The organism is Corynebacterium kalinowskii (assembly GCF_009734385.1).
Lineage (GTDB): Bacteria > Actinomycetota > Actinomycetes > Mycobacteriales > Mycobacteriaceae > Corynebacterium > Corynebacterium kalinowskii.
Genome location: NZ_CP046452.1, coordinates 1 through 230,686, shown reverse-complemented (window position 1 = coordinate 230,686; position 230,686 = coordinate 1). Strand labels below are relative to the sequence as shown.

Genomic DNA, 230,686 nt, shown 5'->3' with positions numbered 1-230,686 from the left:
CGTCGTGCATACGCTCCGCACGGAACAGCATGACAGGGACCGAAACCTCGGACCAATCCTCGAACTCGATCTTGTCCAGGATGCGGTTGTCTACGAAGGATGCACGCTGGTGCTCAAGCACGCCTGCGGACAATCCGTGCTCAGAGGCATCAGTGGTAGCCAGGAACTCGGCGAGCATGCCCAGCAAAGCGTCTTCGCCTGCGGTCTCCAAGAGATCGAATGGTACTGGGAAATCAAGGCCGTAAGTCTTCTTGGCAAAGGCTTGGTAGCGTTCCCAACGCGCGCGGGTCTCCTCCGGGGAATCCGGCACGGTTTCTGCAGGCTGCACCGTATCGAGCAAAGCAACCAGTGCCACGTCCACATCGGAGCCACGCAGCTGGTGAGCCACCTCGTATGCAAGCGCACCACCGAAGCTCCAGCCACCCAGAATTACTGGGAAGCCGTCGGAGTACTGCTTGATTTCATCCAAATAAGCGGCGGCGCGCTCGGACAGCGGGCCTTCCAGGCGTTCGACTCCGTAGACGGGGACGTCGGCAGGCAGACGGCGCATGAGCGGCTGGTACACCACCGAAGATCCACCGGCTGGGTGGAACATGAACACGGCTGGCTTTTCGGATCCCTCTGCGCGGGCGCGAAGCACGCGAATGTTGCCTTCGACTTCCGTTTCCAGCGCCTCGCGGACCAAGTTGGCCAGTGGCTCGAGGGTCTCTGCGGCAAGGACGTCATCTTCGGTGATCACGGTACCGGAGCGTTCGGTCAGTCGGGCAGCGATGTCGGCTGCCTGCGTTCCTTCCAGCTCAGGCAGTTCGGACGTCACGCCCGCGGCAGCAGCGCCGGTGATTGTGGCCCACGTTGCGAAGACCAGGCGTTCTGAGGCATCACGCGGCGCGACACCCACGCCGCCCTTAGGGGCAGCAGGCTTCTCGACGGCCGGAGCCGCTTCGACACTATCGCGCCCAGCAACCATGTTCTCAACCATCGCGACCACATCGGCAACAGAAGCGTCGCGCAGCGCTTGAACCTGCAGCTCCGGGATCTGGAAGTCGTGCTCAATGCGGTTCTTGATGCGCATGCCCATGAGAGAGTCGAGGCCGAGGTCGATCAGTGGCAGCTCGCGCGGCAGGTCTTCGACGTCGTATCCCATGGATTCGGAGACGATCGTGCGCATGCGCTGCTCGACAGTTTCGCCGGTGGCTGGATCCCAGTGCATCGATTCGACGTTCACTTCGTCCATCACGCGAGGGACCGATGCGCGTTGTGGCTCAGGCGTCACAGATCTGCTGTGTGCAACGAGTGAGGACGCAAAACCCTCGGCTACGAGGCTCATGGCGTCGCCAAGCTTGCGGTACACAGACAGGTTTACGCCGCCCACGTGCTTGGCTGCGATCGTGGTGACCTCGCCGGTTGGTGGGAGCGGGGAGATTTCCTCGCTGACGACCAACTGCGCGTCGACACCCATAGTGGCTACGGCAGCGTCCATGAGAGCCTCAGCGCTCGGGACCAATTCTGCGAGCGTGGAGAACGCGACGGAGCCATCCGGGAGGGTGACCTGGTGCCCTGGCACGCCAACGCTGCCGGAGGAGGATGGGCGGGCCGCGGTCCAATAACGCTGGTGCTTCCAGGTGATGGACGGGGCATCGAGACGCTCCCCGTCACCATAGAGAGCATCGAAGTTAATGTCCTGGCCAGCGACGTACAGTTTGGCAAGCAAATCTCGGAGGGAATCCGCTGCCGGAACCTTGCGCTTCAGTGCGTAAAGCAGCTGGGAATCTCCGGCTCCGACGGAGAAAGCCGTGTTCATCATGCCCATCAAGGCGACAGGGTTCGGGGAAATTTCCACGAGCATGGTGTGGCCAGCGGCGAAGGCCTGCTGCGTGGCCTCGAGGAACCACACGCTGCCACGGGTGCAGCGCAGCCAGTAATCGGTGTCGTGCACGACAGAACCTGCTGGGTACACCACGTTCTTGTCCACGGAGCTAAACAGCGGGATCGTGAGCGGTAGTGGCTGGATGTCGGCGGTTTCGGCGGCGAGTTCGCCAAGCAGTGGCTCGACGGCCGACGTGTGGCCAGCGCCCTTGACGTCGAGGGCGCGTGCGAACTTGCCCTCGCCTTCGAGGAAAGCAACGAGTTCCAAGACGGCCTCGCGTGGGCCACCGACGGTGGTCATGCCTGGGCCTGCGTAGACAGCTGGCTCGATGCCGGCGTACTCAGGGTGCTGGGCGATAAATCCTTCCAGGTCCTCTGCAGAAAACTCCACCACGGCCATCGCGCCAAGCTGGTCTTCTGGCAGGGACTTCTCCCCCTCACCCATGAGGCGAGAGCGGTGGGAAGCAATGCGCATCGCGTCCTTATCGCTCAGACCACCGGCCGCGTAAGCTGCGGCGATCTCGCCCATCGACATGCCAACTACGGCTGCTGGCTTTGCCCCGAATGCGGCCAAATAGTCGGTGAGGCCGATCTGAATCGCGGTGATGGCCACCTGCGCAGTTTCGGTATCGTAGGTCTGCTCGTCATCGGCAATGAGGTCCAAGAGGGACCATCCGGACTCGAACTCGATCATCTCGTTGAGTTCAGTCAGTCGAGCTTTGAACAGCGGCGACAGCTCCAGCATGTCCTTGGCCATCTTGCGGTGCTGAGAGCCGAATCCGGAGTAGACAAACACCGGGCCGGTGGCTGACGGAGCGTCCGCGACGTTGATACCCACGCTCTTCTTGCCCTCTGCGACCTGTCGCAGGCGCTTCACGGCATCTTCCACGGTGGTGGCATCGACAGTTGCGCGGGAGCGGCCGTGGTTGCGGCGTGCGAGGGAGCGGCCGACCTTCACCAGGTCAGCGTCACTGCGCCCCTCCAGGAAGTCTGCCAAGTCGGCAGCAGCTTGACGACGCCGTGATGGCAGCAGACCACTGACCGGCAGGATCACGCCATCCAATTCCTTCTCCGTAACCGGAGCGGCATCGTAATCGGCAGGATCAAATTCTTGAACTACCACGTGTGCGTTCGTACCGCCGAAGCCGAAGCCAGAGACTCCGGCGATCTTCTTGCCGGAGTATTCCGGCCATTCGCGTGGATCCTCGACTATCTCGATGTGTTCGGCGTCGAAGTCGATGTAGCGGTTCGGTCCGGCGAAGTTGATGCTCGGAGGAATGACGCCTTCTTGCATGCTCAGCAGGACCTTAATCAAGCCTGCAGAACCTGCTGCGGATTCGGAGTGGCCGATGTTGGATTTAGCGGAACCGAGCAGCATTGGTTCGTAGTTTTCGCGGCCGCGGCCCAGGACTGCGCCCAGCGCGGTGGCTTCAATCGGGTCGCCCAGGATGGTGCCCGTGCCGTGGGCTTCAACGTAGTCGACCTCGGTTGGCTCCACGCCTGCGTCGGCATAGGCGCGCTGGAGGACATCAACCTGTGCCTCTGGGTTTGGCGCGGTCAGGCCGTTTGAGTGGCCGTCGGAATTGACGGCGGAGCCCTTGATCACGGCGAGAATGTTGTCGCCATCAGCGATAGCTTCCTCGACACGCTTGAGCACGACGAGGCCGGCGCCGTCAGCGCGCACGAAACCATCGGCGTCGTCGGAAAAAGCGTGAATCTTGCCCGTCGGGCTGATCACGCCGAGCTCGCCAAAAGCGGTGGAGACGAATGGGGAGGCCAGGATGTTCACGCCACCGGCGATTGCCAAGTCAGCGTCCCCGGTGCGCAGAGCACGTACTGCTTGATGGACAGCGACGAGAGAAGAAGAGCAAGCGGTGTCCACAGACACCGATGGGCCACGGAAATCAAAGCAGTAGGAAACGCGGTTTGGGATGATCGAGCTGGCAGTGCCAGTCAGGGCATATGGGTGTGCCTCGGCAGGATCTGCGGTGATGATCATGCCGTAGTCCACGTTGGAAGAACCAATGAACACACCGACCGGCTCGCCCTTCAGTGAGCTGGCCGGAATGTGGGCGTGCTCCAAGGCCTCCCACGTGAGCTCCAGTGTGATCCGCTGCTGTGGATCCATGTTCGCGGCCTCAACCGGGGAGATTCCGAAGAACTCGGTATCAAAGGTGGCGATGTCCTTCAGATAACCGCCGCGCACGTTGTTTTCAGCGATCTTGCGGGTCATGACCTCGTCAGCGGAGTACTCCGACCATCGTCCCATCGGCAGATCGGACGTCGCATCGGTACCGCTGACCAACATTTCCCAGAATTCCGTGAGATTGCTGCCGCCTGGGAATCGGGCGGCCATGCCGACGATCGCGATATCGTGCGCGCCAGCGGTTTCCGCTACAAAACGGCGGACTTTGGGCTGGGGTGCTGCGGAAGAATCGCCGTCGATAAGGCGCTTGGCTAGCGCGCCGATCGTCGGGTACTCGTAGGCGACGGTGGCATCGAGCTGGACACCCAACAGGTTTTCCAGTTCGCCGGAAAGGAGCACGACATCGCGGGAGCTCAGGCCGAAGTTCTGAAGGGACTTGTCATCCGTGATCTCCTCCGCGGGCAGGCCAGTCGAATTAACAACCCAGTTTCGCAACCATTCCTTCAACTCAGAAACGGTCATTGGGGCGCCTGCCTGCGTGGACTCCATGCCGGTAGCTCACCTTCTTCGTAGTCGTGGACAAAATTCAAATGAGCCCTTTCCACTCCCCTCGTTCGAGAGGACTGAGAAGGGCTCTCTGCAAAGCAGTCGTAAAAAGAACTCGTTTCGTTACATGCTCTGTTCGAGGTATGCCTTGCGAACAACCCTGCGTGCAATCTTACCGCTGGACGAACGCTTGATGACATCAGGCGCGACCAGACGAACCTCGTGCGGATTCACGCCATGGCGCTCAGTGACCTTGGTGCGGATGGCCTCGATGGCGGCAGCGTCGCCGTCTTCGGTGGTGTCGAGGTCGCGCTCAGCGACGATAACAAGCTTCTCGACGTCCTCGCCTTCAATCGCAAACGCCGCGACGGCGCCCGGACGGACGTGAGAGCTGGCCACCTGGACGGTGTGCTCGATATCCTGCGGGTAGTGGTTACGACCTGCGATGACAATGAGATCCTTCAGGCGACTGGTCAAGTAAACCTGGCCGTCAATGATGGTGCCGAGGTCGCCGGTGGCCATCCAGATCGCATCCTCTGGAACACCCGTTGCGCGGGAGTTTTCCGTCAGGCGGCTGGCGAGCTTGTTGTGGAAGGTCTCCTTGGTTTCTTCCTCGCGCCCCAGGTAGCCAACAGCGTTGTTGTCGCCGTAGATCCACAGCTCACCGATCTGGCCTTCTTCAAGCTCAGCACGGGTTTCTGGATCAACCAGAATCATGTGCATCGGTTCCACTGGCTCACCGACGGAAGCGAAAACGGAGGAGCTTTCGGTGCCATTTTCCACTTCCACGGCGCGCCCCTGTGCCAGCTGCTCGCGGTCAAAGCTCTTGAACAGTGGGCGATTTTCGGTGCGTGGGATGGCCACAATCAAGGTTGCCTCGGCCAAGCCGTAGCCAGGTCGCATGGCCACACGCTTCAAACCGTGCTGCTCGAATTCTGCGAGGAAGGACTCGACGCTCTTCTGAGTGACCGGCTCAGAACCGTTGATGATGCCATCCACGGCGCTCAGATCCAGTTCCATGCCCTCGGTCTTGCCGTAGCGAACAGCCAGGTCCAGAGCGAAGTTTGGTACCACAGTGTAGACGAAGTGATCATTCTCGCGTCGGTTCAGCTGCTCGACCCAGCGCGCTGGCCGCTGCAGGAAGTCTTGCGGACGCATGAGGTCCAGTTCAACGCCAAGAATGGTGACGAACGCACCGAGGATCATGCCCATGTCATGGTGCAGCGGGATCCACAGCGACAGGCGCATCGGGTGCTGCAACTGCGCTGCACGGAAAATCTGCAGCACGTTCACCATGATGTTGCGGTTGCTCAGCACAACGCCAGCCGGGGTGCGGGTAGAGCCAGAGGTGTACTGCAGGAAGGCGATGGAGTCGGCTGGTGAAACCTTGGATTCCTTCAACTTGGCCAAGAATTCCGGATTGGTCAGCGGGTTGACAAAGGACTCTGCCAGGGAGTCTGGCAAGGAATCTACGGACAGAACACGAGGGCGCTCTGCGGCCGGCTTATCTGCAAACAGACGACGGACGGCGCCCGCGCTGACGGAGTTGGTGAGGACGAAGTTCGGCTTAGCATCCTCGAGCACCGCAGTGAGGTGGTCAGTGTGTCCAGGCTCGTTTGGATCGTAGAGGGGAACTGGGATCATGCCCGCATACATGGAGCCCAGGAAGGCAAAGATGTACTCGGCAGAGTTGCCAGCGAGAATCGCGACACGGGAACCCATTTGGCCGGTCTGCTGCAGGCGCGCAGCAACAGCCTTGATGCGAGTGTTGACCTGGGTGCGAGTGAACCGGACGACCTTGCCTTCGCGAGAATCAGAGTAGTCCCAGAAGCGAATGACCTCTCGGTCTCCGCCACCTGCGGCAGCATCTGCCTGATACATGAGTTCACACATCGCTGCAAGGGTGAATTCGTCCGGAAGGACAATGTCGCCCTTTTCATTGAAGAACCGGCCCATGGCCACATTGAGATCCATCTACGTTCCCTTTACTTTGTTGGCAGTACTTTTCCCACCAGACTAACAACCGATGAAAGTACTGTACCCAGTTTAGTTAGTTATACGAAACAACCCGCTGCGTGTTACAGCGGGTTGTTTGATTTCTGGCCGGTCAAACGGTGTGAAACTACTTGGCGTCGATAAGCCCGGTGGCCCAGTCGATGAGCCACTGCGTGGTGGTCGACCCCGGGAACACGTTGGGGTTGGTCGCATACTGCGCGTGCACGGCGTTGGCGGCAATGAGCGCCTGTGCCCGCGTGACAGCGTTACCCACGCCCAGCGGCGCGTCGCAGATGTGGTCGTCCGGCGCGCAGATATCCATGACCCGGTCATTAATCACACCGAAGCCTCCCTCGCGCGGACCGCGCATCGTGGCACCTGGCATGATCGCCTGTGTCAGCGGATTGAGCAGCTCCAGAGATACCTCTGCGCCCACGCCCGCGACCGGATTACCCTGAGCCTGGCCCACACCAGGCTCGCGGCGACCATCGGCCACCACGGCTACCCCACGCACACGCTCCGCAGGGATCACGCCGTGTCCGGCTCCGATCTGGTTAGCGAGGTCACCCACAATGACCGCGCCTTGGGAAAACCCGACGAGCACGAAATCCGTCTTCGGGCAATCTCGGTTCATGATCCGCAGCTCATTTTCCAGGGTGGACGTGCCTTCCTGGCGAGACTGGTCGTAGCTCATCTCGTGCATGGCGTTGACGTTCTTGAACTGAGCTGTGTACGGCAGCGTCCACACCTTCACCTCGTCCGCCGTGTAGCGCTGCTGGAGCGGCTGCGTAACCGTGAGCATGAAGGATGCGGGGTTGAACGTCGGGTTGATCGGGTCGTCGTTCGGCGCGGATTCCCAGGTGCCCGGCGCGGCCACAACCTCAACCTTCGGACACCAGTCGGGTTGCTCGGCTTCCGTAGTCGGCTGGTCTGGACCCGGCAGCGGCTTGTTGTCACCGGTACCGAGCCAGTTGACCACACCCGCGCCGATGACAACGAGCAGGACTAGCGTTGCGATGATCGTCAGAATTTTTCGCATGAACTAGCAATACGCTTCTTTAGCGGTTTTCACAAGAATGCCGGACACGTCCTCGAAGCTCTTGTCGGTGCGCTTCTGCTCGATGAGCTGCCCCGACACCGCCCCGACCGTGGTGTTGTCTTTGTCGGAAACGCAGACGCCGTCAGCGACGCTGACCATCTGATCCTCCACGCCTTCCACCTTGATGCCCTGCTTTTTCAGCTCATCAAGCAGACGTTGTTCCTTCTCCGGACGGGTTGGGGATGCCGGGAGTGTCGACACTTCCTGCACTGCTCCGTCCTTCGGGGCCGGCGCTGCTGCTCCACCGTCGGCCCGCGTTGTGGAGGTTGGCACGCTTGTCGACGTCCCTTCCGCGGCTTCCTGGGTCTTGGTGCTTTTCACCAGTGGCGGCACCGTTTGGGGCGCGTTCCCCTGATTATCTACCGTCGCGCCACCGCCACACGCTCCCAGCGTTAAAGCGGTAGCCACGATCGCGATAGCGGTTCCGGTCATTCTCATTTAGAAGCGCTCCTCCACGATTCGACCATTGACCTGCTTGATGATGCCGTGCTGGAACTTGATCTGCTCGCCACCAGCTGGGATGGCTTTCTGATCTTCTACTGGCCATCCGAATGGGCCGTTCTCCCAGCCGGACTTGCCCCATGCATCGCGGATGTCACCGTTGAGGATGAAGTGCGCTCCGGTCTCTGCCGACCAGTACATGGTGCCGTGCTCGAAGTTCTGCAGTGCCCCGCCTGGGATGGTGAACTCATCGGAAGTTGGTGCGCCCAACTTGGAGGATGCGGTCTTCAGCTCTCCATAGTGCTGGGCGATCTTCCCGCGAACGTAGAATGCCTCGTTCTTGGAGTTACGTACCACGTAGCCACCCTGGAACTGCTGGACCAGATTGCCATTTACTTGCTTTGGAACGTCAACCGGGTAGCCGAGGACACCGGCCTCGTAGCCCTGTCGACCCCAAGCCTCAACCATGTCCTTTGGCACCTCAACGGCGTTGGTTTCCGGGGTCCAGTAGATGGATCCGTGCTGGAAGTGAACGTAACGACCGATTCCGTCCGGAGTCTTTTCCTCGTTGGTGATTGGGAAGCCCAGCCAGGAATCGGTGGCGCCCATCTCGGTGTAACGGGCACCAATGCGGCCGACCAGGATGTGTGCACCAGTTTCAGCGGACCAGTAGGCGCGACCTGCACGGAAGTCCTGGGCACGACCACTCTTGACGTCATATTCATTGTTCAGGCAGGAGCCCCATTGGCCACCCTTGGTCAGCTCGCCGATAGCGCCAGTAGCAGTACAGTCAGCGCCGCGATCCTCTGGCTTCAGCGCCAGGGAATCCGCGATGTATGGCCATGCCTGGGACATCTCGAACTGCCAGTACGGCCAGTTGTGAACACCCGATGGGCGGAACTGCGAGATCACTGGCAGGTTGGCCTGCTTTGCGCGGTCAACGAACGTCTGGGTGGTCATGCGGGAAACGACCTCAAGGCCCTTTCCGGCCTCGTTGGATGGACCCGTAGCAACTGAGCCAGGCTCACCAAAATCATCACGTCCGCTACCTGCGGAAACGTAAACAGTCTTTCCCTTCAGGGCTTCCAAACCCAGCTTTGGATCGTTGTCGATCCAGCGCTGGTTAACTGGCTTACCCCACATGTTGTCGATGTTGTAGCCGCCACCTTCGACAAGTGCGCCACGCAGCATTTCCGGCATGCCATTGGACGTGGTGTCCAGGTAGCCGGAGAAGGAACCAGCGAAGTTGAACATGTCCGGACGGTGGGTGGCCAGGTTGATGGCGGCGGTGCCGCCCATGGACAGACCCACGATTGCGCGCTGTTCGTTGGAACGGTAACCGTTCTTGAGCACAGCTGGCAGTTCGTTCAACAGGAAGGACTCCCACTTGTAGTTCTTGTCCTTAGCTGGGCCTTGCCAGTCGGTATAGAAGGAGGCCTCGCCACCGATCGGCATGATCACGTTGACGTTCTTGTCAGCGTAGAACTGCTCGATATTGGTGTGAATGGTCCAACCGCTCTCCGTATCCACGGCACGCAGACCATCAAGAGCCCACACCTCGGGGAACTTCTTGTCTGGGCTGGAGTGCCAATCGCGAGCCAGCAGGATCTGGACCTGCATTAGCTGCTCCGGCATGACAGCGGACTTAATGAAGACGGCGACGCGACGATCCGTGATCCACTCAACGCGGTCCACGGACACGCCAGCAGGCAGCCCTTCAATTTTCGGGTAGTCAGTCTTGATCGGGGTACGCTGTGGCACCTCACCTGGGTCAAGGTAGTCAGCACCCAGCAAGCCGGAGGAATTGGAAGAACCAGAAGACAAGCCCTGAGATAGGGCCGGAGTAGCCAATCCGCCAGCGAGTGCCAGGGCGACTGGTACCGCGGCGAGAGCCTTGAACAGGGAACGTCGCCGAGCAGAGCGAGTTTCGCGCATGAAAAGTCCTTATATCAGTAGTGTTTTCAGCTGGAACTAGTCCCGGCACATGCGGGACTGATCTGCGGGCCACAGTTTCCGAAAGTTCCCCGCTTCCGGAAGGCGTGACGCCTTTTCGTATTGCTTTTGCCGCCATTCGGGTGTCACCAAGAGCGTGTGTGGGCACGCACATGACTCACCCTTCAGGTTGGACTCAAGTTTAAGTACAACTTTAGACTTTTTGATGGCTGACACACCAGAGACTGATGGTTATTTCTGTAATTACTGTGACCCAAGGGTATTGCAGTTGCTTAGAAAGACTTCTTTACAAGCATTCCAGCTACATAGAACCAGCTATTGGGAGCAGCATCTCTTCTACATCGGCGATAATGAAGCTGATTTTTCCGCCGACTCTCCGGATAGCTGGTTCTATGTAGCTGGAATGCCAAAAGCCAGCAAATGAGAAAAGCCCCGCCATCAGGCGGGGCGACAACTCATTACGAACTACCAGGCGTTCATATGACCCAGAACGCGGTCACGAGTCTTCCACATTTGCTCATTCCAGATGCCCCAGTTGTGGACACCAGCTGGCATGTAGTCGGCGGTGACGTTCAGGCCAATGCCGCGAGCCTTGCGCTCCCACGCGTGGGTGGAAAGACTGGAGAGTGCTTCCAGACCCCAGCCCATGACGCGGTCATTGAGTGGCAAGGTCATGTCAGCCTCGGTCCAGTTACCGGTGGAAGCCGAGATGTAAACATCCTTGCCGCGCAGACCCTCCATGTTGAGGTATGGGTCATTTTCAAAACGACGCGGGCTAATAGTAGAGCCGTACATAGCGTTGAGGTTGAATCCACCGGAGTCAATCAGGGCAAGACGAAGCAGGGTCTGCATGCCCGGCTGGGTGGTGTGCAGGTAGCCGGACCAGGACATAGCCTGCTGGAACTGACCCGGGTGGCGAGCAGCCAAGTTCAGTGCGGCGGTACCGCCCATGGAAAGACCAGCAATGGAGTTGCGGGTTGGGTTCACACCGAAGTGCTGCTGCAAGTAGCCCGGCAGCTCACTGGAGAGGAAGGTTTCCCACTTGTAGGTCACCTGATGCGCGGAAGATCCGGAGGAGATCAGTGCTGGGTTGTCCCAGTCAGAGTAGAAGGAGCCTGCGCCACCTACTGGCATGATCAGAGTGATGTTGGAGTTTTCGTACGCCTGTGGAGCATTGGCGTACATGGTCCAGCCGGTGCGGTTGTCGTCGGCACGCATGCCGTCGAGCAGGTAGAAACCTGCGTCGCCACCGCGCTGTGCGGGCTGGATCAGGACTGGAATGGCGCGATCCATGGATGGGGACCACACATCGCAGCGCTGCACCCAGTACATTGCTGGGTCCCAGTCGCAGGCACCGGTAGCGTCGGGACGCAGCCAATCACGGTTTTCTGCGTGTGCCACTCCGGAGCCTACGACGGCAAGACTTACAGCCGTGACGGCGGCAAGCGCTACCGAAGTAATTTTCCGTCCTGCATTACTCAGACGCTGTGTAATTGACATAGCTCTCCTCATGCTTTTTCGTACGATCGTTACTTAACCTACACCAAACAATGGGTTTGGCAATCAGTTATAACATCGGAGAAACATACACAGCCATTACAATGCAGAGAATCCACAGGATAGCGAGGGCTTGTAATGTGCGGTCGGTGAGAGCCAATTCGTCAGGCGCACCGCCGTCGCCACGGTCAACATCGGCCGCAAAACGGAGGATCGCGATGGTGAACGGAACCATGGAAACTTGGTACCAGATCGCCGCGAGTGGCTCAGAGGCGTGGCCCATGTCAAAGCCCCACAGTGCGTAGGACATCACAACGGCCGTTGCGGACAAAGTCCAAACGAAACGCAGGTACGTCGGGGTGTAGCCCTCGAGGGACTTGCGAATCTTTGCGCCGGTGCGTTCGGCGAGGAGGATTTCGGCGTACCGCTTGCCGGAGGCCATGAAGAGCGAACCGAATGCAGCGACCAGCAGGAACCACTGAGAGAGCACGATGCCTGCTGCGACACCACCGGCCATGGCGCGGAGCATAAAACCAGAAGACACCAGCGCGATGTCGATCACAGGCTGATGCTTCCAGCCGAAACAGTAACCCAGCTGCAGAGCTAGGTAGACGGCGACGACGATCGCCAAGGCCACACCAGAAGTTGCCAGCAGCGATACTCCCAGCGCGGCAATCATGAGGACCACGGCCATCACGTAAGCAAGGCTGACAGGAAGCACACCAGCGGCGATCGGGCGGAAGCGCTTAGTTGGGTGCGCGCGGTCTGCCTCGACGTCCCGGGCGTCGTTGACCAAGTAAATGGCGGATGCCGCCATGCAGAAGGCGATGAACGCGAAGAGGACGTCGAGAAGCGTTTGCTTGCTGAGCAATGCCTCGGTGCCTGCAGCCGCAGGGGCGGCAACCACCAGGACGTTCTTGACCCACTGCTTCGGGCGCAGCGCCTTAATCATGCCGTCGAAGAGGTTCTTTGGCGGCTGGCGCTTCTTCATCGTGTCAATACCCTCGGTATGCGGCTCCGAGTCGCCGAATCGCTGCTCCCTGCTCATGCGTTCCTCTTTTCAAGCTTGTCCGCAATAATGGCGGTCGATGCACCAAGCATCGCACCGGCCATGACGTCCGTTGGATAGTGAACCCCCAAAACCATACGCGAGAGCATCATGGCTGGCACGCCCACGAGCGGCAGTGGTGACCGGGTCAACAAAGCCAACGAGGTCAGCGCCGCGGTCGTGGAAGTTGCATGCGAAGAAGGGAAGCTCAGTTTGCTCGGCGTGCCCACCCCAATCTCGATCCGCGGGTCGGTCGGGCGAGGACGGCGCACGACGCGCTTGAGTACCACCGATGCCGCATGGCTGGTGAAGGCCGATGCGGTCAGCGCGGCCCAGTTCCGGCGCCGTGGCTTATCGACGGCCATCCCCAACACACCCATGCCAAGCCAGCCCGCCGCATGCTCGCCAAACAGGCTCATGCCTCGCGCAACCTGGATGTACGGCTCCTGGTAGAGCCGATCCTGGATGGCTACCAGGATGTCGGATTCTTTAGTCATTAAAGATTTCTCCCCATGCCTCACGGCTGGTCAGCTGCTTGTGGGCTGCGCGGTACTGATCTTGAAGCTGGGCGAATTTTTCCGCAACCTCTTGCTGCAGGCGACGGGACTCTTGCAGGAGTTCCTTTGCCATGTCGCGGTCGCGCTTGCGGAAGACCACGCCACGACCATCGGCAGTGGTGACGGTCGCGCCGTCGAGTCGGGACAGGCTGAACCACCGGGCATTGATCGGGGCAAGATTGGCCTGGGGCACCTCGTGGTGCTTCGGATCTTCTTTGCCCAGGGAGTGCTTCAGGCCCTTGAGTGCCCAGACAGCCTTCTTCACCGGGGCAAGGCGGCCACCGATGTCGTTGATCGGAACCCCTGGTGCGCCAGAAGGCTTCGGCAGGTTCGCAGCCGTTGGCATGACAATGGCATCCGAGTAGGTCTTACGGATCGCGTTGATACGTGGCAGCGAGGTTTCGAGGATGTCGAAAAGCTGATCTGGGCCAGCCAGGAAGTCCTTCATCGCCTCGTTCTGGATGGCAACGGTGGAGTATTCCATGCAGACCAGGTGCTTGATGGTGGCCTTTTGCATCGACTTGATGATGCCGTCCACAGGACCGGTGTGCTGCAGCGCCGCCACGATGAGGCGGTTGCGCAGGTGGAAGTAGGCTTGCCAGTCAATGGCGTCGTCCTTGTCAGACCAGGCCATGTGCCAGATCGCGATACCTGGCCACGTGGCCGTTGGGTAGCCGTGGTCGCCAGCGCGCAAGCCAAATTCGGCGTCGTCCCACTTGATGAACAGTGGCAACGGCTGACCGATCTCTTCCGCGACAACGCGCGGAATCATGGTCATCCACCAGCCGTTGTAGTCGACGTCGATACGGCGGTGCAGATCGCGGGAGTTCGGTGCGTCTGGCTTATCGCCTGGCTTGCCACGATCGGACAGGGGATGCTTGGCAAAGTCATGGTCATAGTGCACATATGGCGCGGAGGTCCACATGAAGTCATGGCGGCCCACTACCTCACCCATGGAGTGCAGGTGGCTGCGTTCCTGCAGGTTCAGCATCTGGCCACCAATAAGCATTGGGGACTTGGCGTAGCGAGCGGCCTGGAGGGCGCGCAAGATGGAGTCTGGCTCAATGGCGATGTCATCGTCCATGTACAGGATGTATGGGGACTCCTTGGCACCGGCTGGCTTGGTGCCGTCCACGCCGCCGAGGGCTTCGAACATGATGCGGGAGTAGCCACCGGAACCGCCGAGGTTGCCCTGACGGAACTCGAAGAAGCGGTCACCGAAGTGCTCGGAGGCAGCTTGGTAGCCAGGCTCGTCCGCGGGGTGCTTGTTGCCCTGATCAGGCATCAGCACTGTATCGATGACTGCGTCAACCTCTGGGTCTTCCGCCAGCGCTTCGAGAGCCTTCACGGCGTCGACAGGGCGATTGAAGGTCGGGATACCGACGGTGACGCGTTTGTCGAAGGGGCCGACCTGGGTACCGTTCGGCAAGGTCTGTGGACCCGGCGCAACGGGAGCCCACCAACCGGCTTCCTTAATCACGGTGTCAGTCTCGGCCGTGATGTCGAACCAGATCCAGCCGCCATCTTCAAACGGAGCCAGGGAGATTTCGAATTCGCCGGTGCCAGTGACCAGGTCCCCCTCGACTGCGATGCGGGAACCATCAATCTTGGAACGGTAGATGTCTACGCGGGCTTCGCCTTCGAGCACAACCTTGAGCACCACGGACTCTAGCTGGGACCAACGACGCCAATAGCTGGCGGCAAACGCGTTGAAGTAGGTCTGGAATGAGATCTCAGCACCAGCGGGGATACTCAACGAGAAACGATCAGACCACGTCGCCCGCTCCTTGTTCTGCTCAGCTTCCAGCAGGTACAGAGTGCGCACATCATGTGGTTCGCCTCGCCGTGGCAGCAGAACTCGCTGCAACCGCTCAACTGCTTTGCTCTCGCTCATCTCCAGCCTTTCTAAGTTTTGGATGCTTCCCAGAGTAGTGGCTTAGGTTTGAATGAGGCGCGAGGGCACGCAAAAAGGGACGTCCTGATTAGGACGTCCCTTGGTGTGGATTAGCGCTTACGCAGGTACTGCGACGTTGAGCTTTGGCAGTAGGCCGCGGATCTCTGCTTCGATCTTGTCGGCAATGTCGCGCACCTCTTCAATAGAGGCGCCTTCCGGATCGGCGATGTCCCAGCGAACATAACGGTCACCAGGCACGCCCGGAATCTCATTGATTCCCAGCAGCACAACGAGATCGGCGCGGTGAGACACGCGAGGAGAGATTTCCTTCTGATACAGACCTTCGGTGGAAATGCCCCGCTCTTCAAGCACCCGCAGCACAGTTGGGTTGATACCACCCCGAGCATTGATACCCACGGAGCGTACGAAGACATCGTCACCAGCAATGTGGCGCATGATGGCAGCTGCCAGCTGAGAGCGTCCAGCGTTGCGCTCGCAAGCGAAGAGTACTTCCTGGCGAGGGTGCGCTTCCTGTCCGTCAAGGAGGGTTTCCAACTTCTCAGAAGCGAAACGCTCCACAAAGACAGGTAGGAAAGCGGTAAGTTTAGCGGTAGCGTTCTGCTCCACGATCGTTTCATCGACGATCGCGTTGATCTGAGTGGCATCGATCAGATGACCGTAACGACGGTGCAGATCTTCACGGACGATTTCAAAGTCGCGGGCGGACATGTTTTCCTCTCCTTGATTCCCCCGCTCACCTTTTAGTTCACTTTGGGGAACCCTTTTGTTAACCTGAAGTTAACCTTACTGCTATGGTGTGTGGTTTTCAAGTTGTTGACGTGGGTTCTATTCACGTTTGCGCTTCGAGGTGATAGAAGTTTCTGCCACCGGACGAACTTGTCCGCCGGAGAAATTTCGTCCGGTTTTTTGAGAGATAATCCCAGGACAACCTTGCACAAGGCCCGACAATTTTCTCCCGAGCAATACATTCGTCCGGGCACCGACAACGCAAAACCCGGCCAAGCGGAAACTCGACCGGGCACCGAAACAAGGCTAGCTACTAGCCACCAATATTGAACTGCCAGGTAATGCCGAATTTGTCTACAACCTGACCGTAGACGGCGCCCCACATTTGCTTTTCCAGTGGCATTACAACAGTGCCACCCTCTGCCAACTGGTTGAATTGCTCAGTTTGAGCCTCAAGCTGCTCCTCGGAACCAGAAATGGCGACGGTGATACGTGGCGCACCGGAAACTGAACCGGCCACCTCCTCAGAATCTGCGGCCATGAGGAACCAGGATTCATTGACGATGAGTTGGGAGTGCATCACCAGGTCAGGGTTTGGAGCAAACTCGCCCGCACCGCCCTGCTCGAAGGTCATGATCTGAAGCTCGCCACCAAAGACGGACTGGTAAAAGGTCATGGCTTCGGCGGCGTTGCCCGCGAAGCCGAAGTATGGATGCAACGAGTTAGTCATACTCCGGACAGTACGTCAGACACGAGATTTTCAGCCCAGCAAAGGGCTATTTCACCTGTATAAAACTCGAAGATCTACTTCAGCAGATCAGTCAGCTTGTTATCAAACATGTTCAGCGCGGAAGCAATCGCCATATGCATGTCGAGGTACTGGTAAGTGCCGAGGCGACCACCGAAGAAGACGCCTTCTTCTGCGTCGGCAAGCTCGCGGTACTTGAGCAGCATCTCGCGGTCGGCTGGGGTGTTGATTGGGTAGTACGGCTCGTCATTCTCGTCGGCGAAGCGGGAGAATTCCTTCATGATGACCGTCTTGTCGGAAGGGTAACGGTCCTCACGCTCCGGGTGGAAGTGGCGGAACTCGTGGATGCGGGTGAATGGGAATTCCGCATCGTTGTAGTTCATCACTGGGGTGCCCTGGAAGTCGCCAACTGGCTCGACGGAGGTTTCGAAGTCGAGCGTGCGCCAGCCGAGCTTGCCTTCGGAGTAGTCGAAGTAGCGGTCTAGTGGGCCGGTGTAGACAACCGGTGCGGATGGGGATTCTGCCCGGATCTCGTCGCGCACTTCAAACCAGTCGGTGTTCAAGCGGACTTCGATGAGATCTGATTCAGCCATCTTCTCGAGCCACGCAGCGTAACCGTCGGTTGGCAAGCCTTCGTAAGTGTCATTGAAGTAGCGGTTATTAAAGGTGTAGCGCACTGGCAAGCGGGTGATGTTGCCGGCAGGCAGTTCCTTCGGGTCGGTCTGCCACTGCTTGGCGGTGTAGTCGCGGATGAACGCTTCGTACAGCGGGCGACCGATGAGGGAAATGGCCTTCTCTTCCAAGTTGGTGGCATCGTCGGTGTTGATCTCCGCTGCCTGCTCAGCGATCAGCGCGCGAGCTTCCTCTGGCGAGTAGTACTTGCCAAAGAACTGATTGATCAGACCCAGGCCCATCGGGAACTGGTAAGCAGTGCCCTTGTGCATAGCGAAAACACGGTGCTGGTAGTCCGTGAAGGTCGTGAACTGATTCACGTAGTCCCACACGCGCTTATTGGAGGTGTGGAACAGGTGCGCGCCGTACTTATGGATCTCAATGCCGGTCTCCGGTTCGGCCTCCGAGTAAGCGTTGCCGCCCAGGTGCGCCCGCTTTTCGACGACGAGAACTTTCTTACCCAGTTTGCTTGCAGCTTGCTCAGCGACGGTCAATCCAAAGAGGCCGGAGCCTACAACAATGAGGTCATAAGTCATGTCTGTAGAGCGTAGCGCCCTTTATTCCTCTCGGCGGGGTCCGGCCCGGCGTTTCCCGGTAATTTTCTCACCTGAAACCCAACTGCACCAATAGAAAACCCAGGAAACTGTTATTAACTCGGCTATCATTTGCCACTCGCATGCACTAGCATATGCAACTGATATCTATTGTCACAGCTGCACCATTGTGCACTAACAGGGAGAACATAGTGCTGCAACGACGAACAATTCGCACCACAACCTCGCGCCCCTTGTGGGCATTTCTTCTGTCGACCGCGCTCATCGCATCCGCTGCGGTTGGCGTTCAGAACGGGATCACCAAGACCCAATCGGCCGGCATCGAGCCAGTGTCCGCATCCATGGAGACCGCTTCCTTTGGCGACGGCGCCACCGTCGTTGTCAATGACCCTGCTGTAGCCGGCCAAGGCGGCGAAAGCGGACCTCGCGCGGTGAAGGAATTCACTCGCGACAAGGAATTCTCCATGTTCGCCCTCACCTGGAACGGCGAGAAGGACGTCACCGCCCACTTCCGTGGCCAGCGTGCCGACGGCACCTGGACGCAATGGTTCCAGGCCGAACCAGCTTCCAAAGTTCAGTCCGCCGGCAAGAACGGCACGGAGCTCATCTACATCGAGCCAACTACCCGTGTCCAGGTATCCCTGCTCGGTGTTGACCTGACTGCTGCACCTGAAGCCCCAGCACCAGCTCCAGCGCCAGCACCGGCTGCAGCAGCCCCTGCGGCCGAGGCGCCCGCTCCAGCAGCGCCGGTGGCTGATGCAGCCCCTGCAGCTGCGCCAGCAGCTGTTGCTCCGGTCGTCGATAAGCCTGCACTTGCTCCCCTGCCGACCAACTACGGCGAGATCAAGCCCGTCGCCGACGTCGCCGAGACCGGCCTGGAGGCCGTGTTCATTGACGGCGGCACCAGCAACGTCAGCGCCGGCATCGACTTGGCTGCTGACTCCGACGGCATGCCACCAATCATCTCCCGCTCGGGATGGGGCGCCGACGAGTCCATCCGACAGAACTGCCAGCCGACGCCGGACTATTCCGATCAGGTCAGCGCAATCACCATCCACCACACCGCCGGTTCGAACAACTACTCGGAGGCACAGTCCGCTGGCATCGTCCGCGGCATCTACCAGTACCACGGTGTCAACCTCGGCTGGTGCGATGTCGGATACCAGTCCCTGGTGGACAAGTACGGCAACATTTTCGAAGGCCGCTACGGCGGAATCAACAAGCCGGTCATGGGCGCACACGCCGGTGGCTTCAACGAGAACACCTGGGCAATCTCCATGCTCGGCGACTACTCCGTGGCGCAAACCACCCCAGCGATGATCCAGTCCGTCGGCGAACTCGCTGGCTGGCGCCTCCGGATCGCAGGCGTAAACCCTAAGGGCACCGATGTGCACTACTCCGAGGGCACCAGCTACTCCAAGTACGCCTACGGCGCAGCAGTGACCCTGCCGAACATCTTCGCCCACCGTGACGTCGGCACCACCACCTGCCCAGGCGACTACGGCTACGCCCAGATGGGTCGTATCCGCGACATCGCCATGAACAAGTACAACGGCATTTCTGCGGGCAGCCCGACCACGAAGACGACCACGTCCAAGACCACCACCACAACCAAGGCTCCGGTCGACAACAACCCTGCGCCAGCACCCGCTCCAGCACCTGAACCTGCACCAGCTCCTGCCCCGGCACCTACTCAGGGCGGAAACACTGTTGGTGATCTGCTGCAGACCCTGAGCTCAGCTGGCAACGGTGACCAGAACTCCCTGATGAGCATTGTCGGTGGCCTGGCAGCCCTGGTGTTTACCTACCTAGCCAGCCAGGGCAAACTGCCAACCGGCATCACCGTCGAAGGCGGCGCCCCGAAGATCGGCGGCCTGAAGATCTCTGACATCCCGGGCAAGATCGACCAGGCACAAGCCCTGTCCTCCGACCCAGATGTCGCCGCTGTGGCACAGCTGGTGAAGGAAAACTACGGCGCAGTCCTCGGCGAGTCCAAGGGCCCAGTCCAGTACGCGGCTAACGCACAGAACCCAGTGACCTTTGAGGCTTACGACAAGGGCGCCATCGTCAAGTCCCCAGCCACCGGCGCACACGCCGTGTGGGGACCAATCGGTGACACCTGGGCCCAGCAAGGCCTCGACGGCGGCCCACTCGGCCTGCCGCTGAACGAAGAGTACAACTGGCAGGGCCTGAAGCGCGTCGACTTCCAGCATGGCTTCATCACCCTGGATCCAGCCACTGGCCTGACGCAGATTCACATGTAATACTCCGCAAAAAAAATCTAGCCCGGTTCTGGAACTTTCAAGCAGTAGAAAGTTTCGGAGCCGGGCTATTTTTCGCGGTAGGTGACGGTAGGTACTAGAACCAGCGCTCGAGGACTGCTGCAATGCCGCCCTCATTGTTGGACAGTGTCACTTCGTCTGCAGCAGCCTTCACTTCCGGCCGGGCGTTGGCCATGGCCACACCAAGGCCAGCCCACTGAAGCATTTCAATGTCGTTTGGCATGTCACCGAAAGCAACCACATCCCCTGGACCTGCACCGATGCGAGAGGCAAGGAACTGCACTCCCCTCGCCTTGGTCACTCCGGGGGCAGCGACTTCGATCAGCCCATCGGGCACGGAAAACGTCACATGAGCCAGATCTGCCGGGATGCGCGGGGCCACCAGGTCAAAGATCTGCGCGGACGTAAGGTGCTCATTTCGGACCAAAAGTTTGATGGCGGGCTGGGCGATCAGTTCATCAAGCGGAACCATGCCATTGTCCTCGGAAAACCAAGCCGGAACGTAATTCGGCGACACCAGAAACAGCTCGTTTTCCGGCGCCCAGGCAGACTCCCCCGCCCGCTCTACCGCGAAGCCAGCCCCGCCGTGCGGAGCCAAAACTTCTTCCGCAATGTCAGCCACTGCGCGCAGCGCCTCTGGAGCTAAATTCTGCACGTCAAGCATCGTGTCAGTGGCAGCATCGTAAACAATCGCCCCGTTGGCGCACACGCACACCGGCTTCAGCGCCAACTGGCTCAAGACGGGGTGGATCCAACGTGGCGGCCGGCCGGTAGACAGTGCGAACACTGTCCCCGCAGTAATGGCACGACGAACTGCGGCCCGCACGACGGTCGGGATGCGCTCCCGGTCGTCGATAAGCGTGCCATCAACGTCGCTGGCGATCAGCAGCGGCGGCTCACCGATCACGTCGCGCTTCAATCGCCGTGGTCACGCGCGCCTTCATCCGGCCGAACCAGCCGCGGGAGCGCAGGACATCCATGGCCTTACGATCAGCGCGCATGTCCAGGCGACGCAGCTTTTCGGCGCGCTTGTGCTCGCGGGCGGCTTGTCGACGCTCCTTCTCCTCCAACGCCAGCAGCGCAGCGCGCTCAGGATTTGGCGCGCTTCCGCCCATGGACTCAGGACGCCATGGCAATCCCGGACCGAAGGGGCCGAAGGCGGCGTCGTACTTGGTGCGGACATCGCGAAGCATCGCGATCATCGTGGTGTGCAGCAGGTCGGTATCAACGTCAGGATCACCGATGAGCTCTAGAGGCTTACCAACCTGGACCAAAATCGGAACGTTTGGATGGACGACATCCTTCGGAATGTCCTTCGTCCAAATACGCTGGGAACCCCACAAGATCAGCGGGATCAGCGGGGCATCGGCAGCAGCGGCGATACGGGCGGCACCTGTCTTAAGCTCCTTGATCTCGAAGCTGCGGGACACCGTCGCCTCGGGGAAGATACCGACCAAATTGCCAGCGCGAAGCTTCTCCACCGCCAGATCGAAGGATTCTGCCCCTGCGGAACGGTCAACGCTGATGTGGCGCATCTTGCGCATCATCCAGCCGACTACCGGGGTATCGAATATCTCCTTCTTGGCCATGAAACGGACCAACCGGCCGCCCCGCATCTTCGCAGGCACACCGCTCAAGATGAAGTCGAAATAGCCCGTGTGGTTGACAGCGATCAACGCCGCACCCTCGGCCGGGATGTTCTCGGCACCCTCGATGTAGACCTTGATGCCCTGAGCACGCAGCATTTGGGCGACCAACTTAATGATCGCGCCGTAAAACGGCTCCGATGCCTCCGCGTGCTTGGCAGGCTCAGAATAACCTTTGGGCAGGTAGATGGCACCGTGGCGACGAAAATCCTTGAGATTCATGGCTCTACTTAATCGGCTCGAGTACTTCCTTGCCCACGTATGGGCGCAATGCTTCCGGGACCACGACGGAACCGTCAGCCTGCTGATTGTTTTCCAGGATCGCTACCAGCCAACGGGTGGTAGCCAGGGTGCCGTTCAGGGTTGCGGCGATCTGCGCCTTGCCCTCGTCATCGCGGTAGCGAACCTGCAGGCGACGGGCCTGGAAAGTGGTGCAGTTCGAGGTAGAGGTCAGCTCGCGGTAGGTTCCCTGCGTCGGGACCCACGCTTCGGTATCAAACTTGCGTGCCGCGGAGGAACCGAGGTCACCGCCAGCGATATCGATGATGCGGTACGGCACCTGAACGGCAGCGAGCATATCGCGCTCCATGTTCAGCAGCTTCTGGTGCTCCGCCACCGCTTCTTCCGGCTTGCAGTAGGAGAACATCTCCAGCTTGTCGAACTGGTGCACGCGCAGAATTCCGCGGGTGTCCTTGCCGTGGGAGCCAGCTTCGCGACGGAAGCAGCTAGACCAACCTGCATAGCGCTTCGGCCCCTGGGATAGATCAATAATCTCGCCCTGGTGGTAGCCAGCCAACGCGACTTCAGAGGTGCCGACGAGGTACAACTCATCCTTTTCCAGGTAGTAAATCTCATCGGCATGCTGGCCGAGGAAGCCGGTTCCCTGCATCACCTCTGGGCGCACGAGTACTGGCGGGATCATCAGCTGGAAGCCATTGGCAATCGCCTTCTGCGCAGCCAGGTTCAGCATGCCGAGCTGCAGCATCGCGCCGTAGCCGGTGAGGAAGTAGAAACGAGCGCCAGAGATCTTTGCGCCGCGTTCCATGTCAATCAAGCCGAGGGACTCGCCGAGCTCCAGGTGATCCTTTGGCTCGAAATCGAACTTGGTTGGCTCACCGATCGTCTCGAGCACCACAAAGTCATCCTCGCCACCTGCAGGGGCGCCGACGACCACGTTCGACAGCTGCATTTGCAGGTCGTAGACCTTCTGCTCTGCCGCGTTCTGCGCAGCCTCAGCTTCCTTAACCTTGGCCTTCAGCTCGTTGGAACCCTCCAGCAGCGCTGGACGCTCCTCCGGAGACGCCTGGCCGATTTTCTTGCCAAACGCCTTCTGCTCAGCGCGGAGCTGGTCAGCCTGCAAGATCGCCTGACGACGCTCCTCATCAGCAGCGATGAGCTTATCGACAAGCTCAGGATCCTCCCCACGGGTGACCTGGGAAGCACGCACGACATCAGGGTTTTCACGAAGGAATTTGAGATCAATCACGAAGTCAACACTAGCGCATGGGCATTGCTTTTGGAGGGGCTACCTGGGTAGTTGACACTTCGGTTCTGTTGGATGCGCAATGGGTTCGTCCTCGGGCGAAGGTTTGGAACAGCTGGGTAAACCTGGACTACTGGGCGAGGTTTACCCACCAATCCAACACTAAATCGGCCCAATCGCTGGGTAAACCTGGGTGACGGGATGAGGTTTACCCACCACCCCCTTAGAAGCAGTGCTCCAATAATGAAAATTCACCCGCTCCACCAAATTTCATTCACAGTAGTTAAAACAAGCCCCAGAGTGTGACGGGTGGGAATGAAATCCTGCCCGACTAGCCAAATTTCATCCGGCACCAACTGGCCGCCAATACACTGTGACGATCACCTCACCACCCCGTTCGGTGGTCATAACCAGTAGCGCGTATGGTTAGAAGTATGACTGGCCTCAGCAGTGCCTCCGGCTTACCCGTCACCACACTTGACGACCCTTCCAAGCCCAAGCATGCCCAACTCCGGGAGATCCTCGAGGAGCTATGCACGACGAAGCTCTCACCTGGGGACATGCTTCCAGGCGAGCGAGTTTTAGAGGAGACCTATGGCGTCTCACGCATTACTGTGCGACGCGCTATCGGTGACCTAGTCGCCAGCGGGGTCCTAAAACGCGCCCGTGGCAAAGGTACCTTTGTAGCGCCGAGTCCACTGGTATCACGTCTGCACCTAGCCTCGTTTTCCCAGGAAATGGAAGCGCAGCAGCTGCAGTCGAGTAGCAAGATTCTGTTGTCTGCGCGGGCGACAGCGCCGGCCACCATCGCAGAGTTTTTCCATTCCGCCGCAACACATACCCATCTCAGGAGGCTGCGTCTGGGCAACGGCGTCCCCTACGCCATCGACGATGCCTGGTATAACTCCGCGTTCGTCCCTGACCTGCTAGAAAACGATGTCTACAATTCGGTGTACGCGATCCTTGGCACCGAGTACAACGTGCCGATCACCGATGCGATCCAGACCGCTACTGCTGTCAACGCCACTTCCGAAACGGCAGAGCTGCTCGACGTTGAGCCTGGTACTGCACTACTGAAGATCGTGCGCCAGTCCCAGTCGAACGGCTTGCCCGTGGAATGGTGCAGTTCGCTCTACCGAACCGATCGCTACACACTTAAAACGCATGTAACTCGTGCCGCTCTGTGACTTTGAGCCTGGTTTTAGGCACAATGAGAACAAATGACTAGACACAATTCTTGGCGAAGCTCCACGGCCGTGCGCTCTGCGCTGGTCGCGGCACTCGTCGCTGGCAGTGGCATCGGTGGTTATTCCTACCAGACCGAGCAAGCAACAAGTGGGGGCGGCAATGGGACGTCGACAAGCGGAGGCGAAACCACACTGCAGGCCGCACCCTTTACCACTGCGGACACCGGCAACTGTCTGACCTGGGATATTGCCGAAGACGGGACGTTTACCAACTTCGGTCAAACCGACTGCGCCGGCGAGCACCGCTACGAGGTCGCCTCCCGTGAAAACCTGGCCGCGTACCCGTCATCTGAGTTCGGGCCAAAGGCACCAGCACCGGACATCACGCGTCAGGCGCAGCTTCGCGAAGAATTGTGCAAAGGCCCCACCATGGAATACCTAAAGGGCCAGTTCGATCCACTCGGACGCTACTCCATCGCCCCGATCCTGCCTCCTGCCGAAGCGTGGAACGCGGGCGACCGCACCATGCTCTGCGGTGTCCAGGTCGCCGGCGACAACGGCATCCCAATGAAGACCTCCGGCCGCGCCACCGAGCAAGACCAGTCACGCGCACACGCCGCCGGCACCTGCGTGCTTGTCGACGCCTCCGGTTCCACCCGCACGGTTGACTGCGCGCAAGATCACTCGTTTGAAGTCACTAAGGAAGTGAACCTCAAGGAGCACTTCCCTGAGGGTGTCCCGACTGTCGAAGATCAGGACAAGTTCCTGCAGCAAGAATGCACTGTGGCGGCCCAGAGCTTCCTCGGTGGCGACGAGGCTCTCTATAACTCCACCCTGCAGCCGTTCTGGACCACCATCAATACCAACTCGTGGATCGGCGGCTCACACACCGTGAACTGCGCGCTCTTCAAGCCCAACCGGGCAGGCAGCTTCTCTGTCCTCGCAGGCTCCGCCAAGGGACCATTCACTATCGACGGTGCTGCACCGCCACCTCAGCCAACCCGAAATCCGCTCCGCCAGCCATGATTTCGGTCAGCGAAGAACGCTTTGAGGAGCTCGTGGACCTCGGACTTGCCAAAGTCCCACCCGAGCTCCTCAGCAGGCTTCAAAACGCGGTGATCCTGATTGAGGACTACCACCCCGACGGCCCCCACATCCTTGGCCTCTACGAAGGCGTTGCACTCCCCGACCGCACCGCGGATTACTCAGCGCACCTGCCCGATGCCATCTGGATCTACCGAGGTGCACTACAGGACTACTGTCGCACCGAAGAACAACTCGTCGAGCAAGTCAAAATTACCGTCATCCACGAAATCGGCCACTATTTCGGGCTCGATGACGAGGAACTCCACCGCTTAGGCTGGGGCTAAGTACTTACAGCTGAACTGCGGAGTCTGCCCAGCGCTCGACCTTCCACTGCCCGAATGGTTTGTCCTGTGGGTTCAGGATGACGAATCGGCAGTTGGGAAGGTACGCACCAAAGGCGAAGTCGGGGTCCACGCCACAGGCGTGGGTGGAGACGACGCGGATGGCAGCGCCGTGGGAAACGACAATGGCATCCTCGTCTTCGCCCAGATCAGCCACTACCGATTCGAGAACGGGCTGGTATCGCTCGAGGACTTCGAGGTAGTTTTCGCCACTGTCCAGGCGGGCGTCGGCATCACCATCGAGCCAGCCGCGGAAGGCATCGGTGTACAGGGCGGCGGCTTCTTCACCTTGCGCGCCCTGAAGTTCACCGGCCGAGATTTCGTGTATGCCCGTGCGGACGTCGATATGCATGCTGTCCTTGGGCAGGCTGGCGGCGCGTTCCAGCGAGGCTGCGACATGAACAGCGGTCTGTTGAGCGCGGATCGCGATGGAAGAAATCAGCGTGCTGATGCGGCCGAAGTTACCGTGACCAATGCCGCACAGCTCGGCGAGTTCGAGGCCGACAGTGGTGGCTTGTTCTCGACCAAGGTCGGTTAGTTCAGCGCCGGGTGGTCGGGTGTCGAGGATGCGCTGCAGGTTGGAATAGGTTTGGCCGTGGCGCAGAAGGATGATGCGTCCCATTAATAGTCTCCGGTTCGAAGTTGTTTTACATAGGTATCAGCGGCGGCGATTCGCGCGAGGACATCCGTGCCAGTATCGCCCGCCGGTTCGGTGGCTGCAGGCCAAGAGCCGAGGAAGTGCATGTGTTCGGCGTGCAGATACAGGGCGCGGAGTGCTTCGGCGACGGGGATGTCATCGATATGCCCCTTGAGGTCGGCGTAGAAGCGGTAGGTGCCAAAGTTGGTGCGCGTCGGGCGGGATTCGATGCGGGTGAGGTCCACGCCGCGCAGTGCGAACTCGTTGAGTGCGCGCGCGAGCGATCCCGGCTCGTTGGGCAGGGTAAAGGCGACAGAGGTGCGGTCATTGCCGGTGCGCGCGGTGGGCTTGCCACGCTTGCCGACGACCACGAATCGCGTACGCGCTCCCTTCACATCAGCGATATCCTGTGCCACCGTTTCGAGCCCGTACAGTTCCGCCGCCCGGGCCGGGGCCGCAGCGTAGTCCGCTTCCCCCTCAGCCACCATGCGAGCCGCGTCAGCGTTAGAGCTGGCCGGCACGAACTTGATCCCAGGAAGGTTTTCGCCGACCCAGCCCTTGACCTGCTGCCAGGCGACCGGGTGCGTGGCAAACGTCTTGGTTCCCGAATCACCTCGGCGCAGCACAGAAAACGCCACCTCGATATCGGTTTCCCGATAGATCTGGGTGGTGTCGTCGCTGGCCAGCGCGTCAAAAGTCGGGGTGACGGGCCCGTCGACCGAGTTCTCGATAGCCACGACCGCGAAGTCAGTACCTGCCGCGATAGCTTCAGCGGGGCTGCCTACTGGCACCAGCTCCGCATCCGGCATCAGGCGCAACGCAGCCATTTCAGTGAAGGTACCCTTGGGACCGAGGTAGGCAACGGTAATGCTCATATTTACCTACCCTAGTCTGGATATATGTTTGAGGAGTTCCTTTCCCGCGTTAGTGCGCTCACCCCAGCTGAGTCCGGGTTCGTGCACGTCACCGACACGCTGCCGCCGCTTATCGACGGCCCTTTAAACGGCCTCCTCCTCCCCATCAAAGACTTGATGCCCGTCTCCGGCATGCCCACTGCCTATGGCTCTATAACCCGGCAAGTGGTGGAACCCTCGGATCCGTTTGTATTGTCGCTGGTCGCGCGCGGGGCGCGGATCGTGGGCAAGACCGCCACGAGTGAGCTCGGTATGACCGCATACACCGAACCGGTTGGAATGCCTGCCGTGGATAATCCGGTATGGCCTGGGCATACGCCCGGCGGATCTTCCGGTGGCGCCGCCGTCGCCGTCGCCCGGGACCTGGTGCGCATCGCCCACGCCTCCGACGGCGGCGGTTCCATCCGAGTTCCAGCAGCGGCCTGTGGGGTGGTCGGATTCAAACCACCCCACAACAATGCCGGTGGCAAACTCACCGCGCAGGGATTTATCACAAAGACGGTGGCCGATCAGGCCATGATGCACGCTGTTCCATTGCAAGCACGCCCACTGCGGGTCGGCGTGCTCTTCGAGCCGTTGCACGGTGACGGCACTGTCGCCCCGGAATGGCTCAACGCCTGTGTGGAAGCCGCGAACGCACTTTCTGACCTGGGCCACGACGTGGTCGACGTCAGTCCGGCCTACGACCAGACCTACTTCCAGGCCTTCGAAACCATGCTGTCAGGCATGTGCCGGAAGATTGAGGGCGAGGCCAGCCCGATTGTCGAGTGGTTGCGGAGCGAAGGGCAGGCGTTGACCGCTGGTGAGCAGGGGATGGCCGTCGAAAAGTGCATGTCCTTGGGCGACGTAGTGCGGCGGGCCTGGGACATCGACATCCTGCTCACGCCGACCTTAGCGTTTGATCCGCCGAAGATTGGACATTTCTCGGCGCTGCCGCCGCGGGAGGACTTTGACGAGCAAACCCGCTGGACACCGTGGTGCACCCTGTTTAACATCACGGGATGGGCGGGCATTTCGATCCCGTTCGGCGGACGGTCCATTCACTTGGGCGCGATTCGGGCGTCCGTGCCGGAGCTGCTCGCGCTCGCGGAGGAACTTCATGGCTCCTAGGATTCGCCGGGAGATCGGGATCGTCCTTTTGATCACCTTCGGGATGAGCGGCATTCGTTCCATTCTCCGGCTGGTGGATTCGCTATTAGCAGGGCCGCTGAACGAGCAGTCAGTGACCCTAAACAAGCCAATGGCACAGTCTCTTTGGCTCGATTATTCCTTGCAGCTGTGTTCCGCGTTAGTGCTGGTCGGCTGGGGTCTGCTAGCGCTGTTCTTGCTGGCTGGTGACGGGATTCGATTGCCGAAGTTGCAGTGGCGGGATTGGCTCTCCGGGGCTGGTTTGGCGGCTGTCATCGGACTTCCCGGCCTGGCGTTTTACTTCGGCGCCGTGCACTTTGGCCTAACCAAGGAGGTCATCCCTTCCGCTTTTGAATCTTGGTGGGGCGTGCCGGTTCTACTCGTCTGGTCCTTTGCCAACGCTTTCGGCGAGGAGGTCGTGGTGGTCGGCTGGCTGATGACCCGGCTGAAGCAACTAAAGCTTCCCCTTTGGGTGATCCTGGCCTGCACTGCAGTGCTCCGCGGTTCTTATCACCTCTACCAGGGCGTTTCCGCCGGCTTCGGCAATATCGTGATGGGCCTGGTGTACGGGTGGTTCTTCCACCGCTATGGCCGGATCTGGCCCCTCATCCTCGGACATTTCCTGATTGATGCCGTGGCGTTTGTGGGCTATCAACTGCTATAACCGGCACACCCCTTGACTCCATATCGAATTTCGATACAATGAAAGTCGATACATCGAAACTCGATATACAAGGAGCAGGACAATGGATAAGAAAACCCGCTGGGACATCAGCGCCAGCACCTTCGGCTTCGCATTCATCCTTTTGATCACCGTAATTGCCGTCTTCCGGCTGATCGCATGGCAGGAGCTCACCTCCCCGATCGGCCTACTCATGGAGGGCGTCAACAGCATCCACGTTCCGCTGGACCAGCTCAACCAAGGCCAGCTCACAATCTTCCTCATTGCCTTTGCCACCAAGACAATCGCGGCAATCACAATCTGCGTGACCTTGATGCTCGCCACCCGCGGCTTCCTAGCGAGCGACTTCTTTATCGCCAAAAACGTGCGCTACTTCAAGATTGCTTCGTGGGCAGCGCTGGCATACATCGGCGGCCAATTCTTTGAGGGCATGGGCAATAACTGGGTCTCTGCAACGCAAGGCGTCGACAATAACACCCTCCCTAACGGCATCGATGACCCCGGTTTCATCCCGATGTACATCCTCATGATGGTTTTGTCGATGATGGCGGTCGCTCTGACCCGGGCCGTCAAGCTGCAGGAAGATCAGGAGGGTTTGATCTAAATGGAGGTCACCTGCCATCTTGATCGAATCCTCGAAGAAAAAGGCATGACGTTGGCGGAGCTCGCCAAGCTTGTCGACGTCACTGCAGTCAATCTCTCGGTACTAAAGAACAACCGCGCCAAAGCCGTCCGTTTTTCCACCCTCGTCGGGCTCTGCGAAGCCCTCGACTGTCAACCAGGAGATTTGTTCAGTGTTACGTAAAATCATCCTCCCGATCTTCGCCGTCATCCTCGTCGCGATATCCACCGTCGGCTACATCTACGGCCCAGCCCTCACCGGCGTGTTCACCGCCAAGACCCGCTATCTCATCAAGCCTTCGCCACAGAAGTACGGCGCCGACGCCCTCCGAGTTATGGAATCGATGGGAATCTACGCCAACAGCGATGAGTTCAAAGCTGCTAAAAAGCAGGCGAAAGAGGACCTCAAGCAGGCCAAAAGCTACGAAGACACCTACGAGATCCTGCGCACCGCCATCAAAGTGGCTGGCGGGAAGCACTCCAACGTGATCACCCCTGAAAACAACGAGCCGAGCACGGAGGAGAATTCGGAGGCACCGGTCGTCGAAAAGCGTGGCGGAGTGGTCTACGCAAAGGTCCCCGAGCTAGGGCGTGGCGGATACGGACAAACATACGCCGACACTTTGAGCACGGGGATCCTCGACGGGCCGACCTGCGGCGCGATCGTTGACTTGCGGGGCAACGGCGGCGGAGACATGGGACCAATGCTCGCCGGCCTCTCCCCGCTCATCCCGGACGGCACCGTCCTCGAATTCGTGAGCCCATTCGGCGCCAACCCGGTCAAAGTCGAGGGCAACTCCGTCAAGGGCGGCGGCACTCCCACCACCACCTCTGGCGGCAAGCTGGATGTCCCGGTTGCCGTGCTTGTCGACGACAAAACCGCGTCCTCTGGGGAAGCAACGATGCTCGCATTCCGCGGCCTGCCCAACTCCCAGAGCTTCGGTGCCCCAACTGCCGGATTTGCCTCCGCCAACGTAGTCATCGATCTCTACGACGGCGCTGCCCTCATGCTCACCACCGCCAAGGACCGAGCACGCACCGGCGAAGAGTTCAACGAAGATCCGATCCAGCCGGATGTCCTCAGTGACGACGCCGAGAAGGAAGCTATGCAGTGGCTCGCTGAGCGCCAATGTTCCTAGTTTCTGGGCCGCAAGTGCACCAAAACACCACCTGAACAACACTTCGCAGCCGGAAGTTCGGCATGATAGATGCATGACTTACGGCGACGACATCGCACGCGACCGCAACGGCAAACCAATCTTGGACCGCTACGGTCGCCCAGTGCGCAAACGTCCCAACACAAAAAGGCAGCAGCCGCCCCAGCGTCGCCCCCGGCGCGAGGAGCGGCAACAACCGTTGGATGACCGCACCCGCACCGATATGCCTCGCGTGGAACGACCCCAGCAGGTACGACCACCACAGTCGCGGCCACAGCAAGAGCGAGCCCGCCAGTATATTCCGCCGAGCAGGCCAACCCCACAACAGCGGCCACAGCCACAACGGCCGCAACCGGCAGCGCCCAAGCAGCAGGGGTACCGGCCGACGCGGCGTCGACAAGCGCCCGGCTGCCTGCGTGGCGTAGGCGCCCTTCTGCTCGTCGCGGTATTGCTGCTTGCGGGCGTATTCCTCTGGGCAGACACCAAGCTCACCCGGGTGGAGGCGCTTCCGGACGACCGCATCGCGAACACCGCGGGCACCAACTGGCTGCTGGTCGGCTCCGATTCCCGTCAGGGGCTGAGTGAAGATCAGATCGCTGAGCTGAACACCGGTGGCGACATTGGAGTTGGTCGCACGGACACCATCATGCTGCTGCACATTCCGCGTAGCGGGCAGCCGACGCTCATTTCAATCCCGCGCGATTCCTACGTGAATATCCCCGGCCATGGCGAGGACAAGATCAACTCGGCGTTCACTATCGGCGGCCCGCAGTTACTCACCCAGACGGTGGAGCAGAGCACTGGTCTGCGCATTGATCACTACGCCGAGATCGGCTTCGGCGGATTCGCTGGGATGGTCGACGCGGTGGGTGGCGTGGAGATCTGTGTCGATGAGCCGATTGCCGACGATGTCATCAGCCTGTACCTCGATGCCGGCTGCCAAAAGATGGATGGGCCGACGGCGCTGAGTTATGTCCGCACCCGCGCCACGCCAATGGGCGACCTGGATCGTGTGGAGCGACAGCGCAAGTTCTTCTCCGCCCTGATGGATAAGGCGACCTCTCCTGCGACGATCGTGAATCCGTTCCGCACCATCCCGCTGATTTCCAAGACGGGCTCCGCGTTCATCGTGGGCGAAAAAGATCACGCATGGCACTTGGCCCGCGTGGCGCTGTCGCTCAAGAGTGGCGTGCGTACGGAAACGATCCCGCTGGGTGGTTTTGCCGACACCGCAGTCGGTTCCGTCGTGTTGTGGGATGAAGCGGGCACTGAGGCACTCCTCGCTCCTCTGCGCTAACCCAGTGGCGGTGGCGTGGCGCAGTTCTTAGGTTGAGCCACACCGGTCAAACCTTCCAGGACCAGTGCGAACACAACGGGATCGTAGGTGGCATTGAAGTGCGTGGTGCGCCGCCCCGGACAGTAGTCCTGGACCAGGCGATTGTCCGCGCCTTCCAAGAAGGAGTTCGAGTACGGCAGCACGATTTGGTCGTACTGGGTGGCGATGTTCATATACTCGGCACGCACTGGTTCGCTGTAGAGGTCCTCGATGAACGCCGAACCTGCCAACTGCTGAGCCAGCGCCAGCCCGTTCACCGCGGTGCCTAGGTTGTCAAAGTCCGCACGAACGGCCGGATTGCGCTGCGCATAGTCGTGCACCAGCCAGAAGTTCGTGCCATGGTGCGAAGGCATGATCCCGACGACCTTGCGCACCTTCTCCGCCCCACCCAGCTTGTTGATGTAATACACCGGCAGCGGCCCGCCACCCTGCGACCATCCCACTAGGTCCACCTGCTCGGCGCCGGTCTCCGCACGCACCTTATCGACGACCTCCCCCAGCATCCTCGCCGAATCAGCGATGTCACCAGCGAAGCTAATCTGCGAACTGAACCCCAGCGGATTGTGGTTGAAGGTGTATACACACAGCCCTTCCGCCTTCAGCGCGGGTGCGAGGGCAGAGAAGGAATTGAAGGCGCTGCCCGTGGTGCCAGGGATCAGCACCACTGGGCGCTGTCCTTCGGCGGGCTGACAGGAGAAATCATTGGCACCAACTGGGACCAGCCCGGGTTGGAAAACCTCCTGCAGCGCGGCGGCTGCGGGCAGTGGGTGGATGCCACCGGTGCCGCCCGTCGGAAAGCCTTGGTCCGTAAAGGGGGTCGGCACGGCGTGCGCCGGGGTGGCCCCAAACAGCAGCATAAGAGCAAGAAGGAGCGCTTTTTTCACACGCTCAGCATAACCTATTCGGCCCTTAGCCTCGCACGGTGCGAGATTCCACGAGGAAGTAGGCCACGAGATAGGAATAGCACAATCCGCCGGAGAGGTTTCGGAAGAAGGTCAGCTCCGCGTGGGTGCCGATATCGACAGAATCGACCACCATGGCGCGCACCAGTGTCACCGCGATGTACACAATAAAAAGCAGTAACACCGGGCGGGGCACCTCATGAGTGCGCCACAGCGCGTAGGTGAGCAGACCGAACGCCACTGCTACCAGCATTTCGGCCAATGGCCAGGTGCCGTCGTGCGCATAATATGAACGCGCATCGAGCCAGTACACGCCGCACTGTTCAATTCGCACGAGGCGGCTCGCCGCGTATGCCAGGAACGCCAAGACAGCTACGACGGGCGCTGTTCGAGCGAACCACAGCAGAAAACACAACCACACCAGAGTTCCTGCGAAAGCCATGGCTACCAGCATGAACACTTCTCGGCCCGCCCACAGGAAATTCACAGCACGGGAAGCGAGGTAAATCACCAGCGCCAGCGCGGTGATGCCCGCAAGGCCATTTTCACCGAACGCGCCGTGGCGTTTCCTCCACACCGAGACACCCCGCTTCGCTACCGACAGTGATTATCGAAAGTAATTGTAGGCTGCACCACACACTCGATGCAGGGAAAAAGCAGATTTGCTAAATAAGAGCACTAAAGCCCCATGGATCATGGGGCTTTACTTGCGGAAGTAGAGGGATTTGAACCCCCGGATAGTTTCCCATCGCTGGTTTTCAAGACCAGTGCATTCGGCCGCTCTGCCATACTTCCTCATGCTGCCAAACGGCAGTGCAAGAAATAATATCGTATCCCCTTGCCGAATAGCTATTTTGCGTAGTCTTGGGGTCATGCGAGCTATCGAAATCAATGACGGACTCATCCTGACCGACCTTCCCGCCCCTGAGCTCAAGGAAGGAGAAGTGCTGGTCAAGGTACATGCCACCGGGGTAAACCGTGGCGACTTGCTGCAGGCCGCCGGTCACTACCCACCGCCTCCCGGCGCGAGCGAAATTATGGGCCTCGAGTGCGCCGGCGAGATCGCCGACCCCGGCGACACCGGACGAGCCAAGGGCGAGCAGGTGGCGTGCCTCCTCGCCGGCGGTGGTTATGCGGAATATGTCGCAGTCCCGGAAGGGCAGCTCATGAGCATTCCGCAGGGCTTGTCGACGACCGAGGCCGCCGCCATCGTGGAGGTGGCCTGCACCGTGCACTCGAACATGCAGCTTGCGGGTCTAAAGGCCGGCGACACACTACTGATCCACGGCGGCGCCGGAGGCATCGGCACTTTTGCTATCCAATACGCTAAGGCGCTGGGGGTAACGGTTGCTGTGACGGCCGGCAGCCAGGAGAAGCTCCAGTTGTGCGAGGAACTTGGCGCGGACATCCTCATCAACTACAAGGAAGAAGACTTCGCCGAGGTGATGAAAAACAAGTGCGACGTGATCTTGGACATCATGGGCGCGAAGTACTTGGAGCAAAACATCAAGGCTCTAGCCATGGATGGACACCTGGTCATCATCGGTATGCAGGGCGGCGTGAAGGGTGAGCTGAATATCGGAAGGCTGCTGACCAAGCGCGGAAGCATTTCCGCTACGGCGCTGCGCGCCCGAGATCTAGCAGACAAGGCACGCATCGTCGCCGATACTGAAAAGACGGTGTGGCCGATGATTGCTGACGGGCGTGTCAAGCACCAGCTCAGCACCACTGTTCCCCTCGATCAGGCCGCCGAGGCGCATCGGCTACTCAAAGAAGGCGAAGTCACCGGGAAGATTGTACTCACCGTGGCCTAGTATCTAAGGGTGCCTTTTCTTCTACTCCTTTTAGGTTGGACTGCTAGCCGATGGCTACTGGTCAAGCAGACCTACGGCCCGCAGCGCTGGATCTTTGGTGACGTGCACTACTACTTCAGTGAACTCGCCAACGAAAAGCAGGGCGGTGAGGCCCTGAAGGAGTACCCCGAGGCAAACCTCTGGCTGCTTCGTGTGATTGACCTGTTCGCCCCGGACAATCAGGCCAGCATCGAGCAATATTATGTTGGCTTCATCCTCAGCCTGGACCTGTTGTTCTTTGCTCTCCTGATTCACCGCAAGCACTACCTGGCGGGCATCTTCTGGGTGCTGTTCGGCTTCGTCGTCGGTCCGATTTTCCTCACCCGACTAGACCTCGTTCCAGGTCTCCTCGTGGGAGTGTTCGCCTATCTGCTGGCTCGTCATCCCAAGGTATCCGCGGCTTTCCTCGCGGCAGCAACGATGATGAAGCTGTGGCCGGGCGTGTTAGCTGCGTCCTTGGTGGGCCACTGGAAGAGCAAACAGTCCTGGCTACGCATCGGCGTTTTTGTCGGGTCGATGGCGGCCATGGCACTGGTAACGATCACCACACAGGGCTTCGACAGGCTCCTTTCTCCCCTGGATTACCAGGCCGAGCGCGGATTGCAGATCGAGTCAATTGCTGCGACGCCATTCATCGTGCTCGCCGCCACAGGTGGCGGCGGGTACCAGATTCGCTACGCGGCGTCGAAAAGCTTTGAGATCACCGGACCCGGCGTAGACACCGCAACCAGCGTCGCCAGTGCTGCCCTGTACCTGACCGTGCTGCTCGCGGCGGCTGTAGTGCTACGCCGCCTGTTCCGACACACCTGGCGCTCCTCGGAAGCAATTGCTTTGGCGATGGTGCTGATCGTGGCCGTGCTGGTCACGAACAAGGTGTTTTCCCCGCAGTACATGGTGTGGCTCGCGCCAATAACCGCGGTCATCCTGTGTTTTACGCCGAATCGCTTGGCCAAGATCAACGCAGTAGTCGTGCTCGCGATTACGTGGCTCACGCAGTACGTTTACCCGGGCAATTACGACAGCCTCATGACTAACGACCCGGACTTCATGCCGACTCTGGCACTTGCTACCCGCAACATCCTCATGGTCGTGCTGCTGGTACTGACGGTGCTGTGGTGGCGACGTGAAGCAACCGCCCCGGTCCCAGCTCTTGATGATCAAGCGAGCGAAGCGAGCACCCGGGTCAACTGATCCACGTCGTTCATCGTGTTGTACGCCGCCAGGCCGATGGTGATGGCACCGCCTTCTTCAAAGGCGCCCATCGCTTCCAGCAACGGATCGTGTGGACACAAATCCGTGACCAGGCCATTGGTCAAAAGCCGCCGCTGCACGGTGACCGCGGGGACGCCAGGCACCATAAAAGTCACGCGCGGCACGCGATCGAGATAGATAGCATCCTTGCCTGCGGCTTCCCCGGACACCCCCAGCACATGCACGGTTGGAAGTCCCACTAGCGAATTGATCAGGTGTCGGGTGAGCTGGCGACAGTAGCGGTCCACTTCTGCCATCGATTGCTGGAGACGGCTGGCGCGGGTGCCACCAGTAGTGGCAAAGCCAGCGTAGTGCTCGACGAGGGAAGTCAGGCCTCCGGCCAGGCCGGTGGACAGTGCACCCAGCTCGAGTTTGCCCGCCTTACCGGAATCCGCCTCAACATTGACCGCCTTAAGCAGCGGGAACATCGAGGTGTCGCGGAACACGAGCGCGGCCATCTGCGGGCCACCCATCGGCGCAAATTCAACCGCGACGATGTCGGCACCCCACTCGTCAATGGAGATGGCTCGGTACGGTGCCAAGGCAGAAGCATCGACGAACATCCATGCTCGGGACTTTGCGCGCACGATTTCCGAGATAGCGGCGACATCGATCACCGTACCGATCAAGGAATGGGCAGCAGGCACTACCACAAGGCGAGTGGATCCATTAACCACCTCGTCATATTGCCAAGCTGGCAGCTCGCCGGTACCAAGATCCGGCTCCGCCCACACCGCCGAAGCCTCAGACTGCATAAATGGTGCGGTGGTGCTCTCCGGATCGATCCGGTTGAGCACGATCTGCGTGGTTCGGCGCAGTCGCGGCTGCAAAGCCGTCACAAGGGACTGAATCAGAATCTGCTTATTGGGGCCCAGCACAACCCGATCTGGCGAAGCTCCCACGAGGTCGGCAATGGCCGATCGGGCGGCAGCGAGATGACTCTCCCCTATGGTTTGGTGCAACTCCGAAGAATTGGCATGGGAACCCGTGGCCGGGCTGCGGACGTCGACAAGCGCTGACGTGCGGAATGCGGTGGACACAGCCGAACCGACCCGCTCCGGAATCTGAGCTTGGATATGAGCATTGAGGTACGTCCAACCGTCGCTAAGAGAGGTGTATTGGCCCCTCGCGTACGCGACATCGAACATAAAAACTCCTTGGATTGGCACCCGCTTACCCGAACAAGCATACAGCGACCGCTAGGCTCATAAGGGTGTCAGACAAAGCAGCAATACTCGAACGGATGACCCGAGTCGATCCTTCCAACGCACCTGCGTCCCAATCGACTACCTTCTCCGCGGCCTGGAAAGACCTGTCCCGCGGGTTTAAGCAGCACGAATTGTGGTTGCAACTGGGTTGGCAGGATATCAAGCAACGCTACCGCCGATCGGTACTCGGACCGCTGTGGATCACCATCGCGACCGGCGTCATGGCACTAGCTTTGGGCCTGCTTTATTCACTTCTGTTCAGGATATCATTATCTGAATTTTTGCCTCATGTAACTGTGGGCTTAATTATGTGGGGATTTATCTCAGGTGCCATTAAGGAAGGCTCGGATATCTTCATTGATAACGAGGGCCTGATCAAGCAGCTTCCCTCGGCGCTGTCCGTGCACGTCTACCGCCTGGTTTGGCGACAGACCCTCTTCCTCCTGCACAACATGGTCATCTGGGTCATCCTCATGCTGATCTTCCCGCGCCCCCTGGGTTGGGATATCCTGCTGGCCGTCCCTGCCTTGCTGCTCTTGATTGTCAACGGCGTGTGGGTCGCGATGTTCTTCGGCATCGTCGCCACCCGATACCGCGATGTTGCGCCATTGCTGGAGGCACTCGTCCAGCTGCTGTTCTACGTCACTCCGATCGTGTGGACCACGTCTACCCTGCGCTCCGCCGGACCAGAAATGCAGACACGCGCCCGGATCGTGGAGCTCAACCCGCTGTACCACTACATGGAGGTTGTACGCGCACCCCTCATCGGTGCCCCGCTTCCGATGTACCACTGGTACGTTGTCCTCGGCTGCACCGTCGCTGGGCTGATACTTGCCATGCTCGCTATGAAGCAGTGGCGCTACCGCGTGAGCTACTGGGTATAGGAGATTCGACATGGTTTCAATTGATACGTACAACGCCTGCGTCGACTTCCCCATCTTCGATGCCAAGTCCCGCTCCATGAAGAAAGCCTTCCTGGGCGCGGCGGGCGGTGCCATCGGACGCAATGCCAACAACACCGTCGTCGTCGAGGCTCTGAAGGACATTAACCTGCACCTGCAGGAAGGCGACCGCGTCGGACTCGTCGGCCACAATGGTGCCGGCAAATCCACTCTGCTGCGCCTGCTCTCCGGCATCTACGAGCCCACCCGCGGCTCTGCCCATATCCGTGGTCGCGTGGCCCCCGTCTTCGACCTCGGCGTGGGCATGGACCCGGAGATTTCGGGCTACGAGAACATCATCATCCGCGGCCTCTTCCTCGGCCAGACCCGCAAGCAAATGAAGGCGAAGATCGACGAAATCGCCGACTTCTCCGAGCTTGGCGAGTACCTCAACATGCCACTGCGCACTTACTCCACCGGCATGCGCATCCGTCTCGCGCTCGGCGTGGTCACCTCGATCGAGCCCGAAATTTTGCTTCTCGACGAAGGCATCGGCGCCGTCGACGCCGCATTCATGGCCAAGGCTAGGTCACGCCTGCAGGAGCTCGTGGAACGCTCCGGCATCCTCGTCTTCGCCTCCCACTCCAACGACTTCCTCGCCCAACTGTGCGACACCGCCCTCTGGGTCGACCACGGCACTATTCGCCAGGCTGGCACAGTGCCCGAGGTCGTGGAAGCATACGAAGGAAAGGGTGCCGCCGACCATGTGCGCCGCCTGTTGAAGCGAATGGAAGAAGAAGCCTAATGAATCTTTCGCGCTCTGACCGCGTCGCCGCGGTCATCGTCACGCACCAGCGCGTGGAAATGCTCCGCGAATCCCTCGAGGTCGTGGCGGCTCAGACCCGGCCCGTCGAATGGATCATCGTGGTGGACAACGGCTGCGAAGAAGCAGTCGCCTCCTTGGTTCAGCAGGTCTGTGGTTCCCGTGGCATCTACCTGCCGTCACGAACCAACCTCGGCGGGGCCGGCGGCTTCGCCTACGGCTTCTTGAGCGCGCTAGCGCTGGGCGCCGACGCGATTTGGTGCGCGGATGACGACGGTCGCCCCGAAGGACCTGAAGTCCTTGCGAAACTGTACGACTGCGCGTTGGCTCACGGCCTGGCGGAGGTCTCGCCGGTGGTCGTCGATAAGGCTGCCCCCGCTGACCTCGCGTTTCCACTGCGCCGCGGCGTGCAGTGGCGACGCAAGCGCTCCGAGCTGGGCACTGGCTTCCTGCCGGGCATCGCATCGCTGTTTAACGGTGCGCTGATCTCCGCCAAGGCGATGGAACGTATCGGTGTCCCCGACTATCGGCTGTTCATCCGCGGCGACGAAGTTGAATACCACCGCCGACTCGTCCGATCCGGACTGCCATTTGGCACCTGCTTGGAAACGGCGTACCTGCACCCCAACGGCTCAGACGAGTTCAAACCGATCCTCGGTGGCCGGATGCACACGCAGTACCCGTCATCGGAATCCAAGCGATTCTTCACCTACCGCAACCGCGGCTACCTCATGAACCAACCCGGCATGCGCAAACTCCTGCCACAGGAATATGCCCGCTTCGGCTGGTACTTCCTCGTGCAGGAAAAGGACCCGAAGGGCTTCCGGGAGTGGCTGAAGCTTCACAAGATGGGGCGCGAGGAGAAGTTCGAGCGGCCAGAGTAGGGCTGCTGGATTTGGTAATGCAGACTGACTTTTGAGGCTTATTTCTACAGTTTGCATAACCAAATCCGACACGGTTTATCTGAAAATGAACATCCGCTGCGCGAAGAAGTTCAGCACCGTGGCAATGCCCTGCGCGAACACGAAGGCACCGAGGGACGCGACCAGGCGTGGGCCGTGCGGCTCTAGAAGGTGGAATCCCCAGGCGTATAGCGTCATGTTCAGCCAACCAGTCACCGTGTACAAGATGGCAACGTAGAACAAGCGCTTCCAGGAGTGGTCCGCCTGGAAGGTCCAGCGTCGGTTAATGGCATAGGCAGTGATCGTGCCGAAGACAAAGCCGACGAGGCGGGCTTTGCCGGGCGAGAAGTTGAAGAGAAACTGGGTCAGCGCAGTGAAGCCCCAGTCGACTACAGCCGAGATGAGACCAGAAATGATGAAGCGGTAACCCTGCGTTTTCATGTCCACAGGGGGAGATACTACCCCGCGAGCAGGTTTCGGTAGATCTCTAACCTGTCGACCGGGGACTTGGCGTGTCGCCCATAAGCCCCCAGCGCAGCGAGCTGCGTCAGAGAAGCCGCACACAGGGCTCTAATGGCCGGAGCGGTCAATGGGGTCCCGTCATCCTCGACCCAGCCGAGCTCTGCCATGGTCCCTTCCAGGAGACTGTCGGAAGTTTCGGGTTCGCTGAAGCAGGACAGGACAAGGACTGTCACCCAGAAGGCGTCCCGGGCCGCAGGGTCGATTTCCAGGGGCAACCCTAGGGAAGTTCCGAAGGCTTGGCGCAGGTCAAGTGCCTGGAGCAAAGGAACGAAATCGTACAGCGACCCCCGTTCAATGAGGTCGCGGAGTTCCGGGTGGGCCAAGGACAAGACAGCGGAGAGGGTTTCGCGACCCGTCAGCTCCGTGTTCACGGTGGCTAGGTCGAAGTCGTCGTTAAGCGAGCCTGCCCCGCCGATGCACAGAGCGCGCGGCGTGCCCTCGTCGCGAGGGTAGGCGTCGATGACGTGGATGTCGACGATCCACAGGCCCCACTCGTACGTGAGGTTGTCGGGGATCAATGAGGACGGATGCAGCCCAGGGAATGTCGAAGGCTCGGCGGAATCGAAGCCGAAGCAAACATCCAGGACGCGACGAAACTCATCCAAACACATGGTGTCGTTGACCCCGATGTGCCGATAAACATTCGCGCCCCGAACCCCGGCCCACAGAATCAAGGAACGCATGGCCCCCAGGGTAGTGAAAGTCGTTAAGACGAGTGCAAAACCATTCGGAGGAATTCCCGGCGCGGCTTGGAGAGCACACCACCCAAGACCAGGTCATCGCCCACAATAATGCCCAAGCCCCGCAACACATCCATGGTCTGACGTGTGAGGGAATCCACTTCCGCAAGTGTTGTCCGCTGCCCTGTCCAAGCCATGCCCTCCAGGATGAAGGTTGTTGCGGCGCCAAAGGGCATCGAAGAAATCAGGGCGATCAATCGCAGCCAGGCCGCGTCATTGCCACGGGTATCGCGCTCGAGGGGCAGGCGATGCGCAATGTGGTTCCACACGTCGAGGGAAGTGGACAGCCCCAGGCGTTCGTCATCCAAATCCAGCATTTCTACCATGCGGGCATCAGCAAGCACCGGCGCAACCATCTTCGCGGCCTCAGCCTCGGTGATTTCCGGCGGGGTACCAATATTGAGGAATGCAACAAGCTGGGCGGTCTCCCACATCCCCGTGCGGAAGATCAAGTCCCGCAGGCTCGGCTTCACTTCAGACATCTTGGCAAAAACCCAGCGCTCCGCGTCCAACTCGCGGTTGATTGCCTTGATATCGAAGACCTGCGAGTTCAGCGAACCCTCACCATCAATGCACAGTGTCTCCAGGCGCGGCGAGCGCTGCAACTCGGAGACTAGGGACAAATCAATGCACAGCGGCGCCGTGAACTTGGAAATAAACCGGAGATCGGCAACCCGAAGCAACTCGCCCAAAGAGACGGTTTCGGACGGAGTACCGGCGGCGTCGAAACGCACGAGTGTCGGAGCCGGCATGACCACCGGGGCACCCTCATCTGTGCCATCGAGCTGCACGAAAGCATGCTCAGCGGGTTCCACAATGTCGAACGCCAACTGCAGAATGCGCGCAAAGCGCTCCATTCCAATGGTGCCGGGGACGCGGAGGCGTCGCCAAGCACCGCTCTCACTGTTGACAGCCTGAACCAGCAGCGCCTCCCCAGGCGCCGCTGATGCGCGACGCAGCGGGCGCTGCAGTCTCGGGTCAGTCATTGGAACGAAGCTCACGCTTCGAATGCTAGGCGCTACGTGATGCTTTGGCAGCACAAGTAAGTCGCGGTGCCTGTGACCAGCCCGGCAGCCACCCGGGACGTTGTCGATTTAAGAAAACGACGCTCCGCCTTAACGGCTCCAACAACTGCCAACGCCATGCCACCAACGATTGCCCATGTGCGCAGCGGAGAACCGAGGTCACCGGCTGGGAAATCGGAATCTGGTCCTGGAGTATCCCCGATGTCACCGATGCGTTGACGTACTCGATCGATGACGATCGCTGGATCATTATTTGGGTCATCGTCAGTCGAATTGATATAGGCCACCGTTCCCACGCCAGCGGCTAGCGTCGCGATGCGCGCCCATGGCTTGCGCAATGCTGTGGCTGCGCCGACCGAAATACTCAATAACAAGTCATCCATGAGTACTAGTATGGCCTCATGTTTGGATTTTTGAAGAAGAAAGCCGCAACCGAACATACGGCTGCGGCTATGACCAACACTCCGCTCAGTAATGAACTGACGATGATGCTGGCCCAGGAACTCCCACTCCTTGATTCTCAGGACCGCGTACGGGTGTACGAAATCCTGAAGAACTACGAGGGCCCTACGATCACTCGGCAGGAAGACCTGCCAAAGGAAATCCGGGACCTCCTAGATCTGTACTAGGGATTAGTTAGAACCCAGTGCGGAGGAGGTGTTGTCGAAGAGGTACTCGACGGTAGCGAAGATGCCCTCAGCGGAGCCGGTAGCTACGTTGAAGAGTGCCTTGACGGAGTTAACAATGCCATCAAACAGAAGTCCGAGATCCATGATGAATCCTTTCTCGTTGGTTGGTTGGGGTGCCCAGTGTTGCAGCACATTCCAGCCCGACACAACCTCCTCAGAAAAGTAGGATTTTATGACTTCTACTGAAATTCCTGTTCAGCTCGAGGACTGAAAAATGTGAGCGACCCCCCATTTGTGGGGACAAGCGACCACTGTTAAACGCGGGTAGCCTTGAGGTCGTGATTAAACAACAAGTACTGACAGGTTGGGGCCGCACTGCCCCGACAACTGCGCAGGTATTGTCCACGCCAGACGTGGAGCAGATTGTTCGCGCAGTCAAGGAAGCTGCAGAAAAGAACGACCGTGGCATCATCGCCCGAGGCATGGGACGCTCCTATGGCGACCCAGCCCAGAACGCCGGTGGACTGGTTGTCGATATGCAGCCGCTCAACCAGATCCACTCGATCGATACGGAAACCGCGATTGTCGACGTCGACGGTGGCGTCACGCTCGACCAACTGATGAAGGCAGCCCTGCCTTATGGCCTGTGGGTCCCAGTCCTTCCAGGCACCCGCCAGGTCACTATCGGTGGCGCCATCGGCCCGGACATTCACGGCAAGAACCACCACTCCGCCGGCTCCTTCGGCGATCACGTGGTCTCCATGGAACTGCTCGTTGCCGACGGTCGCATCCTGCACCTCGAGCCTGAAGGCACCCCAGAGGATCCTCAGGGCGAACTGTTCTGGGCAACCATCGGTGGCATGGGCCTGACCGGCATCATCCTGCGTGCCCGCATCAAGATGACGCGCACGGAGACCGCCTACTTCATCGCAGACGGCGATCTCACCGCTAACCTGCAGGAAACCATCGATTTCCACTCCGATGGCTCCGAGCACAACTACACCTACTCTTCCGCGTGGTTCGACGCGATCTCCCCAGAGCCAAAGCTCGGTCGCGCCGCTATCTCCCGCGGATCGCTGGCCACGCTCGCCCAGCTTGAGGAGCTCAATCCGAAGCTGGCGAAGGATCCGCTCAAGTTCAACGCACCACAGTTGGTGACCGTTCCGGACATCTTCCCGAGCTTCACCATGAATAAGTACTCCATGATCGCGATCGGCGAGCTGTGGTGGATCAAGTCCGGCAAGTACAAGAACCAGGTGCAAAACCTCACGCAGTTCTACCAGCCACTGGATCTCATTGGCGAGTGGAACCGTGGCTACGGTAAGAACGGCTTCCTGCAGTACCAGTTCGTGGTGCCACGCGAAGCTGTGGAGCCGTTCAAGGAGATCGTCAAGGACATTCAAAAGTCCGGCCACTACTCCGCACTGAACGTGTTCAAGCTGTTCGGTGAAGGAAACAAGGCACCACTGTCCTACCCAATGCCAGGCTGGAACGTCTGCGTCGACTTCCCTATCAAGAAGGGCCTCGGCCAGTTCCTGGACGAGCTGGATAAGCGCGTCATGGAGTTCGGCGGCCGCCTCTACCTGGCCAAGGAGTCCCGCACCTCCGCGGAGAACTTCCACCAGATGTACCCAGGCATGGCGGGCTGGCTCAAGGTCCGCAACGAGATCGACCCAACGGGTGTCTTCGCATCCGACATGTCCCGACGCCTCGAATTGGGAGGAAAGTAAATGCTGAATGCAGTAGGCAAGCCACAACACATCCTGCTCCTGGGCGGTAACTCCGACATTGGCCTGGCCATCGTTGAAGAGTTCCTGTCTAAGGGGCCAGCCAAGGTCACGTTGGCTAACCGCACCCGGCCGGAAACCGCGATCGCGGCCGTCGAAAAGCTCGGCGGCACCGCTGAGTTCGTCGAGTTCGACGCCACCGACTTCGATGCGCACCCTGCCATGTTTGAGCAGATCAAGGGCGATATCGACATCGCGATCGTTGCGTTCGGCGTGCTCGGTGACAATGAAGAGCAGTGGCAGAACCAGGCAAAGGCCGTTGAGGCCGCGCAGATCAACTTCACCGGCGCGGTTTCCGTGGGTGTCCTGCTCTCCGAGCGGATGAAGAAGCAGCACCACGGCACTATTGTGGCGCTGAGCTCCGTCGCTGGCGTGAAGGTTCGCCGTTCCAACTTCGTCTACGGCTCTACTAAGGCCGGCTTCGATGGCTTCTACACCCAGCTTGGTGAGGCGCTCCGCGAGTTCGGCGTGAACGTGTTGGTTGTTCGCCCGGGCCAGGTGCGCACTAAGATGAGCGCAGGTGTGAAGGAAGCTCCGCTGACTGTTGATCGCGAAGATGTTGCGAAGGCAGTTGTCGATGGCGTTTTGAACCGTAAGGAAGAGATCTGGGTTCACCCAGCGTTCCAGCCGGTCATGATGGTGCTGCAGCACATTCCGAAGCCAATTTTCCGGAAGTTGCCAATCTAGCAAGAGAGAAGCATGAACGTCGACGAGAAATACCACGCTGACACCCTCAGCATCCGCTCCACAATCCTCGCGATGTTCGCAGCCATATTCGGTGGCGCATTCCTAACGCTGGCAAGTTGGTTTGTCCTCAAGACGACCAACCTGCCAGCGTTTGGTGGTTCTTACGTCTCACGCGCCTTATCGACGGCCGGTTGTTGCATCACCATGGTCGCCGTGGGCACTCTCGTGTTTTTCTGGCTGCGGGACCGGCAGCTAGGCCGCAGCATCCCCCGCTGGCGCAAGTCTCTGACCTACCTAGTGACATACCTCTCCCCTGCTGCGCTGGTGGTGTCGACCATTGCGATCCCGCTGTCGGCAACCCGCCTGTACCTGGATGGCGTGACAGTTGACCAGGGCTTCCGCACCCAGTTCCTGACGCGCATGACTGCAGAAAACGGCCTGGGCGACATGAATTACCAGGACATGCCGACTTTCTACCCTGCCGGTTGGTTCTGGTTCGGCGGGCGTTTCGCAAATCTCTTGGGCCTGGCAGGCTGGGAAGCGTACCAACCGTGGGCGCTGGTCTCCATTTCAGCCATCGTGTGTGCGTTGGTTCCGGTATGGCAGCGCCTCAGCGGCAGCTTGCCGGTGGCAGTGGGCATTGCACTGACCAGCACAGCTGTCTTCTTGGTGATGAGCCCGGAGGAGCCGTACGCCGGCATCGTGGCCATGGGTATTCCCGCAGCTGCGATCCTCATGTCCCACACGCTGGGCAACAGCTGGTCGGCGGCCGCAGGCCTTGCCGTCTACCTGGGCCTTTCTGCCGCGACGTACACGATCTTCACTGGCGCGATCGCCCTCAGCGTTGTGGTCATCGCCATGCTGTACTCCGTTCTTATCCACCGTTCCGTTGGCCCGGTAATCAAGCTTGCTGTGGTGGGCTTTAGTTCTTCTGCGATTGCCTTGATCGCCTGGGGACCGTACCTGTTCGAGGTGCTTTCGGGTGCACCGACTAGTAAGTCGAGTGCCACACACTATTTGCCGCTGGACGGCACGCAGGTGCCGGTGCCAATTTTCTCGTTTTCGCTCATTGGCGCATTGTGCGTGATTGGCCTGATTTACCTGGTTTTCCGCATTAGGCAGGACGAAGTCCGCGCTTTGGCTACCACCTTGGTGATTATGTACGCCTGGGTAGTCGCCTCCATGGTGTTTACTCTCAGCGGTAACACGCTGTTGGGGTTCCGCTTGGATATCCTCGTCGTACTGCTGCTGGCGACGGCGGGTGTACTCGGGATTGCCGACTTCCGCTTAAATGGTCTGCCGAAGTTCCTCCCGATGAAGGAAGATCCAATGTTCGGGGTGAAGGTTACCGCGGTAATGATGATCATCCTGACTATGGCGGGCACATCTTATACCCAGCGCATTCCGGAGCGGGCGCGCTTGGCCATCGACCTCGCGTACACCGATACCGATGGATATGGTGAGCGCGCTGACCGCTTCCCGGCCGACTCCGCCAAATATCTTCCAGAGATTGACACCTTCATCAAAGACCAGGGCTATCAGCCGACCCAGACGGTGGTGCTCACTGATGTTAAGGACTTTCTCTCATTCCACCCTTATTACGGTTTCCAAGCCTTCACCAGCCACTACGCCAACCCATTGGGCGAATTTGAAGCACGCAATGAAACCATTGAGAGTTGGGCGGTACGGTCCAACGAGGATCTCAAGGATCCAGCTGCTTTCAAGAATGAGTTGGAAAAGTCCCCATGGGGCTCCCCAGACGTATTTATTTTGCATGGCCAAGTTGGTGATCCAGAGAGCCGATGGAAGTTTGACCTAGCTGAGGATATCTACCCAAATAACCCAAACGTGCGTTCGCGTGGCGTGTATTTCAACCCAGAAGTTTTCACAGGCTGGACCATTAAGCAGATAGGTCCATTTGTGGTGGTTGTTAACCCAGTGACGTAGAGTAAAGAGCTGTGTCAAAAGCAGCCAACCAAGCCCCGAACTGGTTAAAAACCACCGCGATTATTTCAGGTCTGGCGGGATTTTTCCTCTTCCTCCTCACGCCGTTCCTGCCGGTCAATCAAACGCAGTCGTCGTTCGATTGGCCGCAGCAGGGCCTTAACAGCGTCAACGCGCCTCTGCTTTCCTACGCGCCACAGGAGGTGAGCCTCAAGGTCCCAGTATCTGCGACCGAGAAGCTTCCCGACAAGGAGTGGATGGTCCTAGGTACGCTACCTGCCGATTCCAAGGACGCCACCGCCCGCGGCATGTTCGTTCGTTCCACTGATCAAGGCCTAGATGTGGTCGTGCGCGACCGCGTTCCAATGAGCATCCCGAAGGCGCAGTTACCTGCCGACGGCGTCCTCGAGGTGAGCTCCACGGCCACCGAAACCACTGTAAAGTTCGGCTCCAAGACTGAAGTTGTTGAGGGCGATTACCGTCCACAGCTCACCGGCATTTATACCGACTTGCCTCGCGGCGAGAACATCGAAGGTATCAGCGCCCATGTGGAGATCAACTCCCGCTTCACTTCGAGCCCGAGCGCACTGAAGTACATCGCCATGTGGCTGGGTTTGGCCATGACCGTGGTTGCCCTGTGGTGCTTGCACCGCATTGATATCCTCGATGGCCGCAAATCCCGAAACTTCTTCCCTCCAGAGTGGTGGAAACTCAAGCCTCTCGACGGCATCGTTGGCGCCATCCTCTTGCTGTGGCATTTCATCGGCGCGAACACCGCAGATGACGGCTACCTGCTGACCATGGCTCGACTGTCGCATGACTCGGGTTACATGGCCAACTACTATCGCTGGTTCGGCGTTCCAGAATCTCCATTCGGAGCCCCGTACTACGACCTCCTGGCGCTCATGGCCCACGTGTCTACTAGCTCCATTTGGATGCGTCTGCCGGCCCTGCTGGCAGGTTGGCTCGTGTGGCTGCTGATCACGCGTGAGGTGCTGCCTCGTTTGGGTACCCGCATCGGTGACCGTCGAGTAGCGCACTGGACGGCCGCGTTTTCCTTCCTGAGCTTCTGGATCGTCTACAACAACGGCACCCGCCCTGAGCCGGTTATCGCCCTCGGCGCGCTGCTGACCTGGGTTTGTATGGAGCGCGCGATCGCGACTTCGCGACTCCTTCCGGCCGCCATCGCCGTCATTTTGGCTACCTTGTCTTTGGGCGCGGGTCCTACCGGCCTGATGGCCGTGGCTGCGCTCCTCGCGGGCCTGTCCAGCCTGATTCGCATCATGTACCGTCGCCTGCCGCTGCTCGGCGCGCCACACGGTGGCAAGGGCACCTTCACCGCCTCATTGGCATTGGTCGCCCCGTTCCTAGCCGCCGGCACCGCGATTTTGCTGGCTGTCTTCGGCGACCAGACCCTGACGACCGTAATGGAAGCCATCAGCGTCCGCGCCGAAAAGGGCCCGGCCCTGGCGTGGTACATGGAGTGGGTCCGCTACGAGTCGCTCATGGGCCAGACTGTGGACGGTTCCTTTACCCGCCGCTTCGCAGTCATCATGGTGTTCGTGTCTGTGGCACTGGTACTGGCATCGATGCTGCGCCACGGCCGGGTACCGGGTTCCGCGCAGGGGCCGTCGCTACGCCTGCTGCTCACCTTCCTGGGCACCTTGTTCTTCATGATGTTCACCCCAACCAAGTGGACGCACCACTTCGGCGTGTGGGCGGGCATCGGCGCTGCCATGGCTGGCCTTGCGGCTGTCGCCCTGTCACATATGGCGCTGAAGTCCGCACGCTCCCGCACGCTGCTCTTCGGCGGCATCCTGTTCATCCTGGCGTTCTGCCTGTCTGGCCCGAACGGCTGGTGGTACATCTCCAGCTTCGGCATCCCTTGGTACGACAAGACTGTCCAGTTCAAGGGCATCGAGGCTTCCAGCGTCATGCTGGCCATTGCGCTCCTGGTGCTCCTGGTCGGTGTCATCCAGTCCTTCGTCTCTGACGTGCGCACCGCACAAGCTGAGGTCGCTGGCGAGCTGGACGAGCTCCGCGCTGACCGAAAGGAACGACTGCAGCGCTTCCAGGGCCTGGCAGCCTCCCCTATCGCCGTGGTCTCCGCAGTGGTGATGGTGTTCACCCTGCTGAGCTTGGGCAAGGGCTTCATCTCCCAGTACCCTGCCTACTCTGTCGGCCTGGGCAACTTCCGTGCCGCCGCAGGCGACCACTGCGCTCTGGCCAACGATGCCATGCTGGAGACCAACTCCAACGACTCGTTCCTGAAGACCGTCGACGGCACCCCGCTCGGCAAGTCTCTCGAGTCCGGCAAACCTCGCGGCTTCGGCGCCAACAACATTCCGACCTCGATTAATGCCGAAGCTGTCGGCGTAGAGAAGTCGGAAGGCACCATCGGTGGCGCCACCGCTTCCCAGGACACCACTGAAACCGGTGGCGGTCAGCAGACCGGTAACACCGGTGGTACGCGTGACGACCAAGGCGTTAACGGATCCAAGGCACAGCTGCCATTCGGTCTCGACCACACCGAGATCCCGGTGGTCGGCTCCTACACCGAAGGTCCGCAGTTCCCGGCTGAACTCACCAGCTCCTGGTACACGCTGCCAGCGCGCTCCGAGAAGACCCCACTGGTGGTCATCTCCGCCGCCGGCCGCATTTACCACCACGACATCAACGGTGTGGAGCAAAAGGGCCAGAAGCTCGTCCTTGAGTATGCAACCGTGAACGGCTCTGATGTGAGCAATGTCGGCAAGCTCGAGCCACTCGACATTGGCCCAACTCCGTCCTGGCGTAACCTGCGTATCCCGATGTCCTCGATTCCTGAGTCCGCAAACGCCGTGCGTATCGTAGCCGAGGACCAGAACCTCGACCCTGAGCAGTGGCTGGCATTCCTGCCACCGCGCGTGCCAGAGCTTTCCTCGCTCAACGACGTCATCGGCTCCGAAGACCCAGGCCTGCTCGACTGGGCTGTCTCCCTGCAGTTCCCTTGCCAGCGCACCTTCGGCCACTACGCCGGTGTCGCCGAGCTTCCGAAGTTCCGTGTAGCACCTGACCATCCGGGCAAGGTCACCCTTTCCCCAGTGATGGACTACGCCGGTGGTGGCGTCCTGGGCTTGACCGAGGCAGTGAACACCTCCGTGGAAATCCCTGGCTACCTGAAGGACGACTGGCATCGCGACTGGGGCTCCATCACCCGCTACTACCCGCGCACCAACACTCGCGGCGAAGCACCTGATGTGGCCGTCATCGACCACAAGGTAGTCCAACGCTCCGGGCTGTGGAACCCGGGTCCGATGCAGACCTCCGAATAGTTTCCATCTGTTAAAGCAGACTGTAGATTCTTACAGTCTGCTTTTTTGATTCCACCAAGACTGAAAGGCTCCCAGTTGGCGTACGCAGAATCCGCAATCCCCGTGTCCCTCGTAGGGTCCTTCCGCTACGCCTTCGCCACCAAGGGCCAGCTCCGCAAAGAGATCTTCGGCGGGTTAATTGTCGCACTGGCGCTCATCCCTGAGTCGATCGCGTTTTCGGTGATCGCGGGCGTGGACCCGGCCGTGGGTCTCTTCTCGAGCGTCATCATGGCCATCGTCATTTCCTTCACCGGTGGCCGCCCTGCGATGATCGCTGCCGCTACGGGCGCAGTCGCGGTAGTGATTGCGCCCGTAGCCAGGACATATGGGCTCGACTACTTCCTCGCGACCGTGATCCTGGCTGGCATTTTCCAGCTGGTGCTCGCGGCTGTGGGCGTCGCAAAGCTCATGCGCTTTCTGCCACGCAGCGTCATGGTTGGCTTCGTGAACGCGCTGGCGCTCGTGGTGCTGATGGCCCAGCTGCCGCACCTGATCGGCGTGCCGCTGCTGGTGTACCCGCTGGTCGTTGCAGGTGTGGCGGTGCTGCTGTTGTTGCCGCGCTTATCGACGGCCATCCCCGGCCCACTCGTCGTGGTGGTCATCTTGACCGCTCTGACAGCCGGATTGGGTTGGAATGTGCCGACGGTACGTGGCCAAGGCGAATTGCCAACATCGCTCCCTGAATTGCTGGTGCCAAACGTCCCGCTGACCTGGGAAACCTTCCGCATCATTGCCCCGTTTGCATTGGGGATGGCTTTGGTCGGCCTGATGGAGTCACTTCTGACTGCGAAGTTGATCGATGACATCACTGCCTCGCATAGTTCTAAGGCGCGAGAGAGTTTCGGGCAGGGCGTGGCCAACATCTGTTCTGGGTTGTTTGGTGGCATGGGCGGTTGCACGATGATCGGCCAGACCTTGATTAACGTCAAGGAACTCGGCGCGCGTACCCGCTTGTCCACGCTGCTCGCAGGCAGTTTTTTGCTCGCTTTGCTCATGCTGTTGCAGGACGTGGTGGGGCTCATTCCGATGGCGGCGCTCGTCGCAATCATGCTGATTGTGGTGCTGCGATCGTTTGATTGGCATTCGGTGGCCCCGCGGACGCTGCGGGCCATGCCGGTGTCGGAGACCCTGGTCATGCTGACAACCGTGGTGGTGACGCTCGCGACCTCGAACCTTGCCATTGGCGTGGTGACTGGTGTGCTCGTGGCCATGGTGAACTTCGCTCGCCACGTCGCCCAAATGGTCGAGGTGGCTGAGACTCCCGAAGGCTACCGCGTTACCGGCCAGCTATTTTTCGCCTCCAGCAACGACCTCATCTACTTCTTCGACTACAGTCGCGCGCTGCCGGAAGTCGTTATCGACTTCTCCGGGGCCACCGTGTGGGACACTTCGGCGGCCGCCACACTCGATGCCATCTCGCAGAAATACCAGGATCGTGGCATCCCTGTTCATTTCACCGGACTTGACGCAGCGAGCGCGGAGCGGGTGGAGCGGTTTGCGGAGTCATGAAGGCTGAATGAAATTTGATGGTGCCAACAAGATTTCATCCTGGTGTCCGGTAAGACCTAAGGCACTTGGTGCCCGGCCGCGTTGAGCAGCAGGAGCAAATCACCGATCGTGTAGTTGCCCTGCGCCATGGCCTGCAGGTCTCCCACGGGAAGATTGCCATCGAGTTGCTTCACTAAGCCACCGAGGGCGCCGGCCACATCCCCTTCCAGGCCTGCTGCTCCGCCGAGCTGCTGCGCCAACGCTCCGGCCTGATCGGCAGGCAGGATGCCCAGAGCTCCCACTGCTGCAAGCAGGGCCGCGATGAGCTCCTTGCTGGAGGCTCCCAGGTCAAACCCGGTTGCGACAGTCTCGCCTGGGGTGAGGACTCCGCCGTAGCCGGAGAATCCATTGAGCTGGGATGGGGTGCCGTTGAATAGGTTCATGTCCACGGGGGTATGGATTCCGCTGACGCGGCCGTCGTCGGCACGCTGCCAAAATGCCATCTGGTCCCAGCCACCGGGTAGCTGCCCCGGGACATCGTTTTGGTAAGCGGCGAGCCACAGTGGGTAGCGGTTGAACTCGGTAGTGTTGGCCATGTCTTGCTGCCAGAAGTAGCGGTAGGTGTAGACGATGGGCTTGCGCCCGGTCAGGCGCTCGGTTTCGCCGAGGAAGGTGCGAGTCCAGGCTTGCAGTTGGTCCGGATTCAGGCCATCAGTTTGCTCAAGATCCATGACGGGTGGCAGGTCTTGCGGGTGAGCATTGTAGGCAGCCGCAAACTCGGCAGCCTGGGCTACTGGATCGGTGCCTGGCCTGGCGTAGTGGTAGGCGCCGACGATGAGGCCGTTGGTCCGGGATTGCTGAATGTCAGTGGTGTATTGCGGATTCTGGTAGCCGAGTCCCTCGGTAGCCTTCACAAAGGCGAATTCCTGTGACTGGTTCACGGATGCCCAGTCGATGTTTCCCTGCCAGCTGGCAACGTCGATGCCAGAAGGGGCGTGGGTGCTGTCAGCGATGGCTGCAGGGGTGAGAAACGTGGCGGAAAGAATAAATGGCAGAAGAATCCGTCGAATACGCATGGACCCAACGGTACACAACTTTCACATCAGTCACATCAGTAACACGTAAGAGTTGTCTGACTTTCTTCTCCTAACAGCCTGGACGTAGATCCACATGAAGAGCGGATAGATGATGGCGGACATCACCACGTAGTGGGCCACCATGGCCACTTCCGTTGGCCACATGATGTTCCACAAGAAGTGCAGGGAGAAGGCTACAAAGACCCACCACAACCCCTTCAAAGAGTCGCGCTGGAAGAGCGCCAACCCGATTCCCCAGCCCGACAGCGCCGTAAGCACGATGTGCAATCCGGGACCGGCCAGCAGCCGCACTCCCCATGTTTGAACGGCACCATCAAAATCACTGTTGGCATCGAGAACTGCGCCCACGGCGCCATAAAGCAGATTTTCGTTGACCTCGAAACCAAGACCGACCAGTCCGCCCGTGACGAAGCCATGCCACGGCCGATTCAGCCTGCGGAACGCATACAGCATCACCAGGACCCCGAGGGCTTTCGCGATTTCCTCTGGATAGGCTCCCGCGAACGACGCTTGTACCGCATCCCAGCCCAACCGATCCGTGATCTCCACCCACCCCAGCGCCGGCAAGAACACCAGGCCAAGGGAGATCGCAGCACCCCACACCAGGCAGGCCACCACATAGAGTGGCCCCGCGGACGGCCAGAGCGGCCCGGCGCGAAACAGCAGGATTCCGGCGACGAGATAAATCGCAACAAACAGCAGACCGAGACCAAAGCCCACTGGCGAAATAAAACCATTGACAGCCGAAAAAATAAGGGAAGCGGGGAGCCCCACAATCGTAATCAGCCATACAGGCCAGAGCCGGTTCATGCTTGCACCCCCAGCTCGCTGAGGTCGGGGAGCTCGCCTTGGCCGTCGCGAAGCTCATGCAAAATGAGTGCCGCGTACGGTCGTCGCTTGTCCCCTTCCACCACAGCGATCATGGTGTGTCCCTCGGATTGTTTGGAGAGCCCAATGCCTTCCGCTGTTTCATAGAGCAAAACGTCGCCGTCACGGACAAATTCCCCCTCACTGATGGGGACAACTAACAATGCCCGCATCGCTCGTTGCAAAGTGATTTCTGCGTCCTCACTGTCTTCCATGATCAGGGTGTGTACCTTGGCACCTTCGCATTGCCACATGGGAAACATGACATCGCCTGCTTCCTCACAGACGAGTTCCCCGCCGTCCGGCCAATAGATAGGCACTTCCCAATCGATGCCGACCATGCCAAGCGTGACTTGGCTCCGGTCGTCATCGACCTGCGGTATCACCAGGCTCAGCAAGGACGGAGACACCATGAGCGCAACCGCAACACCAGCGATCTTCCAGAACGGCAGGCGGGGTTTGAGTCGGTATGAGGGCATAAGCCTTAGGATAGTTGGGTATGGACAACCTGTACGAAGAAGTCAACGGCCAGTGGCTGGCCACCCACGTCATCCCCGAGGACCGGGCCGTAGACGGCACCTTCCACAAGCTTCGCGACGACGCCGAGGCCGCCGTCCACGAATTGGTGCAACAGCACCCCCTCTACACCGGCTTCATGGACGTTGCCACCCTGAACTCTTTGGGCGTTGCCCCACTCGCTGAGGATCTTGATCTGCTTTCCCTGCCCGTGACTGAGGCAATCGGCAAGCTGTGGCGCACCGGCGTTTCCGCACCTATTGGCGCTTATGTAGCCAAGGACTCGGCATCGGAAGAGTCTCTGGTGTACCTCTACCAGGCCGGACTGGGCTTGCCTGACGAGGCCTACTACCGCGAGCACCCGGAAATCTTGGCGGCTTACGAACAGCACGTTGAGCGGATGTTGGAATTCCTGGACAAGTCCGAGCTGTCACCCCTCGTGGTTGCTCTGGAGAAGAAGCTCGCCGCCGCGCACTGGACCAACGTGGAGGCGCGCGACGCCCAGAAGACCTTCAACCCGAGTGAATTCTCCGAGTTGCCTCAGCCTATTCAGTCTTTGCTTACCGCCGCCGGCATTCCGCAGCACCGTGTGATCAACATGATGCCTTCCTTCACCACCGCGCTTGCCGAGCTCCTGGAGACCGAGGACTGGACGCCGTGGCTGACCTGGCACGTCCTTTCCGCCCGCGCACCGTATCTCACCGAAGAGATCTCCCATGCGAACTGGGAGTTCTATGGCCGCACCCTCACCGGCGCGACCTCGCAAAGGGATCGGTGGAAGCGCGCTGTCGGCCTGGTTGAGTCGCAGGTAGGCGAGGAAATCGGCAAGGCCTACGTGGCCCAGCACTTCCCACCCGCACACAAGGACTACATGTCCGATCTGGTGTCCAAGCTACTCAAGGCCTACGAATCCCGAATCTCTCAACTCGAGTGGATGACGCCGGACACCCGTGCCCGCGCGCTGGAGAAGCTGGCAAAGTTCCGCGCAAAAATCGGTTACCCGGATCAGTGGCGCTCCTTCGACGAGCTCACTTTTGGCCCGTCATTGGTAGCCAATGTCCGCGCCGCCTCCGCCTTCAACCACGACTATGAAGTAGCCAAAATCGGCAAACCAGCTGACCGCGACGAGTGGGTCACCACCCCACAGACCGTCAACGCTTTCTACAATCCGGTGGTCAATGACATCACCTTCCCCGCCGCCATCCTCCAACCGCCGTTCTTTGACCCCACCGCCTCCGAGGCCGCCAACTTCGGCGCCATCGGCGCGGTCATCGGCCACGAGATCGGGCACGGCTTCGACGACCAGGGCTCGCATTACGACGGCGACGGCAACCTGAACTCCTGGTGGACCACCGCTGACCGCGAAGCTTTCGCTGCACTCACCTCCAAGTTGGTGTCCCAGTTCGATGGACTGATCCCATCTGTTTTGGAGGGCAAGGAAGGAATCAAGGGCGTGAACGGTGAGTTCACCCTGGGCGAAAACATCGGTGACCTCGGCGGACTCGGCATTGCAGTGACCGCTTTCCTCATGTCCGGTGGCTCTCGCCCCGAATTGCCAGAGCTCTTTCTCTCGTGGGCGAGGATCTGGCGCACCGCGATCCGCCCAGAGATGGCTGAACAGTACTTGGCGATCGACCCGCACTCCCCTGCCGAGTTCCGCTGCAACGTGATCGCGGCCAACATCGACGAGTTCTACGAAGCCTTCGAGGTCGGCGAGATGGCTATTCCAGCCGAGGAGCGCGTGCGGATCTGGTAGACCACCCAGGTTGGATTTGGTTATGCAGACTGACGTTTAACCCCTAAAAAGTCGGTCTGCATTGCCAAATCCGGCAGCTAGATCGCTAACGCCGCTCCCGCCGCCATCACTACCAGGGGTAACCCTTTGAGGTAGTAGTAGACCAGCTCCGGTGGCGCGGACATTCCCATCCCGTTGTCTACGTAGGTAAGGGATACCACCCTGCGAGGTTGTCCCCGCTGATAAGAACCGAATCCGATGGCCACTGCCATCATTGCGAGGGCAGTCCACGGCATCGGCCACACGTAGGCCATGAACGCCATACCAACCAGAGCATGTCCGGCTGCCATGAAGTAGCCAGGCCAAGGGGTTGGGGTGAGCTTGCGCAAGTCACCGCATCGGTAGACACCCGCACCGAGGATCGTCCAGGTCAAGCTGAATACGATGAAGGCTCCAATACCAGCACTGTTGGCTGTCGCCAGGGCGTTAGCGCATTGAATGAGGGCGATGACCAGCAAATAGGAGCGGCGCTGGAGGCGTCGTAAAGCAAGCGGGCGAGCGAAGGCTCGCGGTGAGGACATCCACATGCCAGTCAGCGCGTCCGAGGCGAGCTCGTTGTCCTGGACGTGCAGCGAACTAAGGCCTATGAGACGGGTTCGACCTGCGGAAAGCAACTGAGAGAGCCGGGCGGGCTTGAGTGCTCCCAAAAATGCTCGCAAGGCTACCGCACCGACAGCGCCGACCATGGCATGCCCCAAAGCGGCACCAACAATCGATCCGAAGAGAGCATTTGCGATGAGTTGAGTAACGGAATCGGCATCGAGACTGCGCCTGCGCTGACGGGGACGCTCGCGATAAACCCAGCGCAGCTCGGACAGAGCACGTATTGGCATGAGTTTTTCCATCAACCAGGTAAAGGCGACCACGGCGATGATCCCTGCCGTCTGGGCGATGCCACTGGGGATGCGGGAAGCAGGCGTACCTGAATGCGCATCCAACCAGGACATTCCCTGCCAGAAAAGCCCGGCCACGATGCATACAACGACGATCGGATAAAAGAAGCCAGAGATCTTTTCGAGGAATTTCATGACAGGTCAATGATCTCGGCGCATGCTTGCAAGACGATGTCGGCATGCGAGGCTACGATCACGATGTCATCTTTCGCCCGATCCTGAAGCTGTGTGCAGAGGAATTCGATCCAATTCTGATCCAGGTGACGTTCCGGTTCGTCGATGAGCACCACATCAGCAGGAACTGCGAGTTGAGAAGCTAGAAATACGCGTTGACGTTGGCCGCTAGACAGCCACATCGGCGGATGCGGAAGTAGATCCTCGAGTCGCCAGGTGTCCACCAGCTCATCGGACTCATCGGTCAGCAGCTTGAGGTGCTCCGATACCGTGAGGTCTGGGTAAAAGATCGGGTCACCAACCCGCATGATGACGCCGTCACCATCGAAATCGATGGCACCTTCGATGGGGTCCAGCTCGCCCGCGATAGTGCTGAGCAGGGTGGATTTTCCCGCACCATTTGGGCCCCGAAGTCCATACATTCCGCCCGGCACGAAAGTCATGTCCAGGTGGCCGATGGGAAGCTTGTGGCCGTAAGTGCAATCCACTTTCAACATACCCATTAGAGTAGCAAGGTTCGATTTAGATTGACTCGAGCGTAACCGCCCCGATCAGGCATTAGAGCCACACCATTGCTCTTGCCAAAACTCAACTTACCCGGTAACTTACTGGGTAAGGAGGTGTCCAGACTAGTGTCCATCAAATTCGCTCTACTCAGCCTCCTTGGGGAACAACCACAAGGATCGGCGCAGCTGCAAGCTACGTTCCACGAACGTACTGATAACACTTGGCCGCTCAACATCGGCCAGGTGTATCAAACCGTCAAGCGGTTACAAAGAGATGCGTTGATCGAGGTCACGGGACGTGAAGGCAAGGCCGACATTTTCAGCCTCACCGCCGACGGGAAGCGCGAGCTCCAGGAATGGTTGGCAACGGCCGTCGAAAAGCCTGCGGATGACCGCGATGAGTTGGTGATTCGGATGGCCGTCGTGCAGGATCGCGGGCCTCTGATCAAGGTGCAACGCGAGGCGAACATGGCGCGCCTGCGCAAATTGACCCGTATGCAGGCCGAAGGTGCGGCCGAATTGCTCAAGCAACGGCAGATCTTCGATCTCGAAGCCGAGGCGCGCTGGCTCGACTACCTGGAGGAACAATCATGAAGCTTGAAAACATCACCCATTCCTACCCCGACGGCTCACAAGTACGCACCGTCCTGCGGGATGTGACTCTGGAGGTCGCACCGGGCGAACTCGTCGCCGTCATGGGACCTTCCGGTGCCGGCAAAACCACGTTGCTGCGGATTGCTGGGCTGCTCGAAGAGCCCACCCGAGGCCGCGTGCTTATCGACGGCAAAGACTGCGCAACCCTTGACAGCAACCAGCGCGCTGACCTGCGACGTGATCATCTCGGATTCGTTTTCCAGGACTACAACCTTATTGACACCCTGACCATCGCGGAGAACGTAGCTCTGCCGCTCGAATTAGCAAAGATCCCGGATGCCCGCACGGCTGCACTCCAGGAACTGGAGAACCTCGGTCTCAGCGCGGTAGCCGACTCATTCCCTGCTGACGTGTCCGGTGGCGAAAAGCAGCGCGCAGCAATTGCCCGTGCATTCATCGGCCCCCGATCCGTCATCTTGGCAGACGAACCTACCGGCGCCCTCGACACCGCCAACTCCGATGCCGTTATGCGCTTGATCCGCTCCCGGGTCGATGAAGGTGCCTCTGGGCTACTCGTCACCCATGAGCCACGTTTGGCAGCGTATGCAGATCGCAGCGTACGACTTAAGGATGGTGAGCTGCAATGATGCGGCTAGCTTGGCGGGACATAATCAGGAACTGGAAAAGCTCCCTGACCGCGGTCCTATTGTTTGCCATCCCGATTACCCTACTCACGGCCGTTTTTTCACTCGCATTTACCGCGATGCGATATGAAGAACACCCCGAGAACACGCTCACCTATGTCCGTACCCATGAGGATCTCGGCGCGGGATTCTTGCCTGCAGTTCGCGGGCAGGTGTTGCTCTCCCACAATGGCGTGGAAGCACGAAACTGGATTACCGCGCTCGACCCTGCTGCCGGCACTGCGGACCTCCAAGTGCCTCCTGCCGGAACAATCGATTTACCGCTTCGGACAGCTCGCGCTTTGGGAGTCGAAGAGGGCGACACCGTGGTGGTTGCCGATCGCCTGCTCACAGTCAACCGTCTCCATCTGTTTTCCAATTCGATTGCGCACCACGCGGACTTTGCTACCGGCCTTGAAACTGCCCAACCTGGAAAGTGGTGGGTCGCACAAGGGGAAGTACCCGCCACCTACATCGAGCTGGACTCTCGGCAACACTTGCCCGGCAAAGCCAGCCGGATTGTAGTGGCCTTCTTTCAAGATCCTGCTGGAATCGCAATAATGCTGTCCCTGTTGTCATTGATCATCATCTTCACTGCTGGGCTCACCGCGCCATTGTTTGCTGTAGCACATAAGCGCATGTCACACACCGTGGAGCTGTTGGAACAAGTTGGCGCCAGGCGCTCACAAATCCGCAGTATGTTCGGATACCACGGCTTGTTCCTTGGTATTGGTGGCTGCCTCATCGGGCTACCGTTGTCCTGGCTGCTAGCTGAGGCAAGCATGCGTTTTCTCATGGACGTATCCGTTATCTGGGACTATGCACTGGGATTGATGTTCGCCGCTGTGACCATAACCTCTGCTCTCATCGCCTCGATGATCCCCCTAATCGTGCGGCCACAGGCCCGGCCACGGCTCTGGCATGCGATCCCGGGTCCGGTGCTACTCGTCATCGGCGGGCTGCTGTTTCGTGAACCACAGATCGGCTTCTACGTAGCTTTACCCCTGTTCATTCTGGGTGGCGCCCTGAGCGGTTTCACAGTGGTTGCTCTAGCCCCCGCCCTCGCAAAACGCAGCCCCGCTGTTCTGCGCATGGCGCTTCGCGACGCTCACCGAAACTACCTGCGCAGCGCTAGCGCTATCGGCGCAATCATTCTAGCCGCTGTTGCCCTCACTGCTTTCAGCCAACTTGCACACCGCATGATGCCTGACAGCTCCCCATTCAACTCCGGAACTTTGGCACGCGCCCAACAAGTAGTGAACTCGCCAGTCGGGTATGAACCACAGCTGCGCGACCTCGAGAAAGACTTCGGTCCCCGAACCGACCTCTACACCTTTGCTGACACTTCAGGCGACAGCTACGACGGACACCTCGCTTGGTACAAACTCGGCATCTACAACTACGAGATCATCGCAGAGCCCGAGTTTTTGGACTACCTCAGCATCGATGATGAGGTACGCGAACGCGCCAAAGCAAAGCTTGACTCGGGCACGCCGATCACGGAAGCTGACCTTCACCTGTCTACGCCCGGCAAATTAACCACCCCGACAATGGCAGCAGATAAACCTCTTGAATACCAAGCTTCCCTCTTTGCTGCTGAACCAGCCCCACTCAAGCAACTCGCACTTCATCGACAAAGTCAGCTCTCCGGCTTAGAGATCGGGCCCACATCCGAATCCGCTTCAATAGGACTCGTAATGGGAATCCTGCTCGCACTCGGAATCATCTTCGTGGCGTGTATTACTGGCCTTGTCCTGACACTGACCCAGCAAGAATCACACACCGACCGAGCCCGGCTGCAGCATATCGGAGCCAGCCCGCGCACCCTGCGCAGTTACCGATGGGCCCAAGCCTGCTGTATCGCAGTCCCCGGCCTGGCCCTCGGGATCCTCTTCGGACTCTTTTTCTAGAGGTCGCGCCAGATCAATTCTGCGACGACGAGCTGTTCTTCCGAATCCGGACGCACACCAATGATATTTCGGGCGGACGGCATGCGTGATACCCGCAGGTGCTTCACCGGCAGCAACCGGCGCGGCAGCCGCAGCTCAAATGATCGACCCACGCCATTGACTTTGGCGTTCGCTCGGACGCTCTCCTCAGTGACATCTTCGATCACAACATCCGTGATCTCGGTCGTGGGAGTCTGGCCCGACCCCTGGATATGGAGCGCTTGAGCTTTGCCATCGCTGCGTTCAGCTTCAGTATCGCCAGCCAAAATCACACGCACGATCTCCCCGATGGCAACCGGATCGGCCGTTGCCTTCGCAACGTACCGGGTACCCAGCACACTGTGTTCCATGGTGCCGACTACACCGCTCGGGAGTTCATCACTTCGGTAAGTCACGGGAAGCTGAATCGGACGGTCTTCACCATCGGTGCCCAGCACGAAATCGATTCCCACCTCTCCCGCGGGATCTACCAGGCGAAAAGCTCCGATTTCCTTGAAACCGGGCACCCACTGCTGCAATACTTCTTGTTTGGTTGGGGTTAGTGTTGCCGAAATAATCTCTGCTACGCCGCTCATGGCTGCCAGTGTATTCCCTCCAGGGCAAGCAAGTACTGTTTTGCGGGCAATCCGCCTAGATATCCGCCCAGCCCCTTGCTAGCCAAAACCCGGTGACATGGCACTAGGATGGGCAGGGGGTTACGCGCGCACGCTGTTCCCACTGCCCGCGCGGCGCCTGGCCTGCCAAGTTCAGCCGCGATCTCACCGTAAGTCCTCGTCTCGCCATAGCTTATCGACGCCAAGTGGTGCCGCACCTCATCATGAAAGGAGCGCTTCACCTGCAACGCTTTCCGGTCCAGCGGGACGCTGAATTCACGGCGCTGCCCTGCTAAATAGCTCTCGATTTCTTCCCTGGCCCACTGTTCTAACTGTGTCCCGTCGCCTGCGTCGCTGGCTTTGAACTGGACCTGGGTGATCCCCATATCGGAGCTAACAATTGTCAAAGGTCCCAGGGCGGAGTCGAAGGAAAGCATATACTCAATTCTTATGAACGATTTCGTTGTAGGCGGGCAAGACCGCAAGCTCAGTGACAAAGAGCAGTTCGAGCTACTCGAATGGTACATCCACGAGCATTACCCGCTGACCGACCTGGAAGATTGGTTGGCGCGGCTACCGGATCGTTTGACGCACGCTGCAATGATGCAGCTCGGAACCGCAGCGGATCATGAAATGCCGGGCGTACTGTACGGGCCGGGCGTATCGATGTCCGAGCACGGCCTGGGCACGTTGTTTACCCCGTCGAAGCCGACCGGCCGTACTGCGGTAGCTTCTTTTGGTCGCGCGCATGGACCGGCGACGGAGAATTACTGGTTCCCGTTGGTGGCTGCTGCCGCGCAACTTTCGGGATCGACAATTCTGGCCACTAATAAGGTGGCCGAAGCTAAGGGATTTTCGTCCTACGCTTGGGGTTTGGGCGAGGGGTGTCCGCTGGTTGAAGATGCGGGCTTCGACAATTACCTTTTGACCCGCCCGGAAGGCAACTGGATTCAGACTCCGAAGTCGGCCCGTGAGGAAATTCAGGCCGTGGCGGAGTTCTTAAAGAGTTAGCTTCTTTAGGTCCACCCCGTTTTCTTTGAGGGGCAGCCCGTCCGCACGCCAGTGTGGGCGGGCTTTGTCGGCGACAGCGCTGGTCCCATCGGCGCGGACGACTCGCCACCAGGGTGTTTCGGAGCCGTATTCGCGCATGATGCGGCCGACTTGGCGTGGGCCGCATCCGACGGCTGCGCCTATTTCGCCGTAGGTGGCCACCTCGCCGGCTTTCAGCTGGCTGACGTGGTCCAGGACGGCGTCGATAAGCGCTTCGCGGTCTTTATTGGAACTGGCTGAGGTCAATGCCTTGGAGCGGGTCTTCCTCGCGGCCTTCTTCTGCTGGTTCTGGCACTTGCGCCAGGGTCAGGGTCGCGCCGGTGGAATCGGCAATCAGGCACATGCGCCCAAAGTCGGAGTCCCATGGTTCCCGGATGACGGTGCCACCGAGTTCGGCGACCTGTGCTGCGGCGGCATCGACGTCGAGGACACCGAGGTAGGTCTGCCAGAAGCTCGGTACCTGCGGTGGGAACTGGCCTTCGGCATCCCACAGGCCAGCAAAAGGTGCGCCGTCTTCCAGAGCGCTGGTGTAATTGAAGCTTCCGTCTGGGGAGGTCATTGCGGACGTCATCCAGCCGAAAAGTTCTTCGTAAAACTCGACGGCTTTAGCGTACTTTGCAGTGGCAGTGAGTTCGTACCAGGCAGCCGTGCCTGGTTCCCCGCCAGCGACGAAGATTTCCTCGGTCGCCAAGAGACCGAAGATGGCGCCGCTTGGGTCGACGCACAGCGAGATGGTTCCGCGGGTGATCTCGGTTGGTTCGAGGAGGATGCGGCCGCCGAGTTCAGCGACGCGTTCAACGGTGTTCTCGATGTTTTCAGTGAAGAAGTAGGTGACCCAAGAGTCTGGCATGGTGCCAGCTTCCTGGGCGACGAAGCCAGCTACCGGCATGCCTTGGCTGCGGGCAAGGCGGTACTGATCATTGTCATCGCATTCCCAGCCCATGATTGTTTGGTAAAAGTGGCTGCTCTTGCGCAGGTCAGACGTAGAAAGCTCGCTCCAGATGGGCATTCCGTGGCGTGATTCAAATGCTGGCATGGGTCACATGTTCTTCCATTTTTCGTAGTCGAAATCGTCGTTCGCGGTGGCTTCGTCAAAGTAATCGTCTTCCTCATCGTCTTGAGCGACTACTTTGGCGCATACGTCCCCGATACAGACAACATCGCCTGGGCGTAGGGTTTTCCCTCGGCGGGTGTCAACTTCACCGTTGACGGTGATTTGACCTGCGGCAATGGCTTCTTTTGCCGCCCCTCCGGTGTCAACCAAGTTGGCTAGTTTAATGAACTGGCCAAGTTTGATGGATTCGTCTTTGATACCGACGTCATACATGAGGATAGAGCTTACGCGAGTTTGACCGCAGTACCGGTCGCGCTCACCATCAGCATGTTGTTTGCCTGCCCCATGGTGGAGTAATCCAGCGCTACACCGACGACGGCATCGGCACCGAGTTCCATAGCGCGCTGCACAAGTTCTGCGAGTGCGGTTTCTCGAGCTGCTTGCGCTTCGCCTTCATAAGCCTCGCTGCGTCCGCCGACAATATTTCGTAGGCCCGCGGTGAAGTCTTTGAATGCATTGATACCGACGATGGTTTCCCCGGCCACTATGCGAATATAGTGGGCAATTTCGCGGCCTTCGACGGAGTTTGTGGTGGTGACAATCATACTTGGTCCCTTGGCTTGATGGTCATGTTTTCAATACACATGTGGGCTGGTAATGCTGCGACCCACCGAATGGCTTCGGCAATATCTTGTGCGGTCAGATTTAGTTTATCTGCGTAGACAGCATCTGCCTTCGCTTCATCACCTTTGAACCGGACGAGCGAGAAATCGGTTTTCACGCGGCCTGGGTCGATTTCAGTGACGCGAATCGGCACGCCTTCCATTTCTTGGCGCAAGACCTTGGTCATGGCGCGCACGCCAAACTTGGCGGCGTTGTAACCTGCTCCACCCTTGTACGGCGTGATAGCCGCGATGGAACCGATGTTGATGATGCTGCCCTCGGACGCGATGAGCTTGTCAAGCAGGGCCTGCGTGACGTTCAAGGTGCCAAGAACGTTGGTTTCGTACATCCAGCGCCAATCATCGACGTTGGCCTCAGCGATTGAGTCAAGTCCCTTTGCGCCGCCGGCATTGTTAACCAGCAAGTCGAGGCTGTCGATACTATCTGCCATGCGTTGTACCGCATCCACATCGGTCACGTCCACTACCACGGCTGTACCACCGATGCGCTCAGCGATAGCAGCTACGCGATCAGCACGACGTGCCGCGACAATGACATGCCAGCCGTCCTGCGCCAATGCTTCTGCCGTGGCTTCACCAATCCCGCTTGACCCGCCGGTCACCAATGCTGTCTTAGTCATACCTCCTACAATAGGTCGGACGCGCCGACGACGCGGTTATTTATCAGACCTGTTGCCTCCATGAGCGCGAAACAGGTAGTCGGGCCAACGAACTTGAAACCCTTTTTCTTCAGCGTTGCTGCCATCTGATGCGATTCTGCGGAGACAGTATGAGCAGTTGCACTGCTGACAGGCTGCTCCCAGTGCTCGGGAGCGAAAGACGCTAATAGGGCGAGCAGGCCGCCATCTTCCCGGAGTTCTTGAACGCACCGCGCATTGTGTACTGCCGCTCGAATCTTTGCACGATTGCGGATGATGTCGGGATTTTCAGCGCACCGTTCGATATCTGATTCACTAAATGCGGCGACCGCATCGACGTCAAAGTCCTTGAAGGCCAGCCGAAATGCATCTCGCTTTCGCAGCACGATAGCCCAGGACAATCCAGCTTGGAAGCCTTCGAGGACGAGGCGTTCAAACGCCTCGGATTCCGTGAGTATTGGCCGGCCCCATTCATGGTCGTAGTAATTCCGCATGAGCTCCGACTCTGCCGCCCATGCAGGGCGAATACGTCCATCTTCACAGGCGACAAGCCCTTTTTCTTCTAGATTTCCATTCATGCCCCACATTTTAAACAGGCCAAGAGACATCCCCACCGATCAGTTAGCACATATGTTCTACGCACGCTCGAGCGAGAATTGACTTACAATGAGTTACAACGTTTTCAACGAAAGGACGACGGCTATGAGCATCTTCGACAAGGCTAAGGATTTCGCCGAGAAGAACCCTGATCAGGTAGACGGGCTTATCGAAAAGGCTGGCGACCTCATCGACGCCAAGACCGAAGGCAAGTTCGCCGACAAGGTCAATCAGGCTCAGGAGCTGGCGAAGGACAAGCTCCGCGGCGAGAAGGCTGGCGCACCGGCAGAAGCACCTACCGAAGCTCCAGCCCCTGGCGAGGCTCCTGTCATGGATGAGACCCCAGTGGAAAATCCAGTAGACGAGCCTAACGTCACCCCAGCACCAGAGATGTAATCTCCAACTTCCACGAGAGCCGCAGCCGACAATGGCTGCGGCTTTTTCGTGCCCGAATCATCTCACCGTCATCACAAAGCCGTTGCATTCTAGTGCCCACAATTCCCGTTTCTCCAGGTCACAGAGATTTAGTCAAAGCGTCCCCTCAGCAAAGTCCCACGGCCACCCCTAGGCTGGGCCATGCATAGCCGCACAACGAAAGGATTTGAATAATGGGCATCATGGACAAGGCAAAAGACTTCGCGGAGCAGAACCCGGAGAAGGTAGACCAGGCCGTCGATAAGGCAGGCGACGCAGTGGACAACAAGACTGGCGACAAGCACGCTGAGCACGTTGACCGCGCACAGGATACGGTCAAGGACCGCCTGAACTAGAGATTTACTTGGCGAATCGTGAGATTGATTCGCCCTTCCCGCAAACCGCAATCAGCCGGCAGCGTGCCCGGATAGAGCTTGGGCACGCCGTGAAATGCCCGCCGGTTCTCCCCACCGAAGACGAGGAGATCACCGGATTGGAGCTGCACGTCATGCCAGGGCCGATTGCGGTTTTCGCAGTTTCCGAGTCGAAACAGCGCCGAGTCCCCGACCGAGAGGGAGACGATCGGCGCTTCGGACTCTTCACCAGCATCTTGATGCAACCCCATCGTGGCGGTGGGCGGATAGTAGTTAATCAGCAGCATTTCAGGCTTGAAGCTGGCGACCCAGGGCTGCAATTCAGGCGCCACCTCCGCGGCAGCAGCCAGCCCGGCGCGCCCCACATGCAGCGCCCATTGGGGCATATCCAGCGGGGATCGCTCGTAATGGTTAAGGTTTGCCAAGGTGCGGTAGCCCAACATATGCATGTAGACACTCATCGTGCCTGATTTCAATTCCGGCCGTTTCATATGCCCACGTGAAAGATCGCGGGCCTTCTCCACCACATCATGTTGCTGCTCAAGGGATAAAAACCCAGGTACATGAGCCACGCCAGATGCGATTCGACGAGGCGGGGTGGGCACGGAGTTGAAAAGCGAAGGCATACTGTTAGGATATCCCCTGAAATTGTAGACTTATCAACAAAATTGGAGAAGGCATGAAAATTGCAGTAGTCCTCGGTTCCATCCGCGACAGCCGCTTCGGCATTCAGGTAGCCCAGTGGGCAGTCGACAACATCGAGGGCGCTGAGCTCGTCGACCTCAAAGAATTCAACCTGCCATTGCTGACCAGCGCCGTCCCGCCAATGATGTTGAAGGGCAAGTACGACGTCCCCGAGCAGCAAGCCTGGGGCGAGAAGATGGCTGAGTTCGACGCCTTCATCTTCGTCACCGGTGAGTACAACCACAGCATTCCAGGTGCTCTCAAGAACGCCATTGACTCCCTTGGCGTTGAACTCCTCGGCAAGAAGGCCAGCTTCGTTTCCTACGGTTTCGACGGCGCCATCCGCGCGGTTGACCACCTGCGCATCGTGCTGCACAACTTCTCCATGTCGCTGCCACGCGCCCAGGTTTCCATCAACCTCAACCACGAGATGGTCGACGGCAAGTTCGTCCCAGCCGCCCACCAGGCTGGCGCGCTCCAGCAGGTTGTCGAGCAGCTGACCAAGTAGCCGCACTGCGCTGGGGGTCAGCGTCCAAGATAGGATCATTAGCCGTGCATCCCTGGATCCCCTTGAGCGGGGCAATTGCCTGCGAAGTGGTCGCCACCCTCAGCCTTGAACCCGCGCTCAGCAACCGATACCTCCTGGTCATCGTGGCTGCTGGCTATGTCGGCGCTTTCTTTTTCCTCAGCCGAACGCTGAAAGCAGGGATGGGCCTCGGCGTAGCCTATGGCCTGTGGTCAGCCATCGGGGTTGCGCTCACGGCAATTTTGGCCACCGTTCTTTTCCACGATCCGCTGTCTTTGCTCAGCGCGATTGGGCTCACCCTCATCGTGGGCGGCGTCTATTTGGTCCAGGCCGGCGCCAAATGATCTACCTTTTGGGCGCGATCATCACCGAAGTCTGTGGCACCCTACTTTTGCGAGTGGCAACTTTTGGCCAGCGCTGGGTCTTCATACCCGTCACCGCGCTCTACGTTATCTCCTATTATTTCCTGGCTTTGACGCTCCGCACCGGCATGCCGCTAGCCATCGCTTATGGACTCTGGGCAGCCCTCGGACTACTCGCCACCACCGCACTCTCCGCACTGCTGTTTAAAGAGAAAATCACCCGAACCATGCTGCTCGGTCTCGGCCTGATCATGGTTGGGGTGCTCTGCGTGGAGCTCGGCTAGCCGCACTTAATTCCGGTGGAATGGATCGGGCAATAGCCGTTGGGCACCTTGTGCAGGTACTGCTGATGCTCCTCCTCAGCCAAGTAATACGGCTGCATGCCGGTCACCTCAGTGGTGATCGGCGGGAAGCCATTCTCCTCGAGTTTGCGGCCATAGGCGTCGACAAGCGCCTGCACCCGCGCCGGCTCGTGCGTGCAGAAAATCGACCGATACTGCGTCCCGACGTCGTTGCCCTGACGGTAACCCTGGGTGGGGTCGTGCGCCTCAAGCGCCTTAACGACGACATCCTCCACCGAAATCTCATCGCCGAAAACAACGCGAACAACCTCGGCGTGCCCGGTTCGACCGGAGCAGACCTCCCGATACGTCGGATTCGGGGTGAAACCACCGGCATAACCGACGCTGGTGGTGAGCACACCCGGCATCTCCCAATACATTCTTTCGGCGCCCCAAAAGCAACCAATTCCGACCAGGATCTCGTTGCCCGCGAGATCCAGTGGCATGTCCAGGACTGCGTGTGGGGCAGGAGTCGGATTGACAGGCACCGAGCCACCCCTAAGTGCGGTTTCGGCGGTGACCATTTCCGGTTTCGGAGCGAAGAGGAATCCCATATACGCCATCATATCGTTGCGGAAATCCAAAACACGCCTATCATGGGGAGCACACCGTCAAACGAAAGGTTTTACCACATGGCTAAGTACGAACTTCCACAGCTCGATTACGCATACGACGCTCTCGAGCCACACATTTCCGCTGAAATCATGGAGCTGCACCACACCAAGCACCACCAGAACTACGTCAACGGTGCAAACGCTGCTCTTGAGAAGATGGAAGCTGCTCGCAAGGACGGCACCATCGGCGCAGTTGTCACCGGCCTGTCCAAGGACCTGGCTTTCAACCTCGGTGGACACACCAACCACTCCCTGTTCTGGAAGAACCTGGCTCCTAACGCTGGTGGCCAGCCAACCGGTGAGCTTCTCGACGCCATCGTCCGCGACTTCGGCTCCTTCGAGGATTTCCAGGCACACTTCGACGCTGCCGCTCTTGGCCTGCAGGGCTCCGGCTGGGCAGTTCTGGCTTGGGACACCATCGGCGAGCGCCTCGTTATCGAGCAGATGACCGACCAGCAGGGCAACCTCTCCATCGACCTGCGCCCACTGCTCATGCTCGACATGTGGGAGCACGCTTTCTACCTCCAGTACAAGAACGTCAAGGCAGACTACGTCAAGGCTGTCTGGAACGTCTACAACTGGGACGAAGTAGCAAAGCGCTTCGAAGCTGCTAAGTAAATAGCTTTAAATACCGCAAACTGCCCCGGCCTTCCATGTGGAGGGACCGGGGCAGTTTTTGCTATCGAGTTGGGGATTCTGCTAGATCCGCCCGAGCACGAAATTCTTGAACAACTCCACGGGTGGCGCCTCGAAAAGCCCTGACTGCCAAATCAAGCCGATGTCGCGCTCGAAACGCGGTTCTAACGGAATCAGTTCGACACCATCGAATGCCAACGCCGGATCCCCTAAGGGAAGCAAGGCGACGCCCAGACCAGAGGAAACGAGGCCACCGACTGTGGTCATTTCCTGGGTTCGAAACGCGATCTTGGGAGTAAACCCGGCATCAGCAGCAAGGTGCTCGAGAATGATTTGAATGCCGTACGCCTCGTACATTCCGATGAAATGCTCGCCCTTGAGCTCGGCAAGTGGCACCGAAGAACGTCCGGCTAGTGGATGCCCGCTGGGTACCGCCAACGCCAGTTCCTGGGTGCGCAGGACCGCCCACGACACCTCAGGACATGCTGGCGCCGGGCTAACGAAGGCGAGGTCGAGGTCGTCGATAAGCACGGCGTTTTCCAGGTCGCGCGCCGGACCTTGGCACAGTTCAAATTGGACTTGGGGGAAGCGGGCGCGGTATTCGCGCAGGAGGGAGGGGATGAGCCAGGTGCCCAGGGAGTGCATGAAGCCTATGCGAACGGTGCCGCGCTCGGGGTCCATGAGGCGGTGAACCTCGCGGGAGCCGGCATCGGTGGCAGTCATGATGTCACGGGCATAGGACTGGAATGCCCGACCACGGGCGTTAAGCTGCAGCGATCGGCCGACGCGATCAAAGAGGGTGGCGCCGAGCTCTTCTTCGAGTCGGGCGATGCGCCTGGAGAGAGTCGGTTGCGGAACGTCCAGCGCGGCGGCAGTTTCCGTGAGGTGGCCCGATTCGGCGACTGCGAGGAAGCTCGCGATGTCGACAGTAGAAAGATTCAATTCATTCTCCGAATCACTTTTCGGGATACACTTCTAGTTTAGGTATATAATAGCAGTATGGCGGGCATGCGAAGAGGCGAATCGACATATCAACGAGCAACGTTGGCCATGCTCGCTGTCGGCCTGGCCACGTTCAACGGCCTGTATTGCACCCAAGCACTCCTCCCCACTCTGAGCAGTGAGTTTGATATCACCCCCACGACGGCAGCGCTGACTATTTCCGCCGCCACGGGAATGCTCGCGATCTGCGTAGTACCTGCATCAATCCTGTCCGAGAAATTCGGTCGCGGTCGCGTGCTCGTCATTTCTCTCCTGGCCGCCAGCCTCCTCGGACTGGCGATCCCGTTCGTATCCAGCCCCGCGCTCCTCATTGGCATCCGCGCACTCCAAGGAATGTTCTTTGCCGGCACGCCGGCGGTCGCAATGACCTGGCTATCCGAGGAAATTCACCGCGAAGACCTCTCCCGCGCGATGGGACTGTACATCGCCGGAAACTCAGTCGGCGGACTCATCGGCCGCCTCATCCCCTCCGGAATCGTGGAGTTTGCCAGCTGGCGCTGGGCCATGGGCATCAACGCCACATTCGCCCTGTCCATGGCAGTGCTTGTGCTGGTTCTTTTGCCCAAACAGCAGAATTTCCGACCCAAGGATTTACATTTCGGCACCGAGCTACAGGCGATGCTTAATCACTGGAAGAATCCCCGCCTAGCCATGCTGTTCATCATGCCATTCCTGGCGATGGGCGTTTTCGTCTCCGTGTACAACTACCTCGGATTTCGATTGATCTCACTCTTTGGCTTGTCCGAGGGCATCGTCGGATTGCTGTTCATCATGTACTTGGCTGGCACCTGGAGTTCCGCACGGGCAGGAACACTGGTGAAAAGATACGGACCGGGACCGGTCGCCTGTTGGTCCACAGTTTTACTCTTAATCCCCATCCCCCTGATGAACACACATGTTTTGCCTGTGATGTTGGTAGCACTGTTCGTCTTCACCGCCGCATTCTTTGCCCTGCACTCCACCTCCTCAAGCTGGGTGGGACTACTTGCAAAATCCCACCGCGCAGAAGCTTCCAGCATGTACATTTTCAACTACTACGCAGGCAGTTCCGTGGTTGGCTGGCTCTCCGGGCACATGTTCCAGCTGGGCTGGTTCGAATTTACGATGTGGCTTTCCACCTTGGCTTTACTGATAGTTGGACTGGGGTTAGTGCTGTGGCGCCAGACCAGAACAGCTTCCTAGATCACCAAGTGTGGAACCGTAGGATTTAAACATGTAAATTAAAGTCATGATTAAGTCTGCTCGCCCGCGCTCCTGGCACAGCAAAGCAAGCAAGTTTGTCACGTGGTGGCTGATTGCGTTGGTAATTGCCGGACTCATTCACCCCGTATTGCCACAGTTTCGATGGATTCTGATCCATCTATTCACCCTGGGTGCACTGACCAACTCAGTCATGCTCTGGAGCGGACACTTCACCGAAAAATGGCTCCACTCCGCTGTGTCAGATTCCCAGCGAGAGCACACCGTTTGGCGCTTTTATCTGCTCAACTCAGCAATCATGGCGATTATCCTCGGCCAGCTCAGTGGGCTGCCAGTTGTCACCGCCATCGGCGCAGGTGGCGTGATCCTTGCCCTCATCTGGCATTTCGGCTTCCTCCTGAGCCTCTACCAGAGCGACAAGCGCTTTTCTCATTCCGTGCAGGCATATCTACTCTCCGCACTGTCGCTCATGGTGGGCGCAGTCTTCGGTGGCGCTATGGCGTTTTCACTTCCTGACCCCTGGCCAAGTCGACTACTGGAGTCACATTTACTACTGAACTTCGGTGGCTTTGTTGGCTTCGCGGCACTGGGCAGCCTAGCGGTACTCTTTCCAGCGATGTGGCGCACCCAGATCGTGCGGGACTACACCAAACCCGCGCTGCACCTTCTATCCATTGGGCTGGTCATTGGGATTATCGGCAGCCTCACCGGACGTGGCGCACAGGCAGGTTTACTCATCTATACCGCGGGATGGGCGCTGGCCTTGACGGGCTTCCTTTTCAGCGCATTTCGAGTCCTGCTCAATCCTCGAGACCGACTCTCTTTCGCTGCGCTTTCAGCACTGTTCAGCCAATTCTGGCTGATCGGATCCCTGCTCGTTTTTGCTTTTGGATCCACCTTGCCCACGCTGGGTCTCCTCGTTGGATTCGCTGCACAGTTGCTGATCGGCACGATGAGCTACGTTTTGCCATCTACCATTGGCGGCGGACCCGCAGCGGTACGCGCAGGAATGTACACAATGAACCAGGGCGCACTGTTTCGTTCCACCGTGATCAATGGCGGTCTGCTGATCTGGATCTACAGCACCAACTCGTGGCTCAAGGTAGTTGCTTCCTTGTTGGTATGTGGAGCTTTAGGTTGGTTCTTGGTGGCTATGCCATTTGCCGTGAAGACCCAAAAGGCAGTGCTATTGAAGGAATCCGAAGGACCCGAGCCACACAAGGCACCACGGTGGAATCAAATAACCGCCGGGGTGGCCACACTGACTGCGCTCGCAGTGCTGTTCAGTGGTGGCACAAGTGTGCCACCTTCACCGACATCCGATTCTGCCACCATGGCTACCGGTCAAACCACCACTGTGAACATCATGATTCACGGCATGGCGTTTAGCCCAAATGCTATTGACGTTCCCAAAGGCAACCGGCTCATCCTCAACGTTGCTAATCATGACGGCCAGATACATGACCTCGTTTTAGAATCTGGTGCTACTTCCGGCAGACTTCAGCCCGGCGCGACCACCACCGTTGATGCTGGCATTATCACAACATCCCAAGAAGCATGGTGTTCGATAGCAGGTCATCGCATGCAGGGAATGACTCTCCAGATCAACGTCGATGGCAATGCAGACCACAATAATCCGGGTGGCTCCAGCGCAGGCTTTGCTAAGCAGCAGCCCAAGGCGCCAGAGTCAGCCCTGGTAGACGCCTCCCTCGAGCCCGCTCCGGCAGCAAAGGTGCACGAAGTGACCATCGATGTGCAGGAAACGGAAATCAACGGCCGTGGCCGCTGGACTTTCAATGGCGGGATTCAAGGTCCGATTCTGCGTGGCAAAGTCGGCGACGAGTTTCGCGTCACCTTCATCAACTCCGGCACCATGGCGCATTCCATTGATTTTCATGCTGGGCAAGTGTCCCCAGATGAGACGATGAAGTCGATTAATCCTGGGGAACAGCTGGAATACAATTTTCGCGCCAACCATGCTGGCATTTGGCTGTACCACTGCGGCACAATGCCGATGTCTATGCACGTGGCCGCGGGCATGTTCGGTGCGGTAATTATTGATCCACCGGGTCTAGCTCCAGTGGATCAGGAATTTTTGCTGGTGCAATCTGAGGTTTACGGCCTGGACGGCACGTCAGACAACCCGGTTGACCCAGCCAAGCTGGCCGCAGGCGAGCCTGACGCTGTGGTGTTCAATGGCTGGGAAGACCAGTATGTGGCCACTCCCCTGCAATTGAAAGCTGGCGAAACGGCTCGTTTTTGGCTCCTCGACGCCGGGCCGAATCGCCCGTTGAGCTTTCACATCGTGGGCGGACAATTCCACACGATGTACAAGGAAGGCGCCTATACCTTGTTGGATGGCACTACCCCTGGTCTAGCTGGGCCGAAAACTGGTGGCGGTCAAGCACTGGACCTCAGCGCAGCCCAGGGCGGCTTCGTGGAAGCAACGTTCCCTGAAGCGGGAACATACACGATGGTCAATCACAGTTTCATCGATGCCGAACGCGGAGCTCGCGGCAAATTGGTGGTGACTCCCTAATCGACTAGGAGAGGTCGAGTACCTTTTGCAGCTCTTTGAACGGTTCCGGCTGCACTTCGTGGAGCACGCTTCGCCCGACTCGTACCTTTCGGAGCAACCCGGCGTCGGTAAGCAGCTTGAGGTGGTGCGAGACGGTCGGCTGAGACAGTGAGGTGCGCCCGACTAGGTCATTGACGGTGAGCGGGCCGCAGCCGGCGGCTTCGATTTCGGAGAGCAACTGCAATCGGACGGGGTCGGAGAGTACTTTGAACAGCGCCGCGAGCCTCTCGGCCTCCCCATCCGAGAGGGGGCCATCACACAGCGAACAACATTCCATGCACTCAGTATATATTGACAGTGCTCGATAGGACATTTAACATATTGATAAACTTCAATAAAAGGTGAAAGAATGTCATTCCTCGACCGCTTCCTGCCCGTCTGGATCCTCCTGGCCATGGGCCTCGGCCTTCTGCTCGGCAACACCGTACCCGGCATTGCCGACGCGCTGAACTCCTACCAAATCGACAGCGTCTCCATCCCCATCGCCATCGGCCTGCTGGTCATGATGTACCCCCCGCTGGCGAAGGTGCGCTACGACAAAACCCGCGAAATCACGTCCGACCGTCGCCTCATGACGGTGTCCCTCATCCTCAACTGGATCGTCGGGCCACTGTTCATGTTCACCCTGGCATGGATCTTCCTCCCCGACCAGCCTGAACTGCGCACCGGCCTGATCATCGTTGGCCTCGCACGCTGCATCGCCATGGTGCTCGTCTGGTCCGATCTCGCGTGTGCGGACAGCGAAGCCACCGCGGTGCTCGTGGCCGTCAACTCCGTCTTCCAGGTCTTGATGTTCGGCATCCTCGGCTGGTTCTACCTGCAGGTACTCCCAAGCTGGCTGGGCTTGCCGACGACCTCGGCCGAATTCTCCTTCTGGGCCATCGTTTCCTCGGTACTGGTCTTCTTGGGCATCCCACTGCTCCTCGGCGTGCTGTCCCGCGTTCTCGGCGAGAAGCTCAAGGGTCGTGCCTGGTACGAAAACACCTTTATTCCCGCCATTTCTCCCCTCGCTTTGCTGGGTTTGCTCTACACAATCGTGCTGCTCTTCGCCCTGCAGGGCGAGCACATTGCAGAGAACCCGTGGGCCGTGGCTCGCCTCGCGATCCCGCTCCTTGCCTACTTCATCGGCATGTTTTTCATTGCCACGCTGGCCTCCTGGAAGTCCGGGATGGGCTACGCGCAATCGGCTTCTGTTGCGTTCACCGCAGCAGGCAATAACTTTGAGCTTGCCATCGCCGTTGCCATCGGCACTTTCGGCGCGGCATCTGGTCAGGCGCTAGCTGGAACCATTGGGCCGTTGATCGAAGTCCCCGTGCTGGTCGCGCTTGTTTACGTCATGAAGTGGCTAAAGCCACGCCTATTCTCCCAGGAGGTCTAAATGAAGAAGGTTTTGTTCATTTGCGTCGGCAACGGCGGCAAGTCCCAAATGGCCGCTGCCCTGGCCGAGAAGTACGCCGGCGATCGCCTGGAGATCCATTCCGCAGGCACCAAGCCGGGCACCAAGCTCAATCAGGAGTCCGTCGCGGCGATTGCTGAGGTCGGCGCGGACATGTCTGCTGGTGTGCCAAAACCGATCGATCCAGCCCTTCTCGCTGAAGCCGACCGCGTCATCGTCCTTGGCGAAGACGCCCAGGTAGAAGGCAACACCGAGCGCTGGGTCACCGTGGAACCTTCCCACGATGGCATCACCGGCATGGAGCGCATGCGCCTGGTTCGCGATGACATCGACACCCGCGTCCAGCAGCTAATCCGCGAAATAGATTCCAGCGTGTAGCTTGCAGCCCGGATTGAACTGAGCACCACACTTCGGGCAACTATCCGCGTACTCCGCAGCCGTCATCTCGTGGCCACACACGCCACACATGACGGCTTTTTCGTCTCGAGGCATCGCCCCAAACGCATGCCCGGACTCCTGATGACACTGGTAGCACGCCCAATACTCCCCGCAGGTCGCGCACTTGTTAGCCACTACGTCAAGCTCGGAGTGGTAGTGCTCGCAGCGCCCGTGCTTATCGACGGTCCGTCCCCGAATCACTCGAACACCACCGCTTCTCGGGACAACTTTGCGGGGTCGAACTGTTCCAAAAGCCCGGCCGGCGATGCCGGTTGAAGCCCGATCGATAGCGCGAGTCTTTCCTTCGCTTCCACTAGATCCATCTCTCGCAGCGTCACTGCGCCATCGCGCTTGGCTAAGCGTTTGCCTTCTTTGTTGAGCACCAACGGAACGTGGACGTACTCAGGAACCGGCAGACCTAAAAGTGAAGCTAGATAAGCCTGCCTTGGGGCGGAGGAGAGCAAATCATCCCCGCGCACTACCTGGTTGACGCCCTGAAAGGCATCATCCACCACCACGGCCAGGTTGTAGGCCCAGTCACCATCGCCGCGGCGCAGAATCATGTCATCCACTTCGCCGGTATACGAGCCGGCGAAGTAGTCGTGCACGGTAAATTCACGCACCTCAGAACGCAGTCGCAACGCAGGCGGCCGGCCAGAGGGTACGCCACCATCACGGCACGTGCCAGGGTACGACCCCGGGATGGCGTGCGGGGCTCTCGATGCCTCCTGGATGTCCTTGCGAGAGCAATAGCATTCGAAGGTCGGCAGCTGATTTAATGCCGCCGCATATGCGGCTGACCTGGTGGATTGATACAACACATCACCATCCCAGTCCAGGCCAATGGCGGCCAGGTCCTCGAGCTGGCGCTGTGCGGATTCACGGGAAGACCTGCCGGTGTCAACATCTTCGACCCGTAGGAGAAACGAACCGCCGTCGTAACGCGCGAACAACCACGCGAGCAGGGCGGTGCGCAGATTTCCGAAGTGGAGGTCACCACTCGGGCTTGGGGCATAGCGTCCGATCATGGTAGTTAATGCTAGTGAACACTTCTAAGTCTGGGGAGGGCGTAGCCAACGCTGCGTCCGTTCATGCCCCCCGCCACATCACTGTCCAACGTTCCTTCTACCCGGTGCTGCTCGCCCTGTTTGTGGCGATCTTCATCATCTCCAATATCACCGCCCAAAAGGGTGTTGCCTTCGGCCCGATCATCACCGATGGTGCCTTCTTCCTCTTCCCCGTCGCCTATGTGATCGGCGACGTACTCTCTGAATGCTACGGATTCAAGGCCACTCGCAACGCGATCTGGACCGGTTTCGTCGGCATGATCCTCGCTGTCATTGCCTTCTATATCGCCATCGGGCTGCCGGGCGCTGACTTCTACGAAGGCCAAGAATCCTTCGCTGGCGTCCTCGGATTGGTCCCACAGATCGTCCTCGCTTCGCTCGCCGGCTACCTAGTCGGACAGCTGCTCAACGCATTTACCCTGGTCAAGATCAAAGAAAAGACCGGCGAGAAGTCCCTGTGGGCGCGTCTGATCTCATCCACCGTCGTCGGTGAATTCGGCGATACCTTGATCTTCTGCCTCATCGCCGCCCCGGTCATCGGTATCACGACATTCTCCGACACCGTGAATTACACCGTCGTCGGCTTTCTGTGGAAGACCGCCGTCGAGATCTGCATGATGCCGATCACCTATGCCGTGATCAATTGGGTGAAGAAGCGCGAGAATTACTAGCCCATGTCGAATTTGGTTATGCAGATTGACGAAATGACCGGTCAAAGGTCAGTTTGCATTGCCAAATCCAGCGCTGGTCTCTAGCCACGTCCGCACCGCTTCCGTCGCCCGACAGTCGTCCTCGTTGTAGCGCAGCAATTCTTCGCGCGCGACATCTGAGCCAGCGGCTGCTTCCAGGAACAAATTGACGGAGCTTTCCCCATCAATGTCTCCGCCGTAGCTGTATCCCGCGGCGGGGGCAACTACTTTCAGGCCCAAACCGAATGGCCCGATGAGCTGAGATTTCACCAGGCGGAAAACGTCGATCCAGTAGTCGGAGCCAATAAATTCTTCGACCTCCGCGGCCAACTCAGGAGTACCGAATCTGGCCACTGACCTGCGCAGCCAATGGTTTTCACCGTGGTTCGAGTAGCAGAAGGCACCGAAGGTTTTCCCGGATGCCAACGCTTCAGAGCGGGCCGAAGTCACGAATGACCAAAAATCAAAAAAGGCGTCCGATTCGGAGGACAGCGACCACGCCGTAAAGGCGTGATACGCCGAGCCGTCATAGACTCCCCACAGGTAAACTCCCTGGTCAAGGTAAGCCTCGAGGTCGATGAACAGCTCCACATCAAAGCGCGGAGCATGCAGCGCGCCACGCGGAACTACGATGTGACCGGATCGGAATGCGGAGGCCAACAGGGAGACTTCGCCGAGGTCGGCGTCGATAAGCCCCTGCACCGTCGTAATCCCCTTGTCGCGGTACGGGTTGGCGCGGTCGCCCGGAAGCAGCAGGGAGATGTCGTCGGCGGCCTCCAAAGCTGAGGAGCACAATGACCAGAACCGGCAGGAATCACATTCCTTGACGCGACGCGGCCCCGTCGGGGTCGGCACCACCAGCGCCCGGTCCAACGCCTCATCTAAAGGTGCCAGCGGCTCCAGGAACGCCCGCGTGCGATCCTGACCGATCGTCGCGCCATAGCCGCATGACAGGTCCATCTCAGAAAGAGCCCGTCCGGCGAGCGCGAGCCGATATGTATCCAAAGCGTGATGTCGAATCTTAAACTCGCCGGTCAGGACCCCTCCGAGCCCCAATCGCGGCACAGCCAGGTACGGCGTCGCCCGACCCGGCGCGACCCGTGCCGCGCGGTGGTTAGAGATCATGATCGGCAGGTAACCGCCATCGAAGGCGACCAGGATATCCACCTCGATTTCAAAGTCGCCCCACTCGAGCATCGCGTCCGTAATGAGGGTGTCCCCGGCGGCAATCGCCTCAAGGGTCTCAAAGTACGAGTGAGCAGCGGAAACCCGGTTGAAATAGGTGCGATCTCCGATGGACCGTGACTGCGGCAGGAGCGCATAGACAGCGGCGATCGCGGCGTCGATACGCTGCGCGCGGGCCTGACCAGCTTCACTCGGGCCGATCTCGGGGTGCGCGGCGTGTTGGACAGCGCGGAACCGGCAGCCGACGAGATCGCTTGGATGAGTCACGTTTATTACTCTGCCATGAACGCCACTTCTAAGACAGGTAGGGTTGGGGACAAGAAATATTGCGATTAAGGAGAAACCATGGGCGTTTTTGAGAAGATCCGCAAGGCACGTGCCAAGACCAAGGCCGAGGTCAAGGCAGCTAAGACTCGCGCTAAGGCTGAAGTTAAGGCAGCTCAAAAGGACCGCGCCCGCCAGCAGAAGTTGCTCGCGCAGCAGGAGCACAAGCTGCTGAAGGCGGAGCAGAAAGGTCTCAAGGCTCGTCGCAAGCAGGAGCTTAAGATCGCCAAGACCGAGCTGGAAAAGCGCAAGGCCGGCAAGATTAACAAGGCAAACGTGCAGCGCTACGTGGGTGTCGCCCGGATGCTCACCCCGGTTTTGTTGCCACTCATTTACAAGGCTTCCACCCAGATCCAGGAGTCTCTGACCAAGCAGCGCGCGCAGAAGCACGGCGTTTCTGCCGCCGAGATGTCCCAGTTCGCGGGCCACGGCGCTACCCTGAAGGCTCGCATCGCGGGTCTGCGTAAGAACGCCGAGCAGGCGAACCTGCCGCGTGGCTTCGTGCTCGATGTCAAGGAGCGTTTGGACGAGCTGGACAAGGCCGTAGACAACGCCGAGTTCATGACCCCTGAGCAGCGTCGACGCGCACACCGCTCCATCATTGGTGACATCGACTTGGTTGCAGGCGAGATTCAGAAGAAGCTTGTTTGATCTAGACCAAATTGGCGCTGGGCTGCCGGTCCGTTCCCGGATCGGCGAGCTGGCACCGCTGCTTCTCGACGCCCACAGGTTGGTCGTTCAGGCACCGCCCGGCACGGGTAAGACGACGCTCGTGCCTCCGGCGGTGTTTAATGCTGTCGGCGGTCGCGTTGTTGTCGTGGCGCCTCGACGTGTGGCCGTGCGGGCGGCGGCGTCCCGTTTGGGGCAGCTTTCTGGTCTGCCGATCGGTTATTCCATCAGGGGTTCATCAAAGCACTCTGAGCTGGTGGAATTTGTGACCCCGGGCGTGCTGCTGCGCCGTTTGCTGCGCGATCCTTTCCTCGACGGCATCTCTGCCGTCGTATTTGATGAGGTCCACGAGCGACAGTTAGACACGGACCTGGCCCTGGGAATGGTGCTTGAGCTCGCGGAGCTTCGCGAGGACCTGGCCGTGGTGGCTATGTCTGCCACCATCGACGCTTCACGCTTTTCTGAGCTCCTGATCGCCCCGATTTTAGAGACCCCGGCGGTGACACACCCGCTAACCATTGAGTATCAGCCCATCCCGGGGCGAGTGACCGGGGATCGTTCCTTCTACTCCGCGCTGGCCCGCGTTGCTGATGCCCAAGTGGGACCGCATTCCGTGCTGGTGTTCGTGCCTGGGGTGCGGGAAGTGAACTGGGTGTGCTCGGAGATCAACGCCCTGCCACTGCACGGCCGATTGACCGCTGCGGAGCAGGATCTGGCATTGGCCGATTCGGGCCCGCGGGTGATCGTGGCGACCAACGTGGCGGAATCCTCACTCACGGTCCCCGGGGTGCGCGTTGTGGTTGATGCTGGCTTGGCCCGCGTTCCCCGGCGCGATCGCGCTCGCGGGATGACGGGTTTGGTGACTTCGTCGATCGCGAAGTCCTCAGCGGACCAGCGCGCTGGCCGTGCGGGCCGTGAAGGCCCCGGCATGGTCATTCGCGCCTATTCTGCCGCCGATTACGAGGCGTTTAAGCCTTATCCGGTGCCGGAGATTCTCTCCTCGGATCTCACCCAGGCAGCGCTATTCCTGCACTGCTGGGGCTCGCTTGATGTGCCGATGCTGGATGAGCCGCCGGCTGCGGCGATGGCCGATGCTTCCGAAGTGTTGCGCGAGCTCGGCGCGCTCGACCCCGAGCTCACCGATCTGGGGCGCAAGCTGGCAGCGCTCCCCTTGGAGCCTCATCTTGGCCGAGCGTTGCTCTCCACCGGAGATGTCGCCACAGTGGCGGCGCTTGCGGATCAACCGTCCGGAGATATTGCACTTTTACATGCGCCCGCCCGCGAAGTGCGCCGACTGTCTGCATTGGTATCTCCCGGCCCCCGCAACCCGGGTCTGACCACGGCGCTGGCCTACCCGGAATGGATCGGCCGACGAGTCGCTCCCAATACCTACCTCTTGGCTTCCGGCACCCGGGCGGTATTTTCCGACCTACACGATGAGTGGATTGCTTGCGCTTCCGTCACACGGTCGGCCACTGGTGGCGTGATTCGGGCGGCGGCTGCGCTTTCCGAGGCGGATGCACTGTCGGTGTTGCCGATCGTTGAGGAGGACTCCGTCTCGGTCGAAAACGGAAAGATCAAGGGCGTGCGCGTGCGACGAGCAGGGGCGATCACGCTCTCGACGACGCCGGTTCGCTTGGAGTCCTCCCAAGTGCGGACAGCCCTGGCCAACGCGGTACGCAGCAACGGGCTGGACTTCCTCGAATTCTCCGAATCATTCACCTCCCTGAGAGATCGCCTCGCTTTCCTGCACACGCATCTCGGTGCGCCCTGGCCCGATATGTCTGACCAGGCCTTGGTGCAGCGAGTTGAAGAATGGCTCGGCTCTTCACTAAAAGTGGGCGCAGATGCCTTGCAACCACTCCTCCCCTGGCCCGAGGCTGCCCGGTTAGGTGAACTCGCGCCCGAACGCTTGCTCGTACCCAGCGGAAACACCCACCACCTGCACTACGACACTGGACGCCCCGTGTGTCAGGTAAAGCTGCAGGAGTGTTTTGGGCTCGCTGAATCACCGGAATTTTGTGGCGTAAAGGTGCAATTTCACCTGCTCAGCCCGGCTGGCCGACCACTAGCCGTGACCGATGACCTGAAGAGTTTCTGGTCCGGCCCCTACCAAGGGGTGCGTGCCGACATGCGCGGCCGCTATCCGAAGCATCCCTGGCCGGAGGATCCGTGGACTGCGCCCGCGACGGCGCGGACAAAGAGAAGTATTCGTTAACCAGCAATAACCTAGAGATATGACCAATACCGGAGGAGTAGCAATGGATTCGAAACTCGAACATCTAATCAACTATTTCACCGAATCCGCACGGATCAGCGGCCTCACAAAATCTAAAGAGGAGGATGCTCCATTCGAGCAGTCTCCATACTCAGTGTTATGGTACTACGAACACTTTCTTAAGCAAGACCTCGCCTGGAACAATGGGCCCAATTTATTAAGGGCATTCCTTACTGGTCAGGGGCTACCACCTCCTGCCGAGGACATCGTCAGCCAACGCAACCAACTGTTAGATGAGCTTCGCCAAGAACAGTCCGTCATTTTTGGCTCAGAGCGAATGCTTAACGACTCCCAGCTCACCGCTGTCGCGAATGCTACACATTTCCCAGTGTCTTTTGTGCAAGGGCCTCCTGGAACTGGAAAAACCCTAACAATTTCACGCATTGCAGCTTTCGTCGCAAATCAGAATAAGACAGTGGCAATTGTTTCAAGTAACAACACTGCTATTTCCAACGTCTTAGAGGTTCTTGAAAGGGCCGATGATCTAGCTACTAGCAGTCAAGTACTGTCGGGGATATCTGCTCGAGTAGCGAAACTCGGACACTCTGGCATCCGTAGAGAATTGGAACTACCCCGCAAAGATGGCGACGGAATGTGGAAGTTCTCGACTGATTCTTCTATCGAATATCGAGCTGGATCCCTAGGAACACTGGGTTCGGGACAATACCGAAAGGGCTGGGAGGCTTCTGTTTCCCATGATGATTTTCTAGCCGACTACCCAATAGTTTTAAGTACCCTACATTCAATCAAGAAGTGCTTCGCCGACGGCGCAGATCCTGATAAAAAGTTCGACCTAGTCATCATGGACGAAAGCTCCCAAACGAATTCGATGCTCGGAATCCTTGCGTTAAGCTGCGCAAAATCAATCGTTTTAGTTGGAGACGAAAATCAATTGCCTCCGATCGTGTCAGAAGCTATCCCAGATGTTTCGTACCCAGTTTTCGACATGAAACAGCCTAACCATAGCTTCCTTACTGCCTGCTACGAGATTTTTGGGGCTGCACAAATCACTCCAGACCGCACGTTTCTCAATGAGCATTATCGCTGTCACCCTGGCATCATTAATTTCTGCAATACTGAGATCTACCGGAATCAACTTGACATTCGTACGGATACCTCAGGATTTTGCTCGGAAGGCGCCGAAATCCCCATTCGAGTCACTTGTTATCAAGGAGACTACCGCGAGTCGGAATTCCACAAAGATTTTGAACAGCTAACCGCCGACGATCCGGTGTATTCCTCTGCTGTCAATAGAAAACAAATGGCAATCTTGCGACATGATCTCATGCCAGATATACGTAGGCATTTGGAGGCAGGAAGAACGATCTGCTTTCTTACTCCGTTCCGCAAACAGATGGACCACTTAGCGGCGATCATCAACGAAGAGACTCAATCCGTTACTAGGATTAGCGACCTACCAGCCGAGGGATCCTTTACCCAATTGACCGTAAGTCCAAAATCGTTGACCGTCCACCGATCACAAGGTCAGGAATTCGATGTTGTTTACCTCTTGCCAGTGGAAGACGGAAGCTGGCGATGGCCTTGGTCGCAGGGACGGAATTTGGTTAATGTCGCGGTGTCTCGCGCAAAGCAAGAATTACATGTTGTGGTCTCCACAAAGCTAATGGAGACAGCCACCCAACTTGCACTGTATGGCGAGTCGCATGAGCCAATGATTCCTGTGGCACTGGCGGACGACCCAGGTAAACAACATTTGTATATTCGCCGACTCGTGGAATATGTCCACTTCGGCATACAAGGACGACACCAAAAGTACGGTATTAAGCCAACAAACATTGAGTCCGTTTTCGATCAACGGTACCGTTTTCAACTTAAGAACGAATCACTGCAGTCAGCAGGCGAGCTAGCCGTTGTCGACTACCTTGAAAACCTACGCGACCAAGCAGTTTTACAGCATGTGCCATTGCATTCCCTGGAGATCGACGGTACGCCAATCCTCGAATTATTCGAGGATGATGCCGATTCCCAACTTCTAATCCGTTCTGGGCACATCGATATCGCAATTGTCGACATCTACTCGAGGCAGCTGCTCCTAGCGATCGAGATTGACGGTGCCTACCATCGCTTCAATTCCAACCTCGATGAATTGCGTATTCAGAAACGCAACGACAGAATGAAAGATCAGATCCTCACCGACATCGGCATGCAAGTGCTTCATGGCAACCGATTAAACGGTGAGCTGGCGAATAGAAAGCCAGTGCTATTACGACTACCCGACGACGGATCCACGTTCTGGGAAACCGACCGTCTACACAGAAGTGCACGCGCGAACTTTTGCGAAAAATACTCGGGCGATTCTCGTCGCCCATGCGATTGCGTTGGACTACGCTCATGTCTAGTCGATCAACATGTCACACTCGATTCCCTTATTGAGTCTTCGACTGTCGGGGCACTTGACATTCGTATAACTATTCCGACTCAGCTTCCAGACCCAGGCTCTCGACCACCACTACTGGCTACCATCGCTTCGATGTTTCCATTCCTTTTACGGCCCGCGGTCTTAACACTTGGATCATTCATGTCCCCCTCTGGAGAGGCACGTTCACTGACAAAGTTCCTCAAGAAGTGGGAGGAAGATGATCCGACTTCCTACCAGGAAATCATTGGAACTCGAAACGTTCGTGAAATTACAACCATCTTGGTGGAACAGGAAGTTCTCGAAAACTCGCCAAACGGCAAGCTCCCCACCAACTATGGGTACAGTATCGGTCTTGTCGTTCTAAAGGGCAAAAACACGAACGGCTCGTTTTCTTATGCCGGTTACCCCTCTGCCTTAGAAAAGACACTTCGACAGGAAATTTCCGAGCTTATCCGGTTGAATCAAAAGTAGAGTCTTTCACCATCTCAAAGGATCTTCAAAAATGGACATTAAAGATATTATTGATTTTCTTGGGGCAATCAGCGCAGTCCTCGGTGCAGGCTTTGCGTTCGCAGCACTACTTGTATCGAGACAAGCCAATGGCATTTCCCGCGAAGCCAAAAGAATTGCTAATGACCAGGTAGAGGAGGAAAAAGAGCAAAACCTTCGCGCCATGGCTGCAAGTATCCAAGCATGGTACGCTACAAGCGCAAAGCGTGATGAATCTAGAGAATGGGCCGTTATTATTCGGAACGAAGGTCCCATGTCCGGCGTATTATATGACCTGGATTTTCGCGTAATATCGGGAATGAAGAACAATTCACCAATCGTCAAGATCCTAAAAATTAAGCGCCTACCTCCAGGATCTTATTTCGCAAAGAGTGTTGATGGCGATCTGTCGCCCCACGGATTCGAGTGGCCCCTTTGGTTGTCAGACGAAGTTCGTTTCGCTCCCATCACCAGCTCAGACAAGTATTTCATCGAAAAATTCTCCTTTAAAGACCATCTCATGACTAAGTGGGAATGGGATCATGAGAACGGCTTGCGAAAAGTCTCGAGCTCGATGTAAAACACCCTTGACGTAAAGCACGCTTTACATCTACGCTGGAGGTATGAAAACCAAGTTCGGCACGATGCGTGGCGGTCACCCCACTCCCATTCTCCTGAGCCTTTCGACGATTCTCGGCCTAGCCGTCGCCGTAGCGCTCGGCTATATCGCATCCTGGCGCACCCCACAGGTCGATTCGTTGCTGATCATCCTGATCACTGCAGCGTGCACGGCTCCAGTGCTAGCCACAGCGGCGTGGGCATTGTTGGTAGACCTCAGCACGGTCGCGGGGCGGGCCGATCGCGTCGAAGAGAGCATAGAAAGCCATTGGGCCAATGAAGCCTTGAGCGGAATGGCCACAGACAACCTCCTAACCCTAGGCCTGCTCACCGCCGTCGTTTCCATCGGCAGAGTCGAGCTACCGACACAGCACCTCCTGCTCGGATTGCTACTGCTCAACATGGCCAGCTTCGGCGTTCGCTACCTCGTAGCACAAAGGAAGGGCAGCTAGCGTTGCGCAACTACCTCCCCGAAGCCCGCAAGCAGCGCGGACTCTCCCAGCAGGCGCTTGCCGACGCCCTAGGCGTCTCCCGCCAAACAATCATTTCCATCGAGAAGGGGCGCTTCGACCCGTCCCTGCCCTTGGCCTTTGATCTGGCTCGGTTCTTCGACTGCCACATCGAGGATCTGTTCACCCCGGAGCAGGTGTAAAACATACATCCACGCAGCCCCCACCGCATAACCTGCGGCAATATCCACCGGTCGATGCACGCCAAGATGGACCCGGGACCAGCCAACCAATAAAGCAAGCAGCACTCCCGTGGAAATCGCCCACCAGCGAGGCCACACCAGTATCAGCAAGCCAGCCAGAGCGGCCGCGGCAGTGGCGTGTCCACTTGGGAAGGAATAAGAACTTTCCGCGATCGCCCCACCAGAAGGCCGTGACACGGCGAATAGTGGCTTGAGCCAGTGCGTCGTCAATGCTGCCCCAGCCACTCCGAGCACGAGCCAGGGCTTGCGCGCCATCACCGCAATACACAAGGCGTACGCGAGCACGGCCCACGGTTGGAACAGGACATCCAGCGCGAGTGCTAGCCCCACTGCTGCCACGCCAGGTAAGAGCTCATCACCACGACCATCACCAGTAATAGGATTCGAATGAGCCGCGTGCCGCCGCCGAGCACCGTGCGCGCGCCGAGCTGCGCACCGATCACATTCGCCACGGCGAGGGTCAGGCCCAGTTCCCACCAGATGTGCCCGCCCAGGGCGAACACCACTAACGCGCCGAGGTTTGTCGCGGTGTTCACTACCTTGGTCAGGGCGGTGGAGGCGAGAAAGTCCTGGGACAGGATGCCGGTGAAGACCATGATGAGGAACATGCCGGTGCCGGGGCCGAAGATGCCGTCGTAAAACGCAATGGCGGCCACGCCGAACAGTGTCACCACCCGGCGCCACATGACGGGGTTCTCCTCGGACTTTGCTTGCCCGAAGGATGGTCGGAGCGCCACGATCGTGCCAACGACCAGCATCAACACGATCACCAGCGGCCGCATGACCTCCTTGGCGATCAGCGAGGCAACCAGTGCGCCACCACCGGAGCACAGCGCCGCCAGCGGAATGTACGTCAGCGCAAGCTTGCGCGGAATCGGCACTTTCCGCACGTACGTCCACGCCGCCGACGCTGTGCCCGTCACCGCAGCGACCTTGTTCGTGGCCACCACAGCGGCCGGCGCCATTGCCGGAAATACAGCCATGATGAGCGGGATGAGAATGAGGCCACCGCCTCCGATCATGGCGTCAACCCAGCCGGCTGCGATCGATCCAACGATGAGGATGGCCCACTCACTCACGTAAGCTCCTTAGGGTGTATGTTCGGTGGCTATTTGTAATCGTGGCGACGTTCGCTTGCGGTTTCCTCTTCGACTGGCTCCATGTGCCGGCCGGTTGGATTCTGGCTGCCATTGTAGGTTCGGCAAGCATCGCGTTGTACACGGGCCAGGACTTACCGATTCACCCACTCCTCAAACGCCTCGGCCGCAGCCTGATTGCCATCATGGCGGCCGCCCCGATTGTTGCCGCTGACCCGCGCGAACTCGCCCACTATGTCCTCCCGGGATTGGCGGTCTCTGCGATCACAATTGGCATCGGCATCGTCGGTGGCCTGCTGCTTGCCCGCTCGGAAAAGGCGATCTCCCGCGAAACGGGTGTGCTGTCCATGCTGGCCGGCGGCGCTTCGGTCATGCCAATGCTGGCTCATGACATGGGGGCGGACTATCGCTATGTCACGCTCACCCAGTACCTGCGGCTGCTCACGGTCACGATTTCCCTGCCGCTGCTGGTGCCCCTCATGGACGTGCCCCGCGGCGCAGTCGAACACCATAACGTCCCCTACCAGCTAGTTCCCCTCATAGCGATCGCCGTGATCGTGATCGCCGGAGAGCCGCTCGGCAAGCTCCTCAGGCTCCCCGCCCCAACGATCCTCGGCCCGATGCTCCTGACGATCCTCGCCGCTCAGCTCATCCCAGGAATCGCGCTACCGGCGGAGCTGAAGATCGCAACGTTCGTCTCCATCGGCTGGGTCGCAGGCGGCGCGCTCTCGATCCCCGCGCTCAAATTGTTCGCACGCCAGCTACCAGCAACGTTCGCCTTCATCTTCTTCCTGCTCGGCGCCTGCGCGATCACCGCGATCGGCCTGATGTGGTGGCTCGACCTCACCTATTTCGAGGCCTACCTCGCCTCCAGCCCCGGCGCGCTAGAGACCGTGCTGGCGCTTACCGACGAGTTCGGGGCCGGCCCGGCCATCGCCGCGATCCAGGTCATCCGCTTGATCGCGATCCTCTTGGTGGCGGGCTATTTGCCGAAGCTGCTCAAGCGGCGCTAACTCAGCTATGTAGAACCAGCTATTCGGAGCTGCAGATGCGATACCTCCCCTAAAACTAGCTCAGTAGCATAGGTTCTACTCCCAATAGCTGGTTTCACATAGCTGGAATCACCAGAGAATCACCCCAGAATCACGCAAGAACTAGCCCCGCATCATCTCGCGCAGCAACCCCAGCGGGATCGACCCGTAAGACAACGCCCGCGTATGAAACTCGGATAGTGGCAGCCCGGATTCGTCCCGCATCTGCTCCCAGAGTCGCTGCCCCAGCGCATAGGACGGCGCTTGCCCTGGCCAGCCGAGGTATCGGTTGATCTCAAATTCCAAAGCAGCAGAACTGAGCGAGCAGTTTTCGCGCAGGAAGTTGCGCGCATATGCAGCATCCCAGTTCTTTTTGCCGAGGTGCACCCCGATATCGAGTGCGACGCGTGCTGCTCGCAGCCGTTGGGCGTCGAGAAGCCCCATGCGCGTGGCTGGGGTGTGCTCCATGAGGTTTTCGGCGTAGAGCGCCCAGCCTTCGCCGTGGCCGGAGTTCCAGCAGACGACGCGTCGCCACAGGTTGAGCGGTGCCTGCAGCGCGGCGGTGATTTGGTAATGGTGGCCGGGGACGCCTTCGTGGTACACCGTGGTGAGTTCTTGCCAGGTATGGAAGGTGTCTTCACCTGGAGCGACGGACCACCACATGCGGCCTGGGCGGGTGCCGTCGAGCGCGGGCGGGGTGTAGAAAATGCCACCGGTGCCGGCGGGGTCGATGCAGCATTCGATCGGGGGCGTCCCATACTCGGCCACGCCGCGATCCGCCACGGCCTGCATCCAGTCGCGCAGCTTATCGACGCCCCGGATCGTGTATTCCTCTTCCGCATTCAGCCTGGCGATGGCTTCGGTCACGGTCGTTCCGTTGCCATACAGCTCCCGAGCGAGGGCTTCCTGCTCAGCGGTGATGCGGGCGAGTTCGTCGAGTCCCCATTCATAGGCTTCGTCGAGGTCGACTTTGGCGCCGAGGAACTCGTGAGAGAACAGTTCGTAGCGTTCGCGGCCGACGGCATCGCACGCGGGGGCAACGCCGGCGAGTTCGGCGGAGAGCCAGTCGGCGAGTTCACCGAAGGCGCGCGCGGCGGTGTCAGCTTCGGCTTCGGGCGCGCCGAGGCCATGCAGGAATCCGCCCATGTTGCCACATTCAGCGATGAGTAGTTCCACTTGACGCAGGGCCGCTACCCGGCCTTGACCTGCAGCGAGAGCCAGGGATTCCCGGTAGCCGTCAAGGGCTGCGGGGACACCGGCCAGGCGGGCGCGGATCGCTTCCTGGTCTTCCATGAGGGAGAAGGTGTCGCGAATGGTTTGCACAGGAGAGGCGATGTTGTTGAGCTGACCATAGAATTCGGCGCGGTGGTGCAAGTCGAGTTGGAGGCCGAGGCGGTCGCGGAGGATGGCGGCAGTGATGTGGTCGGCGCTGTCGAAGTCGTCTTCGTCGTCGCTGTCATCGGTGCAGTCGTCGAAGGCATCTACGTCGGCGAGCAGGTCGCGGGCCAGGCCGGCGAGGTCGTCCCAGTAGGCGGGTGAGAAGTCTTGGAGCTCGTGCTCGTGGCCGGGAATTCCCCAGGCGGTGGCGTCGGTGGGCGAGAGTTTCGCGACATCCAAGACGTATGCCTCACAGGTGACATCGAGAAGGGAGGGGTTTTGCCTGCTCATAAGCGACCAGTGTAACTAAATGCAGGCAATTGTGTAGCACGGCTGGAGCAAATGTTATAAAATCGTCCCAGCTGTTCTTGGCTCGCCAAGGTTCACTGTGAACCCTGCCATCTTTCCCTATAGCGTTACCCCAGCTCAGATAGACTTTCCATAACAATAGCAATCTCATCGATCAGAATTTAACTTTCACAACCATGCAACTCGCGTTCGGTCAGATTTTTGAGAAACCAGCCACTCCGGCTGCACAGGTGCTACACCATGTGCGGCGCAATCCGCATGTCGGTCGTGGCGATCTGGTGAAGGTCACAGGCCTGTCCCAGCCGACGATCACGCGCGCCGTCAGCGCACTGTCCTCGGTCGGTTTGGTGCGCGAGCGTCGTGATCTGGTCAACACCGCCCGCCCGGGCCGCCCGGTGGTTCCACTCGAACTTGCTACCTGGCCTGCTGTTTTGGTGGGCGTGGCGCTGGATGGCGATGACGCCGTGATTGGTTGCTACGATTCGCGCGGCCGAATGGTGCGCGAGGTGACGGTCAGCGAGTTCGCCAAGAATCACGTCTGCGCAGACACTCTCGAATACATCATCGCGGCGATTTACCGCCTGAAGGGTGACTTTACGGTGCCGATCAAGAGCATCGCTCTCAGCGCCGCCTCGCTCCACTGGAACGATTTCGCCGCGATCCGCGACCGCCTCGAGTTCGAGTTCCACGTCCCCACTATCGCCTGCAACGCCGCCGCCGCGATCGCACTCGCCGAGATTCAACAAGACATCTTGCAGGAGGACGTGTTCGTGCTGTTCTCGGAGAACGTCACCGCCGCCGCGTACATTTCGGCCACCGGCATCAAGGTGCCAGACCGCGACCTCACTGTGGACGAGTGGATCGAATTCCTCACCACAGAGCGTCGTCCCCGCCAAATCCTGTTCTCCGGCGCGTACTTCACCGACCCAGCCAACCGCGCCACACTGCGAGCACGGCTTACCGACGCTTTCCACGGCGACGTCGCCCTCCGCGTGCTGCGCCCCGAGCTGGAAACGCTGCGCACCATCACCCACGCACTCTCACTTGCTCAGCTGAGCGCGCACCCCCTGGACTTGGCTAAAGGTACTTCTTAGATAGTTCGACGTAGCGACCGGCATGGGTGATGAACTCCCGGTCGTTCTCGCGCTTAACCTTCGCCGGGATGCCCGCTGCCAGGGTTTTTTCCGGGATTTCTTGGCCTTCGAGCACTACCGCGCCCGCCGCGATGAGGCAGCCTTCGCCGACTACTGACCTACTGAGCAGCGCAGACTTCATGCCCACCAGGGTGCCGTTGCCAACAGTGGTGCCGTGGACGAGCGCCATGTGGCCGACGGTGACGTCGTCGCCAAGCGTGCACGGCGCGTCGCGATCCACGTGCAGCACCGCCCCGTCCTGGATGTTGGTGCGCGCGCCGATCGAGATCTTGTTGACGTCCGCGCGAATCACCACGTTGAACCAGATATTCGCATCCGGCCCGATTTCCACATCACCGATGATCGTCGCATTCGGCGCCACGAATGCGCTCGGATGGATCTTCGGTTCCTTGCCCTCAAACGCCATGATCATTTCAAGTCCTCGATTCCGGTAAACAGCACGGCCTGAATGCCCAACTCCCGCGCCGCGTTCACGTTTGCCTCGTTGTCATCGAAGAATAGCGTCTCTTCCGGTGTCGCACCCAGCATTTCCAGGGCGATCTCGTAGGCCTTGCTATTCGGCTTCTCGACCCCGATGTCACAGGACATCGCAATCGAGTCGAACTCCTGGAGCCACGTGTGCTTTTCCAGCACCCGGCGCGCGAGACCTGCAGGGATGTTGCTGAGCAGGCCCTTGGGCTTTATCGACTTGACCCGTTCGACCATCTCCGGGTCTTCCTCCAGCCAGCCAGCGTAGTCGACCTCGATGGCCTTGACCACGTCGAATGTCGGCAGATCCAGCTTCGCGCGCACGAGCTCCCAATACTCTTCTTCGCTCACGCGGCCGGCATCGAAATCGCCGCGGAACTGCCAGTACACCGGCCACAATTCGGGGCCACAGCCGAGCACTTCTTCCAAGTTGCGCAGCGCCTGGTCAGTTTGCGTTTTCAGCAGGACCCCGTAGAGGTCGAAGAGGTATTTCATGGCTTCCAGAGTACGCGCGCCGGATTTGGTAATGCAGACTATAGAAAACCGGGCGAAACATCAGTCTGCTTCACCAAATCCGACAGGTTGGTGTCTGATGGAACCCTCCGAGCCACTTCGCGAGTCTAACTAAGTGTGAACACTTTTACTTTGCCTCGTACTGCTTCTGAAATCCGTCTTTCTGCGATTCGTAATGGCCAGTGGGTCAAGCATTCTTATGGGATCTATTCCGCGTCGGAGGGGGCGAAGGATTCCGCCTTTCGCGTTCGCGCTGCCCACCTGCGTTTTCCTTCCGGCGCTATTGGTGGGTTTGCTGCTCTTGCGTTCCATGGGGTTCCCTTTTGGTGGGATGTCGATCTGGTGACGGTCCATACTCCGGCTCGCGGGATTCGTGAGGAGGATGGGATGCACTTGGTCAAGGGCGTGACTTTCACTCCCTACCATGGCCTTGACCAGCACTTTCCCGACTTAGTGTGTGTCGATCCGGCAACGGCGGCCATCGATTGCTTGATTTACGTCCTCCGCAAGCGGATAAACTTCTGGACGCCAAAAGTCACCGGAATCTGGCTCCACGAACTCCGCGCGATCCAGATCATCGACGCCACCCTCCGCTACACCTCGGCCACACGCGGTGAGCTGCGCGAGGCTGCTCGCAATCGCCTGTGCAAACGCAAGCTCAACAGGTTGCTGAAGCTTGCCGACGACCGTTGCGATTCACCACCCGAAACTTCCCTGCGCCTGATCCTTGGTCGCCTTCTCCCGGGGTGGGAAACCCAAGTGGCGATTTATGACGATAACCGTCTGATCACCGTCATCGACTTCGCCTGGAAAAGGCTCAAGGTGGCGGTATATTACGACGGCTCTGTCCACAACGAGCAGAGAAACGTGGATCGTGACAATGAAATTACCGCCTTCCTCGAAGAACGCGGTTGGACTGTGCTGCGAGTGTCCAAAGGTATGATTCGGCGCGAGGAGGATCTCATTCGTAGGGTGGTCCAGCGTATTCGCCAGCAAGGCGGGCCGGATTTGGCAATGCAGACTATAGAAAACCGGTCGAAACGTCAGTCTGCTTCACCAAATCCAGCGCGCGTTATCTAAACGGCACCTCTCCAATGGTCCGACGCAGCTTGCGTGTCTGCAGCCGGTCGGGTTCGGCTGCCAGTGCTTCCACGGCCCGGACGGCGCACATGACGTGGGCTTCCTTGGAGGACTTGTAGAAGGATTGCGCGCCTGCCGGCAGCTTCGGCACGGCATGTAATGGCAGGTCAGACACGCTCAAAAGAGTTCCGTAAGGAATCCGGTACCGATAACCATTCGCCGCGAGTGCGGAGGATTCCATGTCTACGGCGACGGCGGTGGAGCCGCGGAGGGACTTCCAGAGTCGCTTGGGAGTGTGCCATTCCCAGTTACGGTCGTCGGTGGACAAGACGGTGCCGGTGCGCATGAGTTCGGCGTCGTCACCGTAGATGTTGCGGACGGCGGCTTCCAGCGCGCGTTGTACTTCAGGAACGGCTGGGATCGGGACGCCGCCGGGCAGGTGCCCGTCGAGCACGTGGTCGTGGCGCTGGTAGGCGTTGCCGAGGATGAGGTCGCCGATGCGCATGCGGCCGTCGAGGCCGGCGCAGTGTCCGATCATGACCCAGCATTCGGGGCGCAGTACGGCCAGGCAGTCGGTAATTGTTTTGGCGTTGGACGGGCCGACGCCGATGTTGATCATCGTGATGCCGTCCCCCGCCTCCGTGCAGAGGTCATAGCGAGGCATTTGCACGCCTTCACGAGGCACTTCCAGCGACGTGTATCGCCCGCCCGCGCTCCGACCGAAGGACACGAACTCGGTCGTGTGCATTTGGTAGTTGGTGAACAGGATGAACTTTTGCACGGATTCGACTGGCAGGCCGGTGTAGTGCTCGATGCGTTTGCAGGCGAGGTCGAAGCGTTGGGCGCTGAAGTGGAAGAGCGGGAGCTCCTCGCCGTGGAATGCGGACCATTCGCCGTCGATAATGGCGTCGTCTACGGCGTCGAGCGAGGGGCGCGGCAGTTTGGAGTCGGGCGAGCGTTCGATGGTGGGGGCATCGTCGATGTACTCGGGCGGGATTTGCTCCTCGGACGGCCCGACGTGGATGGTGCACGGGTAGTTGCTGGTCAAGCGGTCGAGCATTTCGAGGAGGTAGCCGCGCATCATGGCCGGGCGCGAGAGGGTGGCTGCGTACCGCCCGGGCTTATCGACGTACCCGAAGGGTTCCGTACGGTCGATCGGGCGCCAGTGTTCCACGTCAACGATCAGCTTGGGGTACACGACCTGGTCGTAACCTTCGGCGCTGTCGCGCTCGAGGAGCTGAACGCCGAGGGTGGTGGCGTCTTGGTAGAGCTCGATTAACCGATCGACGGCTTCGACTGCGGTCCGCATCTTCTCCATGGGGCCAGCCTAACGCGGGTTCATAATAGGCGCACAGGGGTTTCCCATAACACCAGTACAAGACCGCCAATGTGACAGTAGTTGATCACTGTTGTGTAGCGTTATATGGAAAAGTATGCGATATTGATCACCATGACTTACTTTTCTCGCCGTGCCATTGCCACTTTTGCCCTGACCGTCGCCGCTACCACTGCCCCTACCGTCGCTCACGCTGACCAGATTGACCAGGCCCTCGCTGCCCTGCCAGCTGGCCCAATCTCTTGCGAGCAGGCCACCAAGTACTGGACCAATGAGGCTGACTACAACAACAAGGTTTCCCAGGCCAACCTGCTCGCCATGGTTGACCCACGTGGCCCACAGATCCGCGAAGCACTGGCTCGCGTAGACGAAGCTGCTAACCGTTGTGGTCTCAAGGGTGGCGGCGCTGCCCCAGCTCCAGCTCCAGCCCCTGCTCCAGCACCAGCCGACAATGCGCCAGCTCCTGCTCCAGCACCTGCAGATAACGCCCCAGCACCGGCTCCAGCGCCTGCACCTGCTCCTGCTCCTGCTGGCGCGATTAACTCCTCCGCTCCAGGCCTGCCTTCCTTTAATGTTCAGCTTCCTGGTGGCCAGTGGGTCACCGTGCCAAATTTGCAGCAGATTGTTGCCGACTTCCTAGCGAAGTACGGCATCCGTATCTAACAGTTCGGAACAAACAGTAATGCCCCGCCATGAGCGGGGCATTTGTGCATTTACGTGCCTGCGACGAAGTCTGGCATGCGTTCGCCGATGCCCAACAGTTCGGCGATAGCGGCGACGGTACGCTCGGCGCATTTGCCGTCACCGTACGGGTTCACGGCGTTGGCCATAGCTTCGTAGGCTGCTGGGGTATCCAGCAACGTCTTCGCCTCGGACACGATGCGGTCCTCATCCGTGCCGATCAGGCGGACGGTGCCAGCGGTGACAGCTTCAGGACGTTCGGTGTTTTCCCGCATCACCAGCACTGGCTTGCCCAGGGCTGGTGCTTCTTCCTGAACTCCGCCGGAGTCCGTGAGCACGATGTGGGCGCGTGCCATGAGCTTAGTGAACTCGTTGTATGGCAGCGGGTCGGTGACCAGGATATTGTCATGGCCCTCGATGTGCGGGAAGACAGCGTCGCGGACCTTTGGGTTCAGGTGGGCCGGCAACACGAACACGATATCCGGGTAAGCGTCTGCCAGGCGGGCCATAGCGCGGCCAATGTTGCTCATCGCGTCTAGGTTCTCGCGGCGGTGGGTGGTAAACAGCACCAGCTTCGCATCGGAGGCGGCTGCATCCTGCAAGCGCTGATCGGCGAAGGTGGTGTCCCACGTGGTGGCCTCGAGCAGGGCGTCGATCACGGAGTTACCGGCCACAACAATGTCAGCGCTACGGAAGTCTTCACGCTGCAGGTTGCGCTTGGATTCGTTCGTAGGCGCCAGGTGCAAGGCCGCGACCTGGCCGATGATGCGGCGGTTAGCCTCTTCCGGGAACGGGGAGAGGATGTTGCCGGTGCGCAGGCCTGCCTCGAGGTGCACGATTTTCACGCCGCGGTTGAAACCGGCGATGGCTGCTGCCATGGCGGTGGAGGTATCACCTTGGGAGATGATGACATCTGGCTGGACCTGTTCGATGATTTCATCCAGGCCCGCGATTGCGCGAGCGACGATTCCGTTAAGCGACTGTCCTGGACGCATGATATCCAGGTCGAAGCTTGGCGTGATACCAAACTGTGAGTTGACTTGGTCCAGCATTTCTCGGTGCTGGCCGGTGGAGACTGCAACAGACTCGAAACGAGGATCAGCCTCCAGCGCCTTAATCACAGGAGCGACCTTAATCGCCTCGGGACGGGTGCCATACACGGTCATGACCTTAGGAGCAGACATATGAATCCTTAATTTTTTGCTGATAACACTGTTCGCAACTCTACCCAGTTAGCGTCACTCTGTCCTGACCAATTAGGACAACTACCCCCAATAGCGTTCGCATATATAGGCTACAGCTCCTCGACCGAAAGGCTTATATCCGATTCGATTCCATTGCCTGTTCGAGCCCAAGAAATCCTCTCAGTTTTCTTTTAGCTTTTGTGCTACCCAACCTCGCGATCGATGCACTGCTTATCGACGCGCCAAAGGCGAGAATCTTCAATTAGTGCCCATTGCGGAGCCGACATAGCTTGCACACAGCTCTGACCAAACACGCCCAATCATCCCCGGAATTTCACTGCCCAAAACTAATCCGCTCCTCTATACTGTGAACGTCGTACCGCGCACACCCCGCAGAGCCGTGCCAGATTTAGCCCGTCATGCAGGAAAGAAGAAGCGAGAGTAGCCCTTTCGCGCGCTAAATCCAGCACACGCTATCTCCATAGGATAAATTAACATCATGCACACCAGTCACATCAGTAACAAGACTATCAAAGTCTTGCTCGCCACACTCACCGCTTTTGCGCTCGCATTCGTAGCCACCCCGGCAGCCCAGGCCGATAATCGTGGCTGGCTCCGCCCGGGCTGCTCTTGGGCCCCGCAGGGCAACTTCATTCAGGCCTGCGAGGTCTGGTCCCCTGCCAATAACCGCAACATGCTGGTCTATATCCAAGCCTCCACGAACGGCGGCGATGGTGGCCTCTACTTGCTGGATGGCGCACAGGTTGGCGCTCGCGATTCCAACTGGGCTTCCCACTCCACCACGCCAGCCACTTACGTTAATGACAACATCACCTTGGTGATGCCTGCTGGCGGCGCCGGCCAGTTCTACTCCGACTGGGCCGCTCCTGCGACGTCAAGCCTGTCCTCCGGCCCGCAGCGGCCAATGTGGGAGACCTTCCTTGCCTACGAACTGCCAGGCTATCTACAGCAGCACTTTGGCGTAAACCCGCACCGTAACGCAATTGCCGGCGTGTCTATGGGTGCCATCCCAGCACTCACCCTCGCCGCACACCACCCAGATCAGTTCCGCCAGGTACACGCGATCTCCGGATTCATTGATCCCGCAATGGCAACCCACGTGGGTATGATCGCAGGATTCAGCGTGGCAATGCTCCTCCACAGCGGCGCGTTCATTTGGGACTGGTGGAGCTGGAACCCACTCGAGGCCAGCGCCCGCGCTCTCCACGCAGATCCGGTTGCCAATGCAGGCAAGCTTCGCGACGGCGGAGTGGACGTCCACGTCTGGTCCGGAAATTCACACCCTGGCGCCGGCGAGTCTTACCCGGGCAATCTCGGCGCAGATGCTATCTCTATTCATGGCGAGACTCTGATCACCTTGTCCACAAACTCCTTTACAGACAAAGCGCGCCATCAGGGACTTCGCGTCAATCGCCACTTCGGCGCTGGCTTGCATACCTGGCAGCCATGGGGTCGCTATATGGGAGACCATAAGGGCGATATCCTTTGGGCAATTGGCTAATAGCTTTATTCTTTAAGTGAAATGCCCCCTAAAAGGGGGCATTTTGCATTTCTAAGGCATTTTTAAGCTCAATTTAAGAGCAAAAAGTACTGGTTATGGCATGTAACGCCCGCCATATCGATTAACAGGGGTTTCATTGTGACTAAAGGCATTTTATTCACGCTAACCAATTGAATAATACTTAGAATGACCCAAAAAGTGTGTACGATGGAGATTCACTCGTGTCCACTATGGATCCTTTCGCGCGAATTAACTCGGCGATTGTCCTAGGATTGCGTTTGTAGGTTGCAAGCCTTGCAGCCGAAGGTGCAAGCAAAGCACTCACATCCATACATATTTGTGAAGGATTACTTCATGCGTAAGTTCGTAAACGCCACTATCGCTGGCGCCACCGCCGTTGCTCTGACCTTCGGCGCTACCTCTGTTGCAAACGCTGGCCTCTCTTCTGAGGTTGGCGATAACTGGAACGCCGGCACCGACGTTGTAGGTACCGACATCTGGGGCTCCTCCACCAAGAGCGACACTGAGCTCAAGGACGAGGATGCTGACTGGGCCGCTAACATGCGCGCCATCACCTACGCTGGCATCGGTGCAGCTGTGTTCACCATGATCATCGCTCCTGCCTACAACTTCCTCGCGTACAACAACATCCTCCCACTGCCTAAGTGGTAATCAACCCCTTCTAACTATTTAACCCGAATGGGTTGAAAGGACACTCACAATGCGTAAGTTCAAGAACGTAGCTGTTGCATCTGCAACCGCGCTCGCACTGACCCTCTCCGGCACCGCTGTTGCTTCGGCACAGGACATCGTATCTCAGGAAGATGTTCAGCAGACCGGTCTCTCTTCCGGATCTTCTGAGTGGGGCGTATGGCTCAACGGTGACGAGAAGGCTGACGGTCAGCAGGGCTTCGGCGAGAAGCTCGATTCCGACGCTCCAGCTTGGATCAAGTTCTGGAACGTTGGCCTCTACACCCTCGCTGGTGGCATCATCGGTGGCGCTGTACTGGCTGGCTTCAACTGGCTCAAGCATGAGGGCATCATCATCTAATTGATGCTGTTGATAAACCAATATTAAGAGCGGACTTCCTATTGGAAGTCCGCTCTTTTTGTGTGCTAACTAGCCTTCTAGCCGAATCTAGCCGCTAATGAACTCAAGTTATTGTGTAGCTACTTGCGGAAGTAGTCCACGGTGCGGCGTACGCCTTCTTCAATGGTGACTTCGGGCTGCCACCCAAGCACGTCCTTCGCACGCTGGTAGGCCAGCGCCGAACGCGGCACATCACCCAGCCGTGCCGGAGCAAACTCAGGATCATCCTTGGCACCAGCAGCCTGCGCTACCAACGTATGCAACTGGCGATCCGAGGTCTCCACAGAGGTACCGATATTAAAGCGCATCCCGCCCCCAACAGATCCCGAAGCCAGGTAAAACGCGCGCACAACATCACCGACAAACACATAGTCTCGGGTGTTTCCACCATCGCCAAATACGCGCGTTGGCTCCCCTGCCAATAACCGCTGAGAGAAGATCGCAACCACCCCGGCCTCGCCGTGCGGATCCTGACGCGGACCATAGACGTTCGCCGGCGCGATGTGAGAACAATCCAGGCCATATAGGTGACGGAAAGTATTGAGATACAACTCGCCCGCACTCTTAGACGCAGCATAAGGCGAATGCGGATCAATCGGGAAAGACTCATCAACCGGGAAAGTCGCCGGCGTGCCGTAAATAGAACCACCGGAAGAAGTGAACACAATCTTGCGAACACTGTTCTTGCGGGCTGCCTCAGCAATCCGGATAGTAGAGATAATATTCGTGGTGGCATCGTGGATCGGATCCTCCACGGAATGACGCACATCGATCTGCGCCGCGAGGTGGAAAATCACCTCAGGGCGGTGTTCAGCGAGAAAAGCATCAAAGTCGAGCTCAAGGATATCCGCTTCAACAAAGGTGCACTTGCCTGTGGCCAGGGCTTGTTCCAGGTTCGCTACTCGCCCACGGGAGAGGTTGTCCACGACAACGACCTCGTGCCCTTTCTCAATGAGCAAGTCGGTCAAGTGTGAACCAATGAAGCCGGAACCGCCGGTAACTAATGCACGCACACTACTGATAATAGCTGTTTTAGAGCAGGATTAAGAAGTTTCCCGATTAGAACCCAATCCGAGTTCTGCAGATTTTCAAATGTGTTGATGTTTTACCGATGAGCATTAGATGGATATGCACTACTTAAAAACTCTTCCATTTTCGAAAAGCGGGAAGTTGGACTGAGCCGTTAATTAGTCTAGAAAATCCTCCAGCCGCATGTGAATCCACCTTGTTGATGCAACATCCGGGCTACAACGAATGTTTAGGTCTACTTTGAAAGGTCACAGTCATTGTCACCCCCGACCACTTAACATATTCTAAGCATTGAAAGTTTCGGCATTCCCTGGGCCTGATTATCGACTCCTTTTTACTATTCGAATGGGCTACAACACGCATCATCTCTGGAGTGAACAAGTATAATAGATTGAACCCACAAATCCGTGGGATAAATGGAATCAGGGTTAGCAGCCTCTTCTTTAGAAATTGCCGATAACCCACACGCAATCGGGAGTAACGTTGTACATCGAAGATTCCGATTCTCCCAAGCAGTTCATCGAAAAGTTATGAGGACTCCGAGGTATGGAAATACGTAAGTACGCGGCGATTTTGGCTAAGAATTGGATACTGGTTGTGGTCTCAGCCATGATCGGTCTTGTGGCGGGAATAGGATACTCCCTCCTAGTAACCCCCGAGTACCAGTCGCGCACCCAATTGTATGTTTCAGTCCGCTCGGAGGCCGGGACCACCGGTGAACTTGCCCAGGGCGCTACATTCTCCAGCAAAATCGTCAATAGCTACGTTGATGTCATTCGTACGAGTGTGGTACTTGAACCTGTTGTAAATCAACTCGGTTTAGACATGACACCAGCAGAGTTGGCATCACGTATTGTCGCGGTCTCGCCGAGTGAAACTGCCCTGATCGATATCACGGCAACGAGCACCTCTCCGGAAACCGCATCTCAAATTGCCAATGCTGTAGGTGAGAGCTTCAAAAATGTGGTGCAGACCCAGCTTGAACCGGACAAGGAGACGGGCGTCAGTCCCATCAATTTGACCACGACGCAGACGGCAATGATTCCTTCATCTCCGGTTAGTCCCAACTTGCCGATGAATGCAATCTTGGGACTTCTCGCAGGCTTGGCTATTGGCGTATTGATTGCAGTGCTTCGAGATACCTTTGACACCCGTATTCATTCGCTCGAAGACGTGAAGAACGTTACTGACACGCCACTTCTTGGTGGTGTCATTGATGACCCGGACGCCAGTAAGAACCCTCTGATTATCCGCACCAAGCCAAACAGCCCTCGAGCAGAGTCTTTCCGTGCATTGCGTACCAATCTGCAGTTTGTAAATGTTAACGAGCAGGCATCGATCTTTGTTATGACCTCGGCGAACCCGGGCGAGGGCAAGTCAACGACCTCTGCAAATCTAGCCCTAGCCTTGGCGGAATCCGGTGCACGGGTCGCATTGCTCGAGGCCGATCTACGATTGCCTATGGTTCACAAATACATGGGTGTAGAAGGAAACGCAGGCCTCACTGACGTACTTATTGGCAAAGCTGAATTGAACGACGTACTGCAGCGCTGGGGACGTACCCAATTACACTTCCTGCCAGCTGGCCGCATTCCGCCAAATCCAAGCGAGCTGTTGGGTTCAGATAGAATGAACAAGGTGCTGGATGAGCTCAGTGCGACTTTTGATTTTGTCATTATCGATGCACCACCAATTCTATCCGTCACCGATGCCGCTGTAATTGGACACGGCAAGACCGGCATTTTGATGGCCGTAGCCGCTGGCTCCACCAGAAAGCCGGAACTTCAGGCCGGCCTTTCAGCACTTGAACACGCTGGCGCCAACGTTGTCGGTGTGATCGTAACGATGCTACCGGCAAAGTCTGCTGGGCGATACGGCTACGGACACTACGGATACGGATCTGCCATCGAGTCCAATGAGGTTACGGAAGCAGCCAATGCCTGAAACATTCAATATTCTCACCGTATGCACTGGAAATATTTGCCGGTCTCCTTTAGCTGAGCAGCTTTTGCGCCAGAAACTGGAGTCAGTCGCTGAAGTCCAAGTTGCCTCGGCCGGCATTCAAGCGATGGTTGGTCACCCCATGCCCGAAGAATCGTTGCGTCTTGCCAAAGAAAATGCCATCGCTGATCCAGAAGCGCATTCTGCAAGGCAATTGACGGAGGAGATGGTGGAACATTCTGACTTGGTCTTAGCAATGGATAGAAGTCATCGAAAGTCAATCGTTGAGTTATCTCCCCGTTCCGCAAAAAAGACTTTCACCGTTCGAGATCTGGCCAGGCTCATTGAAGTGACGACCGATCTGGATCTTGAGAATGAGTTGCAGACCTCCGGAGGGGATACGCGCGAACGTCTGATTGCGGCGCTCGAGGCCGCACGTCTGGGTCGCAGTGATCTAACTCCACTCGCTGACCCTTCATCGGAGGACATTATTGATCCTTTTCAGCGAGACAAGGCAACCTACCACAAGTCTGCCGCCCAGCTCATCCCTGCCATCGAAACAATATCAAATTACCTACTGAAAGCATTGGTGGTATAAGTAGTCCAAGTTTAGACACTTCTCTCACGGAGATCGTGCATCTAGATTGAATGTAAAGGAATGCACGTTCATCCCTACAAACTTGTTGTATTAACCCAAATTGCAAGCAGCATTAAATCATTTTTCTTGCGGAGGATTCAGGTGCCCGAAACAACTTCAAATAAACAGACAACCGGCTCAAAATCTACCCTCACCAGGGTTCTTTTTGTCATTGATGCCTTGATTTGGGTGATTGCACTATTCTTCGCAGCTTTGTTGCGCTACGAGTTTGAAGTGTCATCAGTGAATTGGGGAACTTTTGCTTGGTTCGCAGCCAGTGCAATCGTGCTCCAATTCCTCGTTGGTCTTGTGCTGCATATCTACCGCAAGGATCTCCGTTTCCGAACCGGCACCTTCGAGGATACGATCAACGTTTCACTCGTCGTTGGATCTGTAGGTATTATCCTTTGGTTCACATCTATTATTTTGAGCAGCACCTTACATATGTCACGTGGCGTAATGATCATCGCCACTCTCATCGCGTTAGTGCTGGTACTTGCCGTTCGAACGGTAGCCCGCATGCGTGTCGAGCGGGCAAGGCGCCCCGCTCTAGACTCAACGCCCACACTTATCTTGGGTGGTGGTTACATCGGAACAAACCTCATCCAGTGGATGATGACAGACCCCGCTTCGCCATTCCTCCCAGTAGGTGTGATTGACGACGACCCAGATCTACTTTCGCGCCGAATTCGTGGCGTGCCTGTTCTGGGCACGTTCGAAGAAATCGCGAAAGTAGCGTCCGAAACTTCTGCAGAGGTGCTCATCGTGGCAATCGGCGATGCTGACGCCTCGCTGCTACGAAAGGTACAAGACGTCGCTTCGAAGAATGGACTTTCGGTCAAAGTCATGCCAGCAATCGGACAAGTAGTCGCAAAGGGCATTCGAGGAAATGACTTGCGCGACCTTTCGATAGAGGATCTCCTTGGACGTCAGCCTGTCGAGACAAACGTTTCCGAGATCGCTGGCTACCTGACTGGCAAGAAGGTTCTTGTCACCGGAGCTGGCGGCTCCATCGGCTCCCAGCTGTGTACAGAGATTGCAAAGTACGGGCCATCTGAGCTGATTATGCTAGACCGAGACGAGACTGGCCTACAGCAAGTACTCATCAATGTGGCGGGAAACGGTCTCCTCGATACCGACGCCGTGGTCCTCGCAGACATCCGCGAGGCTGACACTTTGAAACGTATCTTCGAGGATCGGCGGCCCCAGGTAGTCTTCCACGCCGCTGCTCTCAAGCACCTTCCGATGCTCGAGCAGTACCCAGACGAAGGCTGGAAGACCAATGTCCTCGGCACACTGCACGTGTTGCAGGCTGCCGCAGCTGTTGACGTAGAAACCTTCGTCAACATTTCGACTGACAAGGCGGCAAATCCGACCAGCGTGCTAGGACACTCTAAGCGTGTAGCAGAGAAGCTGACTGCATGGTACGGCACTCATACCGGTAAGACATACCTTTCTGTTCGATTCGGCAACGTCATCGGCAGTCGGGGATCCATGCTTCCTACTTTCACGCGCCTGATCCAAGAGAATAAACCCCTTACCGTCACTCACCCGGATGTCACTCGCTTCTTCATGACTATTCCAGAAGCATGCCAACTCGTCTTGCAGGCGGGTGGCATTGGCCGCTCTGGTGAAGTCTTGATTCTTGACATGGGCGAACCAGTCAGCATTCTTGAAATCGCCCAGCGCATGATCAAGATGTCCGGCAAGGACATCGACATCGTTTTCACCGGCCTCCGCGAAGGCGAGAAAATGCATGAGGAGCTGGTTGGCGAAGGTGAAACGGAAGATCGCCCATTCCATCCCAAGGTTTCGCACGCCCACGCAGACAGCCTGTCCCCTCAAAACCTAGACAAGGACCAGTTCATGGCCCGCATCGGAAAATCTAACAACAAGAATGTGGAGCACAGCTAATGACTAACCCAAAGATTTACCTCTCATCCCCAGACGTCTCCCAACTCGAAGAGGACGCACTCGTCAGAGCGTTTCGTTCGGGATGGATTGCGCCTTTGGGCCCAGAAGTAAATGCATTCGAAGAAGAGCTAGCCCAATACTGTGGACGTGAGCATGCCGTGGCTTTGTCTTCCGGCACCGCAGCTTTGCACCTCGGACTCCTCACCATGGGCATCGGCCCTGGGGATCTTGTGCTTACCTCATCAATGACCTTCGCCGCCACGACCAATGCGATTTCCTACACGGGTGCAACCCCGGTCTTCGTAGATTGCGACGAAACTGGAAACATGAGCGTCGAGCTGCTCCGCAACGCCCTTGAAACACTCAAAGCTGAGGGCAAGGAAGTCAAGGCAGTCGTGCCGGTCGACCTCCTGGGCAAGGTAGTAGACCATGAGGGTATCGCAGAAGTTTGCACTGAATACGACGTTCCAGTGTTCTCCGACGCAGCTGAATCCCTAGGCGCAGTGCGAAATGGAAAGCCAGCTCCCAGCTTCGGAGTGGCCGCAGCAGTTTCCTTCAACGGCAACAAGATCATGACGACGTCCGGCGGCGGCGCATTGCTTACCGACGACAAGGAATTCGCCGATCACGTGCGCTACCTGGCCACCCAGGCCCGCCAGCCGGTCGTGCACTACGAACACACGGACATCGGCTTCAACTACCGCATGTCCAACATTCTGGCTGCTATGGGTCGCGCCCAGCTGTCTCGCCTCGACGTGATGATGGAGAAGCGTCGCCAGAATCGCCTTTTCTACCGCTCGCTGTTTGAGGGTGTAGCGGGCGTGAGCATGTTCGGAGAGCCATCCGGCGTGGATGGTGGCGACACGCATGATAATTTCTGGCTCACCTCTGTAATCGTCGATGTTGAGAGCGCTAGCTTTACTTCTGAGGACCTTCGCCTGGCCCTCCTCGAGGAAAACATCGAGGCTCGTCCGTTGTGGAAGCCAATGCACCTGCAGCCGATCTACCAGCACCACCGCGCATTTGTCGACGGCTGTGGCGAGCGACTCTTCCAAACGGGCATTTCCCTACCTAGTGGCTCTGCGCTCACTGACGACGAAAAGCAGCGGATCTCTGATGCCATCAAGCGTTTCTTGGCGGTACACAGTGGCTCCTAAGGAGAAAGGCTACGACAGCCTTAAACGACTCATTGATATTGCAGTCAGTGGCGCTGGCCTTGTAGTCTCGGCTCCACTTCAGGTGGCAGTTGGGCTCGCCGTGTATAAGTTTCATGGTCAGCCAGTATTTTTCAAGCAGGATCGGCCTGGAAAGGATGGAAAAGTCTTCCAGATGATCAAGTTCCGGACCATGCTGGAGCCGGACGAAACTCATGTCACTGACGAGGAACGGCTAACCTCGTTCGGTAAATTCCTGCGCAAGACAAGCCTCGATGAGCTTCCAACGCTGTTGAATGTCTTCAAGGGAGACATGAGCCTTGTCGGCCCGCGTCCTCTTTTGGTCAGCTACCTGGATTTGTACACTCCTGAACAGGCACGCCGCCACGAGGTTCGCCCGGGAGTCACCGGCCTTGCACAAGTTAGTGGCCGAAACTCAGTGTCCTGGGAAGACCGCTTTGCCTACGACGTCGAGTACGTGGATTACCGCAGTTTGAAGCTGGACCTAGACATTCTTCGTAAGACTGTTCGAGCTGTCCTCGTTCGGGAAGGCATCAGTCAGGAAGGTCATGCCACGATGCCGGCGTTCACTGGCTCGATGGATTCCGCAGATGACTAGCGTAGTCATAGTCGGCGCATCTGGGTTCGGCCGCGAAACACTCGATGTTCTCGAGGCAATGATCGCGGCTGGCAGCGATGTGGAAATCGCCGGTGTGCTTGACGACGGCCCCTCGAACATCAACTTGGAAAGGTTGGCTGATCGGGGCATCTCGTATTTGGGTCGCATCGATGATTGGATTGCACACGCCGACGTTTCCGTCCAATACCTCGTTGCCATCGGCAATCCGGTGATTCGGCAAATGCTCTGCGCAAAATTCGATCTGGCAGGATTTGAGCCTTTCACCGCCATCCACCCGACCGCGATCATTGGCTCGCGATTCGTGACCGGCGCAGGCTCAGTCGTGTGCAGTGGCGCAGTCATTTCCACTAATGTCCAGTTGGGCAAGCATGTCCACGTCAATCCAGTGGCAACGATTGGCCACGATTCAATCCTGCAAGACTACGTGTCCATTAATCCTGCCTCGGTGATTTCTGGCGAAGTCCTCGTAGAGAGCTACACTCTGGTTGGTGCGAAGTCAATCGTTCTGCAAGGCCTAACCATTAGCGAAAAGTGCACCATCGGCGCTGGAGCTGTGGTGACCAAGAACGTGCCTTCATCCAAGGTCGCCGTCGGAGTGCCCGCACGCTGGTCGTAGTTCGCTCCGAACAGCATCGGTCCGAATTGATGCAAAAACTACCGTAGGAAAGAAACTTTGAGAATCGCAATTGCAGTCACTGCTCGAGTCACTGCTGATACCTTCGTGCAAGGGTTCGCTCGCTTTGCAGCGACGAACGGACACGAAATTACGGTACTGGCGGATGGTCTCGAGGAACATTTTGAACGTATCGGTGATGGTTCGCTGAGATTCGTACCGATCTCCATGCGTCGAGACCCGAGCCCGAAGCAAGATCTTTGGTCGCTGTTCTCACTCGTGAAAGCTCTACGAAGCATCAAGCCTGAGGTCATGGTGTATGCAACGCCAAAGGCATCTCTACTCGGCAGCATGGCGTCTTTCATCACTCGGGTGCCGACCAGAATCTACCAGCTGTGGGGACTTCGTCTCGAAACTGTGCACGGACCTGGTCGTGCGGTGCTCACCGCCCTTGAGTTGGTAACGGCACGCTTGTCGACGTCGGTGCTGGCCAACAGTGACAGCCTCGCAAAACGCTACCAGAGCCTACATCTAGCTAACCCAAAGCACCTGACCGTCATTGGGAAGGGATCTTCGCATGGCGTCGACCTCGAGTATTTTTCTCCTGCAGGATGTGCTGCAAGCCCCGACTGCACCGCTTTCGAGGGCAAGAATTCCGCCAATTCTGTCATGACGTTGGGGTTCGTCGGCCGACTCCACCCTGACAAGGGAATTGATACCTTCATCGATGCCCTCGAATTGCTCATTACTCGAGGGCGCAATGTATCAGCCGTAATTGTTGGCAATGATGAAGGATTTCAAAAGACCATCTCGGACCGGGTTTCCTCCGTCCTCGACTTTGTCGGCTACGCCCAAGACACCAGGCCCTACTACCAAGCCATGGACGTACTAGTTCTCCCCAGCCTGCGCGAGGGGTTTCCCAACGTAGTACTTGAAGCAGCGTCCATGGGCGTGCCCGCCGTCGTGTCGGATGGCACCGGTGTCCGAGACTCTGTGGTTGACGGAGAGACTGGTTCGATCTTTCCTGTGCATGATTCAAGAGCACTGGCAGATGCGATCCAGAATCTGATTGAGAATCCAGATCTAGTCGAGAGATTTGGAACTGCGGCTCGCAAACGTGCCGAAAAGCACTTTGATCAAGAGTATGTCTGGCGCGAAACGCTGAGCTTTATTACTGGCTAGAAACCTCTCAATTGGCTCGGGGCTGTAATTGAGTGCGTGCCTATCGCTTGTAGGGTATAGCCCCGAGAGCCTTCTTGCCTAAGAACTTCAGCTCATTGCGATTCATTGCGTAGCCGAATATCAACGCTGCAACTAAGGCGATGATATGTAGCCATTCCAAGCGAAGGTAATACGAAGTCGTAACCATTCCGAAAGCAACGAATAATAATCCCAAGGTCTGGAACCGGAACCTTACAGCCACAAATTTTTGTAGGTCGAAGTGCCGGTAAATGGCCATAGCAAGGAATGCAATACCACCCGCAGACGCTGCAGCGAACAGCCCAAACACTTTAATAAATACGAGATTGATCGCAAGACTAATTACGGTAGCGAACACTGAGGTGGTGGCGACCTTGCCTGTCTTCTTCAGTGCGACATAGATTCCGCCGTAAAGGCCGACAATCGAATTGAGCACCGCACCAATCATCATCAGAGGAATGTACAGATAAGCCTCACGGAAATTCTCTGCTACAAACAGCGTGAATACGAAGGGCAAAACCGCAATAATCAGTACGCCCACAGAACCAAAGAAACGCAATGCACTATCGATTGTTTCTGTAAAATATCGATCTCGTTGCTCGCTCCGAATATGCACCGAAGCGGACTCTGTCCAAGACATTGAAAAGATCGCAAATACAGCAGAGTAGATCATCGCGAACCGAGTCGAAACTGCGTAAACGCCATTAGCTGCAAGGCCCAATGCAAACAGGATGATAGTGCGATCCGCTGCGTTGATTACCCACCAAGCAACACCATTCGGCACAAGTGGCGCGGAATAGCGTATGAGCTTGCTGCGATATGTCTTTTCAAGAGTCGAGAAGTTCAGATACTGCCAGAACTTAAGCGAAATCAGCAAATAGATAATTGGAATTAGATAAGAAAGCAACAATGAAACCAACATGCCAGTGGCCCCAAGCTTATAGACCACAATCAACATGACATTGGAGATCACTGTGGTTAGGCCAGTCAAAATGCTTGCAATCGCGTAGTTGAGATTCTTACCCAGCCCACGAGACGTTTGCAAGAGAAAACCGGCAAAGAATGCCGCGACAATGATGCACAAAATCAGATAGAAGTGCGGTATATCTACAAAAATGTTGACGACAATGCTGATCGATAAACAAATAATCGTCAAAGCTATCGCTACGGAAAGCGCATTCGTGATCACTTTTGTGATCCCAGGCTTATTTTCGCGATTCTCGATCAAGAACCGAAAGACTGCCATCTCCATTTGAATTGTCAACGTTGGTGCCAAAAGGGCGGCATAAGTCACCACAAGATCGACCACGCCGTATTCATTTGGACTCAAATATGAGGTATAAAGAGGCAGCATCAAGAACACGATGATTTGCGAAGAAAACTTACCAAACGCAAGGATGACGGTGTTTTTGATGAGATCCAGTTTTGCGCGCGTATTGTCAGCTTCTTGCCCCATGCGATTAGACCTCTCTTTAATGATGCCATTGCGCTGGCTTTCGGCTCGTGTGCAAAACCCAATCAACCACGAATGCTGCAATCTTGCACTAGTACGAACCTTGATTATAGATCTTTGCATGAAGAAGCGATCCGCCAGGCACGGTCAAAGTGACACGAGATTGGGGAATCCACTACATGGTGAATGCTCTCAGTGATCTTGTACATAAGAACGCCACTTATTTGCGAGTATGCTCCACGGGGAGTTCACGAACGGACCCCTCACAACACGCACAAGAGCGACAACTCGGATTAGTTTTTCCGCAATGACCTTGAAGCTATACTGATGAGTATTATTAACCAAAGTTTGCCGCAAGCTCCACGACCATACCCACAATTGGATACAATTTGAGAAGTTGATGGCAACACATAGCTAAGCGAGCTGAAATGAAAACCTCTGCACTCATGGGTGCGATTTCTTTTGAAAGTATCTCCGCCTGCATATTGATAGCAGCGCTATCTATAGTTATCTACGCCGTAGTAGTTGGAGGGATGAAAGGTAAGAAGCTCGTTCAAGCACCGATTTTCCTATCGATTTTTATCAGTTTGGGTTCTCTCATGCTCCGACTGGTCATGTTTCCTCGACTGGAAAATGATGAATTATCTTGGCACCGCCAAGGTACGGTCGCTGCAAAAGTAATTCTAGGTCAACAGCAGCTGAAAGAAGGCGTGTTTGGCATCGGAAAGGCGGGGTACTCTTGGCTCGTCGGTGCGATGTACTCAGTTGTCGGCGAGATCCCATTTGTAATGCTTTTCCTCAACACGTGTCTGTTCATCTTGCTAGTACCGCTACTCATGGCAATTGCCGAAAACCTGACTGCGAGTCTCGATCTGGACCCGAATGTGCAGGCACGAGCACTTAGATTCTCAGGATTCTTCATTGCCGCCGTACCCACCATCGTATTTTGGACACCACGATTGTTGCGGGAAACGTTAACTATGTTCCTTATCGCAGTCGCAATCTACTCCCTTCTTAAATTAATCGAGACAAAGCACTTTGGATTCTTAGTGTCCCTCGGGCTTTCTATCTCGGTTTTGATTACGATTCGCGCCCAGATCGGAATCGGCCTTGCCGCTGCTGTAGCCTTGGCAATGGCAGTCAGTTCCATCTTGAAGATCAGAGGAGCGCTCACTAGAACGCTAGTACTTGTTCCACTCATCGTTATTTTCGGATTGTTAGCTTGGAATGGAGCTACCTCAATCCGCGATATCGACCTGAAACAGACTGCAGCGGCTAATCGTGAACTTGCATCAGCCGACAGCGCCTTTTCTGGAGCAGAATCGCTGGGGCAGGCTAACAGCATTGTTGATGTCCTGCTATTCAACTTCCCCAGAGTATTGCTGGGGCCATTCCCGAACGAAGTGAATCCTAGTGGAGTGATGCTTCTGGCGACATTCTCGAATTTCTTCTGGCTTTTGGCACTTTATTTTGGTCTCAAAAAGCTGCCAGGGCTATTGAGTTCCAATGTGGGCAGTGAAGCCAAAAAGCTGAGGTCGATCGTTGTCCTGTTAGTCTTCTTTGCTGTGCTCATCTTCATGACCTCGTTCAGCGCTGGAAACTATGGACTAGTAATTCGAATGCGATTGATGTCTTTCGTGCCTATCATTCCGCTTGCAGGGCTAGGATTCGCTCTCCGCTATTCCAATAAGAAAACAGCCATTCCACGTTCGATTAAGAACGAAAGGTCTATCAAGCTCGAACACGCACTTCGATAATGGATTGTCTCCCAGGATGACCGGCAGACTTCAAAGCACGGAATTGGGGTTATCGGTGAAGGAAAACCATCGTATCGTGCTAGCATTTCACCAAGTACATACAGGGAAGGTAAAGAGCTAATGCATAGTCCTGAAGCAGCAACCCTTTGGGTACATTGGGGCCGAAATGGCGCAGGTCCAAAATTTTTGTATGAGACCGTGAAGGCTGATTGTGCAACTAATTCTGCCTTCATTTCTTTCAATCCGGATTCTGAAATATCAGAGCAATTGGAGGCCCTTCCCGTCTCTCAGTTCTCGGTTCCTACGTACAACAGCAAACTTGGTGTCATCACCGGTATTCCTCGTCTCCTTGCAAACATGTATCGGCTGCGAAAGTGGATTCAAGACAACCACATTAAACGTGTAGTTTCGACTATGGAATCGATTTATCAGTCGATAGCCATTCCGTTGTTGCTTCCAAGGGACGTCGAATACGTTTCGTGTATTCACGATGGCCAAAGCCACCCAGGTGAAGGACATATTTTGCAAGAGTTCGGACGGCATTTGGAGCTCGGTCGCGCAGATTTCATTGTGACGTTTTCTGATGCCGTGACCAAGATCTTGCAAAACAATGTTCGGCAGCGCATCTTAGTAGAGGATCACCCGCCATTCGATGCAGACATTCCGGTTAGCGAAGCCCGCACCTTGCCTACAGTCCCTGTAGTGGGCTTTTTTGGTCGACTTCAAAAATACAAGGGTCTGGATCTCCTGCTCGAGAGCGCTCGTATTCTGCGAGAGTCAGGTCTCGAATTCGAGCTGGAAATCGTGGGTCATGGTGAAGAAGCGGTGCTTCAGGAAACCGAAGCCGGCAAGCAAGCGAGCTGGGATGCACGCTGGATCCCTGAATCCGAAATTTCTCACATAATTTCTAGGTTTGACGTAATGGTTTTCCCTTACATCGAAGCGAGCCAATCCGGACCGGTAACCCTAGCGTTGTCGCACGCCATTCCATGTGTCTCCACCCCGGTGGGTGCAATCCCCTCGCAAGTCGCTGGTTTCGGATTAGTCAGTGCTGAGGTGACTGCTGAGTCGTTCGCTGAGGAACTCCGAAAGCTAATTTCGGATGCTCCTTTGTACCGAGAACTTTCTCAGTCCGCGCTGGAATTGAAGCATTCTAAATTTTCTTGGAACGATCTCGCTCGAAACATCCGATCCCACGAGTCTATTTCTTCCGAATAGTGCCGCCACGCATTCCCACTCTTCGCCTGAAATCGAAACTACCGTGGAATCCAACCCCACGTCACATTGGGTCGACCACTGGATCGCTGGTGAGATTCCGCTAGCAAAGACTCGATGTTGGTCGAGATCTCTTCAAGTGGGCATTCCAACCAGCCAGAAGCGTCTTGTACCAAGTTTGGCACCTCATACCACTCAAATTGACCTTCAAACTTCCCAAGGTATTCAATGCCGTAAGTGGGAATACCAAGACTCAAAGCGGCGACACCGGCATGCATACGACCTGTAACGAGCACATCAGCCATGTTGTAAATCTGCTTTGCATGCACTGCATTCACAGGTTCGATCACCTCTGCCTGAATACCGGAACGACTCAGTTGGCTTGCGATCTCATTTGCCAAACGCATGTCACCCACTTCCGGGCGAATATCGTTCACGGTAATTACAACTTTGGGAAAGTGTCGCGACATTGCCTCCGCTGTTTCGGCCCATTTCTGCAACAACTTTTGAGAATCCAACTGGAGCGTGGATTCGAAATGTGAATTAGGAACTAATACACCGGTGGCTTCTGCCGAATTTTCGGTCTTATCTGGAATCTTCATTGCCGCGGCAATATCCGGGGCAATTTCAGCATCAAATCCAACGATCTGGCGAAAACGAATCTTGCTTTCCTTGTCGCGAGCCCAAAACTCGGTCTGCGCGGTCAAACGCTTAAGCAACTCAACCGATGTTTTAGTGGGATCGGAAGGGAAGCTAAAGTTCGTCAGTTGGGTGCGGTATCCCTTCTTATTGGCTTCATTGAGCAGCCTCACACGCGCAGAAAGGAATGATGTTTCATAGGCGCCACTGATCGTATCGGCTCCAATTACCAGAATATCTCGGTTCGCCAATTCCCCGAACTTTCGAGGATTCGGCAGCATCGCAATTGTGTAAGTGTAATCGCGCATGGAAATCACGTTGTTCTGGAGTTCCTTGGACCATCGAGTCGGGTCATCTGGAACTAAGAACTCCACCTGTCCAGGAAGCATTCCATCAATGGCAATAGCGATCGCCATATCCCCAAACGAACCGTATCCGGCTGGTAATATCACCAAAGGCTTTTTGATTTTTGAACTATTTGCAGCAGGATTTTGAAGAGGAACCACCTGGGTAATAATTCCCGCTAAATTGAGTAACTGCTTTTTTACATTTCGAATGCTAATCCCAGGAATTACTCGCTTAGTGCCCGACATTAATGAGGGCTCCTTTCAATCTGCCATTCACATTATTCAACTGATTTTGGCGTGCCAAAATCCCACAACTGTCGCCTAACCAATACTACATTGGATTCTTTTATTTGGGAGTTACTAGTGACGTCTCCGCCTCGAGGCCTAAAAGCCATTACGAGGCGATGAGTACTTCGACGATGTGAAATCCCAGCATCCAACCTATAGGTGCTGCAAAGATTGTTACTGGTAGAAGGAGCGAAACCAACTCGACCATCACGATGGCACGGCGGCCACTGGAGCTGATACCCACCGCCGAGAGTATCGCGAAGTCACGGACTCGCTCACGAACCATGAGCACGACGGTATTGCTTATCCCGATCCCTGCGATCAAGAGGGCAATTGAACTGAGCAAGAGCGTTAGCGTATATATCCGATCAGCAGTATCTGCTATTTTCTCTCGGGCCGTGAACGCTTCTTTGAAAATTACTTCTTGGTCTGTTGATCCAGCAGCACTCCTGAGTGCATTCAACTGGGTGTCGCTTAGGTCTCGCGCCGTTTGATCGTCAATCTTGGCCAGAATTAGTTGCTTCGGTGCAGAGAGACGCTCGGTGTGCTGTTCAAGCAAGGCAGGGTCAATGTAGTTTTCAAAACTGTCGGACAACACTACGCGGAGTTGATGAGGCTCCCCTTGTACTTTCATCGTAACCAACGCGCCACTCTTGACTGACGCTCGAAGTATGGAGTTTTGACCAAGCACGACCTCACCTGGCCCCGCACCGGTAATCTGACCGCGGACAATGCCGCGACCGCCCTCTACTGAAAGCCCTAGGGCAGCATCAGTTAGCTCGCCGATTGATATCTGAGCAAGCGGAGGTTTCGTAACGGCCTCCACGTGTGGGGCGTTGTTGAGGGCGTCAAGGAGCTGTGATCGGGCCGACCCATCCACCGGCTGCACAACAATATCCACCGCACCCTTTTGATAGGCTTTTAGCTCCAAGTATTCTCCGATGCGCTGCTGACCGCTGAATACTGCGGAGATCAGAGCGACGCCCGCTAAGACGATTGCCACGAGTGATCCCGAGCGCAGGCGTTGCCTTCCTACCAAGGCATTGGCCAGATGCAGTGTGGGCACACGAGCGAATATTGGCGAAAGTCGGAATGTCACCCAAGGTAAGAACACGGCCGCAATGCAGATAGCGCCCAGCACAATCGCTCCCGAGGCCCCGATTGCCAATACCAAAGCACGACGAGTCGGAATTCCAGGCACCTCGGACCAACCGAATGCTCCCACAGTCAAGCTCACCATACCGACAACGAGAGCGCCGATCAGGCCCCAACGGGAAGCTTGCGGAGAATTCGCAGACAACGATTGAACCAATGGACGGTGGACAGAACTACGCGCGGCAGGAAGGGCAGAAGCTATGCATACCAAAATTGCGCAGGCTAAGGCCGCCAACATCCACTCGCCACGCAGCGTCACATTGGATAGTTCAAATCGCACGCCCAACTGGTCGGCGTGCTCCCCCGCCCAACTTGCCGCCTTAAGCCCTGCCGGAATACCTAGTAATCCGGCAAAGCTTCCGAGTAGAAGTGATTCAATTAGCGCGGAACCTTGTAGCTGGCCCGAAGACGCTCCTATTGCTCGTAGCAGCGCATACTCTCGCTGTCGCTCCGCTGCAATTACCGAGTAGCTTGAGAAAATCACGAGCATTGCCACCACCGCGACAATTATCATGAAAGCCGTGAGTAGCAAAAAATAGTTGTCCCGACCTGACAGGTACTGCCCCGACAATTTCGCAGTGTGAACAGGTGCGGGAACCACGTCAGAGACCGCGTCCTTAAGCAACATTTTCAGCTGGTCGGAAGAAACACTGTCCACACGTAGCTCGCCGATCGCAGCATTCCCCGCCCACTGCCGCACAGCTAAGGCATCAGCCAGCAACCCACCAGCACCCATGAGCTGCTCCTGTGCGGACTGCTCCACCCGCCCAACCACGGTCACCTGTTGTAGTTCTGGTGAGCCCGGAACCTTGAGCTCCATAGAGGTGCCGAGCGGGGTGTCGTCAACTACCACGACCTCTCGGGGGCCGTGTGGGAGCGTGCCCTCTGCGATCGTGCGCCACTGTAACGGCCCATCAGCCAGACTTCGCACGGTAGTGGAATCATACAGTGACCCATCCCGTTTAATGGAGGCGGAAAACTGCTGGTCGAAGGCGTATTCCACAGGGATGCCAGCCAATACCTCGTCAATAGGCTCCGAGGAGCGCACCTGCGCCACCGTGCCCACGCCTTTATAGGGCTTGTCGAACATCCCGTTGACGGTGGCCTGCATCGACTCGACGATCGCCGCCGTTCCGACCGAGAGGGCAACCGCAGCAAACACCGCGAAGAAGAGGGATAGGTAGCGCCAGCCACGCCGACGGAGCTGGCCGATGGCGAGGTGAATCACGCGGACACCACCCTGCCGTCGCGCATCTGAATCAGATGATCGCCACGCTCTGCTGCGGCTGGGTCGTGGGTTACCACGGCGAGGGTTTGCCCATAGTCATCGACAAGCTGGCGGAACATGGTAAGCACCGCATCACCAGCCTCGGAATCCAGGTTTCCGGTCGGCTCGTCGGCGAAAATGATATCCGGTTTAGCCAGTAAAGCTCGGGCGATGGCGACACGTTGACGCTGACCGCCAGAAAGCTGGTGCGGCAAGTGTTTCATACGCCCCGCAAGACCGAGGCGACTGACAATCTCCCGATACCATCCCTTATCAACCTGACGGTGCGCCAGTCGCATTGGCAATTTGATATTGTCTTGCACATTCAGCACTGGCACTAGATTGAAATCTTGGAAGATGACGCCGATCTGAGTTCGCCGAAGCGCTGCCCTTTTGTTTTCACTGAGCTTTGTCAAGTCAATCTGAGAACCGCGAGAGTTGAGGATTACGCTTCCCGAACTCGGGACAGAGAGCCCGGCGAGGGTGTGCAGCAGCGTCGTCTTCCCCGAACCTGACGGACCCATTATTGAAGTCCACTGTCCCGTTGGAATCTGGACATTTACGTCCTTCAGGGCATGAACTCTGGCATCTCCCCGCCCAAAATGCTGGGTCAGATTTTTACCAACGATGACTGGCTCAGACATAACTTCCTTCAATAGCCTTTTACTTTCCGTGCAAGTGTAGTGCCCTTTCGCCTACCGTTGTGCGCTGCCGTAGTCGTCGATAAGCAGGCTGTGTTATTAACAAATTAATTTGCGCCAGATTTTTATCATGGCGTTATACTCCTTATAAGAGTATTTAAGTGTTCGTTTGAGCCTAGGGGTCTGGAATGCCAATCGATGTCACCCCCAACGCAGGTCTTCAATTTGGTATTGCCACATTTAGCCTGCCGGGGATCAACATTGTGCCGTCGTGCGCGCCGGACCCGCAGGCGGAAATGATCGAGCAGGCGATGCTTGCCGACGCCGTCGGCATCGATTACTTCGGCGTCAACGAGGCTTTCGCCCGCCACGTACTGCAAGTAAACCCTTTTGATTTGGTCATCGAGTTCGCGAAGCGGACGAAGGGCTTGCTGTTCTGCACGTCGATTAGCGACATCAAGTTCGACGAACTTCCAGACCGCCACGATGACTTGCACCGCGTCATAGACTCCACCGGCGAGCGCATTGAGATCGTCCTCGACCGCGACCGCTTCGCCGCAGGCAAGCACGGTGAATCCAACTCTGCGTTCAATGAAAACCTTGCCGAGTGGTCCCGTCTCATCGGCAACTGCGGCCACAACGTCACCTGGATCGAGGTCGCCGGCCAATCCGATGCCATCATCCAGGCCGCCAGCTACCGCATCCCGATGATGCTGCAGGTCTACGAAGGCGACCCCCTGGAGCGCAAGCCCTTCGTAGACATGTACCACACGGCCAACAGCCGCTTCGGCGCCGGTCGCATGCCCCTCGGCTTCCTCGCACCCGGCTTCGTCGCCGACACCGACCAGGATGCCATCGACATCAATTTCGAACCGTGGAAAGCCAACTTCGCACTCACCATTCCGGAGAACGAAAAGTACGCCCACTACCTGCGCGAAATTGAATCCGGCGCCCTCTATATCGGCTCCCCCGACACCGTAGCCAAGAAGATGGCCAAAACCATCGAACACCTCGGTATCTACCGCTTCTACCTGCGCTACACCTGTGGCCTGAGTCAGCACGAAGACTCCCTGAAGTGCATCCGCCTCTACGGCGAAGAAGTGCTGCCGCGCCTGCGTCGCGGGTAGCGCCTATTGATGTCCAGCATGCGTGCTTCGCGCACGCATTCCAGCTAGGTAGAACCAGCTATTGGGAGTAGAGAGTTCGCTAACTGTCGATTTCCCCCCGACTAGCAGAGTTACTACTCCCAATAGCTGGTTCCATGTAGCCGAAATCCGGCAAGGGAACCAGCCCCTTACGCGTACACCGCGAACTTCTTAAACGGCCGGCGAATCGTCCAGATCGTGAGGATGAGGTAGCCCGCGTCTCGCAGCAGCGTCTTGATGTAATCCATGGTCTGGGCGTCGTTGAGGCCCGTCACATTGAAGCACCCACAGTCGATGGCCAGGCCGCGCGCCCACGCCTGCCCGATACCGATCATGAACAGCACCAGCACCACCGCGCCGACCTTGGACGAGGCGCGCAGGAACAGGCCGAGCAGCAGCAGGACGCCGCCAGCGATCTCCAGCGGGCCGATCAGCTGCGCCAGGTACGAGGACCACTCCTGGGTGAAAATCTTGTACGCGGTGATGGCCTGCGTCATCTCCATGTGCTTGCCCAGCTTCGCGATGCCCGCGTGGATCCACACATACGCCATATAAAAACGGGCGATGGCGGAAATAATGTCGAGGACTTTTGTCATGGGCGCAGTATATTGCAGGTATGACTGCGATCGTGAAGTCGACAAACCTCGCCCGGCCAACTCCCGGCCGCATCACGGGAATCTCCAAGCAACCCGTCCCCTCCCTCGAAGTGCGCGCCCCCGGCCCGAACTACGGCGACGGCTCCGGCGTGCTCGGCGACTTCATCGGCGACTCCGCCCACCACGGCGGCGCCAACAAAGCCGTCTACGCCTACGAACGCGAAGAGCTCGATTATTGGGGCTCATTGCTTAACGACGCCTTCCCCGACGGCCACTTCGGCGAGAACCTCACCACAGTTGGCATTGTTTTGGGTGACCTGGTGCTGGGCCAGCGCGTTTCCGTTGGCACCGCTTCGCTAGAGGTGTCGGTCCCCCGCACCCCGTGCCGCACCTTCGCCTCCTGGCTCGATGTGCAGGGCTGGACCAAGACCTTCGCTGCCCGAGGCCACGTCGGCGCCTACTTCCGCGTCATCACCCCTGGTGTCATTACCCCTGGCTCCGTTCTGTCATGTGGCCCCGCTCCCGAGCACGGCATCACCATGGGCGATGCTTTCCAAGCCGCCATGGGATCCGTGCCCCAGATGCAACGAATTGTGGAGCATGCGGCGCTGCCGGAGATGTACTTAGAGCGCTATCGGCGTCGATTAGGTTAGATTATTTCCATGCGCCGACTCCTCGCTTGTCTTGTCACAGCCTCTGCACTCACCATTGCGCCTGCTTACGGGCAGGTGCTGCCACCGGGTGTCGACATCCAATCCATGGTCGGCGGCCCCTACTCCGTACCGGCCGGACAAACCACCACCATCGACCTCGGTATCCCTGTCACCGCCAACTACAGCGGTGGCGGATGGAGCGTCGCCTCCGCAGGCTCGGCCGTCACCGTGACCGCGCCAGCCTCCGGCAGCGTCACCGTGCCAGTGTCCGCGCAAGGCTACAACGCCACCGTCACGCTGATCGCCGAAGAAGGTGCCGAAGTTCCGACAGATGTTCCTGCTGATATTTTGGAATCTGTTGCTCCAGGTGCTGGTGCTGGGGCTCCTGGCATCTCTTCGGCCCCTACAGCTCCTTCTTCTGTTGCAGCCCCTTCGGGTTCATCCTCTTCGGAACCCAATCGCGCTGAAGCTGAACAGATCCACCTCAACGCGACCATTGAGGGCAACAAGATCGTGGCCAAGCTCAGCCTTTCCCAGGCGATCAACCTGTACAACCGATTCGGCAGCACCTCCACCGACGGCGTAAAGCTGCGCTACCTGGATGTCAACGGCAATGAAATCAAGGGTGTGAAGCGGGAGATCGATAAGGGATCTCGCACCCTGACCCTCACCTACCCTGAGGGCGCGACCCCGGATAACCCGTTCATCATGGAAGCGGTGAAGGACGGCGCTGCGATCGCGATTGTCACGCTCACCGACTCCGCGGTACCTGCGGTAACGCCGACCGATCCAGCGAAGAGCCCGAGCCAGCCTGCAACCGTATCCACCGAATCTTCTACTAAGAAGTACGGCCTGTATGCAGTCGGTGGCGTGCTGGTTTTGCTGTTGCTGGTGGGACTAGTTACCTCCTTGCTGCGTCGCAAGGGGTAGGTCGCTAGGCAATTCCGGCTACATGGAACCAGCTATTGGGAGTAGAGCTTTTGCTAGCTTCCTAATTTTCGGCCATGTATCACTTGTGATGCTCCGAATAGCTGGTTCCACCTAGCTGAAATTGAGGCGGGAGGGGCGTCGAGAAGGCCTGCTATAGATCTCTCGGAGGGTGGGGATCAGTTGATCATCACGCAACATGGCCCAATCGCAGCGGACGACCTCATAGCCTTTGTTCTTGATCTGCTTCTCGCGCTGCAGCTCGTCAGCTGAAATGCGATGGATTTCGTCCTCGTCGCCTTGATATTTCTTGCGGCCGTCCACTTCGATAACGAGGAAATCATCCAACACGATGTCGAGGTAAAACTTCTCCCCTTTCGCATACACTTCGCGCTGGGTTTCGAGCTTGTTGTACGGCAAATCGGAATCCAAGATCTGGGCGCGGGCCCACGACTCGGCAGCGGAATCAATGCCAAAACGGGCTTCCTTAATCATTCGGCGAGCCCGCGCAGAACCTTTCGCACGACCAATTTTATCCAGCTCAGCCCACAGCTTTTTCTTGTGTGGGACTGCCGTCAAATAATGGTCAGCTACCGTAAGAGCCTCCGCAAAACTATGCCATCGAGCAGTATCAATGACCGCACGCTCCGGAGTTGCTACCCGCAGGTTCTTGAATGCGACGACGGATGAAGCGGGCAGCTTGGCGTACCTATAAGTACAGGTCTTTGCCCACTGGCTCCGGGAAGGCGCAGGCTTTCCTGCGAAGGGAGACAGCTCCGGAAAGGAATACATGGCCAAGGTATCCATGCCCCACAGTCGAGCAGCGGCCAGCGACACCACCACCGCAGAATGCGCCGACAAACCACAGGCCAGGGCGCGCACTCGGCTCTTTTCCCAAGGCGGGAGCGAATGGAACTGGTCGGCGTTCGCATAAAAATGGCCGTAGACCTGGGTCTTCCGCTTGGTGTTCAACTCATGCCAAAAGGCATAGTCATCCAGATTCTTGGAACGATGGTCGAACAGCGTAATAGGGCTCGGATGAATCTTGAGCACGAGTTTTCTGACTGACTTCTTGCCGAATTTCATGGCACGAAATCTAACGAAATTGCCCCTTTACTTGGCTTAGCCCCAAGAACTGCTTGTGGATAACTCGATCCCTCCACAGACAGCTGTGATTTGGAGGCATTGCGCGACCCGAATCCTCGGAAACCTGCTATGTGGAACCAGCTATTGGGTGCAGCACTCGTGATATTTCGCCAAAATACCTAAAGTATCGAATCTACTACTCCCAATAGCTGGTTCCATGTAGCTGGAATGCGCGGGCATGTGCAAAAACCCCTAAGGCCCCGGCATTTCAAACGAAGGGCCGATCTTAAAGTAGGTTGCTGGGCCACCGGCCCGGGCAATCGGTTGCGCAGCGGAAGTGTCGAATAGCCCGTCGACCAGCAAATCCTCTCTAATATGCACGCCGACTACTTCACCGAGGATCAGCCAGGTGTCCAGAGAAGTACCCGATGCTGTGGTGAGCTGCACGATTTGAGAGAGTCGGCACTCGAAATTGACTTTAGCGGCGTCGACAAGCGGGGCGGAGACGATACGCCCGGCGCGCTTGGATAGGCCCGCAACCTCGAACTCGTCGCCCGGGACCGGCGCGGAGGTGGCGTTCATCGCGTCGGCGAGGGATTCGTCGACGAGGTTCCACACGAATTCGCCGGTGGCCTCGATGTTTCGTACGGAATCCTTGTACCCCATGGAGGAGAATCCGATGATCGGCGGGCGGCGGTTGAAGACATTGAAGTAGCTATAGGGCGCTAGATTCGCTTCGCCAGACGCGGACAGCGAACTGATCCAGCCGATCGGGCGCGGCGCGATGATCGCGTTGACTGGGGAGTAAGGCAGGCCGATTTCGCCGGTGGGCTCGTAGAAGTGATACATATGAGCCATAATAGGGGCGTGGAGATCGGACGCGAACCCTGGTGGAAGTACATGCTGTCGTGGGCATCGGCCCTCGTCGGCGGTTTCTTCTTGGCCTGTTCACCGCTCACTCTCTTCGAGAACATCTACGACACCCTCGCCTGCATTTACCTCGGACTGTGGCTCGGCCTGCCGGGAATTTGGTGGCTGTATTGCAATCGCAAAGACAAGCAGGCCTGGCAGACTTTCCTGAAAGCCCAGTCCGAACACGTGCAGTACGCAGCGGTTTTGGGGCCGCAGGCCATGGCGAGCACCGGTGTTGAGCTACCGCAACGACGCCCTCGGCACTGGAAACTCGTCGCCCTGATCAGCTTCGTCGCACTGCTAGGATTCGATCAATTTTCTAGCCTCGCACTTTCCAATGAGTGACTAGACTCACATTATGGAGTCTCTGAAGAACATCGCCGTCATTAACCTTGCCGTCAACCTGCCAGGCCCCTGGGCTGCGGCGAAGCTCGCTTCGATGGGTGCCCGCGTCATCTCGATCGAACCCCCAACCGGCGACCCACTGCAGTATCTTGCGCCAGAATGGTACCGGGACCTGGGGGAAGGCGTCGAGAAGCGCACGCTCGACCTCAAAACCGCCGCAGACCAAGCCGCCCTGGCCGGTTTGCTCGACGACGCCCAACTGCTCATCACGTCCCACCGCCCCTCCGCATTGGCGCGCATGGGAGTTGCTGTGCCGGACAGCGTCGGGCACGTGGAGATTGTCGGAGACGTGGAGAACCCGGAGTATGCCGGACATGACCTCACCTACCAGGCCGAAGCTGGCACACTCACCCCACCGCACATGCCGAAGATCCTGGTCGGCGACATCATGGGCGCATCCGAAGCGGTCTCGGCGGCGCTACTGTTGCTGCTGCAAGGTGGCGGCCACATGCGCATTGGTTTGAAGCAAGCAGCTCAAGAGATGGCGGCTCCCTATCGATACGGCGTCACCGCACCCGGCGGGCTGCTGAACGGTGGCATCGAAAACTACGGGCTCTACCAGGCAAAAGACGGGTGGGTGGCCGTCGCGGCGCTAGAGCCGCACTTTGCCGAGCGAATGGGCAACATGTTGGCAGAAATCCCATCGAAGACGGTGGAGGAATTGGTCGCTTGGGCGCGGGAAGCAGATGTGCCGATCTCCCCTGTTCGTGGGACAAGCTTCTAGAGAGCCCACTCCAAGGCGTACGGTTTTCCTATGGAGTACGACCTTGCCATTATCGGCGGTGGCGTCGCCGGTTTGTCTGCTACCCGGCGCGCCCAGGAGCTGGGGATTTCTGCGGTTGTTATCGACCGGCACGGCCCCGGCTTTCGCGGCGCGACCACGCACTATGCACAAGGTGGCCTGGCGGTTGTCGGGCTGCCCGATCAACCAGTAGCTGATTCCGTCGCGCTGCACGCCGAGGACACGGTGCGGGCCGGCGCATTTCACAACAACGTCCCGAACACCGAAGACATCCTGGCGGCGGCCGCCGACGCGGTGACCTGGCTGATTGGCAACGGTGCTGAGTTCGACAAGACGGACGGCATCTACAACCGCACGCTCGAAGGCGGGCACTCCAGGCGGCGCATCATCCACGCCAACGGCGACGCCACTGGTGCCGAGGTGGAGCGGGCGCTCATCGCAGCCACGCGCACTGCGGAGATTCTGAAGGCAGATGCGCTCGCGATCACCCCAACCGGAGTCCTCACCAGCGCCGGCCCCATCCAGGCTCGAAATGTGCTGGTAGCCACCGGTGGCTGCGGCCAACTCTATGAGGCAACCACCGCCCCGCGCGGCGCGACGGGTGAAGGCATGGCCCTGGCCTTCGACGCGGGTGCGCCCCTCAAAGACATGGAGTTCATCCAGTTCCACCCCACGGTGCTCAATACCCCGGGCACCGGCCAAAAACCGCTGATCACGGAAGCTTTGCGAGGCGAAGGAGCCCACCTCGTCGATCGCGCCGGTAACCGCTTGACCGATGATGACCTCGCCCCGCGCGATGTCGTCTCCCGCGAGATCTGGGGTCGCGAAGCCTTCCTTGATGCCCGCAGCATTCCTGACGTGACCAGGCGCTTCCCGACGGTAGCCAAAGGCGCTGCCACCATCGGTTTGGATCCTGCGCAGGACTTGCTGCCGGTCGCTCCGGCTGCCCACTACACCTGTGGCGGCATCAATGCCGATGCCCATGGCCGTACCGGCATCACCGGACTCTATGCCGCTGGTGAGTGCAGTCGCACGGGACTGCATGGTGCCAACCGCCTCGCCTCGAACTCCTTGCTAGAGGGGCTAGTGGTGGGAAAGCGCGTGGCCGAAGATGTGGCGAGCGGCGGATTCGAAGGCAAACCCCGACGACAAGCAAAAGAACGGCCCCAGCTCAGCGATGCCGAATGGACCATCCTGCGCAACGCCATGACCAGGGGTGTTGGCCTCGTCCGCACTTTCGATGGGCTGATCGCCGCGCTCGAGGTGATCGAAGGGCTGCCGGAGGCCGGGGCGGTGGTCGTCGCAAAGCAGATTGCGCTGGCAGCGCTGCGCCGCACCCAGACGCTCGGCTGCCACACTAGGGGCTAACGGCTTACGCGCACACCCGTGGTTGGCCGGGTGAGCATGCGCGTCCAGGAAAAGGTCGTGTCTTCCTGGTCATCGGAAATGCGCACGTCAGGGCGACAGAGGGCAGCCACGACCACCGACAGCGCGGTGACGGCAATCTTCTCGCCCGGGCAGCGGTGACCGGTACGGACATTGCCGCCGCCTTGCGGGACAAAAGTTTCGATGGATTCGCCGTCGACATTGAGGAAGCGCGATGGGTCAAAGGTGCCTGGTCGGTCCCAGTCGGGGCCGGTGTTGGTGTTCAGGATGTCGATGAGTACGCGCTGGCCCTTCTTGATCGGGCAGCCGGAGACCTCGCCGTCCACGATGGCGGTAGCTGGCAGCATCGGTACGAATGGCTTGGTGCGGCGAATTTCCTGCGCAAAGGCGATGGCCTCTGGAACATCAATAAGCTGCCCATTCGAAGCATGTCGGATGCGCTCGATCCACTCCTGATTCTCCACCAGCGCCGCGGCGGCGAAGGCTGCAAAGCGGGAGACGGCGATGGTTGGGCGAGTGAGGTTCTGCAGCTCGATGCCCGCGGTGCGATCTTCCAGGTCGGACGCCGCGAGGTGAGCGACCACAGAGTCTTCCCCTACGGTCATCTCACCGGAGCGAACCTTCGCGATGATCTGCTCGTACCACATGTCCAAGCTGCGACGCTCGCGCCAAGCAACGATGTTGGTGAGCGGGCTACCAAAGGTATCGAGCAGTCGACTGCACTGAGCAGCCCGTTCTTCCATTTCCTCGTCGCTCACAGGAATGCCAGCCCAGCGGAAGGCGGCGCGGCCGTAGGCGATGGCGGCATCGTCGTAGACGTTGCCCTCCTGCTCGCCCCACTTGCTGAGCATCGTTTCGGTTTCCTCGGCCACGAGGTGCTTGAACTGCTCGACGCGCGCGTCATCGTAGGCGAGGTTGACCATCATGTTCTTGCGGTCCAGGTGCTCCTGACCATCCAGTCCATGCACGGCACCCTTGCCGAACAGCGGGCCGGAAATGAACGCCGGCATCGCGCCCGCGCGCTTGACCTTTGTGGTGTCGTAGAAGTAGCGAACGCCTTCCGCGCCGCGCACGAGGACGCTCGGGGTGCCGAGAAGGTTGAAGGTCACTGGCTGGTTGCTGTCCGGTGCGAGCCCCGCTTTACGACGCATCTTCCCGGCAAACAAGTAGCCATTTTGAATGAAGGATGGTGCCTGTTCTCCAGCAAGTCCCTGGCCCTCATTTTTTAGCAGGCCAGATTCATTGAAAATACCCTGCGCAGTGGTCTGCAGGTTCTTAACCGTGCCTTGCGGATCCTTGCGTAGGTCCTCGATGAAGCCCTGAATAGTGGTGAGAATATTCTGTGGCATGGGGCTGGTATTGGTGTCGGTGTTGTTGGCTTTTGCTTCGTTGGAGTGTGTCATGGTCCCGATCTTGCGGGTGCCGTCTGAGAATTTCCTGTGCCCAGAGCTGATTTAGGTAACAAAACCGCTGGGCACCAGATTCCGATAAAACGCCTGGTTCAGGAGTTATTGGATCGTGACAACCAATTACTTCATGGAGCCGTTTTGCAGGAAGTTGCTGTGGAAACTCAGCGCCGTCGCGAGGTCATGCGGGGTATGCGCTGCGGAGTCCTTTTGGGCTCGTGCAAAGTATTCCTCCAGCAGCGGCCGGTACTCCGGAGCTGCTACGGAGATCATCTTCGGGACGCGGGCCCGCGGGGAGAGCCCGCGCAAGTCAGCAAATCCGTGTTCGGTGATGACCACCATGGCGTCATGTTCGGTGTGGTCAACGTGGGAGGCGAACGGCACGATCGCTGAAATGGCACCGTTTTTCGCTTCACTTGGGGAAATGAAGGTGGAAATGTAGGCGTTGCGGGTGAAGTCACCGGAGCCTCCAATGCCATTCATGATCCGGGATCCGGCCACGTGGGTGGAGTTGATATTGCCGTAGATGTCCGCCTCGATCATTCCGTTGGAGGCGATCAGCCCAACGCGGCGAATCACCTCCGGGTGGTTGGAGATCTGCAACGGGCGCGTGACCAGGTATTTGCGGTAGCGGGCAGCCTCGTTGTTCATCCGCTCGGCGTACTCCGGCGATAGTGCGAAAGAAGTCGCCGAGGCAACTGTCATTTTCTCGGCGTCGATGAGGTCGATCATGCCGTCTTGCACTACCTCGGTGTAGGCCTGAATGTTCTCGAACTTGGAATCCAGCAGGCCCGCCATCACTGCGTTCGGCACGTTGCCGACGCCCGACTGCATGATGTACCTGTCGTAAGCCAGTCTCCCGGCACGTACTTCACCCTCAAGGAAGTCGAGGAAGTGCCCGGCGATCTGCTTGGACACCTCATCGATCGGTTTGAACGGCGAGTTCCGGTCTGGGGCATTGGTTTCCACCACGGCCACAACTTTGCTGACATCAATATCGATGTACGGAGTGCCGATCCGGTCACCAGAGTTGTTGATAGGGATAGCGGTTCGGTTCGGCAAGCGCGGAATGCGGTAAATATCCGCCATGCCCTCAAGGTCGAGGGACTGCCATTCGTTGACCTCAATGATGATCCGCTGCGCGTTATCTAGGTACTCCACGTTGTTTCCCACGCCTGAGGACGGGATAAGGTGGCCTTCCTCAGTGATGCGGGTGACCTCAACAATGGCTACGTCCAGCTGTCCGAAGAAGCCTTGCTCTACCTGCAACGCGGAGTGGGAAAGGTGAATGTCCTGGTAGTTCATCCCGCCAGCGTTAATGCTGTTTCGCATGATCGGATCAGATTGGTATGGCATGCGGTAGGCCAGCGCGTTGGCTTCCGCGAGTACGCCATCACAGTCCGGCGCGGTGGAGGCACCAGTAAATAGGTTGATGGCAAATTCTTTACCCTCCTGGTGCTGTGCTTTCGCTTTTTCGGCGATGGCGGTTGGCATGGCCTTTGGATAGGCCGCGCCGGTAAACCCGGAGATACCTACGTTGTCGCCATGGCTGACAAATTGGGCGGCGTCCTGAGCCGTCATGACCTTTGATTTCAGTCCGTGGTGTCCGATTCGCTCTGACATGTCTGCTCCTTGAAAGCTCGGAAATAAGTGTGCTTCCCCACAGTCTGACCGGTATCATGACCTAAAACCATGTCCTTTAAGACAGAAAACTAGCAAAGACTGCCATGAAACAGATTGGTCTCCTCGTCTTCGACGGCGTCACCCTACTGGACGTATCCGGCCCAGCAGAGGTGCTCAGCCGAGCGCCTGGGTACGAGCTGACCTTGTTTTCCCCTCGGGGTGGCAACGTTCGCTCCGCGTCCGGACTGTCCCTCACAGCTACCAAGGTCGCTAGCGCCGAAATCGCCCTCGATACGCTCATCATCGCTGGCTCCGATACCCTGCCAGACGCAGCAATTGACCCCGCATTGCTGGAAGCAGCGCGGATCTTGGCCACGAGTGCGCGTCGCATAGCCAGCGTGTGCACCGGCGCGTTCATCCTGGCGGAAATCGGAGAGCTTAATGGTCGACGTGCCACCACCCACTGGAAAAACACCGCCGACCTTGCCCGCAGATATCCGGACGTATTGGTAGAGCCGGATGTGCTGCACGTCCACGACGGTCGCTATATCTCGTCCGCCGGGATTTCGGCAGGAATCGATCTGGCACTTTCGCTGGTGGAAGAAGATCACGGGCCACGTGCCGCGCGGGAAATCGCCCAAGACATGGTGGTGTTCATGCACCGCCCGGGCGGCCAATCCCAATTCATCGGGGCCAGGCGCACCCCACAGGTTGAAAGCGAAATTCTGCACGCAGTTTTAGACCACGTCACCACTACTCTCACACAGGAGCATTCGGTGACCTCCATGGCGGCAGCTGCGAGTGTGAGCGCTCGCCACCTCACCCGGCTGTTTCACCAGGAACTCGGCACCACACCAATGCGTTGGCTGGAACTCATGCGACTCAATCAGGCTAAACAGCTCATACTGGAAGGTGCCACGGTTACCTCCGCTGCGCGTGATGCCGGTTTTGGCACGGATGAAAAGCTGCGACGCGCTTTCGCCAGGCACCTAGGCATCACGCCACGTGACTATCGTGCCAGGTTCCGCAGCACATTCTAAAGAGCTTCCGCAGGATACAAGCAGCTCCTAGCGCGTTTCATTACCATCTCGTATCAGTTGTGTTACCGCGCTCACATCGACTGAACACGGCCACTAACCTGGAACGCATGGCACTTTCAGACATCGCACGCAAACTTGAAAACACCATCAACCGGGTCGGCACGAAGCGCGCCACCGAAGCCGGCTGGCACCCAGCGGTGACCGGCTACTACGGCTACGGCGACGCAGATCGCGTTCGCGTCCTTGCCCGCGTCCTCATGCAGGGCGACGAGCCGAAGACCGAAGCCCAGCGTGGTTTCCGCCAGTTCTTTACCGTGCAGGTGGCGGACATTCCCGTCACCATTACCGCCGGTTCCCAGACGGTTCACGCGCGCACGAATGACAATGGCTACATTGACGTGCCCATCCGGGATCATGGGTTGGAGCCGGGTTGGCAGAAAGTCAGCATTGAGGTTGAGGGCGGTGAGCCTGCCTTTGCGGACGTGTTAGTGCTCGAGCGAGGCACCAAATATGGCCTGATTTCCGACATTGATGACACCGTCATGGTCACCATGCTCCCCCGCGCCCTCATCGCGGCCTACAACTCCTGGTTCCTGCGTACTAACGCACGTAAGGCCGTGCCAGGAATGTCGGAGTTCTATGGCGAGCTTCGCCAGAAGTTTGGCCAGGACATGCCCGTGTTCTACCTCTCCACCGGCGCCTGGAACACCTTCCCGGCCCTGGATAGCTTCATGACGGAACACGACTTCCCTCGTGGGCCAATGTTGCTCACGGACTGGGGCCCAACCCCCACCGGTATGTTCCGCTCCGGCCAGGAACACAAGAAGATCCAACTCAGGAACCTCGTCATCGACTTCCCGGACATCCACTGGATCCTCGTCGGCGACGACGGCCAGCATGACCCGCTCACCTATGGCAACTTCGTCGCCGAGCACCCGGACCGCGTCACCTTCGTGGCTATCCGCCAGCTCACCCCAGGCGAGCATGTCCTGGCTCACGGCACCGCCACCCCGATCGAATCCGGCACCTCCTTCCGCCCGGTTCCGTGGATCGAGGGTGAGGATGGATTCGAGCTGATCAAGCAGATTCCAGCGATGTAACGATGCCCTAATTGGCAAAATGCACTTGACTAATGCGGCCCTCTCAGCTGATTCAAGTTTCAACAGCGGCGCCCAAGGCGCAGCTTGCAGCATAACTACTTGACGGCTGTGGCCTTGGGTAGAGTTTGTTGGAGTGGGTAGTCACAGAATCTCGAATGTTGGGGGAACTCGATGGGGTTTCGCAATCAAATCCGGTGGTTCGCTCCGGGTGGGGAACGGGAACCTATTTCCAAGCGGGAATTTCAATCGCTAGAGATAGAGGGCCAAGCAGCTCTCTTGCAGCAAATTCGGAAGCTTCAGAGATCAGAAATTGGACTGACGGATCTCAGACATCTTGACGGAAAAATCTATGAAATTCGTGCACAAGTTCGCGGTAATCATTACCGAGCCACAGTGGTGCAAGACAGTGACGTTCACTTCATAATTTTGTCATGCTTCTTCAAAAACCAAAACAAGACTCCTGCGAAGGAGCTCAAGAAAGCTCAGCAAAGATACAAAGAATGGCTTATCGGTAAGCAAAGCTAGGTGAATGGCTTATCGGTAAGCAAAGCTAGGTGAATGGCTTATCGGTAAGCAAAGCTAGGTTGCGCCTTGAAGTTTTTCTATTCAAGCGCTAGATTTAAGAGGAACTATCGGCTTTAACCGATACAATTAGGGGAGGAAACAGTGAACGAAAAACGCACCATGGATATCGATGCGGACTTTGACGAGTTCTTCGCCGACCCAGATTTCCAAGCTGCATTCGATGATGCCGAATTTCGTGCGAAACTAGCCGCAAACTTTCGAGCAATGCGCAAGTCCGCCAAGCTAAGCCAAACCGAAGTCGCCAAGACAATGAAGACCACACAGTCAGCTGTTTCCGACTTCGAACGTGGTGAAACTGATCCCTACTTTTCCACGCTGCAGCGATACGCGCGTGCCGTCGGCGCAAGGATGAGAATCATTTTGGATGCGCCACATTCAAACGTTGCAACGACTAATGTGACAACCCTCGTGTCTCCATATACTCGCGTGAACACCACTTTTCACGTCTCCGCCATTCAAGAAGACCTGTCAGCTGGTACTGCCAACAGACGACAAACCCAATACTTTGGCTCTGTCGCTTAAGGAGTCATCTCATGGTCACATCGTCGAACTCTGAAGATTTACGGATCCGCGCGGCCAAAGTTGCAGGTGCCGCTAGTCTCAGAGATTTGCGCCTCACGGCCTCACAGACCGAAGCCTTGGAGGTTCCGGCACCCGGACAAGAGCTGGGTGTCGAACTAAAAATCGAGCTCGAGGCCAATAGCACCGAGAACAAAGACATTGTCGCGCTCTTGGCACGTTTTGACGTGTCCATTTCGAAACCTGAAGATGAAGAGATTCAGCGCATCGCCACGATTTCCTGTACTTTTACTACCGTCTTCGAAATGCAACAGCCTGTGGACTGGACAGATGAAGAGCTCGAAGCCTTCGCCAATACTACCGGGGTGTTTGCTGTGTATCCGTACGCTCGTGAGTTCGTTTCGGATGCCACGACACGGATGGGATTGCCCACGTTGACGCTTGATTTCTTAAAGCGTTAAACCTGGTTCTCAAAAGCATCGACTACTCGGTCAAACACGATCCGTTCCTGCTCGATGCGCAAGGAGCCAACTGCGGATCGTTCTCGAATATAGGCGAGCGTTTGCAGCTCACCTGGAGTGAGGAGTTCGGGCTGAAACCTGCTCGGCAGTGGTTCTGCCACGGCCAAAGCCTCATGTAATCGAGCTGTGTCAACGTCCATCAAGATCGACGTGGCATTAGGGAGATGTCGGCGCACCAGTTCAAGAATGTAGAAACCATGAGTGTCAATGTCTCCCCAGTACATAACCTGTTTTTCCTTCAACTGAGGCATACGCCCCACGATCGAATGTGCGTGCAACCCAGCCCCATAAATTGCAATTGTCCCAGACATAGGTGGCAACGCCAGAAAAGTGACGTGGTTTTCTACTAGGACAACCCGTTGGCCCGGAAGATCACCAATCTCGCTCAGTCTGCAACGCAAGTGTGACAGTCCGTGCAGCAATAGCCTTTGATCCAGGCTTCTCATCTCCACCAAATCAGGCTTTTCACGGAATTCCATGTTCTCAACCACCGCAGAGACAACGCCGCGATGGGCCTCGATCCACTTGGTATCAACTCCGTAGATCGGAAGTTCACGGATGTAATACTCGCTGGCGTCGTGTGTCCGCAGCCATTTCACCACAGCAATGAATTGCTCTGCAGTAAAGTCACTCCAACCTTGCCAGGCTGAGAGTTTTTCTACTAGTTTCGCCCGTACTGGCTCTCCCAATGCTTCAACAAAGTAATCAAGCAGTTGGTTGATTCTCTTCCAGTGTTTTGCTTTCCCTGCGACTTCTGCCGCAGTTTCTGGCTGATCAAGCACCACTCGAACCGGAACCTCATAAACACCTAAATAGCTCAGTTTCCGGTGCTGTCGTTGCAGAGGAATCGCACTGCGTGACCATTCTTGCAGCCAGGCTTTCGTGGCTTTGCCGTCGTCAAGTTCCGCAGTCCGGCCACTCGGTGGCTGCAGACCGATCGTCAACGGCGCAAAGGTACCACTCAACCAGGCACGATGGTTGCGGCTGTAAAATGTTGCCGCTCGCTTTTCGACGTCCCTAGGTGTTTTCATCACGCACTTCCAGAATCGTCAGGGCACTGGTACGCGAACGCTTTCGGTCCGGACACTCGACCATCAGGACACCTCCGATGTAATCCTGCACCGTCTGCAGGAGCTTTTCGGGAGTTGCCAGGATCATGTGGAATCCGAAGCGCCCGAAGGCATCCATCGCGGCACGAGTGAATTCGGCATCGGCCCGGTCGAAGGCCTCATCAAGAATGATCGTGCCATACTTTGGATATACATTTTCACTGTCTTCGACGATCGATTTCTTCGCCTGTGATGCAGGTAGCCCCATTCCTGTGAGCCGGTAACGCAAGGCAGCCGCCAGGCAGAACGACGACAGTTTCTGTGCTTGACCGCCCGACAGCCCCTCCGCAGAGTCATACACCGCGCCGCGAACTCCATCGGCACCATATTCGACACCAAGGAATTTGACGTGCTCACGCGTATCGAGACGCAGGCGGCGCTCCCTTGACGTGGTCTTATCCGAGGGCTCCACAGCTTCAATCAATACCTTGAGCTTGTGAAAGCGACGTTCGCTTTCATCAACATCAGGCTCGGTGAGGATGCCTTCAAGAGCGTCGTCAAGCAGCGCTACGAAGTCTCGGGCGATAGCCGGTTGGGCATCTCGGACTTCAATTTGTAGATGAGTTCCCGGATAGAAGTCCACTGCGGCGAGAGAGTCGTTGATCATTTGAATGGAGTTTCGTGTCTTTGAGGCGGCGTCTCGAATCAGACGACGCAAACGCCCCAAATGCTTGTTAGTTTGCTCCTGGAGCATCTCACGGAATCGCTGTTCGAAGCGCGGCAGATCATCAGATTCTAGGCGCTCTAGCTCGGTGAGGAAGTCCCCTTGCCAGGTGAACTCAGCTGTGAGGTCACCCCTGCGCTGCGGCCATTTGTCAAGGTACCGCTGCATGGCGTTCACCATGTTGCCCTCTTGCCGGTTCCTCCGGTTGTGCAGCGAGTTGAGTTCAGCGCTGAGCTCATCCATGACGACGCTATGCAGCCGGTCAATGTTGTCTTGTCGAATGGAACGATCGATAGCCATGCAACGTTGGTCTAGGCGAGCTTCAACTGTCTCGCTTGGCGTAGGGTTTGCTGCGAGTCGGCTAGTGGCATCCTCGAGTAGCTTTTCAGCTCGATCAATGCTCTCTTGTATGCGACCATTGTCCTGGAGATTGCGTTCCAGTTTAGTTTTCGCCACTTCCAGAGCTGCCCCATTCTTGCTCTGCTGCTTCTTGAGCAACGCCAGTTCTTGGTTTCCGTCGGTGAGTTCATCAACGATTCGCTGAGCCGCATCAAGGGCAACCTGGGCCGAGAGCACATCAATGACAGCAAAATCCATGGTTTCCAGCAGACGCTGGACCGTCGTAGACCGACTCGTGGCCTGGACTAACCCAGACTTGATGCGATCGCGGTCCATTTCTTTCAACGCAATGTCACGCTTTAGACCTGCGATAATGCTTTGCAGTTCTTCATACTTGTCATCCAGATTCCCGGACAATACCCACCGCGAACGATCATCGATGCGGGAGCGATCATCTTTCACGTGCTCAGTCGCCGAGTATTTCACTTGGCCGTGCACTGTGATGGCGCGCCGAGAGGCGCGGAATTGTTCCATCGTCTCGCAGCATTCAAAGTCGAACTGTACGGACAGTTGAGATTGAATCCAGTCATGGTATTTCCCAGATTTCACCTCGATCTTGGTACCTAGTGTCCCTGGGACAAAGGATGATGGCTTGCTGTTTTCCAGTTGGTTGTTGAACCGAACGTACTGCAACTTTGCGCTGAGGTGATTTTCGTTAACTGCCGCCGATACCAGCGAGTAGTGTTCTTCCGGCACCAGCAATTTTCGGGCAAAACCGCCCATAACGCGTTCTGCAGCTCCCTGCCAGTGCAAGTGATCTGAGCTGATACTGATGAGATCTGCAACGAAAGGTAGGTCTTTCTCCCGAATCCCGGTGATTTCTGCGATTAATGCTCGAGCGTTGAGCAGTCGCGAGTCCATGGTGGATTGGAACTTGCGAATCGCCTGCATTTCCGTTGTCCGGGCATTCCGATTGTTTTGCAGTTCACGCAGGTCACCTATCACAGCTTCCAGTCGGCTTTGGTCCTTATCGCTTCGTGCAGCTACCTCGATCAAATCCTGCTCAAGCTGCAATCTGAGGTTCGCGAACTCTTCCACCGAACCCGGCATTGTGGCGGCAATATCTGCCAAACGTATGGCAAAGTCGTTTTCCGCACGTCTCGTCCTCTGTAGCTGTTCCGCAGCCTTATCGCGTTCTGCTGTTGCTGCTACCAAACCCGAGCTCTCTTCACCATGAATGAGAGTGGAAATGCGCTCTCGCTCCGAATTTAGGTCGATAATCTTAGCGCTGAGAGCTGTGTGCACCGCTTCAACGGCGGTTAGTTCAGACTGGAATTGCTCTAGTTCCGCTTGGGCGAACGACTGCTTTCGGCCGTACACAAAGGCAGGCAAGCCCTCTTTGTCTGCCGCCAATTCGTCCATTTGAGCAGCAATCTTCTCAAGTTCTAGTGCCGCATTTCGAACAGGGGCCAAATGATCGATTTGCTCCCGAGCATTCACCACTGTGGCGTATGCCGTCTGGAGTTCGGTGAAGTTCTCCACTGCTTGGCGCGCAATGCTAAACGTCTCCGGTACCGGCAGCATGAAGTTTCGCATCAGGTAGTTCAGATCCCCTAAAGTCTTTGCTGATTGAGTGCGATGCAGTAGCTCCAGTGCGCCCTCGTCAGCGATGCCTAGTTGGCGTCGTAAAGCAGCAACAAAGGGAGGATGTTGACGCTGCACTGACAGCGCTTCGACGAATTGCTTCTTTGCCGTGGTGATGTTGAGGCCGTCCACCGCGAGTTGCTCAAATTCTTGCAGGTCAGCTTCCCTCGGCAGGATCAGAAAGAGGTTCACAATGTCCTGATTGGCGTAGGCCTTTGAGGATAGGTACATGAGCCGACATGCACTCACCGTGTTGCCTGCGCCGTCTGAGTAACGCAGCAACACTCCTGACCAGGTAGCACCTGCGCGCAAATAGGAGCGGGTAAGCTCATCGGCTTCTCCGGAGTGTTCGCGGCGCCAAGCCCCTCGGCAATATGTGACGAGATCGCGTCCGGAGCTAGCACCAGCATCTGCGGCAGCATTGAATTTGAGTTTGGCTGGTGGCACCAGGATCGTGGATACGGCGTCGATAAGCGTCGACTTGCCAGAGCCAGACGGGCCGGTAATGAGGTACCCGGCGCGCGCTACTTCCACGCTGTGTAAGCCGTCGAAGGTGCCCCAGTTGTGTACCTGGATTGTTTCGAGGCGGAATTGTCCGGTGATCATGCGTGCTCCTCGAGGAGTTTTTCAAAGGCTTCAGTAACTGTGGCGATTTCTTCGGCCGAAAAAATGATGCGGAGCACCGGGGAGACTTCAAATCGACCGTCTGTTGGGGTTTTGATCACGATAGAGTTGTTCTTCATCTTGTTCCATGCGGCATCGAATTTCTTGCGCCTAGCGCTGTGATCAGTTCCTGCGGCGCCTTGGTATGGCAGGGTCGCTTCAAAAACTTCGCCTTCGTCCACAATGGTGCGTTCGTTGGGGTTGGTGGTTACCAGTTCGCGGCGTAGATGCAGGATCACAACCGTGTCCATAAATGTCAGTGACATGGTCCGCAGCAATGCGCGCTGGTCAGCAACATTTTCGTCCCAGGCTTTAACGTATGCAACGCCGGCATTGTCATCAACAATTAGTGTGAGGAAGAGGTTGTCGAGCTGTTGGGCTAGGAGTTCCCGAGAAGCAGAGACAGTCTGAAACACCTCAGGTTTGTTGAGGTTTGAAATGTAGGGCCCACGAATGAGTTCAGCCAGGGCACGTCGTTGTGTACCTGTGAGAGTGCCGGTGTCTGCGTCGTATAGTTTGTTGTCCATTTATCTGTGTCCATTCTGGGTCGTGAACTCAAATTTCGCGTATCTTGCTTGTAGTTTCTTCCCGCTTGGTGCATCCCAGGTGAGCAGTTCGGTGCCATCCGACCGGGTCCCGCGTTGGTGCGCGAGTTTGATGAGGCCAACGATGCTGGCTAGACCCTGCGTCGCAGGATGGATTCGCAGCACGTCGCTTATCGACGCACTCCCTTCCCTCTCTACTGCCAGGTCAATCGCCTCATTCAGTTCTACCCAGTCGATCTCTGATTCCCTGATCCGTTGCCGCATTGCCTCCAGATCAATTTCTCCTGGTTCATTCAGCTTTATTTCGCCTTCGATGCGATAATCCCCTGGGTTGTGCAGTACCCAGGTGGAGAGTGACCGAGGTTGCCTCGTTGTGAGTTCTAGCTCGACGCCGGTTGCGCTGCGAACTTCATTACCGCTCTGCGCCAATCTGAGGGCTAGTTGTTGTGCATTGTTGATCGCCTTCGTGAGCGCTTGCTGGGATTCGGCTTCGCGGGACTGGACAAAGCGGCGCAGAGACCGGGATAGTCCCGTCATCGATTCATGAACTTGCCCGGAAGAAGTATCCAGCGTGTCCATGAGTTCGCGGAGTTCAGTGCGTTCAACCACGCTGAGCTGCTCCACGAAGCCACGTGACATCACTGCTTCTAGGGTCGCATCGAACTGTAGGGATTGTTCCTGATCGAGAAACACTTCATAAAAGCCGTTGAAAGCTTTGCCTGCTTCGGAATCGGTGATCAAATCTACGCCACGAAATACGTTATCCAGTACCTCACCAGCATGCAGTTCCTCCTCCACGATGGACTCGCGCAGCTTGCGATCGACTTCTTCAATGTCGCTGCGCACACGGGAGAAATCGGCAGGAAGGTCACTGACCAGGGCGAGGATCTCGCGAGCACGCTCCACTGCCTCTTCATCAGTGATAGTTTCTGCACCGGTCATCCTGATCTGATCAATGCGATCCTGCAGCTTGTCTCGTTGCTCCTCCAGCCTCCGAATTGCTGTTGCCTCATCTGGGTCTGTGTCTGCTGCGAGCTCGAGCAAACTCGTTTGAAGTGTGCCTAGACGGGATCGGGTGACGGAACGTTGCGGATTCACCAGCTGCTGCACATACTCGATTGCGATGTGCGCATCCGTGGACAGTTCGTAGAATTCTTCACGCGTGCCTTGCGGACTTCGGCGAATCAGATAGCCAGCTTTCACCCAGTCGTTGACGTAAGCGGTTGCTGACTTCGGCAGCTCCAAGCCAGTTTGTTCTCGGATATCAATCAGCATCGGTTCCACTGCCATGATCAATTCCGTGCCCGAGATTTGCCGGTTGTCTCCCCTAAAAACTGCACCAAGGATCGACACGATTGCCGGGGCCGTAGTCGCACGAAGCATCGCCCACGCGGGTGTCGAATCAGCCAGGCGCACCATCATGATCGTATCCGCGATCGGAGTCAAGCGGTTCATATGATTAAAGCTAGCAAGGGTGGAAGTCAACTTCTCCTTAGATTGGAACGTTAGTTCGCACAGCAAATTCCGGCACCTGAAAGCAACAAAGATCACTAATGATTGGTGTATTCAAAGCCAGGTTTAGGCAATAGGCTAGAAGTTAAGAGCTCCTCCTAGTCCAGCAAGAAGTGGTCCACCATGAACTCCTTCACCTGGCGATACCTCAAGGGCGACCTGAAGTCCCACAAGGGTGTCGCGATCGCCCTCACCGTGCTGCTCACCCTGTGTTGCGCCCTCATGGCTGTCGGCGCGGGCACCTTTGAACGCCTGTCCAGTTCGGTGGACACGCTCGGCGAAAACACGAAACCTCCCCACTTCCTCCAGATGCACTACGGCGACTATGACGCCCAGGCTCTGGAGGATTTCGCTTCCAGCAGGCCGGAAGTCACGGACTGGCTGATCGAGGACATGGTCGGCTTCGATTCTGCACTCATCGCCTACCCAGGCGGGGACCTCTCCAAGTCTGTGATCGACAACCTCTTTGTCTCCCAAAACACCGAGTTCGATTTCCTCATCGATCCAACCACCGAGCAGCCCGCCCAGCCTGGCCCCGGCGAGGTGTATGTTCCGCTGCTCTACCAGGACCAATACCCCATCAAGGTCGGCGATACCCTCACGGTGGCGGGTCTGCCGCTTACCGTCAAGGGCTTTCTTCGCGACGGCCAAATGGTCTCCACCATGGCCGGCTCCACCCGCTTCCTGGTCCACGAATCCGAATTGGATCGCCTGGCTGCGGCAGGCGGACAGCCGGAAATCATCGTGGAATATCGGGTCAATGATCCGGACAAGGATGTGGCCGCCCTCCAGCAGGCCTACGAAGCAACCGAGGCATTGCCACGCAACGGACAGGCGATCACTCACAAACTGTTGAAGCTGATCTCGATGCTGTCCTCAGGGACGGTGGCTCTGGCATTCATGTTCGCTTCCCTGGTCCTCATGGCGATCGCCCTGCTGGCAGTGCGTTTCGTCATCGGCGGCACCCTGGAGCACCAAATCCACCAGGTGGGCGTGCTGAAGGCCATCGGCCTGTCCCATCGACACATCGCTCAGCTGTTCCTGCTGCGATATCAGGCGCTGGTGGCCATCGGCTGTGTCTTGGGTGCCGTTTTCGCTGCCAGCACCCTAGGCCCGCTGACCAGCCGGTTTAGTACCATGTTTGGGGCAGCCCCAGTCACAGTGTGGACATTCCTAGTACCGCTTCTGGCCATCCTCGCAGTGGCCGGATTCGTGATTGTGTTGTGCCGGATCATGCTTGGGCGCCTGCGGAAAGTGCATGTTGTCACCGCGTTGGTGCACGGCCAGGCGACACCTTCCAAGCTGAAGAAAGCAATGCCGTTGAGGAATGTGCGCGGCGGCGCCCTCAACTGGCGGTTGGCGGCTATTGACGTCGTCAAGGAGCGTGCCCAATGGATCCTGCTCCCGGTCGCATTCTTGTTGGCTACGGTTCTGATTGTCCTGCCCGCGAACCTCCAATCGACGTTCGGTAACCCGAAAGTGTCGGGATACCTTGGCGTGGAGCAAGCCGATCTGTGGCTGATCAGCCCAAACACAGCGGACGCCGACACCGCTAAAGGCGCCTACGAAGGGATCCTGCGGGACCTCAGCACGGATCCGCGGGTAGAAAAGTTAAGCCCGATAGCGAGAGCGCTGTACACGACGCCCGGGGAGAAAGGCGTGGATACGCTGCAGGTGGATGTAGGAAACCACAGCGACACCACCATCGCCTTCACCGATGGCGTGGCACCGCGCGATGGCGAATTGGCGCTCTCGCTGCTCAACGCCGAGAAGTACGGCAAAAAGGTGGGCGATGTACTGCCGCTGACCAGCTCCGACGGCACGGTGCACGAATTCCCGGTGGTCGGCATCTACCAGGACATTACCGGCGGCGGATTCACCGCCCGGCTCGGCGGAGCGGTCCCCGAGGACGCCCACCGCTGGTCGATCTTCGTCGACTTGCGCTCGGCTGAAGACGCTAGCGCCATCGCCAGCCAGATGGAATCGGCCTACCCGGACATCAACGCGGTGCGCTACGAGGACTTCGCCGACCAAACCCTCACCTTCGCCACGGCAGCCTTCGGCTGGGCCACCCTCATCTCCTGGCTCACGGCGCTCGCCACGATCGCCCTGATCACGGTTCTTTTCCTCGGTGTGCGCATCGCCCGCGAGCGGCGCCGCATGGGACTGCTCAACGTGCTGGGCTTTAGCGTCGGCGAGCTGACCGGGCAGGTGTTCATCAAGGCGATGGGCCTGGCGTTGCTGGGCGTAGCGCTGGGTCTGCTGCTGATGGGTCTGGGCGGCTCCGCGCTGGTCTCCGGGGTGCTCGGCGCAACGGGCGTCGGCATGCGGGAGATCGTGCTGTTCCCGAATGTTTGGCTGAATTACCTGGCCATCCCACTTTCCTTGCTGGGTGTTGGTGCGCTCGCTGTGCTGCTGGCAACCACCCCGATTCGTCGTCTCGCGCCGAGCCTGTGGCTACGCGCCTAAGGAGTAACAATGCCTCTGCTCAAAGCCTCCGAGGTTACAAAAGAATTCGCAACCTCCGACCCACCGGTCAAAGTACTGCGTGGCATCTCGCTCGACGTGGAACCCGGCGAGTTCCTCGCCATCATGGGTGCCTCCGGCTCCGGAAAGTCCACCTTGCTCTATGCCATTAGCGGCATGGATGCCCCCACCTCCGGGCAGGTGTGGCTTGGAGACGAAGAGCTCACGGCGCTGAAGCCGTCTCAACTGTCCGCAGTCCGCCTGGCCCGCATGGGATTTGTCTTCCAACAGGCGTACTTCCTGGAGAACCTCTCCATCCGCGACAACATCGCGCTCCCCGGCCTTAAGGCAGGACACCAGGATGTCGATGCCCGGGTGGACGCGCTGATGGAGCGTTTCGACATCACGCACGTGGCCACCCACGCCATCAACCAGGTCTCCGGCGGCCAGCTCCAACGCGCCGCCCTGTGCCGCGCGCTGATCACCTCCCCCGACATTCTCTTCGCCGACGAACCCACCGGCGCCCTCAACTCCGCAATGACAAAGGAGGTTTTAGCAGCGCTTATCGACGTCCGGGACCTCGGCACCTCGATCGTCATGGTTACCCACGATCCACGGTGTGCCTCCTATGCGGATCGCATCATCTACCTGCGCGATGGGTTGATCGTGGACTCGCTCACCCCAGGACCGTGGACTGCGGACAGCGCCGATTCCCGGCACGAGCGAACTCTGGAGTGGCTGGCTGGGCAGTCGTTTTAGGAAACGAACAGCAGGACGACCTCCACATTGGTCACCGCATGAACCAAGATGGCAGTCAGCACGCTGCCCGAACGGTGCGTCAACCAGCCGATGACAATTCGACAGTCTGATTGAGCTGGACACCCCGGATCTAACAGAGGCGGAGATCCTGCTGTCTGAGGCGAAGCGTCACTTCAAGCCAGTGGCTTCGGATGCGAAGACCGTGCTCGCTGACCTTAAGCAACACCGCTTGTGGCCGGGCGAAAGCAAGTAGCTCACTCTAGAATTTCTGTTATGCAGAAGACTATTGGGTTGTTGTCGGGCTCACTCGCACTCATCGGCTGGTCAGTCACCATGGCCACCCACGCCAGGGTGGCCACTGGATCGCTGTCGCACTTGGACGTCAATGGTGGTCGCGTCGAATCTGCGCAGGCAGGTCGCGCAATCGCGATCGGCAGCGCGGGAACGCTGCTGCCTGTCGGCTACCTGATCGCGCGAGGTACCGGCGCGTTCGGGCCCATTAGTTCCGTCGAACGAACATCGCTCAAAGTTCTCGGCGGCCTATTCTTGGCCAGCGTGGCCATGCAAGTGGCCGGAACCCGTTTCGAGCGCACCACCATGGCTCCTACTGCTGCGGCCCTGGGGATCGGGTGCTTAGGGTTGGGCTTACTACCGGCGCGTTAACGCGGCCGAGGGGCGTCGATAAGCCTGCTTAGGGCTTGGCATCCGGGTAGATACTGCGGGTTTCGGAGCGTTCGTAGCGACGCGGCAGGAGCGCGCGGACGTCGATCTTGGGCAGGGCCTTGATGATCGCGAGAATCACGTACATGGAGGTGTTGATCGCGACGAAGCCGGCTAGCACCGAATACCATTCGGACGTCAGGATGGACTCAAACATTTTCCACCTCCTGACCCCAGCTCGCCTGCTTGGCTAGCAAGATGTCGAGCACGCCCTTGAGGAAGACGATGTTGAGGAATGTGGCATAGATCAGTTCCGGAATGAGCAGCATGGCGACGAAGCGGGCGAACCACGTTGACCGCCACACGGTCACCAGTCGCTCGATCATGAAGGCCATGCCAAGAGACATCCAGTACGGGTACCACACCCATTGGCCGTGAGCCAGGAGCGTAATTGCAATGACAGCGAAGTACGCGAACAGCGCTACCGCGCCGTAGCCGATGCCGAGCTGCTGGAACCAGTACCTGGTGGTCTGTGGTGTCACGCCGTACGCGCCGAGGTTTTCCAGCGCGCCACGCTGCCAGCGGAGGCGCTGGTGCCACAGCTCCTTCCACGTCGGCATGACCTCGGTTACCACCGAGCACTCGGTAGGTGATACCATAAGACCACCAAGAGATTTCAGCGCCAGGGTTAGCTCGTTATCTTCGGTGAGTGCAGCGGTATCGTAGACGTCTCCCTTGCGGCCAGGGAGCAGCGTGCCGCGGGACTCGGCGACGGTGCGCAGCGCCCGGGAGCGAAACGCTGAGGAGGTGCCAGTGAGCACGAACACGCGCCCTTGTCGACGCCGGATGTCACGGCTATACCGGGTGTATTCGTTGCGTTGATATTGGCCGAGCCAACCCGCGCCCGGCTCACCATAGAACAGGCCACCCACAGCCATGAGCGCGCGATCGTTGGTAAAGCGACGACGAGCTTCAGTGAGAAAACCCTGGTCTAGGACAGTATCTGCGTCGACGATCATCACCACGTCATTGTCGCCGAGCGTGGGGAGCAAATCCCGCAAGGCCTGGTTGAGGCCACCAGCCTTTTTCGCCTTGTTGTTCACCGTCTCGAATACCTCTACCCCAGCGGCTCGCGCCAAGTCCGGGGTAGCGTCCGTGCAGTTATCGGCGACGACGATGATGCGCTCGGGTGGATCGTTTTGGCTCATCAGGCCTTCGATCGTTGCCGAGATTCGTTCCTCTTCGTTGTGCGCCGGAACCAGGACAGTGATGGTCACTTCTCCGTGGAACACACCCCGGGTCTCTGCCATCACGACACGTGGCGCCAGCGGAATCTGATCAGGCTTGACGGATCGGCGGTAGTGATTCGTGACAGTCCGTTCCACCGTCACGCCAATGACTACGAAGACCATGGCCACCGTGACTGCTGCGATGAGCACACCGATAGGTGGCATGTAGTTGTCGTAGGTCACCGAAATTCGGTCAAACAGGCGCGCGGTGGTCGGGTGTGGCTGACCGGGATCGAACAGCCAGATGGCCAGCCAGAGCATGAGCATAGCCATGGCGGCCAGTCCCACAACTCCAATGCCGACGATCCGGCCCATTTCGAATTTATTCATGTGTACCAACTAGGTGTGTAGAAATGAAGGTGTCGACTGGCACTGCAGCACCAATATGGAAACCTTGGGCAAAGTCGACTCCGAGTTCAGAAACACAATTGTAGATGTGTCCATCAGATACGTACTCTGCCACAGTTTTCATACTTTGCGCTTGGGCTAGGTGAACGATCGACGCCACAATCGCCTTATCGACGTCATTGGTTGCACAACCCTGCACAAAGTCACCATCGATTTTGATGGTGTCAAAACCCATGGTCTTCAGCGACCGGTAATGGTGGTGTCCGGAGCCGAAGTCATCAATTGCAAGGTAGACACCACGCTCCCGTAGACGTTCCCGGAACACCGTAGTTACCTCAGAGTTCTCCACCGCATCAGTTTCCGTGATCTCCAAAATGAGAGAGCCCGGCTTCACCTGGTGCTTGTCTAGCTCATCGATGACCAACTGAGGGAACTCAGGTCGTTCCACTGACTGTGGCGAAATGTTGAGTGACAAGCGGAAGTCTGGACACACCTGTTGTAAGCGAGGAATCAAACTAATCCCCTTTTGCAGCACCAGGGCATCGAGCTGAGAACAGCGTCCTGCCCGGCCAACGGCGGCCAGGAAGTCCATGACGCCAATTTTTATTGCTGGATCGGTGAAGCGCATTAGGCCTTCCGCGGATATGATCCGTCGGCCGCGAATGTCATACACCGGCTGTAGATGGATGTCGAAGGCGCCAGTTTCAAGAATCTCCATCATGGATCTTTGCGTTTCTGAGCTCGCCACAGTTGCGAAGGTGTTTCGTCCGGCGTGTTTTGCTTGGTACATCAAATCGTCAGCGAGCTGGAGTACCTTGGTGCCGCGGGCCATGGCTTCGGAAAGCGTGGCGATGCCGATGCTCACGGTCACATCCTGAATTGCTCCGCCTCTGCCGTGGAAGTTCTCGCGTGTCGCACTGGCAATCGCCTCGCCTATCGCTTCGGCTCTGGTGCGATCAGTGTCCGGGAGCGCGACTACAAATTCGTCGCCACCTAAGCGTCCAATAATTCCATTCTCTCCCACACATTCGCGGAATATTTCGGCGAACTCGATCAGGATGATGTCACCTGTGTGGTGTCCAAAGCTGTCGTTGACGGCTTTGAAATTGTCCATGTCAATGAGCAGCAGGGAAAAGTCACGCTGCTCTTCTGTGCTCTCGTCTACCAAGTTGTTCAACTCACGAGTGAAGGCACGACGGTTGAGCAGTCCAGTCAGCGAATCATGTTCGGCCATATGCGTAATCGTGTTGTGCAGTTCCTGGCGCTCAGTGATATCAACCGCGTTGACCAGGAGTACCTCACTGGCAGATTCTTGAGGCACGAGATGCCGGATGGAGATTGCGACGATCTTTTCACTGCCATCGGCACACTGCACTGGATAATCACCCTCGAAAAGGCGTCCAGGTTCGCGCTGGGCCTCTTCGACCTGTTTGCCAAAGCTCTCGTTGCTGGTGATCTCAGCGATTCGACTTCCGATCATCTCCTGCGCTGGCAGCTGCAATAGCTCGGTGAACGCACGATTGACATCGATGATGCACCCGTCAAGGGACACGGTTGCAATGCCCTGCGGGGCACTTTCGAAAAGATTCACCATTTCTTCGTGAGCCTGTCGAGCCTTCTTAACGGCGCGGTACTCCTCGGTCGTGTCGTGATAGAGCACCAGAGCGCGGGAGGGGGCGGTCGGATCCGTGTCATAGAGCGGCGAGGAACTTACAGCGTAGATGCGCTGCTTTTCGAGGTCATTGTGTGGGTCAGCCAGCTTCACCATCGCGAGATGCACCTGTTCCCCGCGCAGCGACCGAGCGCTCGGGCTTTCCTCATCTTTAAGTGTTGAGCCATTCACACGTCGCAATGGGCGCTTGCTGAAGCTGCCATCGGTGTTGCTCGTTACGACATTTCGGCCTGCCAAATTGAGCATAGAGGCATCACCATTTCTGTCCACCGTGATGAGCGCATCGGGAATCGTCTTCACTAAGGCTTCCAGGTCTGCGACCAACGCCATGCGCTGTTGAACCGTGGTCGAAACCACCAGGGACAACAAGATACACATGATGATGAACAGGCGGATGGCCACAACGTGCGACAACGGATGATCAATCGCTGCGAAAGCCGCACCACCATTGAGATAACCAAGTACTGACGCTCCAAATGCAGTGATCACCGCGTGCAAGGTCGCCAGTGACACATCGAGCCTGGTCGCGCTCCAAAACAGTGGCAACATCACCAGGTAGACGATTGGCAGAAGGCGGGACGGGCTGAACACAAACCACATGAGCACACCAGTTATCCCAGTGACGATCAGCAGTTCAAGCAGCTTAGCTGCGTTGAGGGTGCGCTTGGTCGCCGAAAAGATCGCAAGTCCTGCTCCAGCGACCGTGATGATTCCGGCGAGATCGCGCAGATACAAGCTAGCAAATGTCGCCGCTGTGACGGCGCCACCATCATAAGAGATTCGGACAAGTGCCAACAGTTTGGACAGCGCGATTCCTACGAATGACCCCAGCAGGAGGCGATAGACATCACTCGGGAACACGATGCGATCCAGGGGCGATCGCTGTCTGCTCGAAATCCACTGGCCACCGAAACGAATCCGATCAATTGCCGCCATGAAAAAGCGCACGCACGGGCCAGCCAACACATGAGAAGTCGCAGTTAGAACGACTGAAATTGCCCCACGATGTTCAACAACATGGAAAACCGTGACGATGGTGAAGAACACAAAGGCATGCGCAGCTATCAGTTCAGCGCGGGTGCGACATTTCACCGCCCACCACACAGCAATACCCGCTGGTACCCAGATTGTGGAATAGAACGGATCCGACACATCAACTTTGAGTGTCGAGATGACAGATACTAGATACGCAAGCGCGAACAACACATGAAAGAGTACGGGCACTGGCGTGATTCCCAGCGCTGTCGGTTTCGAAACCATAGGAAAAATAATATCTACATTTCCAATAGTTTGCCTATTACCCACTTTGCAGGAATTCATTCACCGCGTTGCATAAACTCGACTAGCCTTATCAGCTGTGATTAATAATATTCCTGAAATTGGCCCTGTAACTTACACTTACCCGTTCCTTTTCACTACGCCCATTCACCTTCCCATTGTGAGTCGGGAGGTACCGTTTGCCATCGATCCGACGGCGACCGAGTCCGATCGACCTGCGCTTATGTCCGCGATTATCAATTTTCGCTCGCTAAGCTTGCCGGAGTTTAGACTGCGAACTGAGGACTTAGTACTCGCCGCAAATTATGCATGGTCCGATCTCACCTTCGACAGCCACCCTGTGCTCTGCCGTCGCGACCAGGGGTGGGAGGTGGCATGGGAGTGCGGCCCCAACCTAGTGATCGCGCTTATCGACGGCAATCGCCACCCCCACGTTCGGACTGCCGCAGACTGATTGAATCATTCGCACAGCGTATTTGTAGGGCTTGGCCTAAGCGTGAATTGATGAACCCGATATGTGAAACCCGATATTGCGTGTAGAAACTGTTCTACTTTCTTCATTCGTACCGATGTAGAGGTTTTTCTACTCGAACTATTGTGTTTTACATATGAGGAATCACCGGCTTAAGGATCCAAAAACAAGAAAGCCCCGACCTAAATGGACTGGCCCCCGAAAGTTGGACTGGTTTAATTCTAGGCGGTTAGAGGCTCAAGGGTCTGGCTCCGATACTGCATCGGGGTCAGACCCTTGAGTCGTTTCTGGATGCGCTCGTTGTTGTACCAGCGGATGTATTCATCAAGTGCATGCGAGAATTCCTCGAGGCTGGTGAATGATTCACCGTGGTACATCTCCGACTTGAGATGCCCAAAGAAGTTCTCCATTACAGCATTGTCGTAGCAGTTGCCTTTTCTCGACATAGACTGCGTGCCGCCGGTACCCGTGATCAGGCCGCGCCAGCTGGAATGCTGGTACTGGAACCCTTGATCGGTATGCACAATCAGTCCTTTAGCAGGCGATTCTTTTTCAATGGCATCCTGCAACGACTGTGCTGTCAACGCTGTATTCGGTGAGGTAGACACGCTATACGACACGATCGACCGATCACATAAGTCCATGATCGGCGACAGGTAGACCTTGGTGCCGGCAACCCGAAACTCCGTGACATCACTTACCCACACCATATTTGGCTCATCGGGTGTGAAGTGTCGATCCAGCACATTGCTTGCGATGTGGCTAACTGTGCCTTTGTAGGAGTTGTACTTCTTTTTCACCCTGACTTTTGACTTCAACCCGAGCTGGTCCATGAGCTTGTAGACCAGCTTATGGTTGACCGCCCATCCTTCCCGTCGGAGTTGAGCATGCACCCGCCGGTAACCATAACGACGGTTCATACGCTCGAAGACCTCGATGATTGCTTGTTTGAGCTGGGCATGCTTATCGGCCCTGGTGAGGCGTTGTTGGTGATAGAAAAATGTTGATCTGGCAAGACTGGCCGCAACAAGAAGATCATCCAGGCAGTGGTCCGACTTGAGGATGACGATAGCCTCGGCTTTTAGCCTCGTCGCTGGTTCCTCAAGTCCCGCAATTTTTTTAAATACGCGTTTTCTGCCCGCAGTTTCTCTACCTCGCGACGCAGCCGATCTTCCTCAGTCAATACCTTCGAAGATGAACTACCCTTCGGACGTCCCTTCGGCTTAGGCCGCAACGCCTCATCGCCACCAGCACGCCAGGCACGCACCCAACTCGTGGCAAGCTGGTCGGACGACAGGCCGAATTCACGGGCAAGGTCCATCTTGGACTCGCCAGCATTGAATCGGTCAACGACTTCCTTCTTCACCTCGAAGGAATACTGCTGCTTGGTTGGCTTCTCCACAAGACATAGCCTGCCATGAAGCGTAAACCGGCGTGCAAGCACTCGCACCGGACCAAAAGCAACACCAAGCCGACGTGCCGCTGCCTTATACCCCAAGCCTGGTGCTGTTGCAAAGTTCGGGCGACAGGAAGACCTGCGTGAAATAATCACAGCCATGGGTATCTTCTCGGGTCGTCATTTCCCTCGCGAGGTCATCCTGTGGGCGGTGCGGTGGTACTGCCGCTACGGGGTGAGCTACCGAGACTTGGAGGAAATGATGACCGAGCGGGGCGTGCCGATCGATCACACCACGATCTACCGCTGGGTCCAGAAATACGCCCCTGAGCTGGACAGGCAAACACGGTGGTACCGGCAGGTACCTGACTGGCAGGCCAGGTCCTGGCGGGTGGATGAGACCTATATCCGGGTCGGCGGCAGGTGGTGCTACTTCTATCGGGCGATCACCGCGGGCGGGCATACCCTGGATTTTTACCTGTCCCCAAAGCGTAACGTGGCCGCAGCGAAGCGTTTCCTGGCCAAGGCCCTCAGATCCAATGCGTCAGCCGGGTATCCCAGAGTGATCAACACCGATAAAGCACCCTCCCTGGCCAGGGCAATCGCCGAGTTGAAGTCAGAGGGAATCTGCCCGCCAACAGTGGAGCACCGGCAGGTGAAATACCTGAACAACGTTCTGGAGGGAGATCATGGGCGGCTGAAGCGAATCCTGGGGCCGAAGGGCGCGTTTAAGAACCGGACATCTGCATATCGGACGTTGAAAGGGATGGAGGCGATGCACTCATTGCGGAAAGGCCAGGGCACGATGTTTGCCTACGGGCAACCGAACCCGGACGCGGTGATCGTCAACCGGGTGTTCGAGACGGCCTGAGAACGCCCACACGCAGCGGCCATCAGGGAATGAGAAACTGAGTCTTCGCTGCTCTCCGCCCAACTTTGCAACAGCACCTATCAACCTCACTGAGCAGGTGGGAGGAGACCATGACGGTCACTCCCCCATCGGCAAGTCGCCGCAACAACTCACGGATCTCCTCGATACCGGCAGGGTCGAGCCCGTTGGTCGGCTCGTCGAGGATAAGCAGCTTCGGCTGCCTGGCCAGAGCCATGGCAATACCCAGGGCTTCTTCAGTCGGGTTGAGGCACCGCCGCCGGATGAGCGACTAACTCTCTTCAAGCTGTTGGAGCACTACCGACGCCGAATCGCCAGCCGCGGCGAGTCCGTCCACGATACGGCGGTAGCGGGCGAGTGGCGGGCCCACCACAGCTGCGGAGGCGCGTAGCTCCTCTAGCCAGTTGGTCACGAACCATATGCGGTTTGCGAACGCGCCGAACCTTCCGTGAAGCACGCTCTCCAACCAGACGAGTCCGGTTGTTGCCTGCCAACTGGTCGGGGCCGTCCGGGCGAACTTCGCCACGGACTCGGCGCACTTCGGCTCGCCCTTCCCAATGGCCAGCCATCGATCGACCACCCCTTCGAAGGCGTCGGGCGGTGCCCAAGAAGCTCTGCAGCTGTTCAGCGTTGCACCGGGGTCAAGGTCTTCCGGCTTGATCTGCGGTACAGGAAGTAGTGCGGAGATCGCGTAGTCGTGCCACGAGGTGGAGTCGTCGATCAGGCTCGTGCCTGTGTCGATCTCGTCGAGAACCGTCACCATTAATGGCGGCCAGAACTCGGCCAGCAGGGGGCGCAGTTCGTCGTCGTAGCTGAACGCGGTTGCGAAGCTGTGAAGCAACAGATGAAGGGCGTGTGCGTTCGACGCGAAAAGGCGGAGGTGCGCGTTGAGCGCTTCCCTGTCTCCTTCGGTTGCAAGCTGGATGAACAGGCGTGCGATGAGCTCGTGATGGCGTTCGCCCAGGTGGTCGTAGTTCCCGCGCCAGGCGTGATCGAGAGCTCGCAGGTGAGCGTCCCAAAGCGGGTTAGCGAGGAGTTTCGCGCGTGCAGCCGTGCATTGAGACGAGAGCGCGGCGTGGTTGCAGACCACTGGCATGCGGAGACGGTTGACCAAGAGTTCGTCGCCGGGGACTGTCAGTAGTGTCTGCTCAAAGGGACCCTCAAGTGGGATAGGTTGTCGGCGTTGCGTTTCGTACTCCCATGGCCCTAGGCGAACGGTCGAAATGCAGGCCTGGATGGCCTCCCACAGCGGTTCGTGTCGCGTGCAAACCGTCCCCTCGCTGGTGGCGCAGTCGGCTGCCCAGACAGGCGCCGTCCCTTTCGCGAAGGCGGTGCGAACCTCGTCGTAGATGCTCGTCGCCAACGAGATCAAGGCTCGTTGAAGGCGACCGGCGTCCACGTCCAGGTGCTCGAAGACCGGCAGGAGTAGAAGCGGCACCGCGATGGCTGCGGCACGGTCGGCGCCCATGGAGAAGAGACTAGAGGAGGAGCTGAAACTATCTATCCATGGCTCTTCAGCTGCAGTGAGAACTATATCGACCGCCCAGTTCAACTCGGTCAGTTCTAGTGTCGCGAGGCCCAGAGCGTGCGCGCGCAGGCCTGCGGCCGCGACCGCCACGACGGGGTTTTCGTGCCGGTTAAGCATCGCGGACGAGCTCTCATCCATGAGACGTCTCGCCTCGGCAATGTCCGCAGTGATCGAGTCAACCGGCCATGCCTCAGGTGTCTCGTTCTTCAACGCGTATGCGAGCTGCAGCCGCAAGAACGCCTGCGTAGCCTTGATCTCGGCGTTGCTTGGCGCTAGTGCAGCTTCGAGTTCTGCCGGACGCCCGAACTGAACGACGACGCCGCCGTCGACGACCGATGCCTCGTAGTTCTCGGCGCTGAACTCCGCGGCCCAGCTGCCGATCATCGCCAGGTACTGTTCCGGTCCTTCTCTCGTCAGAGCTGCCTCGGCAGGGTCTGGTTCCGATGCCACTGTTTGTTCGGCGTCAACATTCCGTTGAGCCGACTCCAGTAGTCTTGAGCCGACTGCGCGAAGTTGGTCGAGACGTGCCTGGTTGCCGGTCGCGCGTGCGTTGACGACCATCCAGCCGACAGTTTCGTGAGGCGAGTATCTGCGCTTGTCCTGGCCTGCCAGCATATCGGCGTCACGGTCTCGCACGGTGAACGCCCTTTCAGTCGTCACGCGCCCAATCTCCAAGTGCCAGACGGTCACGTCGGCGAGAAACGGGTCGAGGAGGTCTCCCGCCTCGTCGAGGTGTCGGGTCAAGAACCCGTGGAGCAGGCCGGGAATCGCGAGATTGTGGCAGTCCTCCAGTAGGAGATCGACGATCGGGGCCAATGGAATCTCAACTTCGTTGTGTAAGTGGTCGATGAAGCGTTCGAGCGCAAGGAGGGCGCTCATGCACGGGTAGGGACCGACACTGGTGCCACGGTACCAACTCCACACGTGGGAGTCTCCAACGTAGTGTCGTGGCCCGCTCTTGGCGGTCAGATGCAGCGACGCGCCCGGATAGCTGCTCCAGTCAACGTCTGCGGTCACAGTCTGGGTCTCGTCTGTGACGCGATAGAAAGCCGCCTGGTTGAGCATCCGGTTTATGAATGCGATGGTCTTGAGTGGCGTTAGGTTCAGCAGCCTGAAGAAGGGCCCGAAGTACCAGGCGGCGCTAGGCGGCCCGAACCCGAATTTGTTGCCATGTCCGAAGTCGCGGATCCCGTCGTCGAGATGGCTGCGGCCCCGCAGGCCGACCCATCCGAGTTCAGTGTCTTCTGGTTGGGGCTGCTCGATGTAGTAGGCCTCGGTGAGTTCAAGGAGGAGGTCGGGGTCGATTGACGCCAAAGCGAGCGCCGAGGACGGTGACTCGGGTATCTCGCGAAGTGAATTCGGCCGCTCGCGCGCGACTGTGCGCAGCCACGAGGCAGCGGCATCGTTGAGATCTTCACCCAGTGCGGCTAGAGCTTGGATTGCGAACTCGTCATACAGGGGCCGGTCCTGTCCGAGGATGGTTTCACGCACTCGCTGACGGAGAGGGTCAGGACCTGCGCCGGCGTGAGCCATGCCGCGCAACCACGCGAGTACCAGTTCCTGGACACGTTTGTGCTGAGTGTCGCGCGTGCCAGCCTGCGGCCGCCCGAGGTCTCTACCTTCGCAGAAGGCAACCTCAACAATGGGAGCCAATGCGAACCGGTCACCGAACACGCCTCCGTATCGCGAAGCCGCGAGGCGCAACAGCGCGTCGAGATCCTCTCCTCGTTGGAGTACGTCCCAGAGCTCCCCGATCGCTTGGCGTGCATCGCCGACGGTTAGGAGGGCTTCGACGGGGACCTCTCTCCATCGGATCCCTTCGCCAACGGCTATGGCGTTGAACTCCTCGGCCAGCTCATCCCAGACTTGACGGCGTGTTCGATCACCTAGGTTCGCCAGGCGCGCTTCGCACGCCAACCTCGCTGCCCGAATCGTCCAGCGGGGAGCCGCGTTCTCGGTGAGTGGCGTCCATCCGACTTTCAGGAAGAGTCTGCATAACGCGAAGTCGCGGTACAGGTCTGTCGAGAAGTCAGGCCCTTGAGAGAGGGCAGGGTTTGCGTCGGCACGGAAGACCCCGTCGGAACGCAGCTCCCTGACGGCGGCGGAAGTAGGATTTGCCTCCTGCGCGCCGAGACGCCGCCGAGCGACCGTGAGGGTTGCGTCTTCGCGCTCCTCGGGCGGCGCAGTACCCGGTCTATGCGTCCCATCGCGGAGCACGAGGCCGTTCCAAACGGCGACGTAGACGTCCGCCTCGCAGAGGAGACGATCGGGCTCGATGGGCCGGCCGGAACGCAGTAAGGCGTCGACCAGCCCCGGGCGCCCAAGCAACCAGTTGGATTTGGCGTTTTCGTTGACTCGGGTTAGCCCGGGGATGCGTTCGGCGAGTAGCGCGCGTTCTGCCTGGGTGAGTTCCTGGACCACATGGGTCTGCACCTTCTGCAGGGGATCCACCGTATCGGCCACCCGCTGCAATACAGCCTCCACGAACTTCGCCCCGTCGGACCGCGTCACTGCCACGACGCCGATGGATTGTTTCATTGCGGACGCAGCCAGCTCCGTGAAGAGCGACTCGTGGCCCTCCAAGACTGCTTCGCACCCGTCGATCACGAGCAGCCGCGCCGTGGCGGTCGGCGCGCCGCCGAAAAGGTCAGCCAGAGCCACTCCGCCGAGTTGACCCTCGAACTCAAGGACACTGCCGCGAACGTCTCGGAGGCTCATACCCGCGACGAACGCTCCGTTGGCGCGCAGCAAGTCCCCGACTGCGACCGAGAGCGCAGACTTGCCGACGTCTGGCTCGCCCGTCACTATGAGCAGCCCGCCTGCATCGGCACAGGCCTCCATCGACCGCCGGAGCGCTTCGACAGCTTCGTCGCGCTGAAGATGAACCGACTCGGTCCCAGCAGAAATGGTCGAACGGGTCTGCTGGCGTAGGAGACCATCGAGTCGTTCGACGATCGCCCAGGCGCGTTGGTGAGGCCCGAACTGCTTCAGCGGATAGGTAGTAAGGCGGCGGCGCAACATCGCACCCGCCACCTGCGCGCCAGACGGGGCGTACTCGTCGACGAGTTCAGCAAGCCGGTGCAGCACGGCCTCTGCCGTTGCCGACGTTCCATCAAGGACGGCCCCCTGGAGGACTGCGACAGCAGACGATCGGTCAGATGTGTCGGTTCCTTCAAGCCTCAAGGTGCGAACGGACAGGCTCGACAGCAGTCTCCAAACGAGCTCGTCCGCGCCGAGGTCGGCTAGGTCGATGTCCTCGACCGCGGCGGCGACAACCAGCTCCTTCAGGTGCGCCAGGCGTTGCCGTGTACGAGCGTTGGCGGCTCCGGTCCGATTCACGGCGGCGTCGAAGTCGTCGGCGTTGGAAACCGACCGGGCAATCACCGAGAGCGCCGCTACCTGCCCGAACGCCTGTCTCGACCCGGCCACCGCCAGCACCAGCGACCATGGCCCAGCTGACACTTCGTCCCAGTGCTCCGTGACAACCGCCAGGAAGTCGCGAATGAGAGGAACTGAGGCCGTGTCGCTGGCGTTGAGGGCTGGATTGCGACGAACTCCGATAGAGGCACGATGGAGGGCCCCGTCGGGCGCTTTACCCTCGAGGACGATGTCGTCAACGGCGCTGATGTCACTCGCCTGAAGGCGCACCTTGGTTAGTTCGATGTTGTCGCCGATCTCTGCGCAAGGTGCTCCGACGAGCAATCGCGCGAGGAGGGTCGCAGCGTAGCGGTGCTCCAGGACGACGCCACCGCCACCCGTGGAGTAGGAACTCGCCGCACGATCTGTCATCATGACTCAAGGATATCTTTGCCGGGGACAAACACCAGCCGCCGACGAAGCAGTCTGCGACTGGTGCTCTGGGAAGAACTGGAGTGACGGCGCAGGTGCGGTTCAGAAGCGCAGTCGCCGTGTTGAGCGGCCCGGCCCGTTGAAGAACTCACACGTGGCACACATGGTCATCGCGATCTTCCTGTGCTGCGCCAGTGGGCTCATGTTCTATAGCTACCACGGTCCCATCACCCTCACGCTTCTGGGCAGCGACAAACTGCTTCCTCTTCTGCTTCTGATCGTGAGGCTGGTCGGCGTGGTCTCTGCGCTGCTCGGTGGGAGCTTGACCGACACCGTCGGCACGCGCCGCGCACGCCTGGCAATCCTGGGTGGGCACGCACTCGCCCTCATCGCCACGCTCAGCACGCTTGGCACTCCCACATGGCTGTTCGCATCACGTCTCCGCGGACTGTTCGTGGAGGAGCTGAGTGTCAATTCGCTCGGGTTGTTGACTCGGTTGTGGGTGCGGGAGATGAATCGGATGTTGAGTGAGACTGATCTGCCGTGCGGGAGATCACCCAGGCTGTCGGCTGGAGCGCTCAGGCTCATGCGGCCCAGCAGTTCCGCCGACTCACTGGTCTGAGCCCGACTGAGTACCGGAACGAGGTCCGTGAGTCGGCTATAGTGGCGTGATTTCTGGACCCTGCCTAGTGAGTTTTGGTAGGTCGGTGTGACACGTCAAGTTCGCAGAAATTCCTGGCGGTCACGGTGAAAGTTCCTTGTTGGCCATCTTCTAGTGATGGTGGTTCCGGCGTACCTAATGGCGACCAGAACGGTTCATCGACCGGGTGGGCAGGATCACGGAAGGACGCCGGCACGCCATCCCATCCCCGGGACTTACACAAGACACTCCCGCATTCACAAAAATTGACTACACTCGTGCCCGGACACGAAAAACCGGAGGTCACATACCCTTTCGAGTTTGTGACCTCCGGCCGTCGCAGTTCGAGAACCGCTCACTGTGAGCGGTTCACGAACCTAGGTCAACCACCAAAGTTTCAAAGCTGCTACCGAGGTCAAAAATCAAAAGTCCCGAATTTTCCCGCAACAAAACCCCTGGTAGAAAATCAACGCGAAAGCCCGTTTGATCGCCTTCCAACAACCCGAAATGTTGCGATCCGAGCGTAAACCCATGTCAAGTGTGCCCACGCATACATGCCTTCAAATTAACTTCACCGATTTTTTGCCGTCAGAAGTCCCGAAGAACTTAAGAACCAGAAAAGCCCTCCTGCGTGATTCAACTCAACTGCAGGAGGGCAACACTTCGTTATGTGCGTGGTGGGGTGCTCATGAGCGGACGACCAAGATCGCGTTCCAAACGTCGCTTCTGTTTCTTAATCGACGATGGACGAGGCCCCTTTGCCACGTGACTGTCCTGAATCGCGAGGTTGGTGGCCGCAATCCACAAAGCGATAATCACACTGATCATCGGTTCTCGACGCGGAGACCATTTCAAATGCTCTCGCCCCGACAAATGCTGCGACTTCATGATCGAAAAACGCTGCTCGGTTAGACTCCGCGCGGCTTCATAATAAATCGCATGTTCCCATGACCCCGGCACCATCCCCCATTGCGCGAGCTTCCATTGCTCAGACGTGTACGTGTGCCGGATCTGGGATTTTGAACAACACCGGTACCGATCAGCTGACCATGTCGGTTTCACCTCTGGCTGATCAAAAGCAATGATCAGTGATTCTGGCTTCAGCGGACACTTCACTCGCCCCTGCACTGCTGGGCACACAAGATCGATCTGATAGGTCGGGATAGTTTCTGGGGATCGTTTCCGCTTACTGACGAACTTGAGGGGCCGCGAGTTCGTCCCCATCAACAGAGGAAGAAGCTTCTGTAGTGCTTGGTCATGGGCTTCGAACCCGTCCTGCTCATCAAGCAGCTCATTGAGCCGACGAACCAACCGGCGCTGTCGTGCTAGTGGCAAAGCCGCCGGACAGTAGAAGGCACCGTTGATCTGTACAGGACCGGGCGACTGAGAACCAAACTCAGGTTTCTCACTCGCCCACACGGTCTGCCTCGACACGGGGTAGCGCATTACCGGAGCAAAACCGTGATCATGGACGACTGTCGTGAAATCAGGACGCACCGAATACCCCATATCCACACATAAGTAGGGCAAACGTGCGTTAGCTTTTGTTTTTACCGACGCTGCAAATCCATTCGCCTGATGCATCTGCAAAGCCCGACCCAATGCAACCGTTGATCCAGGCGAAGGCTTGTCAATACTTATCGCGGTAATCACAGGAGAAACCGAATACAAGTCATCGGCGCTCCCCACCCTCGACACAGCTGTGACACCAATACCGAAACCTCGCTTGGTCACCTCACGCATTTTCTCACCAGTACCTAGCTGATGCGTTTTATCCCGCATGTAATACGCACCCGCGTAAGCAGCTGCGCGCTGCTTATCCGGCCGCACACCTAAGCCTTCACTTGGGCCTGCGAGGTCAATAATCGTTTCATCGGCCACGACATCACCGGCATAGCCACCTGGGCAACGATCATCGACGCTGCCGGCAACAATAAGGTTGACTAGCTCGTCTCTACGCTCGCGAGCAAGCTCACTAGCTTCTCGCTGCTCCGCAGTGCGCGCGGCAAGCTGCTGTCGATGGACGTGATTGAGCACGCGGCGCGCCACAAGATCAGCACCAGGGTCAAAGACCTCGAGCTGCCGATTCAGCCAATTCGCGAACGCCGGATATGCAAGGAGTGCACCGTCTTTAGCAAACCCACACTCGAGGCGTTGATCAGGTTCTAACTCACATAACAATCGATGAATACCCGCAATCGACGCCGGCTTACCAATCATGATCAGCGCCAATCCCGCCGTTAGCACGGCCTCGATAGAGGGCACCACCGCAGTAGCCTTACGACCTCCCGCGCCCCGATATTGGGCATTAATCTGCTCAATATATTCAGCGGCATGACCTCTACGGATGACCTCCTGCGCGCGACTCCACACATCCGCTTTGATGACAAAACCATGCTCCAGCATCGAGATCATGCCAACCTCCGCGCCCGAAGCATAAGCTCAGCGACACCCTTCGGCTCCATCGACATCAAATGGTCATGGTGGGTCGCCAAGGACCGATAATGCGAATTCCCGGCCAATTGGAACACCACTGCCGCGGGCAACGGCGAGTTTGCAAGATCCACCAGCCAACGCGCCCGCAGTGCCTCCACGGTCGTAGACGGAAAACCCCGCTCACGCAAATACTGAAAGACGTTCGCAACCGACGAATTGTATGGACGGCCACCCGAAGGTGATGGGAAGAAGTGCCCGCGCCCCACAGTTTTTGCGTGGTCAAGAAGCCTTTTGCTGCGAGCAGGGGAAATCACCGGCACGACTCGATCGACTTTCCCTCGCCTATGGACACGAACAAGAGCTATGCGCTCGCCTGTGTCGAGGATTCGTGCGGTGACATCACTGCCCCGCAAATCAAGCACCTCCGCCGAGCGCAGCCCCGCCTGAGTCGTCAAGTCCAAAATCAACTGCAAACGCAATCGGTGAACGGCTGGCAGTGTCGCCGCGACACCGTACAACTCATCAATGAGCTCGACCGACGCAGGGTCGACCGGTTTTGCTCGTGGATTGCTGTACCGATTGGCTGGCGGAAATTCTGCCGGGTACAGTACTCGACCCGCAGTATGAAGAACAGCTTTGTACGTCCTAGCACTGGTGGGAGCAAAAGACTGGGAAGCAAGCCATGATTCCGCTGTGGCACGCTGCAACGCTCGCCGCGGGTCGATCTGACCCCAATACAGCGACTCCTTGTAAAGATAGGTCGCTAAGAACTTGACACCATCAGCATCGCGTTTGTCTGATTTCTTCTCAGTCAGGCACCACACGGTGGCTGCCTGCTTAATCGCATCTATCGCAAGCTCAGCGTTGGGCTGTTTAATGGAAAAGTTGCATAGCCTGTCGAATCGCTCATGATCAGTAATAACGGGACGGCGACGCGCGTACTGGATCCCATGGTCGTTAAGGGAATCCACATCGGTGGCATTTTTGGACACATCAAGACGCGGGGCACTTTCCGGCGTCGGTGCCGCAACCATTTTCGAAAAGCGCCCCACCTAACTCACCCCCACGACAAGGGGACACGTTGTCTTAGGGTTGTGTGACTGATTTGGGCATGCCAAGATAGACACATCTCCTCCAAATTGGTTAGCACTGGTTTGAGGATTGTGATTGAAGTTCTTGCCGGAGCTTCAATCTTCGCGGAGTCGAATCTTGCCGGATTCGACTCCGTTTTTGCATACGCAGCAATGCTGCTGACTTCAACTACCGAGTGTGGAATTCCTCCTGCTCTGAGTCCTGCGAAATGGCGGCCCGCAACAGTCGATCCACAATCTTGGTCAGAGGAACACCAGAGCAGTTGGATTCGATCATCAACTTCCGCATGAGGGGAGCGGAAATTTTGACGTCCAGCCGCACCGTGCTGTCCACTGGTACGACACGCGCCGTCCCACGTCCGTAAAGCGCCGCGGGAATCTCGATCATTTCTGCCATTTGCACCTCCTCCACTCGGGTCACCGCCGAATCACAACGGTGTAATCCGGTCGGTACCGAATACGGTAAGGCAGCAGATTTCAAGTCGCAAGCTCTTCCAGCCCCCTGCCTGCACCTTTACAGTTGTAGTGTTGTCATACAGACCTACAAAACTACGTCTCTACAGCACTACATAACTACAGCACTACGAAGCGGAAGATCGCAGGGCTAGGCCCACGATCTGCGAAATCTAGTGCGGGCGCCACACGATACTTGGCGGCGGTGGCTCCGACTGGCGATCACCAAGAATCCAGATGAGAAGGTTGAGTGGCTTCGGTGAAACCATCACCGACTAAATTGCGCCGATACGAGAATTAGAGGAGCTACCCCTATTCGGAGGCGAAACAGCGTTGAGAAAGCAAGGATGAGTCAGTTGCGCCGATCTCCGGCCCAAAACTTCGAAGCCTAGCCTTGCGCGAGAACTACTCTTGAAAGCCGGTATGGGAAGAACAGGTCGGATAATTAATAAGAGTTTGAGTGGACCAACCACTCTCGGGAGAGTCTTGCCGTGTGCCTGAGCTTTGGGTGAGTCAGCACGATCTCTCGCTGTCGCTCCGCAGATAGCCCCAATTCCTGCAAGACATTCAGGATTACAACCGCGGTTGTCACCTCAACGATTGCGACCAGCTCCTCAAAGGAATGGTTTGGCGTCCTCCCCTCGTGTGCGAGGTCATTGCGGGCCCGCGTCGTCTTCTTCGCCCAATAGTCGAAATCAGGAATAAGCTGCCCGATCGCTTCTTCATCGGGTCGCGCGGCCAGGGCATGAAGCCGATCTCGGAGCGTTGGATCGTTGCGGATAGCTGCTTTGAACCTTTCTCGATGCTCACTAGGAACCTGGTCGAGCATAGCCCCGCGCATTGCCGTAAATTCCGCTTTGGAGAACGGTTTTTCGTCGATGCGGAGGTTGCGGTGTAGCGCTTCAGCCGCACCAACTGCTGTAAGGAGATTATTTTCGACGAAGCGGGCGGGCGCGTAGCGCAGGCCCAAGATCATGTTGGTCGCTGCCTGCAAGCGGACATGGGTCTCGCACCAGCGGGGCAATACCTCCTCGAACGGGAGCGAATTGCAGGTGAAAAACATTCGGTGATGATCGACGGACTTCGCATCATGCTTGCCCAGCGCAACGGGCGAGTAGAGCACATCCTCACGTCGACGCGGCAAAGTCCGTCCGTCGGGCAGCTGTGACTCGGACCGTGCAACCTCCACTCGGAGCCAGATCACTCCTGCCGACTGATGCGTCGCCAGGGAGATTAGGTCCTGCACGAGGCTTGCCTCGTGCAACGCAGCGTTCAGCGAGAACGGAGATGCCGGCACAATGCGAATGGAGACCGTGTCCCTCATACGTCCGACTGTTTCACCTTTGCGCTGGTCGAAGTACGGGAGCGTGTGCGTGTGCACAAGACGGTACTCGGTGCCGTCTACTAGGACCGACTGCGCCTCGACCGGCTTAACCGAGATACTTCCAGTCCCATCGAAATTGCCGTCGGGAGCGCCTAGTAATCCTTCGAACACAGAAGATCCAGCCCAGCGACCCAGATCCTCGACTGAGACCTCCGCCCCAGCGAATGCGGGGTCGTCTTCGCTCTGAACATGCGCGCCGATGATCGCGACCGACGCGGTAACAGTCTGCTTTGCCGGACTCTTCACCCGCGCTCCGATTGTCCTCTTACTACTAATCGAAATGGTGTCAAAAAGGGTAATCTCGCGCTGCTCGGCTACACCATGGATTACGTCCCAAGTCCTGGTGCCCTCGTGGTACGCCGTCAGCCCTGGCGAGGGATTCGATGTAACTCGATCCTCGAAAGCTCCGATCAGCGCCAGCGAAAGACCGCCGTTGGCATCGTACCGGAGGATGCCCGGGACCTTCTCGTCGGGGATCTCTGGAAGCCACCAAAGACCAGCCCATTCACCGGTCCTGTCGAGATATAGGGGATCGTCAGCCATCGTGCTCCTCTGCGACACTCATTTACAATTTTCTGCTGAAAGTTAATTTGAAAATCTAAGCTGCACCACGTTTCGTCATAAATGAAGATTGCGACGGTAGCCGTCCCCCTCCCCGAGTTCCTTGCAACCGTAGGTGCACAGTTTTGAACCAACTGTCTGTGAAAAGCCCTATTCACCTAGCTATTCATCAGCGGCATCTAACACCATGTGTACCCATGCGTTCTTCGCACAGTACGCCCCAGCTACTAGCCAATTAATTTATGCTTCCTATTCACCTTGATGAGCGAAGTATCAGGATCATACGAGCTTACGGTGCCGTGCTGCTTCAAGCATTCAAGGAGAGCACGGTCTGCAGGGGTATCCGCGATGTATAGGGGTTTGTGCCCCACAGTGGTCAACAACGGGTAGTCGTCTGGTAGTTTCTGGAGGATCGCGAAGAGACTATCACGCGTAATAACGTCGAAAAGTGATTCAAGGAGGGTCACTACATACTGGGCATCAACACCCCCCTCCGCCATTTTCTGAACAACTTCAATCGGGATGGTGTGTCCAGATTGTAAAGCGAGTCGCGCCAATTCCTTCAGACCTTTTGGCCCTGCGAATGGGGCGTACGCTTCCGATTGCTCAACGATTTCACGCTTGATTGTGTCATCAACTGTGTCGCTTGTGAGGAGTTCCTCCACATCAGACTGAACCAAGTCCGGAGTCATGTAATCGGTGAAATTCTTTGACTCTCGAATGTACGCTGCCCGGGTTAACCAATCGGTTGTTGCAAGACACTTATATGCTTCGGCGGTGTCTTCAATGATTTCGTGCTTGAGTAGCAACGCGAACAGGTCGCCCTCCTCGATATCAATATCCTCAACTTCGAGGTAGCTGTCCAGTTCCAAGCTCGCAACAAGCTCCACGCGCGATGATGCTGGCAGTTGATTCTTTGACTCTAGAAGCGCGATCGCGAGCGTAATCTTTTCCTCATCGTTAGCTGACGCAACGTCGATGATCCTAACTGTTGTACGCAGCAGCGAAGCGATAGGCTCATCGACACCATAAGTGGCAATGTAGCGATTCACATTATTGAATGTTTCTGGGAATCGCTGGTGGACAGCCAACACCGGCCACCCTTCTTCGGCTACTGCGCCCAAATCAGCGACTTGGCACTCTTGTGTAGCGTGACGAATCACGTCTTCCAAGCGAGGCGTTTCTTTTTCGAGTAGGTCCTCAAGCACAGCGATGAAGTGCTCACGAGAATCAATCGTGGCGGAAAAGTCTTCGACCGCGCTCAGATAGGAATCTAAATTTTCGAGGACATACTCATAAACCGTTTTATTTGTCACTCGAATCACATCGAGGGCAACAGTTTCATTATTGCCGATTGCTACGGTCAAGTTCTCATAGGTAATGTCATACAAGCTGCGTGCAACGAACGATGCACAAGCGCTTGGCCCGAGGGGTGTCAAGGAAGGAACAACAACGTCTGCATCAGCGAAGAGCGTTGCTACGCGTTCAGCTTGGTCTGACGAGGTTGCGGTGGAGGTGAGCATAGGCAGTTCCACGTAGTGAGTCCGCAAAAAGTCGATGACTCTCGCATCCGTGTGTTGCACTGGCGAAGAGAGATTAGCAAGCACAGTATTCACTAGATCCAGCTGCAGTGTTTCATCCAGCTCCACCTGGTTCACGAGGTAACTAAGTGCTTGCGATGACATCGTCGTAAATCGCTCGACAAATTGTACGCGTTGCTCACCAGCAGGCAGATACGCCTGTAGGAATTGCAGCTGACTTTCCCCTAGCTCAACCAACGAGCGAATCATGATGTCGGCTGCGTCAACGTCTTTTGCAAGGAGGCAGTCAAGAATCGCAATGTTGTACAGCGCTGGCTCCTGTAACGCGTTCTTTCCGCATTCCCTCACAACGGCTTTGACGTCCTCGGGACTTAGCTTGAAGTGAGCATCCATCACATCTCGTTCGACGTGGTGGATGATGAAATTCGTCGCTGCTGGACTGACTCGATCGCCGTGGAATGTGGATGTATATAGCGTGAAGTTTCGGTTGATGTAACCGGCTCGAACCAGCTGGTAGGCCAAGCTTGACTTAAGAAGCTTTTTGGCCACATCCTCAAACGACTGCTTCGCCATCACGGTAGCCGAGGACGATTCTCTATTAACAGTAGTGTCGGCCTCGTCGAAGGCAACGAGAAACTCCGGTCGTTTGATAAGATCACCCATGTCTGCACCACGCAAGAAGTTAATTGCGTCTTCATTTTCTTGGATCTGGTCCGATAGGGATTTCTGGTCGGGCTCATCCCAGCTGTCGGGGTCGAGCGGATCAGCGAGAACTGTGGAGAGACTGGATCGAGAAAACACAAGCTCGTGGTGGTACGACATTGGCTGACGAAGTTCTGGGTCCCCGTCCGCGGTTACGAATGACCTCCAAAACTCCGCTGTTCTTAGGTCAGCATCGGACCTTGTAGCGCCATCGACCGACAACGACACTGCGTCCTTGCGACGGGTTCCGAGCACTGCCGCCGAAGCTGCGGTGCGTTCAAAGTGCTCGATCAACAAGTCACCAAGGCGAGCGCTACGCGATTCCGCACTATTCTTTCGCGCAAATCCCTGACGAAGCTCGCGACGTTCGCGCTCAAGCCGCTTAATGTTATCAGTCACCAGATCACGACTCACTTTGTACAGCATGTCCAAAGCACTTGTGCCAAGTCGTATCCTTTCAAAATCCGTCAGGTGCGTGCTCTTGTAGAGCATCATGGCAAACAAGTCAGTCTCACTCAGCACAAGCTCCTTACCATCGCCGGAGAAAATCCGGTCACGAAAAACAATGAACTCGTTGCACACATTCTTGAGCAGTCTCATATCCGGGACATACTGCGCTGCTAAATCAAGCAACTGCGGATCCACTTGATGTTCAATCTCACCAAGCAATTTGACGGCCAGATTGCGGGCGCTGCGATGAGTAATGAACGGAACCACCGGAATAACGAGATCGAAAAACTTTGTCCGGTTCGCGCGGACCATCTCAGCACGCACTGGGTCATCCAGCGGATCGGATTCACCGGTGTCGCCTTCTGTTCCCAAGCCGATGCGGTCGAAGATGCTGTCCTTAATCGCGTAAATGAAACGAATCGGTTTCTTGATCTGTGGCGAGGCATTGAGCAATGTGTTGAGCGCACGGAGAGTCTCAAAGATGTGAGGGTCGTCGAACCGATCAATGTCCTCAAAGATGACGATGTCTCGTTCTGACACCTCGAAAAAATAAACGATCTCATCAAGGTACTGATCGAAGTACGACACTGAGTTGTCATCGAGCATCACAGTTGCGGGCCCGGCCGAGAACTGCTTGATACGGAGCTTCCCATAAAGTAGTCGGCGCACAGAAAAGGTAACAATAGCCGCAATCGCCCAAATGAATAAATGGATCCAGAAGCCACAGTCACCCAAAGGCTTGAACTCGGCAGCAAGCTTCGCTGACCAGCCTTTGAGCAGGAAGACGAGCGCAATAATAAGTCCGAACAGTACGGCGTTCCAGCCTTCCCTGCTCCTTCGGAATCGTTCGATCCGCTTGAATCGGGATCCCCGAGTTTTACTTGGATCCTCGCGATAGAGGAGTTGCTTAACAATCTCCTGCTGGATGCGGTTAGTGGGTGTTGTCGCCTGGATCGGTACTGACTCATCGAGTTTAGAGACTTCAATCGGAGCGAGCGTCGAGAGCGACAGTTCGACAACACGACTGTCTTGCTTCCGTGCGAGTTCCTTCAGGATGCTACTCTTTCCGACACCGTAGTTACCGGATAGCGCTATGTTACGGACCTGACCTTTGTTCAGCGCAGATTCAAGCGCAGCCACATATTTGCCATGCTCGTCAGGCAGGAACTCAGGGGTGAGCGGGATAAGTTTCCACCCGCTGCTCGTTGAAGTGCGCCCACTTTGAACCATAGCTAATTATCCCATATCCCCTCGGCGATGAAAGGCAGGGATACCGTGACCTGCTCCATTACGAAGCAGTATGCCCTCTCAATCATCGCAATAGCCAAATGGACACTATTAGAACACCAGTCGCGCTGACGAATCAGCCTGGCAATCTGGAGGTGCGGTGGGTTGTTTTCACTTCTTATGAAGTGTTAACCGTAACTTTGCTCTATTCGACCAGTTGTTATGCAGATTTGGGAGTCAAATCTCTTTGATCTGTAGTCGCTATTCAGAAACTGGCGATGGACTACCTTTTGACGCATCTATCGTCTCTTGTCTGAATCCAGGCGCCCAAAGTCGGTAGCAAGCCACTCCTGAATAGACGTGCTTGGAAACTCTGGGGACGTGTAGCCAAAAGGTACTCCGCATGAAGCAGCATCATGAATGCGATCGAAACGAAACATACGCCAATTGCTTCGATCTCTGTCATAACAAACCAGGTACCAAACACCACCGCGAAGAACGTGTCGAAATGGTTCCACTCGGCGCGTACTCACCCGTCCATGCCGGTCAGTGTAGCTAAATCGCAAGTGGTTGCCGTTCTCGACAGCGTCAGCCACGTCACCAAGCAGTGTCCAATCCACTGTGTCTGAAGAAGGGGCCACAACCTCTGTTGCCAAGGCAGTCGCTACTGCTCGCCTGCGCAACGTAGAAGGAAGCAACTGTTCCAGCTTGGAGCGCGCAGAGACCACGGCAGCATCCTGGGCTCCTGTTTCCAAAATCAGCAATCCCGCGACAAGGGCGCTTACTTCTTCAGCAGTAAGCAGCAGCGGCGGGATTCTAACGCTGGGCACAAGTCGGTACGCACCGCCGGGCCCTGGAGCTGAACGAATGTCATACCCGAGACTTCGCAACCGAGCTATATCACGACGAACAGTCCGCTCAGCGACCTCAAGACGACTGGATAATTCTTCAGCGGACCACTTACGCCCAGCCTGCAGTAACGTCAAGAGCTCTAGGGACCGTGACGAGCAATTTCTCATATCTCCATTGTTGCCCAAGATGCGGACATTAATAGGCCGGATCTGTTGTTAGTGTCGTGGGCACAAGCACCAGAGATAAGGAAAAATGCAATGCGCATCGCAGTTACGACCCCGCGTGGCCACGTTGGCCACCACATCACGGCCATGCTTATCCGGGCAGGAGTACGCCCCCTCCTCCTCGACCACAATCCCGAGAAAATCCCCGCCCCGGTACGACTCTATGCAGACATTATCGAAGCAGACTCCACCGACATCTCTCAGGTAGCGACCGCCACCCGCGGTGTGGACACAATCTACTGGGTCAATCCCAGCACGATGGCAGCAAATCCATTGGCTTATTACACCCAAGCAACGCGCGCGCTGATAAATGCGATCACAGAAAACGACATTAAGCGGGTCGTGTTCCAAAGCAGCGTCGGAGCCGAAAAACGCCATGGCGTGGGAGAGATTGACGGACTGGCAGCAACAGAAATAGCTTTGAATTCATTGAACGTCGACGTTACCCACCTGCGCTGCGGCTATTTCTTCACCAATTTGCTTCTCGATATCGACTCCATTCGTCGCGGCCATCTTCGCACTATCCTGCCACCGGAAATGCCCATGAGCTGGGTCGCTCCGCGCGATATCGCTGAAGTCGCCACCGGTGTGTTACTCAATCCCCAGTGGCATGGCCATCGCGTCCAAGCAATTCATGGGCCGCGAGACCTCTGCTGGAACCAGGTGGCACAGATTCTTACCGATCACACCGGCCACCCCGTGATAGTGGAACAAATCAGCGACACCGACATGCGCCGGCAGTACATAGCAGCCGGAATGCCATCACAGATAGCTGACGCAGTCTTAGGCATGAGCACGGGACTACGGGACAACTTCCGACCAGAACAACCCCGAAATCTCACCACAACAACCCCCACCACTCTCGAAAGCTGGGTACATGATGAACTCACACCCACGCTGTAAAACGAAGCCCTGCAGCGGGAAAATCTATGAGTTACTACACCCCTACCGCTTACCCTTTCCATGACGCTCAGCAAGACAACTGGCCAACATGCCAATGAGATCCACCGCTTCCGGAGGATCCATAACCCGAATATGATCCCCAAACTGAAGCAATTGCCGAGCACCCTGAATGTCCGCATATCCCACCGCAATGCGAACCCGCTCCCGCCCCACGGGATCATGCTGAACAAGGCGTGAACATAAAATCCGCTGCGCCATATCAAGCCTGCTTGCACGCAATATCGCCGTGACGTAAACCGACGTATCCGACTCCAGCAGATCAACTAGCTCGGCCCATACGCTGGCCAAGGTCTGTCCTGCACGCAACTGAGCGGGTTGGCTCAAAACACGGAAGCTCTCCAAGCGTGAGGCCACCAACATCCTAGGTGCCCCATCGATATCGGCGACTAGGTACCAACTCCTACCCTTATGAACGAGCCCGTAAGGATCAGCCACAAACCACCGCGACTTCTTTTCTCCGCTACTCCGATACAAGGCTTCAATCCGAGACTCCTTCCGAACGGCCATCCACCGATGCTGCACCACCCCGGCTAGGTGCAGCATCATGTCCTTGGGGCGACTTGTGCGTGCCACTCCGACCACGGCGAACACACCGCCGGGCGAGGTGAGGTCAGCCAACCGCGACAGTGCCGCGTCCAAGTCAGGCAGGTGATGCAGCGTCGCGACAGAAGCGACGACATCGAATGTCCGGTCGAAGTCGTATGTCATGATGTCACCATGCACCCAGGCGACCTGGTCGCTGTGCTGTCGTGCTTCTTCCAACACCTCCTGATCGAGGTCGATGCCCGTCACCTCTGGCATTGTCCCTCGCAGTTCTACTGAGAGCAGCCCGTTGCCGCACCCTACGTCCAGAGCAGACCGGGCGCTGGCGGGCACGGCGTCGAGGATCAGTCGGTGATAGTGGATGTTGTGGTTCCACTGCCTCGGTGAACTCTCCATCCCTCCATGCTATGACGCCCGAATGCCAGGCCCTCACCAAAGGGGAATCCGCCCGGGCAATTGAATTGTCGGCTAATACCGATCAATACGCGAACTACCAGCTTGTCACCGAGCAAATCCTGACCACACTCATGATCCCGGTTTAGAGGTGGAAAGCACACCCCGTAGTTACGTACCGCAAAGGGTATCCTGGGGCTGGAAGCGCGTCGTTACACTGTAGTTCGCCCCGTCTTGCATTCCGACTGCGACAGACGCGAACCTACGCAACTGAACAAGTACACATAGCAAGACGGTTTATCAATTAGTCGCTGTTCGTTCGAGTGGCTTGTGCCTGGTTGACGGCCAGCAGTTTGGCATGTCGGTTGGTGAACCCGCTCAGTGCAGTCAACGGCGGGGTCTGGGTTGGTGCCACCCCGGTAACATGGAGGCGTATAGATTCCGTAACCGCTCGTGAGAAAGAGGCCACCAACTGCACGGGCTCACCGATACCATCGGAGGCCACGCCGTCGTGGTTCCAGCTGCACCCACGGCTGGTGGACCTGATCTTCATTATTGCGATTTTCAGCTACAACGTGCCGATTCAGTTCGGTGCGGTGCCTCGGCACTTGTGGTTGGGCACCGGGCTGGTGGTCTCGATTGGTCTGTGTGCTCCAGGTCTGATGCGTCGTCAGCGGCCGGTGACGACCTATGTGGTGATCCAGCTCGTTGCTGTCGCACAGTCCCTACTGGGGATCTCACTTCTGGTGGCCGATGCAATGCTGTTGTTGGCGATCTATACGCTTGCATCTCGGAAGGGTTGGTGGCTCTCCGGCGGCACCCCTTAAGACATGTATCCGCTCAACCAAAGGGTCGCGATTCAGGCAGCGCAGAGGTGGGGAATCGGGTAGCGCCTCGAGCAACGCGGAAACCGAGATCATCGAAGGACGCAAGCGGGCTGGTCTTGCGTCGCACGCCTGCTCGACAACTCCATTCCGGATCGCTCCATCCGCCGCCGCGGATAATGCGGTACGCCCCATAGACTTCTGGATCGTAAAGGTCCCAACACCACTCCCAAACATTTCCGAGCAGGTCGAACAGACCCCAGGAGTTCGCGGACTTCGTCTGCACCGGATGAATGTGGCCGTCGGAATTGCCCTCGTACCAGGCAATGTCATCCAGTCGCCCGTACCGCGCACCAGTAGTGCCTGCCCTGCAGGCAACCTGCCACTCGGCATCTGTCGGCAATCGGTAACCATCGGCGTCCTGGTCCCAAGTCACCAGCCAGTCATCCGCCTCCGGTTCACTGTGCGGACGCCACTGTGTAGGCGCGGTCATTACACGCTCTAACACCTCATAGACGGGCGCCAGCCCTTCTTTGGTAGAGAGCGCGTTGCAGAACAGGATCGCTTCCCGCCAACTCACTTCGGTCTTGGGAAAGTGGGTACGGGTTGGGTCGCCAGTGACACCATGCGCTTCGTTCCACAACTCGTTTGTCACCACGGTGGCCGCCAGTTCGAACGGCTCGACATTGACCGTCCAAGAGTGGCCTGTGCGACGGTCCACCATGAGCTCCTCAACGGCACCCTCCGGGGGAACCATGACCATTTGCACACTCATGCCACACATTTGTCCTATTTCGCTCTGCCCGCTAGGTGCCACATTGCCACGGAACTTTCAACAGCAGGGACCGATCACGTACCCTCGTCGGCAGATAGAACGCACACCCCTGCGGATGAGTCCACCGTACCGGGACTTCGAACTACTCGCCACGGTTAGAGGTCGCACGGTGACGGGGCAGCGAGATTCGTGTTCCCCCTTCAGCGGGCTCATGAGCATCCGACGGCAAGCGCGAGCTCCAACTGTTTTCCGATCCAGGCAGTTACGGTTTCTGACGCACTTTCTGTCGTTTGGGCACATTGACTACCGGAACCACGCCGCGACGCTGCCGAAGCAGGTTCTCGTCCTTCTTGTTCTCGCGAACTTCCAGTCGGCTAAGGATCCGATTCTGAGTGTCGGGTGTCCAGTAAACCTCGAGATGCCTTCGAGCCCGGGTAATCGCAGTGTAGAAGATGCTGTGTGAGATGTTCTCTTCGTTAGCTTCCGTGATAACAACCTTTACCGAGTCGAACTCGAGACCCTGTGCCTTGTGGATCGAGACCGCGTAGGCAATCTGAAATGGCACGATGGTCGTCGTCGAGTCATCGTCCTCGTCCGTGTCCGGGCGCTCGATGACATCGAACTGAACCACGGAGTCTTCAACGAGGCGGAGGTTCGAGCGCATCGCCTCCATCGCTGTCACCTCACGCTCGAGCCCCAGGTCGACGTCGAAGGTGATCTTCCCGGGCGCCTGGCAAATCCCAACAATATTGCCCTTCATGTTGTTGAAGATCAGCGGACGGAAGCGATCCGTCTCATTGAAGAGCACCGGATCGCCAACCTTGTAAACAGCTTCACCCCAGACGTGGGCCGGGCTCGGGTTGCTCGCCTGAAGGAAGCGGTTAACGTTATTGATCCCGTACAATCCGTCGTAGTTGAGACAGAGCACGATCTCGTCGGCACCGTGCCGCGTGAAGAGCGACTCCCCTAGTTCTTTGGAGTACTCATTTTTCGACAGTGACTCTTCGATCCGGTCGTCAAGGTCACGCACGCGATCCCAGAGCGTCAGGAGATCCTCGTCGGTCGTGCGGAACGGGTGTGTCAATTCGTGCACTGACTCTGGCGGGATGTACGAGCGAATTGCGCCAAACCAGTTCCCGAACTCGATGGACTCGATCTGGTAGACATCACCCACCAGCACCAGCAGATCGAATTCGGTGTTGGCGAGCACCTCGCGGAACGCAGCGTTGCTGACCGTACTGCATTCATCGATGATGACGATATCGAAATGACCCGATGTGTCCCAGTCGCCCCGCACATGCTTCGAGATTGTGCTGAAGTGTTTGTTGGGAGCGTCGACGCGGCGCTTCAAGTTGTCGACGGCCGGGTTGGTGTGTGCCAGGAAGAGCTTTCGCTCACGCCCGAAGTAGTTCGCGATGTGGTTGACCATCGTGGACTTGCCGGTGCCTGCGGCTCCGTAGATGAGGGCCACCTTCGAGTGGGAGAAGAGCTTCCGCAGGGCATCAGCCTTGATCTCATCGTCAACTTTCTGCGGATCACCGTCCGGAAGCTTCGCGTTTTCGTCAAGCCATGCGGCGACATCGTCCGCGTAGTCCTCAATGCCATTCGAGGCGATCTTCTGGAGCTGCTCTATGATCTCTACCGTGCCGTCCTCGTACCCGACGATGAACACGTGGCCGTTGGCGCGTTGGAGTTTGCGTGGGGCATGCCGTGGTGTCGGTGGAAGAGCGGCGTTGTGGCGCCTGATAAGGTCGTCGATGTCCCCGAGGTCTTCGAGGTCGCCTTCGGGTGTGTAGATCATGCCGTGCTGCTCGACGTTGACGCGTACCCGTCGCGCAAGTAGCTCGTGCTTCCTGTTCGAAGAATCGATGCTAGCCGCGAGGTCAGCAAACCTCGGGTTGTGTTTCCGGGGCGACGTACAGTACGGCATCGTGTCGAACGGACGGCAGCCGCTTGAAACATTCAGGTTCGAGAGCCACCCGCACTGATTAACGTCGTACTGTGCCTTCAGGATTTGGTTGTTCATCCGGAGCATCAGGTAGCGCAAGAGTCGGGTGCCTGGACGGTTGTGCCCGATGATCGCCCTCGCCGCGTCCAGTGCAGGAAAGATTAGAGGCGTTCGCTGAGCGTTCGTGAGGACCCATGTCTTCACCTGGTTGTACACCTCGTCTGACGAGTCAAGGAGGTCGAGCAGACTGTGACGTGTCAGCGTTAGGTACCGCATCAGATTGCGGTACTCGACGTGTCCCGACTGCACCGTGGTCTGCTGTCCGAGGAGTCGAGCGAAGTTGTCGAACTCGCACGGTCGGATGGACACCGACCAGTCGCGCACGATGATGATCGGCATCGTCTGACCGAGCACGTCGATTGAGTCGTTCGCAAGCTCGAGTTGTGCAGCGTAGTAGTCGCTCACGTCAATGTCGGTGAAGCCGATGATCCGATCGAACTTGCTTGTCCGGTTGTGGGCGAGGCTGAAGGTGACCTCGTAGTAGATTCGGCTGCCAATGAAGAATGGTCGAGAGCTGTTGATGTAGTAGCGCTCGGTCTTGCCGGTCAGCAGGTCGTGCTTTGATGCCTCGATCCGACAAGCAATCTTCTCGTAGTACGCGCGGAGTGCCGGATCCTCGTGAAGCGGGAACTGCTCGAGATTCCGGAGGATGTCCAGGCCGAGGTGCTGCTTCGCGAGGTCGCGTGTGCGTAGCAGGTACTCGTAGTATTTGAGCATCAGGCGCTCAGAGGGGTCCCGGTCGAGTGTGTAGTGCGAGACACTGATCTGGAGCAGGCTGTGGAAGCGCGTCAACAGTCGATAGCGGGCATCGCCGTTCACTGCGTCCCGAGCGGCATCAAACTGCGTCTGGTAGTTGTACGTCACCGTCCGATCTGGGACGTGCGCATAGACGACCAAGCCCTCGACCAGATGGCGCAAGTATTGCAGCAGGTTCTGTGCCAAGAATCCACGGTCGGTCGTGATTGCCGAGATGTTCTGGTCGATCGCGTTGCTTGAGTCCAGAACCTGGTTCTCTATCGATGCCATATTGATGTTTCCGTCCTTGTACGCCAACGTCAACGGCTCGTCTGTTCGCGCATCACCTTCAATGTTCGATGCCGATACTGGGTCGCGTGCGCCCTCAATACCAAACTGAAAATCACGCTTATAGGTTACTATGCTGAATGCGACTTTAGCGGGATGTTAGCAAATGTAATCGAGGCTTATCTGAATGCTGCCACCAGCCACTATATCGAGGCTGATCTCTCTTTCACTGATGGGTGGTGCGTCAGCGCAGACATCACTGTAGTCGAGTACATGGTGATCGATGGCCTAGGCGATATCACCACCACGAGTCGCTACACTCGGACGCTATCTCCTTCATGTCAACCCAATCGATCCCTCCCTCGAACAGGTGCGCACCCTCGCGAGGAAGAAAGCCGAACGGCACGGGAATGGTGCGCGGCTTGAACTCCGAGCCGTCTTGGAAGCGCATCTTCGCCTTCCAGCCATCGGCTTTCCACGATTTCAATCCTAGGTCCCGCGAGCACGAGATAGAGGTAGGTTCCGCGGTCGTGTGCCCACTGCACGAACCAATCGTCGTACACCTCCGACGGCAGAAGTCTCGCGACCAATAGTTGGTGACAACCAGCTGGGACTGTGACTCGGCGTGATCGTCTCCCACGACATACCTCCCCTCGGCGGGCACAAAGTCGCGCCACGACCGTGCTATCAATGGGATGGGTCTAGACCCGGTCCAACACGGTGTACATGTCGGACAACATCACCCGTAGCATCGAGTTTAACGTGGCGAAGGACCTGTCTTGCCTCTAGAGGTATCGTGACACCGGGCGGGAATCAAATGAAGCGGAACCCGAACAGCCCGCCTTTTCACCTGCATCGGTGAGGACCGGATCCATGATGTAACTTCGCCGCTCGAACCCTTCGGATTCAGCGGCTGCCAGACGATCTGAGTTAAGTGTCACTATGTACTGGAAACCAACTTCATCTGCTAGTCAAGCGCCAATGTTGAGACACGACGCAATTTGGCGATCGTCCATAGAATCAAACAACTGACTGTCGTACACCAGGATTCGCGGCGCGCGGGGTGGGGTGAGTGATCTGGTACTGGTTACGGTAAGCGGCAACTAAAGCGCTGCATCGCCGATGCTGTCGCTCCCGTCCAGTCGCGGGTATCGGGTCGTATGTCGTGACCCATGGTTCTTAGATGTGGAAGGCGGTCTCGAGGTCGGCTTCTACTCAGTTCTCGATGAGGTGGTGTCACTCGGCCAGGGCTTGCTGCATGTCGGCGCTCCTGTGGCCGATGACCTCGGGAATCAGCCTGGCGATAAGACGCAGAGCGTAGCGGGCGCATCTGGAGCCGACTGTCCGGGTGGTGGCGTTGGCGAGGCAGTGGTGGATAACGGAGGAGATGCCTTCGGCATCGGTGAACCCGCGAGCCTTGATGAGACGTGACACGAGGGTGTCAACGTTGTGGTGGCTAGCTTCAGCCCGGCCCAGTTCCGCAGTCAACGCACCGAAAGTGTCCGAGTCGACCACGGCATGCGCTTGGTCGATGGTGAGGCCACTACTCTTGATGAGGTTTGCGCAGCGGTCGTGGTGGGCTGCGGTGGCGATGATTTCGTATTCGGGAGCGAGTTGGGTGGTCAAGCCTCACCGGTCTTTCTCGGTGGTGATGGTCTGGTGCAGCTCCGACAACGCCACGACCGCGGCATGCATCGGAGGCCCGTCCAGATTCCGCCACTTCCAATCCAACAAGATGTGGACCTTGTTGCTGATGACCACATGCGTTTGCAAGTGAGGGGCTCGGTGTGGGAATCGAAGTGACCAAACGCCGTCGCGGTCAACCCCTCACGTCGACCTGTGTCACCGAGCTATACCGAGCAATTGGCCCAGTACGAGTGGCTGCAACCTCACGCTCCATGAACGCAACTATCGCCGCAAAGCCTCATGATGGGCTTGCGCAATCAACGCCTGCGCCCCGTCCGCAACCTCCCACGACACCGATGCCAACTTCGCCATTCTGAACGTGAAATCAAATCCCGCCACCGCACGCCGCGACCCCCACGCCACCTCCCAACCTCGATCTGCAACAGGCGTGGCAGCTCCGAAAACACGAGAAGCGGCCTGACCTGGCTTTCGCTTCTTCCATGGGCTGACGCAAATGCTCGCAAATGGGTAGTCCCGCGAGTGCTAGGCAAAGCGGTGGTCTGGTTGCCTGAGCTGACGACGGCGACACTGGTCATATGCTCGACAACCGTCGAATAGCCACCGCCATTAGGAGGCCCAAAGGAGGTCATCATCCATGACCAGCTTGACATCCACTCAATCAGAGAGTTCCCGCACAAACCGTACCTCTGGACCCGCGCTGACGGCGCTGAGTGTGGGCGGTGCTGTTGCAAAGTTGGGGCAGTAGGAAGACCGGCGTGGAATAATCAGGGCCATGGGCATCTTCTCCGGTCGTCATTTCCCCCGTGAAATCATCCTGTGGGCGGTGCGGTGGTACTGCCGCTACGGGGTGAGCTACCGCGACCTCGAAGAGATGATGACCGAGCGTGGCGTGCCGGTCGATCACACCACGATCTACCGCTGGGTCCAGAAATATGCTCCTGAGCTGGATAAGAAGACCCGGTGGTATCGGCAAGTTCCTGACTGGCAGGCCAGGTCCTGGCGGGTGGACGAGACCTATATCCGGGTCGGCGGGACGTGGTGCTACCTCTATCGCGCGATCACCGCTGGTGGAAACACCCTGGATTTTTATCTCTCGCCGAAGCGGAATGTGGCTGCAGCCAAGCGTTTCCTGGCCAAGACCCTGCGGTCGAACACAACAGCCGGCTTTCCCCGGGTGATCAACACCGACAAGGCACCCTCACTCGCCAGGGCAATCTCTGAGCTGAAGGCGGAAGGCGTCTGCCCATCGACGGTAGAGCATCGTCGGGTGAAATACCTCAACAACGTCATCGAAGGCGATCATGGCCGGTTGAAACGGATCCTGGGGCCAAAAGGGGCCTTTAAGAACAGGGCGTCTGCCTATCGGACGTTGAAAGGGATGGAAGCGATGCACTCGTTACGAAAAGGCCAGGGGACGATGTTTGCCTACGGGCAGTCGAACCCGGACGCGGTGATCGTCAGTCGGGTGTTCGAGGCTGCCTGAGAACGCTGGCACGCAGCGAGCCTAAGAGGATGAAGACTGGGTCGTCACGGCTCTCCGGCCAACTTTGCAACAGCACCCGTAGCGGCTTTAGCCGCTAGGTTTAACACCAGGAGAATGAGCAATGACAGTTGAACCGACCAACGAAGAATTAGCCAAAAGCTATACAAACAAAATCGAGCAGGCACAGGAGCGCAGGCAAGAGAAGAACCAGGAGCGATTAGAGCGACACGGAGAGGCTGCGGCAATTGCAGCGCAAGACCCAGGCTTTAGCAATTTTTCCAGCCAGACTGTTGAGATTGACGGGATAACCAGCCAGCAATCAAAGAGCCTTGCTAAAGAGCTGAACAGTGACAACGAAAAAGGCGACAGCGTAAAGCAGGCAAAGGCGATGGAAATGGCAAAGCGTTTTAGAGAGAAGGCGGCACAAGACCGGCAGCAATCGCGGGTTTTTAGCCGCTAAAAAAAGCGGTGCAAAGGCAGGCGGCAACCTGCCCTTGCACCTAACCACAAAGAACCTGACATAGAGGTTAATCATGGCTACTCATAATGATAAAGGCCAGCGGGCTGCTGGTATATCGAAATACTGCATTACATTCGGCTTATCGCTGGCTGTACTCGCATGGTCTGGCTACATGCTCGACTATGCGTATCAGCAACATAGCGAGCTTTTAAGTGCCGGAGCGCACACCGGGACAAGCCTAGAGCGGCTAGGACTACTTGACCAGGAGGGCGCAAAGCATGAGCAGCGTTAATACCTGGCGACGTGTCGCCCTAGCAAGCTATATCACAGCAGGCACGGCATTAACCCCACTCTATTGTAAACAAGACATTTTTATCTTTTATATTCAATGGCTTATTTTCCTGCTAATTGGTAATACCATGAAAAATACCATGCTCAGAAAAGGCTTAACAATATTTTGAAAAATTGCCTACTGAGCGCTGCCGCACAGCTCCATAGGCCGCTTTCCTGGCTTTGCTTCCAGATGTATGCTATTCTGCTCCTGCAGCTAATGGATCACCGCAAACAGGTTACTCGCCTGGGGATTCCCTTTCGACCCGAGCATCCGTATGAGACTCATGCTCGATTATTATTATTATAGAAGCCCCCATGAATAAATCGCTCATCATTTTCGGCATCGTCAACATAACCTCGGACAGTTTCTCCGATGGAGGCCGGTATCTGGCGCCAGACGCAGCCATTGCGCAGGCGCGTAAGCTGATGGCCGAGGGGGCAGATGTGATCGACCTCGGTCCGGCATCCAGCAATCCCGACGCCGCGCCTGTTTCGTCCGACACAGAAATCGCGCGTATCGCGCCGGTGCTGGACGCGCTCAAGGCAGATGGCATTCCCGTCTCGCTCGACAGTTATCAACCCGCGACGCAAGCCTATGCCTTGTCGCGTGGTGTGGCCTATCTCAATGATATTCGCGGTTTTCCAGACGCTGCGTTCTATCCGCAATTGGCGAAATCATCTGCCAAACTCGTCGTTATGCATTCGGTGCAAGACGGGCAGGCAGATCGGCGCGAGGCACCCGCTGGCGACATCATGGATCACATTGCGGCGTTCTTTGACGCGCGCATCGCGGCGCTGACGGGTGCCGGTATCAAACGCAACCGCCTTGTCCTTGATCCCGGCATGGGGTTTTTTCTGGGGGCTGCTCCCGAAACCTCGCTCTCGGTGCTGGCGCGGTTCGATGAATTGCGGCTGCGCTTCGATTTGCCGGTGCTTCTGTCTGTTTCGCGCAAATCCTTTCTGCGCGCGCTCACAGGCCGTGGTCCGGGGGATGTCGGGGCCGCGACACTCGCTGCAGAGCTTGCCGCCGCCGCAGGTGGAGCTGACTTCATCCGCACACACGAGCCGCGCCCCTTGCGCGACGGGCTGGCGGTATTGGCGGCGCTGAAAGAAACCGCAAGAATTCGTTAACTGCACATTCGGGATATTTCTCTATATTCGCGGTTCAGCAGGCATGTCCCCTTTGAGGGCGACCCGACGACAGGATAATCGACCTTATGGTGCGCAAATATTTCGGCACAGACGGTATTCGTGGCAAAGCCAACGAAGGCGCGATGACGGCGGAAACCGCCTTGCGCGTCGGCATGGCGGCTGGCCGTGTCTTTCGTCGCGGTGACCACCGCCATCGTGTCGTGATCGGCAAGGATACGCGCCTGTCGGGCTATATGCTTGAACCCGCGCTCACAGCCGGTTTCACCTCGATGGGCATGGACGTATTCCTTTTTGGCCCGCTGCCGACAACGTATAGGAAGAATAAACGCCCTTTTCACCCAAGTCCAACAGCTTTGGACCGCAGTTGACTCTTTCGACACCCCTGCGATGCAACCCAATCCGGCTGACGGGGAGCCAGCAACGCTGAAAATTTACCCTCCTCTTTCCCACTAGCGGCTCCTTTTCCGACAACCAGCACGGCGGATCCCTGCCGCGGCGCTGTGAACGCAGCATTTTGATTGGTATCGTTGGCCTTCAGGCTCGTCAGTCAAACAGACCCAGGAGCAGCTCAGCCGGTGGCGCCCGGCTTTCGGGTAACGCCCTGGTCCCGCTGGTTTCGGCTTTGTGCTTCAGGTGATCAAGGATCTGCTTGATCACTATAGGGTCTTCAATGCAGGCGATGACTTTCATGGCGCCGCCGCAGCCGCTGCAGGTCTCGATGTCGATATTGAAAACACGCTTGAGCCGTTGCGCCCATGTCATCGACGCTCGCCGTTGTGCTGGTGTTGCCGGTTCATCAGCCACCCTGACCTTGTTGCCCCTGCCCCGTTTTGCCGGCGTGACCAACGCCCGGTGCCGACTGTTGGGTGCGAACACCCCGTGGAAGCGGGTTAGGTTGACTCTGGGCTTCGGTACCAGGGCGGCCAGCCTTGCAATGAAATCCAATGGTTCGAAAATGACGTGCGTGGTGCCGTCCCGGTACGGCGTCTTGAGCTGGTAGCGCACGTTGCCGCCTCGTGTTAACGACAGCCGCTTCTCGGATACCGCCGGGCGGCTGATGTACCGGCACAGCCGTTCGAGCTTCTTGCGTTCATCGGCCCTGGCCGCCACGCCGGCGTGCAGGCTGGACCCGGCTACCTTGCCAATCCCGTCACCGAACGGATCACCACTGGTCGGCAGAGTTTGCAAAGTGAACACCTTTCGCCCCGCCTGTGAACCGACAGCGATACGGTAAGTGATCGAGTGCCCCAGCAGGGGTGTCATCGGGTCGTCATCCACCGCATCCGAGGCCAGATAGCTGTTTTCGACATCCCGTTCCAGCAGGCCTTGCCGTTCCAGATAGCGACCCACCCGGTGGGCGATGGTGTGCGTCAGCTGGGTGAGCTCTGGGCTGGTCGGCGCCTTGACCCAGCGGAAACGCGCTGAGCCGTGGGATTGCTCGACATACACACCGTCGAGAAACAGCATGTGGAAGTGAACATTCAGATTGAGCGCCGATCCAAAACGCTGGATCAGGGTGACCGCGCCCGTCTTGGCCACTTGGTGGGTATGGCCCGCTTTCTTGACCAGGTGCGTGGCAATGACGCGGTAAACGATGCCCAGCACCCACCCCATGATCTCGGGCCGGCTGGCAAACAGGAAACGCAGCTGAAACGGGAAGCTCAACACCCACTGACGCATGGGTTGTTCAGGCAGTACTTCATCAACCAGCAAGGCGGCACTTTCGGCCATCCGCCGCGCCCCACAGCTCGGGCAGAAACCGCGACGCTTACAGCTGAAAGCGACCAGGTGCTCGGCGTGGCAAGACTCGCAGCGAACCCGTAGAAAGCCATGCTCCAGCCGCCCGCATTGGAGAAATTCTTCAAATTCCCGTTGCACATAGCCCGGCAATTCCTTTCCCTGCTCTGCCATAAGCGCAGCGAATGCCGGGTAATACTCGTCAACGATCTGATAGAGAAGGGTTTGCTCGGGTCGGTGGCTCTGGTAACGACCAGTATCCCGATCCCGGCTGGCCGTCCTGGCCGCCACATGAGGCATGTTCCGCGTCCTTGCAATACTGTGTTTACATACAGTCTATCGCTTAGCGGAAAGTTCTTTTACCCTCAGCCGAAATGCCTGCCGTTGCTAGACATTGCCAGCCAGTGCCCGTCACTCCTGGCCAGTTATGCGTTGGGTACGACCGCTGCAAATGCTCGTGCCCTGGATAGCACAGAAGAACGAATACAAGACTATCGGCGTGAGCAGCGCATATTGTCCGACAATTCAATCAGCGGCCAGAGCGTCCAGCGCGGCACACTGCCACCCGATACCAGACCCTACCTTGCACCGGATTGGCCAACACTGGCTGAAAATACAATGCCGTCTGTTATTGCTTTGTCAGCAATCGAGCAGCCCTACGGCTTTGCTGAAAACAGTCCGGCCTGGCTTATTCCTGGCGTTCAACAAAACGCTGCCACAGCAGCATTGACGCACTACCGCGCCTGGCAAAAAGGCTGGGCAAAACAAGACGCAAAGCGACAGCATCAAACTATATGCGGCGGTTTCGTCATCGAAGGCAACCGAGTGCTAACAGCGGCGCATTGTGTGGACAGGCAAGAAGGGGTCGTTTGCGGGAGAGGGCGAAATCCTACGCTAAGGCTTTGGCCAACGATATTCTCCGGTAAGATTGATGTGTTCCCAGGGGATAGGAGAAGTCGCTTGATATCTAGTATGACGTCTGTCGCACCTGCTTGATCGCGGCCGCGATAGCTAGATCGCGTTGCTCCTCTTCTCCATCCGCGTTCCAAGCTGCGGAAAGGCACCCATAAGCGTACGCCTGGTCGAGCAGGCGACGCGGATCGACGTCCAGCGCACGAGAGAATGCGTCCGCCATCTGTGCAATGCGTCTAGGATCGAGACAAAGGTCGTCTCTGTCAGCCGGATCGTAGAACATATTGGCGGCGCCAAAGCCCACTTCACCGACCAGACCGACGGGATCTATCACCAGCCAGCCGCGACTGGAGAACATGATGTTTTCATGATGCAGATCGCCATGTAGCCCACGCAGTTCCGAGGCATTGCTCATCATTTGATCGGCTATAATCGCCGCGTGGACGTAGTCAGTTTGACAACCTGCGTTTTGATCATCGCGCGCCCGCTGAAACAAAGCTGCAAAGCGATCCCGGATCGGGAGAAGGGCAGAAGGCAGGGGTTCCTCAGATGCGGCATACAGCTTCGCCATTAGTTCCGCTGCAATTTCGGTCGCCTGGTAGTCGCCGTGCTCGGCAACGATGTGAGAGAGCATTCGCTCCCCGGCATATTCGAGCAACATCAGATTGTTCTCACGACCGAGCAACCGGACTGCTCCCCTCCCATTGCGCCATACCAGATAGTCGGCCCCGCGCAGTTCATCAGCAATGTCTTCTATAGGTTTCAATCCCTTGACGATTGCAGGAGTCCCGTCTGGCAATGAAACTTTCCAAACGAGGCTGGAAAAGGTGTCCGCAATGAGAACAGGTTGCGAAACGTGCCAATGAGCAGGAAAAACAGGCGGCATGAACATCAACCCCAAGTCAGAGGGTCCAATCGCAGATAGAAGGCAAGGCGTTCGCGGTCGGGGGCTTCGATCCCCAATACATTGAATAGGACAGCGAAGGCGCGCTCTGCTTCATCTGGCGCTGCCCAGTTCTCTTCGGCGTTAGCAATCATGAGTGCCAAATCGGCATAGCGATCTGCTGTTCCGAGCCGCCCAAGGTCGATCAGACCCGTGCATTGAAGAGTTTTAGGGTCCACCATGAAGTTCGGCATGCAGGGATCACCATGGCAAACAACCATATCGGTGCGCTCTTGGTCGAGCCGCACCGGTAGCTCTCGTTCGACACGAGCCAAAAGATCGAGCTGCGGCGTACTCTTGTCCTCGTCCGGTAAGAAGTCGGGATTGACGGCATTGCGGGACACCACATCAACGGCGCGTCCGAACATTCGCGACAGCCTGCGCTCAAACGGACATTGATCAACCGATAGGCTGTGAACAGCGCCAAGTTGCTGCCCCATTGACGGCCACGCTTTGAGCAAATCCGCTCCAGACAGATCAGCCGCCGGTACTCCCGGAATTGCCGTTATCACCAAGCATGCACCCTCCTGTTCCTCCTGCCAGTTGATCACCTCGGGGCAAGCCACACCTCGACCTTTGAGCCAAATGAGGCGGTCACGCTCTCCAGCGAGCTCACCGCGGCGGGAAGCAGGTGCGATTTTCGCGAAGGCATGCCCGTCACCACGTCGAAAAACAAAATCACCAGATTCTCCGCCTCTGACAGGCAACCAGTCAGAATGCGATTCACCAAAAAAAATATTAGTTCGATTCAATGGAGGTTCCTTCAGTTTTCTGATGAAGCGCGGAGGTGGCTCAACCTGCGAAAAGAAACGAGTTGCTATGGACTTGCACCGGTTGTGTTCCGGTCTATCTCTCATTTTAAGCGGCTTTTTTCTCAAATGCCACCGGCGATTTCCAGCCGAGTGTTGAATGTCTTCGGCGTGGATTATAAAAGCCATTTATATATTCGAAGATTGCAATCTCAATATCTCGCCTTGTTTGCCAGTGTCTGCGCCAAATCAACTCAGCCTTTAATGATTTAAAGAAGCTTTCTACTGCGGAGTTATCAAAACAATTGCCTTTCCCGCTCATGGACGGCAGCAATTGATGTTTGAGCAGTAGCTTTTGATATTCATGAGCGCAATATTGGCTCCCACGGTCTGTGTGTTGAATACAACCCGGTGGTGGTTTGCGTAAAGCCAACGCCATATTCAGTGCCCTTAATGCAAGATCCTGCTTTAATCGATCACCTGTTGCCCAGCCAATCACGCGACGGGAATACAGGTCAAGGATAACAGCAAGATAGACCCATCCTTCTCTGGTCCAAACATAAGTGATATCGCCTGCCCATTTCTGGTTGGGTGCGCTTGCGCTAAAGTCTTGTTTTAATAGGTTCGGTGCAATGTTGAAGGTATGATGACTATCCGTTGTCCGTTTGAATTTACGCGTTCGAACAACTGTAATGTTATTCTGGCGCATCAAACGTCCAACCCGACGCTGCCCAACCTGCAGGCCCAGCGCTTTCAACTCTTCTGTCATACGCGGCCTACCATAGCTCCCCAAACACAACCGATGCTGCTCACGTATATGCGCTAGAAGTATAAGATCACGACGCTGGCGCAGTGATGGAGGACGGCGTTTCCATGCACGTAAACCACGATCTGTTACGCCCATCAAACGACATATGCGTGAACGTGAGAGAGAGCCACGGTAATCCGTAATAAACTGAAATCTCACAGCTTTTGTACTGCGAAAAATATTGCTGCCTTTTTTAATATCTCCCTCTCCTCCCGAAGGATACGGTTCTCTTTGCGTAAACGTTCATTCTCACGCAGAAGATCAGTGTCTTGGGTAGGAATTTTAGTTTCATCGGAAATTGATGCGATCCATTTCCCAAGCGTGGAAAGCCCAATACTTAAATCTGACGCAACTTGACGGCGTGTTAAGCCACTAGTGAGTGCTATGCGAACTGCATCACGCTTAAATTCATCACTATGCTTTAATGACATATATGGTCTCCTTGATAACAAATAATGCTCTCAAAAAGACCGGAACGAAACCGAGGCAAGTCCACTACGTAAGTCCGAGAACATGCTTTCCATGGTCTCTGAGCTCGCCTTTGGGACCGACATATCGGTAGAGAGTGACGCGCTCGATGCCGAGTTCCTTGCAGAGATCGGAAACTGAAGTATCGCGCTGGGCCATGGCGGCTTGCGCGAGACGCACCTGAGCTTTGGTGAGCGCGAATTTTCGTCCGCCCTTGCGACCGCGCGCTCTCGCGGAGGCGAGACCCGCCATGGTGCGCTCTCGGATCAGATCCCGCTCGAACTCGGCCAAGGTGGCGAAGATTCCGAACACCATGCGACCGGACGCAGTCGTGGTGTCGATCTGAGCGCCCTTTCCAGTCAGAACCCGCAGGCCGATCTTGCGGTCTGACAGCTCCTTCACCGTGTTGACCAGATGGGCAAGCGATCGTCCGAGGCGATCGAGCTTCCAGACCACCAGCACATCGCCGTCACGCAATGACTTGAGGCAGGCAGTCAAGCCAGGGCGATCATCACGACCGCCGGAAGCAAGATCATCATAGATATTGTCCCGTTCGACACCTGCGGCGCGCAAGGCGTCGTGCTGCAGGTCGAGAGACTGCGAGCCATCGGCTTTGGAGACGCGGGCATATCCGATCAGCATGTATCACAAACGTTGGTTTGAGGCGGCGCTTCGGCCACGATTGCATTGACCTCTGGAAATGTATCTCAACCAGCTTCATAAACAAAGCGTCTTGAACGCTATCAGATTTTGAAAAAGGAACATGTATGCCGCGTCGCGTCACTCTAACCGATCGGCAGAAAGACGCGCTGTTGCGCTTGCCGACTTCACAGACGGATTTGCTCAAGCACTATACGCTGAGTGATGAAGACCTTGGGCATATCAGGCTGCGTCGGCGCGCTCACAACAGGTTCGGCTTCGCCCTGCAATTGTGTGTCCTGCGCTATCCCGGCCGGGTGCTGGCTCCAGGCGAACTGATCCCTGCAGAGGTCATCGAATTTATCGGAGCGCAGCTTGGCCTGGGTGCCGACGATCTCGTAGACTATGCTGCCCGCGAGGAAACACGGCACGAGCATCTTGCCGAGTTACGGGGGCTCTACGGCTTCCGCACCTTCTCCGGACGTGGTGCGAGCGAGCTGAAGGAATGGTTGTTCCGAGAAGCCGAGATGGCGGTGTCGAACGAGGATATCGCCCGTCGCTTCGTAGCCGAGTGCCGACGCACCCGCACTGTCCTTCCCGCGACATCCACGATCGAGCGGCTTTGTGCCGCGGCTCTCGTCGATGCCGAGCGACGCATCGAGACGAGGATCGCCAGTCGGCTGCCTATGTCGATCCGAGAACAGTTGCTGGCATTGCTCGAGGAGACGGCTGATGATCGGGTGACCCGTTTTGTGTGGCTGCGCCAGTTCGAGCCTGGCTCGAACTCTTCGTCGGCCAACCGGCTGCTCGACCGGCTCGAATATCTGCAACGCATCGATCTCCCCGAGGATCTGCTTGCCGGCGTTCCTGCCCATCGGGTGACTCGTCTGCGCAGGCAGGGTGAACGGTATTATGCCGACGGCATGCGCGATCTCCCGGAGGACAGGCGGCTTGCGATCTTGGCTGTTTGCGTCTCGGAATGGCAGGCGATGTTGGCCGACGCAGTGGTCGAAACCCACGACCGGATCGTCGGCCGTCTCTACCGTGCTTCGGAGCGTATTTGCCATGCAAAGGTCGCAGACGAAGCGGGGGTGGTGCGTGACACCCTGAAATCCTTCGCCGAGATCGGGGGCGCCCTGGTCGATGCACAGGATGATGGCCAGCCGCTGGGCGATGTCATCGCGAGTGGGTCAGGGTGGGACGGCTTAAAAACCCTTGTTGCAATGGCAACCAGGCTGACCGCCACCATGGCCGACGATCCGCTCAATCATGTGCTCGACGGTTATCACCGCTTCCGCCGATACGCTCCACGCATGTTGCGCCTGCTCGATCTGCGAGCTGCGCCCGTTGCACTGCCGCTTCTGGAAGCGGTGACGGCCCTTCGTACCGGTTTGAACGATGCCGCGATGACCAGCTTCTTGCGGCCCAGCTCGAAATGGCATCGCCACCTTCGGGCCCAGAGGGCTGGCGACGCTCGCCTATGGGAGATCGCGGTGCTGTTCCATCTGCGCGATGCGTTCCGCTCCGGAGATGTCTGGCTTACTAGGTCCCGGCGCTATGGCGATCTGAAACACGCACTCGTTCCGGCACAATCCATCGCGGAAGGCGGTCGTCTCGCTGTGCCATTGCGGCCGGAGGAATGGCTGGCAGACCGGCAAGCTCGCCTCGACATGCGGTTGCGCGAGCTTGGCCGTGCCGCTCGCGCAGGCACGATCCCGGGCGGGTCGATTGAAAACGGCGTTCTGCATATCGAGAAACTCGAAGCCGCCGCGCCGACAGGCGCCGAAGATCTGGTGCTCGATCTCTACAAGCAGATCCCGCCCACGCGCATCACCGATCTCCTGCTGGAGGTGGATGCGGCGACCGGCTTCACCGAAGCGTTCACCCATCTGCGCACAGGAGCACCCTGCGCTGACCGGATCGGGCTAATGAACGTTATCTTGGCGGAAGGGATCAACCTCGGCTTGCGCAAAATGGCGGATGCGACAAACACCCACACCTTCTGGGAATTGATCCGCATTGGACGGTGGCATGTCGAGGGCGAAGCCTATGACCGGGCGCTGGCCATGGTGGTCGAGGCACAGGCAGCGTTACCCATGGCCCGGTTCTGGGGCATGGGCACGTCGGCTTCGAGCGACGGACAGTTCTTCGTCGCTACAGAGCAAGGTGAGGCCATGAACCTGGTCAACGCGAAATATGGCAATACCCCGGGCCTGAAAGCCTATAGCCACGTCTCCGACCAATATGCGCCGTTCGCAACCCAGGTGATTCCTGCAACGGCAAACGAAGCGCCTTACATCCTCGATGGCCTGCTGATGAACGATGCTGGACGCCATATCCGCGAGCAGTTCACCGACACGGGCGGCTTCACCGATCACGTCTTTGCCGCATGTGCCATTCTCGGCTACCGGTTCGCTCCGCGCATCCGCGACCTGCCATCCAAACGGCTCTACGCGTTCAATCCGTCGGCCGCCCCGGCGCACCTGCGAGCGTTGATCGGCGGAAAGGTCAACCAAGCCATGATCGAGCGCAATTGGCCCGACATCCTGCGCATCGCCGCCACCATTGCTGCCGGGACCGTCGCGCCAAGCCAGATTCTGCGGAAACTCGCCTCCTATCCGCGGCAGAACGAGCTCGCGACAGCCCTGCGGGAAGTCGGTCGCGTCGAGCGCACCCTGTTCATGATCGACTGGATTCTGGATGCCGAACTCCAACGGCGTGCCCAGATCGGGCTCAACAAAGGCGAAGCTCATCATGCGCTGAAGCGGGCAATCAGCTTCCACCGCCGCGGTGAAATCCGCGACCGTTCCGCCGAAGGCCAGCATTACCGCATCGCCGGCATGAATCTGCTCGCCGCCATCATCATCTTCTGGAACACCATGAAGCTCGGCGAGGTCGTTGCAAACCAGAAACGCGATGGAAAGCTGCTATCGCCCGATCTCTTGGCCCATGTTTCGCCGCTCGGATGGGAACACATCAATCTCACCGGAGAATATCGCTGGCCAAAGCCTTAGCGTAGGATTCCGCCCCCTCCCGCAAACGACCCCAAGAAGCCTTGCGAATCCGTACAGCGGGCGGTGAATGGCGGGCGGCTCATGTTGTCGGTGCTGATGTAACGCAGGACGTTGCTTTGCTTGAGTTTGAAGGCGACCCATTGCCACCGATTAAGGTGGCCAACACTCTACCCAGGCCGGGCCAGGACGTTATGGCCATAGGCTCGCCGTCCGGTTACGGCTTTGCTGTCGGTGTCGGCATTGTTGCCTGGCACGGCCTCGATGCAAAGATGCTATCCCCTAATGATTTCATGCTTGTAACGGCTTCAGTCGTGGGCGGTAATTCCGGCGGCGTGGTCGTGAATACGCACGGTGAAGCGGTTTCATTGGTTAGCTATGGCAGCGGCAGTTATACGCAAACAGTGCCGATTGACCGAGCTTTAACCGTTGCTGGCCAGCTGGCCAAGTAACGCTACCCCAAGGCCGGGCAAATTTTGCCCAGGTCAATTACCAAGCGCCGAAGGGCGGCGCATGAAGAAAAAAAACATTAAAAAACTGGAGTAAATCACTATGAAAATTCGCAATGTATTTTGTTCACTGGTTGTTGCCTTTGCTGTTGTGTCTGTTTCACAGGCAGCGACTGCCACTGATTTGGACGTTGTGCATACTGCGTATGAAGCCTACGAAGGAGCTGCAAAGGCTTTAGAGCGCAGCATTGACGTTGTGCATAGCAAACTGAACACCGCAGGTTTAACGCCAGAAGAAATGCAAAAGCTGCAACTACAGCTTGATGCTTTGAAGGCACAGCATGACGTGGCACTGGGCCGGGTGATGGTTGAAGCTGCAAAGAAACAGCAAATCTAAGCAGTACCAGGAACAGAAAGGGCGGCCAGTTGGCCGCCTTTTTTGTTTGCGCTGAAACTGTCTTGTTTTGTCGCGTATGTCCTAAGACTTGCGACAAGCTACCGTCCTGCTGTTTACCAGGCGTTGCCGTGTCGCGTGTTTTAGTTGCATATAATGAACACATGCGACTAAAACCGGAGACAGTACACAATGAACAAAAACACCACTACTGGCCTGCTGTTGGGCTATGCCCGAGTCAGTACCGACGACCAGGACTTAACCAATCAAAGGGCCGAGCTGCAAGCCGCTGGCTGCACTAAGCTATTTTCGGTGCTGTTGCAAAGTTGGGGCAGTAGGAAGACCGGCGTGGAATAATCAGGGCCATGGGCATCTTCTCCGGTCGTCATTTCCCTCGTGAAATCATCCTGTGGGCGGTGCGGTGGTACTGCCGATACGGTGTGAGCTACCGCGACCTCGAAGAGATGATGACCGAGCGTGGCGTGCCGGTCGATCACACCACGATCTACCGCTGGGTCCAGAAATACGCCCCTGAGCTGGACAAGCGAACTCGGTGGTACCGGCAGGTACCTGACTGGCAGGCCCGGTCCTGGCGGGTGGATGAGACCTATATCCGGGTCGGCGGAAAGTGGTGCTACCTCTATCGGGCGATCACCGCCGGTGGGCAGACCCTGGACTTTTACCTCTCCCCGAAGCGCAACGTAGCGGCAGCGAAGCGTTTCCTGGCCAAGACCCTGAGGTCAAACGCGTCGGCCGGGTCCCCGCGGGTGATTAATACAAATAAGGCACCCTCCCTGGCCAAGGCAATCTCCGAGCTCAAGGAAGAAGGCATCTGCCCGCAGACCGTGGAACACCGGCAGGTGAAATACCTCAATAACGTCATTGAAGGAGATCATGGGCGGCTGAAACGGATCCTCGGACCGAAGGGGGCGTTCAAAAACCGGACCTCGGCGTACCGGACGTTGAAAGGGATGGAAGCGATGCACTCATTACGGAAAGGCCAGGGCGCGATGTTTGCCTACGGGCAACCGAACCCGGATGCGGTGATCGTCAGCCGGGTGTTCGAGGCTGCCTGAGAACGCCGACCCGCAGCGAGCATCAGAGGATGAAGACTGGGTCGTCACGGCTCTCCGCCTGAAGTTTGCAACAGCACCGTTGAATGCTCGGTGGCTACGCTCGATTGTTCTTGGATTGCTTGTCGAGGATAAATCTGGCGGTGAGTGCTGTGGCACGGTCTTCGTCGTCGAGGAGCGATGTGAGCGTCTCTTTTGTCGCGTCCAGCGGAAGATCGTTCAGTGCGCCGACCAAGCGCCGGCGGGCGTCGGGCTCTGCGACCTTCAGTGCCTTGGTAAGTGCGGCCATGACGTGACCGACCTGCCCGTTACTGAGAGCGAGTTCTGCGAGCGCGTCAGCGGCCTCAACGTCGTACTGACCGGTGATGATGAGTCCGATCAGTGCGGTGATGGAGCCTTTCTTGCCGAGTTGTGCGCGGGTGAAGATCGCACGGTTTCGGATACGAAGATCCTCATGTTTCGTCAACCTCATGACTACCCGTCCAGCGACAGGCGTATCGATTTTCACTAGGGCGTCGAACGCGCGGCGCCTCTGTTCGTTGTCCGATGAGCCCAGGGCCTGGACAAGCATGGGGATCGCCGCGTCCCCGCTTCGGGCGATAGCCCATTGCAGGGCACCGGCAGCGTCTTCAGTGTTCTCGCGCAGCATGGCCTCAACGAGTACTGAAGTATTGCGCCGGTCGGGATTCGCAGCCTTTAAGGCCAGTTGCTGTCGATGTGAAGGGCTTGGTGATTCCAATCCTCGGACGAGTTCGATGGTGCGCAGGACATCGGCCCAGGTTTTCGGTGCGGTGGAGTGTATATCTTCTAGTCGTTGCATCAGTTCCTGCCCCTGCGTGATCTGCTCTCGCGTACGTTTGATGACGTGATCGATCATCGCTTCGGGATCGAACGCACGATCATCGATTACGTCCGTGATCTGAGCAAGACTCAACCCTAGGGAGCGCAACCCTTCGACGTGGAACAGTCGACGCATATCGCTCTCCGAATACTCTCGGTATCCGCTCGTTGTTCGATCCGACGGGGTTACCAAACCGATCCGATCATAGTGACGCAGCATCCGGGCACTGATTCCCGAACGCTGCGCCACCTCACCGATCAGCAACTACTGTTCCTTTGACATTGGTGCCCCACGAAGAGCAACAGCTCGCTTCGCTTCCGCGATCGCCGCGTCGAATCCTTCATCAGGATCCGCCATGATTGCCAGCGTCGCCACAGCGTGAGCTCTCACCGCCTGGTTCTCGCTAATCGCCGCATCGCCGATGACCGGTTTGGCAGCGGTTCCCAGGGCGGCGAACGCGCGACTGAGGCTACGCTGTGTCTCGCGATCTCCCCGCCCGAGCTCGCTGACCAGTTCCTCAGCTAACTCAGTCTCGTGACCGGCAGGCACAAGCCCGACGGCGGTGCGCCATGCTGTGCGAGCCACCTCGACGTTCTCATCGTGGAGGAGATCCACGGTGATGGCAGTCCATGTTGTGGGGTTGCCGATCTTTGAGAGCGTGTGCAACGCCTGACTGCGCGCTCGAGCCGATGCGGAATGAAGTTGAGGCAAAACAGACTCCACTGTCAACTCCGGGTCGTGCCTAGTCAATGCCCAGGTCAGCATATCTCGGACGAAGAAGTCCGGCTCCACTCCGCAATACTCGACAAGCACCTCAATGTAGGACTCATCCGGCTGAGTACCGGCTGCTAAAGCTATTTGCAAACGCGCCGACGAGCTGGCTACCGACAAGGCATGCCTTAACCGCGCTTCTGGTGTTCCTTTTCCGACTTCAGCCATTACTATACCTCCTCATCCCACTCAACACCTTGTCATTGTGACAATGTCAACCCATCAGCTGGGAGGTGAAACAGCCAGTTCAGTAGATACTCACTGCTAAGGGTGCTGTTGCAAACTTCAGGCGCCCATAGTGGGACTTGCATCCGCAATCCCCACACCGTCACTCCACAACCCCCGCGAACACGAAAACAAAAGAAACCGGAGGTCACTACCTCTTTCGAGTTTGTGATCTCCGGCCCTTGCGGTTCGTGAACCGCTCACTGTGGGCGAAGGGGGACTTGAACCCCCACGTCCTTGCGGACACTGGCACCTGAAGCCAGCGCGTCTGCCATTCCGCCACTCGCCCGAGTGACAACAAACAACTGTCGTTTGCGACTCACCTAATCTAGCATGCATCCCCCAGAAAACAGCAAATCCGCTGGTAGATGCGGTTAAACAGGGAAGGAAAACCTACAGCCCCTATACTAGACACGTTAAACCTAAAGGAAGGAGGTGTGCTCGTGGGATTGATGGATAGGTTTGCCAAGCTTGACTCCGCAATGCAGCGTGGCCTCGATAATGGGTTAGCCCGCGTCTTTGGTGGGAACGTCGTGCCCGCCGAGATCGAAGAGGCGCTCAAGCAGCAGGCCGAAGACTACCGTGTCCATACTTATGAGGGCTATATCGAAGCTCCGAATGAATACACGGTCAGCGTGTCCGAACAGGATGCCAAGAATCTCAAAGAGCAACACCCCCGCCTTGAAGAAGGCCTCGCGGATCTCATGACCCGCCACATCCGCAACCAAGGTTGGACTGCCGCCGGCGAAGTCTCCGTCAAAATCCAGGCGAATGAGTCTTTGAAGACCGGTCAGATGAAGGTTGAGAACAAGATAGAGGAAGACATGGACGTCGATAAGCAACCCAAGCATCTCAACCTGCTGCTTCAGGACGGCTCGAGCCGCACCTACGCCCTCAAAGAGGGCTCCAACATCATCGGCCGTGGTCAGGATGCCGACCTGCGCCTTCCGGACACCGGCGTGAGTCGCGAGCACGTCGAGATCACCTGGAACGGCGAGGACGCCGTGCTCACAGACCTGCAAAGCACCAACGGCACCACCGTCAACGACATGCCCGTGGACAACTGGATGCTGGCGGACGGCGACGTGATTTCGGTGGGCCACTCGCGCATCGAAGTACGGATCACGAAGGGATAGCGCATGGATCTTGGAATTTTGCTCATATTCCGCATCGGACTGCTCGCCTTGATGTGGCTGTTCATCCTCAGCATCGTCCGTGTTCTCCGCAAGGACCTCGGCGCAGCGGCCGGCCCGGCAGTGGTGCAAAATCGGCCAAGCCTGCCAAAACTGGGGGCTAAGGGCAGTGTCCGCCTCCTGAAGGTGATCGACGGTCCCCTCACCGGCTCCCACATGGACATTTCCACCCTGCAGGAGCTCACGCTCGGCCGCAGTCAGGACGCCGACTTCGTGGTCGGGGATGACTATGCTTCCGGCCGTCACTCGCGCCTGTTCAAACGGGGCAGCGATTGGTACATTGAGGATCTTGCGTCCCGCAACGGTACTTATGTCATGGGCATGCGCATCGAGCAGCCCGAAAAAGTCCAGGTAGGCAGCGACATCAAAATTGGACGGACCACCGTCAGGTTGGAGCCCTAAATGAAACTCAACTTCACCGTCGCCTCCGACCGCGGCCTCGTCCGCGGCAACAACGAAGACTCCGCCTACGCAGGCCCGCGCCTGCTCGCGCTTGCCGACGGCATGGGCGGCCACGCAGCCGGTGAAGTCGCCTCCCAGATCATGATCGACCACCTGCGTGTCCTCGACGCAGACGCCGCAGACAATGACCTGCTCGCCCTGCTCGGCACCATCGCTGACGATGCCAATGCAGCCATCGCCGCCGAGATCGAACAGCGCCCCGAGACTGCGGGCATGGGCACCACCTGCACCACTTTGCTTTTCGACGGCACCCAGTTCGGCCTCCTCCACGTCGGCGATTCCCGGGGCTACCGCCTGCGCGACGGCAAGTTGGAGCGGATCACCCGCGACGACACCTACGTGCAGTCCCTGGTCGACGAAGGCGAGCTGGACGCGGAAGATGTGTCCACCCACCCGCAGCGCTCCCTGATCCTCAAGGCCTACACCGGCCAGCCAGTTGAGCCCACCTTGCAGTACCTCGACGCCCAGGTCGGCGATCGTTTGCTGCTCTGCTCAGACGGCCTCTCTGACCCAGTCACTTTTGACACCATCCAGAACGAACTGGGCAAGGGCAGCCCGAAGGACGCGGCCATCAGGCTCATCGAGCTCGCACTGCGCTCCGGCGGCCCGGACAATGTCACCATCGTCATCGCGGACGTGGTGGAGGGTGACGGCGCCGCTCCCGAGCTGCCGATGACGGCAGGCGCGATCAACATCGGCGAGCCAGAAAATCCCAGGCCAGACACCTCTGCAGGGCGCGCCGCCGCCATGGCAGACCAGTCCCGCCAACCCATCGAAATCCCCGCAGCGGCCAACACCAAGAAGCGGCGGCCGTGGGTCGGTCTAGTAATCACGCTGATAATCGTCGGACTGCTCGCCGGGCTTGGGTTTTATGCCAAGACCATGCGGGACGACAACTTCTTCGTCGCGACCGACAATGACGCCGTGGTCATCAAACAGGGCTTCCACACGGACGTGTTCGGGAAGCCACTGTACGAGGTGTACCAAGCGGCGTGCCTGGATAAGGATGGCAAGCTCATGGTCGTCGATAAGGGCGATACATCCTGCACCCCATTCACCCTCAACGACCTCAAGCCTGATGCCCGTAACTCGGTGGCCACCCTGCCTTCAGGAAGCTACGACGAGGTCATGCAGCAGGTCACCCGCTTGTCTGAGCAGATCCTCCCTGCGTGCGTGAAGCGAGAGGGGGGACAGCCCGACCAAACCCAGGCCGGAGACCTGAACTCCCCTGGCGTGAACTGCCGGGAGGTTGCCAAGTGAGTGTGTTTGAACGATTCGCGCTGAGGCGCAAGGAATTCGGACTGTTGATTCTCGCGGCCGTCATCATCGGCGTTGCAATGGTCAACCTGGAGGTCGCGCTCGGCAACGCGCTGACCCTCGAAGTCATCTATATCGTCGGTGGCTTCATCGGCGTGTTCACCATCGCCCACCTGGCCCTCTGCTTCCTCGCGCCCTACGCCGACCAAGTCATGCTGCCTGTCGCAGCGCTGCTCAACGGCCTGGGGCTGATCATGATTTACCGCCTGGACTCCGCGCTCGAAAACTCCATGGCCACCCGCCAGGTGATGTGGACCCTAGTCGGCGTCGTCCTCATGGTGTTGGTGCTGGTGTTCGTGCGCGACCACAAGGTGCTCAGCCGGTATTCCTATTTGCTCGGCTTGATCGGCCTGATCCTGCTGGCGCTGCCGATGGTCTGGCCGATTCAACCGGACACGGCCGCCGATGCCAAAATCTGGCTCACCATCGGTCCGTTTTCTATTCAGCCCGGTGAGTTTTCCAAGATCCTCCTCCTGCTGTTTTTCGCCCAGCTGCTTGTGAACAAGCGTGCGCTTTTCACCGTCGCGGGCTACCGCATTTTCGGAATGGACTTCCCGCGTCTACGTGACCTCGCCCCAATCCTGCTCGTGTGGGCGATCGCCCTGGTCATCATGGCCGGCGAAAATGACTTTGGCCCGGCGCTGCTGCTCTTTGCGACGGTCCTCGGCATGCTTTACCTGGCCACCAACCGGGTGTCCTGGCTCCTCATTGGCGTCGTGCTTGTGGCCGTGGGTGGCTTTGGCATCTACCAAATTTCGGACAAGATCCAGGCTCGCTTCGCCAACTTCCAGGACCCGATCGGCAACTACGAAACCAGCTACCAGCTCGCGCAAGCGCTGTTCGGCATGTCCTGGGGCGGAATCACTGGAACCGGTTTGGGCCAGGGCTATCCGCACATCGTGCCGGTGGCCTGGTCTGACTTCATCCTCTCCAGCGTCGGCGAAGAACTCGGTCTGGTCGGCCTGGCGGCTGTCTTGACTCTGTTCATGATTTTCATCTCCCGTGGCATGAACGCCGCGCTCAAGGTCAAGGACTCCTACGGCAAGCTCGTGGCAGCCGGCCTTTCCCTGACGCTGGCGATTCAGATCTTCGTGGTCACCGGTGGCATTTCCGCCATGATGCCGATGACAGGCCTGACTACCCCATTCATGTCCGCCGGTGGTTCCTCCCTGATGGCGAACTACATTCTGCTCGGACTGATCCTGCGTATTTCCGATTCCGCGCAGCGCCCATTCGGCCGTGGTACCAACACCCCGGCCCTCAGCACCGATACCCAACTGAGCGAGGCGGTGCACTAATGAACCGCTCGATCCGCAACACCGCGATCTTCGCGATCCTCATCATCCTCGCCCTGCTGGTCAACCTCAGCATCGTCCACGTATTCAAAGACGATGCTTACGCCAAGAGCGAGCTGAACCGCCGCGGCCTGTACGAGATGAAATCCACGCCGCGCGGCCAGATCTCCGCCGGTGGCCAGGTCTTGGCGCAGTCTGTCCAAGGCGAGGACGGTTTCTACCACCGCCAGTACCCCAACGACGTGTCCGCCTACGGCCCAACCCTCGGCTACCTCAGTGACACCTACGGCGCTTCGGGCCTGGAATCCTCCTACAACGGCGTACTCAATGGCACCGACCCTTCCCTGTTTGCCTCCCGCTGGTGGGACACCATCACAGGCAAGGAAAAGAATGGTGCCTCACTCAAGCTCACCATCAATCCGGCCGTCCAGCAGGTGGCCTATGAGGGACTGACCCAGCGCGGTTATGAAGGCGCGGTTGTTGCCCTCAACCCGAAGACCGGCGAGATCCTGGCCATGGCTTCTACCCCGTCGTATGATCCGGCCTCCATCGAGGACAACTGGGATCAGCTGCAAGCCCAAGAGGGTGCCCCGATGCTGAACCACGCCACCCAGGAGACCCTGCCTCCTGGCTCCACGTTCAAGGTGATCACCACCGCAGCGGGCCTAGCGAACGGCTACAACGCCGACTCCTCCGTCACCGGCGCCACGTCCATCACCCTCCCTGGTACCACTACCACCCTGGAAAACTATGGTGGTCAGTCCTGTGGCGGTACTTCCACCACGCTGCGCCAGGCCTTTGCCAAGTCGTGCAACACGGCCTTCGTGGAGATGGGCATCAACGTGGGCGATGAGGCGATGACCAAGGCCGCCAAGGACTTTGGCCTGGGCGACACCTACGACCTTGGCCTGCCGATGAGCCCCGGCGCGATCGGTGACCTCTCCGATGCCGCTGCCCGTGGCCAGTCCGCGATCGGCCAGCGCGACATCTCCATGTCCGTCCTGCAAAACGCGGTGGTCGCCGCGACCGTAGCCAATGGCGGCAAGCGGATGGAACCACACGTGGTTGCCGAGGTCCTGGGTAGCGACCTGCGCTCCCTGAAGAAGACGAAGCCGAAGGAACTGGGCCAGGCTATTTCCGCCGAGCAGGCCGCGACCCTGACCGAGCTAATGAAGGGCTCCGAGCGTTTGACGCAGGGGGCAACGGGGGCAGACATTGCCTCCAAAACGGGTACCGCGGAACACGGCGAGGACTCCCGGAACTCTAATCCACACGCGTGGTACATCGCTTTCGGACCAACGAAGGATGCCGATGTCGCGGTAGCCGTCGTTGTGAAGAACGGCGGTGACCGGGGCCAGGCCGCAACCGGTGGTTCCGTGGCAGCCCCAATCGGCCGCGCCGTGATCGACGCTGCGCTTCGTAGCGCGCGCTAAGGAAAGGAAGAGCATGGATCTTCAATCGCTCATCGGGCCCGATTACAAGTTGCAGTGGGAGATCGGCCACGGCGGTATGTCCACCGTGTGGCTTGCCGACGACATCCGCAACGGCCGCGAGGTGGCCGTCAAAGTCCTGCGCCCCGAATTCTCGGACAACCAAGAGTTCCTCAGCCGCTTCCGCAATGAGGCTCGCACGGCTGAAAGTATTCAGCACCCAAACGTGGTGGCTACTTACGATTACCGCGAGCTGGTGGACGACCGGGGTCGGAATTTTTGCTTCATCGTCATGGAGTTTGTGCGCGGTGAATCCCTCGCTGACCTGATTGCTCGAGAGGGTCGCATCCCCGAGGATCGCGCGCTCGGCATCCTGGAACAAGCTGCCCACGGCTTAGCCACCATCCACTCCATGGGGTTGGTGCACCGGGATATAAAGCCAGGCAACATCATGATCACCCCGGAGGACCGGGTGAAGATCACGGACTTTGGCATCGCCAAGGCTGCCGCAGCGGTGCCGCTGACCCGCACCGGCATGGTGGTGGGCACGGCGCAGTATGTCTCCCCGGAGCAGGCGCAGGGCCACGATGTCACCGCCACCTCCGATGTGTATTCGCTGGGTGTGGTGGGCTACGAGCTGCTGTCCGGCCAACGTCCCTTCACTGGTGATTCTTCCGTTTCTGTGGCGATCTCCCACATCCGCGATGCAGCGCCGCCACTGGGCATTGACATTTCGGCGCCGACCCGTGAGCTCATCGCCATCGCCTTGCGTAAGGATGCCCGCAGCCGCTTTGCGGACGGTCGCGCGTTCGCTGAGGCGATCTCGCAGGTCCGCTTCGGTCAGCAACCACAGGACCCGAACCCGCATCCGATGCAGGTTCCGGCGCCGGCCAGTGCGCAGACGACCGTTCTCACCGTGCGCACCCCAGCAGAGGTGCTGGAGGAGGCTGCCCCAGAAAAGAAGGGCAAGGGTGGCTGGATTGCCACGGGCATTATTGCCCTGCTACTCGCGGCTGGTGGCGGGGCGTGGGCATTACTCGGTGGCGAAGATCCAGAGCCTGCACCGATTCCGACGACCACTGCACCTGCACCCGCGACGACTACGGTGACGCAGGTGGCCCCCGCGCCGTCGACAAGCTCGAAGACGACCACGACGAAGCAGACGACAACCCCAACCTCGAGCACCCCGGAGCCGACCACCGTAACGTCGACGTCTGAGCCGACGACCACTAAGGAGACGTCGACGAAGGAAACCAAGGACAAGCCAACGAAACCGGCCAAGACGGAGCCACGCGTGTCTGTCCCGGAGGAAGTGCTCCCAACTGAGACGATTGATTTGGATATCCCAAATCTGACTACGCTCATTAATAATGGAATCATCAACTAACTGAGGGAGGAGGATCGGCTAATGCCTTTGCACTCGCTGGGTCACCGCTATGAGCTAGGTGACATGATCGGAACCGGCGGCATGTCTGACGTCTATCGCGCCACGGACACGCTGCTGGGTCGCGACGTCGCGGTCAAAATCATGCGAGCCGACCTCGCCCGCGATGAAGGCTTCCGCGAGCGCTTCCGCAGAGAGGCACAAAACGGCGGAGGCCTAAACCACCCGGCCATCGTTGCCGTCTACGACACCGGCGATACCGAGCTACATGGTGTGACTGTCCCGTACATCGTGATGGAGCTGGTGCGAGGCAAGACGTTGCGCGCGATCATCCGTGACAACGGCCCGCTCGAGCCGAACGAGGCCGCGAAGATCCTGGTTCCGGTGTGTGAGGCCCTCCAGGTCAGCCATGACGCCGGCATTATCCACCGCGATATCAAGCCGGCCAACATCATGATCACCCCAACCGGGGATGTGAAGGTGATGGACTTTGGCATCGCCCGCGCCCTCGGCGACGCCACCTCCGCCATGACTGCCACCGCCGCGGTCATCGGCACAGCCCAATATCTTTCCCCCGAGCAGGCCCGGGGAAAGAGCGCCGATGCCCGCTCCGATATTTACGCCACCGGCTGTGTCTTCTATGAACTGCTCACTGGCAAGCCACCTTTTTCCGGTGACTCTCCCCTGGCGATCGCTTACCAGCATGTGCAGGAAGACCCGATCCCTCCATCCGAGCACATCCACGGTCTCTCCCCGACTGTCGCCGTAAATGTCGACGCGGTGTGTCTGACCGCAATGGCTAAGCACCCAGGCGATCGATACCAATCCGCCGCGGAATTTGCTGAGGACTTGCGCCGCATTGAGCGCGGATCCGTGGCGATGGCTGCCCGCAATCATCTCCACACTGACCCGGATCCCACCCCGGAGCCCTACGATCCGCCGACCCAGGTCACCAAGGCCGTGGTCGCGCCGGTTGCGGCCCCTGAACCAGTCGGGGCCACAGAGTCGGTCGCCTCTCACCGCGCCGAAAAGAAGAACTCTTCGTGGGGCACGGCCGTCGCTACCCTGGCTGTCCTCGCGTTGCTCGGTGGTGGCGGCTATGTGGCGTACACCTATCTCTCAGAGGATGAGGCAAAGAAGCCCACGGCGCCGGCCCAGTCGCAGAACGTGGCCATCCCCGATGTTGCGGGCAAACCCGAGGCGGCAGCGAGCAAGATACTCACTGACCTTGGTCTTAAAGTAGAGCCGAAAGAAGAAGCGAGCCCAACCGTGCCTAAGGGCCAGGTCATCGCCACCAATCCGGCTGCCGGATCGCAGATCCGCCCTGGTTCCACCGTCACGTTGGTTGTCTCCACCGGCAAGGAAATTATCGAAGTTCCAGATCTTAGGAACCTGACCACCCAAGAGGCCGAGAAGATTCTTAGCCAGGCGGGACTGCAACTCGATCCAACCGTGAGGCAAGAGACCTCTGACCAGGTAGAAAATGGGAAGATTCTCGATCAGTCCCCAGGAGCGGGTTCGCAGGTATCCAAGGGCTCTCGCGTTGCTATTACGGTCTCCTCCGGTATCGAGGAAGTCCGCGTGCCGTCGATCGACGGCATGAAGTGGTCCCAAGCAGAGGGCAACCTCACGGCTCTCGGTTTGGTCCCCCGGGTCGAGTTTGTCGACTCCGAAAAGCCAGAAGGCACCGTCATTTCCCTCGCCGAGGCCGGCCAAAAGCTACCCAAGGGCTCTGTTGTTAACGTGACCGTCTCCAATGGCTCGGCAATCAAGATGCCAACACTGAAGGGCCTCACCGCAACCCAAGCGCTGCGGGCGCTTCGCGACGCCGGTTGGACCGCCCCCGACACGTCGCTCCAGCAACGCAGGGTAGGAACCACTGCGCTCATCGACCAAGGCAAGATCGCGCAACAAGACCCCGCAGCGGGGCAACCACTCCCGAAGGATGCGTTGGTATACGTTGACGTTTACGAATTCCAGCTGCTCCCACCGGCACCGTAATTGCCGGTTAGGGTGCCAGCTGGCACAATGAAATGCAATTAACTTAACTACAAAGGTGAACCATGCCGAAAGCAAAAGTAACTAAAACCGCTACCCCAACAAGCGCTGCGAACCGCACGCCGGTGAAGATCAGCTCCTCCGGCACCCCAATGTGGTACAAGATCATCATGTTCGGCTTCATGCTCGCCGGGCTGCTGTGGTTGGTAGTGAACTACCTAGCTGGCCAGGATATTTCCTTCATGCGTGAGCTCGGTCCATGGAACTACGGTATCGGTTTTGGCTTGTTCATTATGGGTCTGCTGATGACCATGGGATGGCGCTAACTCGTTAGTTTTTCGGGCGCTGAGCGCTCAATCAACATTGCTATTCTGGGGACATGACCTCGGTGAGCAAGCCTTCCAATGCTGATTTGTATGGACTAGCCCTGACTACGATTGGTTCAGCTACGAAGCTGCCTCTGGTCAGGGTTGATCGCGAGGAGTTCCTTCGCGAGCAATTCAAGGATCATCCGCGACTTGATGAGATCCTGAAAAAAGGCCCGCAGGCCGTCTTCGAGCTCGAAGACTTACGCGAAAAAGCTAAGAAGCTGGTTCGCAAGAACACCTCAACCACCGCAGGCCTGTCCTTCGCCTCCGGTCTTCCCGCTAACCCACTTGTAGCCATTCCCGCTGGAAGTGTCGACGTTGCGCAATACTTCGCCTTTGCCTTACGCATGGCCCAGCAAATCGCCTACTTGTTTGGCGAGGACGATCTCTTCACATCCCAGTCGCACTCACTCAGTGAAGAAGCACGCATCCGCGTCATTGGATATCTGGGAGTGATGTTTGGCGCGGCAGGGGCCGCGGCCTTGGTTGCCCGTACGGCTCAAGAAATCAGTGAACAAGTCGGTCGTCGGTTTGCCGCACAAGGTTTGATGAAAACCACCTGGTATCCGCTGGTGAAAAAAGTCGGCGCGGCGATCGGGCAAAAGATTACTACGAAGACCGTAGAAAAGACCGTAACTAAGATGGTCCCCCTGGCCGGAGGCGTGATTTCGGGTGGCATCACCTACGTCACTTTTCGGCCCATGGGCAATCGACTTATTGACGTACTGATCCGAAATCTCAATGGCGAGTTTGACGAGGTGCTGCGAGAAAAAGAGGCGATGCCAATCCTCGAAGGAGAAGTCATCGACGAACTGTAAATCACCTGGTTGTCATTCCACCCCAATAAGCATCCCCAGCCTAGTTATCCACAGGCTGGGGATGCTTTTGTGTATGTTCCACTTGTTCACATTATCCACACCCTGTGGATAACTCTGTGTATGGTTATCCACTCTCGCCCGCATTTTCTAACAATTCCCACTTAATGCAGGTTAACTTCGTGTGTTCGATGTGGATTTTCGTAAATTACAAGTTTGTAGTTATCCACACTGTGGATAAACCCTGGGGATAACTGTGGTGGCATGGAGTGTTGGGGATAAGTTGTGAACTACAGCAGAGCCGGCCAGAACCCACTGGTGGTAAACGTTGCCACTTTGAACAACAAAGCAATAACGAACATTGCTGCGATGCCCGAAACGAGGATCCACCTCACCCGGTGCTCCCGGGCTAGCAATGCAAGAGCCAGCAAAAGACCAGCTAGGAGGCCTCCCATGTGGCCCCACAGGGACACTGCGGGGGTCATCAGGGTGTAAGCGACGTTGGCCAGAATGAGCACGATGGGGGCGCGCAGGTCGCCACCTCGTTGCGCCACCAGAAATGCGAACAACACCATGAGGGCATAGGCCACCCCGGAAGCTCCTACGACAGCGGCCAGCGGGTCCATCCACACTGTCACAGTGCTCGCGCCCACCGCCGAGACGAACCACAGCAGCAAATACATGCGCGCTCCATAGCTGGTTTCCACTTCCCGACCGAGTAGGAACAACAGCAACAGGTTCAAAACCAAATGCCCTGGGCCCAGGTGCATGAATGCCGAACCCACAGCTCGCAGCGGACCGAAGGGGCCGCTCATAGCCGGCAGATAGAGAATGAAGCGGTCAGCGAGCGAACTTCCCGAAAGATTGTCCACAACTGAGAGGGACTGCGCGACCGTCGCCAGGTAAAACAACACCATAAGGACGCACACTGCGACGGTAACGGGCGCTTGGCGCCACCAGATTTTCAGCATCGGGTCTCTCCAGAATGACAAAAGCCTGCCGGCCGACGGACGTCGACAAGCAGGCTATGAGGTTAAACGTTAGGCAATCGTGACGGAGTTGATAACTACTGGATCGACTGGGCGGTCCATAGCAGCGGTCGCGGTGGTAGCGATGTCATCGACAACCTTCTGGGATGCCGCGTCAGTGACCTCACCGAAGATGGTGTGCTTGCCGTTCAGCCAAGGAGTGGCCGCGACGGTGATGAAGAACTGGGAGCCGTTGGTGCCTGGGCCAGCGTTGGCCATGGCCAGCAGGTAGGAGCGGTCGAAGCGCAGCTCAGGGTGGATTTCATCAGCGAACTTGTAGCCAGGGCCACCGGTGCCGGTGCCGGTTGGGTCGCCGCCCTGAATCATGAAGCCGTCGATGACGCGGTGGAAGATGGCGCCGTCGTAGAACGGACCCTCGTTGGTGCCGGAAGCGTTGGCAGCCTTGTATTCCTTGGAGCCATTAGCCAGGCCAACGAAGTTGTCAACGGTTTCAGGTGCGTGGTTGCCAAAAAGGTCAATGACGATGTCACCACGGTTGGTGTGCAGCGTCGCAGTTGCGGTCTTTTGAGTCATGCCCTTTATGTTACCGACATGGCGACCGTAATGTCGCTACCCTGGAAGATACGAAGTCCCCTACGAAAGGCAACCGCCATGAACAATGTCAAACTAGCCATCGACACCGCGCGCGCTGCCGTGAGCGCAGTCAACGATTACCGCGAGCGTAAGTCCGCCGAGGCCTACGAGGCCCTGTCTGAGGTCGCAGAGCAGTACACCATCGCTGAGCTCGCCGGACTGGGTCAGGAGAAGGGCAAGGCGCTTCTCGACGACCGTCGCGACACCGCCGCAAAGGTCGCCGAAAACGCTCGTATCCGTCTGGAGAAGGCGCGTGAGGCCTCTGCCGTCGCTTCGAAGGAGCTCGCCAAGAAGGCTGACAAGCAGGCTATCAAGCTCGGCATTAAGGAAGAGCCAAAGAAGAAGGGCAAGGCTGGCATCGTTGCCTTGGTTGTTGCTCTGCTGGGTGCTGCCGGCGCTGCTGCTTACTGGTTCCTGTTCCGTGAGGAGAAGGCCGCTACCGTTCCTCCTCGCGTGGAGGAGCACGGCGCCGAGGGTTCCCGCCTGGTGTACTCCACCGTGACGCCAACGGAGTCCGAGGTCTCCCCTGAGTTCCTGGACGATCTGGACAAGCAGCTCGCTGAGCACAAGGCGCAGGACACCGAGATTGCCGAGCAGGTTCAGGCCATCAACGATGGCGAGTTCGCCAATGACGCTATCGATGAAGCCATTGATGACGCTGACGTTTCTGAGCTGAATTCCCTGGAGGATCAGGCTGAGGACGCCGAGAAGAAGTTCGACGGCCGCTAAGCCCACAGACGAAAATGCCCGGTACAGTTCCTGTACCGGGCATTAGTCTTTGGTCTAATTAGTATGCGCCACGCATGGTGACGAAATAGCCGCCAGTAGCAGCGTTCTTTGCTACGCCGATGCCCATGGACTTGGCGTAAGGGCTCAAGATGTTGTCACGGTGTGCTGGGGAGTTCATCCAGCCGTTGACGGCGTCGCGTGGGTTGTTGTACATCACAGCGACGTTTTCCATGTCACTGAGCTGCAGGGCCATTGGGTCGTGAGCCAGGTGGTCACGAGCCGCACTGGTCTGGGACCAAGAGCGAGAAGAGTCGGACAGGTACTGGTTCCAGCCCAAGGTGTGCAGGCCGTGGGCGGCGCGGATGCCGTTAATCTGGTCTGCGATATCGGCTTCAGCTGCGGTGAGGTTTTCGCCTACTGCGAATGGGAAAGCCTCGGCTGCAGGAGTCGCTACGGTGGAGGCGCCGAAGGTTACTGCAAGGGCTGCTACTGCGGTTGCGATGATCTTCTTCATTGTCTTGAGCCTTAATACGGAGTGACTTTTCTGACACTTTTAGAAAACCGCAGGTAGCCAAGGTTTCCACCAGAATGAACCCTGCCTAAACCCAATTATTTGCCCGCAAGTTGCTGGGGTTTCTGAGCGTGGATCAAAAACTGATATAGCTATTTCATGTGATTGCTGGAACCGAATTTTCAGGCCACTGATAGGCAATCAGCTGGATGTCATAGGTAGTCGATGCGCGTTAAGCATTCGAGGAACCTCCAACTGGCACTTTTAGGCATCTCTTATGCCAGCATTAGACGCGTTCCTTAGAAAGAGCACGCGTCAACTACCTAAGCTTTCCTCACCTTTGATCGGACCTTAGACGGAGTCTTAACATTTAAAGCTCCCCAAGGGTCAGGTTTTGCCATTTGCGCAGGTCAAGCCATTTTTAGTCACTCTCAGGCGATAAATTCACCTGCAGTTTTTCAATAGTGTATGCTTTATTGAAAACGTAGGAGGAGTCATGTCGGACCATCATCACCACCATCACGGGTCCTCAAATCGCACCCGACTCGGTATCGCACTGGCCATCACTGGCACCATTTTGGTTGCCGAAATCGTGGGCGCATGGTGGACGGGTAGTCTCGCACTCATCGCGGATGCCGGGCACATGGCCGTCGATACGGCGGGCCTCGGCATGGCGCTCACCGCCGCCGCCCTGATCCAGCGACCGGCCACCAAGACTTACACGTGGGGGCTCCGGCGAGCCGAAGTCATCTCCTCCGCACTCCAAGCCCTCTTGCTCGGTGGCGTGGGCCTTTACACCATTATCGAGGCGGTGCGTCGGCTCCTATCACCCGTCGAGGTCAACTCTCAGGGGCTGCTCATCATCGGTATCGTCGGACTGCTCGGCAACATCGCGTCCTTCGCGATCCTCAGTGGCGGGGAGGACAACCTCAACATGAAGGCGGCCACGCTCGAGGTGCTTAACGACGCCCTCGGCTCCGTCGCCGTGATCGTCAGCGCCATCGTGCTCGCCACGACTGGCTTTGCGCGTGCCGACGCGATCGCCTCTCTCCTGATTGCCCTACTCATCCTCCCGCGCGCGCTTCACATCCTGCGCGAGTCCGGCACCATTTTGCTCGAATCCACCCCACCGGGACTCGACCTCGATGCCGTCCGCGAGCACATCCTGGGCGTTGAACACGTACTTGATGTCCACGACCTGCACGCCTCTAGGATTGCCACCGGGCTGCCCATTCTCAGCGCGCACGTGGTCCTTGAAGACCGCTGCTTTAACGACGGCCACATCCCCGACATCCTGGACAAACTGCAAGCCTGCGTGGCCACGCACTTCGACGTGTCCGTGAAGCACGCAACCTTCCAGTTCGAGCCAGTGCGGGACTGCGAGCAAGACAGTAGCGCCTGCCGCTAGCTCTCGCCCGCATCACGACCAGCTGCGTTAGCCCCGCGAGTAAATCAGAACCGTGTAAGGCGCAATCGACAGGTTGCCGTGGCGAGGCTGGCCGTCGAGGCCTCCCTCGTAGGATTCCATATCGTAGGATGCGAAGCCGCCAAACAGCGAACTGTAGTGCTTCGCGTCGCTGTTGAAACGCAGCGTCCACTTCTCAGTGCCGGCGGGCAGGCCGATATCGACCTTCTCGCGAACCTCGCTGTCCAGGTTAACTACGACGACCACGTCATCACCTACACCGCCCTCTGCCCAGCGGTGGAAGACCAGGAAGTTAGCTTCATCGTCGGCCTTGAGGATGGCAGTGTTCTGCCCGGTCAAGCCCCGGGTCGACTGACTGCGATTCAGGCGTAGGTTAATCAGGTCACGGTAGAGGTTGGCGATGCCGGCGTAGTTCTCGTCGCGTGACCAGTCGAGCGGCACGCTGTCACGGAACCAGGCGCCTTCGAGGAACTCCTGGCCCTGGAACAGCATCGGAATGCCGGGGGAGGTCAGAGCGAGGGCGGCGCCCAGGGTCGACAACTTCTGAGCAACCCAACCGGACGGATCGTTTGGGTTGACCTCTTGCGGGACGCGAGCCTTGCCGTTGGCTACCTCGTCGTGGCTCTCGGTGTAGACGACGCGTGCAAAAGCATCGCCGTAGTCGGTGGTGACTGCCTCGACAATGGCAGGGATGGATCGCCATTCGTCATCGATTTCAGTAATGACCTCACGGACCGGGTGGACGAAGTGGCTGTCCCACTGCGAGTGGAAGCCGGCTCCGTCGGGGGCAGTGGAAGTTACCAGTGGGTTGCCATGCAAATCTTCAGCGATCAGGATCCGGCCCGGGAACTCCTCGCGGACGGTGTCGGCGATCCAACGCATCATCGACCAGCCCTCTGGGATGTCCATTGAGGATCCGTCCTTGGACCGCATGTATGGCGTCATGTCCAAGCGCAGGCCGTCCATGCGGTAGTCCTTTAGCCACATCAGGGCGTTATCGCGGATGAAGCGACGGACTTCTTCTCGACCATAATCAGGGCGGGTATCGCCCCACGGGGTCTCCGACTTCCAGTCCTGGTAGAAGTAGATGCCACCCTTGCCGTTCTCGCTCCACCCGTCGAATTGCCAGAGGTCGAGGTCAGAGGGGCCGAAGTGGTTGTACACGACGTCCTGGATGACCGCGATGCCCATCTCATGGGCCTTCTTCACGAACTGCTTGAGAGCATCTGGGCCACCGTAGGCGGACTCCACAGCGAACGGATCGGCTGGGTTGTAGCCCCAGCTCTGGTCGCCAGCGAACTCGGCTACTGGCATCAGCTGGACGGTGTTCGCTCCAAGTTCGAGCACATGATGGAGGCGCTCCATCGCCCCTTCCAGATCGCCGACCCCGCCATCGACGGAGTTGAACGTGCCCACGTGCATTTCGTAGATGACCATCTCATTGAAAGGCGGGCAGTGCGCCTGCACGCCCTCCCAGTCGAACGCGCTGTGGTCGTAGATTACCGAGTTACCGACGGAGTTGGTGACCAGGTAGCTGTATGGATCGCGCTTGGAGAGCACCTGCTCGCCATTGGTGATGATGTACTTGTACTCGTCGCCCGTCTTCGCTTCCGGCACCAGCGCGTACCAGTAGCCGTTGCCCTCCGACTCGAGCGGATTCGCGGATTCGCTCCACTTGTTGAAGTCACCCGTCACGACCACGGTGTCCGCGTGCGGAGCCCAGACTCGAAATGCGACGCCACCGTCTCCAACGATCGCGCCCATTCCATTCCAGCGCTCAGTAGTACTTGTCATCAGTTCCTCTGCAATCTGTATGAGGGGCTCGGGGTTCCGGCCACCATATAGACCACGTTAGACAAATATTTGGGACTGTGCGCCACCGCCCAGACCACACTCAGTGACCTGGAGGGGGTGGCCTCTGTCCAAGTGGTAGTACCGCCCGGCCATCTCGTGGTGTTCCATGACCTACAACAAGTATCTGTGGACGAGCTCATCAGGACCGTCACCGACATCACCTCCACTGCCCACTCCTTAGGCAGCGAGTGGTGAGGGGGCGCGGCTGTCGGTTGTGTCGGAGGCTTTTGTTCCTCCGCTTCCGCGGTCATTGCTCTCCGGGATTGATAGCATGGGGCTTATGGCCCGCAATCCCGTCCGTCACAACTGTGCCCAACCCCACCAGTGCTCCCTGGACGTGCGCATGCAGGTCATGGCCCGTTCCCCGCTGACCAAGAAGCTGAACCCACAACAGCACAGGGAACTCGATCAGCATCTGACCTCCTGCGCCTGGGCCGCGGGTGATCCCATCCTCCTAGCCGGCGAGCAGGCTCAGGGCAGCTATATGGTCGCCTCCGGTCGGGCCCGGATCACCCGGGACACCATCGATGGCCGCGAAATCACCGTCGACATCGCCGCCCCCGGGGATATCATCGGCCCACTGCACACCTATAGCTCCCCAGCCACCGACTCCGCCTGGGCGATTGAGACCACCTGCGCGCTCTACCTGCCCGCCGAGGCCCTGGCCGAGGTCGTGGACGCCTACCCGCAACTGGCGTTGGCGATCATGCGGATGCAGCAGGACCAATTGGTCCGGTCCCGGGAACGCGAGACCGCACAGACCACCTCGACTGTCGAGCAGCGCGTGGCCGCCGCCCTCCAATACCTGGACGCCAAGCTCGGGCAAATCCGACAAGACGGATCCAGCCTGCTGCAGGTCCGCCTGCGCCGCGACGACGTGGCCGGCATGGCCGGCACCACCGTCGAGTCCGCCTCCCGGGCAATGGCGCGGATGAAGAAAACCGGTGTCATCGACTCCGGCCGCGAATGGATCGCCATTACCAACCACCAGGCCCTGGGCGACCTGGTCGCCGGCCTCTAAACGCCCACATCCCTCTCTTTTCCAGGACAATTTCCTGGTAGGAGAGATTTGTCGTTGTTTGATCTAGGTCAAGGAATTAACCCGGAAAGGACCGTATCTTTAAAGGTGCAAGCACAGGAACATGACGATAAAAGATGAAAGGACCTGGTTACGATGACCGCCCCGGCCACGCTGAAGAACACCACCTTGCGCTCTGATGAGTTCACCTGTCCGAGCTGTGTCGCCAAGATCGAAAACAAGCTGAATGGTTTGGACGGCGTGGAGAATGCGGAGGTGAAGTTCTCCTCCGGACGCATCCTGGTCACCCACGACCCACAGAAGGTCTCCGTACGTGACCTGGTCACCGCGGTAGCCGAGGTCGGTTACACCGCCAAGCCGTCGGCGATCTGACGCACTCCCGACCCCACAAGCCCGCCCGCACCAGAAAGTGCCGGCGGGCCATCTGTGCCCCCGGGCTACGAGCACCACAGTCTTTTTGCGATCCAGATCTCACTTTGCGTGTACTTGATGCGGATCAAGGTACTTTCTCCGGATTGTTCATAACTTAATGAGTATCACAGAAAACACCTGATCTTCATCATTAAAGGACACCACCATGGCCGAAGTGACCTTTGCCAATCTCCACGAGAAGATGAACTTCCTGCTCAAGGACCACGGGGTCGAGAACTTCGACTAGTCGGATCTGGACCTCGAATCCGTCTCCTCACTGCACGCCAAGGCGAACGCGTTATGCGCCGCCCACGGCGGTGACCCCTCCCGCATGACGAACGATACCCTCGCCCAGCTGCACCCGAAGCTGGACTTCCTGATGAAGGGGCACGGCGTGGACACCGACACTGCCCGCCAGGACTTGAGCACACTGGAGGCTGTGGATGCCAAGGTCAACGCCATTGTCAACGCCCACGATCATTAGCGACTGGACCATCTTTCCGAAGTGGGAGCCACGCTGTCCTCATGCCCACACCGACCCGTGAACGACAGGGACCGAATCTTCTCGCAAGAACTCGAGACCTGAATACAGGCAACATCCAGGGTGCCGCCTATCACAGTGCGGCGGCGTTGTAACGCGTGAGTCGTCCTGCGGGCCAGGACGACACTATCCACCTAGGACATCTCAAGGAGACCCGTGACGCCTACCAGCGACGCGTAGATGACGACCTCGCCCTGTTCCCCTCCCTTGCGGCGCCCGACCCACACGGCCGCCACCCGATCCGGGAATGGCTGAGCACTCACACCGGCCCTCTCATGGACGCCGGCTGTACCGCCAAACCCTCGGCCTACTAAACACCCCTATCCGAGTACCCGGGAAAGGAGCATGATCGACGCCTCGTCAGGTCGGAGGTGTGTGGGTAATTGATCCAGGTCAAGGAGGTTTCTCCGGAATCGTCCTAACTTAATGGGTGGCACAAGAAAAAGACCCTCAAGAAGTAAAGGACACCCATCATGAAGACCTGGAAAACCTGGGGCGTGGTCGCCGTCTCAGGCCTGTTGATTATCCTGTCCTGGCTCACCCCCGCTGGGTGGCTGTCAGACGGATTCATGATCGCCGCCGCGGTGGTCGCCGGCTGGCAGATCGCCGTCTCCGCCGTCCAAGCCCTGCGCATTAGGATGATCTCGATTGACCTGCTGGTCATCGTCGCCGCCATCGGCGCGCTGTTCATCAACAACTACTGGGAATCCGCCGCCGTCACCTTCCTCTTCGCCCTGGGCAAGGCCCTGGAGAAGGCCACGATGAACCGCACCCGCAAGGCACTGTCGGACCTGGTGGACGCTGCCCCCGAGACCGCCACCGTGCTGCGCGACGGTGAGCCCGAAACCGTTGAGATCTGGGAACTAGCCCCCGGTGACGTCGTGCTCGTGAAAAACGGCGAGCAGATCCCCGTCGATGGACGCGTGCTCTCCGGTCACGGCGGGGTCGACGAGGCCACCATCACCGGGGAATCTGTACCCGCTGAGAAGGCCGAGGACTCGGAGGTCTTCGCCGGTACTTGGCTGCGCTCCGGGGTGCTGCGCATCGAGGCGATTGGCATCGGCTCGGACTCCACACTGGCCAAGATCATCCACCGTGTGGAAGACGCCCAGGACGATAAAGCCAAGACCCAGACGTTCCTGGAGAAATTCTCGAAGTACTACACCCCCGGTGTGATGGTCGCCGCCCTCGCCGTTGGCCTGATCACCCTCAATGTGGAACTGGCCTTGACCCTGCTGGTCATCGCCTGCCCCGGGGCGCTGGTCATCTCCATCCCGGTCTCGATTGTCGCCGGAATCGGACGCTCCGCTAAGGACGGGGTGCTCATCAAGGGTGGCGAATACCTGGAGACCTCCGCGAAGGTCGACACCGTGGTCGTCGACAAGACCGGCACCCTGACCAACGGCCGCCCCAAGCTGACCAACGTCGACGTCCTCGACCCTGCCTACTCGGACGATGAGATGCTCACCCTGGCCGCCCGTGCCGAAACCGCCTCCGAGCACCCCCTTGCCGAGGCGATCATCCGCGGCGCGGAGAACAAGGGACTGACCATCGAAATGGTCGAGAAAGCCAAACCGGTTACCGGCAAGGGCATCATCGCGAAGGTCGACGACCATACCGTCGCCGTCGGTTCCGTCGAGCTGCTCGACCACGCCCCGGACACCACCCGCATCCTTGAACTCAATGACCAGGGCAAGACCGCCATGTACGTCGGTGTCGACGGACGCGCCATCGGCATCGTCGCCGTGGCCGACACCATCCGTGACGACGCACCGGCCGCTATCCGATCGCTGCATGACAAGGGTGTGCGCGTGATCATGGCCACCGGTGACGCGCAGCGGGTGGCCCGCAACGTCGCCGCCGAACTCGGGGTCGACGAGGTCCGGGCCGAACTCATGCCCGAGGACAAGCTCACTATCGTCAAGGACCTGCAGGCCCAGGGCCGCACCGTGGCCATGATCGGCGACGGTGTCAACGACACGCCGGCACTCGCTCAGGCCGACATCGGCGTGGCGATGGGGGCTGCTGGCTCACCTGCCGCCATCGAGACAGCCGATATCGCCCTGATGGCCGACAAGCTCCCCCGCCTGCCGTACGCCCTGGGTCTGGCCCAGCGCACGGTACGCACCATGCGGGTCAATATCGCCATCGCCCTGGCCACCGTGGCGATCCTCTTGGTCGGTGTGCTGCTCGGTGGGGTGACCATGTCGATTGGCATGCTCGTCCACGAAGCTAGCGTCCTGATCGTCATCGCGATAGCCATGCTGCTGCTGCGCCCCACCCTGAAGGAAGACAAGGACAAGGCAGACGTCAGTACTGCTGACGCCGCGAAGGAGACGCTAAGCGCCTAACGACACAATCGCCACAGCCAGCCCCTCCGGTTTTCCTCCAGGTCTTCCCGGTGGGGCTTTCCCCTGTGCACCAGATCCCGTGGGAATCCAGCATCCCAACACTTCAACCGGTAAACCGAAACGCCATGCAGACCGAATGAAGCAGCAGGCAAAAGTCTATTACCAGCGAATCAGCGGCTCCGAAAAGGATAAACTGAACTCCCTTAACTTAGTGGATGCGCCCGAAGAGGACAGCAAATGGAAAAACTGCCAAACGGCGAGTGGGCAGACAAATTCGTTCCAAGCAGTGCCGCAGCTCTCTCGGATGGAGTTCCACTGGAAATAGTGTTCCCCTGGACGGTTTCTGGTGCGCAGTTCAAGCGTAAATGGCCTATTGCGCCTGAATCATCAACGCTGGGTAGCCGTTGGCAGAAGCTATTTGAGAGTGGCATTGCTAACGAGGAAATGTTTTCTCCTGATAGAGACTGCACTACGCAGTCAAAAAGAACGACGCGGTTACAGGTAACCTTCTCCCAGTTTTAAGCACCACAGAAGCCACTGATTCCATGGCGACCCCTGCCAGGTATGGGTATCGCAGTTTTGATAGGCAGTGGTGTCTTCCCGACCACCGCGTAGGCACCTATATTCGTCAACAACAACCGGATCAGGATCCCATACCGACCCCGTGGAAACACCTCACAACAATCAGGTGTTTCCAGGACCCCTAGAACTTAAGCGGGATTAGAGAAACAAAAAAGACCCTCACACCTTTGGTGTGAGGATCTTAGCTGTGGAGCATAGGAGAATCGAACTCCTGACCTCCTGCTTGCAAAGCAGGTGCTCTACCAATTGAGCTAATGCCCCATTTGTTCCTGGTGGGCCTAGCAAGAATCGAACTTGCGACCTCATCGTTATCAGCGATGCGCTCTAACCGACTGAGCTATAGGCCCTGGGAACGAAATAGAACTTTACCCACCGTTTAACAAGAAACCAAATCAGCAGGTAAAGCCCTATTTTTGTATGCCTGGATTAGTCGTCGAGAAGCGTGATTTCGAGGCCGCCAAACAGATCCACCGTGGCGTTGTAGATGAGCGCCACCATCGGTGCAAGCACAGACACCAGCACGGCGATAATCGCGCCAATCAAACCAGCCACGGACATGATGAGCCCGAAGGTCACTGTGCCCTCGCCACCCGCGCCGCCGATGACGGAGTTCAGGTCATCCCACACACCGGCCGCATCCATGCCGACGTAGAGCAGGGCTACGCAGATCATCCAGGCCACCAGCCCGGCCAACGACAGCACAAGTGCTGTGCGGAAGGCGGACAGCGGCGAGACGTTACGAACCGTCACTTTACGTTCAGCCATGGATTAATCCTCTTCTTGTGGCACGCCCGACGCATCGAGCGGCTGGTCAGCGGACTCTACGACGGTTTCGAGTTTCTCAGTCTGAGCAGGGGCTTTGTCTGCAGGGGCCGGCACCTTACCGGTTGCCACAGCCTCGGCTTCTTCCTCGCCTTCTGCTTCGACGTTCTTGTCGATCGCCAGCAGATCCGTACCGGATGGCAGATCAACCAGGCGCACGCCCATTGTCGCACGAGATGTTGGACGGATCTGGTTGACCTCGGTGCGGATGACACCGCCACCGGAGGTGATGGCGAAGATCTCGTCATCCTCATCCACCGCCAGGGCGGCGATTAGCTTGCCGCGCTTGGCGTTGTACTTGAAAGTCACCACACCCAGGCCACCACGGCCCTGGACGGAGTACTCCTCCATATGGGTGCGCTTTCCGTAACCACCAGACGTTGCAACCATGAGGAACTCGCCGTCGCGGACCACACACATAGCCAGCAACTGGTCGTCGCCGCGGAAACGCATACCCTTCACACCGGCAGTAGCGCGGCCCATCGGGCGCAACGTTTCATCGTCGGACTTGAAGCGAATCGACTGACCTTCCTCGGACACCAATAGCAGCTCGTCTTCCGAAGAGCACAGCGCTGCACCGATGAGGGTGTCGCCCTCGTTCAGGTTGATGGCGATCAATCCACCGGAGCGAGCGGTCTCGTAATCGAGCAGGCGAGACTTCTTCACTCGACCCTGTTGGGTGGCAAGCACCAGGTATGGCGCATCCTCGTAGGTCTGCAGCTGGATGACCTGGGCGATCTTCTCGCCCGGCTGGAATTCCATGAGGTTAGCCACGTGCTGGCCACGGGCGGTACGGGATGCTTCCGGCAGCTCGTAGGCCTTGAGGCGGTAGACCCGGCCGAAGTTGGTGAAGAACAGAATCCAGTCGTGCGTGGAACTGACAAAGAAGTGCCGGACGATGTCATCCTGCTTCAGTTCTGCGCCGCGCACGCCCTTGCCACCACGACGCTGGGAGCGGTATGCGTCGACCTTGGTGCGCTTGGCGTAGCCGGTGGAAGTGATGGTGACAACGACGTTCTCGCGAGCGATGAGGTCTTCCTCAGTGACATCGCCGGTGGCCGCCACGATCTCGGTGCGACGCTCGTCGCCATACTTCTCCACGATTTCCATGAGCTCGTCGCGGACGATGGCACGCTGGCGCTCAGGGGAGGCCAGGATGTCCTTCAGGTCGGCAATCTCGAGCTCAATTTCGGCCAACTGATCGACGATCTTCTGGCGTTCCAGGGCTGCGAGGCGACGCAGCTGCATTTCCAGGATCGCGTTGGCCTGGATCTCGTCGACGTCGAGAAGCGCGATCAGGCCGGTGCGGGCATCATCCACCGTCGGGGAACGACGGATGAGCGCGATGACCTCGTCGAGCATGTCCAGCGCCTTGACCAGGCCACGCAGGATGTGGGCGCGCTTTTCGGCCTCATCCAAGCGGTACTGGGTGCGTCGAACGATGACTTCGATCTGGTGATCGGTGTACAGGCGGACCATCTGGTCGATGCGCAGGGTGCGTGGCACTCCGTCAACGATGGAGAGCATGTTGCAGCCGAAATTGGACTGCAGCTGAGAGTGCTTGTACAGGTTATTTAGCACCACGCGTGGCACAGCATCGCGCTTGAGGGTGATGACGATGCGCATGCCGATGCGGTCAGAGGATTCGTCGTCAATGCGGGAAATGCCGGCGAGCTTGCCGGAGGAGACTTGTTCCGCGATGTTTGAGATCAGGTTATCCGGGTTGACCTGGTACGGCAGCTCGGTGATGACGATGATCTGGCGGGAACCTTCCTCCTCGATGGAGGTCACGCCGCGCATGCGGACGGAGCCACGACCGGTGGTGTAGGCATCCTTGATGCCGTCGGTGCCCACGATGAGGCCGGACGTTGGGAAGTCAGGGCCCTTGATGCGTTGCATGCAGGCTTCGAGCTGCTCAGCCTCGTTGGCCTCTGGGTTTTCCAGCATCCAGTAGATGGCCTCGGCAACCTCGTTCAGGTTGTGTGGCGGGATGTTGGTAGCCATACCCACGGCGATACCGCCGGAGCCGTTCATCAGCAGGTTAGGCACACGCGATGGCAGGATCGTCGGCTCGGTGGTCTTGCCGTCATAGTTCGGGATGAAGTCGACGGTGTTTTCGCGGATGTCGCGCACCATCTCCATCGCCAGTGGCGTCATGCGGGACTCGGTGTAACGCATAGCTGCTGGGCCGTCGTTGCCGCGGGAACCGAAGTTGCCCTGGCCGTCGACGAGCGGGTAGCGCATATTCCACGGCTGGGCCATGCGGACGAGGGTGTCGTAAATCGCGACGTCGCCGTGCGGGTGGTAGTTACCCATGGTCTCTGCGACCGGCTTTGCGGACTTCACATAAGAGCGGTCCGGGCGGAAACCGTTGTCGTACATTGCGTAGAGGATGCGGCGGTGGACCGGCTTCAGGCCATCGCGGACCTCGGGGAGCGCACGACCGACAATGACGGACATGGCGTAGTCGATGTAGCTCGACTGCATTTCCTCATTGATATCAATCGGATGTACGCGATCAAAGAGATTCTCGTCGCTCAACTTCTTTTACCTTTTCTGGTCGGGATCCCCTCTAGTGTACGTTTTGCGAGGTTCTCCCGCCGTGAGTGGTATCATTTTGGTATCATGGCATTTACTTTAAGACTCTCTCCCGCCGAAGACGCTGCCCTCATTGTGTTGGCCTCCTCCCTCGGCGTGTCCAAGCAGGAGGCGGCCCGCCAGGCGATCCTGGAGAAGGCCGCCCGCACCGTTCAGACCGCAGAGCTTCAGGAGCTCGCCCGGCGATCAGTCGCTTCCTACAACGCGTTGCATGGCCGGGTGCGGCGTGGACGCTGAGGATGTGCTCTCGCTTGCCGACGCCATTTGCTCGCACACGGGTTCCTCAGTTCGTTCACTAGGGGCCTTAGTGGCATTATCCGCCCTGGTAAAGCCGCATATCGCCGGAATTCCGGTATTCGCTTCCGTGGCCGACCACTGTGAGTATGTTCGCTCGGCGTGCTTGGCATTGGAGCCGTTGAATGGTTCCAATGAAATTCTGGGGCACGCTTTGTGCTCGTATATTGTCGACAGATCCTAGACTTATGTTACAGTTGTGAACGTTGTGACTACAGTGAACCACTGTGGCGGAAGAGTTGCGACCCCCTGTATTGCACCCCTCGGCCCTGCCCTTTCCTCGGCGGCCGAGGGGTTTGCTCTTGGTTTGAAGAGGAACGCGGTGGGTAAACCTTGAGGGCGCCAGGAGGTTTACCCACCGATCGGTAGGCCTGGGGCGCGGAATGATGGGTAAACCTCCTCCACGGCACCAGGTTTACCCACAGTCCCCACCTCGACCGGGCTGGGGGCTTCCCGAATGAGATTTTGCAATGGTCACTCAATTTCATTCCCACCAAAACCCAAACGCCCGCTTTTGCCCGATCTTGTCTGACTATGTCCGATTTCACCTCACTTGAGTGCTGCATCGATACAGAAACAGGCGCATAATGAGGTTAAACCTCCCAGGGAACCTCACAACCGGAAAGGCACAACAGGCAATGAAGCAAACTGTAGGCAACAAGGTAGTTCTCATCGGCGCGGGCGACGTCGGCGTCGCCTACGCATATGCACTGGTCAACCAGGGTACGTGCGACCACCTCGCGATCATTGATATTGACGAGAAGAAGCTCGAAGGCAACGTCATGGACCTCAACCATGGTGTCGTGTGGGCGCATTCGCGTACGAAGGTCACCAAGGGCTCCTACGCAGACTGCGAGGATGCAGCGATCGTGGTGATTTGCGCCGGTGCTGCCCAGAAGCCGGGCGAGACCCGCCTGCAGTTGGTGGATAAGAACATGAAGATCATGAAGTCGATCGTGGATCAGATCATGGCCAACGGTTTCGACGGCATCATCGTTGTCGCCTCCAACCCAGTAGACATCCTTTCTTACGCTGCCTGGAAGTACTCCGGGCTGCCACACGAGCGCGTCTTCGGCTCCGGCACAATCCTCGATTCGGCCCGTTTCCGCTACATGCTTGGTGAGATGTACCAGGTCTCCCCTACCTCGGTCCACGCCTACATCATCGGCGAGCACGGCGACACCGAGCTGCCGGTTCTCTCCTCCGCGACCATCGCCGGCGTGTCCATGCGCAAGCAGCTGGAGAAGGACCCATCACTGGAAGAAAAGCTGGAGAAGATTTTCCAGGAAACCCGCGACGCCGCCTACACCATCATCGATGCGAAGGGTTCCACCTCTTATGGCATCGGCATGGGACTGGCCCGCATCACCCGCGCGATCTTGCAAAACCAGGATGTGGCGCTGCCGGTCTCTGCGCTGTTGCAGGGCGAGTACGGCGAGGAAGACATCTACATTGGCACGCCTGCGATCGTGAATCGTAAGGGCATCCGTCGCGTCGTGGAGCTGGAAATTTCCGATCATGAGATGGAGCGGTTCAAGCACTCTGCGTCCACTCTTCGCGAGGTGCAGAAAGAGTTCTTTAGCTAAACTAGCTGCATGATCACAATCTCCGACCGCGCAGCCCTCGTCTCCGACCTCGCCGATTTCGCCCGTACCACCGTCAATAACCAGTCGGGCATCACCGGCATGGCCCTCAAGGGCGGTCTCGCGGCCGCGACAAAGGCAAAGCCGAACATCGTCGAGGCTGGTCTTGGCCACGTGCTTAACGACGTCATCGGTGTCCTCAACCCCTACTGGGACTCCAAGCCAGAAGGCACCTCTTTCGGTGAGCAGCTCGATGCCAACAAGGACCGCGTTGCCGAGGAACTCCTACAAGTTGCTGACGGCCAGTCCAAGAACGTCACCAACCAGACCCTGGTCAAGGTGTACAACTCGCTCCGTGGCAAGGTTGCCAAGGTGTTGGCCGAAAACGTTCGTGGGCTGGGCGACATCGTCGAAAAGCACGCGGCTTAGCAGTACCTATTTGGTCGCCCGTGGCATCGAAACCGCCGCCAGCACTAACGCACCTAAGGCAAAGGCGAAGACGATGCCCAGGTTCCACCAGGTGTCGGATCCCAAAGAGGAATCCACCAGGAACGACCGCAACGTGTCGATCACATAGGACAGCGGCAAGAAGTTCGAGACGGCGTGCAGGACAGAATTCATGTCTGCGCGCGGAACGAGCACGCCACCCAGGAAGAACTGCGGGCCAAAGAAGACGGGCATGAACTGCACGGCCTGGAACTCGTTTTCGGCAAAAGCGCTGGCCAGAAGGCCAAAGGCACCGCCGAGAATGCCGGCAAGGGGCGCAACGAGAAAGATCCAACCGATGGCAACGGCGGTGGTGACATTGAGGAAGAAGTACGCGATGCACACCAGCACTAACGCCTGCACCAGTGCAAAGAGACTAAACGCAATGCCGTAGGCCAGCAGCAGCTGGACGGTGGTCAGCCGAGTAGTCATGAGGCGCTCGAGGGTGCCGGACTTGCGTTCGCGCTGCATAGTCACCGACGCAACGATGAACATCAGCAGCATCGGGAACACCCCGAGCATCATCACGGCCACCGAGTTGAACAGTCGGGAGCCGTCGTACACGAAGTACAGCAGCGTGAGCAGCAGTGATGGCACCGCCACGATGAGGGCCACGGTCCGTTTATCGCCGGTGATTTCCCGCAAAATGCGGTTGACAGTTGCGAGGATCATTACTGCGCCTTCCGGATCAGATTCAAAAACGCCGCGTCCAAGTTTGGTGCATCCGCCGCAACGAGCAGGTCGGCAGGCGAGGAGTGCGCGAGGAGTTGGCCGTCGCGAAGCAGCAAAATGTCGTCGCACCGCGCTGCCTCATCCATGACGTGGCTGGAAATGAGGATGCTGGTGTCCAACGACCGCAGGTGCGACCAGATATTTTCGCGGGTCAGCGGGTCCAGGCCGACTGTCGGTTCGTCGAGGACGAGCAACGCTGGCTTGCCGACGAGCGCAGCTCCCAAGCTCACCCGATTTCGCTGACCACCAGATAAAGTGCTCACTTTCTGGTCGCGTTGCTGGGTCAGTCCGAGGAATTCGATTGTGTCCTCGGTGTCATTTTTCTCGCCCGTGAGCTGCGAAAAGTACGTCAGATTCTCGCGGACGGTGAGTCCTTCGTACACGCTCGCGGCTTGAGTCATGTAGCCGATGCGCCCGCGGTTGTCTTTCGCCCCAGCTTGATGCCCCAGAACTTCGAGGTCGCCCTCGTACTTTTGCACGCCCACAATGGCGCGCATCAGCGTTGTTTTGCCCGAGCCGGAGGGGCCGATAATGCCGGTGATGCTGCCCGGCTGCAGGTCAAAGGTGAGATCGTGCAGGATGTGGTTCTTGCCGCGCGTGATGTTGACACCACGCGCGGAGACGATTGTGTTCACAGAATTAACTGTAGTTATGCCTCGTCAATCGCGTCGAGCGTTCCATTCGGCCACACCACATTTTTGGCCAGCGGAATCTGATGCGAGGCGCTTTCCAAAATATGCATGAAGTAGCCGGCGGTATTGGGGATGGCAACGATGTCTCCGGGGCTAACTCCTTCCGGAAAACGGATGCGACGCCGCAAAATGATCTCATCCTCAATGCAATAGGCACCGACCAGGAAGGCCTCGATTTCGGGTCCAGGCGCGGAATTCGGGGATCTGATCAGCAGCGGATCCACAGTGTAATCATCCGAGGTGGTGCGGCATTGGGTGCGGTTCATCGCCAGGCCAACCAGTGGCAGCCCGTCGCTGCGGGTCTTGACGAACTCCACCTGGGCGAGGATGAGGCCACAGCCGTCGAGAAGCGAGCGTCCCGGTTCCACATGCAAGCGCAAGCCGCGCTCCGTCAATCCGCTGGCGATGCCCTCGGCGGAGAGGATGTTATCCAGCCATTCGCCACGCGTCGGAGTTTGCCAATACGGGTAGATCGTGGCGAGCGGGTCGTTTTTCCAGGTGAACGGGGCAATATGCTGAGTGGTCCGCAGCGTCTGGAAACGGTCCCATTCGCCCGCATCAGCCAGATAGCTCATGGGGACGCCGCCGCCGAGGTCGATGAACTCGATGTCATGCGGGAGGACGTCGATGAGGGCGAAGGCCTCGCGCAAAGCGGTGACTCGGTCGGCAGCGCTGTAACCATGCAAGTGGACGTGCACTCCCGTCACTTGTACGTGGCCGAGGTCGATGCTGGTCAGAGCGTCGATCCAGGTGGTGGTCCTTTCCCCAAAACGGGTCGGCGGGAGGCGGTTAGGGTTCGGAGCCAGGCGCGGGGCGACGCGCACTGGGCGATCCGCCAGCGTGGTGATGCGCCGCAGCTCTGTTACATTGTCTACGCTGATCGTCACGCCCCGCTCGACGGCCAGCCGAAGCAGTTGCTCCGACTTGATCGCTGCGCTCAAGATGATGTTCTCCCCTGGCACACCTCGACCCAGTACCTGCTCGAGCTCCCGGAAGCTGGCTACATCCACCCCATGACCGGCCTGGTGGATGGCATCGACAAAGGTCAAGGCCTTATTGGCTTTACGGGCGAAAAAGACCCGCACGTCCACCCCATGCTGAGTTCCAGCGTCCACCAATTCCTGTGCATTGCGCAGCATCGGCTCTGAGTGCAGCACGTTCACCGGGCTGCCGTATCGGGTGATGAGGTCATCGGCTTCCGCGAAGGAACCCACAAACTCCGACGCCCATGGCTCCAGGCGCGCCTGCATTGGCGGAATTCCATGCACCCGAGCTGGGGAAATTCCGGCCACTACCCGGCGCGCCCACCGCGGAATCACATCATGATAAGCGCGAGAAAGCGTGTCATTGCCGAGCACCCACAGCTCTGTGGCTCGGCCAATCACGGCGAAGTTGTCGCAGCCGGGAAGGAATCCATCGCGATCCGTGCGCACAGGCGGGTTCGGTGGGGGCGCTTGAACAGCATCGATAGTGACATCGGCCTCTGGCAAGTCGCCAGTCATGGGGGAAGCGATGAAGCCGGCGTCGATAAGGGCGAGAACCCGCTGGGCGCTGAGCGACGGCGGGCCGAACGCGACCGGCTCCAGAATGCGGGCGAGCTCCCGGAAGCCTGGCAGTGGCTCGTGGAAGGAGATCAGCTCCACGAGCTGCGGATACAGCGCGCGAAACACCACGCCGACGGCAGCCCGCGCATCCAGGGGCTTTTCCCCCAGGGCCACCTGCAAGCTGTGCCGCAGTTCCTCGACCCCATCTTCCGGCGCGTCCGCCCCAGCCAGAACAGCCGCAATGTCTTGATCAGTGTCACTAGTCAGCAATCCCGCCGCAGCCTGCAGAGTCGCCACGATCTCCTCGGTTGTGGTTGCTGCCAGAACAGCTGCCCCGAATCGATCCACTACATCATCGACATTCGGCGAGACATCAGGTTTGACGTTCATGAATCGCCCCGAGCGATTGACCGGGATGATCTGCGCTGGCTCGTAGCCTGAAGGATGGTAGAGGCCGTCCTTGATGTGGCCGCCACGGCCGAGGGTGAGGTCTAGGACGGCGTCGATGAAGGTCAGTGCTGTGCCCCTGATCGCCACCGTGCTACCCGGCATCACCTGGTCTAATGACCCGTGCGGATAAACCTTCAAGGCATCGGGCATCTCCCCTGGCCAGCTCGTCTCATGGCCTGTCACATCCAGCACGTGATCATAAGTGCTGGTCAGCTCCCGGGGATCCGCCACGAGCCGTGCCACTCGATTCAATGTGCACTCAGGCGGAACAGGCAACGTGTCCCACGACTTGGCCAGGAACTTCCCCACTTGCGCCCGCGCCGGATACTTCTCGGTATTGCCCGTGTACTCATTAAACGATCCCAGGGTCGTGGACTCCACAATCTCCGCAGGGGCGTTGAGCAACCAGTAGTCCGGCTGGTTTGGGTCGTAAGCCTTCACTCCCCCTGCGTCGAACACTGTGACATCTAACGCCAAGCCTCGCTGCCACGCCAGATTCATCAACTCTTCGGTGGCCCACAATCCGCGCGGACCTCCCCCAACAATCGCTATCTTCATCCCACGTTCTCCCGCACCCACTCGTCGTTGTAGATCGTCTCGAGGTAGAAATTGCCACTGTCGTGAATAACCACGACGGCTTCGGCCGGCTCTGTCAGCTCACTATCTAGCTGTTGCAGCGCAGCAATCACCGCACCTCCCGAAGCCCCCGGCATGATCGCCGCCGACCGAGCTAGCTTCCGCGCCGCGCTTATCGACGCCCCATCCGCAATCCTCATCACCCGATCCGGTCTCACCTGCTCTGATAGTTCCGGTACGACTCCAGCCCCGAAGCCCGGTAGCTGGCGCGCTCCGCGCTGGCCACCGAAGAGCACCGAGCCTTCCGCGTCGACGGCGATGAGGGAGGTCTCCAGCTCATATTCGTGCAGGTAGCGCTGGCATCCTCCAATGGTTCCCGTCGTGCTTACCGCAACGAGCACAAAGTCTGGCGCGTGACCCAGCTGCTGATGGATCTCGCGCATTGTGCCGGTGGCATGTGCCTCAAAGGCCGCGGTATTGGAGTACTGATCCAGGTTGATGGCTTGTGGGTTCTCTTTGAGGAGCTCTGCGACCTTCTTCCGCCGCGCGACCAACCAGTCCCCGGTCTCCGGGTCTGGCTCGGTCAATTGGTGCACGGTTGCACCCAGGGCCTTCATGTATGCCACGGTTGCTTTGTTGACTCGCGGATCCACCACACAGTGAAAGTCCCAGTGGCCCAATACTGCTTCGCGCGACAGCGCCAATCCCAAGTTTCCAGAGCTGGACTCGATCACCATCGTGCCGGGAGTGAGGTGAGCCTTCTCCACCATTGCCCGGGCCGTGCGGTCCTTTGCGCTTCCCCCTGGGTTGAACTGTTCAAGCTTCGCCCATGCTTGTAGGTTCTTTAGGCCTAGGGGTGCCAGGCTGACTAGTGGAGTACTTCCCATGGCATCAGCGATGGAATTACATAGCTTCGATGGGTGTGTCATTCTCCCCACTATAAATTTGTGGAACAGAAAACCTATCGGTTGTTTTCAATAATTTACAAAAAAGAAATGGTCAGAATCTACGCACGATTCTGACCATTCCGGCACTAATTAGACGTCCAGGAAGCGAACATCCTTCGCGTTGCGAGTAATGAAGGAGCGACGAGCTGCGACGTCGTCGCCCATGAGGATGGAGAACAGCTCGTCGGCACGCTGGGCATCTTCCAAATCCACGCGGCGCAGGATACGCACGGATGGATCCATGGTGGTTTCCCACAGCTCGTTGGCGTTCATCTCGCCGAGGCCCTTGTAGCGCTGGATGCCGTCGTCGGTGTTGATCTTGCGGCCCTTCGCCAAGCCTTCGGCCAGCTGCTCGTCGCGCTCCAGATCCGAGTAAGCAAAGCCAGGTTCGCCCTTGCCCTGCCACTTCAACTTGTACAGCGGTGGCTGCGCGAGGTAGACGTGGCCTTCCTTGACCAGGTCTGGCATGAAGCGGAAGAGCAAGGTGAGCAGCAACGTTGCGATGTGCTGACCGTCGACGTCGGCGTCGGCCATAAGCACAATCTTGTGGTAACGCAACTTGTTGATGTCGAACTCATCGTTGATACCAGTGCCCAGCGCCGTGATGATGGCCTGAACTTCGTTGTTCTTGAGCACCTTGTCGAGGCGGGCCTTCTCCACGTTAAGAATCTTGCCGCGGAGCGGGAGGATCGCCTGGTACATGGAGTCACGGCCGGACTTTGCAGAGCCACCTGCGGAGTCGCCCTCCACGATGTAGAGTTCGGACTTCACCGGGTCCTTGGAACGGCAGTCGGCAAGCTTGCCCGGCAGACCACCGAGGTCGGTGGCAGACTTGCGGCGAATCAGATCGCGCGCCTTGCGGGCAGCCTGACGAGCCTGGGAGGAAGACACTGCCTTAGAAATAATGACCTTGGCCTCGGCAGGATTGGCATCGAACCAATCCGCGAGGTGCTCGTTGGTGGCCTTCTGAACGAAGGAGCGCACCTCGGTGTTACCAAGCTTGGTCTTGGTCTGGCCCTCGAACTGCGGTTCAGCTACGCGGACGGAGACTACAGCGGCGAGGCCTTCACGGCAGTCCTCACCGGTGAGCTTTGTGTCTTTTTCCTTGAGCAGCTTGTGCTCACGGGCGTACTTGTTCATCAATGAGGTCAGCGCCGCACGGAAACCTTCCTCGTGCGTGCCACCCTCGTGCGTATTGATGGTGTTGGCAAAGGTGTGCACAGACTCCGAGTAGCCGGAATTCCACTGCATGGCCACCTCAACTTCGTGGCCTTCGCCCTTTGCCTCATAAGAGATGATCGTCGGGTGAACGACCGTCTTCGTCTTGTTGATCGAGTTGACGTAGTCCTTCAGGCCCTCCGGGTAGTGGAAAACCTTCTTCTTTTCTTTCGGCTTTGGCTTCTTCTCTGCTACTTCATCCACGGAATCAAGAGAAATAGCTGCGTCGCCGGACTCGGCGAGTGCCTCCAGCTCGAGCTCTTCTGCGGTCACGCGCTTATCGACGAGCGTGATGGTCAAGCCCTTATTGAGGAAGGCCATCTCCTGCAAACGCTTAGCGATGATGTCCCACTTGAATTCTGTGGTTTCAAAAATCTCGGTGTCTGGCCAGAATCGAATGACAGTACCGGTGCCGCGAGCATTACCGCCCTCTTCCAGCTCCTCCGGAACAGCCATATTAAAGCGCTGGTACCAGTGCTTTCCATCACGCTTGATATCCGCTTCTACACGGGTGGACAGGGCGTTCACCACGGAAATACCCACACCGTGCAGACCACCGGACACAGCGTAAGACTCGGAGTCGAACTTACCGCCGGCGTGCAGCTGGGTCATGACCACCTGGACCGTTGGGGCGCCGGATGGGTGCATATCGACCGGGATGCCTCGGCCGTCGTCGATAACCTCAACGCCACCATCTTCGAGCAAGGTGACCGTTACGGCGGAAGCGTAACCTGCCATCGCTTCATCGACGGAGTTGTCAACTACCTCCCACACCAGGTGGTGGAGGCCGCGCTCACCGGTGGAACCGATGTACATGCCAGGGCGCTTGCGGACGGCCTCAAGACCCTCAAGGATCGTGATCGATGAAGCGTCGTATTCATGTTGCGCAGCCACGGGTCGCTAGCACTCCTTGCTCTAATTGCTGATAGACCCCTCCATCTTACACTGTGCACTCCCCTACCGGGGGCACAGGCGCAACGCTCAGAATCGAATATGAACGGGATTTTCGCAGTCGTTGCTCATTCTGCTACTTACCCATACGTGTCCCGGGGCCCACGCCCCTTCACGTGAAGCGGACCTTTACGCCAGCTCGGAACATTCGGTCCAAAAATCTTTAGCTCAGCCACCACATCGGGTCCAACCTGCTTCGCAATCTCCTGCAGAATCTGCCGCTGCATGAGTCGCAAATTTGTGGCCCACGCTGTGGAATCACACGAAATGAACAAGGACTTTTCTTTCAGCATTTCCACTTTTGTGTGCTGCGCAATTTTCTCGCCCACCAGCAGGTGCCAATGTGAAAACACCCAGCCACCTGCGATGTCCTTCTGCCAACCCCGACTGCGAATCTCGGTTTTTAGCACGTCACCAAATGCGCTGATGTTGTCTTTTTTCGGCAGTCTGCGACCATCCCGACCAGTCGGAATTCCGCGTTGTTTTGGCAGTTTGGCGGCAGGTTTCTGACGTCGTCGCTCCCCCTGCTTACTCAAATCTGGGACCCGGCCGGTCTTCAGTTTGGCTTGCTTGCGCAAGTTTTCGAAGGCTGCCTGGATTGGATCAATGGGCTCTGTCATAGTCCAACCTTGAGATTCGGCCCAGTTGAGGATCCTCGATCGCCGTGACCGTGTGGGTATGGGTCTCCGTGAGATTTGGTGGCAGATCGGCATCCACGGCGGCGGTAATCAGCACTTGTTCCACCCCGTCCGCAATCTCGACAAGTTTCGCACGACGCTTCGCATCAAGCTCGGCAAAGACATCATCCAAGATCAGGATCGGGTCGGACCCCGTGCCTTTAATCAGCCGAAACTCAGCAATCCGCAATGACAGCGCGAATGACCAGGTCTCACCATGGCTGGCGAACCCTTTCGCCGGGTCCGAGCCAAGGATGAGTTCCAGATCATCACGGTGCGGGCCAACGAGTGACATGCCCCGTTCAACTTCCCGTTGGCGTTTCGCCCCTAGCTCCGCGAGCATCGCGGCTTCCAATACGGCCTCGTCAGGGTTATCAACTGGCACGGTGGACTTGTACGCCACCGAAGCTGGCCGAGATTCCGGTGCGATCGTCGAATACGCCTCTGGCACCTGGACTTGTAGTTCTTCAACTAGCTGTAGGCGATGAAAAATCAGTTGTGAGCCCAGGTGGGCCAAGTGGGAATCCCAAACATCGAGCGTCGATAAGGCGGCAGCCCCGTCGGTGTCACCATAACCGCGGCGCAAGGCACTACCAGCAGACTTCAACAAGGCGTTGCGTTGCTTGAGCACGCGATCGTAGTCGGCTTTGAGGCCGGCGAGACGAGGCTGGCGGCTAGCCAGAATAGTGTCCAGATATTTGCGACGCTCCGCCGGTTCACCCTTAACCAGCGCCAAATCCTCTGGAGCAAAAAGCACCGTCTTGACCACACCAAGCACCTCGCGCGGACTGCCGAGCTTCGTGCGATTAATCTGTGCTTGGTTTGCCTTGTGGGCATTGACCAGCAAGTGCGCGGTAAGCTCGCGGCCTTCGTTGATCGCGGTTGCTGAGATCAGGGCGCCGTCTTGACCCGAGCGCACGAGCGGTGCATCGGTGGACACACGGTGGCTGGATAAGTGCGCTACATATCCGATGGCCTCGACGATGTTCGTCTTACCATGGCCATTGCGGCCAACGAACACCGTCACTCCTGGCTCAAGCTCCAATTCGAGAGTGGGCCAGGAGCGGAAATCACGAAGCTGCAGGCTCTTGAGGTGCATTTATCCTGGCAGTCGAACCGGCATCAGCAGGTACGTGAAGTCAGTCTGCGGGGTTGGGAACTCGCCGTTCGCATCAGCCTCCGGCAATACCTCTGGCTCAGGGATCATGATCGCAGGTCGAGAAGGCTGGGTGAATCCGAACACCACGCGGTTCGTGTGAATCACGCCGAGACCGTCCTTCAGGTATCCCGGGTTGAAGGCGATATGCAGTGGTTCGCCGGCAAAAGCACAAGGCAGAACTTCTTCGGCATGACCGGAATCGCTACCGCCAGCATCGAGAACAACCTGGCCTTCCGTGAAGCTCATGCGGATCTGCGCGTTGCGGTCTGCAACGAGGGCGACGCGGCGGATGGCGTCGAGAAGCGGGGCGATTTCCACGCTCGCGATGGAAGTGTGGGACTTTGGCAGCAGCGGGCGGAAATTAGGGAAGTCCGCATCGAGCATGCGAGTGGTGGTCTGTCGGGTGTCGGCGTGAACACCAAAAAGGCCTTCGCGGCCGATCTGCTCGTCGTTGCCGACGGCGATCTCGACAGGATCGTTCAGCGATGTGTCCAGGCTGCGGGCGTTTTCGAGCAGCGTCTTGGCAGGGATCAGGAGCTTGGCTTCTACCTGCGGATTGCGAGGAATCCAGTTGAAGCTGCGCACCGCCAGACGGAACCGGTCCGTCGCTGCGAGCAGGACGTCCTCGCCATGAATCTCAAGATGCACACCGGTGAGCATGGGCAGCGTCTCATCGCGACCAGCAGCGGTGGCTACCTGGGTGACGGCTTCAGTGAACAGCCATGGATCAATGGCGCCGGTGACCTCAGGAAGTGCTGGTAGCTGCGGGTAATCATCGAGCGGAATGCTTGGCAGTTCGAAGCGGGAAGCACCACAGGAGACCAGAACTTTGGAGCCGTCGACGGTGACATCGACCGGCTTGTTTGGCAGCGTCGCTGTAATTTCAGCAATCAGCTTACCGGCCACGGCAATACGACCCGGCTGGGCAACCTCCGCCGAAATGCGCTGCTTGGTAGAAACCTCGTAGTCGAAGCCTGCGAGCTCGAGTCCTTCATCGTCAGCGGTAATGAGCATGCCACGAAGCACCGGCTGCGTTGGCTTTGCCGGCAAACTACGTGCAACCCATGCCACCGCGTTAGCCAAATCATCTTTGGCAACACGGAAGGAAACCGACGTTGATTCCATAGCTCGCTAAACTCCTTCGATTTTTCTTGAATTACACACAAACGTACCTGGGCTCGCCGATTCGTGAAAGCTCAGCTCTTGTCGTTTGCGGTTTGCCGCGCACCGACAAAGGCTCTATCCCCACACCCTCTTTCTTCTATTTAAATTTCTAGTAAAAAGAGGGTAACTACAGTAAGTCCTGTGCAAACTGTGGATAAGTGTGCGTTTCCACAGCGTCCTGGCTCAAGTCTAGCGTGTGGACAACGTGTGGACGCGATGTGGATAGATTGACTTCTGTGGGGATGATTTTTCAGACTCGAAGTTATCCACAATTGCTCCACCGAATGGTGCACAGAAAGCTTCTAGTTCTCCACATGCGGTTTTGTGTCCCGGTTCACCAAATTACTCACATGTAATTACACAGCTGTGGATAGATTTCGGGGCAATGAGTAAAGCCCGTCATTCGGATTCTTATTGCAAAATCCTAATGACGGGCTAACAGCGAACCGGGCTATTTCCGCTTCTTGATGTTGAGCGTCAGCGCCTGAATCTGATCGTAAGTATCGCGCTTTTCTGCGATCTCCTTGTTGATCTTCTTCACCGCATACATCACCGTGGTGTGGTCCTTGCCGCCGAAGTGCTCGCCAATGCGTGGCAACGACAGATCCGTGAGTTCGCGGCACAGGTACATGGCGATCTGCCGTGCGTGCGCTACTGCACGCGTCTTACCGACGCCCGTGAGGGTATCTACCGAAATGTCGAAATACGTCGCTGCTTGCTCGATGATGTGGTCCGCGCTGATTTCAAGGTCATTGGCGTCAGGCATGATGTCGCGCAACGCGATTTCCGCCATTTTCAGGTCGATAGGTTCCTTGATCAGCGAAGAGTAGGCAGTCACTCGAATGAGCGCGCCCTCCAATTCGCGAATCGAGGTTTCGAAGCGGGACGCAATCAGTTCCAGTACTTCGTGGTCGACAACGGTACCTTCGGACTGCGCCTTCTTCGACAAAATTGCCATGCGGGTTTCCAAATCCGGCGGCTGAATATCGGTGATCAGGCCGGCCTTGAAGCGGGTGCGCAGGCGGTCAGTAAGGGTGGTCAGTTCCTTCGGCGGACGGTCCGAGCTCAGCACGATCTGCTTGTCTGCCTGGTGCAAGGCGTTGAAGGTATGGAAAAACTCTTCCTGGGTACCTTCCTTGCCCTCCAGGAACTGGATGTCATCAACCATGAGAACATCCAGGTTGCGGTAATTGCGCTTGAACTTCTCCTGGCGGTCATCGCGGACGGAGTTGATGTAGTCATTGGTGAATTCTTCCGAGGACACATACCTCACCCGCAAACCGGGCTGGAGCACCTTTGCGTAATTACCGATCGCGTGGAGCAGGTGTGTCTTGCCCAGGCCTGAGCCACCCCAAATGAACAGCGGGTTGTAGGCCTGAGCCAGCGATTCGGAGACCGCAACGGCGGCCGCTACCGGAAAGCGGTTCGAGCTACCAATAACGAAGTTCTCAAACGTGTACTTCGGATTGAGGGACATCTCGCGCTTGTCGGTTGCGGGGACGTCGCGACGCAAGCGCTGAGGTTCGGGGGCAGGGGGCGTATCGACGACTACCTCTTCCCACTGTTCCCGATGGTCGTGGGATTGCTGCAGTTGGTCCAACTCTTCCCGCGACGGCATGGTGGGGGTGGAAGGCATCGTTGATAGTGGCAACTCTGGCTGCGACGGATTTTCCGGCTCGACGGACACCGCGAGAGAAAACGGCTGTCCCATTTTGCGCTGCAGGACGAGGCAAATGGCATCGCCGAGATCGTTTTGGATGACATCCCGAGCCATGTTGTGTGGCGTAGAGATGACTGCGTAGCCAGGAACAAAAGTGATCGGTTTAACCAGCTTCAGAAAGCCTCGCTGCTTTGCAGTCAACTGTGCGACACCCGAGGTGGGGTCTTCAGCAAGCTGGCCGAGATCTGCGACGATCTCTTGCCAGGTCGACTGCAAGTCTTCCGAAATATGGGTCAC

At 58.0% G+C, this 230,686-nt stretch carries 208 protein-coding genes, 4 tRNA genes and 4 pseudogenes (1 of these 216 cut by a window edge); 107 read left to right on the top strand and 109 right to left on the bottom strand.

The window, feature by feature from the left end; translation table 11 throughout:
- The 12 genes from CKALI_RS01100 to glf form a co-directional block, all read right to left on the bottom strand.
- Positions 1 to 4,561, bottom strand: partial view of a type I polyketide synthase gene (locus CKALI_RS01100; RefSeq protein WP_156191556.1) — the 5' portion only. The gene continues 179 nt to the left of window position 1, outside the view; the window shows 4,561 of its 4,740 coding nt (coding positions 1-4,561); it begins with the start codon at positions 4,559 to 4,561; its stop codon lies beyond the left edge, outside the window.
- Positions 4,562 to 4,681: 120 nt separating this feature from the next.
- On the bottom strand, positions 4,682 to 6,532 hold the full coding sequence (locus tag CKALI_RS01095; protein ID WP_156191555.1) for a FadD32-like long-chain-fatty-acid--AMP ligase: 1,851 nt from the start codon (positions 6,530 to 6,532) through the stop codon (positions 4,682 to 4,684).
- Between the two features lie 148 nt (positions 6,533 to 6,680).
- Complete coding sequence (locus CKALI_RS01090) at positions 6,681 to 7,592, bottom strand: cutinase family protein (protein ID WP_156191554.1); 912 nt, start codon at positions 7,590 to 7,592, stop codon at positions 6,681 to 6,683.
- Between the two features lie 3 nt (positions 7,593 to 7,595).
- Positions 7,596 to 8,090 (bottom strand): DUF732 domain-containing protein, encoded by a 495-nt coding sequence (locus tag CKALI_RS01085; protein ID WP_156191553.1) that lies wholly within the window; start codon positions 8,088 to 8,090, stop codon positions 7,596 to 7,598.
- Entirely contained in the window at positions 8,091 to 10,028 is a 1,938-nt protein-coding gene (locus tag CKALI_RS01080) for an alpha/beta hydrolase-fold protein (RefSeq protein WP_156191552.1), read from the bottom strand. It abuts the gene before it with no gap.
- 483 nt (positions 10,029 to 10,511) lie between these two features.
- Complete coding sequence (locus CKALI_RS01075) at positions 10,512 to 11,546, bottom strand: alpha/beta hydrolase (RefSeq protein WP_156191551.1); 1,035 nt, start codon at positions 11,544 to 11,546, stop codon at positions 10,512 to 10,514.
- Between the two features lie 67 nt (positions 11,547 to 11,613).
- Positions 11,614 to 12,591 (bottom strand): decaprenyl-phosphate phosphoribosyltransferase, encoded by a 978-nt coding sequence (locus CKALI_RS01070; protein WP_156191550.1) that lies wholly within the window; start codon positions 12,589 to 12,591, stop codon positions 11,614 to 11,616.
- Positions 12,588 to 13,088: a phosphatase PAP2 family protein gene (locus CKALI_RS01065; RefSeq protein ID WP_156191549.1), complete on the bottom strand. Its 501-nt coding sequence runs from the start codon at positions 13,086 to 13,088 to the stop codon at positions 12,588 to 12,590. Before CKALI_RS01065 ends, CKALI_RS01070 begins: the two co-directional genes overlap by 4 nt.
- On the bottom strand, positions 13,081 to 15,042 hold the full coding sequence (locus CKALI_RS01060) for a glycosyltransferase (protein WP_156191548.1): 1,962 nt from the start codon (positions 15,040 to 15,042) through the stop codon (positions 13,081 to 13,083). The genes CKALI_RS01065 and CKALI_RS01060 overlap by 8 nt, the downstream gene beginning before the upstream one ends.
- Positions 15,043 to 15,159: 117 nt before the next feature.
- Entirely contained in the window at positions 15,160 to 15,771 is a 612-nt protein-coding gene (locus CKALI_RS01055) for an arsenate-mycothiol transferase ArsC (RefSeq protein ID WP_156191547.1), read from the bottom strand.
- A gap of 331 nt (positions 15,772 to 16,102) precedes the next feature.
- On the bottom strand, positions 16,103 to 16,519 hold the full coding sequence (locus CKALI_RS01050; protein ID WP_156191546.1) for a VOC family protein: 417 nt from the start codon (positions 16,517 to 16,519) through the stop codon (positions 16,103 to 16,105).
- A gap of 74 nt (positions 16,520 to 16,593) precedes the next feature.
- Positions 16,594 to 17,745, bottom strand: coding sequence for a UDP-galactopyranose mutase (gene glf, locus CKALI_RS01045; protein ID WP_156191545.1), 1,152 nt, complete (start codon positions 17,743 to 17,745; stop codon positions 16,594 to 16,596).
- Positions 17,746 to 17,954: 209 nt separating this feature from the next.
- Between glf and CKALI_RS01040 the strand changes: the two genes are divergently transcribed.
- Entirely contained in the window at positions 17,955 to 20,027 is a 2,073-nt protein-coding gene (locus CKALI_RS01040) for an N-acetylmuramoyl-L-alanine amidase (protein WP_156191544.1), read from the top strand.
- 94 nt (positions 20,028 to 20,121) lie between these two features.
- On the opposite strand, the gene CKALI_RS01035 is transcribed toward CKALI_RS01040, so the two are convergent.
- Genes CKALI_RS01035 through serS form a run of 3 tightly spaced genes read right to left on the bottom strand, consistent with a single transcriptional unit; the run spans position 20,122 to position 23,177 of the window.
- Positions 20,122 to 20,952 carry an HAD family hydrolase gene (locus CKALI_RS01035; RefSeq protein ID WP_407643755.1) on the bottom strand — a complete coding sequence of 277 codons (831 nt, stop codon included), beginning with the start codon at positions 20,950 to 20,952 and terminating at the stop codon, positions 20,122 to 20,124.
- Positions 20,942 to 21,913 carry a lysophospholipid acyltransferase family protein gene (locus tag CKALI_RS01030; protein ID WP_156191543.1) on the bottom strand — a complete coding sequence of 324 codons (972 nt, stop codon included), beginning with the start codon at positions 21,911 to 21,913 and terminating at the stop codon, positions 20,942 to 20,944. The genes CKALI_RS01035 and CKALI_RS01030 overlap by 11 nt, the downstream gene beginning before the upstream one ends.
- Positions 21,914 to 21,917: 4 nt before the next feature.
- Entirely contained in the window at positions 21,918 to 23,177 is a 1,260-nt protein-coding gene (serS, locus tag CKALI_RS01025) for a serine--tRNA ligase (RefSeq protein ID WP_156191542.1), read from the bottom strand.
- Positions 23,178 to 23,608: 431 nt separating this feature from the next.
- Here serS and CKALI_RS01020 point away from each other — a divergent pair, with 431 nt between their 5' ends.
- The 3 genes from CKALI_RS01020 to CKALI_RS01010 are packed head-to-tail and all read left to right on the top strand — an operon-like array spanning position 23,609 to position 25,731.
- Positions 23,609 to 24,361, top strand: coding sequence for a GntR family transcriptional regulator (locus CKALI_RS01020; RefSeq protein WP_156191541.1), 753 nt, complete (start codon positions 23,609 to 23,611; stop codon positions 24,359 to 24,361).
- Positions 24,362 to 24,394: 33 nt separating this feature from the next.
- Positions 24,395 to 25,387 (top strand): septum formation family protein, encoded by a 993-nt coding sequence (locus tag CKALI_RS01015; protein WP_156191540.1) that lies wholly within the window; start codon positions 24,395 to 24,397, stop codon positions 25,385 to 25,387.
- Entirely contained in the window at positions 25,384 to 25,731 is a 348-nt protein-coding gene (locus CKALI_RS01010; RefSeq protein WP_156191539.1) for a metallopeptidase family protein, read from the top strand. Before CKALI_RS01015 ends, CKALI_RS01010 begins: the two co-directional genes overlap by 4 nt.
- 4 nt (positions 25,732 to 25,735) lie before the next feature.
- Here the strand turns inward: CKALI_RS01010 and CKALI_RS01005 are convergent, their stop codons facing one another.
- Positions 25,736 to 26,410: a histidine phosphatase family protein gene (locus CKALI_RS01005; RefSeq protein ID WP_156191538.1), complete on the bottom strand. Its 675-nt coding sequence runs from the start codon at positions 26,408 to 26,410 to the stop codon at positions 25,736 to 25,738.
- Positions 26,410 to 27,300 carry a prephenate dehydratase gene (gene pheA / locus CKALI_RS01000; protein ID WP_156191537.1) on the bottom strand — a complete coding sequence of 297 codons (891 nt, stop codon included), beginning with the start codon at positions 27,298 to 27,300 and terminating at the stop codon, positions 26,410 to 26,412. The genes CKALI_RS01005 and pheA overlap by 1 nt, the downstream gene beginning before the upstream one ends.
- Before the next feature lie 24 nt (positions 27,301 to 27,324).
- Between pheA and CKALI_RS00995 the strand changes: the two genes are divergently transcribed.
- From CKALI_RS00995 to CKALI_RS00970, 6 genes are all read left to right on the top strand, one after another.
- On the top strand, positions 27,325 to 28,449 hold the full coding sequence (locus CKALI_RS00995; protein ID WP_156191536.1) for an amidase: 1,125 nt from the start codon (positions 27,325 to 27,327) through the stop codon (positions 28,447 to 28,449).
- Positions 28,439 to 29,131 carry a CPBP family intramembrane glutamic endopeptidase gene (locus CKALI_RS00990; RefSeq protein WP_156191535.1) on the top strand — a complete coding sequence of 231 codons (693 nt, stop codon included), beginning with the start codon at positions 28,439 to 28,441 and terminating at the stop codon, positions 29,129 to 29,131. The genes CKALI_RS00995 and CKALI_RS00990 overlap by 11 nt, the downstream gene beginning before the upstream one ends.
- 82 nt (positions 29,132 to 29,213) lie before the next feature.
- Complete coding sequence (locus CKALI_RS00985; RefSeq protein WP_156191534.1) at positions 29,214 to 29,753, top strand: hypothetical protein; 540 nt, start codon at positions 29,214 to 29,216, stop codon at positions 29,751 to 29,753.
- A complete protein-coding gene (locus CKALI_RS00980) occupies positions 29,754 to 29,954 on the top strand; it encodes a helix-turn-helix domain-containing protein (protein WP_156191533.1) in 201 nt (66 codons plus the stop codon).
- Positions 29,944 to 30,909 carry a S41 family peptidase gene (locus CKALI_RS00975; RefSeq protein ID WP_156191532.1) on the top strand — a complete coding sequence of 322 codons (966 nt, stop codon included), beginning with the start codon at positions 29,944 to 29,946 and terminating at the stop codon, positions 30,907 to 30,909. The genes CKALI_RS00980 and CKALI_RS00975 overlap by 11 nt, the downstream gene beginning before the upstream one ends.
- 73 nt (positions 30,910 to 30,982) lie before the next feature.
- Entirely contained in the window at positions 30,983 to 32,224 is a 1,242-nt protein-coding gene (locus CKALI_RS00970) for an LCP family protein (RefSeq protein WP_156191531.1), read from the top strand.
- Here CKALI_RS00970 and CKALI_RS00965 read toward each other — a convergent pair.
- The 3 genes from CKALI_RS00965 to CKALI_RS00955 all read right to left on the bottom strand — a co-directional run bounded on the left by CKALI_RS00965 (position 32,221) and on the right by CKALI_RS00955 (position 33,960).
- On the bottom strand, positions 32,221 to 33,147 hold the full coding sequence (locus CKALI_RS00965; protein ID WP_156191530.1) for a lipase family alpha/beta hydrolase: 927 nt from the start codon (positions 33,145 to 33,147) through the stop codon (positions 32,221 to 32,223). The two genes, CKALI_RS00970 and CKALI_RS00965, sit on opposite strands and share 4 nt — an antisense overlap.
- A gap of 25 nt (positions 33,148 to 33,172) precedes the next feature.
- Positions 33,173 to 33,742 carry a hypothetical protein gene (locus tag CKALI_RS00960; RefSeq protein ID WP_156191529.1) on the bottom strand — a complete coding sequence of 190 codons (570 nt, stop codon included), beginning with the start codon at positions 33,740 to 33,742 and terminating at the stop codon, positions 33,173 to 33,175.
- Positions 33,743 to 33,875: 133 nt separating this feature from the next.
- Positions 33,876 to 33,960, bottom strand: a tRNA-Ser gene (locus CKALI_RS00955).
- Between the two features lie 77 nt (positions 33,961 to 34,037).
- On the opposite strand from CKALI_RS00955, the gene CKALI_RS00950 reads away from it, so the two are divergent.
- A complete protein-coding gene (locus tag CKALI_RS00950; protein ID WP_156191528.1) occupies positions 34,038 to 34,979 on the top strand; it encodes an NAD(P)H-quinone oxidoreductase in 942 nt (313 codons plus the stop codon).
- 9 nt (positions 34,980 to 34,988) lie between these two features.
- A complete protein-coding gene (locus CKALI_RS00945; RefSeq protein ID WP_156191527.1) occupies positions 34,989 to 36,209 on the top strand; it encodes a glycosyltransferase 87 family protein in 1,221 nt (406 codons plus the stop codon).
- Here the strand turns inward: CKALI_RS00945 and CKALI_RS00940 are convergent.
- Positions 36,176 to 37,417: an aminotransferase class V-fold PLP-dependent enzyme gene (locus CKALI_RS00940; RefSeq protein ID WP_156191526.1), complete on the bottom strand. Its 1,242-nt coding sequence runs from the start codon at positions 37,415 to 37,417 to the stop codon at positions 36,176 to 36,178. The genes CKALI_RS00945 and CKALI_RS00940 overlap by 34 nt on opposite strands.
- A gap of 95 nt (positions 37,418 to 37,512) precedes the next feature.
- Here CKALI_RS00940 and wzm point away from each other — a divergent pair, with 95 nt between their 5' ends.
- The 3 genes from wzm to glfT1 are packed head-to-tail and all read left to right on the top strand — an operon-like array spanning position 37,513 to position 40,065.
- A complete protein-coding gene (gene wzm / locus CKALI_RS00935; RefSeq protein ID WP_156191525.1) occupies positions 37,513 to 38,361 on the top strand; it encodes a galactan export ABC transporter permease subunit Wzm/RfbD in 849 nt (282 codons plus the stop codon).
- A 10-nt stretch (positions 38,362 to 38,371) separates the two neighbouring features.
- Positions 38,372 to 39,163 carry a galactan export ABC transporter ATP-binding subunit Wzt/RfbE gene (gene wzt, locus CKALI_RS00930; protein ID WP_156191524.1) on the top strand — a complete coding sequence of 264 codons (792 nt, stop codon included), beginning with the start codon at positions 38,372 to 38,374 and terminating at the stop codon, positions 39,161 to 39,163.
- The gene (gene glfT1, locus CKALI_RS00925) at positions 39,163 to 40,065 is read left to right on the top strand and encodes a galactofuranosyltransferase GlfT1 (RefSeq protein WP_156191523.1); all 903 of its coding nucleotides are present in this window, start codon (positions 39,163 to 39,165) and stop codon (positions 40,063 to 40,065) included. The genes wzt and glfT1 overlap by 1 nt, the downstream gene beginning before the upstream one ends.
- A 75-nt stretch (positions 40,066 to 40,140) precedes the next feature.
- On the opposite strand, the gene CKALI_RS00920 is transcribed toward glfT1, so the two are convergent.
- The 4 genes from CKALI_RS00920 to CKALI_RS00905 are packed head-to-tail and all read right to left on the bottom strand — an operon-like array spanning position 40,141 to position 42,753.
- Entirely contained in the window at positions 40,141 to 40,524 is a 384-nt protein-coding gene (locus CKALI_RS00920; protein WP_156193608.1) for a GtrA family protein, read from the bottom strand.
- A gap of 17 nt (positions 40,525 to 40,541) precedes the next feature.
- Positions 40,542 to 41,288, bottom strand: coding sequence for a hypothetical protein (locus tag CKALI_RS00915; RefSeq protein ID WP_156191522.1), 747 nt, complete (start codon positions 41,286 to 41,288; stop codon positions 40,542 to 40,544).
- Between the two features lie 23 nt (positions 41,289 to 41,311).
- Positions 41,312 to 42,331 carry a hypothetical protein gene (locus CKALI_RS00910; RefSeq protein WP_156191521.1) on the bottom strand — a complete coding sequence of 340 codons (1,020 nt, stop codon included), beginning with the start codon at positions 42,329 to 42,331 and terminating at the stop codon, positions 41,312 to 41,314.
- A 32-nt stretch (positions 42,332 to 42,363) separates the two neighbouring features.
- Positions 42,364 to 42,753 (bottom strand): hypothetical protein, encoded by a 390-nt coding sequence (locus CKALI_RS00905; RefSeq protein WP_156191520.1) that lies wholly within the window; start codon positions 42,751 to 42,753, stop codon positions 42,364 to 42,366.
- 18 nt (positions 42,754 to 42,771) lie between these two features.
- On the opposite strand from CKALI_RS00905, the gene CKALI_RS00900 reads away from it, so the two are divergent.
- Positions 42,772 to 42,999: a hypothetical protein gene (locus tag CKALI_RS00900; protein ID WP_156191519.1), complete on the top strand. Its 228-nt coding sequence runs from the start codon at positions 42,772 to 42,774 to the stop codon at positions 42,997 to 42,999.
- Between the two features lie 3 nt (positions 43,000 to 43,002).
- Here CKALI_RS00900 and CKALI_RS00895 read toward each other — a convergent pair whose 3' ends face one another.
- Positions 43,003 to 43,143, bottom strand: a complete 141-nt coding sequence (locus CKALI_RS00895; RefSeq protein WP_156191518.1) for a hypothetical protein — start codon at positions 43,141 to 43,143, stop codon at positions 43,003 to 43,005.
- 194 nt (positions 43,144 to 43,337) lie between these two features.
- Here CKALI_RS00895 and CKALI_RS00890 point away from each other — a divergent pair, with 194 nt between their 5' ends.
- Genes CKALI_RS00890 through CKALI_RS00870 form a run of 5 tightly spaced genes read left to right on the top strand, consistent with a single transcriptional unit; the run spans position 43,338 to position 52,279 of the window.
- Positions 43,338 to 44,729: an FAD-binding oxidoreductase gene (locus tag CKALI_RS00890; RefSeq protein ID WP_231580497.1), complete on the top strand. Its 1,392-nt coding sequence runs from the start codon at positions 43,338 to 43,340 to the stop codon at positions 44,727 to 44,729.
- A complete protein-coding gene (locus tag CKALI_RS00885) occupies positions 44,730 to 45,473 on the top strand; it encodes a decaprenylphospho-beta-D-erythro-pentofuranosid-2-ulose 2-reductase (protein WP_156191516.1) in 744 nt (247 codons plus the stop codon).
- Positions 45,474 to 45,485: 12 nt separating this feature from the next.
- Positions 45,486 to 47,420 (top strand): galactan 5-O-arabinofuranosyltransferase, encoded by a 1,935-nt coding sequence (locus CKALI_RS00880; protein WP_156191515.1) that lies wholly within the window; start codon positions 45,486 to 45,488, stop codon positions 47,418 to 47,420.
- An 11-nt stretch (positions 47,421 to 47,431) separates the two neighbouring features.
- Positions 47,432 to 50,731: an arabinosyltransferase domain-containing protein gene (locus tag CKALI_RS00875; RefSeq protein WP_156191514.1), complete on the top strand. Its 3,300-nt coding sequence runs from the start codon at positions 47,432 to 47,434 to the stop codon at positions 50,729 to 50,731.
- Positions 50,732 to 50,776: 45 nt separating this feature from the next.
- Positions 50,777 to 52,279, top strand: a complete 1,503-nt coding sequence (locus CKALI_RS00870) for a SulP family inorganic anion transporter (protein ID WP_156191513.1) — start codon at positions 50,777 to 50,779, stop codon at positions 52,277 to 52,279.
- 56 nt (positions 52,280 to 52,335) lie between these two features.
- Here the strand turns inward: CKALI_RS00870 and CKALI_RS00865 are convergent, their stop codons facing one another.
- From CKALI_RS00865 to CKALI_RS00855, 3 genes are all read right to left on the bottom strand, one after another.
- The gene (locus CKALI_RS00865) at positions 52,336 to 53,334 is read right to left on the bottom strand and encodes a glycoside hydrolase family 25 protein (RefSeq protein ID WP_156191512.1); all 999 of its coding nucleotides are present in this window, start codon (positions 53,332 to 53,334) and stop codon (positions 52,336 to 52,338) included.
- Between the two features lie 30 nt (positions 53,335 to 53,364).
- Positions 53,365 to 54,075 (bottom strand): PrsW family intramembrane metalloprotease, encoded by a 711-nt coding sequence (locus CKALI_RS00860; RefSeq protein WP_197079729.1) that lies wholly within the window; start codon positions 54,073 to 54,075, stop codon positions 53,365 to 53,367.
- Between the two features lie 86 nt (positions 54,076 to 54,161).
- The gene (locus tag CKALI_RS00855) at positions 54,162 to 54,701 is read right to left on the bottom strand and encodes a hypothetical protein (protein WP_156191510.1); all 540 of its coding nucleotides are present in this window, start codon (positions 54,699 to 54,701) and stop codon (positions 54,162 to 54,164) included.
- A 20-nt stretch (positions 54,702 to 54,721) separates the two neighbouring features.
- Here CKALI_RS00855 and CKALI_RS00850 point away from each other — a divergent pair, with 20 nt between their 5' ends.
- Complete coding sequence (locus CKALI_RS00850; RefSeq protein ID WP_156191509.1) at positions 54,722 to 56,494, top strand: M13 family metallopeptidase; 1,773 nt, start codon at positions 54,722 to 54,724, stop codon at positions 56,492 to 56,494.
- 77 nt (positions 56,495 to 56,571) lie between these two features.
- Here CKALI_RS00850 and CKALI_RS00845 read toward each other — a convergent pair whose 3' ends face one another.
- Together CKALI_RS00845 and CKALI_RS00840 are read right to left on the bottom strand one after the other, a co-directional pair.
- Positions 56,572 to 57,561, bottom strand: a complete 990-nt coding sequence (locus CKALI_RS00845; RefSeq protein ID WP_156191508.1) for a hypothetical protein — start codon at positions 57,559 to 57,561, stop codon at positions 56,572 to 56,574.
- Entirely contained in the window at positions 57,558 to 58,097 is a 540-nt protein-coding gene (locus tag CKALI_RS00840) for an ABC transporter ATP-binding protein (protein ID WP_156191507.1), read from the bottom strand. Before CKALI_RS00840 ends, CKALI_RS00845 begins: the two co-directional genes overlap by 4 nt.
- 135 nt (positions 58,098 to 58,232) lie before the next feature.
- Here CKALI_RS00840 and CKALI_RS00835 point away from each other — a divergent pair, with 135 nt between their 5' ends.
- The 3 genes from CKALI_RS00835 to CKALI_RS00825 all read left to right on the top strand — a co-directional run bounded on the left by CKALI_RS00835 (position 58,233) and on the right by CKALI_RS00825 (position 61,293).
- Complete coding sequence (locus CKALI_RS00835; RefSeq protein ID WP_156191506.1) at positions 58,233 to 58,700, top strand: PadR family transcriptional regulator; 468 nt, start codon at positions 58,233 to 58,235, stop codon at positions 58,698 to 58,700.
- Positions 58,697 to 59,347 carry an ABC transporter ATP-binding protein gene (locus tag CKALI_RS00830; RefSeq protein WP_156191505.1) on the top strand — a complete coding sequence of 217 codons (651 nt, stop codon included), beginning with the start codon at positions 58,697 to 58,699 and terminating at the stop codon, positions 59,345 to 59,347. The genes CKALI_RS00835 and CKALI_RS00830 overlap by 4 nt, the downstream gene beginning before the upstream one ends.
- A 116-nt stretch (positions 59,348 to 59,463) precedes the next feature.
- A complete protein-coding gene (locus tag CKALI_RS00825; RefSeq protein WP_156191504.1) occupies positions 59,464 to 61,293 on the top strand; it encodes an ABC transporter permease family protein in 1,830 nt (609 codons plus the stop codon).
- On the opposite strand, the gene CKALI_RS00820 is transcribed toward CKALI_RS00825, so the two are convergent.
- Complete coding sequence (locus tag CKALI_RS00820; RefSeq protein ID WP_156191503.1) at positions 61,290 to 61,907, bottom strand: CG0192 family protein; 618 nt, start codon at positions 61,905 to 61,907, stop codon at positions 61,290 to 61,292. The two genes, CKALI_RS00825 and CKALI_RS00820, sit on opposite strands and share 4 nt — an antisense overlap.
- On the bottom strand, positions 61,904 to 62,362 hold the full coding sequence (locus tag CKALI_RS00815) for a methylated-DNA--[protein]-cysteine S-methyltransferase (protein ID WP_156191502.1): 459 nt from the start codon (positions 62,360 to 62,362) through the stop codon (positions 61,904 to 61,906). Before CKALI_RS00815 ends, CKALI_RS00820 begins: the two co-directional genes overlap by 4 nt.
- Positions 62,363 to 62,375: 13 nt before the next feature.
- Here CKALI_RS00815 and CKALI_RS00810 point away from each other — a divergent pair, with 13 nt between their 5' ends.
- Entirely contained in the window at positions 62,376 to 62,936 is a 561-nt protein-coding gene (locus CKALI_RS00810; protein ID WP_156191501.1) for a hypothetical protein, read from the top strand.
- Here the strand turns inward: CKALI_RS00810 and CKALI_RS00805 are convergent.
- Genes CKALI_RS00805 through CKALI_RS00780 form a run of 6 tightly spaced genes read right to left on the bottom strand, consistent with a single transcriptional unit; the run spans position 62,925 to position 65,937 of the window.
- On the bottom strand, positions 62,925 to 63,221 hold the full coding sequence (locus CKALI_RS00805) for an MGMT family protein (protein ID WP_156191500.1): 297 nt from the start codon (positions 63,219 to 63,221) through the stop codon (positions 62,925 to 62,927). The genes CKALI_RS00810 and CKALI_RS00805 overlap by 12 nt on opposite strands.
- Entirely contained in the window at positions 63,199 to 64,011 is an 813-nt protein-coding gene (locus tag CKALI_RS00800; protein ID WP_156191499.1) for a VOC family protein, read from the bottom strand. Before CKALI_RS00800 ends, CKALI_RS00805 begins: the two co-directional genes overlap by 23 nt.
- A gap of 3 nt (positions 64,012 to 64,014) precedes the next feature.
- Positions 64,015 to 64,302: an RNA-binding S4 domain-containing protein gene (locus CKALI_RS00795; protein ID WP_197079728.1), complete on the bottom strand. Its 288-nt coding sequence runs from the start codon at positions 64,300 to 64,302 to the stop codon at positions 64,015 to 64,017.
- Positions 64,303 to 64,313: 11 nt separating this feature from the next.
- Positions 64,314 to 64,634 carry a YbjQ family protein gene (locus tag CKALI_RS00790; protein ID WP_156191497.1) on the bottom strand — a complete coding sequence of 107 codons (321 nt, stop codon included), beginning with the start codon at positions 64,632 to 64,634 and terminating at the stop codon, positions 64,314 to 64,316.
- Positions 64,631 to 65,332 carry an SDR family NAD(P)-dependent oxidoreductase gene (locus CKALI_RS00785; protein WP_156191496.1) on the bottom strand — a complete coding sequence of 234 codons (702 nt, stop codon included), beginning with the start codon at positions 65,330 to 65,332 and terminating at the stop codon, positions 64,631 to 64,633. Before CKALI_RS00785 ends, CKALI_RS00790 begins: the two co-directional genes overlap by 4 nt.
- Positions 65,333 to 65,337: 5 nt before the next feature.
- A complete protein-coding gene (locus CKALI_RS00780) occupies positions 65,338 to 65,937 on the bottom strand; it encodes a DNA-3-methyladenine glycosylase I (protein WP_156191495.1) in 600 nt (199 codons plus the stop codon).
- 115 nt (positions 65,938 to 66,052) lie between these two features.
- Between CKALI_RS00780 and CKALI_RS00775 the strand changes: the two genes are divergently transcribed.
- Positions 66,053 to 66,343 carry an antitoxin gene (locus CKALI_RS00775; RefSeq protein WP_156191494.1) on the top strand — a complete coding sequence of 97 codons (291 nt, stop codon included), beginning with the start codon at positions 66,053 to 66,055 and terminating at the stop codon, positions 66,341 to 66,343.
- 221 nt (positions 66,344 to 66,564) lie between these two features.
- Positions 66,565 to 66,717, top strand: coding sequence for an antitoxin (locus CKALI_RS00770; RefSeq protein ID WP_231580496.1), 153 nt, complete (start codon positions 66,565 to 66,567; stop codon positions 66,715 to 66,717).
- Here CKALI_RS00770 and CKALI_RS00765 read toward each other — a convergent pair.
- A complete protein-coding gene (locus CKALI_RS00765; protein ID WP_156191492.1) occupies positions 66,714 to 67,361 on the bottom strand; it encodes an alpha-ketoglutarate-dependent dioxygenase AlkB family protein in 648 nt (215 codons plus the stop codon). The genes CKALI_RS00770 and CKALI_RS00765 overlap by 4 nt on opposite strands.
- Positions 67,362 to 67,414: 53 nt before the next feature.
- Here CKALI_RS00765 and CKALI_RS00760 point away from each other — a divergent pair, with 53 nt between their 5' ends.
- Genes CKALI_RS00760 through CKALI_RS00750 form a run of 3 tightly spaced genes read left to right on the top strand, consistent with a single transcriptional unit; the run spans position 67,415 to position 68,591 of the window.
- Positions 67,415 to 67,927, top strand: a complete 513-nt coding sequence (locus CKALI_RS00760; protein ID WP_156191491.1) for an NADPH-dependent FMN reductase — start codon at positions 67,415 to 67,417, stop codon at positions 67,925 to 67,927.
- A gap of 44 nt (positions 67,928 to 67,971) precedes the next feature.
- Positions 67,972 to 68,289, top strand: a complete 318-nt coding sequence (locus tag CKALI_RS00755; protein WP_156191490.1) for a DMT family transporter — start codon at positions 67,972 to 67,974, stop codon at positions 68,287 to 68,289.
- Complete coding sequence (locus tag CKALI_RS00750; RefSeq protein WP_156191489.1) at positions 68,286 to 68,591, top strand: DMT family transporter; 306 nt, start codon at positions 68,286 to 68,288, stop codon at positions 68,589 to 68,591. The genes CKALI_RS00755 and CKALI_RS00750 overlap by 4 nt, the downstream gene beginning before the upstream one ends.
- Here CKALI_RS00750 and msrA read toward each other — a convergent pair.
- The gene (msrA, locus tag CKALI_RS00745; RefSeq protein WP_156191488.1) at positions 68,588 to 69,202 is read right to left on the bottom strand and encodes a peptide-methionine (S)-S-oxide reductase MsrA; all 615 of its coding nucleotides are present in this window, start codon (positions 69,200 to 69,202) and stop codon (positions 68,588 to 68,590) included. The genes CKALI_RS00750 and msrA overlap by 4 nt on opposite strands.
- A gap of 78 nt (positions 69,203 to 69,280) precedes the next feature.
- Between msrA and CKALI_RS00740 the strand changes: the two genes are divergently transcribed.
- Positions 69,281 to 69,880 (top strand): superoxide dismutase, encoded by a 600-nt coding sequence (locus CKALI_RS00740; protein ID WP_156191487.1) that lies wholly within the window; start codon positions 69,281 to 69,283, stop codon positions 69,878 to 69,880.
- Positions 69,881 to 69,961: 81 nt separating this feature from the next.
- Here CKALI_RS00740 and CKALI_RS00735 read toward each other — a convergent pair whose 3' ends face one another.
- Entirely contained in the window at positions 69,962 to 70,840 is an 879-nt protein-coding gene (locus CKALI_RS00735; RefSeq protein ID WP_197079727.1) for a LysR family transcriptional regulator, read from the bottom strand.
- Positions 70,841 to 70,906: 66 nt separating this feature from the next.
- Here CKALI_RS00735 and CKALI_RS00730 point away from each other — a divergent pair, with 66 nt between their 5' ends.
- Together CKALI_RS00730 and CKALI_RS00725 are read left to right on the top strand one after the other, a co-directional pair.
- Positions 70,907 to 72,082, top strand: a complete 1,176-nt coding sequence (locus CKALI_RS00730; protein ID WP_231580495.1) for an MFS transporter — start codon at positions 70,907 to 70,909, stop codon at positions 72,080 to 72,082.
- Positions 72,083 to 72,128: 46 nt separating this feature from the next.
- Positions 72,129 to 74,639, top strand: coding sequence for a multicopper oxidase domain-containing protein (locus CKALI_RS00725; RefSeq protein WP_156191485.1), 2,511 nt, complete (start codon positions 72,129 to 72,131; stop codon positions 74,637 to 74,639).
- Positions 74,640 to 74,643: 4 nt separating this feature from the next.
- Here the strand turns inward: CKALI_RS00725 and CKALI_RS00720 are convergent, their stop codons facing one another.
- Positions 74,644 to 74,955, bottom strand: coding sequence for an ArsR/SmtB family transcription factor (locus CKALI_RS00720; RefSeq protein WP_231580494.1), 312 nt, complete (start codon positions 74,953 to 74,955; stop codon positions 74,644 to 74,646).
- A 72-nt stretch (positions 74,956 to 75,027) separates the two neighbouring features.
- Here CKALI_RS00720 and arsB point away from each other — a divergent pair, with 72 nt between their 5' ends.
- Both arsB and CKALI_RS00710 read left to right on the top strand, forming a co-directional pair.
- Positions 75,028 to 76,056, top strand: a complete 1,029-nt coding sequence (gene arsB, locus CKALI_RS00715; RefSeq protein WP_156191483.1) for an ACR3 family arsenite efflux transporter — start codon at positions 75,028 to 75,030, stop codon at positions 76,054 to 76,056.
- Positions 76,057 to 76,452, top strand: coding sequence for an arsenate-mycothiol transferase ArsC (locus CKALI_RS00710; RefSeq protein WP_156191482.1), 396 nt, complete (start codon positions 76,057 to 76,059; stop codon positions 76,450 to 76,452).
- Here the strand turns inward: CKALI_RS00710 and CKALI_RS00705 are convergent.
- Together CKALI_RS00705 and gluQRS are read right to left on the bottom strand one after the other, a co-directional pair.
- Complete coding sequence (locus tag CKALI_RS00705; protein WP_156191481.1) at positions 76,423 to 76,713, bottom strand: CHY zinc finger protein; 291 nt, start codon at positions 76,711 to 76,713, stop codon at positions 76,423 to 76,425. The two genes, CKALI_RS00710 and CKALI_RS00705, sit on opposite strands and share 30 nt — an antisense overlap.
- Positions 76,710 to 77,540: a tRNA glutamyl-Q(34) synthetase GluQRS gene (gene gluQRS / locus CKALI_RS00700; protein WP_156191480.1), complete on the bottom strand. Its 831-nt coding sequence runs from the start codon at positions 77,538 to 77,540 to the stop codon at positions 76,710 to 76,712. The genes CKALI_RS00705 and gluQRS overlap by 4 nt, the downstream gene beginning before the upstream one ends.
- An 8-nt stretch (positions 77,541 to 77,548) precedes the next feature.
- Between gluQRS and CKALI_RS00695 the strand changes: the two genes are divergently transcribed.
- A complete protein-coding gene (locus CKALI_RS00695) occupies positions 77,549 to 78,250 on the top strand; it encodes a queuosine precursor transporter (protein ID WP_156191479.1) in 702 nt (233 codons plus the stop codon).
- A 48-nt stretch (positions 78,251 to 78,298) separates the two neighbouring features.
- Here CKALI_RS00695 and CKALI_RS00690 read toward each other — a convergent pair whose 3' ends face one another.
- The gene (locus CKALI_RS00690; RefSeq protein ID WP_156191478.1) at positions 78,299 to 79,720 is read right to left on the bottom strand and encodes a TM0106 family RecB-like putative nuclease; all 1,422 of its coding nucleotides are present in this window, start codon (positions 79,718 to 79,720) and stop codon (positions 78,299 to 78,301) included.
- A 78-nt stretch (positions 79,721 to 79,798) separates the two neighbouring features.
- On the opposite strand from CKALI_RS00690, the gene CKALI_RS12250 reads away from it, so the two are divergent.
- From CKALI_RS12250 to CKALI_RS00660, 6 genes are read left to right on the top strand one after another with little or no spacing between them, the layout of a single operon-like run.
- Entirely contained in the window at positions 79,799 to 80,428 is a 630-nt protein-coding gene (locus CKALI_RS12250; RefSeq protein ID WP_231580493.1) for a DUF6474 family protein, read from the top strand.
- Positions 80,421 to 82,664: an ATP-dependent RNA helicase gene (locus CKALI_RS00680; RefSeq protein ID WP_156191477.1), complete on the top strand. Its 2,244-nt coding sequence runs from the start codon at positions 80,421 to 80,423 to the stop codon at positions 82,662 to 82,664. The genes CKALI_RS12250 and CKALI_RS00680 overlap by 8 nt, the downstream gene beginning before the upstream one ends.
- 43 nt (positions 82,665 to 82,707) lie before the next feature.
- Complete coding sequence (locus CKALI_RS00675) at positions 82,708 to 85,575, top strand: AAA domain-containing protein (protein ID WP_231580492.1); 2,868 nt, start codon at positions 82,708 to 82,710, stop codon at positions 85,573 to 85,575.
- Positions 85,576 to 85,606: 31 nt separating this feature from the next.
- The gene (locus tag CKALI_RS00670; RefSeq protein ID WP_156191475.1) at positions 85,607 to 86,173 is read left to right on the top strand and encodes a hypothetical protein; all 567 of its coding nucleotides are present in this window, start codon (positions 85,607 to 85,609) and stop codon (positions 86,171 to 86,173) included.
- A gap of 43 nt (positions 86,174 to 86,216) precedes the next feature.
- Positions 86,217 to 86,663 carry a hypothetical protein gene (locus tag CKALI_RS00665; protein ID WP_156191474.1) on the top strand — a complete coding sequence of 149 codons (447 nt, stop codon included), beginning with the start codon at positions 86,217 to 86,219 and terminating at the stop codon, positions 86,661 to 86,663.
- A gap of 2 nt (positions 86,664 to 86,665) precedes the next feature.
- Positions 86,666 to 86,863: a helix-turn-helix transcriptional regulator gene (locus CKALI_RS00660; RefSeq protein WP_156191473.1), complete on the top strand. Its 198-nt coding sequence runs from the start codon at positions 86,666 to 86,668 to the stop codon at positions 86,861 to 86,863.
- 45 nt (positions 86,864 to 86,908) lie between these two features.
- On the opposite strand, the pseudogene CKALI_RS12350 reads toward CKALI_RS00660, so the two are convergent.
- Both CKALI_RS12350 and CKALI_RS00650 read right to left on the bottom strand, forming a co-directional pair.
- Positions 86,909 to 87,178 (bottom strand): annotated as a pseudogene (locus tag CKALI_RS12350) (phosphatase PAP2 family protein); the annotation flags it as partial.
- Positions 87,179 to 87,243: 65 nt separating this feature from the next.
- Positions 87,244 to 88,002, bottom strand: coding sequence for a TSUP family transporter (locus CKALI_RS00650; protein ID WP_269076356.1), 759 nt, complete (start codon positions 88,000 to 88,002; stop codon positions 87,244 to 87,246).
- A 14-nt stretch (positions 88,003 to 88,016) separates the two neighbouring features.
- Between CKALI_RS00650 and CKALI_RS00645 the strand changes: the two genes are divergently transcribed.
- Positions 88,017 to 89,033 carry an AbrB family transcriptional regulator gene (locus CKALI_RS00645; RefSeq protein ID WP_156191471.1) on the top strand — a complete coding sequence of 339 codons (1,017 nt, stop codon included), beginning with the start codon at positions 88,017 to 88,019 and terminating at the stop codon, positions 89,031 to 89,033.
- 141 nt (positions 89,034 to 89,174) lie between these two features.
- Here the strand turns inward: CKALI_RS00645 and CKALI_RS00640 are convergent, their stop codons facing one another.
- A complete protein-coding gene (locus CKALI_RS00640; RefSeq protein ID WP_156191470.1) occupies positions 89,175 to 90,719 on the bottom strand; it encodes a DUF885 domain-containing protein in 1,545 nt (514 codons plus the stop codon).
- 194 nt (positions 90,720 to 90,913) lie between these two features.
- Here CKALI_RS00640 and CKALI_RS00635 point away from each other — a divergent pair, with 194 nt between their 5' ends.
- Entirely contained in the window at positions 90,914 to 91,831 is a 918-nt protein-coding gene (locus CKALI_RS00635) for a MarR family transcriptional regulator (protein WP_156191469.1), read from the top strand.
- Here CKALI_RS00635 and CKALI_RS00630 read toward each other — a convergent pair.
- Both CKALI_RS00630 and CKALI_RS00625 read right to left on the bottom strand, forming a co-directional pair.
- Positions 91,815 to 92,303: a gamma carbonic anhydrase family protein gene (locus CKALI_RS00630; protein ID WP_156191468.1), complete on the bottom strand. Its 489-nt coding sequence runs from the start codon at positions 92,301 to 92,303 to the stop codon at positions 91,815 to 91,817. The two genes, CKALI_RS00635 and CKALI_RS00630, sit on opposite strands and share 17 nt — an antisense overlap.
- A complete protein-coding gene (locus tag CKALI_RS00625) occupies positions 92,300 to 92,854 on the bottom strand; it encodes an HAD family hydrolase (protein ID WP_156191467.1) in 555 nt (184 codons plus the stop codon). Before CKALI_RS00625 ends, CKALI_RS00630 begins: the two co-directional genes overlap by 4 nt.
- A 135-nt stretch (positions 92,855 to 92,989) precedes the next feature.
- On the opposite strand from CKALI_RS00625, the gene CKALI_RS00620 reads away from it, so the two are divergent.
- Entirely contained in the window at positions 92,990 to 93,952 is a 963-nt protein-coding gene (locus CKALI_RS00620) for a DUF559 domain-containing protein (RefSeq protein ID WP_156191466.1), read from the top strand.
- Here the strand turns inward: CKALI_RS00620 and amn are convergent.
- Positions 93,945 to 95,270, bottom strand: a complete 1,326-nt coding sequence (amn, locus tag CKALI_RS00615) for an AMP nucleosidase (protein WP_156191465.1) — start codon at positions 95,268 to 95,270, stop codon at positions 93,945 to 93,947. The genes CKALI_RS00620 and amn overlap by 8 nt on opposite strands.
- Before the next feature lie 132 nt (positions 95,271 to 95,402).
- On the opposite strand from amn, the gene CKALI_RS00610 reads away from it, so the two are divergent.
- Positions 95,403 to 95,951 carry a hypothetical protein gene (locus CKALI_RS00610; RefSeq protein WP_156191464.1) on the top strand — a complete coding sequence of 183 codons (549 nt, stop codon included), beginning with the start codon at positions 95,403 to 95,405 and terminating at the stop codon, positions 95,949 to 95,951.
- A gap of 50 nt (positions 95,952 to 96,001) precedes the next feature.
- Here CKALI_RS00610 and wecB read toward each other — a convergent pair whose 3' ends face one another.
- A complete protein-coding gene (wecB, locus tag CKALI_RS00605) occupies positions 96,002 to 97,153 on the bottom strand; it encodes a non-hydrolyzing UDP-N-acetylglucosamine 2-epimerase (protein WP_156191463.1) in 1,152 nt (383 codons plus the stop codon).
- A 499-nt stretch (positions 97,154 to 97,652) separates the two neighbouring features.
- Between wecB and CKALI_RS00600 the strand changes: the two genes are divergently transcribed.
- The 3 genes from CKALI_RS00600 to CKALI_RS00590 all read left to right on the top strand — a co-directional run bounded on the left by CKALI_RS00600 (position 97,653) and on the right by CKALI_RS00590 (position 99,726).
- Complete coding sequence (locus tag CKALI_RS00600) at positions 97,653 to 98,675, top strand: alpha/beta hydrolase (protein ID WP_156191462.1); 1,023 nt, start codon at positions 97,653 to 97,655, stop codon at positions 98,673 to 98,675.
- Between the two features lie 354 nt (positions 98,676 to 99,029).
- Positions 99,030 to 99,347 (top strand): hypothetical protein, encoded by a 318-nt coding sequence (locus tag CKALI_RS00595; RefSeq protein WP_156191461.1) that lies wholly within the window; start codon positions 99,030 to 99,032, stop codon positions 99,345 to 99,347.
- Between the two features lie 49 nt (positions 99,348 to 99,396).
- Positions 99,397 to 99,726 (top strand): hypothetical protein, encoded by a 330-nt coding sequence (locus CKALI_RS00590; protein WP_156191460.1) that lies wholly within the window; start codon positions 99,397 to 99,399, stop codon positions 99,724 to 99,726.
- Between the two features lie 119 nt (positions 99,727 to 99,845).
- On the opposite strand, the gene CKALI_RS00585 is transcribed toward CKALI_RS00590, so the two are convergent.
- The gene (locus tag CKALI_RS00585; RefSeq protein WP_156191459.1) at positions 99,846 to 100,778 is read right to left on the bottom strand and encodes an NAD-dependent epimerase/dehydratase family protein; all 933 of its coding nucleotides are present in this window, start codon (positions 100,776 to 100,778) and stop codon (positions 99,846 to 99,848) included.
- A 562-nt stretch (positions 100,779 to 101,340) separates the two neighbouring features.
- Here CKALI_RS00585 and CKALI_RS00580 point away from each other — a divergent pair.
- From CKALI_RS00580 to CKALI_RS00550, 7 genes are all read left to right on the top strand, one after another.
- Positions 101,341 to 102,738 (top strand): polysaccharide biosynthesis tyrosine autokinase, encoded by a 1,398-nt coding sequence (locus CKALI_RS00580; RefSeq protein WP_156191458.1) that lies wholly within the window; start codon positions 101,341 to 101,343, stop codon positions 102,736 to 102,738.
- Positions 102,731 to 103,333, top strand: coding sequence for an arsenate reductase/protein-tyrosine-phosphatase family protein (locus tag CKALI_RS00575; RefSeq protein WP_156191457.1), 603 nt, complete (start codon positions 102,731 to 102,733; stop codon positions 103,331 to 103,333). The genes CKALI_RS00580 and CKALI_RS00575 overlap by 8 nt, the downstream gene beginning before the upstream one ends.
- A gap of 141 nt (positions 103,334 to 103,474) precedes the next feature.
- Positions 103,475 to 105,286 carry a polysaccharide biosynthesis protein gene (locus CKALI_RS00570; protein WP_231580490.1) on the top strand — a complete coding sequence of 604 codons (1,812 nt, stop codon included), beginning with the start codon at positions 103,475 to 103,477 and terminating at the stop codon, positions 105,284 to 105,286.
- On the top strand, positions 105,286 to 106,443 hold the full coding sequence (locus tag CKALI_RS00565) for a DegT/DnrJ/EryC1/StrS family aminotransferase (RefSeq protein ID WP_156191455.1): 1,158 nt from the start codon (positions 105,286 to 105,288) through the stop codon (positions 106,441 to 106,443). Before CKALI_RS00570 ends, CKALI_RS00565 begins: the two co-directional genes overlap by 1 nt.
- Positions 106,433 to 107,059: a sugar transferase gene (locus CKALI_RS00560; RefSeq protein ID WP_326519798.1), complete on the top strand. Its 627-nt coding sequence runs from the start codon at positions 106,433 to 106,435 to the stop codon at positions 107,057 to 107,059. The genes CKALI_RS00565 and CKALI_RS00560 overlap by 11 nt, the downstream gene beginning before the upstream one ends.
- Complete coding sequence (locus CKALI_RS00555) at positions 107,052 to 107,696, top strand: acetyltransferase (RefSeq protein WP_156191453.1); 645 nt, start codon at positions 107,052 to 107,054, stop codon at positions 107,694 to 107,696. The genes CKALI_RS00560 and CKALI_RS00555 overlap by 8 nt, the downstream gene beginning before the upstream one ends.
- Positions 107,697 to 107,753: 57 nt before the next feature.
- Positions 107,754 to 108,875 carry a glycosyltransferase family 4 protein gene (locus tag CKALI_RS00550; protein WP_156191452.1) on the top strand — a complete coding sequence of 374 codons (1,122 nt, stop codon included), beginning with the start codon at positions 107,754 to 107,756 and terminating at the stop codon, positions 108,873 to 108,875.
- A 40-nt stretch (positions 108,876 to 108,915) separates the two neighbouring features.
- Here the strand turns inward: CKALI_RS00550 and CKALI_RS00545 are convergent, their stop codons facing one another.
- A complete protein-coding gene (locus tag CKALI_RS00545) occupies positions 108,916 to 110,349 on the bottom strand; it encodes a lipopolysaccharide biosynthesis protein (protein ID WP_197079726.1) in 1,434 nt (477 codons plus the stop codon).
- A 425-nt stretch (positions 110,350 to 110,774) separates the two neighbouring features.
- Between CKALI_RS00545 and CKALI_RS00540 the strand changes: the two genes are divergently transcribed.
- Positions 110,775 to 112,103, top strand: coding sequence for a hypothetical protein (locus tag CKALI_RS00540; RefSeq protein ID WP_156191450.1), 1,329 nt, complete (start codon positions 110,775 to 110,777; stop codon positions 112,101 to 112,103).
- Positions 112,104 to 112,223: 120 nt separating this feature from the next.
- Entirely contained in the window at positions 112,224 to 113,321 is a 1,098-nt protein-coding gene (locus tag CKALI_RS00535; RefSeq protein ID WP_156191449.1) for a glycosyltransferase family 4 protein, read from the top strand.
- A gap of 38 nt (positions 113,322 to 113,359) precedes the next feature.
- Here the strand turns inward: CKALI_RS00535 and CKALI_RS00530 are convergent, their stop codons facing one another.
- The 3 genes from CKALI_RS00530 to CKALI_RS00520 form a co-directional block, all read right to left on the bottom strand.
- The gene (locus CKALI_RS00530; RefSeq protein WP_156191448.1) at positions 113,360 to 114,550 is read right to left on the bottom strand and encodes a polysaccharide pyruvyl transferase family protein; all 1,191 of its coding nucleotides are present in this window, start codon (positions 114,548 to 114,550) and stop codon (positions 113,360 to 113,362) included.
- 148 nt (positions 114,551 to 114,698) lie between these two features.
- Positions 114,699 to 116,975, bottom strand: a complete 2,277-nt coding sequence (locus CKALI_RS00525) for an ABC transporter permease (protein WP_156191447.1) — start codon at positions 116,973 to 116,975, stop codon at positions 114,699 to 114,701.
- Positions 116,972 to 117,658, bottom strand: a complete 687-nt coding sequence (locus tag CKALI_RS00520; protein WP_156191446.1) for an ABC transporter ATP-binding protein — start codon at positions 117,656 to 117,658, stop codon at positions 116,972 to 116,974. Before CKALI_RS00520 ends, CKALI_RS00525 begins: the two co-directional genes overlap by 4 nt.
- Before the next feature lie 185 nt (positions 117,659 to 117,843).
- On the opposite strand from CKALI_RS00520, the gene CKALI_RS00515 reads away from it, so the two are divergent.
- Positions 117,844 to 118,782 (top strand): LLM class flavin-dependent oxidoreductase, encoded by a 939-nt coding sequence (locus tag CKALI_RS00515; RefSeq protein WP_156191445.1) that lies wholly within the window; start codon positions 117,844 to 117,846, stop codon positions 118,780 to 118,782.
- Positions 118,783 to 118,949: 167 nt separating this feature from the next.
- Here the strand turns inward: CKALI_RS00515 and CKALI_RS00510 are convergent, their stop codons facing one another.
- Entirely contained in the window at positions 118,950 to 119,396 is a 447-nt protein-coding gene (locus tag CKALI_RS00510; protein WP_156191444.1) for a MauE/DoxX family redox-associated membrane protein, read from the bottom strand.
- Positions 119,397 to 119,416: 20 nt separating this feature from the next.
- Here CKALI_RS00510 and CKALI_RS00505 point away from each other — a divergent pair, with 20 nt between their 5' ends.
- Both CKALI_RS00505 and CKALI_RS00500 read left to right on the top strand, forming a co-directional pair.
- Positions 119,417 to 120,049: an MOSC domain-containing protein gene (locus tag CKALI_RS00505; protein WP_156191443.1), complete on the top strand. Its 633-nt coding sequence runs from the start codon at positions 119,417 to 119,419 to the stop codon at positions 120,047 to 120,049.
- Between the two features lie 9 nt (positions 120,050 to 120,058).
- The gene (locus CKALI_RS00500; protein ID WP_156191442.1) at positions 120,059 to 120,979 is read left to right on the top strand and encodes a hypothetical protein; all 921 of its coding nucleotides are present in this window, start codon (positions 120,059 to 120,061) and stop codon (positions 120,977 to 120,979) included.
- A gap of 111 nt (positions 120,980 to 121,090) precedes the next feature.
- Here the strand turns inward: CKALI_RS00500 and CKALI_RS00495 are convergent, their stop codons facing one another.
- Positions 121,091 to 122,062 carry a hypothetical protein gene (locus tag CKALI_RS00495; protein WP_156191441.1) on the bottom strand — a complete coding sequence of 324 codons (972 nt, stop codon included), beginning with the start codon at positions 122,060 to 122,062 and terminating at the stop codon, positions 121,091 to 121,093.
- A gap of 252 nt (positions 122,063 to 122,314) precedes the next feature.
- On the bottom strand, positions 122,315 to 122,911 hold the full coding sequence (locus tag CKALI_RS00490; RefSeq protein WP_231580489.1) for a flavin reductase family protein: 597 nt from the start codon (positions 122,909 to 122,911) through the stop codon (positions 122,315 to 122,317).
- On the opposite strand from CKALI_RS00490, the gene CKALI_RS00485 reads away from it, so the two are divergent.
- Genes CKALI_RS00485 through CKALI_RS00475 form a run of 3 tightly spaced genes read left to right on the top strand, consistent with a single transcriptional unit; the run spans position 122,912 to position 125,489 of the window.
- Complete coding sequence (locus tag CKALI_RS00485) at positions 122,912 to 123,319, top strand: hypothetical protein (RefSeq protein WP_156191439.1); 408 nt, start codon at positions 122,912 to 122,914, stop codon at positions 123,317 to 123,319.
- A gap of 13 nt (positions 123,320 to 123,332) precedes the next feature.
- Positions 123,333 to 124,103 (top strand): CoA transferase, encoded by a 771-nt coding sequence (locus tag CKALI_RS00480; RefSeq protein ID WP_156191438.1) that lies wholly within the window; start codon positions 123,333 to 123,335, stop codon positions 124,101 to 124,103.
- 30 nt (positions 124,104 to 124,133) lie between these two features.
- Complete coding sequence (locus CKALI_RS00475) at positions 124,134 to 125,489, top strand: L-aspartate oxidase (protein ID WP_156191437.1); 1,356 nt, start codon at positions 124,134 to 124,136, stop codon at positions 125,487 to 125,489.
- Here CKALI_RS00475 and CKALI_RS00470 read toward each other — a convergent pair.
- Both CKALI_RS00470 and CKALI_RS00465 read right to left on the bottom strand, forming a co-directional pair.
- Positions 125,486 to 126,910 carry a cytochrome P450 gene (locus tag CKALI_RS00470; RefSeq protein WP_231580488.1) on the bottom strand — a complete coding sequence of 475 codons (1,425 nt, stop codon included), beginning with the start codon at positions 126,908 to 126,910 and terminating at the stop codon, positions 125,486 to 125,488. The genes CKALI_RS00475 and CKALI_RS00470 overlap by 4 nt on opposite strands.
- A 126-nt stretch (positions 126,911 to 127,036) precedes the next feature.
- Positions 127,037 to 128,536: an acetyl-CoA hydrolase/transferase family protein gene (locus tag CKALI_RS00465; RefSeq protein ID WP_156191436.1), complete on the bottom strand. Its 1,500-nt coding sequence runs from the start codon at positions 128,534 to 128,536 to the stop codon at positions 127,037 to 127,039.
- 104 nt (positions 128,537 to 128,640) lie between these two features.
- Here CKALI_RS00465 and CKALI_RS00460 point away from each other — a divergent pair, with 104 nt between their 5' ends.
- The 5 genes from CKALI_RS00460 (at position 128,641) to CKALI_RS00440 (ending at position 132,241) form a co-directional block, all read left to right on the top strand.
- Positions 128,641 to 129,576: a GlxA family transcriptional regulator gene (locus tag CKALI_RS00460; RefSeq protein WP_156191435.1), complete on the top strand. Its 936-nt coding sequence runs from the start codon at positions 128,641 to 128,643 to the stop codon at positions 129,574 to 129,576.
- A gap of 107 nt (positions 129,577 to 129,683) precedes the next feature.
- The gene (locus CKALI_RS00455; protein ID WP_156191434.1) at positions 129,684 to 130,676 is read left to right on the top strand and encodes an App1 family protein; all 993 of its coding nucleotides are present in this window, start codon (positions 129,684 to 129,686) and stop codon (positions 130,674 to 130,676) included.
- 171 nt (positions 130,677 to 130,847) lie between these two features.
- Positions 130,848 to 131,201 carry a type II toxin-antitoxin system RelE/ParE family toxin gene (locus CKALI_RS12345; protein WP_156191433.1) on the top strand — a complete coding sequence of 118 codons (354 nt, stop codon included), beginning with the start codon at positions 130,848 to 130,850 and terminating at the stop codon, positions 131,199 to 131,201.
- A 141-nt stretch (positions 131,202 to 131,342) separates the two neighbouring features.
- Positions 131,343 to 131,783, top strand: a complete 441-nt coding sequence (locus CKALI_RS00445) for a helix-turn-helix domain-containing protein (protein WP_231580487.1) — start codon at positions 131,343 to 131,345, stop codon at positions 131,781 to 131,783.
- Positions 131,784 to 131,794: 11 nt separating this feature from the next.
- A complete protein-coding gene (locus tag CKALI_RS00440; RefSeq protein WP_156191432.1) occupies positions 131,795 to 132,241 on the top strand; it encodes a protein-export chaperone SecB in 447 nt (148 codons plus the stop codon).
- On the opposite strand, the gene CKALI_RS00435 is transcribed toward CKALI_RS00440, so the two are convergent.
- Genes CKALI_RS00435 through CKALI_RS00420 form a run of 4 tightly spaced genes read right to left on the bottom strand, consistent with a single transcriptional unit; the run spans position 132,238 to position 138,720 of the window.
- Positions 132,238 to 133,332, bottom strand: a complete 1,095-nt coding sequence (locus CKALI_RS00435) for a Wadjet anti-phage system protein JetD domain-containing protein (RefSeq protein WP_156193603.1) — start codon at positions 133,330 to 133,332, stop codon at positions 132,238 to 132,240. The two genes, CKALI_RS00440 and CKALI_RS00435, sit on opposite strands and share 4 nt — an antisense overlap.
- Positions 133,319 to 136,663: an ATP-binding protein gene (locus CKALI_RS00430; RefSeq protein ID WP_156191431.1), complete on the bottom strand. Its 3,345-nt coding sequence runs from the start codon at positions 136,661 to 136,663 to the stop codon at positions 133,319 to 133,321. Before CKALI_RS00430 ends, CKALI_RS00435 begins: the two co-directional genes overlap by 14 nt.
- Entirely contained in the window at positions 136,660 to 137,247 is a 588-nt protein-coding gene (locus CKALI_RS00425; protein WP_156191430.1) for a DUF4194 domain-containing protein, read from the bottom strand. The genes CKALI_RS00430 and CKALI_RS00425 overlap by 4 nt, the downstream gene beginning before the upstream one ends.
- Positions 137,248 to 138,720: a DUF3375 domain-containing protein gene (locus CKALI_RS00420; protein WP_156191429.1), complete on the bottom strand. Its 1,473-nt coding sequence runs from the start codon at positions 138,718 to 138,720 to the stop codon at positions 137,248 to 137,250. It abuts the gene before it with no gap.
- 180 nt (positions 138,721 to 138,900) lie between these two features.
- Here CKALI_RS00420 and CKALI_RS00415 point away from each other — a divergent pair, with 180 nt between their 5' ends.
- From CKALI_RS00415 to CKALI_RS00405, 3 genes are all read left to right on the top strand, one after another.
- On the top strand, positions 138,901 to 141,246 hold the full coding sequence (locus CKALI_RS00415; protein WP_156191428.1) for an FtsX-like permease family protein: 2,346 nt from the start codon (positions 138,901 to 138,903) through the stop codon (positions 141,244 to 141,246).
- A 9-nt stretch (positions 141,247 to 141,255) separates the two neighbouring features.
- A complete protein-coding gene (locus CKALI_RS00410) occupies positions 141,256 to 142,002 on the top strand; it encodes an ABC transporter ATP-binding protein (RefSeq protein ID WP_156191427.1) in 747 nt (248 codons plus the stop codon).
- Positions 142,003 to 142,275: 273 nt separating this feature from the next.
- On the top strand, positions 142,276 to 142,665 hold the full coding sequence (locus CKALI_RS00405; RefSeq protein ID WP_156191426.1) for a hypothetical protein: 390 nt from the start codon (positions 142,276 to 142,278) through the stop codon (positions 142,663 to 142,665).
- Between the two features lie 28 nt (positions 142,666 to 142,693).
- Here CKALI_RS00405 and CKALI_RS00400 read toward each other — a convergent pair whose 3' ends face one another.
- The 4 genes and pseudogenes from CKALI_RS00400 to CKALI_RS00385 all read right to left on the bottom strand — a co-directional run bounded on the left by CKALI_RS00400 (position 142,694) and on the right by CKALI_RS00385 (position 149,236).
- Positions 142,694 to 142,879, bottom strand: coding sequence for a hypothetical protein (locus CKALI_RS00400; RefSeq protein ID WP_156191425.1), 186 nt, complete (start codon positions 142,877 to 142,879; stop codon positions 142,694 to 142,696).
- The gene (locus CKALI_RS00395) at positions 142,872 to 144,281 is read right to left on the bottom strand and encodes a glycosyltransferase (RefSeq protein ID WP_156191424.1); all 1,410 of its coding nucleotides are present in this window, start codon (positions 144,279 to 144,281) and stop codon (positions 142,872 to 142,874) included. The genes CKALI_RS00400 and CKALI_RS00395 overlap by 8 nt, the downstream gene beginning before the upstream one ends.
- Complete coding sequence (locus CKALI_RS00390) at positions 144,274 to 147,231, bottom strand: bifunctional diguanylate cyclase/phosphodiesterase (RefSeq protein ID WP_197079725.1); 2,958 nt, start codon at positions 147,229 to 147,231, stop codon at positions 144,274 to 144,276. The genes CKALI_RS00395 and CKALI_RS00390 overlap by 8 nt, the downstream gene beginning before the upstream one ends.
- Before the next feature lie 711 nt (positions 147,232 to 147,942).
- Positions 147,943 to 149,236: pseudogene (locus CKALI_RS00385) on the bottom strand (IS3 family transposase).
- Between the two features lie 41 nt (positions 149,237 to 149,277).
- Between CKALI_RS00385 and CKALI_RS00380 the strand changes: the two are divergent.
- Entirely contained in the window at positions 149,278 to 149,988 is a 711-nt protein-coding gene (locus tag CKALI_RS00380) for an IS6 family transposase (RefSeq protein ID WP_156191422.1), read from the top strand.
- Positions 149,989 to 150,046: 58 nt separating this feature from the next.
- Here CKALI_RS00380 and CKALI_RS00375 read toward each other — a convergent pair.
- Positions 150,047 to 150,244 (bottom strand): annotated as a pseudogene (locus tag CKALI_RS00375) (AAA family ATPase); the annotation flags it as partial.
- 33 nt (positions 150,245 to 150,277) lie between these two features.
- On the bottom strand, positions 150,278 to 155,326 hold the full coding sequence (locus CKALI_RS00370; protein WP_156191421.1) for a hypothetical protein: 5,049 nt from the start codon (positions 155,324 to 155,326) through the stop codon (positions 150,278 to 150,280).
- Here CKALI_RS00370 and CKALI_RS12185 point away from each other — a divergent pair.
- Entirely contained in the window at positions 155,325 to 155,945 is a 621-nt protein-coding gene (locus tag CKALI_RS12185) for a hypothetical protein (protein ID WP_197079723.1), read from the top strand. The genes CKALI_RS00370 and CKALI_RS12185 overlap by 2 nt on opposite strands.
- A 684-nt stretch (positions 155,946 to 156,629) precedes the next feature.
- On the opposite strand, the gene CKALI_RS00360 is transcribed toward CKALI_RS12185, so the two are convergent.
- The 6 genes from CKALI_RS00360 to CKALI_RS12340 all read right to left on the bottom strand — a co-directional run bounded on the left by CKALI_RS00360 (position 156,630) and on the right by CKALI_RS12340 (position 166,827).
- A complete protein-coding gene (locus CKALI_RS00360) occupies positions 156,630 to 158,378 on the bottom strand; it encodes a hypothetical protein (RefSeq protein ID WP_156191420.1) in 1,749 nt (582 codons plus the stop codon).
- Positions 158,375 to 159,391, bottom strand: a complete 1,017-nt coding sequence (locus CKALI_RS00355) for a site-specific integrase (protein ID WP_156191419.1) — start codon at positions 159,389 to 159,391, stop codon at positions 158,375 to 158,377. The genes CKALI_RS00360 and CKALI_RS00355 overlap by 4 nt, the downstream gene beginning before the upstream one ends.
- Positions 159,392 to 159,659: 268 nt before the next feature.
- A complete protein-coding gene (locus CKALI_RS00350) occupies positions 159,660 to 159,887 on the bottom strand; it encodes a hypothetical protein (protein ID WP_156191418.1) in 228 nt (75 codons plus the stop codon).
- 501 nt (positions 159,888 to 160,388) lie between these two features.
- A complete protein-coding gene (locus tag CKALI_RS00345) occupies positions 160,389 to 161,870 on the bottom strand; it encodes an ApeA N-terminal domain 1-containing protein (protein WP_156191417.1) in 1,482 nt (493 codons plus the stop codon).
- Positions 161,871 to 162,115: 245 nt separating this feature from the next.
- The gene (locus CKALI_RS00340) at positions 162,116 to 165,811 is read right to left on the bottom strand and encodes a YobI family P-loop NTPase (protein ID WP_156191416.1); all 3,696 of its coding nucleotides are present in this window, start codon (positions 165,809 to 165,811) and stop codon (positions 162,116 to 162,118) included.
- 296 nt (positions 165,812 to 166,107) lie between these two features.
- Entirely contained in the window at positions 166,108 to 166,827 is a 720-nt protein-coding gene (locus CKALI_RS12340; protein ID WP_156193602.1) for a helix-turn-helix transcriptional regulator, read from the bottom strand.
- A gap of 90 nt (positions 166,828 to 166,917) precedes the next feature.
- Between CKALI_RS12340 and CKALI_RS00330 the strand changes: the two genes are divergently transcribed.
- Entirely contained in the window at positions 166,918 to 167,787 is an 870-nt protein-coding gene (locus CKALI_RS00330) for an NmrA family NAD(P)-binding protein (RefSeq protein WP_156191415.1), read from the top strand.
- A 42-nt stretch (positions 167,788 to 167,829) separates the two neighbouring features.
- Here CKALI_RS00330 and CKALI_RS00325 read toward each other — a convergent pair whose 3' ends face one another.
- Entirely contained in the window at positions 167,830 to 168,786 is a 957-nt protein-coding gene (locus CKALI_RS00325; protein ID WP_156191414.1) for a methyltransferase domain-containing protein, read from the bottom strand.
- A gap of 365 nt (positions 168,787 to 169,151) precedes the next feature.
- On the opposite strand from CKALI_RS00325, the gene CKALI_RS00320 reads away from it, so the two are divergent.
- A complete protein-coding gene (locus tag CKALI_RS00320; protein WP_156191413.1) occupies positions 169,152 to 169,610 on the top strand; it encodes a DUF7134 domain-containing protein in 459 nt (152 codons plus the stop codon).
- Positions 169,611 to 169,623: 13 nt separating this feature from the next.
- Here the strand turns inward: CKALI_RS00320 and CKALI_RS00315 are convergent, their stop codons facing one another.
- From CKALI_RS00315 to CKALI_RS12245, 4 genes and pseudogenes are all read right to left on the bottom strand, one after another.
- Positions 169,624 to 170,382 carry a formylglycine-generating enzyme family protein gene (locus tag CKALI_RS00315; protein WP_156191412.1) on the bottom strand — a complete coding sequence of 253 codons (759 nt, stop codon included), beginning with the start codon at positions 170,380 to 170,382 and terminating at the stop codon, positions 169,624 to 169,626.
- Between the two features lie 262 nt (positions 170,383 to 170,644).
- Positions 170,645 to 173,416: an ATP-dependent DNA helicase gene (locus CKALI_RS00310; protein WP_156191411.1), complete on the bottom strand. Its 2,772-nt coding sequence runs from the start codon at positions 173,414 to 173,416 to the stop codon at positions 170,645 to 170,647.
- Positions 173,417 to 174,649: 1,233 nt separating this feature from the next.
- Entirely contained in the window at positions 174,650 to 175,039 is a 390-nt protein-coding gene (locus CKALI_RS00300) for a hypothetical protein (protein ID WP_156191410.1), read from the bottom strand.
- A gap of 3 nt (positions 175,040 to 175,042) precedes the next feature.
- A pseudogene (locus tag CKALI_RS12245) lies at positions 175,043 to 175,555 on the bottom strand (relaxase domain-containing protein).
- A gap of 277 nt (positions 175,556 to 175,832) precedes the next feature.
- On the opposite strand from CKALI_RS12245, the gene CKALI_RS00290 reads away from it, so the two are divergent.
- From CKALI_RS00290 to CKALI_RS00265, 4 genes are all read left to right on the top strand, one after another.
- Entirely contained in the window at positions 175,833 to 176,543 is a 711-nt protein-coding gene (locus CKALI_RS00290) for an IS6 family transposase (protein WP_066570492.1), read from the top strand.
- A 121-nt stretch (positions 176,544 to 176,664) separates the two neighbouring features.
- Positions 176,665 to 177,003 (top strand): hypothetical protein, encoded by a 339-nt coding sequence (locus tag CKALI_RS00285; protein ID WP_036425703.1) that lies wholly within the window; start codon positions 176,665 to 176,667, stop codon positions 177,001 to 177,003.
- Between the two features lie 648 nt (positions 177,004 to 177,651).
- On the top strand, positions 177,652 to 178,467 hold the full coding sequence (gene sul2 / locus CKALI_RS00270; RefSeq protein WP_001043260.1) for a sulfonamide-resistant dihydropteroate synthase Sul2: 816 nt from the start codon (positions 177,652 to 177,654) through the stop codon (positions 178,465 to 178,467).
- A gap of 86 nt (positions 178,468 to 178,553) precedes the next feature.
- The gene (locus CKALI_RS00265) at positions 178,554 to 178,856 is read left to right on the top strand and encodes a phosphoglucosamine mutase (RefSeq protein ID WP_000251875.1); all 303 of its coding nucleotides are present in this window, start codon (positions 178,554 to 178,556) and stop codon (positions 178,854 to 178,856) included.
- 175 nt (positions 178,857 to 179,031) lie between these two features.
- Here the strand turns inward: CKALI_RS00265 and CKALI_RS00255 are convergent, their stop codons facing one another.
- Positions 179,032 to 180,525: an IS91-like element ISCR2 family transposase gene (locus CKALI_RS00255; RefSeq protein ID WP_001120888.1), complete on the bottom strand. Its 1,494-nt coding sequence runs from the start codon at positions 180,523 to 180,525 to the stop codon at positions 179,032 to 179,034.
- Here CKALI_RS00255 and CKALI_RS12335 point away from each other — a divergent pair.
- Positions 180,517 to 181,221 (top strand): trypsin-like serine protease, encoded by a 705-nt coding sequence (locus CKALI_RS12335; RefSeq protein WP_407643754.1) that lies wholly within the window; start codon positions 180,517 to 180,519, stop codon positions 181,219 to 181,221. The two genes, CKALI_RS00255 and CKALI_RS12335, sit on opposite strands and share 9 nt — an antisense overlap.
- On the opposite strand, the gene CKALI_RS00245 is transcribed toward CKALI_RS12335, so the two are convergent.
- The 4 genes from CKALI_RS00245 to CKALI_RS00230 all read right to left on the bottom strand — a co-directional run bounded on the left by CKALI_RS00245 (position 181,193) and on the right by CKALI_RS00230 (position 184,747).
- The gene (locus CKALI_RS00245; protein ID WP_000480968.1) at positions 181,193 to 182,029 is read right to left on the bottom strand and encodes an aminoglycoside O-phosphotransferase APH(6)-Id; all 837 of its coding nucleotides are present in this window, start codon (positions 182,027 to 182,029) and stop codon (positions 181,193 to 181,195) included. The two genes, CKALI_RS12335 and CKALI_RS00245, sit on opposite strands and share 29 nt — an antisense overlap.
- Positions 182,029 to 182,832: an aminoglycoside O-phosphotransferase APH(3'')-Ib gene (gene aph(3'')-Ib / locus CKALI_RS00240; RefSeq protein ID WP_001082319.1), complete on the bottom strand. Its 804-nt coding sequence runs from the start codon at positions 182,830 to 182,832 to the stop codon at positions 182,029 to 182,031. Before aph(3'')-Ib ends, CKALI_RS00245 begins: the two co-directional genes overlap by 1 nt.
- 106 nt (positions 182,833 to 182,938) lie before the next feature.
- Positions 182,939 to 184,068, bottom strand: a protein-coding gene (locus tag CKALI_RS00235; RefSeq protein ID WP_085959879.1) for an IS3-like element IS1133 family transposase whose coding sequence is annotated in 2 segments (ribosomal slippage) — positions 182,939 to 183,822 and positions 183,822 to 184,068 — 1,131 coding nt in all. Because the reading frame shifts where the segments join, the coding sequence is not laid out codon by codon here.
- 64 nt (positions 184,069 to 184,132) lie between these two features.
- Entirely contained in the window at positions 184,133 to 184,747 is a 615-nt protein-coding gene (locus CKALI_RS00230; RefSeq protein WP_000904906.1) for a recombinase family protein, read from the bottom strand.
- Between the two features lie 125 nt (positions 184,748 to 184,872).
- Between CKALI_RS00230 and CKALI_RS00225 the strand changes: the two genes are divergently transcribed.
- The 5 genes from CKALI_RS00225 to CKALI_RS00205 all read left to right on the top strand — a co-directional run bounded on the left by CKALI_RS00225 (position 184,873) and on the right by CKALI_RS00205 (position 189,674).
- A complete protein-coding gene (locus CKALI_RS00225) occupies positions 184,873 to 187,758 on the top strand; it encodes a Tn3 family transposase (protein ID WP_156191409.1) in 2,886 nt (961 codons plus the stop codon).
- Between the two features lie 41 nt (positions 187,759 to 187,799).
- Positions 187,800 to 188,207 carry a S1C family serine protease gene (locus CKALI_RS00220; protein WP_156191408.1) on the top strand — a complete coding sequence of 136 codons (408 nt, stop codon included), beginning with the start codon at positions 187,800 to 187,802 and terminating at the stop codon, positions 188,205 to 188,207.
- Positions 188,208 to 188,307: 100 nt separating this feature from the next.
- Positions 188,308 to 188,601 (top strand): hypothetical protein, encoded by a 294-nt coding sequence (locus CKALI_RS00215; protein WP_011117038.1) that lies wholly within the window; start codon positions 188,308 to 188,310, stop codon positions 188,599 to 188,601.
- A gap of 189 nt (positions 188,602 to 188,790) precedes the next feature.
- Positions 188,791 to 188,955, top strand: a complete 165-nt coding sequence (locus CKALI_RS00210) for a recombinase family protein (RefSeq protein WP_231580486.1) — start codon at positions 188,791 to 188,793, stop codon at positions 188,953 to 188,955.
- Positions 188,956 to 188,963: 8 nt separating this feature from the next.
- Positions 188,964 to 189,674, top strand: a complete 711-nt coding sequence (locus CKALI_RS00205; RefSeq protein WP_156191407.1) for an IS6 family transposase — start codon at positions 188,964 to 188,966, stop codon at positions 189,672 to 189,674.
- 94 nt (positions 189,675 to 189,768) lie between these two features.
- On the opposite strand, the gene CKALI_RS00200 is transcribed toward CKALI_RS00205, so the two are convergent.
- From CKALI_RS00200 to CKALI_RS00190, 3 genes are all read right to left on the bottom strand, one after another.
- Positions 189,769 to 190,776 carry a MerR family transcriptional regulator gene (locus tag CKALI_RS00200; protein WP_156191406.1) on the bottom strand — a complete coding sequence of 336 codons (1,008 nt, stop codon included), beginning with the start codon at positions 190,774 to 190,776 and terminating at the stop codon, positions 189,769 to 189,771.
- Positions 190,777 to 191,451 carry a HEAT repeat domain-containing protein gene (locus CKALI_RS00195; RefSeq protein WP_156191405.1) on the bottom strand — a complete coding sequence of 225 codons (675 nt, stop codon included), beginning with the start codon at positions 191,449 to 191,451 and terminating at the stop codon, positions 190,777 to 190,779.
- Between the two features lie 263 nt (positions 191,452 to 191,714).
- A tRNA-Leu gene (locus tag CKALI_RS00190) sits at positions 191,715 to 191,797 on the bottom strand.
- A gap of 154 nt (positions 191,798 to 191,951) precedes the next feature.
- On the opposite strand from CKALI_RS00190, the gene CKALI_RS00185 reads away from it, so the two are divergent.
- The 9 genes from CKALI_RS00185 to CKALI_RS00145 all read left to right on the top strand — a co-directional run bounded on the left by CKALI_RS00185 (position 191,952) and on the right by CKALI_RS00145 (position 201,773).
- Positions 191,952 to 192,644: a DUF3662 and FHA domain-containing protein gene (locus CKALI_RS00185; protein WP_156193601.1), complete on the top strand. Its 693-nt coding sequence runs from the start codon at positions 191,952 to 191,954 to the stop codon at positions 192,642 to 192,644.
- Between the two features lie 3 nt (positions 192,645 to 192,647).
- Positions 192,648 to 193,103 carry an FHA domain-containing protein FhaB/FipA gene (locus CKALI_RS00180; RefSeq protein WP_156191404.1) on the top strand — a complete coding sequence of 152 codons (456 nt, stop codon included), beginning with the start codon at positions 192,648 to 192,650 and terminating at the stop codon, positions 193,101 to 193,103.
- Positions 193,104 to 194,423 (top strand): PP2C family protein-serine/threonine phosphatase, encoded by a 1,320-nt coding sequence (locus CKALI_RS00175; RefSeq protein WP_156191403.1) that lies wholly within the window; start codon positions 193,104 to 193,106, stop codon positions 194,421 to 194,423.
- The gene (locus tag CKALI_RS00170) at positions 194,420 to 195,778 is read left to right on the top strand and encodes an FtsW/RodA/SpoVE family cell cycle protein (RefSeq protein WP_231580485.1); all 1,359 of its coding nucleotides are present in this window, start codon (positions 194,420 to 194,422) and stop codon (positions 195,776 to 195,778) included. Before CKALI_RS00175 ends, CKALI_RS00170 begins: the two co-directional genes overlap by 4 nt.
- A complete protein-coding gene (locus CKALI_RS00165) occupies positions 195,778 to 197,208 on the top strand; it encodes a penicillin-binding transpeptidase domain-containing protein (protein WP_156191402.1) in 1,431 nt (476 codons plus the stop codon). The genes CKALI_RS00170 and CKALI_RS00165 overlap by 1 nt, the downstream gene beginning before the upstream one ends.
- A 13-nt stretch (positions 197,209 to 197,221) precedes the next feature.
- Positions 197,222 to 198,592 carry a serine/threonine-protein kinase gene (locus CKALI_RS00160; RefSeq protein ID WP_156191401.1) on the top strand — a complete coding sequence of 457 codons (1,371 nt, stop codon included), beginning with the start codon at positions 197,222 to 197,224 and terminating at the stop codon, positions 198,590 to 198,592.
- Positions 198,593 to 198,613: 21 nt separating this feature from the next.
- Positions 198,614 to 200,590 carry a Stk1 family PASTA domain-containing Ser/Thr kinase gene (gene pknB, locus CKALI_RS00155; RefSeq protein ID WP_156191400.1) on the top strand — a complete coding sequence of 659 codons (1,977 nt, stop codon included), beginning with the start codon at positions 198,614 to 198,616 and terminating at the stop codon, positions 200,588 to 200,590.
- A gap of 62 nt (positions 200,591 to 200,652) precedes the next feature.
- Positions 200,653 to 200,913, top strand: a complete 261-nt coding sequence (crgA, locus tag CKALI_RS00150) for a cell division protein CrgA (RefSeq protein ID WP_156191399.1) — start codon at positions 200,653 to 200,655, stop codon at positions 200,911 to 200,913.
- Between the two features lie 53 nt (positions 200,914 to 200,966).
- The gene (locus CKALI_RS00145) at positions 200,967 to 201,773 is read left to right on the top strand and encodes a hypothetical protein (protein ID WP_156191398.1); all 807 of its coding nucleotides are present in this window, start codon (positions 200,967 to 200,969) and stop codon (positions 201,771 to 201,773) included.
- Between the two features lie 287 nt (positions 201,774 to 202,060).
- Here CKALI_RS00145 and CKALI_RS00140 read toward each other — a convergent pair whose 3' ends face one another.
- Both CKALI_RS00140 and CKALI_RS00135 read right to left on the bottom strand, forming a co-directional pair.
- Positions 202,061 to 202,741 (bottom strand): rhomboid family intramembrane serine protease, encoded by a 681-nt coding sequence (locus tag CKALI_RS00140; RefSeq protein ID WP_156191397.1) that lies wholly within the window; start codon positions 202,739 to 202,741, stop codon positions 202,061 to 202,063.
- Between the two features lie 69 nt (positions 202,742 to 202,810).
- Entirely contained in the window at positions 202,811 to 203,332 is a 522-nt protein-coding gene (locus CKALI_RS00135; RefSeq protein WP_156191396.1) for a peptidylprolyl isomerase, read from the bottom strand.
- 78 nt (positions 203,333 to 203,410) lie between these two features.
- Here CKALI_RS00135 and CKALI_RS00130 point away from each other — a divergent pair, with 78 nt between their 5' ends.
- A complete protein-coding gene (locus CKALI_RS00130) occupies positions 203,411 to 204,121 on the top strand; it encodes a hypothetical protein (protein WP_156191395.1) in 711 nt (236 codons plus the stop codon).
- A gap of 58 nt (positions 204,122 to 204,179) precedes the next feature.
- Here the strand turns inward: CKALI_RS00130 and CKALI_RS00125 are convergent, their stop codons facing one another.
- Entirely contained in the window at positions 204,180 to 204,635 is a 456-nt protein-coding gene (locus CKALI_RS00125) for a CAP domain-containing protein (protein ID WP_156191394.1), read from the bottom strand.
- Positions 204,636 to 205,128: 493 nt separating this feature from the next.
- On the opposite strand from CKALI_RS00125, the gene CKALI_RS00120 reads away from it, so the two are divergent.
- On the top strand, positions 205,129 to 206,040 hold the full coding sequence (locus CKALI_RS00120; protein WP_156191393.1) for a cation diffusion facilitator family transporter: 912 nt from the start codon (positions 205,129 to 205,131) through the stop codon (positions 206,038 to 206,040).
- A gap of 27 nt (positions 206,041 to 206,067) precedes the next feature.
- Here the strand turns inward: CKALI_RS00120 and CKALI_RS00115 are convergent, their stop codons facing one another.
- On the bottom strand, positions 206,068 to 207,852 hold the full coding sequence (locus CKALI_RS00115) for an alpha-amylase family glycosyl hydrolase (RefSeq protein ID WP_156191392.1): 1,785 nt from the start codon (positions 207,850 to 207,852) through the stop codon (positions 206,068 to 206,070).
- Between the two features lie 340 nt (positions 207,853 to 208,192).
- Between CKALI_RS00115 and CKALI_RS00110 the strand changes: the two genes are divergently transcribed.
- The 6 genes from CKALI_RS00110 (at position 208,193) to CKALI_RS00085 (ending at position 212,776) form a co-directional block, all read left to right on the top strand.
- On the top strand, positions 208,193 to 208,933 hold the full coding sequence (locus tag CKALI_RS00110) for a Crp/Fnr family transcriptional regulator (RefSeq protein WP_156191391.1): 741 nt from the start codon (positions 208,193 to 208,195) through the stop codon (positions 208,931 to 208,933).
- Positions 208,934 to 209,086: 153 nt separating this feature from the next.
- Positions 209,087 to 209,323: a heavy-metal-associated domain-containing protein gene (locus tag CKALI_RS00105; RefSeq protein ID WP_042622839.1), complete on the top strand. Its 237-nt coding sequence runs from the start codon at positions 209,087 to 209,089 to the stop codon at positions 209,321 to 209,323.
- 370 nt (positions 209,324 to 209,693) lie between these two features.
- On the top strand, positions 209,694 to 209,846 hold the full coding sequence (locus CKALI_RS12240; RefSeq protein ID WP_231580484.1) for a hypothetical protein: 153 nt from the start codon (positions 209,694 to 209,696) through the stop codon (positions 209,844 to 209,846).
- Between the two features lie 155 nt (positions 209,847 to 210,001).
- Positions 210,002 to 210,217 carry a hypothetical protein gene (locus CKALI_RS00095; RefSeq protein ID WP_156191390.1) on the top strand — a complete coding sequence of 72 codons (216 nt, stop codon included), beginning with the start codon at positions 210,002 to 210,004 and terminating at the stop codon, positions 210,215 to 210,217.
- A 159-nt stretch (positions 210,218 to 210,376) separates the two neighbouring features.
- Positions 210,377 to 212,254, top strand: a complete 1,878-nt coding sequence (locus tag CKALI_RS00090; protein ID WP_156191389.1) for a heavy metal translocating P-type ATPase — start codon at positions 210,377 to 210,379, stop codon at positions 212,252 to 212,254.
- Between the two features lie 237 nt (positions 212,255 to 212,491).
- Positions 212,492 to 212,776: a hypothetical protein gene (locus tag CKALI_RS00085; protein WP_156191388.1), complete on the top strand. Its 285-nt coding sequence runs from the start codon at positions 212,492 to 212,494 to the stop codon at positions 212,774 to 212,776.
- Between the two features lie 248 nt (positions 212,777 to 213,024).
- On the opposite strand, the gene CKALI_RS00080 is transcribed toward CKALI_RS00085, so the two are convergent.
- The 4 genes from CKALI_RS00080 to gyrA all read right to left on the bottom strand — a co-directional run bounded on the left by CKALI_RS00080 (position 213,025) and on the right by gyrA (position 216,199).
- Positions 213,025 to 213,097: transfer RNA gene (locus tag CKALI_RS00080), tRNA-Ala, on the bottom strand.
- A gap of 9 nt (positions 213,098 to 213,106) precedes the next feature.
- Positions 213,107 to 213,183, bottom strand: a tRNA-Ile gene (locus tag CKALI_RS00075).
- 79 nt (positions 213,184 to 213,262) lie between these two features.
- Positions 213,263 to 213,601 (bottom strand): DUF3566 domain-containing protein, encoded by a 339-nt coding sequence (locus CKALI_RS00070; protein ID WP_156191387.1) that lies wholly within the window; start codon positions 213,599 to 213,601, stop codon positions 213,263 to 213,265.
- 3 nt (positions 213,602 to 213,604) lie between these two features.
- The gene (gyrA, locus tag CKALI_RS00065) at positions 213,605 to 216,199 is read right to left on the bottom strand and encodes a DNA gyrase subunit A (protein ID WP_156191386.1); all 2,595 of its coding nucleotides are present in this window, start codon (positions 216,197 to 216,199) and stop codon (positions 213,605 to 213,607) included.
- A gap of 84 nt (positions 216,200 to 216,283) precedes the next feature.
- Here gyrA and CKALI_RS00060 point away from each other — a divergent pair, with 84 nt between their 5' ends.
- The 3 genes from CKALI_RS00060 (at position 216,284) to CKALI_RS00050 (ending at position 218,562) form a co-directional block, all read left to right on the top strand.
- Entirely contained in the window at positions 216,284 to 216,493 is a 210-nt protein-coding gene (locus tag CKALI_RS00060; protein ID WP_156191385.1) for a CopG family transcriptional regulator, read from the top strand.
- Between the two features lie 695 nt (positions 216,494 to 217,188).
- A complete protein-coding gene (locus tag CKALI_RS00055; RefSeq protein ID WP_156191384.1) occupies positions 217,189 to 218,136 on the top strand; it encodes an L-lactate dehydrogenase in 948 nt (315 codons plus the stop codon).
- A 9-nt stretch (positions 218,137 to 218,145) separates the two neighbouring features.
- Positions 218,146 to 218,562 carry a DUF6918 family protein gene (locus CKALI_RS00050; protein ID WP_156191383.1) on the top strand — a complete coding sequence of 139 codons (417 nt, stop codon included), beginning with the start codon at positions 218,146 to 218,148 and terminating at the stop codon, positions 218,560 to 218,562.
- A gap of 6 nt (positions 218,563 to 218,568) precedes the next feature.
- On the opposite strand, the gene CKALI_RS00045 is transcribed toward CKALI_RS00050, so the two are convergent.
- The 9 genes from CKALI_RS00045 to dnaA all read right to left on the bottom strand — a co-directional run bounded on the left by CKALI_RS00045 (position 218,569) and on the right by dnaA (position 230,686).
- Positions 218,569 to 219,291, bottom strand: a complete 723-nt coding sequence (locus tag CKALI_RS00045; RefSeq protein ID WP_156191382.1) for an ABC transporter permease — start codon at positions 219,289 to 219,291, stop codon at positions 218,569 to 218,571.
- A complete protein-coding gene (locus CKALI_RS00040; protein ID WP_231580483.1) occupies positions 219,291 to 219,986 on the bottom strand; it encodes an ABC transporter ATP-binding protein in 696 nt (231 codons plus the stop codon). Before CKALI_RS00040 ends, CKALI_RS00045 begins: the two co-directional genes overlap by 1 nt.
- Positions 219,987 to 220,000: 14 nt before the next feature.
- Positions 220,001 to 222,595 (bottom strand): FAD/NAD(P)-binding protein, encoded by a 2,595-nt coding sequence (locus tag CKALI_RS00035; RefSeq protein WP_156191381.1) that lies wholly within the window; start codon positions 222,593 to 222,595, stop codon positions 220,001 to 220,003.
- On the bottom strand, positions 222,592 to 223,542 hold the full coding sequence (locus tag CKALI_RS00030) for a pyridoxal-phosphate dependent enzyme (protein WP_156191380.1): 951 nt from the start codon (positions 223,540 to 223,542) through the stop codon (positions 222,592 to 222,594). Before CKALI_RS00030 ends, CKALI_RS00035 begins: the two co-directional genes overlap by 4 nt.
- Positions 223,543 to 223,650: 108 nt before the next feature.
- On the bottom strand, positions 223,651 to 225,672 hold the full coding sequence (gene gyrB / locus CKALI_RS00025; protein WP_156191379.1) for a DNA topoisomerase (ATP-hydrolyzing) subunit B: 2,022 nt from the start codon (positions 225,670 to 225,672) through the stop codon (positions 223,651 to 223,653).
- 137 nt (positions 225,673 to 225,809) lie between these two features.
- Positions 225,810 to 226,349, bottom strand: a complete 540-nt coding sequence (locus CKALI_RS00020) for a DciA family protein (protein WP_156191378.1) — start codon at positions 226,347 to 226,349, stop codon at positions 225,810 to 225,812.
- On the bottom strand, positions 226,333 to 227,505 hold the full coding sequence (recF, locus tag CKALI_RS00015; RefSeq protein WP_156191377.1) for a DNA replication/repair protein RecF: 1,173 nt from the start codon (positions 227,503 to 227,505) through the stop codon (positions 226,333 to 226,335). The genes CKALI_RS00020 and recF overlap by 17 nt, the downstream gene beginning before the upstream one ends.
- The gene (gene dnaN, locus CKALI_RS00010; protein WP_156191376.1) at positions 227,506 to 228,690 is read right to left on the bottom strand and encodes a DNA polymerase III subunit beta; all 1,185 of its coding nucleotides are present in this window, start codon (positions 228,688 to 228,690) and stop codon (positions 227,506 to 227,508) included.
- A gap of 490 nt (positions 228,691 to 229,180) precedes the next feature.
- A complete protein-coding gene (dnaA, locus tag CKALI_RS00005; RefSeq protein ID WP_231580482.1) occupies positions 229,181 to 230,686 on the bottom strand; it encodes a chromosomal replication initiator protein DnaA in 1,506 nt (501 codons plus the stop codon).

Coding starts and splice junctions, on each gene's coding strand:
- CKALI_RS01095 (WP_156191555.1), bottom strand. CDS start 6,532: ATGGATCTCAATGTGGCCATGGGCCGGTTCTTCAATGAAAAGGGCGAC.
- CKALI_RS01090 (WP_156191554.1), bottom strand. CDS start 7,592: ATGCGAAAAATTCTGACGATCATCGCAACGCTAGTCCTGCTCGTTGTC.
- CKALI_RS01085 (WP_156191553.1), bottom strand. CDS start 8,090: ATGAGAATGACCGGAACCGCTATCGCGATCGTGGCTACCGCTTTAACG.
- CKALI_RS01080 (WP_156191552.1), bottom strand. CDS start 10,028: ATGCGCGAAACTCGCTCTGCTCGGCGACGTTCCCTGTTCAAGGCTCTC.
- CKALI_RS01075 (WP_156191551.1), bottom strand. CDS start 11,546: ATGTCAATTACACAGCGTCTGAGTAATGCAGGACGGAAAATTACTTCG.
- CKALI_RS01070 (WP_156191550.1), bottom strand. CDS start 12,591: ATGAGCAGGGAGCAGCGATTCGGCGACTCGGAGCCGCATACCGAGGGT.
- CKALI_RS01065 (WP_156191549.1), bottom strand. CDS start 13,088: ATGACTAAAGAATCCGACATCCTGGTAGCCATCCAGGATCGGCTCTAC.
- CKALI_RS01060 (WP_156191548.1), bottom strand. CDS start 15,042: ATGAGCGAGAGCAAAGCAGTTGAGCGGTTGCAGCGAGTTCTGCTGCCA.
- CKALI_RS01055 (WP_156191547.1), bottom strand. CDS start 15,771: ATGTCCGCCCGCGACTTTGAAATCGTCCGTGAAGATCTGCACCGTCGT.
- CKALI_RS01050 (WP_156191546.1), bottom strand. CDS start 16,519: ATGACTAACTCGTTGCATCCATACTTCGGCTTCGCGGGCAACGCCGCC.
- glf (WP_156191545.1), bottom strand. CDS start 17,745: ATGACTTATGACCTCATTGTTGTAGGCTCCGGCCTCTTTGGATTGACC.
- CKALI_RS01030 (WP_156191543.1), bottom strand. CDS start 21,913: ATGAATCTCAAGGATTTTCGTCGCCACGGTGCCATCTACCTGCCCAAA.
- CKALI_RS01020 (WP_156191541.1), top strand. CDS start 23,609: ATGACTGGCCTCAGCAGTGCCTCCGGCTTACCCGTCACCACACTTGAC.
- CKALI_RS01015 (WP_156191540.1), top strand. CDS start 24,395: ATGACTAGACACAATTCTTGGCGAAGCTCCACGGCCGTGCGCTCTGCG.
- CKALI_RS01010 (WP_156191539.1), top strand. CDS start 25,384: ATGATTTCGGTCAGCGAAGAACGCTTTGAGGAGCTCGTGGACCTCGGA.
- CKALI_RS01005 (WP_156191538.1), bottom strand. CDS start 26,410: ATGGGACGCATCATCCTTCTGCGCCACGGCCAAACCTATTCCAACCTG.
- pheA (WP_156191537.1), bottom strand. CDS start 27,300: ATGAGCATTACCGTTGCCTACCTCGGTCCCAAGGGTACCTTCACTGAA.
- CKALI_RS00995 (WP_156191536.1), top strand. CDS start 27,325: ATGTTTGAGGAGTTCCTTTCCCGCGTTAGTGCGCTCACCCCAGCTGAG.
- CKALI_RS00990 (WP_156191535.1), top strand. CDS start 28,439: ATGGCTCCTAGGATTCGCCGGGAGATCGGGATCGTCCTTTTGATCACC.
- CKALI_RS00985 (WP_156191534.1), top strand. CDS start 29,214: ATGGATAAGAAAACCCGCTGGGACATCAGCGCCAGCACCTTCGGCTTC.
- CKALI_RS00980 (WP_156191533.1), top strand. CDS start 29,754: ATGGAGGTCACCTGCCATCTTGATCGAATCCTCGAAGAAAAAGGCATG.
- CKALI_RS00970 (WP_156191531.1), top strand. CDS start 30,983: ATGACTTACGGCGACGACATCGCACGCGACCGCAACGGCAAACCAATC.
- CKALI_RS00950 (WP_156191528.1), top strand. CDS start 34,038: ATGCGAGCTATCGAAATCAATGACGGACTCATCCTGACCGACCTTCCC.
- CKALI_RS00940 (WP_156191526.1), bottom strand. CDS start 37,417: ATGTTCGATGTCGCGTACGCGAGGGGCCAATACACCTCTCTTAGCGAC.
- wzm (WP_156191525.1), top strand. CDS start 37,513: ATGACCCGAGTCGATCCTTCCAACGCACCTGCGTCCCAATCGACTACC.
- wzt (WP_156191524.1), top strand. CDS start 38,372: ATGGTTTCAATTGATACGTACAACGCCTGCGTCGACTTCCCCATCTTC.
- glfT1 (WP_156191523.1), top strand. CDS start 39,163: ATGAATCTTTCGCGCTCTGACCGCGTCGCCGCGGTCATCGTCACGCAC.
- CKALI_RS00920 (WP_156193608.1), bottom strand. CDS start 40,524: ATGAAAACGCAGGGTTACCGCTTCATCATTTCTGGTCTCATCTCGGCT.
- CKALI_RS00915 (WP_156191522.1), bottom strand. CDS start 41,288: ATGCGTTCCTTGATTCTGTGGGCCGGGGTTCGGGGCGCGAATGTTTAT.
- CKALI_RS00910 (WP_156191521.1), bottom strand. CDS start 42,331: ATGACTGACCCGAGACTGCAGCGCCCGCTGCGTCGCGCATCAGCGGCG.
- CKALI_RS00905 (WP_156191520.1), bottom strand. CDS start 42,753: ATGGATGACTTGTTATTGAGTATTTCGGTCGGCGCAGCCACAGCATTG.
- CKALI_RS00900 (WP_156191519.1), top strand. CDS start 42,772: ATGTTTGGATTTTTGAAGAAGAAAGCCGCAACCGAACATACGGCTGCG.
- CKALI_RS00895 (WP_156191518.1), bottom strand. CDS start 43,143: ATGGATCTCGGACTTCTGTTTGATGGCATTGTTAACTCCGTCAAGGCA.
- CKALI_RS00885 (WP_156191516.1), top strand. CDS start 44,730: ATGCTGAATGCAGTAGGCAAGCCACAACACATCCTGCTCCTGGGCGGT.
- CKALI_RS00880 (WP_156191515.1), top strand. CDS start 45,486: ATGAACGTCGACGAGAAATACCACGCTGACACCCTCAGCATCCGCTCC.
- CKALI_RS00865 (WP_156191512.1), bottom strand. CDS start 53,334: ATGCGTATTCGACGGATTCTTCTGCCATTTATTCTTTCCGCCACGTTT.
- CKALI_RS00855 (WP_156191510.1), bottom strand. CDS start 54,701: ATGCCCTCATACCGACTCAAACCCCGCCTGCCGTTCTGGAAGATCGCT.
- CKALI_RS00850 (WP_156191509.1), top strand. CDS start 54,722: ATGGACAACCTGTACGAAGAAGTCAACGGCCAGTGGCTGGCCACCCAC.
- CKALI_RS00845 (WP_156191508.1), bottom strand. CDS start 57,561: ATGAAATTCCTCGAAAAGATCTCTGGCTTCTTTTATCCGATCGTCGTT.
- CKALI_RS00840 (WP_156191507.1), bottom strand. CDS start 58,097: ATGTTGAAAGTGGATTGCACTTACGGCCACAAGCTTCCCATCGGCCAC.
- CKALI_RS00830 (WP_156191505.1), top strand. CDS start 58,697: ATGAAGCTTGAAAACATCACCCATTCCTACCCCGACGGCTCACAAGTA.
- CKALI_RS00825 (WP_156191504.1), top strand. CDS start 59,464: ATGCGATATGAAGAACACCCCGAGAACACGCTCACCTATGTCCGTACC.
- CKALI_RS00820 (WP_156191503.1), bottom strand. CDS start 61,907: ATGAGCGGCGTAGCAGAGATTATTTCGGCAACACTAACCCCAACCAAA.
- CKALI_RS00815 (WP_156191502.1), bottom strand. CDS start 62,362: ATGCTTTCCTTCGACTCCGCCCTGGGACCTTTGACAATTGTTAGCTCC.
- CKALI_RS00810 (WP_156191501.1), top strand. CDS start 62,376: ATGAACGATTTCGTTGTAGGCGGGCAAGACCGCAAGCTCAGTGACAAA.
- CKALI_RS00800 (WP_156191499.1), bottom strand. CDS start 64,011: ATGCCAGCATTTGAATCACGCCACGGAATGCCCATCTGGAGCGAGCTT.
- CKALI_RS00795 (WP_197079728.1), bottom strand. CDS start 64,302: ATGTATGACGTCGGTATCAAAGACGAATCCATCAAACTTGGCCAGTTC.
- CKALI_RS00790 (WP_156191497.1), bottom strand. CDS start 64,634: ATGATTGTCACCACCACAAACTCCGTCGAAGGCCGCGAAATTGCCCAC.
- CKALI_RS00785 (WP_156191496.1), bottom strand. CDS start 65,332: ATGACTAAGACAGCATTGGTGACCGGCGGGTCAAGCGGGATTGGTGAA.
- CKALI_RS00780 (WP_156191495.1), bottom strand. CDS start 65,937: ATGTGGGGCATGAATGGAAATCTAGAAGAAAAAGGGCTTGTCGCCTGT.
- CKALI_RS00775 (WP_156191494.1), top strand. CDS start 66,053: ATGAGCATCTTCGACAAGGCTAAGGATTTCGCCGAGAAGAACCCTGAT.
- CKALI_RS00770 (WP_231580496.1), top strand. CDS start 66,565: ATGGACAAGGCAAAAGACTTCGCGGAGCAGAACCCGGAGAAGGTAGAC.
- CKALI_RS00765 (WP_156191492.1), bottom strand. CDS start 67,361: ATGCCTTCGCTTTTCAACTCCGTGCCCACCCCGCCTCGTCGAATCGCA.
- CKALI_RS00760 (WP_156191491.1), top strand. CDS start 67,415: ATGAAAATTGCAGTAGTCCTCGGTTCCATCCGCGACAGCCGCTTCGGC.
- CKALI_RS00750 (WP_156191489.1), top strand. CDS start 68,286: ATGATCTACCTTTTGGGCGCGATCATCACCGAAGTCTGTGGCACCCTA.
- msrA (WP_156191488.1), bottom strand. CDS start 69,202: ATGGGATTCCTCTTCGCTCCGAAACCGGAAATGGTCACCGCCGAAACC.
- CKALI_RS00740 (WP_156191487.1), top strand. CDS start 69,281: ATGGCTAAGTACGAACTTCCACAGCTCGATTACGCATACGACGCTCTC.
- CKALI_RS00730 (WP_231580495.1), top strand. CDS start 70,907: ATGCGAAGAGGCGAATCGACATATCAACGAGCAACGTTGGCCATGCTC.
- CKALI_RS00725 (WP_156191485.1), top strand. CDS start 72,129: ATGATTAAGTCTGCTCGCCCGCGCTCCTGGCACAGCAAAGCAAGCAAG.
- CKALI_RS00720 (WP_231580494.1), bottom strand. CDS start 74,955: ATGGAATGTTGTTCGCTGTGTGATGGCCCCCTCTCGGATGGGGAGGCC.
- arsB (WP_156191483.1), top strand. CDS start 75,028: ATGTCATTCCTCGACCGCTTCCTGCCCGTCTGGATCCTCCTGGCCATG.
- CKALI_RS00710 (WP_156191482.1), top strand. CDS start 76,057: ATGAAGAAGGTTTTGTTCATTTGCGTCGGCAACGGCGGCAAGTCCCAA.
- gluQRS (WP_156191480.1), bottom strand. CDS start 77,540: ATGATCGGACGCTATGCCCCAAGCCCGAGTGGTGACCTCCACTTCGGA.
- CKALI_RS00695 (WP_156191479.1), top strand. CDS start 77,549: ATGCTAGTGAACACTTCTAAGTCTGGGGAGGGCGTAGCCAACGCTGCG.
- CKALI_RS12250 (WP_231580493.1), top strand. CDS start 79,799: ATGGGCGTTTTTGAGAAGATCCGCAAGGCACGTGCCAAGACCAAGGCC.
- CKALI_RS00675 (WP_231580492.1), top strand. CDS start 82,708: ATGGATTCGAAACTCGAACATCTAATCAACTATTTCACCGAATCCGCA.
- CKALI_RS00670 (WP_156191475.1), top strand. CDS start 85,607: ATGGACATTAAAGATATTATTGATTTTCTTGGGGCAATCAGCGCAGTC.
- CKALI_RS00665 (WP_156191474.1), top strand. CDS start 86,217: ATGAAAACCAAGTTCGGCACGATGCGTGGCGGTCACCCCACTCCCATT.
- CKALI_RS00640 (WP_156191470.1), bottom strand. CDS start 90,719: ATGAGCAGGCAAAACCCCTCCCTTCTCGATGTCACCTGTGAGGCATAC.
- CKALI_RS00635 (WP_156191469.1), top strand. CDS start 90,914: ATGCAACTCGCGTTCGGTCAGATTTTTGAGAAACCAGCCACTCCGGCT.
- CKALI_RS00630 (WP_156191468.1), bottom strand. CDS start 92,303: ATGATCATGGCGTTTGAGGGCAAGGAACCGAAGATCCATCCGAGCGCA.
- CKALI_RS00625 (WP_156191467.1), bottom strand. CDS start 92,854: ATGAAATACCTCTTCGACCTCTACGGGGTCCTGCTGAAAACGCAAACT.
- amn (WP_156191465.1), bottom strand. CDS start 95,270: ATGGAGAAGATGCGGACCGCAGTCGAAGCCGTCGATCGGTTAATCGAG.
- CKALI_RS00610 (WP_156191464.1), top strand. CDS start 95,403: ATGACTTACTTTTCTCGCCGTGCCATTGCCACTTTTGCCCTGACCGTC.
- wecB (WP_156191463.1), bottom strand. CDS start 97,153: ATGTCTGCTCCTAAGGTCATGACCGTGTATGGCACCCGTCCCGAGGCG.
- CKALI_RS00600 (WP_156191462.1), top strand. CDS start 97,653: ATGCACACCAGTCACATCAGTAACAAGACTATCAAAGTCTTGCTCGCC.
- CKALI_RS00595 (WP_156191461.1), top strand. CDS start 99,030: ATGCGTAAGTTCGTAAACGCCACTATCGCTGGCGCCACCGCCGTTGCT.
- CKALI_RS00590 (WP_156191460.1), top strand. CDS start 99,397: ATGCGTAAGTTCAAGAACGTAGCTGTTGCATCTGCAACCGCGCTCGCA.
- CKALI_RS00580 (WP_156191458.1), top strand. CDS start 101,341: ATGGAAATACGTAAGTACGCGGCGATTTTGGCTAAGAATTGGATACTG.
- CKALI_RS00575 (WP_156191457.1), top strand. CDS start 102,731: ATGCCTGAAACATTCAATATTCTCACCGTATGCACTGGAAATATTTGC.
- CKALI_RS00565 (WP_156191455.1), top strand. CDS start 105,286: ATGACTAACCCAAAGATTTACCTCTCATCCCCAGACGTCTCCCAACTC.
- CKALI_RS00555 (WP_156191453.1), top strand. CDS start 107,052: ATGACTAGCGTAGTCATAGTCGGCGCATCTGGGTTCGGCCGCGAAACA.
- CKALI_RS00545 (WP_197079726.1), bottom strand. CDS start 110,349: ATGGGGCAAGAAGCTGACAATACGCGCGCAAAACTGGATCTCATCAAA.
- CKALI_RS00540 (WP_156191450.1), top strand. CDS start 110,775: ATGAAAACCTCTGCACTCATGGGTGCGATTTCTTTTGAAAGTATCTCC.
- CKALI_RS00535 (WP_156191449.1), top strand. CDS start 112,224: ATGCATAGTCCTGAAGCAGCAACCCTTTGGGTACATTGGGGCCGAAAT.
- CKALI_RS00530 (WP_156191448.1), bottom strand. CDS start 114,550: ATGTCGGGCACTAAGCGAGTAATTCCTGGGATTAGCATTCGAAATGTA.
- CKALI_RS00520 (WP_156191446.1), bottom strand. CDS start 117,658: ATGTCTGAGCCAGTCATCGTTGGTAAAAATCTGACCCAGCATTTTGGG.
- CKALI_RS00515 (WP_156191445.1), top strand. CDS start 117,844: ATGCCAATCGATGTCACCCCCAACGCAGGTCTTCAATTTGGTATTGCC.
- CKALI_RS00510 (WP_156191444.1), bottom strand. CDS start 119,396: ATGACAAAAGTCCTCGACATTATTTCCGCCATCGCCCGTTTTTATATG.
- CKALI_RS00505 (WP_156191443.1), top strand. CDS start 119,417: ATGACTGCGATCGTGAAGTCGACAAACCTCGCCCGGCCAACTCCCGGC.
- CKALI_RS00500 (WP_156191442.1), top strand. CDS start 120,059: ATGCGCCGACTCCTCGCTTGTCTTGTCACAGCCTCTGCACTCACCATT.
- CKALI_RS00495 (WP_156191441.1), bottom strand. CDS start 122,062: ATGAAATTCGGCAAGAAGTCAGTCAGAAAACTCGTGCTCAAGATTCAT.
- CKALI_RS00490 (WP_231580489.1), bottom strand. CDS start 122,911: ATGTATCACTTCTACGAGCCCACCGGCGAAATCGGCCTGCCTTACTCC.
- CKALI_RS00485 (WP_156191439.1), top strand. CDS start 122,912: ATGAGCCATAATAGGGGCGTGGAGATCGGACGCGAACCCTGGTGGAAG.
- CKALI_RS00480 (WP_156191438.1), top strand. CDS start 123,333: ATGGAGTCTCTGAAGAACATCGCCGTCATTAACCTTGCCGTCAACCTG.
- CKALI_RS00475 (WP_156191437.1), top strand. CDS start 124,134: ATGGAGTACGACCTTGCCATTATCGGCGGTGGCGTCGCCGGTTTGTCT.
- CKALI_RS00470 (WP_231580488.1), bottom strand. CDS start 126,910: ATGACACACTCCAACGAAGCAAAAGCCAACAACACCGACACCAATACC.
- CKALI_RS00465 (WP_156191436.1), bottom strand. CDS start 128,536: ATGTCAGAGCGAATCGGACACCACGGACTGAAATCAAAGGTCATGACG.
- CKALI_RS00460 (WP_156191435.1), top strand. CDS start 128,641: ATGAAACAGATTGGTCTCCTCGTCTTCGACGGCGTCACCCTACTGGAC.
- CKALI_RS00455 (WP_156191434.1), top strand. CDS start 129,684: ATGGCACTTTCAGACATCGCACGCAAACTTGAAAACACCATCAACCGG.
- CKALI_RS12345 (WP_156191433.1), top strand. CDS start 130,848: ATGGGGTTTCGCAATCAAATCCGGTGGTTCGCTCCGGGTGGGGAACGG.
- CKALI_RS00440 (WP_156191432.1), top strand. CDS start 131,795: ATGGTCACATCGTCGAACTCTGAAGATTTACGGATCCGCGCGGCCAAA.
- CKALI_RS00435 (WP_156193603.1), bottom strand. CDS start 133,332: ATGAAAACACCTAGGGACGTCGAAAAGCGAGCGGCAACATTTTACAGC.
- CKALI_RS00430 (WP_156191431.1), bottom strand. CDS start 136,663: ATGATCACCGGACAATTCCGCCTCGAAACAATCCAGGTACACAACTGG.
- CKALI_RS00425 (WP_156191430.1), bottom strand. CDS start 137,247: ATGGACAACAAACTATACGACGCAGACACCGGCACTCTCACAGGTACA.
- CKALI_RS00420 (WP_156191429.1), bottom strand. CDS start 138,720: ATGAACCGCTTGACTCCGATCGCGGATACGATCATGATGGTGCGCCTG.
- CKALI_RS00415 (WP_156191428.1), top strand. CDS start 138,901: ATGAACTCCTTCACCTGGCGATACCTCAAGGGCGACCTGAAGTCCCAC.
- CKALI_RS00410 (WP_156191427.1), top strand. CDS start 141,256: ATGCCTCTGCTCAAAGCCTCCGAGGTTACAAAAGAATTCGCAACCTCC.
- CKALI_RS00405 (WP_156191426.1), top strand. CDS start 142,276: ATGCAGAAGACTATTGGGTTGTTGTCGGGCTCACTCGCACTCATCGGC.
- CKALI_RS00400 (WP_156191425.1), bottom strand. CDS start 142,879: ATGTTTGAGTCCATCCTGACGTCCGAATGGTATTCGGTGCTAGCCGGC.
- CKALI_RS00395 (WP_156191424.1), bottom strand. CDS start 144,281: ATGAATAAATTCGAAATGGGCCGGATCGTCGGCATTGGAGTTGTGGGA.
- CKALI_RS00390 (WP_197079725.1), bottom strand. CDS start 147,231: ATGGTTTCGAAACCGACAGCGCTGGGAATCACGCCAGTGCCCGTACTC.
- CKALI_RS00380 (WP_156191422.1), top strand. CDS start 149,278: ATGGGTATCTTCTCGGGTCGTCATTTCCCTCGCGAGGTCATCCTGTGG.
- CKALI_RS12185 (WP_197079723.1), top strand. CDS start 155,325: ATGACTCAAGGATATCTTTGCCGGGGACAAACACCAGCCGCCGACGAA.
- CKALI_RS00370 (WP_156191421.1), bottom strand. CDS start 155,326: ATGATGACAGATCGTGCGGCGAGTTCCTACTCCACGGGTGGCGGTGGC.
- CKALI_RS00360 (WP_156191420.1), bottom strand. CDS start 158,378: ATGATCTCGATGCTGGAGCATGGTTTTGTCATCAAAGCGGATGTGTGG.
- CKALI_RS00350 (WP_156191418.1), bottom strand. CDS start 159,887: ATGGCAGAAATGATCGAGATTCCCGCGGCGCTTTACGGACGTGGGACG.
- CKALI_RS00345 (WP_156191417.1), bottom strand. CDS start 161,870: ATGGCTGACGATCCCCTATATCTCGACAGGACCGGTGAATGGGCTGGT.
- CKALI_RS00340 (WP_156191416.1), bottom strand. CDS start 165,811: ATGGTTCAAAGTGGGCGCACTTCAACGAGCAGCGGGTGGAAACTTATC.
- CKALI_RS12340 (WP_156193602.1), bottom strand. CDS start 166,827: ATGAGAAATTGCTCGTCACGGTCCCTAGAGCTCTTGACGTTACTGCAG.
- CKALI_RS00330 (WP_156191415.1), top strand. CDS start 166,918: ATGCGCATCGCAGTTACGACCCCGCGTGGCCACGTTGGCCACCACATC.
- CKALI_RS00325 (WP_156191414.1), bottom strand. CDS start 168,786: ATGGAGAGTTCACCGAGGCAGTGGAACCACAACATCCACTATCACCGA.
- CKALI_RS00315 (WP_156191412.1), bottom strand. CDS start 170,382: ATGAGTGTGCAAATGGTCATGGTTCCCCCGGAGGGTGCCGTTGAGGAG.
- CKALI_RS00310 (WP_156191411.1), bottom strand. CDS start 173,416: ATGGCATCGATAGAGAACCAGGTTCTGGACTCAAGCAACGCGATCGAC.
- CKALI_RS00290 (WP_066570492.1), top strand. CDS start 175,833: ATGGGCATCTTCTCCGGTCGTCATTTCCCCCGTGAAATCATCCTGTGG.
- CKALI_RS00285 (WP_036425703.1), top strand. CDS start 176,665: ATGACAGTTGAACCGACCAACGAAGAATTAGCCAAAAGCTATACAAAC.
- sul2 (WP_001043260.1), top strand. CDS start 177,652: ATGAATAAATCGCTCATCATTTTCGGCATCGTCAACATAACCTCGGAC.
- CKALI_RS00265 (WP_000251875.1), top strand. CDS start 178,554: ATGGTGCGCAAATATTTCGGCACAGACGGTATTCGTGGCAAAGCCAAC.
- CKALI_RS12335 (WP_407643754.1), top strand. CDS start 180,517: ATGAGGCATGTTCCGCGTCCTTGCAATACTGTGTTTACATACAGTCTA.
- CKALI_RS00255 (WP_001120888.1), bottom strand. CDS start 180,525: ATGCCTCATGTGGCGGCCAGGACGGCCAGCCGGGATCGGGATACTGGT.
- CKALI_RS00245 (WP_000480968.1), bottom strand. CDS start 182,029: ATGTTCATGCCGCCTGTTTTTCCTGCTCATTGGCACGTTTCGCAACCT.
- CKALI_RS00230 (WP_000904906.1), bottom strand. CDS start 184,747: ATGCTGATCGGATATGCCCGCGTCTCCAAAGCCGATGGCTCGCAGTCT.
- CKALI_RS00225 (WP_156191409.1), top strand. CDS start 184,873: ATGCCGCGTCGCGTCACTCTAACCGATCGGCAGAAAGACGCGCTGTTG.
- CKALI_RS00215 (WP_011117038.1), top strand. CDS start 188,308: ATGAAAATTCGCAATGTATTTTGTTCACTGGTTGTTGCCTTTGCTGTT.
- CKALI_RS00210 (WP_231580486.1), top strand. CDS start 188,791: ATGAACAAAAACACCACTACTGGCCTGCTGTTGGGCTATGCCCGAGTC.
- CKALI_RS00205 (WP_156191407.1), top strand. CDS start 188,964: ATGGGCATCTTCTCCGGTCGTCATTTCCCTCGTGAAATCATCCTGTGG.
- CKALI_RS00195 (WP_156191405.1), bottom strand. CDS start 191,451: ATGGCTGAAGTCGGAAAAGGAACACCAGAAGCGCGGTTAAGGCATGCC.
- CKALI_RS00180 (WP_156191404.1), top strand. CDS start 192,648: ATGGATCTTGGAATTTTGCTCATATTCCGCATCGGACTGCTCGCCTTG.
- CKALI_RS00175 (WP_156191403.1), top strand. CDS start 193,104: ATGAAACTCAACTTCACCGTCGCCTCCGACCGCGGCCTCGTCCGCGGC.
- CKALI_RS00165 (WP_156191402.1), top strand. CDS start 195,778: ATGAACCGCTCGATCCGCAACACCGCGATCTTCGCGATCCTCATCATC.
- CKALI_RS00160 (WP_156191401.1), top strand. CDS start 197,222: ATGGATCTTCAATCGCTCATCGGGCCCGATTACAAGTTGCAGTGGGAG.
- pknB (WP_156191400.1), top strand. CDS start 198,614: ATGCCTTTGCACTCGCTGGGTCACCGCTATGAGCTAGGTGACATGATC.
- crgA (WP_156191399.1), top strand. CDS start 200,653: ATGCCGAAAGCAAAAGTAACTAAAACCGCTACCCCAACAAGCGCTGCG.
- CKALI_RS00145 (WP_156191398.1), top strand. CDS start 200,967: ATGACCTCGGTGAGCAAGCCTTCCAATGCTGATTTGTATGGACTAGCC.
- CKALI_RS00140 (WP_156191397.1), bottom strand. CDS start 202,741: ATGCTGAAAATCTGGTGGCGCCAAGCGCCCGTTACCGTCGCAGTGTGC.
- CKALI_RS00135 (WP_156191396.1), bottom strand. CDS start 203,332: ATGACTCAAAAGACCGCAACTGCGACGCTGCACACCAACCGTGGTGAC.
- CKALI_RS00130 (WP_156191395.1), top strand. CDS start 203,411: ATGAACAATGTCAAACTAGCCATCGACACCGCGCGCGCTGCCGTGAGC.
- CKALI_RS00125 (WP_156191394.1), bottom strand. CDS start 204,635: ATGAAGAAGATCATCGCAACCGCAGTAGCAGCCCTTGCAGTAACCTTC.
- CKALI_RS00120 (WP_156191393.1), top strand. CDS start 205,129: ATGTCGGACCATCATCACCACCATCACGGGTCCTCAAATCGCACCCGA.
- CKALI_RS00115 (WP_156191392.1), bottom strand. CDS start 207,852: ATGACAAGTACTACTGAGCGCTGGAATGGAATGGGCGCGATCGTTGGA.
- CKALI_RS00110 (WP_156191391.1), top strand. CDS start 208,193: ATGGCCCGCAATCCCGTCCGTCACAACTGTGCCCAACCCCACCAGTGC.
- CKALI_RS00105 (WP_042622839.1), top strand. CDS start 209,087: ATGACCGCCCCGGCCACGCTGAAGAACACCACCTTGCGCTCTGATGAG.
- CKALI_RS12240 (WP_231580484.1), top strand. CDS start 209,694: ATGACGAACGATACCCTCGCCCAGCTGCACCCGAAGCTGGACTTCCTG.
- CKALI_RS00090 (WP_156191389.1), top strand. CDS start 210,377: ATGAAGACCTGGAAAACCTGGGGCGTGGTCGCCGTCTCAGGCCTGTTG.
- CKALI_RS00085 (WP_156191388.1), top strand. CDS start 212,492: ATGGAAAAACTGCCAAACGGCGAGTGGGCAGACAAATTCGTTCCAAGC.
- CKALI_RS00070 (WP_156191387.1), bottom strand. CDS start 213,601: ATGGCTGAACGTAAAGTGACGGTTCGTAACGTCTCGCCGCTGTCCGCC.
- CKALI_RS00060 (WP_156191385.1), top strand. CDS start 216,284: ATGGCATTTACTTTAAGACTCTCTCCCGCCGAAGACGCTGCCCTCATT.
- CKALI_RS00055 (WP_156191384.1), top strand. CDS start 217,189: ATGAAGCAAACTGTAGGCAACAAGGTAGTTCTCATCGGCGCGGGCGAC.
- CKALI_RS00050 (WP_156191383.1), top strand. CDS start 218,146: ATGATCACAATCTCCGACCGCGCAGCCCTCGTCTCCGACCTCGCCGAT.
- CKALI_RS00045 (WP_156191382.1), bottom strand. CDS start 219,291: ATGATCCTCGCAACTGTCAACCGCATTTTGCGGGAAATCACCGGCGAT.
- CKALI_RS00035 (WP_156191381.1), bottom strand. CDS start 222,595: ATGAAGATAGCGATTGTTGGGGGAGGTCCGCGCGGATTGTGGGCCACC.
- CKALI_RS00030 (WP_156191380.1), bottom strand. CDS start 223,542: ATGACACACCCATCGAAGCTATGTAATTCCATCGCTGATGCCATGGGA.
- CKALI_RS00020 (WP_156191378.1), bottom strand. CDS start 226,349: ATGACAGAGCCCATTGATCCAATCCAGGCAGCCTTCGAAAACTTGCGC.
- recF (WP_156191377.1), bottom strand. CDS start 227,505: ATGCACCTCAAGAGCCTGCAGCTTCGTGATTTCCGCTCCTGGCCCACT.
- dnaN (WP_156191376.1), bottom strand. CDS start 228,690: ATGGAATCAACGTCGGTTTCCTTCCGTGTTGCCAAAGATGATTTGGCT.